At 48.8% G+C, this 230,686-nt stretch carries 210 protein-coding genes, 6 tRNA genes, 2 other RNA genes and 9 pseudogenes (2 of these 227 cut by a window edge); 120 read left to right on the top strand and 107 right to left on the bottom strand.

Features of this window, described 5'->3' with window-relative positions; translation table 11 throughout:
• From HA49_RS09250 to HA49_RS20580, 5 genes are all read left to right on the top strand, one after another.
• On the top strand, nt 1-5,864 hold the 3' portion of the coding sequence (locus tag HA49_RS09250; protein WP_052752463.1) for a two-partner secretion domain-containing protein. The gene continues 2,473 nt to the left of window position 1, outside the view; the window shows 5,864 of its 8,337 coding nt (coding positions 2,474-8,337); its start codon lies beyond the left edge, outside the window; the stop codon is at nt 5,862-5,864.
• Nucleotides 5,861-6,304: a hypothetical protein gene (locus HA49_RS21665; RefSeq protein ID WP_038022336.1), complete on the top strand. Its 444-nt coding sequence runs from the start codon at nt 5,861-5,863 to the stop codon at nt 6,302-6,304. Before HA49_RS09250 ends, HA49_RS21665 begins: the two co-directional genes overlap by 4 nt.
• A 66-nt stretch (nt 6,305-6,370) precedes the next feature.
• Nucleotides 6,371-6,910, top strand: a complete 540-nt coding sequence (locus HA49_RS21800) for a hypothetical protein (RefSeq protein WP_038022333.1) — start codon at nt 6,371-6,373, stop codon at nt 6,908-6,910.
• A gap of 26 nt (nt 6,911-6,936) precedes the next feature.
• Nucleotides 6,937-7,500 carry an Ail/Lom family outer membrane beta-barrel protein gene (locus HA49_RS09235; RefSeq protein WP_038022331.1) on the top strand — a complete coding sequence of 188 codons (564 nt, stop codon included), beginning with the start codon at nt 6,937-6,939 and terminating at the stop codon, nt 7,498-7,500.
• A gap of 368 nt (nt 7,501-7,868) precedes the next feature.
• On the top strand, nt 7,869-8,345 hold the full coding sequence (locus HA49_RS20580; protein ID WP_038022329.1) for a hypothetical protein: 477 nt from the start codon (nt 7,869-7,871) through the stop codon (nt 8,343-8,345).
• Between the two features lie 368 nt (nt 8,346-8,713).
• Here the strand turns inward: HA49_RS20580 and HA49_RS09220 are convergent, their stop codons facing one another.
• The 16 genes and pseudogenes from HA49_RS09220 to smpB form a co-directional block, all read right to left on the bottom strand.
• On the bottom strand, nt 8,714-9,187 hold the full coding sequence (locus HA49_RS09220) for a hypothetical protein (RefSeq protein WP_038022327.1): 474 nt from the start codon (nt 9,185-9,187) through the stop codon (nt 8,714-8,716).
• Nucleotides 9,188-9,189: 2 nt separating this feature from the next.
• The gene (locus HA49_RS09215; protein WP_038022324.1) at nt 9,190-9,912 is read right to left on the bottom strand and encodes a hypothetical protein; all 723 of its coding nucleotides are present in this window, start codon (nt 9,910-9,912) and stop codon (nt 9,190-9,192) included.
• A 326-nt stretch (nt 9,913-10,238) separates the two neighbouring features.
• Entirely contained in the window at nt 10,239-10,703 is a 465-nt protein-coding gene (locus HA49_RS09210) for a DUF943 family protein (RefSeq protein WP_038022321.1), read from the bottom strand.
• Nucleotides 10,687-11,541, bottom strand: coding sequence for a YPO3983 family protein (locus HA49_RS09205; RefSeq protein ID WP_038022319.1), 855 nt, complete (start codon nt 11,539-11,541; stop codon nt 10,687-10,689). The genes HA49_RS09210 and HA49_RS09205 overlap by 17 nt, the downstream gene beginning before the upstream one ends.
• A 323-nt stretch (nt 11,542-11,864) precedes the next feature.
• Nucleotides 11,865-12,335 (bottom strand): DUF943 family protein, encoded by a 471-nt coding sequence (locus HA49_RS09200; protein ID WP_038022317.1) that lies wholly within the window; start codon nt 12,333-12,335, stop codon nt 11,865-11,867.
• Entirely contained in the window at nt 12,332-13,171 is an 840-nt protein-coding gene (locus HA49_RS09195) for a YPO3983 family protein (RefSeq protein ID WP_038022315.1), read from the bottom strand. The genes HA49_RS09200 and HA49_RS09195 overlap by 4 nt, the downstream gene beginning before the upstream one ends.
• 284 nt (nt 13,172-13,455) lie before the next feature.
• Nucleotides 13,456-13,920, bottom strand: a complete 465-nt coding sequence (locus HA49_RS09190; RefSeq protein WP_038022313.1) for a DUF943 family protein — start codon at nt 13,918-13,920, stop codon at nt 13,456-13,458.
• Nucleotides 13,910-14,755 (bottom strand): YPO3983 family protein, encoded by an 846-nt coding sequence (locus HA49_RS09185; protein WP_038022310.1) that lies wholly within the window; start codon nt 14,753-14,755, stop codon nt 13,910-13,912. Before HA49_RS09185 ends, HA49_RS09190 begins: the two co-directional genes overlap by 11 nt.
• A gap of 496 nt (nt 14,756-15,251) precedes the next feature.
• Complete coding sequence (locus HA49_RS09180) at nt 15,252-15,716, bottom strand: DUF943 family protein (protein ID WP_038022308.1); 465 nt, start codon at nt 15,714-15,716, stop codon at nt 15,252-15,254.
• Nucleotides 15,706-16,554: a YPO3983 family protein gene (locus tag HA49_RS09175; RefSeq protein WP_038022305.1), complete on the bottom strand. Its 849-nt coding sequence runs from the start codon at nt 16,552-16,554 to the stop codon at nt 15,706-15,708. Before HA49_RS09175 ends, HA49_RS09180 begins: the two co-directional genes overlap by 11 nt.
• A gap of 500 nt (nt 16,555-17,054) precedes the next feature.
• Nucleotides 17,055-17,489, bottom strand: a complete 435-nt coding sequence (locus tag HA49_RS09170; RefSeq protein ID WP_038022303.1) for a DUF943 family protein — start codon at nt 17,487-17,489, stop codon at nt 17,055-17,057.
• Between the two features lie 18 nt (nt 17,490-17,507).
• Nucleotides 17,508-18,353 carry a YPO3983 family protein gene (locus tag HA49_RS09165; RefSeq protein WP_038022300.1) on the bottom strand — a complete coding sequence of 282 codons (846 nt, stop codon included), beginning with the start codon at nt 18,351-18,353 and terminating at the stop codon, nt 17,508-17,510.
• An 852-nt stretch (nt 18,354-19,205) separates the two neighbouring features.
• Nucleotides 19,206-19,502, bottom strand: coding sequence for a contact-dependent growth inhibition system immunity protein (locus tag HA49_RS09160; protein ID WP_038022297.1), 297 nt, complete (start codon nt 19,500-19,502; stop codon nt 19,206-19,208).
• A gap of 295 nt (nt 19,503-19,797) precedes the next feature.
• Nucleotides 19,798-20,777: pseudogene (locus HA49_RS09155) on the bottom strand (integrase domain-containing protein); the annotation flags it as partial.
• A 182-nt stretch (nt 20,778-20,959) separates the two neighbouring features.
• Nucleotides 20,960-21,323, bottom strand: a transfer-messenger RNA (tmRNA) gene (gene ssrA, locus HA49_RS20870).
• Between the two features lie 49 nt (nt 21,324-21,372).
• The gene (gene smpB / locus HA49_RS09150) at nt 21,373-21,855 is read right to left on the bottom strand and encodes an SsrA-binding protein SmpB (protein WP_038022759.1); all 483 of its coding nucleotides are present in this window, start codon (nt 21,853-21,855) and stop codon (nt 21,373-21,375) included.
• Between the two features lie 154 nt (nt 21,856-22,009).
• Between smpB and HA49_RS09145 the strand changes: the two genes are divergently transcribed.
• Both HA49_RS09145 and HA49_RS09140 read left to right on the top strand, forming a co-directional pair.
• Nucleotides 22,010-22,444: a type II toxin-antitoxin system RatA family toxin gene (locus HA49_RS09145; protein ID WP_038022295.1), complete on the top strand. Its 435-nt coding sequence runs from the start codon at nt 22,010-22,012 to the stop codon at nt 22,442-22,444.
• Nucleotides 22,437-22,733 carry an RnfH family protein gene (locus tag HA49_RS09140; RefSeq protein WP_038022293.1) on the top strand — a complete coding sequence of 99 codons (297 nt, stop codon included), beginning with the start codon at nt 22,437-22,439 and terminating at the stop codon, nt 22,731-22,733. The genes HA49_RS09145 and HA49_RS09140 overlap by 8 nt, the downstream gene beginning before the upstream one ends.
• Nucleotides 22,734-22,823: 90 nt before the next feature.
• Here HA49_RS09140 and bamE read toward each other — a convergent pair whose 3' ends face one another.
• The 3 genes from bamE to nadK all read right to left on the bottom strand — a co-directional run bounded on the left by bamE (nt 22,824) and on the right by nadK (nt 25,975).
• Complete coding sequence (bamE, locus tag HA49_RS09135) at nt 22,824-23,165, bottom strand: outer membrane protein assembly factor BamE (protein ID WP_038022291.1); 342 nt, start codon at nt 23,163-23,165, stop codon at nt 22,824-22,826.
• Between the two features lie 184 nt (nt 23,166-23,349).
• Nucleotides 23,350-25,011, bottom strand: a complete 1,662-nt coding sequence (recN, locus tag HA49_RS09130; protein WP_038022758.1) for a DNA repair protein RecN — start codon at nt 25,009-25,011, stop codon at nt 23,350-23,352.
• Nucleotides 25,012-25,096: 85 nt separating this feature from the next.
• Nucleotides 25,097-25,975, bottom strand: coding sequence for an NAD(+) kinase (gene nadK, locus HA49_RS09125; protein WP_038022288.1), 879 nt, complete (start codon nt 25,973-25,975; stop codon nt 25,097-25,099).
• Between the two features lie 119 nt (nt 25,976-26,094).
• On the opposite strand from nadK, the gene grpE reads away from it, so the two are divergent.
• Nucleotides 26,095-26,679: a nucleotide exchange factor GrpE gene (grpE, locus tag HA49_RS09120; protein ID WP_038022285.1), complete on the top strand. Its 585-nt coding sequence runs from the start codon at nt 26,095-26,097 to the stop codon at nt 26,677-26,679.
• A gap of 113 nt (nt 26,680-26,792) precedes the next feature.
• On the opposite strand, the gene ung is transcribed toward grpE, so the two are convergent.
• Complete coding sequence (ung, locus tag HA49_RS09115) at nt 26,793-27,470, bottom strand: uracil-DNA glycosylase (RefSeq protein WP_156994587.1); 678 nt, start codon at nt 27,468-27,470, stop codon at nt 26,793-26,795.
• Between the two features lie 256 nt (nt 27,471-27,726).
• Here ung and grcA point away from each other — a divergent pair, with 256 nt between their 5' ends.
• Nucleotides 27,727-28,110 carry an autonomous glycyl radical cofactor GrcA gene (grcA, locus tag HA49_RS09110; protein ID WP_038022282.1) on the top strand — a complete coding sequence of 128 codons (384 nt, stop codon included), beginning with the start codon at nt 27,727-27,729 and terminating at the stop codon, nt 28,108-28,110.
• A 233-nt stretch (nt 28,111-28,343) separates the two neighbouring features.
• Here grcA and srmB read toward each other — a convergent pair.
• A pseudogene (gene srmB / locus HA49_RS09105) lies at nt 28,344-29,689 on the bottom strand (ATP-dependent RNA helicase SrmB).
• Between the two features lie 185 nt (nt 29,690-29,874).
• Here srmB and HA49_RS09100 point away from each other — a divergent pair.
• The 12 genes from HA49_RS09100 to acpS all read left to right on the top strand — a co-directional run bounded on the left by HA49_RS09100 (nt 29,875) and on the right by acpS (nt 40,400).
• On the top strand, nt 29,875-30,633 hold the full coding sequence (locus tag HA49_RS09100; RefSeq protein ID WP_038022757.1) for a tRNA1(Val) (adenine(37)-N6)-methyltransferase: 759 nt from the start codon (nt 29,875-29,877) through the stop codon (nt 30,631-30,633).
• 472 nt (nt 30,634-31,105) lie between these two features.
• A complete protein-coding gene (gene rpoE / locus HA49_RS09095; protein WP_038022279.1) occupies nt 31,106-31,681 on the top strand; it encodes an RNA polymerase sigma factor RpoE in 576 nt (191 codons plus the stop codon).
• A gap of 29 nt (nt 31,682-31,710) precedes the next feature.
• Nucleotides 31,711-32,367 carry an anti-sigma-E factor RseA gene (gene rseA / locus HA49_RS09090; protein ID WP_038022277.1) on the top strand — a complete coding sequence of 219 codons (657 nt, stop codon included), beginning with the start codon at nt 31,711-31,713 and terminating at the stop codon, nt 32,365-32,367.
• Entirely contained in the window at nt 32,367-33,317 is a 951-nt protein-coding gene (gene rseB / locus HA49_RS09085) for a sigma-E factor regulatory protein RseB (RefSeq protein ID WP_038022274.1), read from the top strand. Before rseA ends, rseB begins: the two co-directional genes overlap by 1 nt.
• Nucleotides 33,318-33,319: 2 nt before the next feature.
• Nucleotides 33,320-33,790, top strand: a complete 471-nt coding sequence (gene rseC, locus HA49_RS09080; protein WP_038022271.1) for a SoxR-reducing system protein RseC — start codon at nt 33,320-33,322, stop codon at nt 33,788-33,790.
• A gap of 222 nt (nt 33,791-34,012) precedes the next feature.
• Nucleotides 34,013-35,812 (top strand): translation elongation factor 4, encoded by a 1,800-nt coding sequence (lepA, locus tag HA49_RS09075; protein WP_038022269.1) that lies wholly within the window; start codon nt 34,013-34,015, stop codon nt 35,810-35,812.
• A gap of 9 nt (nt 35,813-35,821) precedes the next feature.
• On the top strand, nt 35,822-36,793 hold the full coding sequence (gene lepB / locus HA49_RS09070) for a signal peptidase I (protein ID WP_038022266.1): 972 nt from the start codon (nt 35,822-35,824) through the stop codon (nt 36,791-36,793).
• A gap of 133 nt (nt 36,794-36,926) precedes the next feature.
• The gene (gene rnc, locus HA49_RS09065) at nt 36,927-37,607 is read left to right on the top strand and encodes a ribonuclease III (RefSeq protein WP_038022263.1); all 681 of its coding nucleotides are present in this window, start codon (nt 36,927-36,929) and stop codon (nt 37,605-37,607) included.
• Nucleotides 37,604-38,509: a GTPase Era gene (gene era / locus HA49_RS09060; protein ID WP_038022261.1), complete on the top strand. Its 906-nt coding sequence runs from the start codon at nt 37,604-37,606 to the stop codon at nt 38,507-38,509. Before rnc ends, era begins: the two co-directional genes overlap by 4 nt.
• Before the next feature lie 3 nt (nt 38,510-38,512).
• On the top strand, nt 38,513-39,244 hold the full coding sequence (gene recO / locus HA49_RS09055) for a DNA repair protein RecO (RefSeq protein WP_038022260.1): 732 nt from the start codon (nt 38,513-38,515) through the stop codon (nt 39,242-39,244).
• A gap of 44 nt (nt 39,245-39,288) precedes the next feature.
• Nucleotides 39,289-40,020 carry a pyridoxine 5'-phosphate synthase gene (gene pdxJ, locus HA49_RS09050; RefSeq protein WP_038022257.1) on the top strand — a complete coding sequence of 244 codons (732 nt, stop codon included), beginning with the start codon at nt 39,289-39,291 and terminating at the stop codon, nt 40,018-40,020.
• Nucleotides 40,020-40,400 (top strand): holo-ACP synthase, encoded by a 381-nt coding sequence (acpS, locus tag HA49_RS09045; RefSeq protein ID WP_038022254.1) that lies wholly within the window; start codon nt 40,020-40,022, stop codon nt 40,398-40,400. Before pdxJ ends, acpS begins: the two co-directional genes overlap by 1 nt.
• A gap of 13 nt (nt 40,401-40,413) precedes the next feature.
• On the opposite strand, the gene HA49_RS09040 is transcribed toward acpS, so the two are convergent.
• Nucleotides 40,414-40,668, bottom strand: a complete 255-nt coding sequence (locus HA49_RS09040) for a YfhL family 4Fe-4S dicluster ferredoxin (RefSeq protein ID WP_038022252.1) — start codon at nt 40,666-40,668, stop codon at nt 40,414-40,416.
• A gap of 648 nt (nt 40,669-41,316) precedes the next feature.
• On the opposite strand from HA49_RS09040, the gene HA49_RS09035 reads away from it, so the two are divergent.
• Nucleotides 41,317-41,721: a type IV secretion protein Rhs gene (locus HA49_RS09035; RefSeq protein ID WP_245610174.1), complete on the top strand. Its 405-nt coding sequence runs from the start codon at nt 41,317-41,319 to the stop codon at nt 41,719-41,721.
• Between the two features lie 4 nt (nt 41,722-41,725).
• Nucleotides 41,726-42,061 carry a putative T6SS immunity periplasmic lipoprotein gene (locus tag HA49_RS09030; RefSeq protein ID WP_342667036.1) on the top strand — a complete coding sequence of 112 codons (336 nt, stop codon included), beginning with the start codon at nt 41,726-41,728 and terminating at the stop codon, nt 42,059-42,061.
• Between the two features lie 234 nt (nt 42,062-42,295).
• Here the strand turns inward: HA49_RS09030 and HA49_RS09025 are convergent, their stop codons facing one another.
• On the bottom strand, nt 42,296-43,123 hold the full coding sequence (locus tag HA49_RS09025) for a phytanoyl-CoA dioxygenase family protein (protein ID WP_038022246.1): 828 nt from the start codon (nt 43,121-43,123) through the stop codon (nt 42,296-42,298).
• A 343-nt stretch (nt 43,124-43,466) separates the two neighbouring features.
• Here HA49_RS09025 and yfhb point away from each other — a divergent pair, with 343 nt between their 5' ends.
• Nucleotides 43,467-44,096 (top strand): phosphatidylglycerophosphatase C, encoded by a 630-nt coding sequence (yfhb, locus tag HA49_RS09020; RefSeq protein WP_038022243.1) that lies wholly within the window; start codon nt 43,467-43,469, stop codon nt 44,094-44,096.
• Nucleotides 44,097-44,124: 28 nt separating this feature from the next.
• On the opposite strand, the gene HA49_RS09015 is transcribed toward yfhb, so the two are convergent.
• From HA49_RS09015 to HA49_RS08995, 5 genes are read right to left on the bottom strand one after another with little or no spacing between them, the layout of a single operon-like run.
• Entirely contained in the window at nt 44,125-45,081 is a 957-nt protein-coding gene (locus HA49_RS09015; RefSeq protein WP_038022239.1) for a Csu type fimbrial protein, read from the bottom strand.
• Nucleotides 45,071-47,437 (bottom strand): fimbria/pilus outer membrane usher protein, encoded by a 2,367-nt coding sequence (locus HA49_RS09010; RefSeq protein ID WP_038022236.1) that lies wholly within the window; start codon nt 47,435-47,437, stop codon nt 45,071-45,073. Before HA49_RS09010 ends, HA49_RS09015 begins: the two co-directional genes overlap by 11 nt.
• Nucleotides 47,438-47,439: 2 nt before the next feature.
• A complete protein-coding gene (locus tag HA49_RS09005) occupies nt 47,440-48,201 on the bottom strand; it encodes a fimbrial biogenesis chaperone (protein ID WP_038022233.1) in 762 nt (253 codons plus the stop codon).
• Nucleotides 48,202-48,214: 13 nt separating this feature from the next.
• On the bottom strand, nt 48,215-48,739 hold the full coding sequence (locus tag HA49_RS09000; protein WP_038022756.1) for a Csu type fimbrial protein: 525 nt from the start codon (nt 48,737-48,739) through the stop codon (nt 48,215-48,217).
• A gap of 2 nt (nt 48,740-48,741) precedes the next feature.
• Nucleotides 48,742-49,305, bottom strand: coding sequence for a Csu type fimbrial protein (locus HA49_RS08995; RefSeq protein ID WP_038022229.1), 564 nt, complete (start codon nt 49,303-49,305; stop codon nt 48,742-48,744).
• Between the two features lie 502 nt (nt 49,306-49,807).
• Between HA49_RS08995 and tadA the strand changes: the two genes are divergently transcribed.
• Nucleotides 49,808-50,305: a tRNA adenosine(34) deaminase TadA gene (tadA, locus tag HA49_RS08990; RefSeq protein WP_038022755.1), complete on the top strand. Its 498-nt coding sequence runs from the start codon at nt 49,808-49,810 to the stop codon at nt 50,303-50,305.
• 1 nt (nt 50,306) lies between these two features.
• Here tadA and mltF read toward each other — a convergent pair whose 3' ends face one another.
• On the bottom strand, nt 50,307-51,743 hold the full coding sequence (gene mltF / locus HA49_RS08985; RefSeq protein WP_038022225.1) for a membrane-bound lytic murein transglycosylase MltF: 1,437 nt from the start codon (nt 51,741-51,743) through the stop codon (nt 50,307-50,309).
• 272 nt (nt 51,744-52,015) lie between these two features.
• Here mltF and purL point away from each other — a divergent pair, with 272 nt between their 5' ends.
• The 5 genes from purL to glnB all read left to right on the top strand — a co-directional run bounded on the left by purL (nt 52,016) and on the right by glnB (nt 60,452).
• Nucleotides 52,016-55,906: a phosphoribosylformylglycinamidine synthase gene (gene purL / locus HA49_RS08980; protein ID WP_038022223.1), complete on the top strand. Its 3,891-nt coding sequence runs from the start codon at nt 52,016-52,018 to the stop codon at nt 55,904-55,906.
• A gap of 651 nt (nt 55,907-56,557) precedes the next feature.
• The gene (locus HA49_RS08975) at nt 56,558-57,991 is read left to right on the top strand and encodes a sensor histidine kinase (RefSeq protein ID WP_038022754.1); all 1,434 of its coding nucleotides are present in this window, start codon (nt 56,558-56,560) and stop codon (nt 57,989-57,991) included.
• On the top strand, nt 57,988-58,662 hold the full coding sequence (locus tag HA49_RS08970; RefSeq protein WP_052752461.1) for a hypothetical protein: 675 nt from the start codon (nt 57,988-57,990) through the stop codon (nt 58,660-58,662). The genes HA49_RS08975 and HA49_RS08970 overlap by 4 nt, the downstream gene beginning before the upstream one ends.
• A 3-nt stretch (nt 58,663-58,665) precedes the next feature.
• A complete protein-coding gene (gene glrR, locus HA49_RS08965; protein ID WP_038022219.1) occupies nt 58,666-60,000 on the top strand; it encodes a two-component system response regulator GlrR in 1,335 nt (444 codons plus the stop codon).
• Between the two features lie 113 nt (nt 60,001-60,113).
• Nucleotides 60,114-60,452, top strand: coding sequence for a nitrogen regulatory protein P-II (gene glnB, locus HA49_RS08960; RefSeq protein ID WP_038022216.1), 339 nt, complete (start codon nt 60,114-60,116; stop codon nt 60,450-60,452).
• Nucleotides 60,453-60,505: 53 nt separating this feature from the next.
• Here the strand turns inward: glnB and hmpA are convergent, their stop codons facing one another.
• On the bottom strand, nt 60,506-61,693 hold the full coding sequence (gene hmpA / locus HA49_RS08955; protein ID WP_038022213.1) for an NO-inducible flavohemoprotein: 1,188 nt from the start codon (nt 61,691-61,693) through the stop codon (nt 60,506-60,508).
• A 324-nt stretch (nt 61,694-62,017) separates the two neighbouring features.
• Between hmpA and glyA the strand changes: the two genes are divergently transcribed.
• Nucleotides 62,018-63,271: a serine hydroxymethyltransferase gene (gene glyA / locus HA49_RS08950; protein WP_038022211.1), complete on the top strand. Its 1,254-nt coding sequence runs from the start codon at nt 62,018-62,020 to the stop codon at nt 63,269-63,271.
• Between the two features lie 99 nt (nt 63,272-63,370).
• Here the strand turns inward: glyA and csiE are convergent, their stop codons facing one another.
• Nucleotides 63,371-64,648 carry a stationary phase inducible protein CsiE gene (gene csiE / locus HA49_RS08945; protein ID WP_038022208.1) on the bottom strand — a complete coding sequence of 426 codons (1,278 nt, stop codon included), beginning with the start codon at nt 64,646-64,648 and terminating at the stop codon, nt 63,371-63,373.
• A 204-nt stretch (nt 64,649-64,852) separates the two neighbouring features.
• The gene (suhB, locus tag HA49_RS08940; protein WP_038022205.1) at nt 64,853-65,656 is read right to left on the bottom strand and encodes an inositol-1-monophosphatase; all 804 of its coding nucleotides are present in this window, start codon (nt 65,654-65,656) and stop codon (nt 64,853-64,855) included.
• Between the two features lie 118 nt (nt 65,657-65,774).
• Between suhB and trmJ the strand changes: the two genes are divergently transcribed.
• The 11 genes from trmJ to sseB all read left to right on the top strand — a co-directional run bounded on the left by trmJ (nt 65,775) and on the right by sseB (nt 74,397).
• Entirely contained in the window at nt 65,775-66,515 is a 741-nt protein-coding gene (trmJ, locus tag HA49_RS08935; RefSeq protein ID WP_038022202.1) for a tRNA (cytosine(32)/uridine(32)-2'-O)-methyltransferase TrmJ, read from the top strand.
• A 145-nt stretch (nt 66,516-66,660) separates the two neighbouring features.
• Nucleotides 66,661-67,161 (top strand): Fe-S cluster assembly transcriptional regulator IscR, encoded by a 501-nt coding sequence (gene iscR / locus HA49_RS08930; RefSeq protein WP_038022199.1) that lies wholly within the window; start codon nt 66,661-66,663, stop codon nt 67,159-67,161.
• 84 nt (nt 67,162-67,245) lie between these two features.
• The gene (locus tag HA49_RS08925) at nt 67,246-68,460 is read left to right on the top strand and encodes an IscS subfamily cysteine desulfurase (RefSeq protein ID WP_038022197.1); all 1,215 of its coding nucleotides are present in this window, start codon (nt 67,246-67,248) and stop codon (nt 68,458-68,460) included.
• 21 nt (nt 68,461-68,481) lie between these two features.
• The gene (iscU, locus tag HA49_RS08920; RefSeq protein WP_038022194.1) at nt 68,482-68,868 is read left to right on the top strand and encodes a Fe-S cluster assembly scaffold IscU; all 387 of its coding nucleotides are present in this window, start codon (nt 68,482-68,484) and stop codon (nt 68,866-68,868) included.
• A 13-nt stretch (nt 68,869-68,881) separates the two neighbouring features.
• The gene (gene iscA, locus HA49_RS08915; protein WP_038022191.1) at nt 68,882-69,205 is read left to right on the top strand and encodes an iron-sulfur cluster assembly protein IscA; all 324 of its coding nucleotides are present in this window, start codon (nt 68,882-68,884) and stop codon (nt 69,203-69,205) included.
• A 77-nt stretch (nt 69,206-69,282) separates the two neighbouring features.
• Complete coding sequence (hscB, locus tag HA49_RS08910; RefSeq protein WP_038022752.1) at nt 69,283-69,798, top strand: co-chaperone HscB; 516 nt, start codon at nt 69,283-69,285, stop codon at nt 69,796-69,798.
• 14 nt (nt 69,799-69,812) lie between these two features.
• A complete protein-coding gene (gene hscA, locus HA49_RS08905) occupies nt 69,813-71,663 on the top strand; it encodes a Fe-S protein assembly chaperone HscA (protein WP_038022189.1) in 1,851 nt (616 codons plus the stop codon).
• A 2-nt stretch (nt 71,664-71,665) separates the two neighbouring features.
• Nucleotides 71,666-72,001, top strand: coding sequence for an ISC system 2Fe-2S type ferredoxin (gene fdx / locus HA49_RS08900; RefSeq protein ID WP_038022188.1), 336 nt, complete (start codon nt 71,666-71,668; stop codon nt 71,999-72,001).
• 55 nt (nt 72,002-72,056) lie between these two features.
• Complete coding sequence (iscX, locus tag HA49_RS08895) at nt 72,057-72,257, top strand: Fe-S cluster assembly protein IscX (RefSeq protein WP_038022186.1); 201 nt, start codon at nt 72,057-72,059, stop codon at nt 72,255-72,257.
• 18 nt (nt 72,258-72,275) lie between these two features.
• Nucleotides 72,276-73,562, top strand: a complete 1,287-nt coding sequence (gene pepB, locus HA49_RS08890; RefSeq protein WP_038022184.1) for an aminopeptidase PepB — start codon at nt 72,276-72,278, stop codon at nt 73,560-73,562.
• Between the two features lie 61 nt (nt 73,563-73,623).
• A complete protein-coding gene (sseB, locus tag HA49_RS08885; protein ID WP_038022182.1) occupies nt 73,624-74,397 on the top strand; it encodes an enhanced serine sensitivity protein SseB in 774 nt (257 codons plus the stop codon).
• A gap of 34 nt (nt 74,398-74,431) precedes the next feature.
• On the opposite strand, the gene sseA is transcribed toward sseB, so the two are convergent.
• The gene (sseA, locus tag HA49_RS08880; protein ID WP_038022180.1) at nt 74,432-75,274 is read right to left on the bottom strand and encodes a 3-mercaptopyruvate sulfurtransferase; all 843 of its coding nucleotides are present in this window, start codon (nt 75,272-75,274) and stop codon (nt 74,432-74,434) included.
• 341 nt (nt 75,275-75,615) lie between these two features.
• On the opposite strand from sseA, the gene ndk reads away from it, so the two are divergent.
• The 10 genes from ndk (at nt 75,616) to HA49_RS20865 (ending at nt 85,563) form a co-directional block, all read left to right on the top strand.
• On the top strand, nt 75,616-76,047 hold the full coding sequence (ndk, locus tag HA49_RS08875; RefSeq protein WP_038022177.1) for a nucleoside-diphosphate kinase: 432 nt from the start codon (nt 75,616-75,618) through the stop codon (nt 76,045-76,047).
• 190 nt (nt 76,048-76,237) lie between these two features.
• Nucleotides 76,238-77,404 (top strand): dual-specificity RNA methyltransferase RlmN, encoded by a 1,167-nt coding sequence (gene rlmN / locus HA49_RS08870; RefSeq protein WP_038022175.1) that lies wholly within the window; start codon nt 76,238-76,240, stop codon nt 77,402-77,404.
• Between the two features lie 78 nt (nt 77,405-77,482).
• A complete protein-coding gene (gene pilW / locus HA49_RS08865; RefSeq protein ID WP_038022173.1) occupies nt 77,483-78,220 on the top strand; it encodes a type IV pilus biogenesis/stability protein PilW in 738 nt (245 codons plus the stop codon).
• Nucleotides 78,210-79,229 carry a cytoskeleton protein RodZ gene (rodZ, locus tag HA49_RS08860; RefSeq protein WP_038022170.1) on the top strand — a complete coding sequence of 340 codons (1,020 nt, stop codon included), beginning with the start codon at nt 78,210-78,212 and terminating at the stop codon, nt 79,227-79,229. Before pilW ends, rodZ begins: the two co-directional genes overlap by 11 nt.
• Before the next feature lie 33 nt (nt 79,230-79,262).
• Entirely contained in the window at nt 79,263-80,384 is a 1,122-nt protein-coding gene (gene ispG, locus HA49_RS08855) for a flavodoxin-dependent (E)-4-hydroxy-3-methylbut-2-enyl-diphosphate synthase (RefSeq protein ID WP_038022168.1), read from the top strand.
• Between the two features lie 107 nt (nt 80,385-80,491).
• On the top strand, nt 80,492-81,766 hold the full coding sequence (hisS, locus tag HA49_RS08850) for a histidine--tRNA ligase (protein WP_038022751.1): 1,275 nt from the start codon (nt 80,492-80,494) through the stop codon (nt 81,764-81,766).
• A 39-nt stretch (nt 81,767-81,805) separates the two neighbouring features.
• Nucleotides 81,806-82,423 (top strand): YfgM family protein, encoded by a 618-nt coding sequence (locus tag HA49_RS08845; RefSeq protein WP_038022166.1) that lies wholly within the window; start codon nt 81,806-81,808, stop codon nt 82,421-82,423.
• Between the two features lie 19 nt (nt 82,424-82,442).
• Entirely contained in the window at nt 82,443-83,624 is a 1,182-nt protein-coding gene (gene bamB, locus HA49_RS08840) for an outer membrane protein assembly factor BamB (protein WP_038022164.1), read from the top strand.
• Nucleotides 83,625-83,797: 173 nt separating this feature from the next.
• Nucleotides 83,798-85,285 (top strand): ribosome biogenesis GTPase Der, encoded by a 1,488-nt coding sequence (der, locus tag HA49_RS08835; protein ID WP_038022162.1) that lies wholly within the window; start codon nt 83,798-83,800, stop codon nt 85,283-85,285.
• A 50-nt stretch (nt 85,286-85,335) separates the two neighbouring features.
• A complete protein-coding gene (locus tag HA49_RS20865) occupies nt 85,336-85,563 on the top strand; it encodes a zinc ribbon domain-containing protein (RefSeq protein ID WP_072055923.1) in 228 nt (75 codons plus the stop codon).
• 14 nt (nt 85,564-85,577) lie between these two features.
• Here the strand turns inward: HA49_RS20865 and HA49_RS08830 are convergent, their stop codons facing one another.
• Together HA49_RS08830 and xseA are read right to left on the bottom strand one after the other, a co-directional pair.
• Nucleotides 85,578-86,462 carry an AraC family transcriptional regulator gene (locus tag HA49_RS08830; RefSeq protein ID WP_156994583.1) on the bottom strand — a complete coding sequence of 295 codons (885 nt, stop codon included), beginning with the start codon at nt 86,460-86,462 and terminating at the stop codon, nt 85,578-85,580.
• Between the two features lie 89 nt (nt 86,463-86,551).
• On the bottom strand, nt 86,552-87,946 hold the full coding sequence (gene xseA, locus HA49_RS08825; RefSeq protein WP_038022160.1) for an exodeoxyribonuclease VII large subunit: 1,395 nt from the start codon (nt 87,944-87,946) through the stop codon (nt 86,552-86,554).
• Nucleotides 87,947-88,105: 159 nt separating this feature from the next.
• Between xseA and guaB the strand changes: the two genes are divergently transcribed.
• Together guaB and guaA are read left to right on the top strand one after the other, a co-directional pair.
• Nucleotides 88,106-89,572 carry an IMP dehydrogenase gene (gene guaB / locus HA49_RS08820; RefSeq protein ID WP_038022158.1) on the top strand — a complete coding sequence of 489 codons (1,467 nt, stop codon included), beginning with the start codon at nt 88,106-88,108 and terminating at the stop codon, nt 89,570-89,572.
• Between the two features lie 66 nt (nt 89,573-89,638).
• The gene (gene guaA, locus HA49_RS08815) at nt 89,639-91,219 is read left to right on the top strand and encodes a glutamine-hydrolyzing GMP synthase (RefSeq protein ID WP_038022157.1); all 1,581 of its coding nucleotides are present in this window, start codon (nt 89,639-89,641) and stop codon (nt 91,217-91,219) included.
• Nucleotides 91,220-91,740: 521 nt separating this feature from the next.
• On the opposite strand, the gene HA49_RS08810 is transcribed toward guaA, so the two are convergent.
• Together HA49_RS08810 and HA49_RS08805 are read right to left on the bottom strand one after the other, a co-directional pair.
• Nucleotides 91,741-92,283 carry a carboxymuconolactone decarboxylase family protein gene (locus tag HA49_RS08810; RefSeq protein ID WP_038022153.1) on the bottom strand — a complete coding sequence of 181 codons (543 nt, stop codon included), beginning with the start codon at nt 92,281-92,283 and terminating at the stop codon, nt 91,741-91,743.
• A gap of 16 nt (nt 92,284-92,299) precedes the next feature.
• On the bottom strand, nt 92,300-93,109 hold the full coding sequence (locus HA49_RS08805) for an SDR family NAD(P)-dependent oxidoreductase (protein ID WP_038022148.1): 810 nt from the start codon (nt 93,107-93,109) through the stop codon (nt 92,300-92,302).
• Nucleotides 93,110-93,380: 271 nt separating this feature from the next.
• Here HA49_RS08805 and HA49_RS08800 point away from each other — a divergent pair.
• From HA49_RS08800 to HA49_RS08790, 3 genes and pseudogenes are all read left to right on the top strand, one after another.
• Nucleotides 93,381-94,332, top strand: a pseudogene (locus HA49_RS08800) (GlxA family transcriptional regulator).
• A 408-nt stretch (nt 94,333-94,740) separates the two neighbouring features.
• The gene (locus tag HA49_RS08795) at nt 94,741-95,163 is read left to right on the top strand and encodes a GNAT family N-acetyltransferase (protein WP_046791781.1); all 423 of its coding nucleotides are present in this window, start codon (nt 94,741-94,743) and stop codon (nt 95,161-95,163) included.
• Nucleotides 95,164-95,357: 194 nt separating this feature from the next.
• On the top strand, nt 95,358-95,840 hold the full coding sequence (locus HA49_RS08790; RefSeq protein ID WP_038022143.1) for a glutathione peroxidase: 483 nt from the start codon (nt 95,358-95,360) through the stop codon (nt 95,838-95,840).
• 38 nt (nt 95,841-95,878) lie between these two features.
• Here HA49_RS08790 and HA49_RS08785 read toward each other — a convergent pair whose 3' ends face one another.
• The gene (locus HA49_RS08785; RefSeq protein ID WP_038022142.1) at nt 95,879-96,139 is read right to left on the bottom strand and encodes a hypothetical protein; all 261 of its coding nucleotides are present in this window, start codon (nt 96,137-96,139) and stop codon (nt 95,879-95,881) included.
• A 201-nt stretch (nt 96,140-96,340) separates the two neighbouring features.
• Here HA49_RS08785 and HA49_RS08780 point away from each other — a divergent pair, with 201 nt between their 5' ends.
• From HA49_RS08780 to HA49_RS08760, 4 genes are all read left to right on the top strand, one after another.
• Entirely contained in the window at nt 96,341-96,574 is a 234-nt protein-coding gene (locus HA49_RS08780; protein ID WP_038022139.1) for a type II toxin-antitoxin system Phd/YefM family antitoxin, read from the top strand.
• A 30-nt stretch (nt 96,575-96,604) separates the two neighbouring features.
• Nucleotides 96,605-96,937, top strand: a complete 333-nt coding sequence (locus tag HA49_RS08775) for a type II toxin-antitoxin system RelE/ParE family toxin (RefSeq protein WP_038022138.1) — start codon at nt 96,605-96,607, stop codon at nt 96,935-96,937.
• A 204-nt stretch (nt 96,938-97,141) separates the two neighbouring features.
• Nucleotides 97,142-98,200 (top strand): HoxN/HupN/NixA family nickel/cobalt transporter, encoded by a 1,059-nt coding sequence (locus HA49_RS08770; RefSeq protein WP_038022137.1) that lies wholly within the window; start codon nt 97,142-97,144, stop codon nt 98,198-98,200.
• Nucleotides 98,201-98,551: 351 nt separating this feature from the next.
• A complete protein-coding gene (locus HA49_RS08760; RefSeq protein WP_038022134.1) occupies nt 98,552-99,529 on the top strand; it encodes a YncE family protein in 978 nt (325 codons plus the stop codon).
• A gap of 122 nt (nt 99,530-99,651) precedes the next feature.
• Here HA49_RS08760 and HA49_RS08755 read toward each other — a convergent pair whose 3' ends face one another.
• The 4 genes from HA49_RS08755 to HA49_RS08740 form a co-directional block, all read right to left on the bottom strand.
• A complete protein-coding gene (locus HA49_RS08755; RefSeq protein WP_038022132.1) occupies nt 99,652-100,431 on the bottom strand; it encodes a DUF3750 domain-containing protein in 780 nt (259 codons plus the stop codon).
• A 246-nt stretch (nt 100,432-100,677) separates the two neighbouring features.
• A complete protein-coding gene (locus tag HA49_RS08750) occupies nt 100,678-101,703 on the bottom strand; it encodes a methionine synthase (protein WP_038022130.1) in 1,026 nt (341 codons plus the stop codon).
• A 28-nt stretch (nt 101,704-101,731) separates the two neighbouring features.
• Nucleotides 101,732-102,709, bottom strand: a complete 978-nt coding sequence (locus HA49_RS08745; protein WP_038022129.1) for a DUF1852 domain-containing protein — start codon at nt 102,707-102,709, stop codon at nt 101,732-101,734.
• Between the two features lie 570 nt (nt 102,710-103,279).
• The gene (locus HA49_RS08740) at nt 103,280-104,389 is read right to left on the bottom strand and encodes an oxidoreductase (RefSeq protein WP_038022128.1); all 1,110 of its coding nucleotides are present in this window, start codon (nt 104,387-104,389) and stop codon (nt 103,280-103,282) included.
• Between the two features lie 107 nt (nt 104,390-104,496).
• On the opposite strand from HA49_RS08740, the gene HA49_RS08735 reads away from it, so the two are divergent.
• Entirely contained in the window at nt 104,497-105,075 is a 579-nt protein-coding gene (locus HA49_RS08735; RefSeq protein ID WP_052752460.1) for a TetR/AcrR family transcriptional regulator, read from the top strand.
• 215 nt (nt 105,076-105,290) lie between these two features.
• Here the strand turns inward: HA49_RS08735 and HA49_RS08730 are convergent, their stop codons facing one another.
• Nucleotides 105,291-106,226, bottom strand: a complete 936-nt coding sequence (locus HA49_RS08730; RefSeq protein WP_038022126.1) for an AraC family transcriptional regulator — start codon at nt 106,224-106,226, stop codon at nt 105,291-105,293.
• Between the two features lie 155 nt (nt 106,227-106,381).
• On the opposite strand from HA49_RS08730, the gene HA49_RS08725 reads away from it, so the two are divergent.
• Nucleotides 106,382-107,215: an oxidoreductase gene (locus tag HA49_RS08725; RefSeq protein ID WP_038022124.1), complete on the top strand. Its 834-nt coding sequence runs from the start codon at nt 106,382-106,384 to the stop codon at nt 107,213-107,215.
• A gap of 5 nt (nt 107,216-107,220) precedes the next feature.
• Here the strand turns inward: HA49_RS08725 and HA49_RS08720 are convergent, their stop codons facing one another.
• From HA49_RS08720 to HA49_RS21435, 3 genes are all read right to left on the bottom strand, one after another.
• Nucleotides 107,221-107,745 carry a GNAT family N-acetyltransferase gene (locus tag HA49_RS08720; RefSeq protein WP_046791726.1) on the bottom strand — a complete coding sequence of 175 codons (525 nt, stop codon included), beginning with the start codon at nt 107,743-107,745 and terminating at the stop codon, nt 107,221-107,223.
• A 185-nt stretch (nt 107,746-107,930) separates the two neighbouring features.
• Nucleotides 107,931-108,851, bottom strand: coding sequence for a LysR substrate-binding domain-containing protein (locus HA49_RS08715; protein WP_038022743.1), 921 nt, complete (start codon nt 108,849-108,851; stop codon nt 107,931-107,933).
• A 262-nt stretch (nt 108,852-109,113) separates the two neighbouring features.
• Entirely contained in the window at nt 109,114-109,269 is a 156-nt protein-coding gene (locus HA49_RS21435) for a hypothetical protein (RefSeq protein ID WP_156994579.1), read from the bottom strand.
• A gap of 581 nt (nt 109,270-109,850) precedes the next feature.
• Here HA49_RS21435 and HA49_RS08710 point away from each other — a divergent pair.
• Nucleotides 109,851-110,681: an MBL fold metallo-hydrolase gene (locus HA49_RS08710; protein ID WP_038022122.1), complete on the top strand. Its 831-nt coding sequence runs from the start codon at nt 109,851-109,853 to the stop codon at nt 110,679-110,681.
• 197 nt (nt 110,682-110,878) lie between these two features.
• Nucleotides 110,879-111,805 (top strand): 2-hydroxyacid dehydrogenase, encoded by a 927-nt coding sequence (locus HA49_RS08705; protein WP_038022120.1) that lies wholly within the window; start codon nt 110,879-110,881, stop codon nt 111,803-111,805.
• 103 nt (nt 111,806-111,908) lie between these two features.
• On the opposite strand, the gene HA49_RS08700 is transcribed toward HA49_RS08705, so the two are convergent.
• From HA49_RS08700 to HA49_RS08675, 6 genes are all read right to left on the bottom strand, one after another.
• The gene (locus tag HA49_RS08700; RefSeq protein WP_038022118.1) at nt 111,909-112,802 is read right to left on the bottom strand and encodes an oxidoreductase; all 894 of its coding nucleotides are present in this window, start codon (nt 112,800-112,802) and stop codon (nt 111,909-111,911) included.
• A 36-nt stretch (nt 112,803-112,838) separates the two neighbouring features.
• Complete coding sequence (locus HA49_RS08695; protein ID WP_038022117.1) at nt 112,839-113,603, bottom strand: molybdopterin-dependent oxidoreductase; 765 nt, start codon at nt 113,601-113,603, stop codon at nt 112,839-112,841.
• Nucleotides 113,596-114,222 carry a cytochrome b/b6 domain-containing protein gene (locus tag HA49_RS08690; RefSeq protein ID WP_038022115.1) on the bottom strand — a complete coding sequence of 209 codons (627 nt, stop codon included), beginning with the start codon at nt 114,220-114,222 and terminating at the stop codon, nt 113,596-113,598. The genes HA49_RS08695 and HA49_RS08690 overlap by 8 nt, the downstream gene beginning before the upstream one ends.
• A 77-nt stretch (nt 114,223-114,299) precedes the next feature.
• Entirely contained in the window at nt 114,300-114,920 is a 621-nt protein-coding gene (locus HA49_RS08685; RefSeq protein ID WP_038022114.1) for a hypothetical protein, read from the bottom strand.
• Between the two features lie 332 nt (nt 114,921-115,252).
• The gene (locus HA49_RS08680; protein WP_038022112.1) at nt 115,253-115,660 is read right to left on the bottom strand and encodes a DUF2000 family protein; all 408 of its coding nucleotides are present in this window, start codon (nt 115,658-115,660) and stop codon (nt 115,253-115,255) included.
• A gap of 36 nt (nt 115,661-115,696) precedes the next feature.
• Nucleotides 115,697-116,548: a helix-turn-helix domain-containing protein gene (locus HA49_RS08675; protein ID WP_425427715.1), complete on the bottom strand. Its 852-nt coding sequence runs from the start codon at nt 116,546-116,548 to the stop codon at nt 115,697-115,699.
• Nucleotides 116,549-117,227: 679 nt separating this feature from the next.
• On the opposite strand from HA49_RS08675, the gene HA49_RS08670 reads away from it, so the two are divergent.
• Nucleotides 117,228-117,737, top strand: coding sequence for a helix-turn-helix transcriptional regulator (locus HA49_RS08670; RefSeq protein ID WP_038022111.1), 510 nt, complete (start codon nt 117,228-117,230; stop codon nt 117,735-117,737).
• A gap of 266 nt (nt 117,738-118,003) precedes the next feature.
• Here HA49_RS08670 and HA49_RS20575 read toward each other — a convergent pair whose 3' ends face one another.
• The gene (locus HA49_RS20575) at nt 118,004-118,252 is read right to left on the bottom strand and encodes a hypothetical protein (protein ID WP_052752459.1); all 249 of its coding nucleotides are present in this window, start codon (nt 118,250-118,252) and stop codon (nt 118,004-118,006) included.
• Nucleotides 118,253-118,540: 288 nt separating this feature from the next.
• Nucleotides 118,541-118,918 (bottom strand): hypothetical protein, encoded by a 378-nt coding sequence (locus HA49_RS08660; protein WP_038022110.1) that lies wholly within the window; start codon nt 118,916-118,918, stop codon nt 118,541-118,543.
• Between the two features lie 231 nt (nt 118,919-119,149).
• Here HA49_RS08660 and HA49_RS08655 point away from each other — a divergent pair.
• Nucleotides 119,150-121,586: pseudogene (locus tag HA49_RS08655) on the top strand (glucose/quinate/shikimate family membrane-bound PQQ-dependent dehydrogenase).
• A gap of 36 nt (nt 121,587-121,622) precedes the next feature.
• Here the strand turns inward: HA49_RS08655 and mgtE are convergent.
• From mgtE to purM, 6 genes are all read right to left on the bottom strand, one after another.
• On the bottom strand, nt 121,623-123,053 hold the full coding sequence (gene mgtE, locus HA49_RS08650) for a magnesium transporter (RefSeq protein WP_038022106.1): 1,431 nt from the start codon (nt 123,051-123,053) through the stop codon (nt 121,623-121,625).
• A gap of 172 nt (nt 123,054-123,225) precedes the next feature.
• Complete coding sequence (tehB, locus tag HA49_RS08645) at nt 123,226-123,852, bottom strand: tellurite resistance methyltransferase TehB (RefSeq protein ID WP_038022105.1); 627 nt, start codon at nt 123,850-123,852, stop codon at nt 123,226-123,228.
• 16 nt (nt 123,853-123,868) lie between these two features.
• Complete coding sequence (ppx, locus tag HA49_RS08640) at nt 123,869-125,395, bottom strand: exopolyphosphatase (RefSeq protein WP_038022741.1); 1,527 nt, start codon at nt 125,393-125,395, stop codon at nt 123,869-123,871.
• A 5-nt stretch (nt 125,396-125,400) separates the two neighbouring features.
• On the bottom strand, nt 125,401-127,461 hold the full coding sequence (gene ppk1, locus HA49_RS08635; RefSeq protein WP_038022102.1) for a polyphosphate kinase 1: 2,061 nt from the start codon (nt 127,459-127,461) through the stop codon (nt 125,401-125,403).
• Nucleotides 127,462-127,622: 161 nt separating this feature from the next.
• The gene (purN, locus tag HA49_RS08630) at nt 127,623-128,276 is read right to left on the bottom strand and encodes a phosphoribosylglycinamide formyltransferase (RefSeq protein ID WP_038022100.1); all 654 of its coding nucleotides are present in this window, start codon (nt 128,274-128,276) and stop codon (nt 127,623-127,625) included.
• On the bottom strand, nt 128,276-129,316 hold the full coding sequence (gene purM, locus HA49_RS08625; protein WP_038022098.1) for a phosphoribosylformylglycinamidine cyclo-ligase: 1,041 nt from the start codon (nt 129,314-129,316) through the stop codon (nt 128,276-128,278). The genes purN and purM overlap by 1 nt, the downstream gene beginning before the upstream one ends.
• A gap of 242 nt (nt 129,317-129,558) precedes the next feature.
• Between purM and upp the strand changes: the two genes are divergently transcribed.
• The 3 genes from upp (at nt 129,559) to hda (ending at nt 132,504) form a co-directional block, all read left to right on the top strand.
• Nucleotides 129,559-130,185 carry a uracil phosphoribosyltransferase gene (gene upp, locus HA49_RS08620; protein ID WP_038022096.1) on the top strand — a complete coding sequence of 209 codons (627 nt, stop codon included), beginning with the start codon at nt 129,559-129,561 and terminating at the stop codon, nt 130,183-130,185.
• 246 nt (nt 130,186-130,431) lie between these two features.
• A complete protein-coding gene (gene uraA, locus HA49_RS08615; protein ID WP_038022094.1) occupies nt 130,432-131,700 on the top strand; it encodes a uracil permease in 1,269 nt (422 codons plus the stop codon).
• 102 nt (nt 131,701-131,802) lie between these two features.
• Nucleotides 131,803-132,504, top strand: coding sequence for a DnaA inactivator Hda (gene hda, locus HA49_RS08610; RefSeq protein WP_038022740.1), 702 nt, complete (start codon nt 131,803-131,805; stop codon nt 132,502-132,504).
• A gap of 2 nt (nt 132,505-132,506) precedes the next feature.
• On the opposite strand, the gene arsC is transcribed toward hda, so the two are convergent.
• The 4 genes and pseudogenes from arsC to HA49_RS08590 form a co-directional block, all read right to left on the bottom strand.
• Nucleotides 132,507-132,857 (bottom strand): arsenate reductase (glutaredoxin), encoded by a 351-nt coding sequence (gene arsC / locus HA49_RS08605; protein WP_038022092.1) that lies wholly within the window; start codon nt 132,855-132,857, stop codon nt 132,507-132,509.
• A 3-nt stretch (nt 132,858-132,860) separates the two neighbouring features.
• Nucleotides 132,861-134,339, bottom strand: coding sequence for a beta-barrel assembly-enhancing protease (bepA, locus tag HA49_RS08600; protein WP_038022090.1), 1,479 nt, complete (start codon nt 134,337-134,339; stop codon nt 132,861-132,863).
• A 208-nt stretch (nt 134,340-134,547) separates the two neighbouring features.
• The gene (gene bcp / locus HA49_RS08595; RefSeq protein ID WP_038022739.1) at nt 134,548-135,012 is read right to left on the bottom strand and encodes a thioredoxin-dependent thiol peroxidase; all 465 of its coding nucleotides are present in this window, start codon (nt 135,010-135,012) and stop codon (nt 134,548-134,550) included.
• Nucleotides 135,013-135,182: 170 nt separating this feature from the next.
• A pseudogene (locus HA49_RS08590) lies at nt 135,183-135,760 on the bottom strand (glycine cleavage system transcriptional repressor).
• A gap of 141 nt (nt 135,761-135,901) precedes the next feature.
• On the opposite strand from HA49_RS08590, the gene dapA reads away from it, so the two are divergent.
• The 6 genes from dapA to ypfH all read left to right on the top strand — a co-directional run bounded on the left by dapA (nt 135,902) and on the right by ypfH (nt 142,500).
• On the top strand, nt 135,902-136,780 hold the full coding sequence (dapA, locus tag HA49_RS08585) for a 4-hydroxy-tetrahydrodipicolinate synthase (protein ID WP_038022088.1): 879 nt from the start codon (nt 135,902-135,904) through the stop codon (nt 136,778-136,780).
• Nucleotides 136,781-136,794: 14 nt separating this feature from the next.
• The gene (gene bamC / locus HA49_RS08580; protein WP_038022086.1) at nt 136,795-137,823 is read left to right on the top strand and encodes an outer membrane protein assembly factor BamC; all 1,029 of its coding nucleotides are present in this window, start codon (nt 136,795-136,797) and stop codon (nt 137,821-137,823) included.
• Nucleotides 137,824-137,964: 141 nt separating this feature from the next.
• Nucleotides 137,965-138,678: a phosphoribosylaminoimidazolesuccinocarboxamide synthase gene (gene purC, locus HA49_RS08575; protein WP_038022084.1), complete on the top strand. Its 714-nt coding sequence runs from the start codon at nt 137,965-137,967 to the stop codon at nt 138,676-138,678.
• Nucleotides 138,679-138,855: 177 nt separating this feature from the next.
• The gene (ypfJ, locus tag HA49_RS08570; protein WP_038022082.1) at nt 138,856-139,734 is read left to right on the top strand and encodes a KPN_02809 family neutral zinc metallopeptidase; all 879 of its coding nucleotides are present in this window, start codon (nt 138,856-138,858) and stop codon (nt 139,732-139,734) included.
• The gene (locus HA49_RS08565; RefSeq protein ID WP_038022081.1) at nt 139,731-141,734 is read left to right on the top strand and encodes a tRNA(Met) cytidine acetyltransferase TmcA; all 2,004 of its coding nucleotides are present in this window, start codon (nt 139,731-139,733) and stop codon (nt 141,732-141,734) included. Before ypfJ ends, HA49_RS08565 begins: the two co-directional genes overlap by 4 nt.
• A 70-nt stretch (nt 141,735-141,804) precedes the next feature.
• The gene (gene ypfH / locus HA49_RS08560) at nt 141,805-142,500 is read left to right on the top strand and encodes an esterase (RefSeq protein WP_038022735.1); all 696 of its coding nucleotides are present in this window, start codon (nt 141,805-141,807) and stop codon (nt 142,498-142,500) included.
• A 68-nt stretch (nt 142,501-142,568) separates the two neighbouring features.
• Here the strand turns inward: ypfH and HA49_RS08555 are convergent, their stop codons facing one another.
• From HA49_RS08555 to HA49_RS08545, 3 genes are read right to left on the bottom strand one after another with little or no spacing between them, the layout of a single operon-like run.
• Nucleotides 142,569-142,757 carry a YpfN family protein gene (locus tag HA49_RS08555; protein ID WP_038022079.1) on the bottom strand — a complete coding sequence of 63 codons (189 nt, stop codon included), beginning with the start codon at nt 142,755-142,757 and terminating at the stop codon, nt 142,569-142,571.
• 20 nt (nt 142,758-142,777) lie between these two features.
• Nucleotides 142,778-143,905 carry a succinyl-diaminopimelate desuccinylase gene (gene dapE, locus HA49_RS08550; protein WP_038022078.1) on the bottom strand — a complete coding sequence of 376 codons (1,128 nt, stop codon included), beginning with the start codon at nt 143,903-143,905 and terminating at the stop codon, nt 142,778-142,780.
• Entirely contained in the window at nt 143,905-144,288 is a 384-nt protein-coding gene (locus HA49_RS08545) for an ArsC family reductase (RefSeq protein ID WP_245610172.1), read from the bottom strand. The genes dapE and HA49_RS08545 overlap by 1 nt, the downstream gene beginning before the upstream one ends.
• 566 nt (nt 144,289-144,854) lie before the next feature.
• On the opposite strand from HA49_RS08545, the gene ansP reads away from it, so the two are divergent.
• Both ansP and HA49_RS08535 read left to right on the top strand, forming a co-directional pair.
• Nucleotides 144,855-146,318 (top strand): L-asparagine permease, encoded by a 1,464-nt coding sequence (gene ansP, locus HA49_RS08540; RefSeq protein ID WP_038022077.1) that lies wholly within the window; start codon nt 144,855-144,857, stop codon nt 146,316-146,318.
• Nucleotides 146,319-146,539: 221 nt separating this feature from the next.
• On the top strand, nt 146,540-147,592 hold the full coding sequence (locus HA49_RS08535) for a DUF1176 domain-containing protein (RefSeq protein WP_038022075.1): 1,053 nt from the start codon (nt 146,540-146,542) through the stop codon (nt 147,590-147,592).
• On the opposite strand, the gene ampH is transcribed toward HA49_RS08535, so the two are convergent.
• The 5 genes and pseudogenes from ampH to amiA form a co-directional block, all read right to left on the bottom strand.
• On the bottom strand, nt 147,589-148,728 hold the full coding sequence (gene ampH, locus HA49_RS08530; RefSeq protein WP_038022074.1) for a D-alanyl-D-alanine-carboxypeptidase/endopeptidase AmpH: 1,140 nt from the start codon (nt 148,726-148,728) through the stop codon (nt 147,589-147,591). The genes HA49_RS08535 and ampH overlap by 4 nt on opposite strands.
• A 148-nt stretch (nt 148,729-148,876) precedes the next feature.
• Nucleotides 148,877-150,872: pseudogene (gene tkt, locus HA49_RS08525) on the bottom strand (transketolase).
• A 45-nt stretch (nt 150,873-150,917) separates the two neighbouring features.
• Nucleotides 150,918-151,868 (bottom strand): transaldolase, encoded by a 951-nt coding sequence (gene tal, locus HA49_RS08520; RefSeq protein WP_038022073.1) that lies wholly within the window; start codon nt 151,866-151,868, stop codon nt 150,918-150,920.
• A 200-nt stretch (nt 151,869-152,068) separates the two neighbouring features.
• The gene (gene hemF, locus HA49_RS08515; RefSeq protein ID WP_038022071.1) at nt 152,069-152,977 is read right to left on the bottom strand and encodes an oxygen-dependent coproporphyrinogen oxidase; all 909 of its coding nucleotides are present in this window, start codon (nt 152,975-152,977) and stop codon (nt 152,069-152,071) included.
• A gap of 36 nt (nt 152,978-153,013) precedes the next feature.
• Complete coding sequence (gene amiA / locus HA49_RS08510) at nt 153,014-153,871, bottom strand: N-acetylmuramoyl-L-alanine amidase AmiA (RefSeq protein ID WP_211259064.1); 858 nt, start codon at nt 153,869-153,871, stop codon at nt 153,014-153,016.
• Nucleotides 153,872-154,106: 235 nt separating this feature from the next.
• Between amiA and HA49_RS08505 the strand changes: the two genes are divergently transcribed.
• The 11 genes from HA49_RS08505 (at nt 154,107) to HA49_RS08455 (ending at nt 163,915) form a co-directional block, all read left to right on the top strand.
• Nucleotides 154,107-154,532: a GNAT family acetyltransferase gene (locus tag HA49_RS08505; protein ID WP_038022070.1), complete on the top strand. Its 426-nt coding sequence runs from the start codon at nt 154,107-154,109 to the stop codon at nt 154,530-154,532.
• A gap of 47 nt (nt 154,533-154,579) precedes the next feature.
• Entirely contained in the window at nt 154,580-155,035 is a 456-nt protein-coding gene (locus HA49_RS08500; RefSeq protein WP_038022069.1) for a DUF2919 domain-containing protein, read from the top strand.
• 63 nt (nt 155,036-155,098) lie between these two features.
• Nucleotides 155,099-155,710: an RpoE-regulated lipoprotein gene (locus HA49_RS08495; RefSeq protein ID WP_046791779.1), complete on the top strand. Its 612-nt coding sequence runs from the start codon at nt 155,099-155,101 to the stop codon at nt 155,708-155,710.
• 124 nt (nt 155,711-155,834) lie between these two features.
• Complete coding sequence (locus HA49_RS08490; protein WP_038022067.1) at nt 155,835-156,734, top strand: Dyp-type peroxidase; 900 nt, start codon at nt 155,835-155,837, stop codon at nt 156,732-156,734.
• 247 nt (nt 156,735-156,981) lie between these two features.
• A complete protein-coding gene (gene cysP, locus HA49_RS08485) occupies nt 156,982-157,986 on the top strand; it encodes a thiosulfate ABC transporter substrate-binding protein CysP (RefSeq protein ID WP_281177707.1) in 1,005 nt (334 codons plus the stop codon).
• On the top strand, nt 157,986-158,819 hold the full coding sequence (gene cysT / locus HA49_RS08480; RefSeq protein ID WP_038022062.1) for a sulfate/thiosulfate ABC transporter permease CysT: 834 nt from the start codon (nt 157,986-157,988) through the stop codon (nt 158,817-158,819). Before cysP ends, cysT begins: the two co-directional genes overlap by 1 nt.
• Nucleotides 158,819-159,694 carry a sulfate/thiosulfate ABC transporter permease CysW gene (gene cysW / locus HA49_RS08475; protein ID WP_038022061.1) on the top strand — a complete coding sequence of 292 codons (876 nt, stop codon included), beginning with the start codon at nt 158,819-158,821 and terminating at the stop codon, nt 159,692-159,694. The genes cysT and cysW overlap by 1 nt, the downstream gene beginning before the upstream one ends.
• Nucleotides 159,684-160,772 (top strand): sulfate/thiosulfate ABC transporter ATP-binding protein CysA, encoded by a 1,089-nt coding sequence (gene cysA, locus HA49_RS08470; protein ID WP_038022060.1) that lies wholly within the window; start codon nt 159,684-159,686, stop codon nt 160,770-160,772. The genes cysW and cysA overlap by 11 nt, the downstream gene beginning before the upstream one ends.
• An 85-nt stretch (nt 160,773-160,857) precedes the next feature.
• Entirely contained in the window at nt 160,858-161,742 is an 885-nt protein-coding gene (gene cysM, locus HA49_RS08465) for a cysteine synthase CysM (protein ID WP_038022731.1), read from the top strand.
• A 125-nt stretch (nt 161,743-161,867) separates the two neighbouring features.
• Nucleotides 161,868-162,548, top strand: coding sequence for a response regulator transcription factor (locus HA49_RS08460; RefSeq protein WP_038022057.1), 681 nt, complete (start codon nt 161,868-161,870; stop codon nt 162,546-162,548).
• The gene (locus tag HA49_RS08455; protein ID WP_038022054.1) at nt 162,545-163,915 is read left to right on the top strand and encodes an ATP-binding protein; all 1,371 of its coding nucleotides are present in this window, start codon (nt 162,545-162,547) and stop codon (nt 163,913-163,915) included. The genes HA49_RS08460 and HA49_RS08455 overlap by 4 nt, the downstream gene beginning before the upstream one ends.
• A 31-nt stretch (nt 163,916-163,946) precedes the next feature.
• On the opposite strand, the gene arnF is transcribed toward HA49_RS08455, so the two are convergent.
• The 12 genes from arnF to cysZ form a co-directional block, all read right to left on the bottom strand.
• A complete protein-coding gene (gene arnF, locus HA49_RS08450) occupies nt 163,947-164,327 on the bottom strand; it encodes a 4-amino-4-deoxy-L-arabinose-phosphoundecaprenol flippase subunit ArnF (protein WP_038022051.1) in 381 nt (126 codons plus the stop codon).
• A complete protein-coding gene (arnE, locus tag HA49_RS08445) occupies nt 164,327-164,662 on the bottom strand; it encodes a 4-amino-4-deoxy-L-arabinose-phosphoundecaprenol flippase subunit ArnE (protein WP_038022048.1) in 336 nt (111 codons plus the stop codon). The genes arnF and arnE overlap by 1 nt, the downstream gene beginning before the upstream one ends.
• The gene (arnT, locus tag HA49_RS08440) at nt 164,659-166,308 is read right to left on the bottom strand and encodes a lipid IV(A) 4-amino-4-deoxy-L-arabinosyltransferase (RefSeq protein ID WP_038022045.1); all 1,650 of its coding nucleotides are present in this window, start codon (nt 166,306-166,308) and stop codon (nt 164,659-164,661) included. Before arnT ends, arnE begins: the two co-directional genes overlap by 4 nt.
• Nucleotides 166,309-166,312: 4 nt before the next feature.
• Nucleotides 166,313-167,212: a 4-deoxy-4-formamido-L-arabinose-phosphoundecaprenol deformylase gene (gene arnD, locus HA49_RS08435; protein ID WP_038022043.1), complete on the bottom strand. Its 900-nt coding sequence runs from the start codon at nt 167,210-167,212 to the stop codon at nt 166,313-166,315.
• A complete protein-coding gene (gene arnA / locus HA49_RS08430) occupies nt 167,209-169,191 on the bottom strand; it encodes a bifunctional UDP-4-amino-4-deoxy-L-arabinose formyltransferase/UDP-glucuronic acid oxidase ArnA (protein WP_038022041.1) in 1,983 nt (660 codons plus the stop codon). Before arnA ends, arnD begins: the two co-directional genes overlap by 4 nt.
• Nucleotides 169,188-170,171, bottom strand: a complete 984-nt coding sequence (arnC, locus tag HA49_RS08425) for an undecaprenyl-phosphate 4-deoxy-4-formamido-L-arabinose transferase (RefSeq protein WP_038022038.1) — start codon at nt 170,169-170,171, stop codon at nt 169,188-169,190. Before arnC ends, arnA begins: the two co-directional genes overlap by 4 nt.
• A 1-nt stretch (nt 170,172) precedes the next feature.
• On the bottom strand, nt 170,173-171,312 hold the full coding sequence (gene arnB / locus HA49_RS08420) for a UDP-4-amino-4-deoxy-L-arabinose aminotransferase (RefSeq protein ID WP_038022036.1): 1,140 nt from the start codon (nt 171,310-171,312) through the stop codon (nt 170,173-170,175).
• A gap of 906 nt (nt 171,313-172,218) precedes the next feature.
• Nucleotides 172,219-172,722: a PTS glucose transporter subunit IIA gene (gene crr, locus HA49_RS08410; RefSeq protein WP_038022033.1), complete on the bottom strand. Its 504-nt coding sequence runs from the start codon at nt 172,720-172,722 to the stop codon at nt 172,219-172,221.
• Nucleotides 172,723-172,764: 42 nt separating this feature from the next.
• Nucleotides 172,765-174,492, bottom strand: a complete 1,728-nt coding sequence (gene ptsI, locus HA49_RS08405; RefSeq protein WP_038022030.1) for a phosphoenolpyruvate-protein phosphotransferase PtsI — start codon at nt 174,490-174,492, stop codon at nt 172,765-172,767.
• Nucleotides 174,493-174,651: 159 nt separating this feature from the next.
• Nucleotides 174,652-174,909, bottom strand: coding sequence for a phosphocarrier protein Hpr (ptsH, locus tag HA49_RS08400; protein WP_038022729.1), 258 nt, complete (start codon nt 174,907-174,909; stop codon nt 174,652-174,654).
• 384 nt (nt 174,910-175,293) lie between these two features.
• Nucleotides 175,294-176,265 carry a cysteine synthase A gene (cysK, locus tag HA49_RS08395; RefSeq protein ID WP_038022028.1) on the bottom strand — a complete coding sequence of 324 codons (972 nt, stop codon included), beginning with the start codon at nt 176,263-176,265 and terminating at the stop codon, nt 175,294-175,296.
• A 91-nt stretch (nt 176,266-176,356) separates the two neighbouring features.
• A complete protein-coding gene (gene cysZ, locus HA49_RS08390; RefSeq protein WP_046791724.1) occupies nt 176,357-177,148 on the bottom strand; it encodes a sulfate transporter CysZ in 792 nt (263 codons plus the stop codon).
• Nucleotides 177,149-177,364: 216 nt separating this feature from the next.
• On the opposite strand from cysZ, the gene zipA reads away from it, so the two are divergent.
• From zipA to HA49_RS08375, 3 genes are read left to right on the top strand one after another with little or no spacing between them, the layout of a single operon-like run.
• A complete protein-coding gene (gene zipA / locus HA49_RS08385) occupies nt 177,365-178,432 on the top strand; it encodes a cell division protein ZipA (RefSeq protein ID WP_038022026.1) in 1,068 nt (355 codons plus the stop codon).
• Between the two features lie 59 nt (nt 178,433-178,491).
• On the top strand, nt 178,492-180,510 hold the full coding sequence (ligA, locus tag HA49_RS08380; RefSeq protein WP_038022023.1) for an NAD-dependent DNA ligase LigA: 2,019 nt from the start codon (nt 178,492-178,494) through the stop codon (nt 180,508-180,510).
• Between the two features lie 2 nt (nt 180,511-180,512).
• On the top strand, nt 180,513-180,725 hold the full coding sequence (locus HA49_RS08375; RefSeq protein WP_038022725.1) for a DUF3820 family protein: 213 nt from the start codon (nt 180,513-180,515) through the stop codon (nt 180,723-180,725).
• A gap of 41 nt (nt 180,726-180,766) precedes the next feature.
• Here HA49_RS08375 and HA49_RS08370 read toward each other — a convergent pair whose 3' ends face one another.
• The 4 genes from HA49_RS08370 to HA49_RS08355 form a co-directional block, all read right to left on the bottom strand.
• The gene (locus HA49_RS08370) at nt 180,767-182,320 is read right to left on the bottom strand and encodes an efflux transporter outer membrane subunit (protein ID WP_038022020.1); all 1,554 of its coding nucleotides are present in this window, start codon (nt 182,318-182,320) and stop codon (nt 180,767-180,769) included.
• A 1-nt stretch (nt 182,321) separates the two neighbouring features.
• Nucleotides 182,322-183,890, bottom strand: coding sequence for a DHA2 family efflux MFS transporter permease subunit (locus HA49_RS08365; protein ID WP_038022018.1), 1,569 nt, complete (start codon nt 183,888-183,890; stop codon nt 182,322-182,324).
• Nucleotides 183,887-185,029 carry an HlyD family secretion protein gene (locus HA49_RS08360; protein ID WP_038022016.1) on the bottom strand — a complete coding sequence of 381 codons (1,143 nt, stop codon included), beginning with the start codon at nt 185,027-185,029 and terminating at the stop codon, nt 183,887-183,889. The genes HA49_RS08365 and HA49_RS08360 overlap by 4 nt, the downstream gene beginning before the upstream one ends.
• A 266-nt stretch (nt 185,030-185,295) precedes the next feature.
• Complete coding sequence (locus HA49_RS08355) at nt 185,296-186,279, bottom strand: bile acid:sodium symporter family protein (RefSeq protein WP_038022013.1); 984 nt, start codon at nt 186,277-186,279, stop codon at nt 185,296-185,298.
• Nucleotides 186,280-186,371: 92 nt separating this feature from the next.
• Here HA49_RS08355 and HA49_RS08350 point away from each other — a divergent pair, with 92 nt between their 5' ends.
• Both HA49_RS08350 and HA49_RS08345 read left to right on the top strand, forming a co-directional pair.
• A complete protein-coding gene (locus tag HA49_RS08350) occupies nt 186,372-187,289 on the top strand; it encodes a LysR family transcriptional regulator (RefSeq protein ID WP_038022010.1) in 918 nt (305 codons plus the stop codon).
• Nucleotides 187,290-187,381: 92 nt separating this feature from the next.
• On the top strand, nt 187,382-187,600 hold the full coding sequence (locus HA49_RS08345; RefSeq protein WP_038022007.1) for a DUF1737 domain-containing protein: 219 nt from the start codon (nt 187,382-187,384) through the stop codon (nt 187,598-187,600).
• A gap of 62 nt (nt 187,601-187,662) precedes the next feature.
• Here HA49_RS08345 and HA49_RS08340 read toward each other — a convergent pair whose 3' ends face one another.
• Nucleotides 187,663-188,286 (bottom strand): LysE family translocator, encoded by a 624-nt coding sequence (locus HA49_RS08340; RefSeq protein WP_156994577.1) that lies wholly within the window; start codon nt 188,284-188,286, stop codon nt 187,663-187,665.
• Nucleotides 188,287-188,397: 111 nt separating this feature from the next.
• Here HA49_RS08340 and HA49_RS08335 point away from each other — a divergent pair, with 111 nt between their 5' ends.
• The 3 genes from HA49_RS08335 (at nt 188,398) to HA49_RS08325 (ending at nt 191,131) form a co-directional block, all read left to right on the top strand.
• Entirely contained in the window at nt 188,398-188,865 is a 468-nt protein-coding gene (locus HA49_RS08335; RefSeq protein ID WP_038022004.1) for an Lrp/AsnC family transcriptional regulator, read from the top strand.
• 432 nt (nt 188,866-189,297) lie between these two features.
• Nucleotides 189,298-190,041: a DeoR/GlpR family DNA-binding transcription regulator gene (locus HA49_RS08330; RefSeq protein ID WP_038022722.1), complete on the top strand. Its 744-nt coding sequence runs from the start codon at nt 189,298-189,300 to the stop codon at nt 190,039-190,041.
• A 16-nt stretch (nt 190,042-190,057) separates the two neighbouring features.
• On the top strand, nt 190,058-191,131 hold the full coding sequence (locus tag HA49_RS08325; protein ID WP_038022002.1) for an oxidoreductase: 1,074 nt from the start codon (nt 190,058-190,060) through the stop codon (nt 191,129-191,131).
• Nucleotides 191,132-191,210: 79 nt separating this feature from the next.
• Here HA49_RS08325 and HA49_RS20855 read toward each other — a convergent pair.
• The 5 genes from HA49_RS20855 to HA49_RS08305 all read right to left on the bottom strand — a co-directional run bounded on the left by HA49_RS20855 (nt 191,211) and on the right by HA49_RS08305 (nt 191,753).
• Nucleotides 191,211-191,331, bottom strand: a non-coding RNA gene (locus HA49_RS20855) — RtT sRNA.
• 43 nt (nt 191,332-191,374) lie between these two features.
• Nucleotides 191,375-191,450: transfer RNA gene (locus HA49_RS08320), tRNA-Lys, on the bottom strand.
• A 3-nt stretch (nt 191,451-191,453) separates the two neighbouring features.
• Nucleotides 191,454-191,529, bottom strand: a tRNA-Val gene (locus tag HA49_RS08315).
• Between the two features lie 32 nt (nt 191,530-191,561).
• Nucleotides 191,562-191,637: transfer RNA gene (locus tag HA49_RS08310), tRNA-Val, on the bottom strand.
• Nucleotides 191,638-191,677: 40 nt separating this feature from the next.
• Nucleotides 191,678-191,753: transfer RNA gene (locus tag HA49_RS08305), tRNA-Val, on the bottom strand.
• 271 nt (nt 191,754-192,024) lie between these two features.
• Between HA49_RS08305 and gltX the strand changes: the two genes are divergently transcribed.
• Nucleotides 192,025-193,440, top strand: a complete 1,416-nt coding sequence (gltX, locus tag HA49_RS08300) for a glutamate--tRNA ligase (protein ID WP_038022000.1) — start codon at nt 192,025-192,027, stop codon at nt 193,438-193,440.
• A 48-nt stretch (nt 193,441-193,488) separates the two neighbouring features.
• On the opposite strand, the gene HA49_RS08295 is transcribed toward gltX, so the two are convergent.
• The gene (locus HA49_RS08295) at nt 193,489-193,845 is read right to left on the bottom strand and encodes a YfeC-like transcriptional regulator (protein ID WP_038021996.1); all 357 of its coding nucleotides are present in this window, start codon (nt 193,843-193,845) and stop codon (nt 193,489-193,491) included.
• Nucleotides 193,846-194,120: 275 nt separating this feature from the next.
• Between HA49_RS08295 and HA49_RS08290 the strand changes: the two genes are divergently transcribed.
• The 4 genes from HA49_RS08290 (at nt 194,121) to HA49_RS08275 (ending at nt 197,069) form a co-directional block, all read left to right on the top strand.
• A tRNA-Ala gene (locus HA49_RS08290) sits at nt 194,121-194,196 on the top strand.
• A 46-nt stretch (nt 194,197-194,242) separates the two neighbouring features.
• A tRNA-Ala gene (locus HA49_RS08285) sits at nt 194,243-194,318 on the top strand.
• Between the two features lie 223 nt (nt 194,319-194,541).
• Nucleotides 194,542-195,717 carry an AI-2E family transporter gene (locus HA49_RS08280; protein ID WP_046791723.1) on the top strand — a complete coding sequence of 392 codons (1,176 nt, stop codon included), beginning with the start codon at nt 194,542-194,544 and terminating at the stop codon, nt 195,715-195,717.
• A 308-nt stretch (nt 195,718-196,025) separates the two neighbouring features.
• Entirely contained in the window at nt 196,026-197,069 is a 1,044-nt protein-coding gene (locus tag HA49_RS08275; RefSeq protein ID WP_038021994.1) for a glycosyltransferase family 9 protein, read from the top strand.
• Between the two features lie 72 nt (nt 197,070-197,141).
• Here HA49_RS08275 and HA49_RS08270 read toward each other — a convergent pair.
• Nucleotides 197,142-198,333 (bottom strand): annotated as a pseudogene (locus HA49_RS08270) (NupC/NupG family nucleoside CNT transporter).
• Nucleotides 198,334-198,724: 391 nt separating this feature from the next.
• Here HA49_RS08270 and HA49_RS08265 point away from each other — a divergent pair.
• Entirely contained in the window at nt 198,725-199,963 is a 1,239-nt protein-coding gene (locus HA49_RS08265; protein WP_038021991.1) for an Nramp family divalent metal transporter, read from the top strand.
• Between the two features lie 279 nt (nt 199,964-200,242).
• On the top strand, nt 200,243-201,205 hold the full coding sequence (glk, locus tag HA49_RS08260; protein WP_038021988.1) for a glucokinase: 963 nt from the start codon (nt 200,243-200,245) through the stop codon (nt 201,203-201,205).
• A 58-nt stretch (nt 201,206-201,263) separates the two neighbouring features.
• On the opposite strand, the gene HA49_RS08255 is transcribed toward glk, so the two are convergent.
• The gene (locus tag HA49_RS08255) at nt 201,264-201,995 is read right to left on the bottom strand and encodes a LytR/AlgR family response regulator transcription factor (protein WP_038021985.1); all 732 of its coding nucleotides are present in this window, start codon (nt 201,993-201,995) and stop codon (nt 201,264-201,266) included.
• Nucleotides 201,992-203,716: a sensor histidine kinase gene (locus tag HA49_RS08250; protein WP_046791722.1), complete on the bottom strand. Its 1,725-nt coding sequence runs from the start codon at nt 203,714-203,716 to the stop codon at nt 201,992-201,994. Before HA49_RS08250 ends, HA49_RS08255 begins: the two co-directional genes overlap by 4 nt.
• A 256-nt stretch (nt 203,717-203,972) precedes the next feature.
• Here HA49_RS08250 and alaC point away from each other — a divergent pair, with 256 nt between their 5' ends.
• The 5 genes from alaC to HA49_RS08225 all read left to right on the top strand — a co-directional run bounded on the left by alaC (nt 203,973) and on the right by HA49_RS08225 (nt 207,650).
• Complete coding sequence (gene alaC / locus HA49_RS08245; protein WP_038021982.1) at nt 203,973-205,220, top strand: alanine transaminase; 1,248 nt, start codon at nt 203,973-203,975, stop codon at nt 205,218-205,220.
• Between the two features lie 375 nt (nt 205,221-205,595).
• A complete protein-coding gene (locus tag HA49_RS08240; RefSeq protein ID WP_038021979.1) occupies nt 205,596-206,066 on the top strand; it encodes a universal stress protein in 471 nt (156 codons plus the stop codon).
• Nucleotides 206,063-206,866 carry a hypothetical protein gene (locus HA49_RS08235; RefSeq protein WP_038021976.1) on the top strand — a complete coding sequence of 268 codons (804 nt, stop codon included), beginning with the start codon at nt 206,063-206,065 and terminating at the stop codon, nt 206,864-206,866. The genes HA49_RS08240 and HA49_RS08235 overlap by 4 nt, the downstream gene beginning before the upstream one ends.
• 113 nt (nt 206,867-206,979) lie before the next feature.
• Nucleotides 206,980-207,312 (top strand): hypothetical protein, encoded by a 333-nt coding sequence (locus HA49_RS08230; RefSeq protein WP_052752458.1) that lies wholly within the window; start codon nt 206,980-206,982, stop codon nt 207,310-207,312.
• 77 nt (nt 207,313-207,389) lie between these two features.
• Nucleotides 207,390-207,650 (top strand): hypothetical protein, encoded by a 261-nt coding sequence (locus HA49_RS08225; RefSeq protein ID WP_038021973.1) that lies wholly within the window; start codon nt 207,390-207,392, stop codon nt 207,648-207,650.
• Nucleotides 207,651-207,726: 76 nt separating this feature from the next.
• On the opposite strand, the gene HA49_RS08220 is transcribed toward HA49_RS08225, so the two are convergent.
• Nucleotides 207,727-208,941 carry an L-lactate MFS transporter gene (locus HA49_RS08220; protein WP_038021971.1) on the bottom strand — a complete coding sequence of 405 codons (1,215 nt, stop codon included), beginning with the start codon at nt 208,939-208,941 and terminating at the stop codon, nt 207,727-207,729.
• A 163-nt stretch (nt 208,942-209,104) separates the two neighbouring features.
• On the bottom strand, nt 209,105-210,004 hold the full coding sequence (locus tag HA49_RS08215; protein ID WP_038021968.1) for a DMT family transporter: 900 nt from the start codon (nt 210,002-210,004) through the stop codon (nt 209,105-209,107).
• 182 nt (nt 210,005-210,186) lie between these two features.
• Here HA49_RS08215 and HA49_RS08210 point away from each other — a divergent pair, with 182 nt between their 5' ends.
• On the top strand, nt 210,187-211,053 hold the full coding sequence (locus HA49_RS08210) for a helix-turn-helix domain-containing protein (protein ID WP_038021966.1): 867 nt from the start codon (nt 210,187-210,189) through the stop codon (nt 211,051-211,053).
• A 24-nt stretch (nt 211,054-211,077) separates the two neighbouring features.
• Here the strand turns inward: HA49_RS08210 and HA49_RS08205 are convergent, their stop codons facing one another.
• Nucleotides 211,078-211,329 (bottom strand): DUF2534 family protein, encoded by a 252-nt coding sequence (locus tag HA49_RS08205; protein WP_245610170.1) that lies wholly within the window; start codon nt 211,327-211,329, stop codon nt 211,078-211,080.
• A 1,762-nt stretch (nt 211,330-213,091) separates the two neighbouring features.
• Here HA49_RS08205 and HA49_RS08200 point away from each other — a divergent pair.
• The 6 genes and pseudogenes from HA49_RS08200 to cho all read left to right on the top strand — a co-directional run bounded on the left by HA49_RS08200 (nt 213,092) and on the right by cho (nt 220,072).
• Nucleotides 213,092-214,537: a cytochrome ubiquinol oxidase subunit I gene (locus HA49_RS08200; protein WP_038021959.1), complete on the top strand. Its 1,446-nt coding sequence runs from the start codon at nt 213,092-213,094 to the stop codon at nt 214,535-214,537.
• Between the two features lie 16 nt (nt 214,538-214,553).
• Entirely contained in the window at nt 214,554-215,600 is a 1,047-nt protein-coding gene (locus tag HA49_RS08195; protein WP_038021956.1) for a cytochrome d ubiquinol oxidase subunit II, read from the top strand.
• 6 nt (nt 215,601-215,606) lie between these two features.
• Nucleotides 215,607-216,245 carry an ABC transporter transmembrane domain-containing protein gene (locus tag HA49_RS21790; RefSeq protein WP_245610169.1) on the top strand — a complete coding sequence of 213 codons (639 nt, stop codon included), beginning with the start codon at nt 215,607-215,609 and terminating at the stop codon, nt 216,243-216,245.
• Nucleotides 216,246-216,267: 22 nt separating this feature from the next.
• Nucleotides 216,268-217,368, top strand: coding sequence for an ABC transporter ATP-binding protein/permease (locus HA49_RS21785; protein WP_245610168.1), 1,101 nt, complete (start codon nt 216,268-216,270; stop codon nt 217,366-217,368).
• Nucleotides 217,365-219,008, top strand: a complete 1,644-nt coding sequence (cydC, locus tag HA49_RS08185; RefSeq protein ID WP_038021953.1) for a thiol reductant ABC exporter subunit CydC — start codon at nt 217,365-217,367, stop codon at nt 219,006-219,008. The genes HA49_RS21785 and cydC overlap by 4 nt, the downstream gene beginning before the upstream one ends.
• A 219-nt stretch (nt 219,009-219,227) precedes the next feature.
• Nucleotides 219,228-220,072: pseudogene (gene cho / locus HA49_RS08180) on the top strand (excinuclease Cho).
• 22 nt (nt 220,073-220,094) lie between these two features.
• Here cho and HA49_RS08175 read toward each other — a convergent pair.
• Both HA49_RS08175 and HA49_RS08170 read right to left on the bottom strand, forming a co-directional pair.
• Nucleotides 220,095-220,556 carry an ester cyclase gene (locus HA49_RS08175; RefSeq protein WP_046791721.1) on the bottom strand — a complete coding sequence of 154 codons (462 nt, stop codon included), beginning with the start codon at nt 220,554-220,556 and terminating at the stop codon, nt 220,095-220,097.
• Nucleotides 220,557-220,564: 8 nt separating this feature from the next.
• A complete protein-coding gene (locus HA49_RS08170; RefSeq protein ID WP_038021948.1) occupies nt 220,565-221,995 on the bottom strand; it encodes a gamma-aminobutyraldehyde dehydrogenase in 1,431 nt (476 codons plus the stop codon).
• A 272-nt stretch (nt 221,996-222,267) separates the two neighbouring features.
• Between HA49_RS08170 and HA49_RS08165 the strand changes: the two genes are divergently transcribed.
• Both HA49_RS08165 and HA49_RS08160 read left to right on the top strand, forming a co-directional pair.
• On the top strand, nt 222,268-222,993 hold the full coding sequence (locus HA49_RS08165) for a FadR/GntR family transcriptional regulator (protein ID WP_038021945.1): 726 nt from the start codon (nt 222,268-222,270) through the stop codon (nt 222,991-222,993).
• Nucleotides 222,994-223,002: 9 nt separating this feature from the next.
• A complete protein-coding gene (locus HA49_RS08160; protein WP_046791720.1) occupies nt 223,003-223,713 on the top strand; it encodes a cache domain-containing protein in 711 nt (236 codons plus the stop codon).
• A gap of 47 nt (nt 223,714-223,760) precedes the next feature.
• On the opposite strand, the gene HA49_RS08155 is transcribed toward HA49_RS08160, so the two are convergent.
• The 4 genes and pseudogenes from HA49_RS08155 to HA49_RS08140 all read right to left on the bottom strand — a co-directional run bounded on the left by HA49_RS08155 (nt 223,761) and on the right by HA49_RS08140 (nt 229,420).
• A complete protein-coding gene (locus HA49_RS08155; protein ID WP_038021942.1) occupies nt 223,761-225,197 on the bottom strand; it encodes an NAD(P)/FAD-dependent oxidoreductase in 1,437 nt (478 codons plus the stop codon).
• A 61-nt stretch (nt 225,198-225,258) separates the two neighbouring features.
• Nucleotides 225,259-226,505, bottom strand: a pseudogene (locus tag HA49_RS08150) (APC family permease).
• Between the two features lie 180 nt (nt 226,506-226,685).
• Nucleotides 226,686-228,146: an APC family permease gene (locus HA49_RS08145; protein ID WP_046791778.1), complete on the bottom strand. Its 1,461-nt coding sequence runs from the start codon at nt 228,144-228,146 to the stop codon at nt 226,686-226,688.
• A 374-nt stretch (nt 228,147-228,520) separates the two neighbouring features.
• Nucleotides 228,521-229,420: a LysR family transcriptional regulator gene (locus HA49_RS08140; protein ID WP_038021940.1), complete on the bottom strand. Its 900-nt coding sequence runs from the start codon at nt 229,418-229,420 to the stop codon at nt 228,521-228,523.
• Between the two features lie 95 nt (nt 229,421-229,515).
• Between HA49_RS08140 and HA49_RS08135 the strand changes: the two genes are divergently transcribed.
• Nucleotides 229,516-230,526 (top strand): nitrilase family protein, encoded by a 1,011-nt coding sequence (locus tag HA49_RS08135; RefSeq protein ID WP_038021937.1) that lies wholly within the window; start codon nt 229,516-229,518, stop codon nt 230,524-230,526.
• Nucleotides 230,527-230,640: 114 nt separating this feature from the next.
• Nucleotides 230,641-230,686 carry the beginning of a hypothetical protein gene (locus HA49_RS08130; protein WP_038021934.1) on the top strand. The gene runs 161 nt beyond the window's last position, so 46 of the gene's 207 nt are visible here — the first part of the coding sequence; the start codon lies at nt 230,641-230,643; the stop codon falls past the right edge of the window.

The following is a 230,686-nucleotide window of genomic DNA, read 5'->3' as shown; positions in this document are numbered from 1 at the left end:
AGATCCGTAGTTCGGGCGCTGCACAAATCAATACTCAGGGCCAGTCGCTCGATAATACCCGGGGCATAATTTCAGTGGCCGCAGATGCACAGCTGAACGCCGCCAGCATTAATAACACGGCAGGGCAAATCCAGGTGGCTGGCTCGGCGATGATAAACGCGATCAAAGGTCTGGTGGTAAACATTCAGGGGCTGATCCGCAGTGGTATTCATCTCTCAATCACCACCGGTCAATTGATTAACCGTGACACTCAGGCTGATAACTCCGGCATTGAGGGCTCATCGGTCACCCTTAACAGCGGCATTTTTGATAATGCCGGGGGAATCCTGCGGGCGACAGATTTACTGGAAATCACCGGGATACAGAGTCTCGATAACAGCAACGGTCTTATGTCGTCAGTTTCGGTACTGAACATTGACGGGGCTGACACTCTCTCCTTTATCAATACCTCAGGGACGCTGATTGCCGGAAAAAAACTGAATCTGACCACCGGGTCGTTGACCGGGGATGGCAGTGTGCTCTCACAAGGCACCCTGTCATTAGTCCTGCAACAGGCTTACCTCAATCAGGGAAGGGTAATCGCAAACGGTGACCTGAACCTGAATCTGGGCAACCGAAACCTGACAAACCAGGGAATCATCAAAGCGGGTGGCGTACTGACACTCAATGCCGGCAGTCTCGACAACCAGCAACCGGCTGAAATTAGTGGAGGGGAAAACCACCTGTTGCTGACTAATGATTTAACCAACCGGGGGCTGTTGGATGGTGGCCTGACTCATATTGTCGCTTTAAACCTGACCAATAGCGGCACCGGGCGTTTGTACGGCGACCATGTTGCGTTGCAAACCGCTACGCTGAACAACCTGGCTGAAAATGGCATCGCCGCGACGATTGCGGCGCGCGGGCAGCTGGATATTGGCGCAGCGGAGATCAATAACCTTGAACACGGGCTGATTTACAGTGCAGGACGTGCCCGGGTTGGCGGTACGCTGGATAACGACTGGCGGGCGACGGGACAGGCATCGGTCTTTAATAACCGCAGTTCGACACTGGAATCTGCCGGGGATATGACGCTGAACATCGACCGGATCAATAATATCAATGATCATTTAGTGACGCAGGTCGTAGTAGTAGAAAAATCAGACCACCATGAAGCCGTGCTCAAGGGGGCGGTTAACCGCTTTGACTGGGCGGATATTGATCACAGCTATAAAAACAAATACAAAGTGCAAGATGCGATTATGCCCGATGGCACGCGCAATAATGATTTCTACGAATATATCTACACCCGAACCGTCACCGAGACTCAGGTGGTGGCAAGCGACCCCAGCCAGCTGATTGCCGGAGGCAACCTGACTATCAAAAGTGATCAGGTCAATAATCACGATAGCCGGATTGTGGCCGGGGGCCTGCTGGGTGGCATCATTAACCAACTGAACAATATTGCGACTGTCGGCCAGAGGGTGATCACCGATATTGGTACCCAGGTCCACTGGTATGCTAAAAAGTCGGGTGGCAAATGGGGGGGGACGGAGACCTCTCAGGGAAAAGACCGCAGTAACTACCAGCCAGCCGCGACCAGCCAGACCATTGATCTGCAAACCATGGCCTGGCAGGGTAACTCGCAGGCCAGCGGCAGTGGCTTCACGGTAGCCGGACGCAATACCGCCGGTGACAATACCGCGATTATTGATGCAGGCAATATCACGGCCGATAGCGGGTTAATGCCGGTCACCCCACCTTCCGGGCAGATTGTCGATGTGATACCTCCGGGCGACGATAATACGGTGATCCGCCTGATAAGCCCCGATATTACCCTGCCGGATAACAGCCTGTTCCATCTACAGCCGGCGGTTGATGCCAGCTATCTGATAGAAACCGATCCACGTTTCACCCAACAGAAAAAATGGCTGAGCAGTGACTACATGCAAAACGCCCTGGCCAACGATCCGAACGCTTTGATGAAACGGTTGGGTGACGGTTACTACGAGCAACAACTGATTAAACAACAGATTCTGAACCTGACCGGTAACCGATATCTGACGGGTTACAGTAATGACGAAGAGCAATACCAGGCGCTGATGAACGCCGGGGTCGCCTTCAGCCAGCAATACTCCCTCTCGTTGGGCGTGGCCCTGACTCCACAGCAAATGGCCCTGCTGACCAGCGACATGGTATGGCTGGTGAAAAAAGAGGTCACTCTGGCTGATGGCACGGTACAAAGTGTCCTGGTACCACAGGTGTATGCGCGGGTGCAGCGTGGTGACCTGGATGGCAGTGGCGCGTTACTCAGTGGAAATAATATTGCGCTAAATGTCAGTCAGGACCTGACCAACAGCGGGCATATCAGCGGACGGAAAGTCACGCAGCTTACTGCGGATAACCTCAATAATAGCGGCTTTATGGCTGGCAATCAGCTGATTCTGCGGGCAGCTACTGATATCAATAATACCGGCGGCACCTTACAGGCCGCTGACCGCCTGACCGCCATCGCGGGACGTGATATCAACAGCAGCAGTACGCTGAGTGGTAGCGTGGGCAACATTACCTTCGATCGCCCTGCCGGAATTTATGTGCAAAACGACAGCGGTCAGTTGAGTCTGCAGGCGGGGCACGATATTAATCTGACCGCCAGCCAGATAAGCAATGTCGGTGCCGGTAGCCAGACGCAACTGGTTGCCGGAAATGACCTGAACCTGGCTACCCTGACGACCACTCACAGTGAAAAGGGTGATTGGGGGGGCGGTAATAACCGTACCCTGACTCAGTCGCTGGATAACGGCACGATGATTAACGGCAGTGGCGATGTCTCTCTGAGCGCAGGGCACGACCTCAATGCCCGTGCCGCGACGGTTACTGCACAGGATGACCTGAATGTGATGGCAGGAAACTCCCTTACCCTCACCTACGGTAACGACAGTTATCATCTGACTGAGAACAGTCACCAGAGCAGCAGCGGATTTCTTTCCAAAAAATCGGTCACCACCCATGATGAAATTCGAAGCCAGGGCGCGGTAGGCAGTGCCTTTAGCGGCAATACCGTAGCTATACAGGCCGGACATGATCTGACGGTCACCGGCAGTAGCGTTACCGGTACACAGGACGTCGGACTAACCGCAGGTAACAACCTGACGATTAATACCGCTGACGAAACCCGTAAGGAAGTACATCAGTATAAAGAGAAGAAATCCGGCTTTTCCGCGACGGGAGGGGTGGGATTCAGTGTCGGGAGCAGCAGCCTGAAAATTACGGATGACGGACAAAGCTTAACCAGCCTGGGGAGCACCATTGGCAGCACACAAGGCAATGTGAATCTTACGGCGGGCAACGTCCTGAGCACGCAAGGTTCAGAGGTACTGGCAGCGAAAGATCTAAATCTGACCGGCCAACAGGTCAATATCCTGTCGGCAGCAAACCAGAACTCGCAGACCCATACCGTGGAACAAAAACAGAGCGGCCTGACACTGGCCTTGTCCGGCACGGCAGGAAGCGCAATTAACACCGCGGTAATGGGGGCACGTGAGGTTGGTAAGCAGAGTAACGATCGTCTGGCAGTTTTACAGGGAATGAAATCAGTACTCAGTGGTGTGCAGGCAGTGCAGTCGGTGTCTCTGGCTGAAGCCGGTGGTAGTGATGGCAACCTGGTGGGTATCAACCTTTCGTACGGCAGCCAGTCCTCAAAATCAACGCAGACCAGTACGCAGAACCAGAGTCAGGGCAGTACGCTGACGGCGGGCAATAATCTGACAATCAATGCTACCGGGACCGATATTAACGTGCAGGGCAGTCAGCTGCAGGCCGGAAGAGATGTGAGTATCAACGCAGCGCGGGACGTGAATCTTTTCTCTGCCCTGAACAGTCAGACGCTTGAGGGCAAAAATGAAAGCCACGGCGCGTCAGTGGGTGCAGGCTTTAACTTTGGTCAGGGTAGCAGTGGCGTAACAGTCAATGCCAGCGTGAATAAGGGCAGAGGTTCAGAGACCGGCAACGGTAGCAGCAATGTTGAGACTATCGTCAATGCCGGAAATCAGCTGACCATCGGTAGTGGCAGGGACACGACCCTGACCGGAGCGCAGGTCAGTGGCGAGAAGGTGATTCTGGATGTGGGACGTCATCTGACCCTGACCAGCGAACAGGATACTGACAACTACGATTCGACACAGAAAAATATCAGCGCGGGCGCCAGTGCAGGTGCGGGCGGTGGTAGCGGTTCGGTGAACCTGAGCCGGGACAAAATGCACAGCAGCTACCAGAGTGTGCAGGAGCAGACGGGTATCTTTGCCGGCAGCGGCGGTTTTGATGTGACGGTAGGTGAACACACTCAGCTAAACGGCGCGGTGATCGGGTCGACGGCCATGGCTGACAGGAATAAACTGGACACCGGTACGCTGGGATTCGGCGATATCCGCAACAGCGCGGAATATGAGGTTGAGCACCAGAGTGTGGGGGCCAGCAAGGGTGGTGGCGTGGGTGGCCAGTTTGTGGGCAATATGGCCAACAGCCTGCTGGTGGGTTTTAACGGCAGCGACAGCGACAGTTCCGTCATTTATGCGGCAGTCAGTGAAGGCACCATTAATATCCGCAATAAGGATGATCAGCAGCAAGACGTTAACGGGCTGAGCCGTGATGTTGAGCATGCCAATCAGACGCTTTCGCCAATCTTTGACAAGGAGAAGGAGCAAAACCGGCTTAAGGAAGCGCAGCTGATAGGGGAGATAGGAAGCCAGGTCGGGGATATAGCGCGGACGCAGGGCGAAATTGCCGGGCTGAAGGCGAAGAAAGACCCGGCAGCGCTTGAAGCTGCGAAGGAAACGCTGGCAGGTAAAGGTAATCTGAACCCGACCGCAGAGCAGATAGCGGAGCAGGCTTATAACACGGCGATGGCCCCTTACGGCACGGGCAGCACCCTGCAACAGGGAATCCAGGCGGCCACGGCGGCGGTACAGGGGCTGGCCGGTGGTGATATTGCGAAAGCGATAGCGGGTGGTTCAGCGCCTTACATCGCGAATATTATCGGCAGCAGCGGGCTGGATGATGCTGGTAAGGTGCTGGCACATGCGGCGGTGAATGCTGCACTGGCAGCGGCTCAGGGCAACAATGCACTGGTTGGTGCGGCAGGCGCGGCCACGGCAGAAATGACCGGAATGATAGCCATAAATGCCTATGGAAAACCGGTCAGTGAACTGTCTGAGACCGAGAAACAGACGGTGAGCGCCCTGGCCACGCTGGCGGCGTGTCTTGCGGGCGGACTGACTGGTGACAGCACAGTTGATACGGTAGCCGCTGCACAGGCGGGTAAAACCACCGTTGAGAATAATACGCTTAGCCTCCCATCAGGTATGATGAATTACGGGCAGGCTGTTGTCTCCTGGAGCCAGTATGCGGTAGACCACAATCTGACACAGGAACAAACTCAAGAAGGGTTAAATAGAATTGCTACCGGAGAAGGACCTTCCTGGGGAACAGAGTATAAAGTTAAACCATATGTAAAAGGTGAAGTAGCCGGAGGCGCAGGGGCCGGTTATTACTTTGATACGAGTATAGACCCATATCAGATTTCAGCTAATCGTGGAGAAACATTAGCTGTCGGTGGGCGTATCTCTGGGCAGATGGGGATTCAGTTTGGTCCATATTTCCCTGGGACTATTGATTCCAAAAGAAATAATTCCGTAGGCTTAGGGCTTGGTATCATTTCTAGCGAGGTATCTTATGGAAAAGATGGTGTTGGCTTTAGTTTTGGAGTAGGTCCAGCATGGGGATGGAGTGGTATATCAACCAATATTTCCGGTGAAAAAGTAGATGTTAATGGTTCTTCTGGAACTGAATTCTATCATTATGATTTTAACCAGGAGAAAGCAAAATGAACCCTGACATCATCACGATCATATTATCAATGGCAATATTTCTTATGTCATTCTATCACTATGCTAGAAGTACAAACCTCCCCCTTGCCTCCCCAATAGGTATGAACGAGTATTTTAGTGGCATTTTTTTCCTAAGAAAGAGAACTCTCAGTTTGTTATTTGGACGAATAGCATTGTTTCTTGGATTTCCACTATCTTATATCCTTAAATTCATTAGGGATGGTGAGGGCGCAGTTTACTTCCCATTGATAGTGATAACTTGGGGTATCGCTTTATATTTTTATATATACGCTGACCGCTTCAATAGGGTAGCTGAAGAGCAGAAAGGATTTTTTAGTATACTCCTCAAAGGGAAAACCTATGGAATGGCTAGCACTTCGTTATGGCTGCTCCGTATTTTATACATTGCATCAATAATATATGTGCTCTGGTATAGATAATGTTATTTTTCTGAGAAATTTGTTGTTGAGAATAAGTCGCTTAGTGGTGACCAGGCGCGAGCGACGGTGAAACAGGCCGCTGAATCCCTGAAAAACCAGATCAGGGATAAACCTGGTGAGGGCACGACTTCTTCTATCGCCAACGCCGTCATTAACGGTCTTGCATATACCGGCGATGCGGCATTAGGTAGCGTGGATTACGCAGCCGATGCGGCAATGGCGCTGGCGTTCTGTACAGCAGGGGATAGTTACTGCGTAACAGCCCTGAATGATCTGGCCGGGATTATATTACCTGGTAAGAAGGTTCCTGGGGTTGTTAAAGAAGTTGATCCAAACCTCGAAATAGCAACCGGACAAGCCGTAGGAACCTCTCTGGCAAGGAGCAACAGCGAAACAGTAGACCCGGCTTATCGGAACAATCAGGTAAAACCGGGGGAGTCTTTACAGAATCAGGCATGGCTGCTTCACGTACACCTCAGCGTTGAATCTGCCAGATGCCTTAATAAAATACCGGCCCGGTCACCGAAGCGAAAAAACAGTCGGTGTCTACGGCGGATGGAGGGGCAGGTAGTGAAGCCCTGCGTTCAGGCGCGGGCAATTGATTGACTCATTTTTAAAAGGAATTAAAGCTAATGAAAGCAAAAATTATGATGGCAGCATTAATTTGTGGTGGTCTTTTTGCCAATACCAGCGTGCAGGCTGACACTCACACGGTCTCAGTCGGTTATGCACAGAGTAAAGTCGGGTATTTTAAAAATATCCGCGGGATAAATATCCAGTATCGCTATGAATGGGATTCTCCTGTCAGTGTTATCGGCTCGTTCAGTTACATGAAAGGTGACAATGACTATTCATACCGGGTCGATTTTCACGGCGATCCCAGCGGATATGACGGTCATGAGACTTTGAAATACTACTCATTGCTGACCGGACCGGCGTACCGCATTAATAATTATGTCAGCATTTATGCCCTTATTGGGGCAGCTCAGGCAAAAGTGGAAGATACAACGACCTATCTTACTCAGTATTCAGAAAAGTTCAGCAGCAGTGCAACGTCATTCGCCTATGGTGCTGGTGTTGTTGTTAACCCGACAGAAAACTCCTCTGTTAATATCGGCTATGAAGGCACCAATGTGAAATTTGTGAAAAAACATAAAATAAATGGATTTAACCTGGGCGTTGGCTACCGCTTCTAATCCTGACTGAAGTTGAGAATAACTCACTTGGCCTGCCGGGCGGGATGACGAATTACGGTCCGGCAGCATCTGTAGGCAAGTTTGTGGATGGCGCAGTTATCGCGAAAATCGCCAACGGGACTTACCCGTGGTTTTATCTTAATCAGCCGGGAATGAGAATAAAGACCGGTGTTTGAACTTACAGACCTGTAAGTTTGAAGTGAACCAAGATAGCTGGATGCTAACGTAATAAGCTGCGGTTCATATTAACTGAAATTAATAAGTTTTTTCCAATCTATAATTAACATAACTAAAGGATTATTTATGAAGTTCACTAATGCTTTTAATTTTTTTTATTCATTTTTTTATTGTCTGGCTGCCAACTTGATATGAATCGAGCGGTTGAAGATTATAGCGGAAGTGATGCGGCGAAGATAAGAGTTTTGGATAAAGGTAAGCTCAGTCTGGTTTTTTATGAGTGGGATGGTGATTGCTACAAAGAGGTAGAAACCAGAAAACTGACTTCAACTTTTCACTTGTCGTTGTTAAGCTCTGCTGATTATAGCACTGGTTTCTCGAAAAAAATAAATATGCAAACCCTGAGCAGTTTTGGTAATAAAAAGGTGAAGGAATATGTAATAAGGGCAGGGGGAAGTTACAGGATCGTTAACGCAAACAGTATTCCTGATTACTATGGGAGCAATATTGTTTATAAGGAAAGTATCTCTTTTGTACCGGAAAAAAATCATGAATATGAGGTTTATGCTAAAGATCCGGAATATATAAAAGGTGCCGGAAATATAGTAATCAGTGATTTAACTACACATGAAATTGTTAAAACGTGGAATGGTAAAGTTTGTAGTTGAGAATAATGCGCTTAAACTACAATAGGGGATGATGAACTATGAACAGGCGGTTGACTAGTAGAATCAGTATTCCCATGATAATAATCTGACACCAGAGCAGACTCGGTCTGGAATGGGTCTGCTGGCGAAAGGCGTCAGAGAACCGGGCATAAACGCCACGAAGTAAGAACGTGCCGCTTATGATAAAGCCCTGAAAGAAACTTCCGGCTACAAAACCGCCCAACAGAAATGGGGTACTGGCAGCGCCATCCAGCAAGGGATTTAGGCGGCCACGGCCGCAGTACAGGGGGTGGCGGGTGCAGCCTGCAATTCCCTCTGGAATCAACCGGATTTGTTCTGAAGGTCTGGCAAAGAGACTCCGGGTTACTCTATCGGCTATTGTCAGCCCTGGCTGGGGCAGGGTTAGCGGAGATATCTATGTATTTTCTCAAACCCATTGGGCGGTTTACGCCGCGAGGATCGGAAAACGGCAGTTTAAACGTGGGAGATAAAGATACTTTGACTGTCCAGCTGGTATCACCGATAAAGCGGAAGCTGGCGGAGTGGGGCGAAACCTTTAAATCTTCGAAGTAACCTGAAGAATAAGCGGCTCCGATAGTCAGTTCCTCTATTACACCCTGAGAGAGATCAAGCAGCAGCAGTGTCAGCATTTCCTCATAAATAATGTCGTCCGTCACGAATAAGAGATAGTGGCGATCATCAACTCTTATTGCAGCTTCAAGCACTTTTCCTGGAATAATAATCCCCGTTGAGTTAGCGCCAATCAGGACTTCGGAAAGAGCCTGAGTGGTATCTGTTGCTTCACTGACTTCTGATAGTGATAGTGTAGAGACTTGTTCCATCTTTATTTCCACCAGTTGCCTGTTTCCCATGCCGCTAAAGCACCGCCAACAAATCCGCCTAATAACACGCATACAGGTGCACCGGGTCCACACATCAGACCGGCAACCGCGCCGCCAGCCCAGCCGCCTGCGATACCTGCTCCGTTAATAGCAATTTGCCTGCCTGTTTCAGAGGCTTTATTTTCTGACGTGTATATTTCATATATCGATACACCTACAGACAGAACTATTAAGCCCTTAGCCGCGCGAGATAATTTCAACATTCTCAGATTAACCTGAGGATTGGATTTACCTGCCGACTCTACAATCCTGGCATACACCTGATTTTTTTGCGTTTCTGATAAGCGATTAAAGTCAGCCCTTGACCCGTACATAGACGCAGTTTTCTTTGCGACTAATTCATTAAGTGTCACGCCAGAAGTTTTCATCCTTTCAGCCATGGCTCTGCCAAGCGGCGTGCTCCGGGTGCGTACCATATCCATTATCAGATTTCTGGTTTCCTGAGCCTCCAATGCTGCTTTTTCCCAGCTAATGATGCCACTATTCGCTTTGGCTTTTAAATCTGCTGCCATTTCTTTAATGCGTCTGGAATACTCAAGACGCAACCGGGGATCGACTGAGAGCCTGGCCGCGGCTGCAGAGACATTCCCTTGTAAGGCATTTACTGCACTTTCAAATTTCGCCTTCCCGTCAGAGTCCAGCGTACTAAGCAAAGCAGTATCCATTTTCAGCCCCTGTAAGGTGAGCAATTGTCAAAATATAACAAACAGACTATTGGGAATAAAATAGCCACTTTTAAGAATGTGATGCAAAGAAGTGAGAATAGTCCTATAACAGGTGTTTTGTAAGTAGACCTTTTTTAGTTCCAGACACTTTTTGAGGTTTCCGTTTTTTTGATCTCCTCCCAATATCCCTGCCAGGCTAAATCAGTGCTCCTGGCCTTTTGGATGACTTTTGGAAAAATTCTGCCGGAGCCAGGTTATTTAACGTCGGAGGAAGGTCAGCCAGATAAGGTGGATGATTTTATTACACTCTACTGCAGGGAGCGGCTCTAATCGGTCCCATCTTTTACTATCTTCCCGTTTTTCCTCATACGATATATTTCAGCATCAGTAGTAAAAGAAATTCCCATGTTTTTACTGTCACTAACTGAGAAGACTCTGTTTTTTTCTATACAATTAATAGGTGGTTTCATATCGTCAAAGCAACGTCTGTCATATTTCCCTTCTTCTTTGTAACCATCGCCAAAATCCCAAAAAATGATGGAGAAAAACCCATCTTTTGCGCGTTCTGGAATATTATATTTTTCTTTCAACATATCCTTGTTTTTTAGCCACCAGCTTATTTTACCCTGATCAGTTAAAGGAAAGTTTCTTACCAGAACAGAGCTAAACTCTCTATCCTGATGAACCGCTACAACTTCTACTGAACGTACCGATAACCACAGGAGGACGCCCGGAAGGGCGGAGCCAACCAATAACAGCGCATAAAGCGTTTTTTTACTTTTTACTTTCACTACGCCCTCCGGTAATCTCTACAGTGGCTTCCATATTGGTCATGTAGGGTTTAAAGCCAAACTGAGTATATCGCTGGAGCACAAACCAGATGCGGAAAAAATGAAACTGGCTGAATTTTGTTTTCAGTATATCGTTGCTGTCAAGGCCGAAATGATCCTGAACCTTGTAATGCACCACAGCCCGGAAACGGTCGTTATTAATATATAGAGATTTAATCGTGATATGCGTTGCCCAGGTATCATGAACCGTAATCCCCATGCCGTTAAAATTATCCTGGAAACGGTCAAATTTAGGGAGTTTCCCATCCAGAATAGCTTTTCTAAGCCGGTTTCTCGCTCCCGTTGGAAAGAATTTATTTTCCCAATTGATATAAGTATTAAATGCTTCTTTCAATAACAGACGTGTACTATTTTCCTTTGAGGAATCCCTGATAATATGCTCTTTCAATGCCTGGTCCAGCGAGATATCACGAAAAGGCATACCATCACCGTTCTGCATATGGGTGATCATCTTTTCGATCAGGTGGCTGTATGGCCCGTAGAGGGAAAACTTGCGGGATAACGAGCGGAATTCGTCAAACAGCAGAGCTGTACACTGCTGGCGGCTAATCTTTTCACCCTGGCCGCGCAGATTGCAGCAGAACATGGACTGAGGGCGATCCATTGAGGAACGCAGGGTCAGTGTGTAAGGGTCAACCTGATCTGATATGTAATCCAGTTGATAATCGGATTTTAACTGTCCTTCGGTCAGATCACCGCAGCGCATATCACTGGCGCTGTAGTCATCCATCCATCTCTGGGTTTTGAAGATAGTGCAGGGAAACTGTAATGCGGCCATAAGTATACATTCCTTGTATATTCATCCGGGTAATTTTCACAAAGAATAGTAACCGGTGAAGGGAAGGTGTGTAAACTTTATACAGGCCTGGCCAAGGTTTTTCAGATTTTGGCCCGGTGGGGAGGCACCCTGTCGGGCTTTCAGTACATCAATGACAATGTCATAAGGTAATAGGTCATCCGGGCGACTCATTACGACCGGAAGTTTCTCGATATATCTTTTCAACCCATAGGAAAACTCATTAATAATTTTTCTACTTCCTTACCGCTGATCCATACCGGATGCATGGATAATTGACTGTAGTCCACATACGAATGGAAAACCTATTTAGATGATAATTTTATAATATCACCGCCGGGGTCCAGACGATAATTATCACCATCGTACACGGTGAACATTTCGCCAATATTTCTGCTTTTATCCACGGAGAAAACAGCATGCTTTTCGATGCAATTTACTTTTGTCTTCATATCATCAAAACAAAGTCTGTCATGTTTCCCCTTTTTTTTATATCCTTCCCCAAAAAGCCAGAAAGTGACATAAAAGTAGCCAGATGAATCAGGTTTTGGAATGCTATATTTATCTTTTAATACATCTTTGTTTTTTAACCACCAGTTAATTTTTCCTTTATCAGTCGGCGGGAAATTAGTGACTAAAACATCACTGAAACCATTACTTCTGTGATGAATATCGACAATCTCTACAGGACGGAGAGACAGCCAAAGCCAGTAGACAAGCAACACGCAGGCTGCAAGAAAGAGTGGGACAATAGCTTTGGTATTTTTAACTCTCATTTGCGAGTCCCTGTAACTTCTATGGTGGCTTCCATATTAGTCATAAATGGCCTGATGCCAAACTGATTGTATCGCTGGAGCACGAACCATATACGGAAGAAGTGAAACTGGCTGAATTTTGTATTCAGTATATCGTCACTATCAAGCCCAAAATGGTCCTGAGCTTTGTAGTGTACCATGGCCCGGTAACGGTCATTATTAATATTTAGAGATTTAATGGTGATATGCGTCGCCCATGTGTCATGGACGGTAATCCCCATGCCGTTAAAATTATAGCGGAAACAGTCAAGTTTAGGGAGTTTCCCACTACGAACCATTTCTTTTAATTTACTCTGCTCGTGTGCCGGATAATTATTTTTATCCCAGTCAATATATTTTTCAATAACCTCGCGCAATCTTAAATAAGTACTATTTTTTGTCCTGTCTTTAAGAATCTGTTCTTTTAGAGCCTTGTTCAACGCCGTATCACTGAAGGGAGAACCGTTACCGTACTGCATATGGGTGATCATCTTTTCGATCAGGTGGCTGTACGGCCCGTAGAGGGAAAACTTGCGGGATAACGAGCGGAATTCGTCAAACAGCAGAGCTGTACACTGCTGGCGGCTAATCTTTTCACCCTGGCCGCGCAGATCGCAGCAGAACATGGACTGAGGGCGACCCATTGAGGAACGAAGGGTGAGTGTGTAAGGGTCAACCTGATCTGATATGTAATCCAGTTGATAATCGGATTTTAACTGTCCTTCGGTCAGATCACCGCAGTGCATATCACTGGCGGTGTAGTCATCCATCCATCTCTGGGTTTTGAATATAGTGCAGGGAAACTGTAGTGCGGCCATAAATATACATTCCTTGTATAATCATCCGGGATATTTTTCACAGAGAATAGTAACCGGTGAAGGGAAGGTGTGTAAACTTTAAACAGGCCTGGCGGAGATTTTTAGATTTTAGCCCGGTTGGGCGGTAACATGTTGGGCGTTCAGTACGTCGATGACAATGTCATAAGGTAATAGGTCATTTGAGCGACTCAGTACGATCAGGGTTTCTGAGATATGTAATACGTGAGTTCGTAGCGCATTAGAGTCAAGTTTTTTGGTTATTATTACAGCCCGGGTGAGGGTGACTATTCGTCTTTAAGTTTTATTATATTACCGTTTTTTTCCATACGGTATCTTCCATCGTATACTGTAAATAACATCTCTTTTTTCCTATTATTTTCTACAGAGAAAACGGCATTTTTATCTATGCAATTTTTAACGATATTCATGTCAACAAAGCAGCGGCGGTCATACCTCCCTTGTTCTTTGTATCCCTCGCCAAAATCCCAAAAATTTACATAAAAATTACCAGAGGATGAAGGAGAGGGGATATTATATTTTATTTTCAATGAGTCTTTATTTTTCAGCCACCAGTTTATCTTTCCCTTATCGGTGAATGGGAAGTTTTTTACTAAAATTTCGCTAAAATTATCCTCCTGATGAACAGCAATAATTTTGACTGGGCGTGAGGCCAACCACCAGAAGTAGCCAGTCAAAGCGCAGCTGGTTATACCCAGAGCCAGGGAAATTTTTTTAAGGTTAACTTTCATAGCGGTCCCCGGTAATCTCTACAGTGGATTCCATATTGGTCATAAATGGCTTGAATCCAAACTGAGTATATCGCTGGAGAACAAACCAGATGCGGAAGAAATGAAACTGGCTGAATTTTTTTTTCAATATGTCGTTGCTATCCAGGCCAAAGTGATCCTGAACCTTGTAATGCACGACAGCCCGATAACGGTTATTATAGATGTGCAGTGATTTTATAGTGATATGCGTTGCCCAGGTATCATGAACCGTAATACCCATGCCATTATAATTATCCTGAAACCTGTCAAATTTGGGTAACTTGCTATCAAGTATTATTCTTGTTATTTCCCGTCTCATTTCGGAAGGGTAAAATCTATTATTCCAGTCTGTATTTTTACTAATAATCTTTTTAATTCTTAAAAAAGTACTGTTGTCTGTCTTGTCATTAAGGATATGTTTTTTCAATGCCTGGTCCAGCGAGATATCACGAAAAGGCATACCATCGCCGTACTGCATATGGGTGATCATCTTTTCAATCAGGTGGCTGTATGGCCCGTAGAGCGAAAATTTGCGGGATAACGAGCGGAATTCGTCAAACAGCAGAGCGGCACACTGTTGGCGGGTAATCTTTTCACCCTGGCCGCGCAGATTGCAGCAGAATATGGACTGAGGGCGATCCATTGAGGAACGCAGGGTGAGTGTGTAAGGGTCAACCTGATCTGATATGTAATCCAGTTGATAATCGGATTTTAACTGTTCTTCGGTCAGATCACCGCAGTGCATATCACTGGCGCTGTAGTCATCCATCCATCTCTGGGTTTTGAATATAGTGCAGGGAAACTGTAATGCGGCCATAAGTATACATTCCTTGTATAATCATCCGGGGTAGTTTTCACAAAGAATAGTAACCGGTGAAGGGAAGGTGTGTAAACTTTATACAGGCCTGGCCGTGATTTTTCAGATTTTAGCCCGGTTGGGAAGGAATCTATTGATTTTTAAATGGATTAATTAAATTGTGATTTGGTAAATCGGCCGTCTAACAGCAATCGATGTATTTTGAATGATATTCCCGGCAATGCTTTAATTGGACAAAGGTGGTTGTACTGGTAGTTTATACCTCAAAGAGCCCTATGTTTTTGGAAATATGAATATCTTTCAAATGGTTGTCTGTTTTTGGTTCTAAAATTTAATAAGAATGGTCATACTGGAATGAGTTGAGGCCCGCGGCTAATTATTGCCGACCTTATCCCCGTTGGGATAGCCTTCTGAACAATTTTCTACTTCTACACGGATGGTGCGGGCCGGATAGGGGGGATGATTTTATTGCAGTCCATATGCGAGGGGAGCGTCTCTAATCTGACTCGTCTTTTACTATCTTCCTGCTTTTCTTCATGCGATATATTTTATTATTAGTAGTAAAATAAATTCCCATATTCCTGCCGTGACTGACAGTAAAAACCTTATTTTTTTTTATGCAGTTTCTTGGTGGATTCATATCCTCGAAACAAAGTCTGTCATATTTACCTTCTTCTTTATAACCATCACCAAAATCCCAAAATACAACAGTAAAAAAACCATAAGTGTCGGGCTGGGGGGCTTTATGAATATTTTTGAGCATGTCCTGGTTTTCCTGCCACCAATTTATTCTCCCTTTATCCGTAAAAGGAAAATTCTTCACTAATATATAACTGTGATTACCGTTTTCGTGTACAGCGACGACTTCTACCGTGCGCAGTGACAACCATAGTACGCAAGCTGGTAGCAGACAGGCAAAGAAAGACAGCGCAAATAGAGTTATCTTAAATTTAACTTTCACTACGGGTCCCACTAATCTCTACAGTGGCTTCAATATTCGTCATGTATGGCTTGAATCCAAACTGAGTATATCGCTGGAGTAAAAACCAGATACGGAAGAAATGAAGCTGGCTGAATTCTGTATTCAGTATATCGTTGCTATCCAGGCCAAAGTGATCTTGCACTTTGTAATGCACGACAGCCCGGTAACGGTTATTATTAATATATAGAGATTTAATCGTGATATGCGTTGCCGAGGTATCATGAACAGTAATACCCATACCATTATAATTATCCTGGAATCTGTCAAATTTTGGTAATCTCCCTTCGGAAATCGCTTTTGATAGTTCCCTTTTTTGATTGGTTGGGTAATATTTTTTATCCCAGTAAATATAGGTATCAAACGCCACTTTCAACAATAATCTTGTACTATTTTCCTTCGAATTATCCCTGATAATATGCTCTTTCAATGCCTGGTCCAGCGAGATATCCCGAAAAGGCATACCATCGCCGTTCTGCATATGGGTGATCATCTTTTCGATCAGGTGGCTGTAGGGTCCGTAAAGGGAAAACTTGCGGGATAACGAGCGGAATTCATCAAACAGTATTGCGGCACACTGCTGGCGGGTAATCTTTTCACCCTGGCCGCGCAGATTACAGCAAAACATGGACTGAGGGCGATCCATTGAGGAGTGCAGGGTGAGTGTGTAAGGGTCAACCTGATCTGATATGTAATCCAGTTGATAATCGGATTTTAACTGCGCTTCGGTCAGATCACCGCAGCGCATATCACTGGCGCTGTAGTCATCCATCCATCTCTTGGTTTTGAATATAGTGCAGGGAAACTGTAATGCGGCCATAAGTATACATTCCTTGTATAATCATCCGGGGTAGTTTTCACAGAGAATATTAACCGGTGAAGGGAAGGTGTGTAAACTTTATACAGGCCTGGCCGTCATTTTTCAGATTTTAGCCCGATGGGGAAAGAATCTATTAATTTTTAAATTGATTAATTAAATTGCTATTTTGTAGATCGGCAATCTAACAGCAATCAATGTGTTTTGAATGATGTTCCCGGTAATGCTTTAATTGAATAAAGGTTGTTGTACCGGTATTTGATACCTAAAAAAGTCTAATGTTTTTAGTAGAATATGTATATTAATCAATATGTTGTATAATGCTGGCTCTAAAGTTTAATAAGAGTGGTCATAGTGGAATGAGTTGAGGCCTGCGGCTAATTATTGCCGATCTTATCCCCGTCGGGATATCCAGTTGAGCATTTTCTACTTCCATTCGACTGGTAAAAACCGGATAAGATGGATGCTTCTATTGGTGTCGTTATGCGAGGTAGATGACAGTTCTAATCGTAATCGGTTTTTACCATCTTACCGTTTTTTGTTACTCGATATATTTCTCCATCGACCCAAAAAGACATTCCCGTATTTTTACCATTCTTAACAAACATTAGAGAGATTTTATTAATACAATTTAGAGGTGGGTTCATATCACTAAAACATAGCCTGTCATAACCATCACTTTCTACGTATCCATCGCCAAAATCCCAAAAGTTGACCGTAAAAGACCCCCCTGTATCAGGTTTAGGAATACCATATTTTTCTTTAAGAATATCCTTATTTTTCAGCCACCAGTCTATTTTACCTTTATCGTTAAGTGGGAAATTGTTAACCAAAATTTCACTGTAATTATTTTTTTGATGAACGGCGACAATTTCTACCGGGCGCAGTGAAAGCCAAAGCCAGTAACTTAGTAGCACACAGCCAGAGAGAAAAAACAGACCAAAGAGTTGTTTTTTTTATATTTCATTGCGCCTACCAGTAAGCTCAATAGTGGTTTCCATATTGGTCATAAATGGCTTAAACCCAAACTGATTATATCGCTGGAGTATGAACCAGATACGGAAAAAACGGAACTGGTTGAATCTAAATTTTGAAATGTCGTCAACATCGAGACCAAAGTGATCCTGTACCTTGTAATGCACCACGGCCCGGTAACGGTCATGATTAATATTTAGAGATTTAATCGTGATATGTGTTGCCCAGGTATCATGAACAGTTATTCCCATACCGTTAAAGTTATCAAGGAATCTGTCGAATTTTGGCAGTTTCCCTTTCATTATCGCTGTTTTTAGTTCATCTTTTTTATCTGTTGGGTAGTATTTTTTTTCCCAGTCAATACGGTTTTTAAATACATCTTTCAACAACAGACGGGTACTGTTTCTCGTCTTATCACTAAGAATATGTTTTTTCAATGCCTGGTCCAGAGACATATTATGAAAGGGGGAACCGTTGCCGTTCTGCATATGAGTGATCATCTTTTCTATCAGGTGGCTGTAGGGGCCGTATACCGAGAACAGGCGCGATAAATCGCGGAACTCATTAAACAGTATTGCGGAACACTGCTGGCGGGTAATCTTTTCCCCCTGGCCGCGCAGATTGCAGCAGAACATGGACTGAGGGCGATCCATTGAGGAACGCAGGATGAGTGTATAAGGGTCAACCTGATCTGATATGTAATCCAGTTGATAATGGGATTTTAACTGCGCTTCGGTCAGATCACCGCAGCGCATATCACTGGCGCTGTAGTCATCCATCCATCTCTGGGTTTTGAATATAGTGCAGGGAAACTGTAATGCGGCCATAAGTATACATTCCTTGTATAATCATCCGGGGTGGTTTTCACAAAGAATAGTAACCGGTGAAGGGTGGGTGAGTAAACTTTATACAGGCCTGGTCGTGATTTTTCAGATTCTGGCTCGTTTGGGAGGTTACCTGTTGGGCGTTCTGTACATCAATGACAATGTCGTAAGGTAATAGTTCATCTGAGCGATTCAGTAACTACCAGGGGTTTCTGCGATATATATTACGTGGGTCCATAGCGTATAAGGCTCAATATTTTGGGGTATTATTGCTGCTTATTACGCTAATGTTCTCGGGGGGATTTAGGTTAATTAATATGAAAATTATCAGATTCCCAGCGGACAAAACCCAATGAAAAAACGATACCGACCTGTGAATAATCTGAGTTCACAAAGTATCGACAAGTACAAAAACCGAAGACCTTAAAAAGTATCTGGAACTGAAGCAGCCTGTTGATACTATTACCCTCATAGAAAATGTAATCACTCGCTGTTTTTTGCAGCCCAGACTTCTCTCGCGCAAAGAGGTTGGTCTTGCCATTACCGGGTTTAGGCACTTTAAACACAATAAAGCTTTAAGATATGCCTACCAGAGAGCAGGGAAACTAAAAGGTTCGGATTTAATTAGTTTACTTTAAACTTCCCGGGACAAATTGCTGTCATAAAAAAGCCCGCAGGGCTTGCACCGAGCGGGGTTTCAGGACTTCACCGGATGACTCTGGTAATCGCTGGCGGAATCTGAATGAATACTTCAACTCATTGTTTTAATAAGTTTTTGTTTAATTCAGTTTTCTTCCGTGTACCTAAACGTGTACCAATTATTTTTTCTTATCAGGAAATGTACTCCCGGAAACCTCATTTCTCTGACGAGATCTGACGTACCGTCATCAGGAATTCATGAGCAGTGGTTTCCCAAAGTTCAGGCGAAAAATCAAACCCGTATCGTTTCCTGAACTCCTCTTCGACACCGTCACCATAGGTGGAGATAAAATCATCAACTTCTTCGACGAGATCTTTGAGTATCCAGTCTGGCGCTGACTTTTTGAACAGTCGTACTATGCCTTCAATCGTATCCTCGCCATCATTGATGATGTCGGCGTCCTGGTTGAAATAACCGAAAATCAGTTGGTCAAGAAAGTGGAAGTTTTGCATTTTGTACCTATAGAGCCAGAAATGATTTTAGTAAAAAGTGTTTATACTGTTCACTTTCACTTTTAATCATTTTAAATCATATGGTTAGATGGTGAAGTGTTAAGGTCTGCATGTACACGGGTGTACACATGAAGTGATCACTCAGGTTCAAAGTAAAAAACCGGCCTGAGTCGGTTCGTTTACCTGGCTGAGTCTGAATATGTATTATAACCGTATGAATTTAATTAACATTATTGAATTCAATTTTCAAGTGTGTACCAATGGTGGCTTGTCACAGTGTTTTTAATGTTAGCTAACCAATTCTTTTCAGCGCAGCATTTGCCGTCTGGCTATTCATTTTGGGTCATTTCGACTCGGAAAAACATATGTACGCTGAGCACTGATTAGCTTCATCACTTCCAGAATCTCTAATGCCTGAGGAGATAGAGGTACTATGTGTTCACGCTGGGCTTTCATCCGTTCGGCTGGAATTGTCCAGAGTTTGGCATCGAGATCGATCTCTGCCCAACGAGCACCGGAGGCCTCTGAAGGGCGCACAAGGGTCAGGAGTTGCCATTCTACTAAACAGCGAGTCGGAACAGACAGATTTGACATGACTAAAGAACGCATTAGCTTCGGTAATTCTTCTGGTCGTAGCGTTGGCATGTTTTGTTTTTTAGGCTTCTCAAAGGCCATGCCGACACCTGATGCCGGATTTGCATCAATCAGACCGGTGTTAACTGCATAAATCATTATCTCATTAATGCGCTGTACCAGGCGGCGAACCGTCTCTAGCGCACCACGTGCTTTAATTGGTTCTAATGCTTCAACAATCGTTCTGGCCTTAATCTCCTGAGCAGGTATCGCGCCTATTGCCGGGAAAACGTCCTTATCCAAAGAACGCCAGATATCCTTTGCATAATCCTCTGTGACGCTTCTGCTCTTGAGCTGAAACCAGTTAGCGGCCACTGTTGAAAAAATGCTGTCTAACTCAATCTGGCGTTGTTCTGACGCTTGTTCCTGTTGCTGTTGTGGATCCATGCCTTGCGCTAGCGTGGTTAAGTGCTGGTCGCGTATCTGACGAGCTGCTGCGAGTGTAAGGGAAGGGTATGAACCGAGACTCAAATTTGTGCGGCTGCTGCTTCCCGGTCGTTGATAACGGAAGCGCCAGAGTTTTTTACCGGAGGTTTTGATGAGTAAGAACAGGCCATCACCATCATGTAGGGTGAAGTCTTTTTCGCGTGGTTTCGCTTTGAGGATTTCGTTGTTAGTCAGAGGCCGGGTAACACGCGCCATGTCTGGATTCCTTCCATAATTGGTACACGTTTATGGGCCACAGTATAGCGTGTACCTAAACGTGTACCAATTTTATCTGGATTTAGCCGGATATACCCGGATAACGGCAGACACAAAAAAGCCCGCAAGGCTTATGCTATGCGGGCTTTTCGTACTTCACCGGACATATCCGGATCATGATTTGGTGGAGCTGGCGGGAGTTGAACCCGCGTCCGAAATTACTACACCGTCGGCACTACATGCTTAGTCCAGTCTTTACATTCGCTTGTCAGCTGCGGATGGACACGCCACTAACAAACTAGCCTGATTGAGTTTAATGCTTCAACCCCAGGCAGGGTCTCCACACGATCTCTTTTGGGTTTGACCTCTCTTGATCCCCGTCCTAAGAGCGGAGGCTAGGGAGAGAGGGCTCTTAGCAGGTTATTAAGCTGCTAAAGCGTAGTTTTCGTCGTTTGCGACTATTTTTTTGCGGCTTTTTACGAGGCCAACCGCCCCTCGGCATGCTCCTTGGGCTTCGCAAATCCCGTCGAATCCAGAATCAGCCCCAGGTACTGTGAAGCAGTATATCAGGAAAAGCCGTTGCTGCACCAGTGGTTTAGCGATTTCCTTTCTTCATAATCCGTGCTTTGTCTATTTTCCATTCACGTTCACGGATGTCATCACGCTTGTCGTGTTCTTTCTTACCTTTGGCGACGCCAATCTTCAGCTTACACCAGGCATTTTTCCAGTAAAGCGACAGCGCAACAATGGTATAACCTTCACGGTTTACCCGGCCGAAGATCGAATCCAGCTCCCGCTGTTTAAGCAATAACTTACGGTTACGGGTCGGATCGCAGACCACATGGGTCGAAGCGCCAATCAACGGCTGAAAGGTGGCACCAAACAGAAAGGCTTCACCGTCACGCAGCAGAATGTAACTTTCACTGATATTGGCTTTACCAGCACGAAGAGATTTTACTTCCCATCCTTGTAACGACAGGCCGGCCTCAAATTCCTCTTCAATAAAGTATTCATGGCGGGCGCGTTTATTCAGGGCAATGGTTGCAGAACCGGGTTTGTGAGCTTTTTTCTTAGTCATAATATTGCTTATTTTACACCACTTATGCGCAGAAACCATCCCCGAATTCGGGGTAATAAGAAGCACATTCTAGCACGCCGGTAGCATGAAGACATTTTTGTTTAACAGTTGAAACTGGTATGATCATCAGGTTTTTTACTAAGCAGGAAGTGTTATGGCCCAGATTAGTCGTTCAGCGCTGGTCCCGTACAGTGCTGAAAAGATGTACCGGCTGGTGAATGATGTTGATGCATACCCACAATTTTTACCGGGCTGCACCGGCAGCCGGATTCTCGACAGTTCAGAAGATCAAATGACCGCCTCGGTCGATGTTTCTAAAGCCGGGATAAGTAAAACGTTCACCACCCGCAACACACTGACCGATAATGAACGTATTCATATGCAACTGGTCGACGGTCCTTTTCGAAAACTGACCGGTGGATGGCATTTTGTGCCATTGGGCGATGATGCCTGTAAAGTCGAGTTAAGTCTTGATTTTGAGTTTACCAATATGCTGGTTGAAATGGCATTCGGGCGGATCTTTAAGGAACTGGCCAACAGCATGGTTCAGGCGTTTACCGTCAGGGCAAAAGAGGTTTATCGTGGCTGATATCCAGGTAGAAGTTGTTTACGCCCTGCCTGAAAAGCAATATCTGCGAACGGTCAGAATCCCTGAAGGGAGTACCGTAGAACAGGCGATCACCGCTTCCGGACTGACCACTCTACGCCGGGATATCAATCTCTCCGAAAACAAAGTCGGCATATTTAGCCGTGCGGTTAAGCTGCATGATGAGGTGAGTGATGGTGACAGGGTCGAGATTTATCGCCCGTTACTGGCCGACCCTAAAGAACTACGCCGTCAACGGGCCGAACGCTCGGCAAATGCCAACAAAAAATAACCCTCAAGGCCAGATTTAAAAAAATAGCGCAGTATTCACTGCGCTGTCCTTTCTGCACTGCCGGACTATCTTACCGGGAATGCTAACCGATTATTTTTTCGTCAGAGCCGGTTTGTTATCAATATTAGTCAGTATTCCGCTGCTGTTAAAGGTCAGTGTCAGGGTCTGCTGAGTAATGCCTTCATGGCCTGGTTCACGACGGAATACGTAGTACCAGACATTGCTGCCAAAGGGATCGCGCATCATCGGAGTTCCGAGAGTATACGCTACCTGTTGCTGAGTCATGCCGGTATGAAGTTTGCTGATATCACTCGCGACCAGATAGTTACCCTGGTTAATATCCGGACGATAGACGACCTTTTCGATAGTTGAGCAACCAGCGGTTGCCATCAACATTACTACTGCAGCAGCAGCCAGTATTTTACTGCGCATGTATACATTCCTTTTTCGGACCCATATGCCTGTGCAAGGCGGTTTTTGCCATCAACGATGAATTCTGCCTGTAACAGGTTTGCTTCGTCCGGCGAGATAAGATATCGATAATAATAGACCTTTCGCCGGATGGAAACCTTTGCAGAGTATGCATATGACTTCCGAACGATAAAAAAGTGCCAAATCATGCAGCTAAAAGTTCTCTGGCATTCGCCAGAGTATTACGGGTGACCTCACTTCCTCCCAGTAACCGTGCCAGTTCATGCAGTCTTGCCTGTTTATCCAGCAGACGCATCTGGGTTTCGGTCATGGTTCCGTCAGTAATTTTACTGATGAAGAAATGGCTGTGACCACACCCCGCCACCTGTGGCAGATGCGTGACACACATCACCTGGGTCGATTCTCCCAGTTGCCGTAGCATTTTTCCGACGATGGCGGCCGTCGGACCACTGATGCCGACATCCACTTCGTCGAAAATCATTGCCGGAGTCTCCATTTTCTTCGCCGTGATCACCTGAATGGCCAGTGCAATACGCGACAATTCTCCGCCGGAAGCGACTTTACCCAGCGGCTGTAAAGGTTGTCCCGGGTTAGTGCTGACACGAAATTCAATAGTATCTGCACCTTCTGGTGTCAGTCGATCAGCATTGAATGTGACATCAATAATAAAACGGCCATGCTGCATCGATAACTGATGGATTGAATCAGTAATTCTGGCAGCGAGTTCCGCCGCAAACTGACAACGCTGCTGATGCAGTTGCTGTGCCGTTTCCAGGGCAGCCTGATGATGTTGACTGACCTGCAGACTCAACTGTTCAAGTTCTTCGTCGTGTGATTCCAACTGCTGGTACTCAGACAGTAATTGCTGATGCAGTTCCGGCAGGTTCTCCGGTGATACATGGTGTTTACGGGCCAGAGAAATCTGCCGCGAAATGCGCTGTTCCAGTTCCTGTAAACGGTTCGGATCAAGATCAATGCGTTCGCAATAGTGGCGCAGTTCATCTCCGGCTTCACTTATCAGAATGGCTGCATCTTCCAGCATACTCAGGACGGGGGTCAGGGCTTCATCCATAGGCAGTAATTCACTAACACTCTGGCGTGCTGTATGCAGTAAAGATTGCAGGCTAAGATCCTCGCCTTCAGAGACTATTCGTGATGCCTGCTGACTCAGGGTTAATCGCTGGCCACTGCTGGCCAGGTGTTTGTATTCAGTGTCTGCGCCCTCAAACTCACCGGCAACCGGTGCGAAGCTGTTGAGCTCTTTCAACTGATATTGAAGTAATTCTCTGCGAGATTCCCGTTCCTGGGTCTGTTTTTGCAGGCTGGCCAGCGCGCGACAGGCAGAATGCCATTGCTGATAATGGTGGCGCATGGTTTCAGACAGCGGGGTCGGATCGGCATAAGCGTCCAGTAAAAAGCGCTGGTGCTCAGGTTTAAGCAACAACTGATGTGCATGCTGACCATGAATCTGAATGAGTAGTTGGCCAAGTTCCCGTAGCTGTGAAAGGGGGACGGCGGTGCCGTTGATAAATCCACGCGAGCGTCCATCGGCGTTAATCACCCGGCGTAGCAGGCACTCGTCGTTATCATCCAGATGATTATCGGCAAGCCACTGGCGGGCAGAGGGGGAAGATTGCAGACGGAAACGCGCGCAGATATCCGCCCGCGAAGCTCCGGGTCGCACCATTTCTGCCTCTGCTCTGGCTCCAAGGCACAGGCTAAGCGCATCAATCGCAATCGACTTTCCGGCACCGGTTTCCCCGGTGATGGTAGTCATACCTTGTTGGAAGTCAACATCCAGTTCACGGACAATTGCAAAATTACTGATGGTCAGTTGTGCCAGCATAATATCACCTGTATAGAAAAACATGACTGTTTTTTTATACAGTATAATCTGCTTTTTTACACAGTAAAGAGTGTCTGGCACATTTTTAAAATAATTTTTTAGACCAACCAAGTTTGGTGCTTAACGTATTAAAATAATTGTAATTTTTTGGATGTATCAGGTCCAGATGCTGTGGGCTGCGTTTGATCAGTACTTCCTCACCTTCCTGTATGGGCAGTGCTATCTGGCTGTCGCAACTTATTTCGAGATCACTGCGCAGTGATGAGAACCGCAGGTGGATTTCGCTGCTGCTGTTGATAACCAGTGGTCTGGCTGACAGCGTATGGGGAAACATGGGAACCACGCTGATAGCTTCCAGGCCAGGTGTCAGAATCGGGCCACCGGCTGAGAGGGAGTAGGCCGTTGAGCCGGTAGGGGTGGCAATAATTAACCCGTCAGAGCGCTGGGAGAAAGCGAAGTTATTGTCGATATACACTTCAAATTCAATCATATGGGCCACTTTTCCCGGATGTAGCACTATTTCGTTAATAGCAGTGGCAATCCGTGGCGACCCTTGAGGTAACGAGACCCTGGCTTCCAGCAGAAACCGCTGCTCAGTGAAATAATGTCCATCCAGCACTTCGGATAGCTGCTGACGGGCATTCTCAGGGTCCAGGTCGGTCAGAAATCCAAGGTTGCCACGGTTAACCCCAATGACTTTGATATCGTAACGGGAGAGTACTCTGGCGGCTCCCAGCATATTACCGTCACCCCCGATCACTACTGCCAGATCAGCCTGCTGGCCGATTTCAGCTAATGTTCCGGTATTAACCTGCTGCAAATTGAGTTCATTGGCAATTTGTTCTTCAACCACCACCTGATAGCCTTCACTGGTCAGCCAGCGACACAACATTTCATGAGTGGCGAGGGCATTCGGGTGGCGTGGGTGCCCGACAATTCCGATGCATTTAAAAAATTTGTTCATTTGCAGGCAACTCCTCCAGCCAAAACACAAGTGAATATCACACAGTCCCTTGAATCCGTAATTTTGATCCCCATAATAAGCCCAACGGCGAAATGAATATGGAAAACGCGGAGATTTTCATGAGCAGTAAAGAACAGAATAACCCTAACGAGCAATTTTCAGAAGAGCAGGCGGCAGAACAACAGACTGAGGCTGAAAATGCAGACACTTCCGGAACCGTTGATCCACGCGATGAGCGTATTGCAGAACTGGAAGCGGAGCTGGCGAAACTGAGTAATGGTGTGCGTGATGCACAGTTACGTGCACAGGCTGAAATTGAAAATATTCGCCGTCGTACCGAACTGGATGTCGAAAAAGCACATAAATTTGCGCTGGAAAAATTTTCTAACGAATTACTGCCGGTGATTGACAGCCTGGAACGTGCATTGCAGGTTGCTGACAAGAGTAACAGTGAGCTGGCCTCGATGATTGAAGGGATCGAACTGACTCTGAAATCATTGTTAGATGCAGTGCGTAAATTTGGTGTGGAAGTAGTGGGTGAAACCCACGTACCTTTCAATCCGGATGTTCATCAGGCGATGTCAATGGTGGAATCTGATGAAGTGGCGCCGAACCACGTACTGATGGTGATGCAAAATGGTTACACCCTGAACGGCCGTCTGCTACGTCCGGCGATGGTAGCGGTGTCTAAAGCTAAAGCATAATTTTTCCCCGCAGATGACTGCGGGGGAGTCGCCTGGTCTGTCCATGATTTTTTATGGCGGGTCCACAGGTGCTAAACCGTCTGGCCGGGTCTGCCGGTCAGACGGTTTATTGTTTATGGCAATACCGGCATCCAGTCAATGGGATCCCGGCCGGACTGCTGTAATAAGGCATTGGCCGAGGAAAATGGCTTACTACCGAAAAATCCACGATGCGCTGATAACGGGGATGGATGTGGTGCCTGCAAAACATGGTGGCGCTGCCTGTCGATAATGGCCCCTTTTTTCTGCGCATGAGCCCCCCACAACAGAAACACGACTCCCTGTCTGTGCTGATTGATCAGCGAAATGACGGTATCCGTGAATTGTTCCCAGCCCAATCTGGCATGTGAATGCGCTTTTCCTGCTTCTACGGTCAATACCGTGTTTAGCAGCAATACTCCCTGAGTCGCCCAACTGGCGAGGTAGCCATGATCCGGGCGGACAAAGCCCTCAATATCCTGTTCCAGCTCTTTATACATGTTCAGTAATGACGGAGGTGTTGCTACGCCTGGTAATACCGAAAATGCCAGACCATGCGCTTGTCCTGGCCCGTGATAGGGGTCCTGGCCGAGGATGACAACTTTAACCTGGTGAAGTTCGGTTAACCTGAAGGCATTGAAAACATCCTTTTGTGGAGGGTATACGGTGACCCCTTCTCTGCGGCGTTGTTCAACGCTTTGCAGGGTCTGAATAAAATAGTCCTGCTGCTTTTCGGGAGCCAGTACGTCATGCCATGTTAATGTTGTCATTATTCCCTCCTGAATATTATGCCGGTCAGCTTAATGATTTTATCTTGCGGGTAAAGCCTTAAAAATAATTTGAAAAAATACAAATTATATTTATCCATAAAAAGCATAAATATCATATGGTTAAGGATTTAGCATCACTGTCGATGGCTGTTTATTGATAAAGGTCAAGGAACTCTGCCTGCTCATTAGTTATACAATGACGATGAAGTTGGTCCAGACAAATTCTTTGATAAGACAGTTTCAGCCCCGGAGGCAACCTATGATTAATGGAATTCAAATCACCAAATCCAGCAATAATGCATTGCTTAATTCTTTCTGGTTACTGGATGAAGAAAATGCAGAAGCACGCTGCCTGTGTGCAAAAGGGGATTACCAGCCGGATCAGCTTGTCCCGCTTCATGAACTCGGTGAAATCGAATATCGTGAGATTCCGCTGGAAATGAAACCTCAGGTTCGGGTGGAAGGTGGTCAGCATCTTAACGTGAATGTATTACGCCGTGAAACGTTGGAAGATGCTGTAAAACATCCGGAAAAATATCCGCAACTGACTATCAGGGTTTCAGGTTATGCGGTACGTTTCAACTCCCTGACTCCTGAACAGCAGCGTGATGTTATCACCCGTACATTTACCGAAAGTCTGTAACCGATTCCCGGACTGAAAAAGGGCGCCTGAGCGCCTTTTTTATTGCTATTTATTATTGATAATAAAGAGATTAATCTGCGCAGAGCTGTTTTTGCCGGTCTGGCAATATTCAGCAATAACGCCACTGGAATGAATCTGCAGGACGGGAGGTTGAAAACAAAAAATCGCCCGAAGTGGGCGATTTGAGAGTACGACAAATGAACCCGAGGGCTCATTGTTAAGGCTGATAATTTTTACTCAGCAGAATCTTTCGCAGTTCCGGGGGCCGTTTCACCCGGTGATGTTACTGGCTTGCGACGTTTTCCGATATTCTTGCTGTCACGATGACGCACCTTCACGCGCGGTTTTTGTGCCTCTTCATTTTTCTTCTGTTTACGTTTTTCCAGCTGTTTTTTCGATGGCTTTTTTGGACCGGTGGCGGAAGGCGCACGGGTTTTTGGCCTTAATTCGTCGATAGTTCTGCTCTTCAGGGGTTCATTTAAATAGCGCCCAATTTTGATCAGCAACTCGTTATCATGGGCTTCAACCAGCGAGAGTGCTGTCCCTTTTTTACCGGCACGTCCGGTCCGGCCAATCCGGTGCAGATAGATGTCTGCAGTACGCGGCAGATCAAAGTTGATGACCAGAGTCACATCGTCGATATCAATACCACGTGCCGCCACATCGGTTGCCACCAGTACGTTCACACGGCCTTCGGTCAGACGTTTAATGGCTTCATTACGTTTTGCCTGAACCATCTCACCTTCAAGATAGCTGCAACGGATATCTGCCTGTCTCAGCCATTCCGCCACTTCATGCAGCCTCTCGCGCTTGCGGACAAAAACGATCGTCCGGCTGGCGTCAGGTTGTTTAAGAAGATGAATCAACAACCGGGTTTTGTGTTGCAGGTCATCGGCACGGTAATACCATTGCTGTATTTTTTACGTTCGCGACGGCTGGGTTCCGCCTCGATAGTGACCGGGTCATTCAGCAGACGATCGGCGAAATCTTCAATATGCTCGCCTTCCAGAGTGGCTGAAAATAAGAGTGTCTGCTTGCGCCAGCGGGTTTCTCCGGCAATGGTTTCAATATCCTGAGCAAACCCCATGTCCACCATCCGGTCAGCTTCATCGAGGATCAGGGTTTCAACGGCGCGGCAGTCAAAGTTTTCTTCTTTAATATATTGCAGCAAACGACCGGTGGTCGCGACCACAACATCCTGATTGGTACTGAATACTTCGGCATGGTTCATATAAGCCACACCGCCAGTAATGGTCGAAATATCCAGGTGAGTATATTTCGCCAGTTCACGTGCCTGATCCGCCACTTGCATCGCCAGTTCACGAGTCGGAGTCAGAATTAAAATACGTGGAGGACCGGATTTTTTACGTGGAAAATCGAGCAGATGTTGCAAAGCCGGCAGTAAGTAGGCCGCTGTTTTTCCGGTACCCGTGGGCGCCGAACCCAGGACATCACGGCCGTCCAGTGCAGGCGGAATAGCCTCTGCCTGAATTGCAGTAGGGCGCTCGTAGTTTTTATCCTGCAGAGCATTCAGCAGGCTTTCATCTAGTTCAAGTTCGGAAAATGTGGTTACAGTCATGGTCTACCTCTGTTTGGGGCGCTGATTATAGACACTTCAGACGCATTCTTCATCTGTTGTCTGCGTCTGATGACCGCGGAAGAGCATTTCCGGCGGTAAAATTTCTGAAGACGGCAATTTCTCACGGTAATATTTCTGTCGTGCGGTTACACTTGCCGAACAGGGTAACTGACCCTGTGTTGTTAATGCAGGACAGGAAGATTGCCGTGTCACAGAGTGTTAAGAAAAATGGTTTTACCTTTCGACAGTTTTTTGTCGCCCATGACCAGTGTGGCATGAAAGTCAGCACTGACGGTATTATTTTAGGTGCCACAACACCCGTCCCTGTCGATGGAAAGTTACTGGACATTGGCAGTGGCAGCGGGCTGATTTCCTTAATGATGGCGCAACGTATCCATGAGGCAGGCAGAGTTGTGCAGATTGATGCGGTTGAAATTGATTTGGCGGCGGTGCGTCAGTCAAAACAAAATATTGCGCAGTCACCCTGGCCGGATACGATACAGATTCATCATGCTGATATCCTGACGTGGGAGGCTCCGCTCTCCCGGCGATATAGTGTGATAGTCAGCAATCCTCCCTTTTTCTCCCCCGGGGTGAGCTGTAGTAGTCACTCCCGTCAAACCGCGCGTTACACTACCACGCTGAGTCACCAGGCATTGCTCAGGAGTGCACAACAACATCTCTCTGCTGAGGGTTGGTTTTGCGTGATTTTACCGCTGGCGACCGGAGAGGAATTTATCGCCCTTGCTCAACTTGATGGATGGATATTACGTCATTGCCGACGAATCAGTGAGTTTGCTGACCGGCAACCCCACCGGTTGTTTATCGCGTTTTCATTAAATCCCGGAGATTGCACTAATGACAGTCTGGTGATCCGTGATTCTTCAGGGGGGTATTCCGATGACTATCGGCAACTGACAGGAGGGTTCTATTTACCGCGCTAAATGTAGGGTTAACCGGCTTTTATGAGGAGTGAGGTTTGCTATAGCAATGTAGTTCCTGAGCCCGGGGTTCTGGTAAAGATTGTCACTATCTTCTTAATTTTTCGTAAAAAAAACTACACATCGGTTTACCCGAACCACAGAAGCATATGACAATCATTGTGTTGCCGCGTTTTTTTGTTAAAAGCCTAAACCGAACCCTGAATTAGAGATGAAATGCTTTGTTCGATGAGGTAACCTGCCTGTTAAATCACCTTTTACCCGTATCTGACAGGAAAAGAGTGACGTAGTTCATCGATAGCACGAGGCCCGGGAGGTTATTACAAACAGCCAATGGCGCTGTTACCCGGAGAATACAGGGAAACGCTGAACTTTCTTTAAAGTATCTACTCTAAGCCACTGCTTGCTCAGATCATGTGAGATGTTGCTGGTGGTCAATTGGATGTAGAACATATTTGTGGGGATATTACCTCGGATGAGCGAGCAGTTAACAGATCAGGTTCTTGTTGAGCGCGTCCAGAAAGGAGATCAAAAGTCATTTAACTTACTGGTGATTCGATACCAGCATAAAGTGGCGAGCCTTGTGTCGCGCTATGTACCGTCAGGGGATGTGCCGGACGTGGTGCAGGAGTCTTTTATTAAGGCCTATCGCGCCCTCGAGTCATTTCGTGGCGAAAGTGCTTTTTATACGTGGTTATACCGTATCGCTGTGAACACAGCGAAAAATTACCTGGTTGCTCAGGGACGCCGGCCGCCCTCCAGTGATGTGGATGCGGTCGATGCAGAAAATTTCGAAAGTGCGGGTGCATTGAAAGAAATTTCGAACCCTGAGAACTTAATGTTGTCAGAAGAACTGAAACAAATTGTCTTTAAAACTATAGAAACATTACCTGAGGACTTACGGATGGCAATCACACTCAGGGAACTCGATGGTTTGAGTTACGAAGAGATTGCCGAGATTATGGACTGTCCGGTCGGAACAGTGCGTTCCCGGATATTCCGGGCCCGTGAGGCTATCGATAACAAAGTTCAACCGCTGATCCAACGTTAGGGATGGCGGCTACTTGAAAGGTAAAAGGCATGCAGAAAGAACAACTTTCCGCTTTAATGGATGGTGAAATCTTAGATCAGTCATTGCTTTCTTCGCTGGCGAAAGACACGGAGTTACAGCAGAGCTGGACAAGCTACCACCTGATACGTGATACCTTACGTGGCGATGTAGGTACCGTGGTTCATTTCGATATTTCAGCCCGTGTGGCCGAAGCTATCGCGCAGGAACCTGCCCGTAATGTGACCCCGTTTATCCCGGAAGCGCAGCCAGAACCTTCACGCTGGAGCAGGATGCCGTTTTTCGGCAAAAATCGCCCATGGGCGGCCCAACTGGTGCAGGTGGGTGTCGCAGCATGCGTTTCGCTGGCGGTAATTGTGGGTGTACAGCATTATGGTAATTCTCCGGCCGGCTCTGGCAACGTGGCGGATACTTCAGATACCCCGGCGTTTAATACGTTGCCAATGATGGGGAAAGCCTCACCAGTCAGTCTTGGGGTTCCTTCTGACATATTTGATGCCGGTAATGCCAGCCAACAGGTTCAGGAACAACGTCGCCGTGTGAACGCGATGCTCCAGGACTATGAATTGCAGCGTCGTCTGAATAACGATCAGTTTGAATCAGGAGTTCCTGAACAGGCTCAGATCAATGTGCCGGGTAATCAGTCTCTGGGTATTCAGCAGCAGTAATGAAAAAACCTTTTATTCTGATGACTACTCTGGCTTGTAGTCTGTTGTTTTCATCGGTGACCTCAGCGCAGGATTCTGCGTCTGAGGCCATGCTGGAAAAGATGGAAAAAGCCAGTGCCACCCTCAATTATGAATTCGCCTACATCAATGTCTCCCGTCAGGGAATAGAATCCTTACGTTATCGCCATGCGATTGTTTCCGGCCAAACCTATGCACAGTTGTTGCAAATGGACGGCCCGCGGCGTGAGATTATTCAGCGTGGTAAAGAAATCAGCTATTTTGAAGCTGGGTTAGAACCCTTTACTCTACCAGGTGAGCACATTATCGATGGGTTGCCTTCGGTGTTGTATGCCGATTTCGACCGGCTGAAAAACTATTATGATTTCATTCCGGTAGGGCGTTCCCGTGTCGCGGATCAGATGTGTGATGTTGTCCGGGTCGTATCACACGACGGTTCCCGCTATAGCTATGTTATCTGGCTGGATGTTGATACCTCGCTGCCGCTACGCGTAGATTTGTTGGCTCAGGACGGTGAACCTATCGAACAATATCAGGTAATCAGTTTTGCGGTGGATGAAGGCGTCAGCCGGATGATGGAATCTCTGAAAGATGCCAGTCTGCCACCGGTTCTATCTCTTCCCGCGGGGGATAAAGTCAACTTCAACTGGAAACCGGGCTGGGTGCCGGCCGGAATGCAGATGATTTCACAAACCCGCCGTCAAATTCCTACGATGGGGAAAGCTTTTGAAACCAGGCTATACTCTGACGGGTTATTTAGTTTTACCATTAATGTCACGGATGCAGATAAAGATAGTCTGAATCAGTCATTGCGCACTGGACGACGTACGATTCAGGTCGAAATACGTAATAATAAGGAAATTAGTGTTGTGGGCGAATTGCCTGCAGCTACTGCAAAACGTATTGCGGACAATGTCGACGTAGGTAACTGATTATGATGAGAGAATGGGCAACCGTAACTTCCTGGGAAAACGGGATTGCGACACTGCATACCGAAGCAAAAACTTCCTGTAACAGCTGCAATGCACGTAAAGGTTGTGGTAGTCACTTGTTGAATAAACTGGGGCCGGAAGATGCAGAAGTGATGCAGATTGCCAGTAAACAGCCGTTACAGCCAGGTCAGCGTATTGAATTAGGTATTCGTGAAAGCAGCCTGCTGGGTTCTGCGGTGCTGGTCTACATGACACCGTTACTTGGTCTGTTTATTGTTGCCGGCCTGTTCCAGTCACTGTTTCATTCTAATCTTGCTTCTGCCAGCGGCGCATTGCTGGGCGGTGTTGGAGGCTTTATTCTCTCGAAAGGCATCTCGGCATTGATTGGCGATAAAGAAGCCTTTCAGCCAGTGATCTTAAGTGTGGCGTTGCCTCCGGATTCTCTGCGCTTCGAAACGGCAGAGGGTGAGTAGTCAGAGTGACATGCCGGAGGATAATCCCCGGCCTTTCCCGCACTAAAATTTACCTTTCTCTTTAGCAATTACACCAGGTTACTGGCTTTCGTACGGGCCCTTAACAGTGTAATATGCCACCTCATTAATGAGGCTGACTCAACACGAGTAACGAGTGATGTTACTTATCATCTCTGTGCCCTGGTATTCAACAGACGTTTTTACGCGAAGATATTCATATAAATGAAGCATATAAGAAACTTTTCCATTATAGCGCACATCGATCACGGCAAATCTACGCTTTCTGATCGCCTGATTCAGACCTGCGGCGGGTTGACCGACCGTGAAATGGCTGCTCAGGTTCTGGATTCAATGGAACTGGAACGTGAACGCGGTATTACCATCAAAGCACAGAGTGTTACCCTCGACTACCATGCTCAGGACGGTCAAACCTACCAGCTTAATTTTATCGATACCCCGGGCCATGTTGACTTCTCCTATGAAGTTTCCCGCTCCCTGGCGGCCTGTGAAGGTGCCTTGCTGGTGGTGGATGCAGGGCAGGGGGTAGAAGCTCAGACCCTGGCAAACTGCTATACCGCCATGGAAATGGACCTCGAGGTTGTGCCGGTACTGAACAAGATCGACCTGCCGGCGGCCGATCCAGACCGTGTCTCTCAGGAAATTGAAGACATTGTGGGAATTGATGCGACCGATGCCGTCCGCTGTTCAGCCAAAACCGGGGTGGGTGTACCGGAAGTTCTGGAACGCCTGGTTCGTGATATCCCGCCACCGGAAGGTGACCCGGAAGCTCCGTTACAGGCACTGATCATCGATTCCTGGTTCGATAACTATCTTGGGGTTGTGTCGCTGGTGCGGGTGAAGAATGGTACTCTGCGCAAAGGCGACAAAATCAAAGTGATGAGTACCGGGCAGGTGTATAACGCTGACCGTTTGGGTATTTTTACACCGAAACAGGTCGATCGTACTGAACTGGGATGCGGTGAAGTGGGCTGGCTGGTCTGCGCGATTAAAGATATTTTAGGCGCGCCAGTCGGTGATACGCTGACCAGTTCCCGGACTCCTGCTGAAAAAGCGTTACCTGGTTTTAAAAAAGTGAAACCGCAGGTTTACGCCGGACTGTTCCCGGTAAGCTCTGATGATTACGAGTCTTTCCGTGATGCGTTAGGTAAACTGAGTCTGAACGATGCTTCACTGTTTTATGAGCCGGAAAGTTCTACGGCACTTGGCTTTGGTTTCCGTTGTGGATTCCTGGGTCTGCTGCACATGGAAATTATTCAGGAGCGTCTGGAGCGTGAGTACGATATTGATCTGATCACCACAGCCCCTACAGTAGTGTATGAAGTTCAGACCACTGACGGCAATGTGGTTTATGTCGACAGCCCGTCGAAATTGCCACCGCTGAACAATATTGAAGAATTACGCGAACCGATTGCAGAGTGTCATATGCTGGTTCCACAGGAATACCTGGGGAATGTGATTACACTCTGTATTGAGAAACGCGGCGTGCAAACCAACATGGTTTATCATGGAAACCAGATTGCTTTAACCTACGATATTCCGATGGCCGAAGTTGTGCTTGATTTCTTCGATCGCCTGAAGTCCACTTCGCGTGGTTATGCATCTCTGGATTATAATTTTAAACGATTCCAGGCCTCTGATATGGTACGTGTTGATGTTCTGATTAACTCAGAGCGTGTCGACGCATTGGCATTGATTACCCATCGCGATAACTCACAATACCGCGGACGTGAACTGGTTGAGAAAATGAAAGAGCTCATCCCGCGTCAGCAGTTTGACATTGCTATTCAGGCTGCTATCGGTAATCACATCATTGCCCGTTCAACAGTGAAACAATTACGTAAGAACGTTCTCGCCAAATGTTATGGCGGTGACGTGAGCCGTAAGAAAAAGCTGTTGCAAAAACAGAAAGATGGTAAAAAACGGATGAAACAGGTAGGTAACGTAGAATTACCTCAGGAAGCGTTTTTAGCCATTCTGCATGTGGGCAAGGACAACAAATAAGGACCTGGCATGGCAAATATGTTTGCACTGATTCTGGCTTTAGCCACTCTGATTACCGGAATCATCTGGTGCATTGAAAAATTCGTCTGGGCTCCTGTCCGTCGTAAAAAGCAGCAACAGGCCCGTGAAATGGCTGGTACTGCACTGGATGAGAAAACACTGAATGCCGTGGACCGTCATCCTGGCTGGATTGAAACGGCAATATCGGTGTTCCCGGTCTTGTTTGTCGTTTTCATCGTACGATCATTTGTGTTTGAGCCGTTTCAGATACCGTCCGCATCTATGATGCCGACCCTGCTGATTGGCGATTTTATTCTGGTAGAGAAATTTGCCTATGGTCTGAAAGATCCTATTACACAGACTACACTGATCCCGACCGGTCATCCGAAACGTGGCGATATCGCGGTTTTCAAATACCCGAAAGATCCCAGTGTTGACTATATTAAGCGTGTGATTGGCTTACCTGGTGATAAAATCGTCTTTGATCCTTACAGCAAAACGATCACCGTAACTCCCGGGTGTGGTTCAGGACAATGTGGCAATGCGGTACCTGTCACCTATAGTGATATGGAACCGAGTCAATTTATTCAGACCTTTAGCGGTTTTGATGGTAATGAAGTCGGGAATGGATTCTACCAGGTCCCCCTTGATCAAAGCATGAAAGGTGGTTTACGCCTGGGTATTCGTAAAGAAACTATCGGCAATGTCACACATAACATCTTACTGGTAAACGAAGCACAGAGTCAGGTGAGTTCTTATTACCAGCAGCCGGGACAACAGCCAGCGACCTGGGTCGTTCCTGCCGGTGAGTATTTTATGATGGGTGATAACCGGGATAACAGTGCTGACAGCCGCTACTGGGGCTTTGTGCCTGAAAAGAACCTGGTGGGTAAAGCCGTGGCTATCTGGATGAGCTTCGAAAAACAGGAAGGCAAATGGCCTACCGGAGTTCGTCTGAGCCGTATCGGCGGCATTCATTAATACCAATGTGGGCCCGCTGTGCGGGCCTTGTTACTGACCCTGGCCGGCAGGCCACTGCACACGAAACAGAGAGAGCTGTATCAGCCCTGTTTCATGTGCAGAGCAACAGATGTCATCTAAGAGCTGGAAACGCATGAACCCCATCCTGATTAATAAGCTCCAGAGGAAACTGGGCTATACTTTCACTCAAGCAGATTTATTGCAGCAGGCTTTAACCCACCGCAGTGCCAGCAGCAAACATAATGAACGACTGGAGTTCCTGGGGGATTCTATTCTGAGTTATGTGATTGCCAATGCCTTATACCACCGCTTTCCACGCGTGGACGAAGGGGATATGAGTCGGATGCGCGCGACGCTGGTTCGTGGTAATACTCTGGCAGAAATGGCGCGGGAATTTGAACTGGGCGAATGTCTGCGGCTTGGGCCGGGAGAATTAAAAAGCGGCGGTTTTCGTCGTGAATCAATTCTGGCCGATACGGTAGAAGCGCTGATCGGGGGGATTTTTCTCGACAGTGATATACAGCAAATTGAAAAGCTGATCCTTCGCTGGTATCAGAGTCGCCTGGAATCGATCAGTCCTGGTGACAAACAAAAAGATCCTAAAACCCGGCTGCAGGAGTTTCTGCAGGGCCGGCATTTACCGTTACCATCTTATCTGGTGGTTCAGGTGCGTGGCGAAGCCCACGACCAGGAATTTACCATCCATTGCCAGGTGAGCGGAATGGAAGAAGCTGTGGTTGGGGTTGGTTCCAGCCGCCGCAAAGCAGAACAGGCAGCCGCAGAGCAGGCGCTGATTAAGTTAGGAATTGAATGAGCGAACAAGCACCCCATTGCGGTTTTATCGCAATCGTCGGCCGACCTAATGTCGGCAAATCTACATTACTGAACCAGTTACTGGGGCAGAAAATTTCGATCACCTCGCGTAAGCCACAAACCACGCGGCACCGGATTATGGGGATCGATACCCGGGATAATTATCAGGCAATCTATGTGGATACGCCGGGCCTGCATATGGAAGAAAAGCGGGCCATCAATCGCCTGATGAACAAAGCTGCCAGTAGTTCTATCGGGGATGTGGAACTGGTCATTTTCGTGGTGGAAGGTACCCGCTGGACTGACGACGATGAAATGGTACTGGGGAAACTGAAGGCCGGCAAAGCGCCGGTGGTTCTGGCAATTAACAAGATTGATAACCTGCAGGATAAATCGATTCTGCTGCCTCATATCCAGATGTTGAGCCAGAAAATGAACTTCCTGGATGTGGTGCCGGTGTCGGCGGAACACGGCAACAATGTCGATACTATTGCTTCCATAGTGCATAAGCATCTGCCGGAAGCTGATCATCACTTCCCTGAAGATTATGTGACCGATCGCTCGCAACGCTTTATGGCTTCAGAAATCATCCGTGAAAAACTGATGCGTTTCCTCGGGGCAGAACTGCCGTATTCAGTGACTGTTGAAATTGAACAGTTTGTGAATAATGAGCGTGGCGGTTATGACATCCATGGTCTGATTCTGGTGGAGCGTGAAGGTCAGAAGAAGATGGTGATTGGCAACAAAGGTGCCAAAATCAAAACTATCGGTATTGAAGCCCGTAAAGATATGGAACAGATGTTTGAAGTTAAGGTACATCTGGAGCTGTGGGTAAAAGTGAAATCCGGCTGGGCGGACGACGAACGTGCGTTACGCAGCCTGGGTTATACCGACGACCTCTGATTTATGGAAGGCTGGCAACGCGCCTTTGTGCTGCATAGTCGCCCGTACAGCGAAACCAGTTTGTTACTGGATCTGTTCAGTGAAAACGAAGGACGGGTACGGGTGTTGGCCAAAGGTGCGCGGGCCAAACGTTCGCAGTTAAAAGGGGCATTGCAGCCATTTACCCCGCTGCTGGTCCGTTGGTCTGGTAAAGGAGATATCAGAACACTACGCAGTGCCGAAGCTGTTTCTCTGGCACTGCCGCTTAACGGGACCTATCTGTATTGCGGTTTGTATGTTAATGAACTGCTGTCCCGTGTCCTGGGACAGGAAATTCCTTTCTCCGAACTCTTCTTTGATTATCTTCACTGTATCCAGGGGCTGGCCGCAGCAACAGGGTCTGCCGAACCTGTGTTACGCCGCTTTGAACTGGCGGTGCTTGGCCATCTGGGTTATGGCGTCGATTTTTTGCACTGTGCCGGCAGCGGTGAACCTGTCAGTGAAACTATGACTTACAGTTATCGTGAGGAAAAGGGTTTTATTGCCAGTCTGGTGGTTAACCAGCGCAGCTTTACCGGGCGTCAGTTGCTGGCACTGTATTCCCGGGAATTTCCTGACAGTGATACGCTGCGGGCTGCAAAACGTTTTACACGTATGGCCCTGAAGCCTTATCTTGGTGGAAAGCCGCTAAAAAGCCAGGAGCTATTCCGGCAATTTACTTTACCTGTTGCCGTGCCACCACAAAACAAATCGTAAACGGGTTGCCCGGCAGGGTGTGTTTATTAAGACTGAGGATTGTCATGACGGAACTATTATTAGGGGTCAATATTGACCATATCGCGACCCTGCGCAATGCCCGTGGTACCCGCTATCCGGATCCTGTACAGGCCGCATTTATTGCTGAGCAGGCAGGTGCTGACGGGATTACGGTGCATCTACGTGAAGATCGGCGTCATATTACCGATCGTGATATCCGTTTGCTGCGCGATACTATTCAGACCCGGATGAATCTGGAGATGGCGGTCACCGAAGAAATGATCACTATTGCCTGTGAAGTTCGTCCTCATTTCTGTTGTCTGGTACCGGAAAATCGTCAGGAAGTGACAACGGAAGGTGGGCTGGATGTGGCGGGTCAACAGCAGAAGCTTAATGATGCTGTGAAACGTCTGACAGAGGCCGGGATTTTGGTTTCTCTGTTTATCGACGCAGATCACCGACAGATCGATGCAGCCGTTACCGCGGGTGCGCCTTATATCGAGATTCATACCGGTGCTTATGCCGAAGCCGCTGAAGGTCCGGAGCAGGACGCGGAACTGGCACGTATCCGTGAAGCGGCGGAATACGCGGCTTCACTAGGGCTGAAAGTGAATGCAGGCCATGGTCTGACTTACCACAACGTGTTACCGGTTGCAGCTATCCCGCAAATGCATGAACTGAATATCGGCCATTCAATCATTGGTCAGGCGGTGATCAGCGGACTGGCAGAAGCGGTACGCGAAATGAAAGTGTTGTTGAGAGAATCGCGTCGGTAATGGCTATTCTGGGCTTGGGTACAGACATTGTCGAGATTGAGCGTATCGAACAAGTGATTAGCCGCTCCGGTGACAGGCTGGCACGCCGTGTGCTGACAGAGTTCGAATGGCAACAATATCAGCAACACCATCAGCCAGTCCGTTTTCTGGCGAAGCGCTTTGCGGTGAAAGAGGCGGTCGCAAAAGCCTTTGGTACCGGCATCAGGGGGGGACTGGCTTTTAATCAGTTTGAAGTCTATAACGATGCGCTGGGTAAGCCCTGCCTGCGTTTTTTTGGCCAGGCCAACAGCCTTGCAGAAGATTTAGGGGTACGAAATGTTCATGTCACCCTGGCTGATGAACGCCGCTATGCCTGTGCGACGGTGATTCTGGAAAACTGACACACTGGTATGCTCAGGCGGAATGCCACAGTGTGACAAATTTTTCCCATAAAGCTTCAGTCGTTTCTGTCTGCTGCGGATCAGTAATGATCGTATTATTGATCGGGCAGACACTCTGACAGGTTGGTGCATCGTAATGGCCGATACACTCTGTACAACGCTCTGCATCAATCTGATAAATTGTATCGCCCATCGAAATTGCCTGGTTAGGACATTCCGGCTCACACATATCGCAATTGATACAACGCTTAGTAATTAGTAAAGCCACTTCAGTCAGTTACCTTTTTTGTCTTGTATAATCAATTGGTTATATGCAATTTTTATTCCTTACGATGATTAACTATCTGTGGATTTTTACAGTATAAAAAACACTGGTACACTCGCTTGCGTAACACAAAACCGCAACACAGACCGAAAATCGCCATCTTAAAAAGCCTCATGTGCGAGCCTGTCTCAAGATGGGGCATAGGATAAGGAATTTCAATGCCGCGCACTGTAACACATAACCCCACAAAGCCCAATATTGATGGGTTTTTGAACAATTTCGTAGGGTGGTGCGCAGGTGATCCACAAATGAGTCCCAGCTTTATAATGAAAATAATACTTAAGCTGCTGACGTCTTAGAAAATTAAAACCTGATGATATCCCACGGCTAGACACGTTATTTTGGTGCAGTTTTGTGATCACTGTAACGGGCAGATTTCTGAAAATCGACTGACCAGACTGGAATCCGTTGGACGTAAAGTGACCCGTTGTTATAAGGTCTTTCCTGAAGTAACGGATAATGAGGGAAGGAGTCCCGATGCTTAAAAAAGGTGGTTTGTGATTATTAACTCCGGGCGAAATTCGTCTGGCCACTGAGTTGTATGGCCGTAGTATTCGGTACAATCGGGTCTGGGTTCATCACGGCAGTTACTTGCCATTTGGTATGCAAGAAAATAATACGGCGATGACACCTTCTGGTGAAATATGGTTTGAAACTAATGTTTACCGCGATGATTACTCAAAGACCTTGCCGGATGCGCAACATTTATTTATGCATGAAATGAAGCATATCTGGCAATATCAGCGAGGTATGAATGTCAAAATACGTGGTTTGTTTTCCTGGGCGGTAAATTACAAATATAATTTTAATAAAAAAATGTTATCAGGCTATCCAATGGAGCAACAGGCAAGTATCGTCGCAGATTATTGGTTGCTCACCAGGTTCGGTTTTAACGGTTATGAACGTATCATCAATTATGCAGCTTTTGATAAAAATGAACCTAAAGGGTCTTTAATTGCAAAATACAAGAAAGTCCTGGGAGGTTTTCCGCTATGATTAAATATTTTTATATGTCTTTTTTATTTTTCTGTTGTCAGGTTGTACCGGTGACAGGTTGGTTTTTCGTAATAAAGGCAATGCCGTTGTAAGTAAAGATAGTATATGCATTACATCGAAACCTGGCGATGTTTTGGAGTATTACATGCTAAGTTATTCTGTGAATAATTATCATCCTCCATTAAATATGGAGGAAGGTATTGCTAAAAAATATCCCGAAACATGTATAAAGACCGAATTAAAAAATAATGCTGCTTATGGTCTGATTTACACAATGAACGGAAAAAACTATCGATTTGAATTCAATATTGATGCTAACGGAAAAGTAACTAAAGTATAACAGATAACATTTTGCTGGAACTCCCACCCTGCTGTGTGGCGGGTGGGAGAGGTACAGGTTAAGCTTGCGCGTCGTAGACGGTCGCTTCGGTCACACCGGTTTTACCGGTTTCGCAAACCGCTTTCACTACCCGGCAGGGGTATTGGGAGGAGATCACGGTTTGTCCCCCGGGGTTCTCTCTGGCTGAAAAGAGTTGCCTCTTCGGTAGAATAAAGAGGCAGCTAAAGTTCAGGTTCAGGCTACCGATTTTGTTGGCCAGACCTGTGGGAAAATCGGTGAGATTAGTGGCTCGCCGTCTTTCAGGGTCAGCTCAGGGAACGGAGGGGAGGTCACTCCGCCACGATCGACAAATACGGCATCATCACCTACCCAACGGGCTGAGAAAACCCTGCGGGAACGGGCTGAATGATTACCTGCTGCACCGTGTACCGTCCGGTAATGGAAGGCTATCGCGTCACCCGGTTCTACCGCCCAACTGACAATGTCGTATTCATCAGCATGTGCCTCAATGTCCGGCATCTCTTTAAAATTCTTATGCTCGTAAAGTTTGGTGCCGTTAAACCGGGTCGGACTGAATTCATCACCCCATAAGTGCGACCCACGGATGCAACGCAGAGAGATGGATTGCTCTACCGGATCCAGCGGTATCCACAGGCTGACATTCTGCCGGCCTTCAACACAATAATAGGGCTGGTCATGATGCCAGGGAGTGATGGTGCTGCCGCCAGGCTGTTTCACCAGGGTATGTTCATGGAAAAAACGAGCTGTTTCGGATTGCATCAGTCGGGCGGCGATTTCTGCTGCCGGAGAATTAAACACAAAGTCTTCAAAGGTTTTGATACGGGACCAGTTACAGTAATCCTGGAAAAAAGGTGCCGATCCGTCTTTTGGGATCACCGTGCGGGCAAAACCGTATTCGCTGGGGTTTGCCATCAGCTCACTGATGCCCTCTGCCAGGGTTTCGACCCAGGGTTTAAAGACTCCCTTCAGTAATACCACCCCATCTTTCTGAAACGTTTCTACTGTCTTATCATCAATCACAACCGGTGGTTCTTTAGTCATTTCCGGAAATCCTGTCGCAGTTTATCGGGTCTTAACAGGGTGCAATTCCTATTCCGTTACTGAGAGGCCCCGGACAGCATTTTTATTGCCTGAAACAATATTTATTTTTATCTGTATGTTTTAATAGTTTTTTTAGGGTGCTTCCAGAGAGCAGGGCGGGCAAGCGGGAAAGAAGATTGCTGTGACCATTTACGGGCGTCTTCATTTCGTTGCACCACAAATGCGCGCCAGCACGCAGTGCTATCAGGAAGACACCGTTATAATAGCGACTCAGCGTAATATGGGCTTAATATGAGGATGCTATACAGAGCTTGCTGACAGGCCGGAATAACAGGAATGTAGGATGAAACCAACACAACGCATCGTATTCTTTGATCTTGACGGTACACTACACAAGCAGGATCTGTTTGGTTGTTATCTTCGTTACTGTCTTGCACGCCAGCCAGTCAATCTGTTGCCGGTAATATTGTTTGCTCCGGTGATTATCGGCGCCCTGTTGGTGAACAAATCGGCACGCTGGCCAGTGAGCCTGTTGCTGTGGGCGGTAACGGTGGGGCATAGCGAAAAATTTTTACAGCAACAGGAAAAAGCGTTTTGTCAGTGGGCTCAGCTACAGATCACCCCTTTCCCTGCGGTTCTTCGACGTCTTTATGGCTATTTACAGGAAGACAACACCCGTGTGTGGTTAGTGACCGGTTCTCCACAGTCGCTGGTTGAAGGTATTTATGGATCAGCTTCTTTCCTCTCTCAGGTGAGCCTGATTGGCTCTCAGATGCAACGGCGCTTCGGTGGCAGAGTACTTAGCCTGCGCTGTTTTGGTCGACAAAAAGTGATCGAACTTGAACAACGCATCGGCTGTTTACCAAAGCTATATAGCGGTTACAGTGACAGCAACTTCGATACACCGTTGATGAACTGCTGTCAGTATCGCTGGCGTATTACGGCCAGCGGCAGCATACAGCAACTTGACTAATGCGGATTCCGTCACTGTCTGATAAAGATTAATAGGTGACGGTCACGGTGACGGTATCAGTATAGCTACCTGCCGGTTTATTAGTCTGGGCGGTATCAACGGTGGCTGTATAGTTGACCGTTTGTGAGTCGCCGGTGCCGGTTTCGCTCAAATCATTATCGGTCGTCCATGCGGTTCCGTCCGGCTGATAGAACTGATACAGCAAGTAATGGGTCGTTCCGTCACTGGTGGATGCCATTTGCCGGAAATCACCGCTCAGCGGATTGCTACTGGTCAGGTTGATTTTATAGGCGGCATTTTTGGTGCAACGCACCGTTAATGCACTGGCGATCGAAGCAAAATCTGCCGGCAAGGCTGCACTACCAAAATCGACATCCGGCGCATCCACAATTGCGCAGTCATTGGTTACCTCAGCCGAGAAAAGCACTGTCGATGTTGCCGTACCGGTGGTATAGACACACAATCCCAGCAGCCCGATAAAACAGATATTGTAATTCCAGTTAATGACAATACTGTCAGTATAGGTCCCGGCCGGGACATTCAGTCCGGCTGCAGTATGGATATACAGCGGTAAGGTGCCATCACTGGAATTAAATAATCCCAGTAATCCCAGCAGCGATGTTGATGTCCATGTGATGGTCTGGCCTATTGAGTAGGTCGAAGAACAGTCTGAAGCAGCACAGATAGTATAGGGAATGCTGGCCCCGGAGCTGCTGCTGACCATTTGTGGAGTGGTGCCGCTTTCACCAGCAGAGGAGGTGAGGGTAGCAGTAATGGTATTAGTACTGAGCAGAGTTAATAATCCGCCTGAGCAGGTGAAGCCCGAACCGGTTTCAACCGTTTCAGCGCTACTGGCTAAAGTGAATGAACTGACAGAGCCAAAATCGCCGGTGGATGAAATGGTACTACAGTCTGCCATTGCATAATGCGAAATGCCCGACAGTAACAACAGGAGCAGTCTCAGGAATAAAGTGTTAATTTTCATGCAATGCCTCCGTGGCTGGGGCTGACGGACAAATGATTGGGCCGATAGTGGCGGGAACAGTGGTCACTGCAGGCAGGTCAAAGGTGAAATGGCAGGTTCCGTTGGCGGTCATAATTTCCAGTCGGTTATGTCGTCCAAGATGAGAAAGCCAGGCCTGTCCGTCATAACCGATTACTCCTGTCTGCCCACTGTTTATTTCATCTACCGGGGTACCCACCGGTAAAGGGTGGTGGTGTTGATCGGTCACGGTAAGCACGGCGGAACGGACTTTCTCCACGGAGAAATGCACAACCGCCCCGCTGCCTTCCCGTACTGCGACTTTTTGTTCTGATACCGGGACATCGGTATCTGTCGGAAAATCCATGGTGTTAATCGAGACTTTGCCCGGGTACCAGGCCGAAACCCAGGGGATAAGCAGATGGCCATGGCTGTCGGTATCGCCGACATGGCGGTTTTCATAGCTGATACTGGCTTTAGGGTATCCGTCAGTATCGGCTACAATAAAAGCATCATTAATCCGGCGAGAGAAGAACAGGTCGTTATCCATGACCACGACAGATCCGCTGGCCTCAAACCACTGATTAGACTGCCCACGGGCACCGTAAAATCCGCCACTGAGGCTTGAATAACGGTTTAACCATGTCAGATTAAGTTGGTTATAGCTGTCTCCGTTGATGGAATGCGCCACCGTCCATCCGAGACCACCATCGACAGGAGCGGTTCGGGTATACTCCAGCCTGTTGGTAATCTGCCCTTTTGCCGCGAGACTTGAGGAGCTGTTCACCACTGACTGGTCGCCCCATGGAATAGTAATTTGTGCCACCCCGGTGACTGAGTGACTCCCGAGGTCTCTGTTCAGACTCAGGCTAAGGCTGGAATTTCCCCCCAGACTATGGCTCCATGAGAAATTAGCCAGTCGTGTGCGTGTACCGTCATTAGCCTGCACCGAAAAGTAACCCAGTCCAAAAGTGCCGAACACTTTACCTGAAGGAATGATGCTAACGGTGGCCTGATCAGCCCGTCGGCTTAACGTGGTACGGGTATCTGAAGTAGACAGATCCTGATAATCACCACTGACACTAATATGCTGAAGACTCAGGCTCCAGTACTTACTGTAATAGGACCAGCCGGAAGTGTACTGATAACCTCTGTCATGCCGGTTATCCTGGCTGCTACTGGCCGACAGACTGACCGTACCCAGCCGGCCTGGGGTGAAATCGGCACCCAGCCCTGCAAGCATCAGTCCGTTACTGACTTCGCTGTGAAAAGTTCCGGTCAACTGGTTACTCAGTCCATAGCGGTAAATTCCGCTAACCGCCGCGTTACCGTAGTCCGCGTTGTCGATCCCATAGTTACGCCGCAGACTGCCTGCCGAGAAATCAAAGTCACTCAGCCCTTTGGCCAGCAGTTTATTGGACACATAAAACGGGATAGAGGTGGATACCTGGCGGCCCAGTGCATCGGTGGTGACCACCGTTGCTTCTCCGGCACCATTGATGTACGGCACATTGGTCAGGCTGTAGGGGCCGGAATTTACGGACTGGCTGCTGGCTTTATAGCCGTTGACAAACAAATCGACGGTGCCGGGTACTGCAGCGACTCCGCTCCAGTTCAGTAGCGGGTAGGTTACCAGGTCAGGCCTGACAGTGAAGTTACGGCTAATACGTATTCCCCCCATACGAACAGAGTGACTCCATGTCACTGAATCACTGACAAAATCACCAGCCTGAATACTGATGAGCTTTGAGGGATCACTGTATTTCCAGACGGTATCATACCTGACATAGCCTGAAGGCGTACCGCGCTCACCTGCGAACTGGTTTCGCCAGACGCCGGTCTGTGAAACGGTTCCTGCGTTACCAAACCAGCGTCCTTCCAGCAAGGTACTTGTTGATGTTCCACCGTAGGGTGATCTCAGACTGTAGGAGTCATAATTAAACAGCAGGCCACTGCTACTGACGGGGTGGAGACTGTTTTTTGAAAAGCCACTGTCAAACTGCTGTTCCGGCAACCACTGGTCTGGCACCTGCAAATTTAGCACCTGCCTGGCACTGTCGTACCGGGTTTGTACCTGCGGCAACACTGATACATCGGTTAAACCGGAGGTTTGTTCCAGACGCAGATGCGCTTTTAATAACGGAAGGGCATCTATCCAGTAATGGCCATGCTTTACCTGTACCGGTACCAGACCCGGTGATGGCGTCCCATTCACCGACAGCGTCAGATACAACGTATAACTATCGTTTTCATCACTACTGAGAGTTGGCGGAGGCAGTTGACTGTAGTCGTCGGCCAGTGCCAGCGCCGGTAACGAACAGGCAATACTTAACCACAGCGGGCGAAAAACGTTAGGCATCGTTATCTGTCGGCTGCAATGCCGACCGGAGCTACATTATCCGCCAGTCGGCTGAATAACGAATTTCCCGGGGTTTGATGCGCTGGTAGTGGAAACTCAACAGTTTGTCCCGCCAGCACGTAGCCTAAAAATCCTTTGGAGATATAAGCTACAGGATGCCGTGCATCATTCCCCCAAAAAATATCACTCAGACGTGCATGCATGTCACCATGGTTGGTTACGGCTAAAACCGCTTGCCCTTTATCTCTGACAATTTTCCAGCTCAGGTTGCGTTGGATAGCACTGACTGGCCCGTCCTGACTGACAGGGGCGATACCCTGCCCGTAAAGAAAGAGTGGCAATACATAGCGCATCCGCATAATCAGGCCGGAATTGTTGCCATTATCCTGAGAAGCCGCACTGCCAGGTATCTCATCAATAACAATCCGGTATGCATCTTCACGTTGCGGTGCAGTAGGCTGAATACGTATTAAGCGAATAAGTTGTCTCTGGCCTGGCTGGACCGTAACAAAGGGCGGGCTGGCCAGCACTGCCTTTTGATCAGAATAGACCGTGGCGGAATTGTGCTGCTGCCATTTAAAAATCCGCAACTGTAAAGTCACCGCACTGTTACCCCGGTTCTGCAGCCATAATTCTGAGCCTTTGTCCGTACTGCTGATGGTCTGAAAAATTGGCCAGACTAATACCGAACTGGCCGCCCGGGCGTTGATTCCCCGGGCAGACAACAGGATTAACAGTGCAGATAAATAATATTTAATTTTCATATAAGCAAACTTCTTAATAGGTCAGGGTTACAGTCACAGTGTCGGTGTAAGTGCCAGAGGCAGGTAAACCCGTGACCGGGAATAACCGGCCATAAATCGTGTAGGTCTGGGGGGTATCAGGGAAAGAGGCGACACTGTAAGCCAGAGCATCGGTGCCCCAGACAGTGGAGTGTGCTGCGTCCTGGTACAACTGATATCCCAGTGTTGCTTCGGTGGCACTGTTTTTCAGATAACGTTCAGTGGATGAGCCGCCATGAAGGCCGTAATCCAGGGCAATGGATACTGACATTCCAGGGGTACAGGTAACAATCACCGAACCTGCGCCCGGGGTACTGGCAACATCCACATTACCGGCAATCGACGACATCGATCCAAAATCAATGCTGCCGAAATTAGTGACTGTGTCATTAGTGTCAGTACCCAGAGCACATCCGCTGGTGATCACCGAAGATACGGTAAAGCTACTGGTTGTCGTATCTGCGGCGGCCACAACAGGTAGTACCGAAAACAGCACCACTAAAACAATGGTGCGTTTTATACTCACCAGGAGAGCGTGGCAGTCACTGTGTCGCTGTAAGTTCCTGAAGCAGGAGTTGTGGTAGTTTGACCATCAGGCACAATACGACCGTAGATCGGGATACTTTGTGCGGTGCCATCTGCAGTCAGAGAAACCTGGCCGCCAGGTTCAATTTCGCTGGTATGGTTGGCATCAGAATAGAGATGATAAGCAATGTCGGTGGTAGTGGTACCGCTGGTGTTGACCATGTTCCGGACATCACTTGCTTCGTTCAGCCCCCCATCCAGAGTCATGGTGGGAGTCAGGCCCTCAGTACAGGTGATGGTAACGGCGTTGGTGCCGTCAGAACCAAGAACGGTTCCATTAATCGCGGCGGTCAAATCAGAATAAGTCCCGAAATTCAGCGTTCCCCAGCTGTTGGTTCCGGAAGAAGAACTGCCATTTGTTACTGCGCAGCCCTCTTTTATAGTGACCTGGACGCCCACTTGTCCGGATAAAGTGCCTTCTGCCGCACTGGCTACGGAGGGGACCACGCTGGTTGTCAATGCGTAACCTAAAGCACATAACAGCATCTTGTTGATTTTCATGAAATAACCTTTTGCAGTGTGTATTTAGTCTGATGAGTGAAAAATCTGACTGATTTGAAACAGAGTGCTTCGCACGTGGCGTGACCGAATGCATGGGACTCTGCCCTGGCATCAGAATTATTATTGATTAATTTGATTTAACATTTAGGTGGCCAGACTACCATACAGTTAAGATTAATCTCAAAGGGTTATTTGCCTTTCATGTAAGCGATTATTTAAGATGCCTTCTGATTTATTTATCATGTAAAACATGTGCTTATGCATATTTCATTTTAAATCATAGTGTCAGAATAAGGTGTTACACGAGAAAATCAATATTAAATATCCGGATTTTGGTAATCAATAGTATCAAATTTCATTTCTATAATAAGTTTTATTTATTATTAATTTCCGGGGCTGACACGCTCAATGATTCACTGATAAGGGGCCGGAACGCGCGGATCTCGCATTCATCTGTGATCCCGGTATAATGCGCCGCGATGAGAACCTGCGGGGACAAAATGTGACCGAAAAAAATGACGAGTACTGGATGCGCCATGCGTTAATGCTGGCTAAACGGGCTCAGGATAATAATGAAGTTCCGGTTGGAGCCGTTCTGGTCTGGCAGGGAAACATTATTGCCGAGGGGTGGAACCACCCGGTGGCATCTCATGATCCGACCGCGCATGCTGAAATTATGGCGCTGCGGCAGGGCGGAAAAGCGCTGGGAAATTACCGGTTACTGGATACAACCTTATATGTCACCCTGGAACCTTGTGTTATGTGTGCGGGAGCGATGGTGCATAGCCGAATTTCCCGACTGGTGTTTGGCGCGGCTGATGCCAAAACCGGTGCAGCAGGTTCGCTGCTGGATGTGCCAGGGCATCCGGGCATGAACCATAAAATGTCCGTGACTGGGGGAGTGCTGGCTGATGAGTGTGCCGCTCAGTTAAGTGATTTTTTTCGTTTACGCAGGGCACAAAAAAAAGCGCTGCGACTGGCGCAGCGGGAAAATCAGTAACTCAGTTCATGGCAATTTGCGGTTCGCTGGTGGTCGCCGGAATGGCATCCGGTTGACGTTTTTTCTGTATTTCCTGCAAATAGCCAACCAGGCTAATGTTATATTTCCTGATATTTTCGACGTAATTATAGGCCTCACCGCCACGAGCGTATCCATAGGTTGTCTGACTATAGTAGCGCTTCTGTTCCAGCAACGGCAGGCGGGTTTTCACATCGGTCCAACTGTCCGGATTGCCTCCCTGTTTCATCGTCAGTTTTCTGGCATCCATCATGTGTGCGTAGCCAATATTATAGGCCGTCAGGGCAAACCAGATGCGTTCATCCGGAGGAATAGTTTCCGGCATTTTTTCCATCAGTTTCTGTAAATACTGGCTGCCTCCGCGGATGCTCTCCGCTGCGTCGAGCCGGTCACTGACTTCCAGACTATCCGCCGTGTTTCGTGTCAGCATCATCATTCCTCTGACACCCGTCGGTGAGGTTGCTTGTGGATCCCAGTGAGATTCCTGATAGGCAATTGCGGCCAGTAATCGCCAGTCAATCTGGCTGGCATATTTCTTGAACAACGGTTGCAGGGAAGGCAGAGTACTGTCAATCGCACGTAAAAATGTCCGGGTATCGACGTAATCAAAGCTGCCGGTGTGACCTAAATATTTCTCGTCCAGCCGGGCCAGTGTGCCTTCTTCATTAATACTGTTATAAAAGTCGAGCAGCGCAGCATTCAGGCTGTCATCCGGGGATTTAGCCATATACCAGTTTACCGGGACTTCATTGGTGACATCAAAAGCCACGGCTAACCGAGGATGAATGCGTTGCATCATACCGATAGTGACAGAATCACCAATGGTATAATCCAGCTTCCCATCTGCAACCTGCTCCAGCATCTCTTGAGGACTGAGTTTTTTCTCAATTTCCCAGCTCAGTTGTGGAAATTTCCCCTGTTTTGCGGCTTCAAGTGTCGGAACGAATGATGACTCTGACGGGACCGCTAATGTGCCATGCAAATCACCGAGGTTTTTTGGCCGCGGCTTATCTACACGATAAACCAGTTGTTGTGTCGTGGAATAGTAGGCCGGACCACTACGATATTGCGCCTGACGCGCGCTGTCCCATGTCAGGCCCGCTGTCAGCAGGTCTGCCCGGTGATGATTCAGATCATCAAACAGGCTTTCAATATTCGGGCGAACGGTTACCTCCAGCTTCACGCCCAGATAATCTGCAAAGCGTTTTGCCAGTTCGTAATCCATCCCCGTGGGATTGTTATTGATCTTTTGCCAGGTCAGTGACGAATTTATGGTGCTGACACGCAAAACTCCGCGCGATTTAATCTGCGCCAGAGTGTCTTGTGAACCTGAATGCCAGGGTATCGCAGGCCATAAAGCCATTGCCAGTAATAGAGTGACAAGACCGATCAAAAGATAATTAAACTTTAAGTATTTCAAGTAGTTATCTCGTTAATCAGCGCCGGGTTCAGCCTTTTGGCAGGACAAAATAAACAGGAATAGTACCCCAACGCGAAGTGCATTCTGAGCAACAAAAAGGCAAAGAGCAACTTTTATAGCAAGAAATGTGTGTTTTTTAATCGGCAATTTAACCCGATAAAATCTGCGCAAACGGTTTCGTAACGGGGGCTTCTTCTTTATAATATGCCCCGTTTTCCCCCTGTTGCGCCCAATGAAGCGTCGCCCGGCGTTTCGAAGACGAGAGATCTTTAATGATGGAAATTTTGCGTGGTTCGCCCGCTCTGTCGGCATTTCGTATTAACAAACTGTTGACCAGCTTTCACGACGCTCATCTGCCGGTGAGTGAGATTTATGCCGAATATGTGCATTTTGCTGATGTTAGCTCAGCGCTGACTCAGGACGAACAAAATCGTCTCCAACGTCTTCTTAAATACGGTCCCTCGCTGGCAGAGCATGAACCTGTCGGACGTTTATTACTGGTGACCCCACGCCCGGGTACCATTTCTCCATGGTCTTCCAAAGCCACTGATATTGCTCACAACTGTGAGTTATCGAAAGTATTGCGGTTGGAAAGAGGTTTGGCGTTCTACATTCAGGCCGATACGCTGTCTGAAGCACAATGGAGCCAACTGGCAGCACTGTTGCATGACCGGATGATGGAATCCGTATTCACCTCTCTGTCACAGGCGGAACAATTATTTGCCCATCATCAGCCGCAGCCAGTAAAAGCGGTGGACGTACTGGGTCGTGGCCGTGTCGCTCTGCAGGAAGCAAATCTTGCCCTGGGACTGGCTCTGGCTGAAGATGAAATCGACTATCTGCTGGCAGCCTTTACTTCCCTGGGGCGTAATCCAAACGACATTGAACTCTATATGTTTGCTCAGGCGAACTCAGAGCACTGTCGTCACAAGATTTTTAACGCTGACTGGGTGATTGACGGTGTTAAACAGCCAAAGTCACTGTTTAAGATGATTAAGAATACCTTCGAGAAAAATCCGGAGCATGTATTGTCGGCTTATAAGGATAATGCGGCGGTCATGGAAGGTTCGAAGGTCGGGCGTTTTTATGCTGATGACCAACATGGCATCTATGATTTCCACCAGGAAGATGCCCATATCCTGATGAAAGTGGAAACCCATAACCATCCGACAGCGATTTCGCCGTGGCCGGGAGCCGCGACCGGCTCCGGCGGAGAAATTCGTGATGAAGGTGCTACCGGACGTGGGGCTAAACCAAAAGCGGGTCTGACGGGTTTCTCGGTATCCAACCTGAAAATCCCTGGCTTTGAACAGCCTTGGGAGCAGGATTTTGGCAAGCCGGAGCGCATTGTTACAGCACTGGATATCATGACCGAAGGCCCGTTAGGGGGTGCTGCATTTAACAATGAATTTGGTCGTCCGGCACTGAACGGCTATTTCCGTACTTATGAAGCACAGGTTAACAGCCACAACGGCGAGGAACTGCGTGGATACCATAAGCCGATTATGCTGGCCGGCGGGATTGGTAATATCCGTGCCGATCATGTGCAGAAAGGCGAAATTAGCATTGGCGCTAAACTGATTGTGCTGGGTGGCCCGGCAATGAATATCGGTCTGGGGGGCGGAGCGGCCTCTTCCATGGCTTCCGGCCAGTCTGATGCCGACCTGGATTTTGCTTCTGTACAGCGTGACAACCCTGAAATGGAACGTCGTTGTCAGGAAGTGATCGATCGTTGCTGGCAACTGGGTGAGCAGAACCCGATTCTGTTTATTCACGATGTTGGCGCCGGGGGGCTATCGAATGCGATGCCGGAGCTGGTGAGTGACGGTGGCCGTGGTGGTCGTTTCAATCTGCGTGACATCCTGAGTGATGAACCTGGTATGAGCCCGCTGGAAGTCTGGTGTAACGAATCTCAGGAACGTTATGTGCTGGCTGTGGCGCCAGAGAAACTGGCGTTGTTTGAACAACTCTGTCAACGTGAGCGCGCTCCGTATGCTGTGATCGGTGAAGCCACCGAAGAACTGCACCTGACCCTGAGTGATGAGCATTTTGATAACCAGCCGATTGATATGCCACTGGATGTATTGCTAGGTAAAACGCCGAAAATGACCCGTGACGTGACCACTCTGAAAGCAGAAGGCACAGAACTGGCCCGGGAAAAAATTTCGGTGGCCGATGCAGTTAAACGTGTCATGCACCTGCCCGGGGTGGCTGAGAAAACCTTCCTGATCACCATTGGTGACCGCTCAGTGACCGGGATGGTTGCCCGTGACCAGATGGTGGGGCCGTGGCAGGTGCCGGTCGCTAACTGTGCCGTCACCACAGCCAGCCTGGACAGCTATCATGGTGAGGCGTTTGCCCTGGGTGAGCGTGCGCCGGTAGCACTGCTGGACTTCGCTGCTTCAGCACGACTGGCGGTGGGCGAATCACTGACTAACCTGGCAGCCACCGATATCGGCGGGTTGACCCGGGTGAAATTGTCGGCTAACTGGATGTCTGCAGCCGGACACCCGGGCGAAGATGCCGGATTGTATGCTGCAGTGAAAGCGGTCGGAGAAGAGCTCTGCCCCGCGCTGGGTCTGACCATTCCGGTCGGTAAAGATTCTATGTCGATGAAAACCCGCTGGCAGCATAATGATGAGCCACGGGAAATGACCTCGCCACTGTCGCTGGTGATCACCGCTTTTGCCCGGGTTGAAGATGTCCGCCGTACCGTGACACCACAGCTGCAGCCACAGACCGATAACCTGCTGTTGCTGGTTGACCTGGGGGCTGGTGCGAATACTTTGGGAGCGACTGCACTGGCTCAGGTCTACAGCCAGCTGGGTGATAAACCAGCGGATGTACGCGATGCACAGCAGCTGGCTGGATTCTTTAATGCCATTCAGCAGTTGGTTTCTGAACAGAAATTACTGGCTTACCATGACCGTTCAGATGGTGGCTTACTGGTCACTCTGGCAGAAATGGCCTTTACCGGACATTGTGGTGTCGATGTTGATATCACTACATTGGGCCAGGATGTTCTGGCCGCGCTGTTTACCGAAGAACTGGGTGCCGTCATCCAGATCCCTGCCGCGGAGCAGTCGGCAGTTAGCGCTGTCTTCGCCGAACATGGCCTGAGCGAATGCCTGCATGTTCTGGGTTCAGCACAACCGGGAGACGGTTTCATCGTGCGTTCTGCTGGTCAGGTGGTGTATCAGGAAAAACGTTCAACCCTGCGTAACTGGTGGGCAGAAACTACCTGGCAGATGCAGCGCCTGCGTGATAACCCTGAATGTGCTGACCAGGAACATCAGGCGAAACAGGATAATAACGATCCGGGACTGAACGTTTCATTGAGTTTTGATCCGTCGGAAGATATTGCCGCGCCGATGATTGCCACCGGAGCCCGTCCTAAACTGGCGGTGCTACGTGAGCAGGGTGTCAACTCTCATGTTGAAATGGCTGCAGCGTTCCATCGCGCAGGTTTTGATGCGGTCGATGTGCATATGAGCGATCTGCTGGCCGGGCGTCAGCAATTGGATGATTTCCAGGTGCTTGCTGCCTGTGGCGGATTCTCCTACGGCGATGTGCTGGGTGCCGGAGAGGGCTGGGCAAAATCGATTCTGTTTAATCCACGGGTTCGTGAAACCTTTGAACAGTTCTTCCACCGGGATCAGACACTGGCGCTCGGGGTATGTAACGGTTGTCAGATGATGTCCAATCTGCGCGAACTCATCCCTGGCAGTGAACTGTGGCCACGCTTTGTACGTAACCAGTCAGAACGTTTTGAAGGACGTTTTAGTCTGGTGGAAGTGGCAGAGAGCCCGTCGTTGTTGTTATCCGGTATGGCCGGTTCGAGGATGCCTGTTGCAGTATCTCACGGGGAAGGATTTGCAGAGTTGCGTGATCAGCAACAGCTGAATGCTCTGGAAACACAGCAACTGGTTGCGCTGCGTTTCGTGGATAATTACGGCAATGTCACCGAAAATTATCCGGCGAACCCGAATGGCTCTCCGAAAGGCATTACTGCAGTCACCAACACTTCAGGGCGTGTCACTATAATGATGCCTCACCCGGAGCGAGTATTCCGTACTGTCAGCAACTCCTGGCATCCGGCTGAATGGGGCGAAGATAGTCCATGGATGCGTATTTTCCGTAATGCGCGTCATCAGTTGGGCTGATAAGCCCGGTCAAGCCCGTCTGATAAAAGGCACTCTCCGGAGTGCTTTTTTATCGGTATTATTGTCCAAAAACAGGCAAGGCTATAAAGGAAAAGTGTTATTCCGGCGACACTTTGGATGATCGATCTGTCTCCGATTTGTGACACTTAACTTATTGAAAATTAATAAGTCCTGGTTCTCAGGCGAAAACTGTCTCCCGGTGGAGACAGTTTAGAAGAGGGTTACTGAGTTATTGGGGGCTTTTCTGGGTTAACTGATTGATATAATAAGACTTGTTTTTTATGGCACAGCTATTGCATCATACATCCCGCAGCTCATTCTGCTCTTTATGATGCCCTGCGAAAGCGGTCAAGAGCTCATAAACTTTGAATGATGCCCCAAGGTGCCTGCCGTCCGACTGTTGATAATCGTCAGTTATACTGCGTTATCATGCCACGGGCGTAACGTTGAGTAAGGCACCGCCTTTTTCCATAACGCCGGGTTTCCCGGCGTTATACTTTTCTGCTCCCACCAGGCTTGTCGTCAGGACAACCGGGCCTTCTGATGCGTTCGAGGCACAGAAATATCCCTTTATCTGTTTTCAACGGAGTGTCTTCCTTCCGGAGCCTAATCCGGCTAGCATCAGAGTTTTATTCACTGATGGCGATGACCTTGAAAAGCTGGCGTTTTGTTCCCCGTTCACTGAGACAACTGGTACTGCTGGCCTTTGTGCTGGTACTGTTGCCATTACTTATCCTGGCATGGCAGGCTTGGGAGAGTTTTTCCAGCCTGAGTGAACAGGCCGCAGAAACCAACCGTAATACCTTTACCGATGTCCGCCTGAGTGAACTTATGGCACGCAGTGCGCTGGAAATTGAGCGTAATTACCGCCAGTTTTGCGTACTCAATGATCCAACGCTGGAGTCTTTATATCAGCAACAGTATCTGCGCTATCAGCAAATGGCCAGCACTCATTTTCAGCGGTTACCGCAGCTAAAATCCCTGCAGAAAATTCAGCATTTGTTACCTGAACTTAGTCAGTTGCGCTGTGAACAGGGCAATCCGCTGGAAACCGCCTCTGATAGCCTGATTGCTTTTTCTATAGCGAACAGCCAGTTGGTGGACGAGACCCGACAGAGGGTATTTACCCGAGGTTTAGAGCTACAGCATGAAATTGCCGACCGTGGGGCTTTCTTTGGCTGGCAGGCTCTGTTGCTGTTTCTGATCAGTCTGGTGTTTATGTTGCTGTTCACACGGATGATCATCGGGCCGGTTAAAAACCTCAAACAAATGATCCATCGCCTTGGAGAAGGCGGTGAGATAGATGCAACCACCGATTTTCGCGGGCCGGATGAAATTCGATCTCTGGGACAACGGATAGTGTGGCTGAGTGAACGCTTGTCATGGCTGGAGGCACAACGCCACGAATTTTTACGCCATCTCTCACATGAGCTTAAAACGCCTCTGGCGAGTCTGCGTGAAGGTAGTGCTTTGCTGGAGGATGAAGTGAGTGGTCCACTGAATAGTGAACAAAAAGAGATAGTTGCCATACTTGACCAGAGTAGCCTGCATTTACAGACACTGATTGAGCAATTACTGGATTATAATCGACATAGTGCAGACAGCGGAGGCGGAATGACAACCGTTGATCTGCAATATGTTATAGATGGGGTGGTCAGTGCACATGCGCTTCCCGCCAGTGCCAGGAACATTGAGACAGAAATCGTTCTGGAAGAACAATATTGTCTGGCGGATCGTCAGTTGTTGGCCAGGACTTTGGATAATCTTTATTCCAATGCGATTAATTATGGAAAACCTGGCGGGTGGGTGGTTTTCACTTCCAGCCGGCAGGGTGACAAAGTCTGGATTGATGTGTCTAACAGTGGCACAGCTATACCGGAGCATGAGCAGAAAATGATATTTGAGCCTTTCTATCAGGGGGCTCGTCAACGGCGGGGGCCGGTAAAGGGTAGCGGGCTGGGGTTAAGTATTGCGAAAGATTGTATCCAACGTATGCAGGGTGAACTGACACTGGTGAATAAAAACTCTGCTGAAGTATGTTTCAGGATTGAATTACCGCTGACTAATGGGACTGATCGGTTATGAGCTACTGTCTTCATCTGCGTCTGTTGTCGGTATCCCTGATTATTTTACTGACGGCCTGTAGTCAACAGGAGAAGAGAACTGTTTCCGGTGGCGTACCTCCGTCGACACTGGCAGCCGGAGAGCCGGTGGCTGGCTGTCTTTCAGTGACAGAGGACATGACTGACGTTCAGCAAAGTGACCCGCGATACTGGTTAACGTTGATGGATTGCGTACAACAACAATCCTCTGCGGACAACTACCGTCAGGCGCAACAGGTCATGGCTGACAGTTGGGTAAACTCTTTTCGTCACGATATTCTACTGTCCGGGGCGGATATCACTGATCAGCAACGCCAGCAGATGCTGGAACAAATGGCCACCTGGCAGTCTCAGGTCACTGCCGAAGTCAGGCCGCTGTTACAGCTATGGCGCGACAATCTGAGCAATCAACTCAATGCTTCACTAACTGAGCAGAAATATCAGCAACTTCGTCAGAACAGTGACAATGAAATTGCGGCGCTCCGTTTGCAACAGCAACAACTTCAACAAGCGTTATCAGATAAACGGCAGCAGTTGCAAAGGCTGGCCGACATTGAACGTCAGCTGTCGAACCGTAAACCAGCAGATCTCCAGGAGAGCTCGCATATTTACTCATCTGCCGTCGCGGGTGGACAGGAAAAGGAAGCTAATTAACCGATGACAAAACAAGCCTCAAGATTATTACTGGTGGATGATGACCCGGGAATACTCAAATTACTCGGCATGCGGTTACGTAGCGAGGGATTCCTGGTGGCTGCTTGCGAAAATGGTACCGATGCGTTACGACATTTAATTCGTGAACCGGTTGATCTGGTGATTAGTGATCTGCGGATGGATCATATGGACGGACTGACTCTGTTTGGCGAAATCCAGAAACAGTTTCCGGGGATGCCAGTGATCATTCTGACCGCTCACGGGTCGATTCCCGAAGCTGTGTCGGCGACCCAACAGGGAGTGTGCAGCTTTCTGACCAAACCGGTCAACCGTGATGCCTTATACCAGGCAATTGACCAGGCGCTGGCCCAGCGCGGAACGGTAACCGAACATCAGTTAAGTGACACTATCGTGACCCGCAGCCCGGTGATGATGCGCTTGCTGGAACAGGCACAAATGGTTGCCCGTTCGGATGTCAGCATATTAATACAGGGCCAGAGTGGCACCGGAAAGGAAGTTCTGGCCAAAGCCATTCATCATGCCAGTCCGCGGCAAAATAGCCCGTTTATCGCGATCAACTGCGGCGCTTTACCTGAACAATTACTCGAATCAGAGTTATTTGGTCATGCGAAAGGTGCGTTTACCGGAGCGGTAAACGCCAGGGAAGGTTTGTTTCAGGCAGCCCAGGGCGGGACGCTTTTTCTGGATGAAATTGGTGATATGCCCGCGGCGTTGCAGGTGAAGCTGTTGCGGGTACTGCAGGAGCGAACAGTACGACCGTTAGGCAGTAATCAGGATGTGGCGATAGATGTTCGGATTATTTCGGCGACTCACCGTGATTTACCGAACGCCATGGAAAAAAAGGAATTCCGGGAAGATCTCTATTATCGCCTGAATGTCGTGACACTGCGCTTACCGTCACTGAATGACAGGGCAGAAGATATTCCGTTGCTGGCAAATGCATTGCTGCGTCAGGCTGCTGACCGGCATAAACCGCATATTCGCAGTTTTTCGGCTGAGGCCATGAAACGGCTGATTACTGCCAGCTGGCCCGGAAATGTTCGTCAGCTGGTCAATGTGATTGAACAGTGTGTAGCGCTGAGCACTGCTCCGGTGATAACCGATCGTCTGGTTGAGCAGGCACTGGCCGGAGAAAACACCGCATTGCTGACTTTTGCTGAAGCCAGAAATCAGTTTGAATTAAATTATTTACGTAAACTGCTGCAGATGACCCGGGGGAATGTCACCCACGCAGCACGGCTTGCAGGGCGTAACCGTACTGAATTTTATAAACTTCTCTCTCGTCATGAACTGGACGCGAGCGATTTTAAAGGGTAATTTGCTGCCAGTTATTTTTATTGTCATTCCGGTGGTGCCGTCAATAAAGCGGTGGTTTCACTGATTCGGTAAAACCAGGCTCCGGGGTCACTGGCGAAATAAAAGGTTCTGATATGAAAAAAATTGATGCAATTATTAAGCCCTTCAAACTGGATGATGTCCGTGAATCGCTGGCTGAAGTGGGTATTACCGGAATGACCGTCACGGAAGTGAAAGGTTTTGGTCGCCAGAAAGGGCATACTGAGCTGTATCGTGGCGCAGAATACATGGTCGATTTTCTGCCTAAAGTGAAAATCGAACTGGTCGTTTCTGATGATATCGTTGATACCTGCGTAGAAACCATTATGCGCACGGCTCAGACCGGGAAAATTGGAGACGGTAAAATTTTCGTGTTCGATGTTGCCCGTGTTATCCGTATTCGTACCGGGGAAGAGGACGAAGAAGCTATCTGATGGCTTTACCGGGCCTTATATTGTTTAGCCAGGCCCGGTAACCCCCCTCTTTTCTACAGGGATTTGTGTGGCCCGAACATCTCATAATGGATATGGTCAGGCGCAATGCCGGCCGCTGTTAGCTGTTCAAAAACAGACTGCATAAATGCCAGAGGCCCGCAAAGATAAAAATGATGTTGCGGGCTGAGCTGTTCTGCTCCGGCCATACTCACCGCCATTCGTCCGCTGAACTGAGATGCAGGATTATCCCCGATTTGTGGCGCACTGTACCAGATTAACTGGCTGAATTTCTCAAGTTGATTGCCAAGCTCTGTCACTTCATCAGCAAAGGCATGCGTGGCGCTGCTGTGTGTGGCATGCCACCAGTTAACCTCTGCTGGGTAATGTTGTTCTGCCAGTTGGTGAAGCATCGCCAGTAAGGGGGTCTGACCGACACCGGCGGAGATCAATGTTAATGGTGCAGGTGTCAGTGACTCATCCAGGGAAAAATCGCCGCCGGGTACAGCGACTTCCAACAGGTCACCACATTTTGCCTGCTGATGCAGCCAGCCTGAAATTGTTCCACCTTCCTGATGACGTACCGCAATCCGGTAATCGCGGCCATTGGCATTTCGTGTCAGTGAATATTGTCTGATTTGTCGGTAAGGCGAGCCTTCCGGTTGCAGATATATTGACAGGTACTGGCCCGGAAGATAACCGGCTACCGGTAAGGCGTCTTCCGGCGTCAGTACGAAACTTTTAATCACATCACTTTGTTTCGTGATTTCACTGATAATAAACCGCCTGGTATTACGCCACCCGCCCGGTTGGTGTTCGTGCGCCTGATAGATCTGTTCTTCACGATTGATAAAGATGCCGGCCAGAACGCCATATACCTCTGCCCAGGCATTAATCACTTCCTCGCCCGGGTTAAGTAATTCACGAATAGTCCCCAATAAATGTTCCCCGACAATTGCATACTGTTCCGGGGTTATGGAAAGACTGACATGTTTTTGGGCAATTTTTTCTACGGCTGGCAACAAAGCTGCGGGATTGTCCAGGTGGCTGCCATAGGCACATAGTGCAGCAAACAGGGCTTCCGGCTGACGGCCATTGACCTGATTGGTCAGATTAAACACATTTTTCAGTTCAGGATTATGGCTCAACATTCTCTGGTAAAAGTGCTTTGTCACCGCAGGGCCGGCAGCAGCAATAGCAGGAAGGGTAGATCTGACCAGTTCCAGTGTTTTGGTATCAGGCATTTTCAATTCCTTTCGGTGGATTATTAAACATGCATTTTAAATACATGTTATAGCCGGCAACGCTGAATGTAAACAGGCTTAGTCATATCAGGGTCTTTCTGTGTTACAGGGAGTGCGATAACACTCGCGGACTGCGGCGAAAATCCGGTGAAAAAAGGAGCGTAGTTGAGACAGTTGACCCGCAGTAATACTGATTGCCAATCGTTTGCGCAAAAAGAATGTATTCCGGCTACCGTCCACCGTTAAAAGAGTTTACACTGTGGGCCGTTGCCCGCTGATGGGTGTTAAATGCCGTTTTTAAGTTAGCTGAGTCAGGAGATGCGGATGTTAAAGCGAGATATGAACATAGCCGATTATGATGCCCCACTGTGGGAAGCGATGGAGCAGGAAAAAGTGCGTCAGGAAGAGCACATTGAACTGATTGCTTCAGAAAACTACACCAGCCCACGCGTGATGGAAGCTCAGGGTTCACAGCTTACCAATAAATATGCAGAAGGCTACCCCGGGAAGCGTTACTACGGCGGATGTGAATATGTTGATATCGTAGAGCAACTGGCAATTGACCGTGCAAAAGAGCTGTTTGGTGCAGATTTTGCCAACGTTCAGCCACATTCCGGTTCTCAGGCTAACTTCGCAGTTTACACCGCATTACTGCAACCCGGCGACACCATCCTTGGGATGAACCTGGCACACGGTGGCCACCTGACTCATGGCTCACCGGTCAACCTGTCCGGTAAACTTTACAACGTCGTTCCTTACGGCATCGATGAAAGCGGCAAAATCGATTACAACGAACTGGCAGAGCTGGCTAAACAGCACCAGCCAAAAATGATTGTTGGTGGTTTTTCTGCGTACTCTGGTGTGTGTGACTGGGAAAAAATGCGTGAGATTGCTGACAGTGTTGGCGCATGGTTATTCGTTGATATGGCACACGTTGCTGGTTTAGTGGCTGCGGGTGTTTATCCGACACCGGTACCGCATGCTCATGTCGTCACTTCAACCACCCATAAGACTCTGGCAGGACCCCGTGGCGGCCTGATTCTGGCGAAAGGTGGCGATGAAGAACTGTATAAAAAACTGAATTCGGCGGTTTTCCCTGGCGGTCAGGGGGGGCCTCTGATGCATGTTATCGCTGGTAAAGCGATTGCGCTGAAAGAAGCGATGGAGCCAGAATTTAAAGCTTATCAGCAGCAGGTGGCGATAAACGCCAAAGCGATGGTTGAAGTTCTGCTGGCTCGTGGTTTTAACATCGTTTCCGGGGGAACACATAACCATCTGTTCCTGCTGGACCTGGTGGATAAAAACCTGACCGGTAAAGAAGCGGATGCAGCGCTGGGTCGTGCCAATATCACTGTTAACAAAAACAGTGTGCCAAATGACCCGAAAAGTCCGTTCGTGACTTCAGGTATCCGAATCGGTACCCCTGCAGTCACCCGTCGTGGCTTCAAAGAAGCCGATGTTCGTGAACTGGCTGGCTGGATTGCTGATGTTCTGGACAACATTAACGACGAAGCCACCATCGAGCGCGTCAAAGGTAAAGTGCTGGAAATCTGTGCACGGCTGCCGGTTTACGCCTGAGATAACTGATTCTGAGAGCAGCTGATTGCCGGAAGTGAACCGGCTCGCTGTTAAACGGCCCTTGTGACTGTGTTAAGCAGATCGGCAACGGGCCGTTTTTTATGCACTGAGTATTTTCCGGATACACTCCTGCTGGTGTTCCGTCATAGGGAGTTCGGTGTGAATCAGTGGGGGAGAAAAAAGCGGCAGTTGAACGATATAAGGAGAGATCACCAGTGCCACTCCCCGGGGGGCACCGTATTGACGAAAACTACTCAGAGACTGCCGATGCACTGTCACTGGCAACAGTACTGATTCGCGCAAAATCCTTTCCACTTCCTGTTCCAGTTCCGGATTGTCATTGGTCAGAACGATAATCTGCCTTTCCTCATAACCGGTAGTTTCCATCGCCCCTGAGACCAGCAGTAAGGCTATCAGCATGGTTTCCTGTCTGGAGAAGGTCAGCTGGTATTGTTGCTCAAATACTGAAAGCGCCTGTGAGGTCAGCCGGAACATGCCAGGATACATTTCAATCAGTTCATTACTGACGCTGTTGTCGATACCAATCGAAAAATAGTGGCGCTCAATAGCCAGACTTAAGTGGCAATACAGCCGTTGTTGCAACGTAAGATTACCTGACATATCAATCGACGAGAGTCTGCCAAACCGACTGATCAGTTGCCCGGTAGCCGCCATTAGCTGAGTTTGCAGATGGCCGTGCTGTAGATTCCCTGAAGGTGTATCCAGCAGTGTCAACAATAAGGTCAGGAACAGGACCTCATCTTCAGGGATCTCGCTGGAGGGCATTCCCTGATTCTGGCAATAAGCGGCAATATTTTTTGCCATTGGCAGCCACTCTTTGGCACTCAGCCATTCCCGCTGCTGGCGATTAAAGCGCACCCGTTCAGTAGAGGAAAATGAGTAATTCAGGACCAGTTGCAGCAGCACCACACTACTGGCATTCAGGTGGCCGCATATCCCGGGCGGCAGGGAAGCCGGAATAAGTTGTGTCAGCGTACTCTCGTCGAAACGGACTGGGCCGGGTTTCTGGTTTTGCATGCGCTGTTCGACTTTCAGTGCAATATTCTCTGCCAGTGACGGGGCCTGACGTAACAGCCGGCGGAAATGGGAGAACAGACAGATACGTTTTTGCAGTTCACTGCCCGTAAGCCGGTAACTTTCTCCGGGTAATGTGACCAGTTGCAGCTGATAATTATTGCGCAGAATTTCAGTTAACAGCGTTATGTCTTGTGCTGTCTCCGGCGGCAAAGCTGGCATATCAGGAATCTGTAGCTGAAATGCATCCAGTGACTGCTCTGCTATCACCAGTAGCAGCGTCATGTAGCTTTGCCGCTGGCTTCGGGATAACGCCGGCGGCGGACGACGGTCTTCGCTCATAGTTCTCTCCCGGCGCAGTAGGTATTACATGAGGTTAACTAATGATAAGAACAGGGAAAAGAAACTGCAGGGGGTTTTAGTCAGAGGTTGAAGCGACGTCACATTTTATTCGCACGAGGGCGGGGAATTGAGAGATAAGCCGGGGGATAGGGGAGACTGTCATCACCGGCAGACTGCGGGGACCACAGTCTGCCGGTGGACGGATTAACGCTTCAGAGCTTCACTTAACTCGTCACGCATTGATGCCAGGATAGCGCGGACTACACGCGGGTTACCGGCAACAATATTCCCTGAACTGATATAACCGTGTCCACCGGTAAAATCGGTCACCAGACCACCGGCTTCACGGACCAGCAGTTCACCTGCCGCAAAGTCCCACGGTTTAAGTCCAATTTCAAAGTAACCGTCGGTACGACCGGCAGCAACATAGGCCAGATCCAGCGCCGCAGAACCGGTACGTCTGAAATCAGCACACTGAGTAAACAGTTTGGCGACCACATTAATAAACGGGGCAGCATGTTGTTTGGCTTTGAACGGGAATCCGGTCGCCAGAATCGTACCATCCAGGTCACGAGCAGAGCTTCCACGTAAACGGTAACCGTTTAACTGAGCACCTTGTCCACGGGCGGCACTGAACAATTCGTTACGCATTGGATCATAGACCACCGCAACTTCGGTGCGGCCTTTAATACGTACGGCGATTGAAACAGAGAAATGAGGGAAACGTTTTATAAAGTTGGTGGTGCCATCCAGTGGATCAATAACCCATTGTACATCCTTATCTTCACCTTCCAGTTCACCACTTTCTTCTGTGATGATGGTGTGCTGAGGGTAAGATTTACGAATCACCTCAATAATCAGGCGTTCCGCCTCGCGATCGACATTGGTGACGAAGTCGTTACTGCCTTTCTGACTGGCTTCAACGGCATCGGGTGTTTCGTAGTGTTTGGCGATTAAATTACCGGCCTTGCGCGCAGCGCGCACGGCGATGTTCAGCATCGGATGCATCAGTTATTCCCACTGGATGTTAAAGAACGAAAAAACGCGGAGAAGTATAGCAGCCTGTTCAGATAATGTCTCTTTTTATGTTAGTATCCTTCCATCATTTTAAGAGCGGCCTCCAATTATGTTGCAGAATATTCGTATCGTCCTGGTAGAAACATCGCACACCGGGAATATGGGCTCAGTTGCCCGTGCCATGAAGACTATGGGCCTCTCCAGTCTTTATCTGGTTAATCCTCTGATTAAGCCTGATTCTCAGGCCATATCTCTCGCGGCCGGTGCCAGCGACTTAATTGGTAATGCCAGCATTGTAGACTCACTGGATGAAGCGATTTCCGGTTGTAGTCTGGTGGTAGGGACCAGTGCCCGCTCACGTTCTTTACCATGGCCAATGCTCGATGCCAGAGAATGTGGCATAAAAAGTGTTGAAGAAGGCCAGCAGGCTCCGGTGGCACTGGTATTTGGTCGTGAACGTGTCGGTCTGACCAACGAAGAACTGCAAAAATGTCACTACCATGTTGCTATCCCGGCTAACCCTGAATACAGCTCGTTAAACCTGGCGATGGCCGTACAGCTGATTGCCTATGAAGTGCGGATGGCCTGGTTACAGGTTGAAGCCGCTAAAACGCCGGCACCCGTTTACGCAGAATCTCCGTATCCGCTGGTGGATGACCTGGAACGTTTCTATGTCCATCTGGAAAACATGATGCTGACCAGTGGGTTTGTGCGTAAGGATCAACCGGGGCAGGTGATGAGCAAATTGCGTCGTCTGTTCACCCGTGCCCGTCCGGAGCGCGATGAGTTGAATATATTACGGGGTATGCTGGCTTCCTTCGAAAAACACGAGCCGAAAAACCGCGGTTAATCGCGCCCGGTGGCAGCACGTGCGGTTAAATACCTGAGTAATTTACCCGGTTAAATAGTTGACCAAATTACTCAGGAATGTCAGACTTAGGTTATCAACTTTATTAACACTCCGGTAACCGGATACTGATCGAGGTCGTATAACGATGAGACTGACATCCAAAGGACGTTATGCTGTCACTGCCATGCTGGATGTGGCGCTTCATTCCAATGAAGGCCCGGTACCTCTGGCCGATATTTCTGAGCGTCAGGGTATTTCGCTCTCTTATCTTGAGCAGTTATTTTCCCGCCTGCGCAAAAACGGGCTGGTTTCCAGCGTCCGCGGTCCTGGTGGTGGATATTTGCTGGGTAAAGATGCCGGCCAGATTGCCGTTGGCACAGTGATTACCGCAGTGGATGAATCTGTCGATGCGACCCGTTGTCAGGGTAAAGAAGGCTGTCAGGGCGGTGAACGCTGCCTTACTCACGTATTGTGGCGTGATTTAAGTGACAGAATCAGTGAGTTTCTGAATAATATCACCCTCGCTGAATTGGTGAATAATCAGGAAATTCTTGAGGTAGCGGATCGTCAGAATAATGATAACCGACGTTTCCTTGATCCACGCCTGCAATCAGCCATTGACGTCAAGCTGCGTGCTTACAACTAGAGACTATGGCGTTTTTTGCCTGCGTAATATCTTCGCCATAATATAAATTATTAGCATTGAAGTGATGTACGGAGTTTAAGAGCAATGAAATTACCAATTTATCTGGATTACTCTGCAACCACGCCGGCAGATCCGCGTGTTGCCGAGAAGATGATGCAGTATCTGACTCTGGACGGGGTGTTTGGTAACCCCGCTTCCCGTTCACACCGTTTCGGCTGGCAGTCAGAGGAAGCGGTAGATATTGCACGTAATCAGATTGCAGACCTGGTCGGGGCGGATCCCCGCGAGATAGTGTTTACCTCGGGTGCGACCGAAGCTGATAACCTGGCGATTAAAGGTGCAGCTCAGTTCTATCAGAAAAAGGGTAAGCACATCATTACCTGTAAAACCGAACATAAAGCGGTGCTGGATACCTGCCGTCAGCTGGAAAGAGAAGGGTTTGACGTCACTTATCTGACACCTCAGACTAACGGTATTATTGATCTGGCTGTCCTGAGAGATGCGATTCGTGAAGATACGATCCTTATCTCTATCATGCATGTCAATAATGAGATTGGTGTGGTTCAGGATATTGCGACTATCGGTGAGATTTGCCGTGAACGCGGAATTATTTTCCACGTTGATGCCACTCAGAGCGTAGGTAAACTGCCTATCGATCTGAGTAAGTTAAAAGTCGATTTAATGTCTTTTTCGGCGCACAAGTTGTATGGCCCGAAAGGTATTGGTGCACTGTATGTCCGCCGTAAACCCCGTGTACGTCTGGAAGCTCAGATGCACGGTGGTGGTCATGAGCGTGGTATGCGTTCAGGCACACTGGCCGTTCATCAAATCGTTGGTATGGGTGAAGCATACCGTATCGCGAAAGAAGAGATGGACACTGAGATGGCTCGTCTGCGCCGTTTGCGTGACCGTCTGTGGGATGGCGTGAAAGATATGGAAGAGGTTTACCTCAACGGTGATCTTGAAAATGGCGCACCCAATATCGTCAATATCAGCTTTAACTACGTTGAAGGTGAGTCGCTGATTATGGCCCTGAAAGATCTGGCCGTATCTTCTGGTTCAGCCTGTACGTCTGCGAGTCTGGAGCCATCTTATGTACTGCGTGCTCTGGGTATGAACGATGAACTGGCCCACAGCTCAATTCGTTTCTCTTTAGGACGTTTTACTACTGAAGAAGAGATCGACTACGCCATCAATCTGGTGCGCAATTCTATCGGCCGGCTGCGCGACCTTTCTCCGTTGTGGGAAATGTTTAAAGCAGGTATCGATTTGAACAGCATCGAATGGGCGCATCACTAACAGTCTTCAGGAGAATATAAAATGGCTTACAGCGAAAAAGTAATTGATCACTACGAAAATCCCCGCAACGTGGGTTCTTTTGACAATGCTGACCCGACTATCGGTAGCGGCATGGTCGGTGCACCTGCCTGTGGTGACGTGATGAAACTGCAGATCAAAGTCAGCGATAACGGGATCATTGAAGATGCACGTTTTAAAACTTACGGTTGTGGCTCAGCGATCGCTTCCAGTTCACTGATTACCGAGTGGGTAAAAGGTAAATCTCTGGATGAAGCACAAAGCATTTCGAACATGCAAATTGCCGAAGAACTGGAATTACCCCCGGTAAAAATCCACTGTTCTATTCTGGCTGAAGATGCGATTAAAGCAGCAATTGCTGACTATAAGAGCAAAAAGACTGATAAGTAAGCGAGGGTGAGAGATGTCGATTTCCCTGAGCGATTCCGCTGCTGCGCGTGTCAGTAGTTTTCTGGCAAACCGTGGCTCAGGTTATGGGTTACGGTTGGGCGTAAGAACATCAGGCTGTTCTGGTATGGCCTATGTGCTTGAGTTTGTGGATGAACCACAGCCTGAAGATACTGTGTTTGAGCAGAAGGGCGTCAGAGTCGTGGTCGATGGCAAAAGCCTCGTTTATCTGGATGGTACAGAGCTGGATTTTGTGAAAGAAGGCCTGAATGAAGGCTTTAAATTCAACAATCCGAACGTGAAAGATGAGTGCGGTTGCGGCGAGAGTTTCAACGTATAATTTCTGTGTCATACACTGAACATCTGCCCCAGCCTGCTGGGGTCGTTTTTTTTATTTTTCTCAGATTCGGGCCGGTTATGAATTATTTTACCCTGTTTGATTTGCCAGAATCCTTTGATATTGATACTGCGGTGCTGGCAGATAGGTTCCAGACATTGCAGCGTCAGTATCATCCTGACAAGTTTGCGACCTCTCCGGAAGCAGAGCGGCTGAAAGCGTTGCAACACGCGGCCACTATCAATCAGGGCTATCAGGCCCTGCGCCAGCCACTCTCCCGGGCAGAATATCTGTTGTCTCTGCATGGGTTCGATATTAATAACGAACAGCATACCGTACGTGATACGGCTTTTCTGATGGAGCAATTGGAGTTGCGGGAAGAGCTGGAAAATATTGAGCAGCAGAAAAATAGTGATGCACTGGCATCGTACTTCAGTCGCCTGAATGATATGGAACAGCAGCGCAGTCAGCAAATGCGGCAGTTATTTGTTCAGCAGCAGTGGCCGGAAGCGGCAGACACCGTGCGTAAGCTAAGATTTCTCTTCAGATTGCGTGTCGAAGCAGAAAAGCTGGAAGAGAAACTGCTGGATTTTTAAACGGGAAGCTCGTTATGGCGTTATTACAAATCAGTGAACCAGGATTAAGTGCAGCCCCTCACCAGCGTAAGCTGGCTGCAGGTATTGACCTTGGTACGACCCATTCTTTAGTCGCGACAGTCCGGAGCGGACAGGCAGAGACTTTGCCGGATGAGCAGGGGCGTCAATTATTGCCTTCTGTGGTGAGTTACCAGCCGGGGCAGCTGATCATCGGCTGGGATGCCCGTGCGCAAGCTGCCTCTGATCCACAACATACCTTCAGTTCAGTAAAACGTCTGATTGGTCGCTCGCTGGCCGATATCCAACAGCGTTATCCGCACCTCCCTTACCAGTTCAGGGCCAGTGAAAATGGTCTGCCGATGATGGAAACTCCTTCAGGATTGGTCAATCCAATTCAGGTGTCGGCAGATATTTTGTCGGAGCTGGCGGTCCGGGCCCGGGAATCGTTAGGTGGAGAACTTGAGGGTGTGGTCATCACAGTCCCAGCCTATTTCGATGATGCTCAGCGTCAGGGAACCAAAGATGCAGCACGGCTTGCAGGTCTTAATGTACTGCGTCTGCTAAATGAACCGACAGCGGCGGCTGTTGCCTACGGACTTGACTCCGGGCAGGAAGGGGTCATCGCGGTTTATGATTTAGGTGGCGGGACCTTTGATATCTCGATACTGCGTCTTAGCCGCGGAGTGTTCGAAGTTCTGGCCACCGGCGGAGATTCCGCCCTGGGGGGTGATGATTTCGATCAGCTACTGGCCGAATGGATCTGTCGCGAAGCAGGTATTACTGATCTGAGTGATCGCAAATTACAGCGACAGATCCTGGATATTGCCACCGCCACAAAAATTGCCCTCAGTGATCACGAGAGCACTTCTGTTGTTGTGGGCGAATGGCAGGGAACGCTCAGCCGTGAACAGTTTACGGCGCTAATCGCCCCACTGGTCAAACGGACATTAATCGCCTGTCGCCGTACCTTAAAAGATGCCGGTGTCAGTGTTGATGAAGTCAAAGAAGTTGTCATGGTCGGAGGCTCAACAAGAACACCGGCTGTGCGTAACAGCGTGGGCGAGTTCTTTGCCCGTCAGCCGCTGACCTCGATAGACCCCGATAAAGTGGTCGCCTTAGGAGCGGCCATTCAGGCTGATATTCTGGTGGGTAATAAGCCAGACAGTGAGATGTTGCTACTGGATGTCATTCCATTGTCACTGGGACTCGAGACCATGGGGGGACTGACAGAGAAAGTGATTCCCCGCAATACCACGATCCCGGTGGCTCGGGCTCAGGAATTTACCACCTTTAAAGATGCCCAGACAGCCATGAGTATTCATGTGGTTCAGGGCGAGCGTGAACTGGTCAGTGACTGCCGCTCACTGGCTCGTTTCGCACTGCGGGGTCTGCCACCGCTACCTGCGGGCGGCGCACATATCCGTGTGACTTTCCAGGTCGATGCGGATGGTTTGTTAAGCGTTACGGCAATGGAAAAATCAACCGGCGTTGAAGCTTCTATCCAGGTAAAACCGTCTTACGGTCTGACTGAGAATGAGATAGCGACGATGATCACGGATTCAATGACATATGCTCGTGATGATGTGGCGGCCCGGAAACTGGCAGAACAAAAAGTGGATGGCCTGCGGGTGCTGGAAAGCCTCGACGGTGCACTTAAAGAAGACAGCGCATTACTTTCTGCGGATGAACTGCAGCAAATTCGCGATGCACAGGACAGCCTGAGGGTTGCTGTGGAAGGTAATGACGAGGCACTGATAGCTGCCGGAATTAAATTATTGGATCAAGTGACTCAGGAGTTTGCCGCACGCCGGATGGATAACTCAATTCGTCGGGCACTGACCGGACACTCTGTGGATGAGGTTTAAGTATGCCTAAAATTGTAATTTTACCCCATAAAGATCTGCTGCCTGAAGGCGGGGTCTACGATGCAACCCCTGGTGAAACTATTCTGGATGTTGCATTACGCAACGGGATTGAAGTGGAACATGCCTGTGAAAAGTCATGTGCATGCACGACCTGTCATTGCGTAGTTCGTGAAGGATTCGATTCGCTGGCAGAAAGCACCGACGATGAAGATGATATGCTGGATAAAGCCTGGGGGCTTGAACCGGACAGTCGCCTGAGTTGCCAGGCACGCGTTGCCGATGAAGATTTAGTCGTGGAATTCCCTCGCTATACCCTGAACCACGCACGCGAACATTAATATTTATTCCTGTGGGCCGGAAATATCCGGCCCTTTTTTTGTCTGAGGAAGCAAAATGTCAATTAAATGGACCGACAGCCGTACCATCGGCGAAGCACTTTACGATCTCTATCCGGATACTGATCCTAAAACAGTCCGCTTTACCGACTTACACCAGTGGGTTTGTGAACTGGAAGATTTTGATGATAATCCGGAAGCTTCTAATGAAAAAATCCTCGAAGCAATTCTGTTAGTCTGGATGGATGAGTACGAATAACGATTAAGGAGTGATTTCATGACCACACAACATATGCAGATCAGACTCAGCCAGCAGGCCGCTGATGCCCGCTGGGGAGAAAAAGCCATTATTTCCAGTGCTGATCAAGGGATGACTATTCACCTTTCTTCAGGAAATGAGTTGCAGGTTATCCAGCGTGCTGCACACAGAATTGATGGTCAGGGGATCCGTTCGGTTGAGCTTGCCGGAGAACACTGGGATCTTGAGCGTTGCTGGGCATTCTGGCAGGGTTTCCGTTCACCTAAAGCCCACCGTGAAGTCCAGTGGCCGGCGTTAAGCGATAATGATAAACAGGAATTCCAAAACCGTCTGAAGATAGTTGACTGGGTTCGCGATGTTATCAATTTACCGGCAGAAGAGCTGGGGCCGGAAGAACTGGCAGGCGCCGCCATTGATCTGCTGACCGGGGTGGGGGGGGATGCAGTGAAGTACCGCATCACCAAAGGCGAAGACCTGCGCGAACAAGGTTACAATGGACTGCATATCGTCGGCCGCGGTTCAACCCGTCCACCGGTATTGCTGACCCTGGATTTCAATCCGTCAGGTGATGACGCCGAACCGGTAGATATCTGCCTGGTCGGTAAAGGGATCACTTTCGATACCGGAGGTTACAGCCTGAAAGGCAGTAGCTTTATGGATTCGATGAAATCTGATATGGGGGGGGCGGCTACGCTGACCGGGGCACTGGCACTGGCTATTAGCCGTGGTCTGAAGAAACGCGTAAAGCTAATCCTTTGCTGTGCAGACAATATGGTCAGCGGCGGTGCGTTACGGCTGGGTGATATTATCCGTTACCGTAACGGTAAATCAGTTGAAGTCATGAATACCGATGCGGAAGGTCGACTGGTTCTGGCTGACGGACTGATTGACGCCAGCGCTCAAAAACCGCGTTTACTGATTGACGCTGCGACGCTGACCGGTGCGGCCAAAACGGCACTGGGTAATGATTATCATGCCCTGTTCAGCTTCGATGACCAATTGGCCGCTAAACTGATGAGTAGCGCAGAAGCCGAAGGAGAACAGTTCTGGCGTTTACCGCTGGCTGAATTCCACCGTCAGCACCTGCCATCCAACTTTGCTGATCTGAACAATATTGCGAGCCCGGCACATTCTGCCGGAGCAAGTAGTGCGGCGGCTTTCCTCTCCTGGTTTGTCGAAGATTATCAGCAAGGCTGGCTGCATATTGACTGTTCTGCCACTTACCGTAAGAGTGCCGTTGACCAGTGGTCAGCAGGGGCAACGGGCCTGGGTGTACGCACTCTGGCTAACCTGCTACTGAAATAATTTCGCGGTCAGTTATTTTTGGGCAGACCCGGGTCTGCCCTTATTTTCGGGCAGGTCACCAATGCAGACATCACTTGAAGATCTACTGAGTAAAGCGGCTACTGAGCCCGCACATCGTCCTGAGTTTTTTCAGCGACTGCTGGAATCAGAAGTCTGGACTGCCGGCAGCCAGTCTGCCGGTGAAACAGAAAACAGTGCCAGTTATGACCTGGAACACTGGGAAAAAGATGACGGGCAGTCGGTTATCCCGTTCTTTACTTCGGAAGCGGCGTTTATCGAAGCGGCAGGTGAAAACAAGCCGCGGCTGAAACTGAGCGCCAGGGCATTGTTTGAAATGACCCGCGGTGAAACACTGTTTCTGAATCCGAAACTCAGCAGTGGTAAAGAGTTTACTGCGGCAGAAATTCGCGCTCTGCTCAGTGGAGAGGGGAATGTACTCAGTGAGTTCAGCGTTCCGGACCATGGGCAGACCTTGTTGCTGTCGGCAGTAGAACAGCCTCCGGCCCAGTTGGTTTCATCGTTAAAACAGTTGTTCGGAAAATACAAACCGGTACGCAGAGCATTTCTTGCCTGGTGTCGTGAAAGTGCTGAGCAGGAAGGTAATCTGCTGATTGGTATTGAAGCCAGCGCTGATCTGCAGGAAATCATTCAGGCGGCCGGGCATGTTGCGATAGATACTCTGCCGAAGGATGCACTGATTGATTTTTGTGAAGTGAATGAGCAGGCGTCAGGTGTCAGTCATTTCTTCAGCGCCCATATTGAACCCTTTTACCAGCGTCCGCACGGCAGTTTTCTGCGCGGGCTGGATTTGAAAGGCGTACAGCGTATTCTTTAATGTCTCCGGGGGAATCTCCCCCGGAATATTTGTGTTACAGCACTCCCGGCAAATCGTCGCGACTTCCCCATTCTCCCCAGGAACCGTCATATAGCGTGGCATCGTTATTTCCCAACTGAGCCAGTGCTGCTAAAACGACTACGGCGGTAACTCCGGAACCACAACTGGCTATCACCGGTTGGCTGATGTCCACCCCAGCTGCACGGAATACCTCACGTAACTTCTCATCATCGAGTAACCGCCCGTCAGCCACCAGGTCAGTCCAGGGAACATTCCGGCTGCCAGGAATATGACCACGCCTCAGACCCGGACGGGGTTCATCCACCTCTGCATTAAAGCGGGCCGCTGAGCGGGCATCAATAATCTGAGCTCCTCCTTCATGGCTGGTCAGCAGGACATCATTTAACCGTTTAACCTGCCCCGGCTGAGGATGGGCTTCGAAATTCCCGTCCTCCAGTGACGGATTTCCCGTTTCTGTGGGTAATCCGGCCGCTTTCCAGGCCTGCAATCCGCCAGCCAGAATAGATACCTGTGCTACACCGAAATGGCGCAGCATCCACCAGGCACGCGGTGCAGAAAACAGGTTCCCCTCGTCGTAAACTACCAGATGCTTATCACTGTCGACCCCCAGTTCACGCATAGCGACCGCAAAGGCCTCGGGACGTGGCAGCATATGTGGGAAAGGACTGCTGTGGTCTGATAACGCCTCAATATCAAAGAAGGGTGCGCCAGGAAGATGCCCGGCCAGATACTCACTGGTGATATTTCGGGTCAGTTCCTGGCCGGGAGGCAGCATTCTGGCATCGAGAATTTGCAGTTGTTCATCGTGCTGATGGGCGGACAGCCAGTCGGTAGTGACAAAAAGTGCCGGATTCATAGCCTCTCCTGTGCAATTGCGTTTTTTTGAGTGTCGGTGATTTTACTGTACAGCTCAAGATCTCTTGGTGAAAAAGAGGGTAGGTGATGTGTCGTACGTCAGGTCAGACTGTGCCTGACGACCGGTGGGGCAAAAAATGGTTATGAATTGCTCACCGTTTTACGATTCTGCGGCTTGTCTCAGGATTTTTTCAAAAAAAATGCGATTTACCGTAGGCAATGGCGGCGCAGACCCCTATAATTTGCGCCGTTTCTTCGCTGGAATGGTTATTTCGTACACTGTCTTTCAGTCGGCATTAACCATTCGGGCGATTTATTGTGGAAGTTCAGACTGAGGTCAAAATGACAATCGAACGTACGTTTTCTATTATCAAACCAAACGCTGTTGCTAAAAACGTGATTGGTGCTATCTATAACCGTTTTGAAAGCGCTGGCTTCAAAATTGTTGCTGCAAAAATGCTGCACCTGACCAAAGAGCAGGCTGAAGGTTTCTATGCAGAACACAAAGGCCGTCCTTTCTTTGATGGTCTGGTAGAATTCATGACTTCAGGTCCGGTTGTTGTTTCTGTTCTGGAAGGCGAAAATGCCGTTCAGCGTCACCGTGATCTGATGGGCGCAACTAACCCGGATAACGCTCTGGCGGGTACTTTACGCGCCGACTACGCTGACAGCTTCACCGAAAACGCAACTCACGGTTCTGATTCTCAGGAATCAGCGGCCCGTGAAATTGCTTACTTCTTCGCTGAAGGTGAAGTTTGCCCGCGTACCCGTTAATCTGTCGCTGCGGGCCGTCACTGTAAATAAACAGTGACAAAATAGTCAGTAAACGGGGCGACCCTGAATGGCATCCCGCGACAGATAATGTACAATAAGCACCCCTGCAGATCGTTCTGCGGGGGTGTTCCTTTTTCACAGTCTACCTATAACCGTGCCATAACGTGTAACAACGAGGCCAGAGATTATTATGTCCGAACCTGCAGCAACTCCTGTATCCGTCACGCCTGTCGCCGCGTCACCTAAAGCCAAAATCAATCTGCTGGATTTAAACCGTCAGCAAATGCGTGAATTTTTCCTTCAGCTCGGGGAAAAACCGTTTCGTGCCGATCAGGTCATGAAGTGGATTTATCACTATTGCAGTGATGACTTCGAGCAAATGACTGACATTAACAAAGTCCTGCGGCAGAAGCTGAACCAGGTGGCCGAAATTCGTGCGCCTGAAGTCGCGGAAGAGATGCGCTCTTCTGATGGCACCATCAAGTGGGCCATCCGTGTCGGTGACCAGTTAGTTGAAACAGTGTATATCCCTGAAAATGATCGTGCGACTCTGTGTGTTTCATCCCAGGTGGGGTGTGCACTGGAGTGTAAATTCTGTTCTACCGCACAGCAGGGCTTTAACCGTAACCTGCGGGTGTCTGAAATTATTGGCCAGGTCTGGCGTGCCGCCAAAATCATCGGTGCTGCCAAAGTGACTGGTCAGCGTCCTATCACCAATGTGGTAATGATGGGAATGGGTGAACCATTGCTGAACCTGAACAATGTGGTTCCGGCGATGGAGATTATGCTGGATGACTTTGGATTTGGCCTGTCAAAACGCCGTGTAACGCTTTCTACCTCTGGTGTGGTTCCGGCGCTGGATAAACTGGGCGATATGATAGATGTCGCACTGGCTATTTCTCTGCATGCCCCAAATGACGCATTACGTGATGATATTGTACCGATCAACAAAAAGTACAATATCGAAACTTTTCTGCAGTCAGTTAAGCGCTACATGGAAAAGTCGAATGCTAATCAGGGCCGTGTCACCGTTGAATACGTGATGTTGGATCATGTGAATGACAGTACAGATCATGCGCATCAACTGGCGGAAGTACTGAAAAATACGCCGTGTAAAATCAACCTGATTCCCTGGAACCCCTTCCCGGGAGCACCTTATGGCCGCAGTTCTAACAGCCGGGTAGATCGTTTTTCTAAAGTACTGATGGATTATGGTTTTACCACCATCGTACGCAAAACCCGTGGTGATGATATTGATGCAGCCTGTGGACAGTTAGCCGGAGATGTTATCGATCGGACTAAGCGTACCCTGCGCAAAAAAGCTGCCGGTGAAGAAATCTCTGTGAAGGCTGTCTAAGCTTAAACCATCAGCACATTCCCTCAGTCTTCAGACTGTGTGAGTCTTCCTGCTCAATGGACGAGCAGGAGACAGGGAATGTCACAACAATCATGGATGATATACGCGCTGGTAGTATTACTTACCGTGAGTGGTTGCCGAAGTTTTCCGCCACCACGCGCTTCAGAAGCACGTTTGCAACTGGGGCTACACTATCTGCTGGCGAAAGATTATGCCGCTGCCGAACGTCATTTGCAGCGCGCCCGGAAGAATGCCCCCGCCGATTACCGGCCGGTTTTAGCATTGGCCAGACTTTATCAGACCCGGGGGCATGATGAGATGGCCGGAGTCTGTTACACTCAGGCAGAGAAAATGGCGCCGGAAAATGGCTATGTGCTTAATAATTACGGTGCGTTTCTTTGTGCTTTAGGGCAGTATGATAAGGCCCGCCCTCGATTTGCGCGGGCGATGCGGGCGACAGAATCCGGCAGCAGGACTCAGGCTCTGCTATCCTCAGGGTTCTGTTTGCTGGATGCAGGAAAAACTGCGCCGGCGGCTGAAAGGCTGATTACTGCTATCATGGATGACAGTTCCGCTGCAGCAACAGTGCTGGCAGAAGCAGGACAGCGGTTGGAGCAACAGAAGTACGCGGATACAAGATTTTTGGCCGATATTTATCACCAGCAACGTTCTGCTACTGCAGAAAGTTTATGGTTAGAGATTCTTTACGCCGCGCGACAACAGGCTACCGCTGATGTGAAACGTTACGGTAACCAGTTAGCGCGGAATTATCCACTTTCGATACAGTACCAGCGTTATTTAGCTAATGAATACTGAAGCCACCCAAGAAAAATCTGCAGTCCAGTCCACAGGTGAACGCCTGCGTATTGCTCGTGAAGCAAAAGGACTGACGCAGCAGAATGTTGCAGAACGTCTTTGCCTGAAAGTGTCCACGGTACGCGATATCGAGGAGGATAAGTCACCGACTGATTTGGCGGCGACCTTCCTGCGCGGATATATCCGCTCTTATGCACGGCTGGTTAACGTACCGGAAGATGATATTTTACCTATGCTGTCCAAGCAGGCCCCGGTTCGCTCAGCCAAAATCACCCCGATGCATAACATCTCACTGGGGAGCAGTAGCCGGCGTAAAAAGCGTGACGGAATGCTGACAACCTTTACTGTACTGGTCATCCTGGTGGTTATCGGCCTGACCGTGGCTTGGTGGTGGCAGAACCACAAAGCTTCCCAGGCGGATATGGCTGCGATGACCAGCTCAGCTGCCGATAACTCCGCCGGGGGTAATGAGCAGTCTATTCCGTTATCTACAGGAGATGCTGACAGTTCGCCGACAGAAAGCCAGTCGGCCCCGGTCAGTACCGATACTACTCCGGCTGTGAACAGTGTTACTCCGTCAGACTCTGCCGATGCTGCGACCACGCAGCCAGCAGCACAGCCTGCGGCCGTTTCTCCGTCTCAGACTCCATTGCCTGCGACTGGCAGTACTGCGGACCAGACTGCAGCCGCAACCGGTACCCCGGCGACAGCGACTACGGATAGCCAACCAGTGCCGGGAACAGCGGCTCCCGCACCCGCCAGTCCGGATGCCGTTGTCATGAATTTTAACGCGGATTGCTGGCTGGAAGTTACTGATGCAACAGGTAAAAAACTGTTCAGTGGCTTACAACACAAAGGGGGGACGCTTAATTTGAGTGGTAAAACCCCATACCGGTTAAAAATTGGTGCGCCGGCGGCTGTTTCTGTTCAGTTCCGTGGCCAGCCAGTAGATTTAAGTCGTTTTATTCGTACAAACCAGGTCGCCCGCCTGACGATTGGTGCACAGTAACGTGCCTTCTCAGGGGACTTGTGGAGAAAAAATATGCATAACCAGGCTCCAATAAACCGTCGTAAATCTACCCGGATTTATGTTGGTAAGGTGCCAGTCGGCGACGGAGCGCCTATTGCCGTCCAGTCGATGACGAATACCCGAACTACAGATGTTGATGCAACCGTTGCACAGATTAAATCGCTGGAGCGGGTAGGGGCAGATATTGTTCGCGTTTCTGTACCTACCATGGATGCGGCCGAAGCTTTCCGGTTGATTAAACAGCGTGTCAGTGTGCCCCTGGTGGCTGACATACATTTTGACTACCGGATTGCCCTGAAAGTCGCAGAATACGGGGTAGACTGTTTACGAATTAACCCCGGTAATATTGGTAATAATGAGCGTATCCGCCAGGTCGTAGATTGTGCCCGCGACCACAATATTCCTATTCGTATCGGAGTGAATGCGGGTTCCCTGGAAAAAGATCTCCAGGAAAAATACGGTGAACCTACTCCACAGGCACTGCTGGAATCAGCGATGCGTCATGTGGATCACCTGGACCGCCTGAATTTCGACCAGTTTAAGGTCAGTGTTAAAGCTTCTGATGTGTTCCTCGCCGTTGAATCTTACCGTCTGTTGGCCAAACAGATTGATCAACCACTTCACCTGGGGATCACCGAAGCCGGGGGAGCCCGTGCCGGTTCGGTAAAATCTGCTATCGGATTGGGACTGCTGTTGTCAGAAGGGATTGGCGATACGCTGCGTATTTCACTGGCAGCCGACCCGGTGGAAGAAATAAAAGTTGGCTTTGATATTCTTAAATCACTGCGTATTCGTGCGCGTGGTATCAACTTTATTGCCTGTCCGACCTGCTCGCGCCAGGAGTTTGATGTCATTGGTACAGTGAATGCACTGGAACAGCGTCTTGAAGATATCATTACCCCAATGGATGTTTCGATTATCGGTTGCGTGGTTAACGGCCCGGGTGAAGCTACGGTTTCTACCCTGGGAGTGACCGGCGGTAGTAAAAAAAGCGGCTTCTACGAAGATGGTGTCCGTCAGCGAGAGAGGCTGGATAATACCGATATGATTGAACAGCTTGAAGCACGGATTCGCGCGAAAGCCTCGATGCTGGATGAAAACCACCGCATCGATGTCCGTCAGGTTGAGAAATAAGGGAGATGCATTCCGTGAAGGAGTGCGTTGTTAACGATTGTTCCTGTGCGGTATCAGCCTCATAAGGTATGATGCCGGACAGGTTTTTTGTTTTAAGAGATTTTGACGTGGCGAAGAATATCCAGGCTATCCGCGGAATGAACGATTATCTGCCAGCAGATACCGCACTTTGGCAACGTATTGAACAGGTCCTGAAACAGGTTCTGGCAGGCTATGGCTTCAGCGAAATACGACTGCCTATAGTCGAACAAACTCCTCTTTTTAAGCGCGCCATCGGTGAAGTGACCGATGTGGTTGAAAAAGAGATGTATACCTTCGATGACCGTAATGGTGACAGCCTGACGCTGCGTCCGGAAGGGACGGCCGGTTGTGTCCGTGCCGGTATTGAACATGGTCTGTTGTACAATCAGGAACAGCGGTTATGGTATATCGGACCGATGTTCCGTTATGAGCGTCCACAGAAAGGGCGTTACCGTCAGTTTCACCAGATTGGTGCTGAGGTATTTGGTCTTAACGGACCGGACATTGATGCTGAATTGATCATGATGACCGCCCGTTGGTGGAAAGCTCTGGGGATTGCTGAACATGTTCGCCTGGAACTGAACTCTATCGGTTCATTAGAAGCGCGCGCAAATTATCGTGACGCCCTGGTGGCATTCCTCGAACAGCATAAAGATGCACTCGATGATGATTGTAAGCGCCGGATGTATACCAACCCATTACGGGTACTGGACAGTAAAAACCAGGATATCCAGCAACTGCTGAATGATGCACCTCAACTGGGGGATTATCTGGATCCTGAATCACGCGAACATTTTGCCGGTCTGTGCAGTCTGCTGGACGATGTGGGGATCAGCTATACCGTGAATCAGCGTCTGGTGCGTGGACTGGATTATTATAACCGTACAGTGTTTGAATGGGTCACCAACAGCCTGGGGTCTCAGGGCACGGTTTGTGCCGGAGGACGGTATGACGGCCTGGTAGAACAACTGGGTGGCCGGGCCACTCCCGCAGTCGGTTTCGCGATGGGTCTTGAGCGGCTGGTACTTTTAGTTCAGGCAGTTAACCCGGAATTTGAACCGACCCGTAAAGTCGATGTCTATGTTATCGCTTCCGGCGCGGGTGTACAGTCAGCCGCCATGCAGCTGGCTGAAAGTCTGCGTGATGCCATCCCGGAAATAAGACTGATGACTAATTTTGGTGGCGGCAACTTCAAAAAACAGTTTGCCCGTGCAGATAAGTGGGGTGCCAGACTGGCCCTGGTGCTGGGTGAAGATGAAGTTAAAAATAACCAGGTGGTTATCAAGGATCTGCGTTCCGGAGACCAGCAAACGGTAGCCCGGAATGACATATCCGGCGTTTTACTGTCTGCGTTGCAGTAACTGACGGATATTTTTAAGCTTTTACAGGAGTAGGATTGCGTGGAAGTTTACAGCAATGAACATGAGCAGACTGATGCTCTCAAACACTTTTTTGCCAACAATGGTAAAGCTCTGGCCGCAGGAATAGTGATTGGTATCGCTGCTCTGGGGGGTTGGCGCTATTGGGTCAGCCACCAGGAAAATACTGCTCTGGTAAATTCTGCCCGCTACCAGCAACTGACAGAGGCAATGAAGGCTGATAAACCTGAAACACTGGAGGCTGTTTCAGCTTTCGTGAGTCAGACTCATGGCTCTTACGGTGCATTAGCGGCGATGGACCTGGCGAAGGTTTATGTTGATGCAGGCCAGACTGATAAAGCCGCCCAACAGCTTCAACAGGGAATCAAAGATACAGAGGATGCTAACCTCCGGGCGGTGATGGGTCTTCGCCTGGCACGTTTGCAGTTACAGCAGAAGCAGGCTGATGACGCCCTGAAAACCCTGGACAGTGTGAAAGGCGACAGTTGGACAGCGATGGCGGCGGATATTCGCGGTGATGCATTGCTGAGTAAAGGCGATACCCAGGGTGCCCGGGCAGCCTGGAGTAAAGGTATTGATTCTGATGCTTCACCTGCGCTGAAACAGATGATGCAGATGAAATTGAATAATTTAAGCTAAGACTGTAAAGAGAGAGCGCATGGAATTACGTAAATACCTGCTGCCGGGACTGTTTTCAGTCACTTTGCTCAGCGGTTGTTCGCTATTCAGTGGCGAAGAAGATGCAGTTAAAATGTCTCCACTGCCTACAGTGGTAAACCAGTTTAACCCGACGCAGGTCTGGGATAAGTCGGTCGGTGATGGTGTGGGTGATTTCTACTCTAACCTGCATCCGGCATGGCAGGACAATGTTGTCTATGCGGCAGATCGTTTCGGTATTGTAGAAGCGCTGGATGCGAATACCGGTAAGCAAAAATGGAAAGTCGACCTTTCCACCAAAACCGGGTTCTTCTCTTCAAATCTGTCAGCAATGCTGTCTGGTGGTATCACCGTACAGGGTGACTTACTGTATATCGGCAGTGAGCACGGTGAAGTGTTTGCGCTGAATACTAAAGACGGTTCAGTCGCATGGCGTACTCAGGTGTCTGGTGAAGCGGTATCACATCCGGTAGTCAGCGATGGTCTGGTATTAATTCATACCAGCAATGGTATTCTGCAGGCTCTGGACCAGACCACCGGTGCCAGCAAGTGGGTGGTTAACCTTGATATCCCGGCTCTGTCCTTGCGCGGTGAATCAGCTCCGGCAGTCGCCTACGGTGGCGCCATTGTCGGGGGGGATAACGGCCGTGTCAGCGCGGTAATCATGAACCAGGGCCAGATGATTTGGCAGCAACGTATCTCCCAGCCAAGCGGTGCCACAGAGATCGATCGTCTGAGTGACGTTGATACGACTCCGGTAATTGTTAACGGTGTGGTTTATGTACTGGCTTATAATGGTGATTTGTCAGCCCTGGATCTGCGTTCAGGACAGATTCAGTGGAAACGTGACATCGGCGGTGTTAAAAACCTGCTGGTGGATAATGGCCGGATCTACCTGGTCGACCAGGATGACCGGGTTGATGCGCTTAATACTGATGGTGGCGTTGAAATCTGGCGTCAGAGTGGTCTGCTGCACCGCAATCTGACCTCACCGGTACTGTTTGACGGGTACCTGGTGGTTGGCGATGGTGAAGGTTACCTGCACTGGATGAACACTCAGGATGGCCGCTTTGTTGCTCAGCAGAAAGTAGATAAATCCGGCTTCCAGACTCAGCCTATCGTTGCCGGGGATAAACTGATTATCCAGGCGAAGAAAGGTGAGGTTTACGCCTTTAAACGCTGAGTAACCGGTAAAAGTACGGGTTAAAATAACCTGCTAATGACGGCTCCTGTGATACAGGGGCCGTTTCGTTTTTCTTCGGCCTGTAGATTTTCCGGGGAATAGCCTGAACTCTGCACAACTAATCGTTATAATCATCCGATTGGTCGAAATATTTTTTGTAATGAGGCTTTATTATGGTACCTGTGGTCGCGCTTGTTGGACGCCCCAATGTAGGAAAATCCACTCTTTTTAACCGTTTAACGCGCACCCGTGATGCGCTTGTGGCGGATTTCCCTGGTCTGACTCGTGATCGTAAGTACGGACGCGCCGAGGTTGAAGGTCAGGAATATATTGTCATTGATACCGGGGGTATCGACGGCATGGAGGACGGTGTTGAAACCCGGATGGCAGCTCAGTCGCTGATGGCCATCGAAGAAGCGGATATTGTGCTATTTCTGGTGGATGCGCGTGCCGGGGTCATGCCTGCGGATGAACAGATAGCACAGCACCTGCGAACCCGTCAGAAGCCTACCTTTCTGGTCGCCAACAAAACCGACGGTATGGACCCCACCAATGCGGTGCTGGATTTTTACTCACTGGGTATGGGTGAGATCCATCCCATTGCAGCAACACATGGCCGTGGTGTCCATAATCTGCTGGAAGCAGTGCTTGAACCGTGGATGGAAACGGAAGAGCCCGAAGAATTAACCGAAGAGCAGGAAAATGCAGCTTACTGGGCGGCACTTGAAGCTGAAGAAAATGACAGCATCCCTGAAGACGAAGAAGACGATTTTGACCCGACGACTCTGCCCATCAAACTGGCGATCGTCGGACGGCCAAACGTCGGTAAGTCCACCCTGACTAACCGTTTCCTGGGGGAAGACCGGGTCGTGGTTTACGATATGCCGGGTACCACCCGTGACAGCATCTATATCCCGATGGAACGTGATGAGCGGGAGTATGTGCTGATTGACACTGCCGGAGTTCGTAAACGCGGTAAAGTGACCGATACCGTCGAAAAATTCTCGGTAATCAAAACACTGCAGGCGATTGAAGATGCCAACGTGGTGTTGCTGGTGATTGATGCCCATGAAGGTATCTCTGATCAGGATCTGTCGCTGCTGGGCTTTATCCTCAACAGTGGTCGTTCGCTGGTTATTGTGGTGAATAAATGGGATGGCTTGTCCCAGGAAATTAAAGAAGAAGTTAAAGAAGCTCTCGACTACCGTCTTGGCTTTATTGATTTTGCCCGTGTGCACTTTATTTCTGCACTGCATGGCAGTGGTGTAGGTAATCTGTTTGAATCGATTACCGAGGCGTATGACAGCGCAACCCGCCGGGTAAACACCTCCATGCTGACCCGCATAATGAATATGGCGGCAGAAGATCATCAGCCGCCTCTGGTCCGTGGTCGCCGTGTGAAACTGAAATATGCTCACGCCGGCGGATATAACCCACCGATTGTGGTTATTCATGGTAACCAGGTTAAAGACCTGCCGGATTCGTATAAACGTTATCTGATGAACTATTTCCGTCGTTCACTGAATGTGATGGGAACGCCTATCCGAATTCAGTTTAAGGAAGGGGATAACCCGTATGCAGGCAAACGTAACCTGCTGACACCTACTCAGCAGCGTAAGCGTAAACGTCTGATGTCGCATCTGAAGAAAAATAAGCGATAATCCGCAAAAGAGGGCTATGAGGCCCTCTTTTTTCATAAGGGAGACAGCTGATGAATTTTATTTGCAGCCATTGCCAGTCCGCGCTCACTGGTGAGCCGGATGACTTATATTGCCCGCAATGCCATGTCCGTTACCGGAATACTGCTTACTGTCCGGAATGCCAGGCAACACTTCAGGTACTCAAGGCTTGTGGTGCGGTAGATTTTTTCTGCCAGCAGCACGGAATGATCTCGTCTTCGCGTGTCATATGGCGTCCGGAAGCCATCGGGAGTGAATAGCTCCGGCGATAAAGTCAGTCTTTAAGCGGCAAAAAGATATCGGTCAGCAACTGATGTTCAGCGACTTCATGGATAAAGTTGTGGTAGTGAAACCACAGCGGAAAATCACGCAGGGTTTCACCACTGCCTGGCAGCCAGTCACGGTACAGAGACTGTGCCAGTGCGGTTAGTCGCTCATGAGAACCCTGATGTCGCACAGTAGCACAGCGCCCTCCCGGAATAACACTGTTCACGACACCAAAATCATTATCTTCAGGTATTGACGCAGAAACTTCACCGGCAATCATAAAACGGAACTGTTGTGGGTCACAGTTGTGTGGGTCGTCCGGTGCAATACCAAAGGTCCGGCAGCGGCGCACTGGTGAATAGCCGCTGGTTTTTCGCCAGGCCACAAACCGGCCAGCGGTCTGATGAATGGTTTCCGGGGACCCCTGATGCAGCAGCATAGCGACAGGGATATCAGGCACAGTAACAATAGCAATTTGCATCGTGGGTTCTCTTCTGATTTGTGGAGCGGCGGGCATCTGGCTATGCCATGACTGCCACTCTGGCTGGCGGCGAAACTCGCCCGGGGAGACACCAAATACCTGTTTAAAGGCACGGCTGAATGACTCTGCATGAGTAAAACCCGTCTCCAGGGCGATATCGGTAATTTTTTGTTCAGGATTAAATGCCAGCCGGTATGAAGCATGCCGCAACCGCATTAGCTGAATATAACGGCCTGGCGGAATACCAATACAGGCCGTAAATTGCCGGTGAAAGTGGAATACGGAAAAATGAGCCACTTTACTGAGGTTATCAAGCAACAGAGGTTCACACAGATGACTGTCGATGTAGTCCAGCACCAGTGTGATTCGTTTTTGATAGTTAGCGGTATAACGTTGTTTGTCGGTCAGCATAGCATTCTCCTGTAGAGAAAGTATGCCGCCCTGTCATGAGGCTGTCCTGACCGATCTTGCTGGATTGCAGCCTCTTCGGTAAAGGAGCGTTACTGAGCGGCTGGGTCCGGTGAAGCTTTAGGGCGCTTTTTAGTGGCGCTGACAGGCTGAGTTGCCGTGACTTCACTCTCGACCCAGCCATCATTCAGTCGGGTACGCAAAGTGTCACCGCGTTGTAACTGACGGGTGTTTTTAATGACGTCACCGTTGGCTTTGGTGGTGACACTGAATCCACGGGCCAGCGTGGCCAGCGGACTGGCAGTTTCCAGTTGTACAGCCAATGAGCCAAAGCGCTGCCGGTTATCATTCAGTTGCTGGCTGATAGCCTGTTGCAGGCGGTAACGTAGCTGACCTAACTCCTGATTTGCCTGGTAAATCTGCGATTGTGGCTGACGTCGTTGTAGACGCCGGGAGAGTTGCTCAAAACGAAGGCTATGTTTTTGTAACTGCTGTTGCAATGCTGTCTGAAGCCGGCGCTGCTGTTCTGACAACAGGTTATGTTGTCTGGTTAAACGCAACTCTGGATGCTGCTGATTCAGGCGGTGCTGAAGTTGTGCAAAGCTACGCTGACGGCGGGCAAGATAAAAATCCATCGCCATTTCCATCTGCTGTTGCGCAGAGATCAATTGCCGCAGTAATTCGGTCTGGTTACGGCTAATCAGTTCTGCTGCGGCAGAAGGCGTCGGCGCCCGGAGGTCAGCAACGAAATCAGCAATAGTGACATCCGTTTCATGTCCGACAGCACTGACCACCGGCAACCGGCTGTTAAAAATGGCCCTTGCGACCCGTTCATCATTGAAACACCATAAATCTTCCAGTGACCCGCCGCCACGGCCCACAATCAGTACATCGCACTCCTGGCGCTGATTAGCCAGTTCAATCGCACGAACAATAGCAGGGACCGCATCACTACCCTGCACCGCAGTCGGATAAATAACGACCGGCAGAGAAGGGTCACGACGACGTAGCACCTGTAAAATATCATGCAGCGCAGCGCCACTGGCGGAGGTAATCACCCCGACCTGGCGAGCCGGAGAGGGCAGCGGTTGCTTATGCTCTGCGGCAAACAGTCCTTCAGCATCCAGGCGATTTTTGAGTTCGGTAAACTGCTGTTGCAACAGACCTTCGCCGGCAGGCTGCATGCTTTCAACAATCAGCTGATAATCGCCGCGCGGATCGTAGAGGGTGACTGAAGCCCGGACCAGCACCTGTTGACCGTTCTGTGGCCGAAAACTGACCCGCTGATTACTGCTGCGAAACATAGCACTGCGAACCTGAGCATTGTCATCTTTCAGGGTAAAGTACCAGTGCCCTGACGAAGGCCGGGTAAAATTGGAAATTTCTGCAGTCAGCCAGATACGGCCCATTTCATGTTCCAGCAACTTTCTGACAGTGGCATTCAGACGGCTGACAGAGAAAATTGTGGCGTTTTCGTCATGCAACATGTGATGAAGATCAAATAGTAAATCAGCGGGTTAATTAACCGATACTACAGTGACCAGTGTAAGTATCAAGAGTTTTTTATAAAAAAAGCTGGAGGCAACCGCTTAGCCCCTGTATAATTCCGCTGCAATATTTTATCACTCCCAGGTCGAGATATTGCTATGCTAAGAATCATTAAAGAAGCCCTCACGTTTGACGATGTTTTACTCGTTCCTGCTCACTCTACCGTACTGCCGAATACTGCAGAGCTCGGTACGCAACTCACCAAAAATATCCGTCTGAATATCCCAATGGTTTCCGCTGCAATGGATACCGTGACCGAAGCTCGTCTGGCTATTGCGCTGGCACAGGAAGGCGGTATGGGCTTTATTCATAAAAACATGACGATTGAGCGCCAGGCTGAAGAAGTCCGCAAGGTGAAGAAATATGAAAGTGGTGTGGTCGTCGATCCACAGACCGTTCTGCCAACAACTTCACTGCAGGAAGTTAAACGTCTGACTGAAGCCAATGGTTTTGCCGGCTATCCGGTAGTAAACAGTGACAACGAGCTGGTGGGGATTATTACCGGCCGTGACGTGCGTTTTGTTACCGACATGAACCAACCTGTATCTGCGGTAATGACCCCGAAAGAACGCCTGGTTACGGTTAAAGAAAGTGATTCACGCGAAGTCGTGCTGCAAAAAATGCACGAAAAACGTATCGAAAAAGCGCTGGTCGTCGATGACGCTTTCCACCTGCTGGGGATGATCACCGTAAAAGATTTCCAGAAAGCAGAACGTAAACCTAACGCCTGTAAAGATGCACATGGTCGTCTGCGGGTTGGTGCTGCTGTCGGAGCGGGTGCCGGCAATGAAGAGCGTGTAGATGCTCTGGTGGCTGCGGGCGTTGATGTGCTGCTGATTGACTCTTCTCACGGTCATTCTGAAGGTGTATTGCAACGTATCCGTGATACCCGTGCTAAATATCCAAACCTGGAAATTATTGGTGGTAACGTGGCTACCGCGGCCGGCGCTAAAGCCCTGGCTGAGGCGGGTGTCAGCGCTGTGAAAGTCGGGATTGGCCCTGGTTCTATCTGTACCACCCGTATTGTGACCGGTGTAGGTGTACCGCAGATTAGTGCAGTCTCTGACGCCGTTGAAGCGCTGGAAGGCACCGGAATTCCGGTGATTGCAGACGGCGGCATCCGTTTCTCTGGCGATATCGCGAAAGCTATTGCTGCCGGTGCTTCCTGTGTCATGGTAGGATCAATGCTTGCGGGTACCGAGGAGTCTCCGGGCGAGATTGAACTGTATCAGGGGCGTTCATTCAAATCTTACCGTGGTATGGGCTCGCTGGGGGCGATGTCTAAAGGATCTTCAGATCGTTACTTCCAGTCTGATAACGCAGCAGATAAACTGGTGCCGGAAGGTATTGAAGGGCGTGTGGCTTATAAAGGCCGTATGAAAGAGATCATTCATCAGCAGATGGGGGGCCTGCGTTCATGTATGGGTCTGACCGGTTGCCAGACGATTAATGATCTGCGCACTAAAGCTGAATTTGTTCGCATTAGTGGTGCCGGTATTTCTGAAAGCCATGTGCATGATGTGACTATCACTAAAGAAGCTCCAAACTACCGCACCGGATCTTAATCTCTTCCTGTATCATGCGCCCGGCTCACCGTCGGGCGCTTTAATTTTTTTGCCTGGAAAACTGTAATGACGACGGAAAATATTCATAAACACCGAATCCTGATCCTTGATTTTGGTTCTCAATATACTCAGCTGGTTGCACGCCGTGTTCGTGAACTGGGTGTGTACTGTGAGCTGTGGGCATGGGATGTCACCGAAGAACAAATCCGCCAGTTTAATCCTAACGGCATCATCCTTTCCGGCGGACCGGAAAGTACTACCGAACTTAACAGTCCACGGGCTCCGGAATACGTGTTTACTGCCGGAGTTCCGGTGCTGGGTGTCTGTTACGGAATGCAGACCATGGCAATGCAACTGGGTGGAAAAGTTCAGGGATCTTCTGAGCGAGAATTCGGTTTCGCGCAGGTAGAAATTAAAGCGGAAAGTGCGCTGGTTAAAGATATTCAGGACAGCCTGAATGCTGCCGGCGTACCTGTGCTGGATGTCTGGATGAGCCATGGCGATAAAGTGACTGCAATTCCTGATGATTTTGTCACTGTGGCCAGCACCGAAACCTGCCCGTTTGCCATTATGGCTAACGAAGAGAAGCGTTTTTACGGGGTACAGTTCCATCCGGAAGTAACCCACACCCGTCAGGGCATGCAGTTACTGCAACGTTTTGTGCTGGATATTTGTCAGTGTGAAGCGCTGTGGACACCGGCAAAAATCATTGATGATGCGGTAGCGCGTCTGAGCGAGCAGGTCGGTGAAGACCATGTGATCCTCGGTCTGTCAGGTGGTGTCGATTCCTCGGTCACTGCGTTATTACTGCACCGTGCTATCGGTTCACGTCTGACCTGTGTGTTTGTGGATAATGGCCTGTTACGTCTGAACGAAGCCGACCAGGTGATGGAAATGTTCGGTGACCAGTTTGGTCTGAACATCGTTCACGTGAATGCGGAAAACCGCTTTCTGGATGCGCTGGCAGGTATTGATGAACCTGAAGCTAAGCGTAAAACTATCGGCCGCGTATTTGTTGAAGTGTTCGACGAAGAAGCACTGAAACTGGACAATGTTAAATGGCTGGCCCAGGGTACCATCTATCCTGACGTTATCGAGTCTGCAGCTTCTGCCACCGGCAAAGCGCACGTGATAAAATCACACCACAATGTGGGTGGCCTGCCAAAAGAGATGAAAATGGGACTGGTCGAACCGCTGAAGGAGCTGTTCAAAGACGAAGTTCGCAAGATTGGTCTGGAACTCGGCCTGCCTTACGACATGCTGTATCGCCATCCGTTCCCGGGGCCAGGTCTGGGTGTTCGTGTACTGGGTGAAGTGAAGAAAGAGTACTGCGATCTGCTGCGCCGTGCCGACGCCATTTTTATCGAAGAGCTGCACAAAGCTGACCTGTACAACAAAGTCAGCCAGGCCTTTACCGTGTTCCTGCCGGTTCGTTCAGTTGGTGTAATGGGCGATGGCCGTAAATACGACTGGGTGGTCTCACTGCGTGCTGTTGAAACTATCGACTTTATGACCGCGCACTGGGCACACCTGCCGTATGACTTCCTCGGCCGTGTATCCAACCGCATTATCAATGAAGTGGATGGTATTTCTCGTGTCGTTTATGACATCAGCGGAAAACCACCAGCGACCATTGAGTGGGAATGATTTAATGTCCGGAATTGTCCGGTACTAACCAGCAAGAAATGCCCTGTAGCCCGCGTAACTGCGGGCTTTTTTGTTTTTTTGTAAGTGTTTTGTGGTTTCAGTTAGCAAATTTTTATGGGTATTATTCATTATTGGTATCATGGATAACATCCGATACCTGGTTGAGTATTATAGATGGCTATGGGATTGAATTTTTAGATCCAATTTTTGGTAAAGATTAAAACCTCGTTTTTTACAGGTATTGCTGAATGATATAAATAAGAAAATAGTAGGGGGATCCTGACAAGTCATCCGGAGATTCTTAGTTTTGTTGTAGAACAGATAAGAGCAGTGCCGGCCCGGGATGAAGCCGATGCAGTCTGTGATGCTAATAATAATTATCTGACGCTCATTTTGGGTTTCATTTTTCCCTGCATAAGTGGCGATGAAAAATGTCCGTTTCTGAAGTGAAGGAAACGGACATTTTTTATTAAAAGGCAGTAAGTTGGGATTGAAATTATAAAGATGGCCCGATACAGACGTTAAACAGCCCGAACTGCAGGAAAGTCTATCTCTGTGTCATTAATGCGATTAATCATATTAGTGAATAATATGGCAGTAACGGCACCCACCGTTTCAACAATCTGCTGATCGCTGAATCCCGCCTCTTTAAATGCAGCAACATGTTGGGCTGATACAGTGCCCCGGGTTGAAACCAGCAACTGCACGAATTTTACAAGTGCATCAATACGTAAATCATCGACCAGAAATCCCTGACGTAATTCCAGCGTTTGGGCTTCGCTGTAACCTGCCTTTAATGCAAGAGGAGTGTGCGCAGCGAGGCAGTAATCACAACCGCTCTCTTCACTGACTGCAAGGTTTATTGCTTCACGCTCTCGCGCAGTCAGGCTGCTTTTGCTCAGAATAGCGTTGAGCTGTAAAGTCTGCGCGAGGAGTTCTGGAGCGTTACTACCTATGGTTAGGTAAGCGTTTGGTACCTTTCCCATCACCTGTTTGATGGTTTTGAACAGTTCGGCAGTTTGACCACTGGCTTCGCTGGCGGGTTTTGACTCTAAGCGGCCCATCTGTTTCTCCTGCGTTTTAATGTTTGTGGGAAGGTGAGTAATAACGAGCCGCAGGCTCGTTATGTGAAAAGTCTTCTATAATGGCCTGGCGCGCACGCTCCCATTCCTGCAATCGACTTTCATCATGCAGGGAAGGAATGGTAATGAACTCTCCCTGAACAAAACCCGAAAGTGCGGCTTCTACCATATCTTCAGCCTGCATTATGATACCCGGGTCAACCCGGCTCAGAGGAAGACCACCGGTTTCCCAGAAGGGAGTTGCTGTGGCGCTGGGCAATACGGCCTGAACCTGAATGCCTTTATCGGCAAGTTCACTGTGAAGTGAACGAGTAAATGCCAGTACGTATGCCTTGCTGCCACCATATACGCCATTCAGTATTTCCGGAGCTATACTCACAATGGAAGCGATATTTATGATTGCTCCCCGGCCACGATCAATGAAGCCTGGAACCACAGCGTAAGTCAGACGGGTAAGGGCGACTACATTGAGATTGATCATTGCTGTCATTTTTTCAACATCACTTTCATGCAGCTTTGTGTGCGTGCCTATACCCGCGTTATTGACCAGAAGAGTAATGCTTGCATCATTACGGAGCCTGCTTTCAAGTGCCGCAAGCTGACCTGAATCATTCAGGTCAGATGCAACCACCTCCACATTACGCTCGTTGTCAGCCGCAATATGACTGGCTATCTGATTCAGGCGGTTGTGATTGCGGGCAACAATTATCAGGTCATACCCCATTTTTGCCAGTTTTGATGCATACAGAGCACCCATTCCTGTAGAAGCACCAGTTATAACGGCAGTTCCTTTCGCTGATACACTCATCGTATTTACCTCATATGATGTGTTGGATGTTTGGATGTAATGAGGCTACTTTAAAGAACCAAAAAGAAAGTGACGCATAAAGGTACGATTTCAGACATTTTGTGTCGCCGGGATAGGCAAAGCGGAACTCATAAGGCTTAATACTGAAATGCATGATTGGAGCGGATTAAATGGGGTATATTGAACAAAGGGCAAAGTGGAGAAAAGTAACTTCACCTGATTAAAAACGTTTTCAGAAGCGAATTCAGTTAATAACACAGGAGAATGTTTGATGCATCGGGTAGGGCTTCTCATTTCAGATCAGTTTCAGTCCCTCGCGTTGTCGACCTTAACCATATTTGAATTTGCGAATATCGTTTTAAACGAGCCGTTCTATCACTGCACGGTATATTCTGAATCTGGTGGTGAGATAGCATCGTCCTATGGGATAAGCGTTATCAGTAAGGCGATTTCTGAAGATACGACAGTCGAGACATGGCTGATTGGCGGCGTGCTGGTGCCGACAAAGTTGCCTGCATCATCTGGCATAATACATTTTTTTACAAAATCATGCTCAGCGTGCGCGGAGAGTCGCGGGCATTTGTACGGGGGCTTTTGTGCTTGCTCAGGCAGGCTTGTTGAAAGAGAAACGTGCAACAACACACTGGGCCTATACCCACAGTTTAAAAGTTCTTCATCCAACAGTGAGAACCGAAGACGATCTGATTTATATTGTTGATGATCATTTGTGGACTTCAGCAGGGATGACAGCTGGTTTTGACATGGTACTGGCTATGGTTGAAAAAGATCACGGAACTGAAGTTGCACGAAGTATTGCACACCGGATGGTTATGAATCAACGGCGCTCAGGAGGGCAGTGCCAGCACTCTGAATTGCTTATGCTGTCGCCTAAAAGCGACCGCTTACAAACAGCAATAGAATACGTGAGAAAAAACCTCAGTAAAACGTTATCAGTAGAGCATCTTGCGGATGCAGTGCATTTAAGTACACGTCAGCTTAACCGTCTGTTTTTGAGCGAAACGGGGAGGTCACCGGCGCGTGCAATTGAGCGACTGCGGCTGGAAGCTGCCCGATTAATGATTGAACAGACCCGTCTGCCACTGGACGTCATTGCGAGAGAGTCGGGTTTCAGAGATCGCCGGCACATGCGTAATGTGTTTGTAAAAGGTTATGGAATTCCCCCACAATCACTACGTACAGGTAAAAGCCTGGTTGCCTATTGAATTATTTCCCGGGAACAAATTTTCTTTGAGATAAGCTATCTTTGATTGCGTGTCGCAATGTGTTTAACACCGGCCTCTGGCATATAACTGCTCGTCAGACGTTACCATTCTATATAATCGATGTCTGTGCTTTGGTTGCCTGAGGATGGCTAAGTAAGATGCAAACTATAACCCGGGTAACATACAATTAGGCACCCGGGGCCAGAATCTGGCATTAAACCAGACCCTAATGAATCACGCGTCTATTACGGTCTCAGATTTCAGAAATACTGTATTTGGGTCAGTCACCGCCAGTCATATAATTTTTTCTGCCGGTTTAATACTAAGTGATTCCCGATAAAATAAATCACTAATAGTCTTTTATTCCTTTAATCCAGGGGCTGGTTTAATAACATGCGGAGTGCCATTGTGGACCGGTTAACTATTGAAGTTTCTGACACTATTACACCTGAGTTCTCCTTAGCGATTGAATCAGGGCTTAATTGTTATAATGAGGAGGCGGTGGGATATAACGACAATAAATCTCTCGCCGTTATGGTCAGAGATGAACATGGGGTGGTATTGGGCGGAATGATGGGGCGTAGCTACCTCGGAATGTTATTTATAGACCTGGTGTATCTGCCACCGGAAGTGAGAGGTAAGGGGTTGGGGAGTCAGATTCTTAAACGTGTCGAAGATGAAGGCAGGAACCGGGGATGTAAAACTGCTGTGTTGTATACCATCACTTTTCAGGCACCGGTGTTCTATGAAAAAAACGGCTGGCAGAGATTTGGTGAAATAGCCTGCCTCCCTGAGGGAACCAGCAGGGTCTTTCTGAAAAAAGACCTGTGAATTCCAGGAAGGTACCATTATGTTTAACAAATTTAAGTAAATATCCTTTTTATCAGTGGCTTAATTAATTGTGTTTTTGGAAAACCGGATTACGGGTTGTTGTGTCAAACCAATAAGTCTCCGATGATTCTCCTCTGTCTCAACAAGCTACATGCTAATCTGAATAACGAACTGTTCGTATTTAAGGATTCGTTATGACAACTTTTTACCAGTTTTCGGCCAGCCGGCTTGATGGTCAGTTGGTTTCAATGGCTGATTTTACGGGTAAACTAGTTCTGGTGGTGAATACAGCCAGTCATTGTGGTTTTACGCCGCAGTATGCAGGGCTTGAAGCGCTCTACCGGAAATATGCCAACCAGGGCCTGGTGGTATTGGGCTTTCCCTGCAATCAGTTTGGTAAACAGGAACCCGGCGGTGCTGAGGAAATCTCACAGACCTGTTATATCAATTACGGTGTAAGCTTTCCAATGTTTGAAAAAGTGGACGTTAATGGTTCTGCTGCACATCCGGTATTTCGCTATCTGAAACACGAGTTACCCGGCGTATTGGGTGGCAGGATCCTATGGAATTTCACAAAATTCCTGATTGGGCGTGACGGAAAACCGCTAAAAAGATTTGCACCGGTCTCCACACCGGAAAAAATAGAAGGCACTATCCTTACCGCACTTCAGGCTTAAGATGACAGGCGACTGCTGAGCTTTACAGATTTTCACCGCTATTTTTTCTCCGGGTAGTATTCCGGCCAGGCACGGGCACGGGCGGCTTCAGACTCAGGAGAGCCAGCAGGAGCAAGAAAATCATCACATACCGCGATGGCACGTTGTACGTCTTCAGTTTCGGCATCTTGCCGGGAAAGTAACTCTTCCCGCCATTCTTTTACCACTTCGAATCCACCATGGCTTATGTCCCATACCATCATATCCAGTAGTTCACGTAGCTCACTAGCCGGCTGGTCACGGAGGGTTTCTTCTTCCATCTGTACATAACCTTTTCAGCACTATCTTCTGACAGGCAGATTTTGGATTGAGATGAGCAGAGTATAGTGAAGCCTGAAAACTGAACAAAGATGTTACTGGCATTTTACTGAGAGCAGTAGCAACATCGCTAATTGAATGAAGACTACAAATGGTCTATATTAAGTCTCGTATAGGAAAAGTAACCCTTCGGCGGACATATCATGAAAGTAGAGACTATTAGCTACGTCAAAAAAAACGCGGCTACGCTTGATCTGTCAGAGCCCATTCTGGTCACCCAAAATGGTGTACCTGCTTATGTTATTGAATCTTATGAGCAACAGCAGGAGAGAGAAAAGGCCATCGCCTTGTTGAAACTCCTGACTCTCTCAGAGAAGGATAAATCTGAACAACGGGTGTTCTCAAAAGATCAGTTGCTGGACGGACTCACAGATTAATTGCCATGGACTCAATTCGAAGGGGCTTAGATGGAACAGCAGGTGACCTTTGAGTACACTCTTACTGCAAAATACTGCATCGAAACCATTGTAGCGTTCCTGAGACAGGCTAATGTGGCGCCGCGACCTGTGATCACCGATATTCTGACCCGCTTTGAATCTGCCGTCGGGCAGTTTCCTGCCGGCAGTCAGATTTGTCCTGAACTGTTGAAAATTGGTTGTGCGAAGTACCGCGAATTTAATCATCCGGAAGGTTACAGAGTTTTATATTCTGTCGAAGGAAACGTGGTAACGGCACATGCAGTTTTATCGCAACGTCAGGACATCCGGCAACTGCTGTTTAAGCGACTGATTATGGCCTGACCGCCTCATGGGTTGGTTTATCATTCCTCGTCATAAAATCTTTCTGTTTTTCCCTGCAGAATCTCTTTCCTGTGAATTCAAGTCTCTGGCATATTGATAATGTGACACAGAGCATAAACCTGAGTCTCACCTGCTTGCTCATGGATACTTCGCGTCCTACTATTTTTGTGAACAGTATGATGTCTGTTATTGCAGGGAGTCAGGATGCGGAATACATTCGCACGCATTTTTAACGACCATGGTGGTCAGTTATCACTGAAGATCATTGGGCTTTATCTAATCCTTATTGCGGCCAATATAGGAGCATGGGCTTGGGCGTTTATTGCCTTTCGTGATCACCCGGTCCTGTTGGGGACGGCTCTGCTGGCCTATAGCTTCGGCCTTCGTCACGCGGTCGATGCCGATCATATTGCGGCTATCGATAACGTGACACGTAAGCTGATGCAGGAAAAAAAACGGCCGGTTTCAGTAGGTTTTTTCTTCTCTCTGGGTCATTCAACCATTGTCATTCTGGCAACGATTATTATTGCGGCGACTGCAACCGCATTTAAAAGTCAGATAGAAGCCTTTCATACTGTCGGTGGTGTTATCGGTACACTGGTATCGGCACTGTTCCTGCTGATGATAGCCGCCATGAATATCGTCATACTGGCGGGGATCTGGCGGACATTCCGTAGAGTAAAAGCCGGTGGCCGGTACGTTGACGAAGACCTTGATATTTTCCTGGCTAACCGTGGACTATTGGCCAGAATATTCCGTCCTATGTTCGCTTTTATTCATCGCAGCTGGCATATGTATCCGCTTGGCTTACTGTTTGGGCTGGGTTTTGATACCGCGACAGAGGTGGGATTGTTGGGTATCTCTGCAGCCCAGGCGTCGCAGGGGATGTCGGTATGGTCAATTCTGGTGTTTCCGGCACTATTTACGGCAGGTATGTCACTGATTGATACCACTGACAGTATTCTGATGTTGGGTGCTTACGGGTGGGCATTTGTGAAACCTATCCGAAAACTCTATTACAACATGACAATCACTCTGGTTTCAGTGGTTGTTGCAGTCGTAATAGGGGGTATTGAGGCTCTTGGGTTGATTCAGGATAAACTCAATCTTTCCGGCCTTTTCTGGGACGGTATTGGGTCGCTTAACGATAACTTCGGCACTATCGGTTATCTGATTATCGGTATTTTTATCGCTGCCTGGATTATTTCTGCAGCTATCTACCGGGCCAAAGGTTATGACCGTCTGGAGGTTAACGCGGACTGATATTCATATCAGACGCGGCCAACGGGAGCCGGGCTGTGTTGCTGATGTTGGCATTATTACTGTCTTTCGTTTTCCTGGCCACGAGGTGTTGATTTACCTGAATGACTGTTTTGAGTTATTGCTGGATTGCAATGCGATTCATTTGTCATATTCATTTAATCCGCGTTTATCTTCGTTTTCTCCTGAATTTATCTGAGCTGTGGGTATCTGCTCAGGAGTTGGAATCGTCCTAAAAACCCTCTTCAGTTGCACAAGATGGCTGATTAAATGCCATCCTGAACAGATATCCCCGATTGGCTCACTGCATGCCACTTATCAGAAAACCGATATCATCATGGAGGTAGCAGAGATATGAAGATAGAAAACACCGCCGGTTTCGGGCTGATTGCGGTAGATAAATCCGCAGGCCGTATTTTATTTCTTGATCCTGAAACATTGAAAATTCGTAAGGTTATCGATGATCTTCCAAGAAAACCTCATGAGTTGTTAGTGTTACCCCAGAAAGGTAAAGCCTATGTGCCAGTATTCGGTGATGGGGTTCATGGTGATAATCCTCACCCGGAACATCATATTGCGGTAGTAGACCTGGCGAGTGAACAGGTTATCACTCTGATTGATATTTCTCCTTATCAAGGCCCACATACTGCCCGTCTGGGTTATAACGGGCTGATTTATTGTTGCTGTGAGGAAAGTGCTGTCATTGTTATTATCGATCCGCAAACCGATACCGTCACCGGCACCATTAATTCAGAATCATATAACGTACACCGGCTGGCAGTTATACCCGGAAAAAATAGATTAATCACCGAAAGTGAAGAAGAAGGGACGTTATCGCAGATAGTCTTTGATGAAAACGGAGGCCGGATAATAAAAAAAATGAGTGTCCCTGGTAGCCTGAATGGTATTGATGTGTCTCCCATAAGGCCGTGGGTCATAGCGACCAATGGCAGCGCTCCTGAAATTTTCGTCATTGACCGGGAACAGTTGGAACTACAGGATACTATTCCGCTAAAACGGCATAACAAGCCAGCTCAGATAGTCCGTTTCAGAAGTGATGGTGAGATTGTCGCCGTGATTGGCGATTTTGATCCGGTGGTCAGCTTCTTTGATGCAGATATGCATTATCTGTTTAGCGCCGAACTGCAGGAAAAACCGCTGGATGGAACATTTACTCCGGACGGCCGCTACTTCCTGGTGGCGAATGAAGACAGTGGAACGGTTTCTGTGATCAGTCTTGAAGATGGGAAGGCAACAGAGCATGTTGCGGTCCCGGAAGGTTGTGAGGTTCTGGCTTACTATCCCCTGAAGCCATTTGCCAGTCAGCAATAAGTCGAAAGGCTTCACTTATTGCTGACAAGTATAGTGAGCCGGTTAAATACCAGCTGAAATATCCGAAGCTAAAGCAGTGTCCGAAACGATGTATGGGCCGGCTATCATCGTTTCGGAACAGTTTAGCCAGGTTGCCTGGTTATGTTTTGGGAACCTCCGGAGTTAACCGAGCCAATAAATGGCAGCCGAAGTTTAAAGGGTGAGAATTGTATTCCCATATCAATACCCAGCAGGTTAATTTCAACACCTTCCACCGGGCCGGCAGTAAACCCAATTAAACCCAGCAAAGAAAGCTGGACACCCTGTCCTGAGGGGGGCAGGCCAATGGGCCTTGCGAGGGCACGGTAATCTTTCCCGATAGCATTGGCTGGCATATTCAGATGCAGAGCGGGGACATTACGACCTATATGTGCCATAAAGGTATTGCTGTTTGGCCCGGGCCAGGCACGGTAAGTTTCTTTCCACGGATAGGAAGCAATAGCAGCCTCTATCTGAGGGATTAGGGCAGCCGCTTCCGGACCCCGATAATCGACCAGAAGATTGGGTTTAGCGCCAAACCAATAGTCGTCGGGGCCGTGGCTGTTTTTGCGGATCCTGTCGCCGCTTCCCCAGCCGGTCACTTCATATCGGGTATATTGTGTATCGCCGGCACGTTTAAAGATAATCCACGGATGAACTGCCGCTTTGCCGCGCCAGCCATAGGTTGCAGCATCATAGACCTGAACAATCGCGGTATTGACCATTTTGTGGGGGTTCGGGGCAAGCCCCGATGAATCACGTCGGGCTGTCCACCAGCCCTGGCCGGCAGAGACTCCCGGATGGGTATCACGCATCATACTTGCCACCAGTGAGAGCAGTACCACACAAAGAAATACCAGACCTAATATTTTCAGCAATTGAATAACTCCCGGCAGGAGGGCGGTAAAAACTAACTATAGTGCAGAATGACTAAAATTTTGTCGGGACAGCGAAAGGGGAGAGTAATAATCCAGCTGAAATGTAAGGAGTTGTAATCATCCCCGTTTAATGGCAACAGGGTAAAAAAACGCGGACCGAAGCCCGCGTTCAGATGACGTTTACCAGAAGGAAGTCGCCGGTCAGTCGGTATGTCCTGGCTGACCAGAGTAGAGTTCCGTCAAACTTTACTATTAAGCCAGTTCTTTACGGATGATTTCAGCACCAGCGCTTAAAGCATGCAGTTTACCGGTAGCGACTTCACGTGAAAGTGGAGCCATACCACAGTTAGTGGAAGGATAGAGTTTATCAGCATCAACAAACTGCAGCGCTTTACGCAAGGTATTAGCCACTTCTTCCGGAGTTTCTATAGTGTTGGTCGCGACATCAATGGCACCCACCATTACTTTTTTACCGCGAATCAGCTCAATCAGATCCATTGGAACGTGTGAATTCTGGCATTCCAGTGACACGATATCGATGTTCGATTTCTGCAGTTTAGGGAAGGCTTCTTCATACTGACGCCATTCGTTACCCAGTGTTTTCTTCCAGTCGGTGTTCGCTTTTATACCATAGCCATAGCAGATATGGACCGCAGTCTCACACTTCAGGCCCTCGATAGCGCGCTCCAGAGCTGCAACACCCCAGTCGTTAACTTCGTCAAAGAATACGTTAAATGCCGGCTCATCAAACTGGATAATATCTACACCCGCAGCTTCCAGTTCTTTCGCTTCCTGGTTCAGGATTTTAGCGAATTCCCAGGCCAGTTTTTCACGACTTTTGTAATGATTGTCATACAGCGTATCAATCATAGTCATCGGGCCTGGCAGAGCCCATTTAATTGGCTGTTTTGTCAGCGAGCGCAGATATTTAGCGTCATCCACAAATACAGGTTTAATACGCTCAACGGCGCTCACGACTGTCGGTACGCTGGCATCATAGCGATTACGGATTTTAACGATTTCGCGTTTCTCGAAATCAACACCACTCAGATGTTCGATAAAGGTGGTAACGAAATGCTGACGGGTCTGCTCGCCGTCACTGACAATATCGATGCCTGCACGCAGCTGATCATCCAGGGACAGACGCAGGGCATCTTTTTTTCCGTTAACTAACTCTTCGTCCTGCAGTTTCCATGGAGACCAAAGTTTCTCAGGCTGTGCCAGCCAGGAAGGTTTTGGCAGACTTCCGGCAGTTGATGTAGGTAACAAAATTTTCATAGCAGGTGACCTTGTATTTTTTTATGACTCAAAGACCGTAAGTTTCAGACCATTGTTCAAGAACTGTCTTGTATGGTTTGATAAAATATTCTTCAGTATATTTACCCTGTTCAATCGCTAACCGGCTGCGTTCTTCGCGATCATAAACAATTTTTGTTAATGAGTAGTCCTGATAGTTCAGGCTCGGCTGGTACTGTAAACCAGCAACGGAGTTAGCGTTGTAGATTTCAGGGCGATAAATTTTCTGGAATGTTTCCATGGTACTGATGGTAGCAATCAGTTCGAGGTCGGTGTAATCACTCAGTAAATCGCCAAAGAAATAAAAGGCTAACGGTGCAACACTGTGTTTCGGCATAAAATAACGGACCTGCAAGCCCATTTTGCTGAAGTAGTTATCTGTCAGCGAACGCTCATCCTGACGATATTCAATACCCAGCACCGGATGTTCATTACCTGTACGGTGGTAAATGTTTTTGCTGGAAACACTCAGGCAGATTACCGGTGATTTTTTAAAGTTACTTTTATAAGCTTCTGAGTTTACGAAGCTTTTGAAAATATTGCCGTGCAGCTCGCCAAATTTTTCCGGGATGGTGAAATCAGGTTGATCCTTATTGTGATCCAGCAGCCATACACTGAAATCGTAATCCCGTACATATGAAGAGAAGTTATTGCCGGTAATGCCATCGGTACGCTGGCCGGTTTTTTTATCGATAATATTAGTTTTCAGAATCTCGATAGCCGGAAAACTTTCACTCTCTGCGTCAATTTTCATTTCAACCGAAATGATATCAATTTCGATCGCATAACGGTCGGCGGTAGGGTTGTCCCAGGTCGCCAGTGAGTTGAAACGATTATTCATCATCACTATGGTATTGCGTAGGTTCTGCTGACGGTTTTCACCGCGGGCCAGGTTCGCAAAATTGGTGGTGATACGCGTATTTTCAGAAGGGTTATAGTTCTCGTCGAAGCTGCTGCTCTTAATCGAGTAGGTAAAATCTTTATTCATTATGAGCCTGAATCCTGGTCCTGAGATGAAAACTGAGTTTAGTAGCTGATTATCCAGAAATTTCGGTGATCGAAATACACAGTTTTCATATTATCGAAAGTGAATAATCATACGTATTTTATGCCTGACTCGCGGAGTGAGTGAAAGTGATTTAATTTCACACGCAGATGAATTTTTTTCATGTTGCAATTGGCAGGAGAGTGGTGGTCAGATAACAGTTAGCCCAATGAAACTAACGGTTATTTTCAGCTGTTGCTGAGAACTGGCCCACAAAAGCAGTGTCTCCGGTTACTGGTTAAACCTGAGAAGCAATTATTGAACCCATCAAAATGAAGTGTTTTCAATGCTACGCGAGGTTTGCTTAACCGTCCAGAAAATCTCCAACGAATAATCAACGTTAATCATTCTCAAACGTGGCTGGCTGCAGAGATGTGACTGCCGGTTTTCTGAATGGCACTAAGGAGGAGCAAGCCAGAAGCTGTCAGACTGACAGCCCGTGAGTTGCGAACTCCTCCTGCCGGAAAAATTTTCAGGGTTCTAACCCGGCGGGGAGTCCTGTAAATTTAAAAATTAGTACAACCGGCGGAGTGATGCATTGTCAAAACCCTCCAACTGATCATACTGTTTCAGCCGTATTTTCTGTAGCCACAATGGATCCTGTAATAAAGGACGCCCAACCATGACTAAGTCAAACTCGTCGTTTTCCAGCCTTTCCAGTAGCTCATCCAGGGAGGCAGGTGCAAACCGTTTACCCTGTAAAGACGAAAATACGTCACCACTCAGACCCACTGCACCGACCGCGATACTGGGAACACCCGTCAGTTTTTTTACCCAACCGGCCATGTTCAGGTTTCGGTCCACTTCCGGAAATGCGGCATCCCAGTAATGACGTTGTGAGCAGTCAAATATATCCACTCCGGCATTAACTAACGCTTCAAGCCAGGATTGCAATACTGCCGGAGTTTCGGCTATCCGTGAGTCAAAGGCTTGCGCTTTCCATTGTGAGAAACGAAATAATATGGGGAAATCAGGGCCTGTCCGCTTACGGATTGCCCTGATAACTTCAATCGCAAATCTTGAGCGCTCCAGCAGCGATTTTCCTCCCCACTGATCTTTTCGTAAATTGAGGTGTTCGAAGAAAAACTGATTAATCAGATAACTGTGCCCGCCGTGTAATTCAATGCCATCAAAACCCAATTTTGCAGCATCCTGAGCCGCACTGGCGAAAGCATCAATGGTATCGGCAATGTCTTTATCACTCATCGGCAGGCTGACTTGCTCGCCACTAACAGACAACCCTGAAGGTCCCTGGTAAGCGGAGGCGCTTTGCCAGTCCCGATGGAATATCGATTGTTTAGTTCCTACATGCCAAAGCTGTGGCATGATTTTCCCGCCAGCACTATGCACATCATCAACAATTTTTTTCCACCCTGCTAAGGCATCTCCGTAAAAGACCGGGACATCGGGTTCATTGACAGATAATGGACGATTAATGCCGGTTGCCTCCGTGATAATAAGCCCGACACCTGCGGCAGCACGTCGGGTATAATAGGCGGCCATTTCCGGGGTTGGAATACCTTGCGGAGCAAAGGATCGGGTCATGGGAGCCATGACGACACGATTGGGTAACAGCAGTTTTTTGAGTGAGTAAGGTTTAAATAACAGACTTTCAGTATTCATAATTTTCTCCGGAAGAGATAAAAGCAATTTTGTTGCTTTTATATTCCCTTTTGCGGGTAAAAGCAATTTTTTTGCTTTTGTGTTCCGGGCCCATAGTAAAGGTATCAATGATGACCAATGAAAAAGTGAACAGAAGCTCTGTCACTCGCCCCGGAGGGCGTGCTGCACGTATTCAGGCGGCTGTTTACGCGGCGGTAGAGTATTTACAGCAACACAAAGGCAGTACCGGATTGAGTGTGCATAACATCGCTGAGCAGGCAGGTGTTAATCCGACAACCATATACCGCCGCTGGGGCTCCCTGAATCAGTTGCTATCTGATGTCTCTTTGCAAAAGTTGTTACCGGATTCAGAACCCGAAGATACCGGAAGCCTGCACCAGGATTTTAGTCGATGGCTGGAAGAATATGTTGATGAGTTGGCAACTGAGACCGGGCGAAAACTATTAAGTGACATTGTTGCTGCACCAGATGATGAATACCGTGTTCGTTGTCAGAACCGGCATTTCTCGCAAATCGATGCAATTCGCCACCGTGCAATACAGCGCGGAGAAACACCTCCGCAAACTATGCAGGTTATGGATGAGCTGATAGCCCCGTTGGTTTACCGGATTATGTTTTCTGATACCTTGCCTGATTTCTCTCTGGCTTCAGCTTTACTGGACAAATTACTGAAAAGTGAACGGTGAATAAATCTGAAGGCTGAAGGTCTCCATTGGCTGATGTTGCACGGGGAATTTGTTTTTTGCTGAAGGTGATTAACTTAATCAAATGACTGTCAGTTAAGGCGATGAACTGTTTGATAGTACTCTGAACGTGAAATGATCAGTGAGTGTAAGCGGAGGTTTTCGCGCCAGACACCGAACAGGGCGGTGGTACGACACAAAATCACCACCCGAAAAGTTTAATGGGAAGAAATATATTCTGAAGCGGTCAGCGGCGCCGGCATCGAAAAGGTCTTTTTCATCCGCTCAACCTCTTTCACCGGGCTGAGCCCAAACATACGTTTAAATTCCCTGCTGAATTGTGACACGCTTTCGTAGCCTACACTGGCACTGGCTGCCGATGCCGTAAGGTGGTTTCTTAGCATCAGCAGTCTCGCCTGATGAAGTCTGGTAGATTTCAGATATTGTATCGGCGAAGTATTGGTCACGGTTTTGAAATGTGAGTGGAAGGCGGGAATGCTCATCCCTGCTTCCTGGGCCAGGCGATTAACGTCCAGGCTGGAGTCATATTCTGTGTGCATCTTCCGTAATGCCCTGGCAACTTTACCAAACTGTCCCTGCATGGTCAGGGTGCTGCGCATAATGGCACCCTGCGGGCCGGTCAGTACCCGATAGTAAATTTCCCGGACCATGGCGGGTCCCAACATAACGGCATCGGCAGGTGATGACATAATCTGTAGGAAACGTAATACCGAGGAGCGTAACGCTGGCTCCATAGGGGTAGACATCATACTGCGGGGCGAGGGCGGTGTGAGTAGTGGGTTTTTCTCATCCAGTTCGAGGATGACTTTGGCTGCCAGGTTAAAGTCCAGCCTGAGATATATAGCCAGTAACGGTTCATTTGCTGTGGCATTAGTTTCCATAGTAAAAGGTACCGGCACTGAAACCATCAGATAGTGACGGGCATCATACACATAACTGTCATTACCCAGGAATCCTCGTTTCTCGCCCTGAACAACAATCACTATACCCGGTTCATACAACACGGGGACCTGTGTCATAAGGTGACTGACTCTTAAAAAACGAATGTCCGGCAATACAGTGAGATTGTAGCCTTCATCCGGAGTGAGCCGGCCTAATAATGACACCATCTGTCTGACGGTCTGTTCTTCCATTCGCTTATCCTCAGTAAACCTGTCCTAGTGTGGCACCAGGGAGGAGTTACGTCCATCGGTCTGATAGGAACAGGCAAACATTAGAGAGAAACAGAGATATCGACATTCTCTTATCAGGCGTAGCCTGTAGTGACTAATCACATAGAGGGTAATTTATGAGTACGTCAAAATTATTTTTTATTACCGGTGTCAGTAGTGGCTTTGGCCGGGCACTCACAGAAGAAGCTATTAGCGCCGGACATCGGGTGATTGGAACTTTGCGGGATGAAGCACTAAAAACAGAGCTCGAGCAACAGTATCCGGGCCAATTTTATGGCCGGGTACTGGATGTTACTAACTTTTCTGCGCTTCCGGCAATTGCTGAAGAAGTTGAACAACAGATTGGTGCTGTCGATGTGCTGGTGAATAATGCCGGTTATGGTCATGAAGGGATTATGGAAGAGTCTCCGATGGAAGATATTTTCCGCCAGTTTAACGTCAACGTGTTTGGTGCTGTAGCGGTGATTAAAGCTTTCCTGCCTTATTTCAGGCAGCGCCGTGCCGGGCATATCCTGAATATCACCTCGATGGGCGGATTTATTACTATGCCCGGTATCAGTTATTACTGTGGTAGTAAATTTGCTTTGCAGGGTATTTCTGAAACATTATCGGCAGAGCTGAAGCCATTTAACATTGCCGTGACTGCAGTGCAACCGGGTTCGTTCCGGACTGACTGGGCCGGACGTTCGATGGTTCGTTCACCCCGTTCAATCAGTGATTATGACCAGAGTTTTGGACCAATCCGTGAGACCCGGGAAAAGCGTAGTGGTCATCAGCCAGGGGACCCGCGTAAGGCTGCTCGTGCTATGTTAACGCTGGTCAGTCTGCCGGAGCCTCCGGAGTTCTTACTATTGGGCAGCGACGCCGTCAAACTGGTCAGAGACAAAATCAGCCGGATGCAGTCAAGCATGGACGATATGGAATCACTTAGCCAGTCCACTGATGGTTAGTTAGCTTACCCTGGCGGCGGCTCGCTAAGGCTGGCCGCCGGGGCACTTAACCCCATGAGTAAGACATCGACAAACTGGCCTTTACGCAGCGCAGAGGCTTTTCGCAATCCTTCAGTTTCAAAACCAAACTTTTTATACAGTGCAACTGCTGGCTCATTGTCAGGAAATACTTCCAGTTCAATTTTTCGTGCGGCCAGCCAGTCAAATGAATAGCTGAGACAAAACTCCATCAGTGCGGAACCAATACCCCTGCGGGAAAGAGCGGGATCTATAAAAAGACCCAACGTTGTTTTATGTCTAAGCCGTGGATGTTGTGGATTTTCTATGGTCAAAATGCCTGCAACCTGACCCTCCACTACCGCAGTAAAATGCCAGCAACCATCTATACCGTTACCTGCCAGATGTTTTTGCCAGTGCTCAAGCGAAGGATAGGGCATACCGAGGGTATTTTCCTGAATATGCGGTAGCGAAGATATTCTCTGGAAAGCTTCAGCGTCACTGTTTTCTGCACTGCGTATCACAATTGTCATGTTGTCCTGTATCATCTGATCTGAGCTGGCTAATAGTAATAGCTCGTTTTGGGGAACAATGCATGTTTTAACCTGTGGCTGTGTTCGCAGAAAACGTCTGATCAAACAGAAGCACTTCGATATTGAGGGGACTTATACCCTGAAAGAGAAGTGCAACCGCAAACTGAGATGTACCACGACTGATCTTATTGCTTCGGAGATTCGGCCATCACATCGTCACGCAGCCAGTCATGAAATAATTTAGCGGCTGGACGCAAAGTAGTCTCATGGCAGGTCACCAGGTAATAAGACCACGTCAGTGGCCAACGGTGCTGAGGATATAAGTGGATTAACTGTCCGGTTTCAGTCAACTGATTCACCAGAGCACGGCGCACAATAGCGACTCCACGACCACTTAAGGCCGACAGAATAACGGCTGCAGTAGAGTTGATATGCAGCCCGCTTTCATCTGTGCGAGAAGTTCCTACCGTTTTAAGGACTCCTTCCCATGACGGAAATGAGGCGCCGGGGTGAGGACTGTCATCAAAGATCAGTTTTTGTGTTCCCAGCCAGTCCTTGCCGGGCTGTTGGCCTGTCGGTAATAGTCGTGGGCTACACACCAGTATCGCTTCTTCATCCATTAACCAGGTTTTATCCAGACCTGGCCACTCTCCTTTTCCGCAACGAATACCGATATCAGCCTCACCATGAGTCAGATCCATCAGTCTCTCAGTCACATTCAGGCGCAAATCGATATTTTCGTGGGTTTCGGAAAAGCGATTAAGTTTATCCATCAACCAGTTCATTACCAACACCTGAGAAGCCGTTACCACCACAACCGGGCGGGCGCGCTGGCCGCGTAATTTATTCAGTCCGCTTTCCAGGTTATCCAGCCCCAGAGCTATGTCTTTTAAGGCTTCTTCCACGTCAGCCATCAGTGTGAGCCGTTCTTTTCCGGATTTGCTACGATGCAACAATGGATGACCGACCCAGTCTTCAAGGGCACGCACCAACTGGCCCACCGCCGCAGGCGTTACCCCCAGTTCTCGTGCAGCGCCAGTGAAACTTCCGTGTCGTGCGGTGGCTTCAAAGGCATGCAGCCACTTCAGCCGGTTAAGCGATCGCATGATGACTCCTTTGCTGAATTTCAGCCACAGTATAAACAATCGGGAAAGATTTTCTTTGTCGCTCAGCGAAATCTTATCCTTAAGAATCCAGATAGTAGCTAATGTTCTGTCAAAGGCTGCTGTCTTATTTGAATAATCCAGGCAGAAAGAAGTAAGGTGCCGGTGATTCTTCATGAAGAATGGTTAGCCGCTTATGGTTCGGGGGAAGGTGAATCTCCCGGCGCACTTTTGTAGCACATCACTTCTCTGCAAAGCCGGTGGTTTAATGCCATGCAGCCCGGATAATCAGAACCAGTGATATAACAGCCATGACAGCCCCAATCCGGCGATAAGATTTATCATTTTTTTTAACGGAAAGATGCCAGAATGCCAGACTCACACATAACAAAGGGATGGCAATTTTTAATGCGACAGGCATGGATAATCCTTACAGGATGCTGTTTCGTTTTTTTTCAGGGCATCTGCAGAGCGCGGTAATCATGTTAAGGACTGTTGCCTGAAAAGAACGATTAAATTTATTGCTAATTATACAAATAAATAGCCAGTCGAACATCCCGTTAACAGTCTCATTATACGAAGTGGGGCGTTCTGGTTATCTGCTGGTTGCTGAATCTGCCGGAACGCTTCCCCTCTTTATTGTTTTTCCCTTCACTTTTCCTCTCCAGGATGCGGGACATTGGTGTGTTATTTCCGCTCCGGGGACTGATAATACTACCCGCGGTAACGGTGGAACCGCCGGCGAAATTATCGGCACAACATCGGCATGGTGAAGACTAACGTCAGAGCTCAGATTACCTCTCTGAGGTTGACTTTTTATCAATGATGAATGCCAAAATATCGTTATATTCTGCTCTTTTTCTTTAATACCATTACCTGATGTTAATGTGGAGTGGGTGGTGAATCACCGGTGACGGAGATGCCAGCCTGAATTGCCTGTTCCGTTTACTGCTATCCAGGTGATTGCACAAAACCCAACATCGTTATCGGAGGTCATTAATTATGGAATCAGCAGGAAAGCAGATAGGTGAATTCAGGATAATCGCTCTCAGTGATGGATTCCTCTCCATCAGTCCGGAGCTGCTCTCTGGTATCACGCCGGAACGGGTGGCTGATTTACAGTTCAGGGCGGGAATTGCCGACCCTTCATCCGTGCACATTAACAGTTATCTGGTGCGAGGTCGTGGGCGTACGGTACTAATAGATGCCGGAGCTGGTGGTTTTAAACAATGGGGAGGGAAGATGAAAGCCAGTCTGGCGGCTGTCGGTGTGTCACCTTCTGACATTGACTGTATCCTTCTGACTCATGCGCATCCTGACCACATCGGCGGTCTGACTGATGAAGCAGGACAAGTGTTGTTTCCACAGGCAGAGTTGGTAGTTCATCAGCAGGAGATTGACTTCTGGCTGGATGATTCCTGCCTGAGTCGTGCAGCCGAACGTGCACGTGGTAATTTCCTGTTTGCCCGTAATATTTTTGAGTTATACCGACCAAATATACGTACGTTTAACAACGGTGAAGTATTACCCGGTATTACAGCATTACATCTGCCAGGGCATACGGCGGGCCATTGTGGCTATTCACTGAATTCTGGTGATCAGGGATTGCTGATTTGGGGCGATATTGTTCACTTTCCTGAAATTCAGATTATCCACCCCGAAGTCAGTATTGCATTTGATCAAAATCCACTGTTGGCTGCTGACACCCGGTTACGGTTACTGGAACAGGTGAGTGCGGATCAGTTGCTGGTAGCAGGTATGCATTTCGCCGATGCGGGATTTGGGGTGATCCTAAAACAGGGTAAAAATTATCAGCTAAGCTACGATAGTTGAGTAATATCAGCGATCACGCAACTTCTGGCAGCTAAAATCGTTCATCATCACTGAGGCATGAGTGAGAGCTGTTTTCCCATAAATCAGGTGCTTTTGTCAGGCAATTGTCCTAAGGTGTAGCGCTGAATTTAGCTGACAGCACCGGTTGTACTGAACATATGTAGTGCCTCTTTGGGCTGTTTAGGGAATTTTCTGCGATGAAGATAATTTGCCAGTTTGGTGATGATACTGAATTAGCCCGCCTTTGGGTGGATTACCTGCAACAGGCGTTGCCCGGCGCAACGGTCAGTGTCTGGAAACGAGGGTTGCCGGCGGCAGATTTTGCAATTGTCTGGCAGCCTTCAGCGGAACTTTTTGAACAACAACCCGAACTGAAAGCGGTATTTAATGCCGGCGCCGGGGTTGATGCTTTTCGTCATATTAAACTCTCCGGCAATATTCCTGTTTACCGTCTGGAAGATGCCGGTATGGCTGACCAGATGAGTGATTATGTCTGCCAGGCGGTATTACATCATTTCCGTGAGATGGACAGCTATGCCTGTCAGGCAGCAACTCAGGTCTGGAAAAGTCGGGCACCACGCAGTAAAGATGATTTTCCGGTGGGAATCCTGGGGTTTGGCATTATGGGCAAGGCAGTTGCGCATAGCCTGTGCAATCTGGGATTTCGGGTCAATGCGTGGGCCAGAATCGGGCAGACACAACAAGGTGTTACCTGTTATGCCGGAGATGGACAGCTTGAGGATTTTCTGGCAGCCAGTCGAATGGTGGTTTGTTTATTGCCGTTAACCCCGGCCACCCGGGGGATTTTGTGTGCCAAAAATTTTGGTCACATGCCGCATGGTTCTTACATTATCAATGTTGGCAGAGGAGGGCATCTGCAGGAAGATGATCTGCTTGCCGCACTGGATACCGGAAAGATTGTGGGGGCAACGCTGGATGTTTTTCAGCAGGAGCCATTGCCGGCTGACCATCCGTTCTGGCAGCATCCGAAAGTCGTGGTGACTCCACACATCGCCGCAGCGACTCTGATTGAGCATTCAGTCGGGCAAATTGCAGATAAAATTACGGCGTTACAGGCAGGACTGCCGGTATCAGGACAGTTAGATCCGGTTCGGGGCTATTAAGCGATTTCCGCAAGTATTAACCAGCCACTGCTGAGACAGTCCCGCATTGCACAATGACATTGATGAGGGACTGTGCGGTTGTCGCTTTAATTATTGCCTCAACTCAGCCCGGTCCCTCACTCGCCGCCGCCAGCAGGGGTACTACCACATCGCTGACCGGGGTAGGGATTCTGTGTTGTTTGCCACGACGCTGAATAACCCCGTTACGGCAGTCCCATTCCAGGGGATGACCGGCCTGGCGATCGGCAAGAATCGATGTCCCGAGATCGGTCGGTGCCAGACGAAATCTATTGATAATATCCTGTGACACAGAGTCAGGGAGAGTGGCACCTTCTGCCCGGGCAACCTTCAGCCCTTCTTCTATATAGCGTTCAGCCAGAGCAATAATATCGTCGCGTCTGAACATTCCGGCCCGGCGCAGACTTAATACCATCAACCCGGCAACGGCATTTTGCAGCAGTTTTCGCCATGCTACAGTGACAAAATCAGCGGAAAGATCGACGGTACAACGGGTATCCTGCAATAAAGCTTGTACCTGACGGGCCTGAGGCGTGTCCGGAAGAGTCAGCCGTGCATTATCCCGTAACCAGACCAGCGTATCGGATTCCCGTTGGGCCGGAAACCAGACGACGGAAGGCAATACTGTCGCCTGCCCGGTAAGGGGGGAGAATTGCTCTTTTTGTTCAACTCCATTTTGCAGTACACAGACAACAGTCTCTGGTCCGCACATTTTTTTAAGCCAGGGAGCGATAGCTTCTGTTTGCGTCTGCTTGACGGCGACAAAGATAATATCAAACGGACCTTCGGCTTCCGATGGATCCGTCTTTACCGGACCAGGCACAATGATACTTCCATCATCATGGCTTAATTCAAGCTGAGGGTGGGCGGTTCGACCAAATATCTGCAACTGGTGACCTTTTTCAAACAATGCAGCAGCAATCGTGGTACCTATTGCACCAGGCCCGATGAGGGCGGTTTTTTGTTGCCGGGAAACCATTTTTAAGCTCCTGAATTTATGGAACGGGTGAAAGAATCAGACACCGCTAAACCAGTTATAGCCTTGATCTTCCCAGTATCCTCCGGGAAAATTATCGGTAACGAAGATAGCCGCAATATGTTTGGCATTTTTAAAACCAAGCTTAGTGGGCATCCTGAGTCGAAGCGGGTAGCCAAAATCCGGAGGCAGTGCATGACCATCAAAATCGAGAGCCAGAATCGTTTGTGGATGCAGGGCTGTGGCCATGTCGATACTGGTGTAATAGCGGTCGTCACATTTAAATCCGACATATTTGCAGGTCAAATCAGCACCAACATGTTCTAAAAACGTTTTCAACGGAATACCAGCCCATTGTCCGATACAACTCCATCCTTCGATACAGATTAACCGGGTTATCTGACTGCTTTGCGGGAGACGTCGCAGTTGTTCCAGAGTCCAGGGTGAGGTATGCCGGACTTTCCCTGAGACTTCCAGCCTGTAGTTAGGAATATCAATCTCCGGAACATTGTATTCTGGGTAATAAGCATTGAAACGAAAAGGTTTGGTCAACTGATCAGGACGATAGGTTTGAGCCATCTTTTGACCACTGAATAACCAGCTCTGTACTCTGTCATTCCAGCGCGACATTGCCCACAAGACTTTATCAACGTCATCGCCGTCCTGCATGTTACAGCTAGTCAACATAGAAACAGCCCCAAGCGTCAGTCCGGATTTAATCATCAGACGACGTTCAAGATTGACCAACAAACGCCGTTGATCTGGTTCAGCGATTAATTTTGCGGGTTTTTTCTTATCAGTCATGAGGCTGCCCCGGAGCATTTTCTGGAGATTCCTGCCCGCCGGTAATCATTGCAGGCAGGGTTTTGGGCACCAGTATCACCATCAGTACATGGATGCATACAAATACCACAATCATACTCATGGCAAAAAAGTGGACATAGCGGGCGGCCGCAAATCCACCCATCAAAGCTACCAGCGAACTGAACTGCACAGGTTTCCAGATGGAGAGCCCGGAGAGTACTAATAAGATGCCCGCCAGTAATACCAGCAGATACAACAGTTTTTGTACCGAATTATAGCCGCGGGAGTGATGAGGCAGGCGAAAGCGCAGCGCCAGAGAAATATCCCGCCCGACAGCGACAGCAGTTAACGGAAAAAAACGCTGTCTGAAGTGGCCACTCAGCAACCCCCAACTCAGATAAATTAATCCGTTGGCGGCCAGTAACCACATGACAGCCAGATGCCAGGCAATATTTCCACCCAGCCAGCCGCCCAGTGTAGCCTGTTGTGGAAAACTAAAGCCGAATAAAGGATCAGCGTTATAGATACCCCAGCCACTCATTACCATACCTATCATCACCGGGACATTCAGCCAGTGGCATAACCGGACCGGCCAGGGGTGGACAGTGGATTTACGCATCAAAACTCCCTTGCCGAAAATGCTCCGGACCACCGTTGCTATGGAGGGTAGATGGATGACAGTCCGAAGCGATTAGATTACATCGGCGGCGTGACGCCATCTTTACCTGCAGAGATACGGTTGGCAACCAGGGCTCCTGAGGCGTCTTTTGCCGGGAATAGAATAATATGTGCACCAGGTTTCAGCAGACTACGATCACCCGGAGCCAGCAGCACGACAGGCACATCATCCGGGACAACCACGGTTTTCTGGCCATTATGGTATTTCACCGTCAGCGTCCGGCCATTAGCGTTGACCAGTTTGCCAACGGTACCGTTAGTCATCGTATTGACTTTTCCGTCCGGAGATTCAAACGAGTTAAAACCCTCACCACTACCACGCAGACTTGGCGCGAATACATGCACTTCCAGTGCCTTCAGAGTGCCGTTAGCCTGGGGAACTGCTGCAGTACCGATAAAGCTGTCAGGTTTAATATCGGACATTTTACCGGTGGTCACTTCGGTGACTTTCGTGTCCGGAGTCAGTTTGACATCCAGTTTTTCCCCCTGACGGGTTGTCAGGTTAAGAGCAGTGGCCGTCACGGAATTAATGGTTCCACGCGTAGGCTTAATGATATGCCCGGCATCGGCTGCCAATGCACCACTGCTTAATAACAATGTAGACAGCAGCAGGCCAGCAAGACGTGAAGATTTCATCATAATACTCTCCGTATTTCTGAACGAATGAACTGCGGTCAGGGACGTTATATTCCTTTCCCTGAATAATTAACTATATCTGTTAATAGTAGTCAGATTGAACGATAAAGAGGGGAAAATCGAGAGTTTACCTGGCAGAATATTGTCATTAAAGATTTCATAAATTGCATAAAATACTTATATAACTTCAGGTTATCCGAATGGTTGTTGGCTGAAAGAACAGGAACAGCCAGCACTGAATAAAGCCGGCCTTTAGCCACAGAATCACCACCAGGAATGGCGGGACTGTGGCCGGAAGTAAGCAACCTTATTAGCGTGGCTGATAAGCTCAGCGGTTATTTGTGCAGAGAGAGTCCTTTAATCACTTTATCGATCACTTTTTTGGGCCCTCGCATGGCCAGACCTACCAGGTCTATATTTTCCACGGGCTCTGCCTGGAATATCTTTCTGTTAGCATCGTCATTGCCGGTTGAAAACATCGGATAAATATAGGGCATCATGAGCAGACCCCTTTCAAATCCCCGGGCCTGGACTTTTCTCAACCCTTCTGTATCTGCTGAGAAGATCAGTATCGGTTGACCAGCAAGTTTACCGTACTGACGCCCGCTGGCATCCCTGTAAGGTTGCCCCATAATCTCCGGAAACTCTGTGGCAATGCCAGTCGCAAGAAATGCCGTCACGTTGAGCTTTTGCCAGACAGCTAAATCTTCACGAATTACAAAAACAATTTTGGTATCGAACATGGGTCTCTGCACTCCAAAAATTTCTGAAGCGTCATCTTATGAAATTGTCCGACACCCGGTCTGGAAGATTTGTGCACTTTTCCGATATTGTGCGGGGCTGATACGATAAGCACGCTGAAACCAGCGGCCCATATGGCTTTGATCCGCAAAACCGACCGCTGAAGCAACAACGGCGGGCTCGACCCCGTTAGCCAGCATACTGCGGGCGGTTCTCAAACGCAGCCGTACCCGCCAGGCATGCGGAGACTGGCCAAACACTTTTTTAAACTGTCGGCTTAAGCGAAACCGGTCAATGCCAGTTTGCTCAGACAATTCTTCCAGACTGATGTCCAGCGGCATGTTGTCCTGCAGAAAATCCCTGACTTCGTAGATTTTCTTCAAAGAATCATCGGCATGCCCGACAGACGATATCGGGCTTAAGTGACGGGAAAGTAAAAAGAGTAGCTCATCGAGTGTTTGATCGCGTGCGAGCCGCCCTTCCTGTTGATGAATTGCGAAAAAAGCCTGGCGGATAGCAGGAATCAACAATGGGTCATCCGTTAAGGTGTGGCTGAACGCCATTCCCAGATCGGAGATGTCCCCTGGTCCTCTGCGTTGCATATTCGCGCTGACCCAGGCTTGAGGTAAGTAGAGCATCAGATAAGTAAACCCATCTCTTTCGATGGCATGTCCGTCATGAACCGCTCCTGGCTCAATTAAAATCGCCCGGCCCGGGTGACTGGTATGCAGTGTCCGGCGACAGTGAAAACGCTGCAGGCCTTGTTGGGTCACTCCGACTAACACTTCATCGTGGTCATGAGCGTCGTAGGCATGGCCGCAAAAGTGGGCATGAATACTTTCTATGCCTGTCTGGTGATCCCGGCGAATATTCACCCAGTCATTTGTCACGTTATTTTCATTCATTTGTATAACAGCGCTCTGCGGAAGAATCTTGTTACCATGCTGTCTACAGGTGGTGTTATGAACAGAAGGAAACTGTCGTTTAAACCTACGGCGAAAGCCTGTCAGGTGCAACTGTTAAGGTGCACAACATACCGGCCACTGAACTTACCAGCATATCATTTTAGTTTAGCGAAACACCTCGCTGTGTGCTGTCGAAACCATGCAAGTGGTAACGATGATCCACGAGCTATTATACAACTCTTCACTACAACATTTGTTGATTACCGCCACGAATTAGATCCTGAAAGCTCCCGGCACCACAACCGTGCCGTAGGAGAGTGCATCACGAATAGTTAATGCCAGGTTGTCAGTTGACAACGCGATATGCGTTCATTACTATGGAGGAAGATTTATGGCCAGGGCGAAGCATCCACACAAACAGATTGAACAAGCACTTCAGTATGCTGAAAGTCATGGATGGAAAATAGTGGTGGGAGGCAGTCATGCCTGGGGAAAAATGTATTGCCCTGAAAATAATGCGCGATGTCGTTGCGGGGAATTCTGTATTACCTGTGTGTGGTCAACTCCGAAGAACTCGTATAATCATGCCAGAGCTCTCTGCCGGATTGTAGACAGATGTGCATTTACCAGCAGAGACTGCTACACAGAACATTAAGGAGTCAAAATGGAATTTATCTTCACACTGAAATACCAGCTGTCTGAAAAAGATGCTAACCAGCAGAATATTGTTGGGAGGTTGCTTGCTGCGGGATGTGATGACGCTGTTATCGGGATTGGTCTGCCCGGCCGCCTGGCCCTTGAATTTACAACAGAAGCTGATAGCGCAATGCTGGCAATCCGGCAGGCAATTTCTGTGGTAAATAATGTGATACCTTCAGCCCTGTTAATTGAAGCTGCACCCGATCTGGTGGGATTAACGGATGTTGCTGAGTTAGTTGGAGTTTCAAGACAAAATATGCGGAAGCTGATGCTCGCATATCCCGGAAATTTTCCTTCTCCGGTCCATGAAGGTAAAACTTCATTATGGCACCTGACAGATATTCTCAGCTGGCTGAAACAGCGGGGGAGTTATCAGATTCCTCAGTGGCTTACTGAGGTTGCTGTAGTAACCATGCACGTCAACATCAGCAAAGAAGCCAGCCGGTTAGCCGAAAAAGGCCAAACAGTGGCTTAAGCAGGCTGAGACAAAACGTTCATTTTACTGCAGTAGTCCGTTGATGGTCAGCTCTGGTAGTGGCAGAAGAGTCCTCTACAGAGCCAGAATTCGCGATATTCACCAACGATGGTGATGCAGAAAATCCCGGGGGAAGATACCTACATTGCACAGATATACAAGCATGCTTTACCGTCCCGCAGACCTTCTTTATTACTGCCATTTTTCGGCATAAATTGTAGCTGGTATTTGGCGCTTAATGTCGTATTCGTGCCAGTCAATGACCGCTAATAGTACTGATAAATAACGTCATTAGCATGCAGAGCAAATTTGCGATCCAGTAACGCTAAGTCCAGCGTTGATTCCGGATGCAATACCTGAATGGCGTTTTCCATAGTCAAATGAATCTGCTCGCGCAGAGCAAGAGCCCTGAGCGTTGCCGCCATTTCCCAGCCATTTTTTACCAGAATAGCATCTCCCGGCTGATCACGGATTCGGGTCAGAGTGCGGCTCATCGCCGGGAGGCTGAGATTCATCCATCTGACTGCTCCGGTGACTGAACCTTCTTACAACAATGCATCAAGCGCGATAATCAGATTCAGGTCCGGATACTTCATCCTTCCGGTTTATCAGCGAATTTTTCTGAGTGATAGTACGGTAAGTCAACGTTGTACCACTCCCCCGGCAAGGTAATTCCGACAGCCAGCATTAAATAAAAATTCATAATAAAATAATGTTATTGATTATCATTATCGTTTAATGCTTGAATACACCCTACCGGAACTATTCCGTAGTGAGAAAATTACTGGCAGACAGAGGGTTGGCTAAAAGTAATGGCTGGCATTTGCGGCAGATTGCAATAGTAACAGACACTGATGGCTGTCATTTTTAGCCTGTTGCTGTTGATTTTCCGACAGCCTGTTCCATTGTCTGACGACGGTATCTCCGGCATTACTGTCGTAATGATATTTTCTTAATGAGTAATCGGAATTCGATCCTTCAACGGTTCTTTTCAGTACCCGGGTGAAGTCTGTTTCTGATGATTGCTCTGGTCCGCTAACTACAGCACATAACAGCGACTGATAATAATCCAGTGTCTGAGGGGGCACTTTCCCGGGCCACCACCAGGCAACGATTGCGATAACGAGAAACAATAACAGGTAAAATTTTCGGCTGCGTAAAACGGAAACTGGAAGTGACATATTCAGTTTTTTTGGTATCCGGCGGCTAACAATGTTGTCAAATAGTACCACAGGAGTGTCACATTTCTTTAAACCGGTCGTAGATTTAGCGACTGACGGGGATGAAAAGTAAGCATTTAGATCACTTTAGTAGCTTAGAGGTATTGATAAGTGACTCTATTGTTTACTAAATGTTTCTTTTTGTTTTTCGTGTGTATAATCCCGGCTCATTTCAACACAGGGTTTCTGCTTATGGTCTCTTCATTAAAACAAAAGCCTCTATGGCTAAGAGTATGTAGTTTCTTAGTAGGCATAATTCTTATCCTCACCGCACTGGCATTTATCTATGGCGGTGTAAAACTGGTGACGCTAGGAGGGAGCTGGTACTTCCTGATCTCCGGTGTACTGATGCTGATCAGTGGCTACCTGTTCCTGCGCAGTCGTTCTGCCGATGCAGTACTTTATATCGTGACCATGATTGGTACGATAATTTGGGCATTGGCCGATGCCGGGCTCAATTTCTGGCCGTTAATTTCACGGCTGATGTATCCGGGTGGGCTGGCGATTCTGGCCTTCCTGCTACTGCCATCTCTGCGACGTTACGAAGAGCGTCGCTCAGAATGGAAAGGGGCATATGTGTTAGCCATACTGTCGATTATTGCTTTCGCGGTCTCCTTTGGCTATATGTTCGTTCCTCATGATCCGGTAGCGTTCTCTGGTCAGGAGAAACCCCTGGTACCAGTGGCGAAAGATCAGATGCAGAAAAACTGGGAAAATTACGGTAATACCCCGGGTGGGAGCCGTTTTGTCGCACTGGACCAGATAAATCGCAACAATGTGTCTGAACTGAAGCCAGCCTGGACATTCCACACTGGCGACATTCCGGTTAGCCCAACAGGAAATGGCGCAGAAGATCAGGAAACACCGCTACAGGTAGGCGATAAAGTGTTCCTGTGTACTCCGCATAATAACGTTATTGCGGTAGATGCCGATACCGGTAAGCAAATCTGGAAAGCAGATATCAATGCAAAATCTTCTGTGTGGATGCGTTGCCGTGGTCTGGCTTACTTTGATGCAACCAAACCTTTACCTCAGCCAACCGTGCCGGGCAGTACGCCTCCGGCACCGGTTGCTGCAGTCAATGCCGGCGGTTGTGAACGCCGTATTCTGATGAACACCATCGATGACCGTCTGATTGCTCTTAATGCGGACAACGGTGAGTTTTGTCAGGACTTTGGTGACAAAGGAACAGTTAACCTGTTAAGCGGAATGGGCAGCGCACCAGATCCACAATACGTATTAACCTCTGCACCAACGCTGGCGGGTACTACTGTTGTGGTTGGCGGACGCGTGTCTGATAACGTCAGTGTGGATATGCCAGGAGGTGTCATCCGTGGCTTTGATGTGATCACTGGTCAGTTACGCTGGTCATTCGATACCGGAAATAAGGATCCCAATGCGGTCCTGAAACCGGGCGAACATTATGTCAGAAGTACACCGAATTCCTGGGCGCCTATGTCTTATGACCCGTCTATGAATACTGTATTCATGCCGATGGGCAGCTCTTCAGTTGATATCTCGGGGGGCTAACCGGACTGCACTGGACCATAAATATGGTGCTTCTATCCTTGCTGTCGATGCGACAACAGGGAAAGAAAAGTGGGTTTATCAGACAGTTCATAACGATCTGTGGGATTTCGATATCCCGATGCAACCAAGCCTGATTAACTTCAAAACCAGCGATGGCACTGAGAAACCCGCAGTCGTTGTAGGAACCAAAGCCGGGCAGATCTATGTCCTGGATCGTCTGACTGGTCAGCCATTGACTAAAGTGGAAAATGTCGCAGTGAAAGGCGGCGGAATCCCGGGTGAGCAGTACAGCTACACCCAGCCACGTTCTGTCGGGATGCCACAGATCGGTGCGCAGACTCTGAAAGAGTCTGACATGTGGGGTGCGACACCGTTTGACCAACTGGCATGCCGTATCAGTTTTAAATCAATGCGCTATAACGGGTTATACACCGCTCCGGGCACTGATATTTCGCTGAGCTTCCCGGGATCGCTGGGGGGGATGAACTGGGGCAGCCTGTCTACCGACCCGGTTAACCATTATATCTTTGTGAATGACATGCGCCTGGGTCTGTGGCAGCAGCTGATACCGGCGGATCCAAACGCTAAGACTGGCGTAAATACGGGGGGAGAAGCTGTAAACACCGGTATGGGTGCGGTACCGATGAAAGGTGCACCTTACTCTGTGAACAAGAACCGTTTCATGTCACCACTGGGTATTCCATGTCAGGCACCGCCATTTGGTACGCTGAGTGCGATTGATATGACCACTCAGAAAATCGTCTGGCAGGTACCGGTAGGTACTGTTCAGGATACTGGTCCGTTCGGGATTAAAATGGGCATGAAAATGCCTATCGGTATGCCAACACTGGGCGGTACGCTGGCAACGCAAGGCGGTCTGGTATTTATTGCCGGGACTCAGGATTACTACCTGCGTGCATTTGACAGCTCAACCGGGAAAGAAGTCTGGAAAGCTCGTTTACCTGTCGGAAGTCAGGGGGGACCAATGAGCTATGTTTCGCCAAAAACCGGCAAACAATACATTCTTATTTCTGCCGGCGGTGCCCGTCAGTCACCTGATCGTGGTGATTATGTGATTGCTTACGCACTGGATAAATAAACGGTGCAACTTCTGCCCCCGTAAGGGGGCAGAAATTTAATGCAGCAGGAACAGTGTCGCGAGCCCCAGAAAGATAAAAAATCCTCCGGTATCTGTCATTGCAGTAATTAATACACTGGACCCAATAGCGGGATCTCGTTTGAGTTTGGTCATTATCAACGGAATCAATACACCCATGCAGGCGGCAAGCAGCAGATTAAGGATCATCGCCAGCATCATTACGCCTCCCATTGCCAGATTGTGATACATCAGCCAGGTAATTCCTCCCATAATTCCCCCCCAGAAAATCCCGTTAATCAATGCTACCCCCAGTTCTCTGAGAAACAGGAATGAAAAATTACCAGGCTCTACCTGATGCAGGGCGAGTGCTCTGACTATCATGGTGATAGTTTGATTACCGGTGTTACCGCCGATACCCGCAACAATGGGCATTAGTGTTGCCAGAGCTACCAGATGGGCGATAGTGTTCTCAAATAAACCAATCACACGTGAAGCAATAAATGCAGTACACAAATTGAGTGCCAGCCAGGCCCAGCGGTTTTTCACCGCTTTACTCACCGGCGCAAATACATCCTCCTCCTGACTTATCCCTCCCATTTTACGGATATTATTTTCGTTCTCCTGATTCACAAGATCGATAATATCTTCGATGGCAATCCTGCCAATCAGCCGTTGTTGCTGATCGGTGACTGCAGCGGATATCAGGTTATATCTTTCAAAGGCACTGGCTGCGTCTTCGGCTTTATCCTGCAAACTGAAAGTGACCGGGGTGTCATTCATCACTTCACTGACCAGACAATTTGGTGCATTGACTAAGATATCTGTCAGCATTAGTTCGCCCAGCAGGGTGTTATTGCTGTCGGTGATAAAAAGTTTATCTGTACCCGCAGGGATTTTTCCTTTACGGCGTAAAAAACGCTGGACCACACCCAGTCGGATATCCTGGCGAGCGGTAAGAAAATTAAAGTCCATCACCCTGGCAACACCGTCAACATCATTTTTGATGATGTTCAGCAGATCTGAACGCTGTCGGGGGGACAGCGAGGTTAGCAGTCGTCCTGTCAGGTTGCGTGGCAGAAAGCGGGCGAGCCAGGCCTGGTCATCAATATCCAGTGGTTCGATAGCTTTAAGAATCGCTTTGTCTGACATATTCTCGGTCAGACTTTCCCAGACCGTTTCGGAAGCTTCCACCAGGACCTGACCCTGGCTTGCTATCGGGACTAACTGCCACAGTGCCTGTCTTGCATCTTCCGGCAACGACTCAAGAATGTCAGCAATATCTGCCGCATGAAGGGTATCAATATCAGAAGTGAGTTGCTGACAAGATGCTTTAAACCGGGGGTTTTCGAAAACAGCGGCGGTGTCGGACTGCGCTAACAGGCCAGTTACCAGTGCCGGAGAGTTAAGCAATGTGCTGATGATCTGTTGGCGTTTTTGCTGCAATGTACGGTTTTCTGATACTGGCATACAACATCCTCTGTTGGGAATTCACAGTGGTTAACCTGAGACAGTCACAGAGTAACAATAACCGAAAACAGACGGGCAGGGGCAGAGAATTTATCAGTAAGGCGTTTACGTTACCGGACATAGTTATGATTAAATAACCAGCCCCCGCATGGGGGCAACGTCCGGTCACAGGTCATTGTTTTACCGGAGTCTTTCGGGCTAACAGTGTGGCAAACCGCATCCGGATACGTTGTCCGTTAGCATCGGTTTTATGTAGTTCACCGTGATGTTCATTATATTTAATGATGTGCCAGTGACGGTAATAATGGCTCAGTTCCCCGGACTGAAAGGTGAATGGGAAATCCAGCGGGCAAGGGGTATCTGTGGTATTCATGGCACAAACTATCAGATTAACCCCGTCTTTTACCGTAGCGGCCTGCATATCGGCTATCAACTGCGGGATAGTGTCAGGTTGCAGGAACATCATAACCACTGTCGAAAGTATCAACTGATAGCTACCATTGAACCGGTGCTGATTGAGATCCACCGATGAACAACGGATCCCTGTCAGTTGTTCCTGGTCAATAATGTGCTGCAAATGCGCCAGGCTGCCCGGGTTGTTATCCCATCCGGTGACATCAAAACCGTGACTGTTGAGATACAGGCTGTTACGCCCGCGGCCACAGCCGATGTCGAGTGCTTTACCCGGTGTTAATTCTGCAATGGCCGCACGAAGTTCGGAGTGGGGCAGAGAAAGCTGATATTTCTCCGCATAATAGTTATCGGGGGGTAACCCTGTCTGTGCCAGCGGCTCATCCATGGTTTTTTTGCTCCTGTTACTGTTCTTCTTTCAGATTCAGTTGCCAGCCAGTGACATCCCGCCAGTACTGTTGCTCACGTTCCAGGTCCAGTTGTACCAGAGTATTCTGGCTAAAAAAACCGGTAGGGAAGGTGAGTGTCCAGTGTCCGTCATCGGTATCCAGTTTCAAAAATTCAGGATTTGTGGTCGCCTGGCGCTGATTGCTGAGTAATGTAGCCAGCCGAAGAATAAAAATGAGTGGCAGATACTGTTTCTTTTTAAATGACATAAACCTCGGGAATTCCTCGGTTTTTATACCTTTGCGATGATAGCGTACCATGGTTGACAGTAACAGCTGCTGTGACTGACTGAAGCCTGGCATATTGGAGTTCTGCAATATATATGCGGAATGGCGCTGCATGCCACTGTGATTAATCGAGAGCCCAACCTCATGTAACATTGCTGCCCATTGTAGTAATGCAGTTAACTGCGGCTCAGCCAGTTTGGGGTTTTGTTTCTGCCACTGATCATGAAGATTCTGTGACGTTTTCAGCACACGATTGGCCTGTTCGCTGTCAATCGCGTAATGGTTTGCCAGGCTTTGTGCGGTACGTGTACGAATATCCTGATGACGGAAACGTCCCTCCATCTCATACAGAACCCCTTCACGTAAGGCCCCGTCGGAATACAACAGCTCGCGGATCCCCAGAGAGTCAAAGATACCACGCAGTATGGCGAGACCCGGGATGAATACTGTTTTACGGTCGTCGGATAATCCGGGTAAGCTCAGTGCATCGAAGGATTTAAACTTAATCACCTCATCATACAAACGATCCAGGCCTTCCGGGGTGATAGTTTTTTCCTTTTCACCTAACGCTTCCAGAACCTCACAGGCTGCCTTGATAGTTCCGGAGGCTCCCAACGCATATTTCCAGCCCTGTAAACGAAACTGCCAGGCCAGAGTTTCCAGTTTCTGCACCGAGGCCAGCCGTGCACGTCGGAAATTCTCCGCGGAGATGACCCCGCCTGGGAAGTAGATATTGGAAAAACTGACACAACCCATACGACGACTTTCCACCAACTGTGGTTCAAAGTCTTCACCTATCACCAGTTCTGTGGAACCTCCTCCGATATCAATGACCAGTTTGCGGCCCTTTTCAGGCTGGGTATGTTCAACCCCCATAAAAATCAGACGGGCTTCTTCATTACCCGGAATGATCTCAATCGGGTAAGGAATAATTTCTGCGGCGCGCTGCAGAAACTCTTCGGCGTTATCCACCACCCTGAGCGTATGAGTCCCAACGATAGAAACGTTCTCCGGAGCAAAGCCTTGCAGGCGCTCCGCAAATAACGCCAGACAGGACAGGCCACGCTGTATACCTTCTTCTGTCAGCTGATTTTTCGAATCGATAGCATCCGCCAGATGGACCCGTTGCTTTAACCGGCTGAGTACCTGTAATGCCCCGTCTACCACACGGGCAATCACCATATGAAAACTGTTAGAACCGAGGTCTATTGCCGCGAATTCCTGAGGTTTATCTGATTTTTGGGCTGTTGTTGGCATAGGCATTATTCGGGTTGTTCCAGGTTTTTGATGTAGTCATAGATAGCCAGTTGTCCGCGAACCTTACGGCGGTTACCCCGGGGCACATAGCGATTACTCAGTTCTTTATCAATGATTCTTGCTTTAACGGTATCACTGAACAAAATACCTATCATCTCAAGAATACGTTGCTTAATCTGTGGGTCGAGAATGATCACCGCCACTTCAATACGATAATCAATATTTCGGGTCATCCAGTCTGCTGACGACAGGTAGACTTTCTTATCACCGTTATTCTCAAAAATATAGACCCTGTCATGCTCCAGATAACGATCAAGAATACTGATCACCCGGATATTGGTGCTGATGCCTGGTAAATCCGGGATGAGTGAGCACATCCCTCTGACCAGCAGATTGACTTTCACGCCGGCACCGGAAGCTGCGTACAAGCGATCAATGAGTCCCTTATCAACCAGGTTGTTAATTTTTAATGTAATTCCGGCAGGTAGACCCTGCTGCGCATTGGCAATTTCCTGATCAACTAACTGATAAAGCATCCGCCGGGAATTTTGCGGAGAGACCATCAGGTAGTCAAATGATACCGGACGATAAGGGTTTTCAATAAAATTAAATACCCGGCGGACTTCATTGGTAATTCTGGCATCCGAAGTAAGCAGCGAGTAGTCCGTATACAGACGTGCGGTTTTCTCATTGAAATTACCGGTACCGATATGTGCATAGCGAACCACCTCTTCACCTTCACGGCGGGAGATTAAAAATAGTTTAGCGTGTATTTTCAGGCCGGGGGCTGAGAATATGACATGCACCCCGGCTTCTGTCAGCTGTTTGGCCCAGTGAATATTCGCGGCTTCATCAAATCTCGCCTGTAACTCCACGACCACCGTGACTTTTTTACCGTTGTGGGCGGCATGAATCATGGCATCCATGATGCGTGAATTTTTAGCCACCCGGTAAATATTAATTTTGATCGATAAAACCGCCGGATCAAAGGAGGCCTGGCGCAAAAACTCCAACACATGTTCAAAGGTATGATACGGATAATAAAGCAGGATATCCCGCGCCCGAACGGCATCAAATCCGTTACGATAGCCGTCAAACCCGCGATGGCGGATGGGGGGAAGAGGTTTGTTTTCCAGATTTCGTTGGCCAACGTTAGGAAACTGAATAAAGTCTTTGAAGTTGTGATAACGCCCGCCAGCCAGTATTGAGTCATAGTTTGAAACCGAGAGCTTTTCACAGAGCATTTCGACCATAGCGGTCGGCATATCGCGCTGGTAGACAAATCGTACCGGCTCAGCTGTCAGCCGCTGTTTCAGGCTGGATGACATCAGCTCCAGCAAACTCGATTCCATTTCTGTGACCAGATCGTATTCGGCATCGCGGGTCATTTTCATCGAATAAGCGTTTAGTTCATCGTAATCAAAGAAACCTTTGAAGATATCATCCAGACAATATCTGAGGATATTATCCAGTAATATCATTGGTTTTCTTCGACGCGGTGGTTCGGCTGGCAGATTAATGAAACGTGGGACTTTATCCGATGGAATCTCCAGCAGCGCATAACGGATGTCTTCACCACGGATGACCTCAACGGCCAGGTAGGTATAATCATCTTTGAGAAACTGAGCCAGATCAGTATCGCTATTAATCAGGATTGGCGTCACATGCGGGCGCAGATGCTGTCGAAAATAGTCGCGCAACCAGCTCTGCTGATTGACCGAAAGCTGACGTTCATTGATTAGGAAGATCTGGTTACGAGCCATCTCTAACAACAGCTCATTGTAGAGCAGGTCAAATTCCTGGTCTGCCCGCATTACCCGTTGTTGAATTTTTTTCAGTAAATGACGGGGTACGGTAACAGAGCCTTGTTCTTCACCAATCAGGATACGACGTTTCAGTTCTGCGAAGCGGACTTTATAAAATTCGTCGAGGTTACTCGAATAAATTCCAAGGAAACGCATTCTTTCGATCAACGGATTCAGTTTGTCAGCGGCTTCCTGTAATACTCGTTCATTAAATGATAACCAGCTTAATTCTTTTTCTATATATAGTTTTTCCTGACCCATCCTGACTCCATTTCGCTGTGACAGAACTAAAGCTTCAGTCTCTCATTCCATTATGGCGAGAATATGGCAGAAATGTCCATTGCCCGACGAGGGGTAAGAAAAAAAGGTGACTTAACTGGGAATAAAGAAGGCAGACGCTGTGCCGACACAGCGTCTGTGAATTAATGGGTAGTCTCCAACTGATAACCTGTGGCAGGGAGCAGCTTGCCATCCAGCCATGCCTGATCATTATTCAGTTCGAGACGGTTTTGTACAAACCAGTGAATGACCTGCGGATAAATCAGATGTTCCTGCAAGCGGACCCGATCCTGTAACTGTTCTTCAGTTTCCTGCGGCAGTACCGCAATACGGGATTGCAGAATGACAGGGCCTCCGTCCAGCTCTTCAGTTACAAAATGAACCGAAGGGCCATGTTCGGCATCACCATTCTCCAGCACCTTGCGATGGGTATCCAGGCCAGGCCAGGCAGGTAGCAGGGAAGGGTGGATATTGATCATTCGTCCGCGATAGTGGCGAACAAATTCTGCACCGAGAATACGCATATATCCTGCGAGGACAACCAGATCCGGCGAATACTCATCAGCGATGCTCATCAGCTGTTGATCAAATTGCTGACGGTCTGCGAAGTCAGACTGAGCCAGCGAATGGGCCGGAATACCGGCTTGCCTGGCAAGTTCAAGGCCACCGGCGTTTGCTTTATTACTGATTACCGCAACAATTTCAGCGGCAGTACTCAGCTGGCCAGACCTGCAGGCATCAATTATCGCCTGCAGGTTGGTGCCGGTGCCGGAAATCAGGATCACCAGCCTTTTCATCACTTAATAATGACCTGCTCACCCTCAGCCGGGGCGGATTCAATGACACCGATTTTCCACGCCTTCTCACCAGCAGCCTGCAGTAGTTGCAGTGCTTTATCGGCGTTGTCAGGGCTCAGGGCGATAACCATACCTACACCACAGTTAAAGGTACGGTACATTTCATGTCGGCTGACATTCCCTGCCTGTTGCAGCCAGCTGAATACTGCCGGCCATTGCCAGCTGGATTCATCAATCACTGCACGGGTATTTTCCGGTAAAACACGGGGAATATTTTCCCAGAAACCACCACCGGTCAGGTGCGCAATCGCATGAACGTCTACCTGCTCAATCAGGTTCAGGATATTTTTGACGTAGATACGGGTTGGAGTCAGCAGGTGGTCGGCTAATGTTTTACCTTCCAGCTGTTTGACTTCAGGATCAGTCTGGCTGACTTCGAGAATTTTACGAATCAGGGAGTATCCGTTGGAATGAGGTCCGCTTGAGCCCAGAGCGAGCAGAACATCACCATCACTGACTTTACTGCCATCAATAATTTCTGATTTCTCAACCACTCCGACGCAGAAACCAGCAACATCGTAATCTTCACCGTGATACATGCCTGGCATTTCAGCGGTCTCGCCACCCACCAGAGCACAACCCGACTGCGAACAGCCTTCGGCAATTCCGCTGATGACTGCGGCTGCGGTATCAACATCCAGTTTACCGGTAGCGTAGTAATCAAGGAAAAACAGTGGCTCTGCACCCTGTACGACCAGATCATTGACGCACATTGCCACCAGATCAATACCAATATGGTCATGACGTTTCAGGTCCATGGCTAAACGCAGCTTGGTACCTACGCCATCGGTGCCAGAAACCAGAATCGGTTCACGGTATTTTTGTGGTAAGGCGCACAGTGCACCAAAGCCACCGAGTCCGCCCATCACTTCCGGACGGCGGGTTTTTTTAACTACACCTTTAATGCGATCAACCAGATCATTTCCGGCATCAATATCAACACCGGCATCTTTATAACTGAGAGTGGTTTTGTCGGTCACTGCAGAATCCCCACGCGAATTGCGGTTGGTGGTTTAAATAGAGCAGCGCTATTCTATCAGTGCAGGCAAACGTTTGCGAGTCTGATGTGCAGCAGTAATTATCTGCCTGCAGGTTAGTGACTATTCCCCGTAGCGGCACTAAAAAATTGTAGCTGTTTGATGTATAGCTGTATTAGCTCCGATAAAAAAGCGCTATAATCCGGCGATTTTTTTTTAGCTCAACACATTCCGGGAGAAGAATAATGAAGATCGTGGAAGTCAGACACCCGCTGGTCAGACATAAACTGGGCCTGATGCGTGAGCATGATGTCAGCACTAAACGTTTTCGCGAGCTTGCTTCTGAAGTTGGCAGTTTGCTGACCTATGAAGCGACTGCTGATTTGGAAACAGAGACTGTGACTATTGAAGGGTGGAACGGCCCTGTCGAAATTGATCAAATTAAAGGTAAGAAAATCACTGTAGTGCCGATTTTACGTGCAGGGCTGGGAATGATGAACGGTGTCCTGGAACATGTCCCTAGCGCAAGAATCAGCGTAGTCGGCGTATACCGGGATGAGAAAACCCTGGAGCCGGTGCCGTATTTCCAAAAACTGGCCTCCAATATGGACGAACGTATGGCACTGGTGGTAGACCCAATGCTGGCAACCGGAGGATCGATGATTGCCACGATTGATCTGCTAAAAAAATCCGGCTGTTTTGCGATTAAAGTGCTGGTTCTGGTCGCGGCTCCGGAAGGTATTGCTGCGCTGGAAAAAGCGCATCCTGATGTTGAGCTGTACACGGCATCGATTGACCAGGGGCTGAATGAACACGGCTATATTATCCCGGGACTGGGTGATGCCGGTGATAAAATCTTTGGTACTAAATAATTAATAAATCTGAGAGGGGCAATACAGAGATGCACATCCGGCGTTTCAACAGCAATGTGATTTGCTGTAACGGTGACTCGTGTTTACTGCTATTTCTGCCATTGCCCGCTGACCACAACACTGCATTGAAAATAACGGTGATCGCACCGTTTTTTTTCGCCGGAGGATACCCCCGGCAGTGTCTGTTTCAGGACCGACATTTTGTCGGTTTTTTTATGTCCGTATCATATTAAGGGGATATACAGCATGACCCGGCGTACTATTGCAGTGGATGAAAGACCTCCGTTACTTCAGACCATCCCGCTCAGCCTTCAGCACCTGTTCGCAATGTTTGGTGCTACGGTGCTGGTGCCTATTTTATTTCATGTGAATCCGGCGACAATTCTGTTATTTAACGGTATTGGTACCTTACTGTATCTGTTTATCTGTAAAGGAAAGATACCTGCCTATCTGGGCTCCAGTTTTGCATTTATTTCTCCGGTGCTGTTGCTGTTGCCACAAGGGTATGAGGTTGCTTTAGGTGGCTTTATTTTGTGCGGAGTATTGTTCTGCCTCGTCGGTCTGATTGTCAAAAAGGCTGGAACCGGCTGGCTGAATATCATGTTTCCTCCGGCAGCAATGGGGGCCATCGTAGCTATTATCGGTCTGGAGCTGGCCAGTGTCGCAGCAGGCATGGCTGGACTATTGCCGGCTAACGGCACTGCGGTAGACAGTAAAACAGTGATTGTTTCACTGGTCACCCTGGCTGTGACCGTGTTTGGTTCGGTGTTATTCCGTGGTTTTCTGGCCATTATCCCCATCCTGATTGGCGTAGTCGTGGGTTATGTGGTTGCTTCATTTATGGGAATGGTGAACTGGACCGGCGTTGAACAGGCACACTGGTTTGCATTACCCACTTTCTATAAACCCCGTTTTGAATGGGCGGCAATGCTCACTGTGCTTCCGGCTGCCTTAGTAGTGATTGCAGAGCATGTTGGGCACCTGGTCGTTACTGCAAATATTGTTAAGCGCGATTTGATCAAGGATCCAGGTCTGCATCGTTCGATGTTTGCTAACGGTCTGTCCACGGTAATTTCCGGATTTTTTGGTTCTACACCCAACACGACTTACGGTGAAAACATCGGAGTAATGGCCATAACCCGTGTCTACAGTACCTGGGTCATTGGTGGCGCGGCTGTCATTGCTATTTGTTTGTCGTGTATAGGAAAACTGGCAGCGATTATTCAGGCGATTCCGGTTCCTGTCATGGGGGGAGTCTCTCTGTTGCTGTACGGGGTGATTGGCGCTTCCGGAATTCGTGTGCTGATTGACTCCAAAGTGGATTACAGCAAGGCGAAAAACCTGATGTTGACCGCGATTATTTTAATTATTGGCGTGAGCGGGGCGAAAATTCAGCTTGGAGCCGTCGAGCTCAAAGGAATGGCGCTGGCAACTGTGGTAGGTGTGGTTTTGAGTATCATCTTCCATCTAATCAGTCTGGTCCGTCCTGATGAGGAAGATGAGACAGCTAAGTAGCGGCGGAGTGTTAAAGCAGGCAACCCTGTGTTGCCTGATTCATATCGACCGGCAAGTTGTGATAAACTCGGACGGTTTCTTGCGAGTTATGCTGAGGTATACCTGAACACGCCGGCTCAATTATCATTGCCACTTTATCTGCCAGACGATGAAACCTTTGCCAGTTTCTGGCCGGGTACCAATTCGTCTTTACTGGCTGCGCTCAGGGGAGCGCTTGAGCAGCAACATGGTGGTTATATCTATTTTTGGTCCCGCGAAGGTGGGGGCAGAAGTCATCTGTTGCACGCTGCGTGTACGGAAATATCCTCCCGTGATGAAGCCGTAGGGTATGTGCCTCTGGATAAACGGACCTGGTTTGTGCCCGAAGTGCTGGAAGGCATGGAACAGCTGGCACTGGTGTGCATTGATAATATCGAGTGCATTGCCGGTGATGAAGCCTGGGAGATGGCTATTTTCGACCTGTATAACCGCATACTGGAAACCGGAAAAACCCGGTTGTTGATTACCGGCGATCGCCCACCACGACAGCTGAATCTGAAACTCGCCGATCTCGCCTCAAGGCTAGACTGGGGCCAGATCTACCGCCTGCAGCCCTTATCCGATGAGGAGAAATTGCAGGCACTGCAACTACGTTCAGGGTTGCGGGGGTTTCAATTACCTGAAGATGTTGGACGTTTTCTGTTAAAGCGTCTGGACAGAGAAATGCGAACTTTGTTTGAAACGCTGGACAGGCTGGATCATGCTTCGATCACTGCCCAGCGTAAACTGACCATTCCGTTTGTAAAAGAAACCCTCGGACTTTAGCTCTAAAGGATAGTCAGAACATTCTCCGGCGGCCGACCTAGCTTTGCCTGATCGCCATTGATTACAATCGGTCGTTCAATAAGTTTTGGATGTTCTGCCATTGCCGACAGCAGGGCTTCATCAGTTAGTGAGGGTGACGTCAATCCGAGTTGTTTATAAATCTCTTCCCCTTTACGTATTAACTGACGTGGTTCAGAAAATCCCAGTTTTTTTAGCAGATTCTTTAACGTGGCAACATCTGGTGGATTATCAAGATAAAGGATAATTTCCGGCTGAAGACCTTGTTGTTGAAGTAGTTGTAGTGTTTCTCGGCTCTTTGAGCAGCGGGGATTATGATAAATTTGCAGAGTCATAAGTTACGATCCTTTCTGATACTGTCGGAAGCGTTGTTGCAGCTGCCGGAGTTGGTCAATGCGCGCATCATAACGTGCCTGTTTTAGGCTGCCAACCGGCGACTGTGCGCTGGCGCTGCTCAGTGCCCGTATCGCCTGATCCAACTGACCATTGAGGGCCAGCCCCTGCGCCTGATCAAACAGCACTTCATCACTGAGTCCCTGAGCCGCGTTGGCCTGGCTGAGTAAATCCCAGCCATTGGGATCATCCGGATAGGACCAGGTATAGCGGTTAAGCAGCTTACTGGCGTTGGCAGCCTGACCAGCCTGTAAATAAGCGTTAGCCAGATTTAACTGAATGACCGGATTATTCTGCGGACTACTGGCTGAGGTAAGCATACTGACCGCTGCAGCTGGTTGTTTCAGGCCAATATCAATATCAGTCATGATATCGAGAAACCATGGATTTGCGGGCTGGCTCTGTAACAGTGGCTGAATAATATTTTTAGCATCCTGGAATTTTTTCGCTTCCAGGAACTGTACAGCTTTGCCATATTTTGCTGCCAGTTGTTGACGAACATTCCCCCGGGCGTACTGGGCCAGCACATCGTCCAGCAGGCCGCTGCTGTTGGTTAACTGAGAGGTTCCATACATCCCCATGATGCGGACTTTGGCAAAAAAGAAATCCTGTGAGGAGTGAACTACCACCCTCGGCATTTGGTTTGCCCGGTCACGGGCATCAGCCAGTCGGCTGTCCGGCAGCGGGTGGGTTAACAGTATCTCCGGAGGTTTAGAGGCGTAACGGGTCTGGTCGGCGAGCTTCTCTAAGAAAGCCGGCATGGCTTGCGGATCAAAACCTGAACGTTGTAATACCTGAATTCCTATGCGGTCTGCTTCCTTTTCATTTTCCTGTGTGAAACTGATCATGCCCTGCTGAGTTCCGGCCAAAGTACCGCTTAATGCTGCCATTCCGGCTTCAGGATTAGCTATTGCCAGCAATATCGAACCTAATGCCCCGACCCAGGTGAGCGGTGCACTACGTTTTTGTGCTTCCATTGCTCTGGCTAAATGCCGTTGAGTAACGTGCGAGATTTCGTGCGCCATTACCGAAGCCAGTTGGCTTTCATTATCGGTGTAACGGAATATCGCCGAATGCAGGACAACATTGCCGCCAAAAAAAGCAAAGGCATTTAACTCATCATTTTGTATCAGATAAAAATGAAAGGGGGTTTTGACTGACCAGGCATGGGCGACCAGCCGCTGGCCAATGTTATTTATATATCCGGTCAGTAGAGGATCATTGATCAGAGGCGCGCTGCCACGCAGTTCGCGAACGTAAAAATCCCCAATCTGCAACTCCTGATTGATAGAAAGGGTTGCTCCGGCCGTCGTCCCGATATCCGGCAGAGTATCGGTGACATCGGCGAAAGAGGCGGGAACTGAACCACAGACGGATGTTAAAAACATCAGGGCTGTCAGCGTTTTGTTGAAGGAGTATCTCATCACCTGTCCCTGTTTGTCGGCCATGAAATTTTTGACTCTGAGACTGGCCGTAGGTTCGCGGAAAGTTAACCGATGTGTACCATTATCGGGCAGATTCTTTTGTGCGTCTTGCAGCGATTTGCTATGCAGTATAGCAGAGTGTTTACGAGGTACAGAGAGAGAGAAAGATGCCGCCGGAGGATGCTCCGACGGCAGAGAATAATGAAAATCAGGCTTGCAGGTAACTGAGGACAACATCGTGGTGGTTTGAGGTTTTAAAATCATCAAACACTTTTTCGATTTTACCGTCAGTTCCGACCAGAAAAGTTGTGCGGTGAATACCGTCATAGGTTTTACCCATGAAGTTCTTTTCTCCCCAGATGCCAAACTGCTCGCAGACCTGGTGGTCTTCATCAGATAACAGTGTAAAGTTCAGCAGCTCCTTTTCGGCAAAACGGGAGAGCTTCTCTGGTTTATCAGTACTGATACCCAATACCTGTACTCCGGCTTTGTTCAGGGCTGACATATTGTCCCGTAAACCACAGGCCTGCACAGTACATCCCGGGGTCATTGCTTTAGGATAAAAATAAATGAGTACCCGTTCTCCCTGGAAGTCGCTCAGGTTAACTTGTTCTCCATCCTGATCTGGCAAGCTAAACAATGGGGCACTATCGCCGGCTTTCAGTGGATTCATCACAACTCTCCGATTCTTATCTTTTGGCTGAATCAGCCCGTTAACATTAATTTTATCAGACTGCATTACCTTCGGTAATAAACTGCCGCAGAGCAAGTGCGGAAAATGCTTAATACTTCAGATAAACACGCTGACGCAGTCAGAAGAGTTCAATGGTAACCGGCGGTCACTCATTGTGCAGGGAATGTCTCTGATGCGTCACTGTCCAGCATGCTGTACAGCCGTATACTGCCTTGTGCTTTCAGTTCTGTACAGAGCTGATGAAATGCCTGTTCAAATAAGTTGCGTTGTCTTGGCAGAGCGCTGTGTGCAGTCATCTGGATATACAGGGTCGGTGGCGTTTTTTCCTGTGCGGGTTTTATCCGTGAGACCAGTTCCGCAATATTCATCTGGTTCTGATCGAGCAGGTCGGTAAAGCGTTCGATAATACCCGGAGTATCGGGCACCTCGACTTCAATCCAGGTAGTCTCCGGCCGGGGGGGTGGGTATCCACCCGGGTACGCTTCATAATAATTAATAGTTCGAGTTCTGCTCCTTTCAGCGGCAGGGTCGACTCAATTAAGCCAATTGCATTCCAACTGCCGGAAAGCAGCATGATAAAGGTAAACTCATCTCCGAGCAGGGCGAGGCGGCTGTCGTCAATATTGCACCCGCAACGGCTGACATGGCGGGTAATGGTATTCACGATCCCCGGTCGGTCAGCACCGAGTGCGGTAATAACCAGATGGTGTTGCTGTGATTGCGGCAAAGTCGTCTTTCCTGTTTTTTACTAATAACCTTAAGGTAAACATAAAAAAACTGCTGACAAGCACAGGAAGCGACTGGCTTGCTTGCTTTTCACATGAACTAAACCTTACCATGAAGTAATTGTCAGTTGAGGGGATCACTAATGTTTACCGGAAGTATTGTTGCGCTGGTTACACCAATGGATGATAACGGTGACCTTTGCCGTGACAGCCTAAAAAAACTAATTAATTATCATATTGATAGTGGAACTTCTGCCATTGTTTCTGTCGGGACCACCGGCGAATCGGCAACGCTTAGCCATGCTGAGCATGTTGAGGTGGTGAAAGCGACCGTCGAGCTGGCAGAAGGGCGTATTCCTGTCATTGCCGGTACCGGTACCAATGCAACAGCGGAAGGCATTGAATTGACCCGCCACTTTGAAGATAGCGGGGTGGTTGGCTGTCTGACGGTCGTTCCTTACTACAATCGTCCTACTCAGGAAGGGATGTTTCAGCACTTCAAAGCCATTGCAGAAAGCAGCGCATTGCCGCAAATTCTGTATAATGTTCCGTCGCGTACTGGTTGTGATATGTTGCCTGAAACGGTAGCCCGTTTAGCCGAAATAAAAAATATTATCGGAATAAAAGAAGCGACAGGGAACTTATCCCGCGTTAGCCAGATCCAAGAGCTGGTTGATGACAAGTTTATTTTACTGAGCGGCGATGACGCCAGTGCGTTAGACTTTATGCAACTGGGTGGTTCGGGCGTTATTTCAGTGACGGCGAACATTGCTGCACGTGAAATGGCCGATTTATGTCAGCTGGCCGAACAAGGTCATTATGCTGAAGCCCGGCATCTGAATCAGCGTCTGATGGTATTACATCATACGTTATTTTGTGAACCCAATCCGATCCCCGTTAAGTGGGCAGCGAAACAGCTGGGGTTGATCGCAAACGACACATTACGCCTGCCGATGACCCCGTTGACTGCGAATGCAGTGCCAGTGGTGGAGAAAGCTTTACGTGATGCAGGTTTGCGATAATTTAGGGAGTTTGAATGGCTTACTCAGTTAAGAGTTCTGCAGTCGCAAAAGTAGCCGGCTTGTCAGTGGTATTATTACTGGCTGCCTGTTCTAACGATCAGCATTACAAGCGGCAAATCAACGGGAATGAAGACTATCTGAAAGCTTCCGGTTTACATGATCTGAATGTCCCCTCCGGTATGATTTTACCGTTGGAAAATGCACAGTATCAGGTCCCACCGGCCCCGGCTCAGGGGGCGACTGGCAAAATGCTGGATATTCGGCCACCTGCACAGCCACTGGCCTTGCTGACCGGAACCCGTACTCAGTTTAGTGGAAACAGTGCATCGCTGATCCTCGAGAATCAGCAAGCCGATTTGTGGACACAGGTGATTAATGTCCTGGAAGCGGATAAATATAAGATTGCCGATCGCAATGATGCAGCACAGCAACTGACAACTGACTGGATCGACTGGAACCGCCCGGATGAAGATCATCAGTACCGGGGGCGTTATCAGGTCTCGATTCAGAAACAAAGCTATCAGACCGTGTTAACTGTGCGCTCACTGGAACTGCAACAGAAAGGGGTTGCAGTGACTTCTACCGGTGAAGTTCAGCGTTATACCGCACAATTGCTTAATGCGATTACCATCGGGCTAAATGCCCAGGAAACTGCCCGTGAAAATGCCGGAAACAATAAAGTCGGTACTATCGATGTGCAGAGCGGAGCTGATGATACCGGATTACCAGATCTGATTATTCGTGCACCTTATACTGCCACATGGCAACGTCTGCCTGCCGCATTGCTGCGTATCGGAATGACGGTGTCGGATAAAGACCGTTCAGACGGTAGTCTGAAGGTGTCTTATAAGCAACCTGGCAGTGCAGCATGGGATGCGTTAGGAGCGAAAGACCCGGAACTGGCGAAGGGGGATTACAAATTACAGTTGGGTGATTTGGGTAACCGGAGCAGTCTGCAGTTTATCGATCCGAAAGGTCATGTGTTGACCCAGTCGCAGAATGATGCGCTGGTGCCTGTTCTTCAGGCGGCGTTTAACAAATAAATGGAAAAGGCCGGAGATTCTCCGGCCTTTTTGTTTTTAATTTGGCATAATAGTCGCTGGCAGGTAAACGATTGCGCAGAGAGATGGTTTAGCTAAAATCAGTAACCGTGCGTAAGTTCTTTCATGTTTGGAGTTAACAAGATGCAAAAGCAAGCTGAGTTGTATCGCGGCAAGGCTAAAACAGTATTCAGTACCGATAATCCTGATTTGCTGATACTTGAATTCCGCAATGATACATCAGCAGGAGACGGTGCCAGAATCGAGCAGTTTGACCGTAAGGGAATGGTTAATAATAAATTTAACTATTTTATTATGCAAAAATTGCAGCAGGCCGGCATTCCGACTCAGATGGAAGCATTGCTTTCAGATACCGAAGCGTTGGTAAAAAAACTGGATATGGTTCCGGTAGAGTGTGTGGTACGTAACCGCGCGGCGGGATCTCTGGTGAAAAGATTGGGTGTGGAAGAGGGGATTGCTCTGAACCCGCCACTGTTCGATCTGTTCCTGAAAGACGATGCGCATCATGACCCGATGATTAATGAATCTTACTGCGAAACCTTTGGCTGGGTCAGCCAGCAGCATCTGGCACGGATGCGCGAGTTGACTCTTAAAGCGAATGAAGTCTTAAGCCAGATGTTTGACGATGCAGGACTGATTCTGGTGGACTTTAAGCTGGAATTTGGACTATTCAACGGTGAGGTTGTACTGGGTGATGAATTCTCCCCGGACGGTGCCCGCCTTTGGGATAAAACCACCATGGCAAAAATGGATAAAGACCGTTTCCGCCAAAGCCTGGGCGGTGTGGTTGAGGCCTATGAAGAAGTTGCTCACCGTTTAGGTGTCCCACTGGATTAAGATAGATTTCGGTCCTTCTTAAGAGCGCCGGTCAGGCAGAGTTTCTTCCTGACCGGCGTTGCTGTTTCTGTTACCTGGTTTTGTTGTTCTCACTGAGTTTCAGATAGCGATGCTGGTCATCTGCCAGATACGCAACTAAAATCATCAGAATGTAAAAAAAAATAACAGAGGTAACAGATGCGTTGGCAAGGGCGTCGTGAAAGCGACAATGTGGAAGATCGTCGCGATCAGTCTTCAGGTAGTGGTGGTATGGGCGGTGGCGGTATCCGGATTCCACGAGGTAAAGGCGGGATAGTCATCCTGATAGTCGTGGTTGTCGCGGGTTATTATGGCTATGACCTGACTCCGTTACTGGGGGGAGGGGGCAGCAGTGTCACCACTACGCAGTCTCAAAGTCAGGGGCATGTGCAAAGCTCCTCTGATGCACAGGCGGCGAAGTTCACTTCGGTGATTCTGGCTTCCACGGAAGATACCTGGAGTGAAATTTTTCAGAAAATGGGCAAGCAGTATGTGAACCCAAAACTGGTCATGTATCGTGGGCAGACCACCACCGGATGTGGCACCGGTCAGTCCGTGATGGGCCCCTTTTATTGCCCGGCCGACCAGACAGTGTATATCGATCTGTCGTTTTATGATGAACTGAAAAATAAACTGGGTGCTGGTGGTGATTTTGCTGATGGTTATGTCATCGCCCATGAAGTTGGACACCATGTACAGAAACTGCTGGGGATTGAAGAAAAAGTCAGAGAGCAACAGCAACGCAGTACTCAGACGGAAGCAAACCATCTTTCAGTGAAGCTCGAACTTCAGGCAGATTGTTTTGCCGGTGTCTGGGGACACTACATGCAACAGCAAAATGTGCTGGAAACCGGTGATCTGCAGGAGGCTCTTAATGCCGCAGAAGCCATCGGTGACGATAAACTGCAACAACAAAGTCAGGGGCGTATAGTGCCGGATAGTTTTACCCATGGTACTTCTCAGCAACGTTACAGTTGGTTTAAGCGTGGTTTTGACAGTGGCAATCCTGCGCAATGTAACACTTTCTCCGCCGGATGACCGACTGGCAATCTGGCAGTGAACAGATGCGCCGGGCCGGAGTCCGACGCATTTGTGTTATCTGTGGCAGTGATGACTGGGTGATAAGCGCGGCCACGGATATCCGGCAATCCGTGGCCGGAAACTGGCTGACTGTCAGTCCGGCCCCCCAGGCGCCGGAACCTCATGTGTTACCTTCAGCGGTCAGAGGTCTGCTTGGACGCGAGTTTATGCATGCCATTTTCGATGCCCGACGAGGGTTTCATGCAGAAGCCCTGGCCTGCCTTGCCGGAACACTGCTGCCAGGCAGTTGGCTGTTGTTGTTATTGCCGCCCCGCGAACAATGGACACGACGACTCTGTCAGGACAGCCTGCGCTGGGCAGACACGCCTGAGGCTATTGCGACACCTTATTTTATGCAGCATCTGCAGACGGTACTGGCCAGCGATAGTCATATCAGCTACTGGTACCAGTATCAGTCACCGGATATACCGCCACTGACAGTGCCAGCCCGTTGGCAGTCTGCTGCCGGTGTGCAACAGCGCGCGGTGCTGGAACAACTTCAGTCATTACCTCCTGGAGTGGCAGTCGTGACGGCGCCACGTGGCAGGGGAAAATCAGCTCTGGCGGGTATGCTGGCAAAAAGTCGTCCCGGGGCGTTGATTACCGCACCGGCGAAAACCTCGGTTGATGTTCTGCGACAATTTGCGGGTGAAGCATTCCGTTTTGTCGCTCCTGATGCATTACTGGCCGACCCTCCTCGTGACGGAGACTGGTTGATTGTGGATGAGGCCGCAGCTATTCCTGCACCTCTGTTAGGGCAAATGATTAGCCACTTCCGGCATGTTTTATTAGCCACGACGGTCCAGGGTTATGAAGGCACGGGCCGTGGGTTCCTGCTAAAATTCTGCGCCTCGTTACCTGCGGTAAAATTTTTTAGCTTGTCCGATCCATTACGCTGGGCCGCAGGGGATCCATTGGAACGTTTTATCAATCATCTGTTTTTGTTTGATGAAGTCGTTGCGCCCCTGTCTGAGAAGATCCCGGAGATATGCCGGTTGCCACAGGATTGTTGGCAATCGGCCCCGCAAAAAGCCCGTGCGGTCTACCAGTTGTTAAGCAGTGCCCACTACCGGACTACGCCACTGGATCTGCGCCGGATGATGGATGCCCCTGGTATGCATTTCTGGCTGGCACAAACAGCTACCGAAATTCACGGTGCCTTGTGGTTGCTGGAAGAGGGTGGACTTAGCCGTGTGTTGAGTGAAGCCATATGGGCAGGTTTTCGTCGTCCGAAAGGAAATCTGGTGGCTCAGTCGCTGGCGGCTCATAGTGGTTTTCCTGAAGCTGCGATGATGCGTTCATTGCGTATCAGTCGGGTGGCAGTGCATCCTCAGGTCAGGCGACAGGGTATCGGCAGAGATCTGGTCAGTGCAGCTATCAATGGAGCAGGCCCTGACTGTGAATATTTGTCGGTCAGTTTTGGACTGACCGGAGAGCTTTGGCAATTCTGGCGCAGTTGTGGGTTTCGTCTGGTCAGAGTCGGCAGCCAGCGGGAAGCCAGCAGTGGATGTTATACTGCAATGGCAGTATTGCCATTAAGTGACAGAGCATCACGTTTTACCGCGGAAGCTGAGCAATGGCTGCGGAGGAACCTGGCCTTTGCCGCACCTTACTGGCTGGAGAAATTACCGTCAGAGATAATTCGGCCTGCGCAGCAGGATATTCAGGGGTTGAGTGATGCAGACTGGCAGGAACTGGCCGGATTTGCCTGGGGAAGCCGGCCTTTTGAAACTTCATATCCGGTGCTGATGCGTTTGTGTGCTGTTACTCCATGCCCTCCATCCTTGTTGGCAGCGTGTAATGAGGATAAAGCACTGAATCAAAGTATCGTGGCATCCGGTGGTCGAAAAGCCTGGTTACGGCAGTTAAGGCAACAGATTTCTCAGCAATTGGTCACTCTGGATCCTCAACAGTCAGTACAGTGGCAGCAGAAACTGGACCAGTTACGGAAAATTTGACCCTTATGGTCAAAATCTTCCGCGTGTGGCTCGCTGGCTGGCAGGCTATAGTAATCAGCAGGAGGATATTATGGATCTTGAACAGGTAGTTGTGCAGTCACCCGCAGGCCCGGGGACTCAGTTGTTTTTATTATTTCATCGCAGTGGGGATAATCCGACATCTATGGCCCGAATTGGCCAGTGGTTTGCACAGGCGTTCCCACAATCGCATGTGATCTCCATTGGTGGTCCTCATCAACTTATGGCGGGGGGCAGTGAATGGTTTAGCGAGCAGGACTGCTCGGTCACATTACGGCAAAATAATATCGATAAAGTGATGCCGCAATTCACCGGACTGGTCAAAGAGTGGCAAGTTCAGACCGGAGTGACCGCTGCGGCGACAGCGTTAGTCGGATTCTCTCAGGGAGGAATTATGATTCTCGAGGCACTGAAAGTAATCCCTGAACTGGCCGGCAGGGCAGTGATATTATCCGGAAGTTATAATACGCCACCGGTGACCGCATCGCTGGCGACGACTGTCCATCTGATTCATGGTGATGAAGACGAAGTTATTCCGTATAAAAGAGCCGAACAGGCGGCAGAGTGGCTCATTGGCGCGGGGGGCGATGTGACACTGGATTGCGTGGAAGATTTACCCCATGCCATTGATGAGAAAAGTCTGCAACTGGCGATTAATCATCTGAAGTACACCGTACCTAAGCGTTATTTTGATGAGGCGTTGAGCGGCAGTACTCCGGGACAAGATGATGTTATTCCGATGATCTGAAACCTGTGTTCTTACACAATATGCCGCTGACCCGAAGTTCCGGGACCAGCGGCATTACCCGTAGCGGATTATTTCTTAGCGGGCCAGTCATCATCATCATCCCACTTATCGTTAAAATCACGATGCGGGGGCAGTTCGGGTTTGTTATCCAGATATTTTTTGGGATCGACACGTTTTAAATCTTTATAAACGTTAACCAAAATACCGATCATAAACAGGATAACAATGACCCACCAATAGTGTTTCAACCATTCCATGACTGTAGCTCCTTCAGTGATCAGGCAACAAGTTGATCCATGATCCGTTGATACATCCTGCTCAGTAGTTGCAGATCGGATGCTTTTACACATTCATTAATTTTGTGGATCGTGGCATTTACCGGCCCCAGTTCCACCACTTGTGCTCCCATCCGGGCAATAAACCGGCCATCAGAGGTACCTCCGGTGGTCAGAAGCTGAGGCTTAATTTCATTATAGTGCTGAACGGCTTTTACTACCGCATTGACCAGTTTTCCCTGAGATGTCAGGAAGGGCTGGCCGGATAAATTCCATTCCAGACTGTATCTGAGTTGATGACGGTTCAGCAGAGCCTCAACCTGTTCACGGATCATGGCATCGGTCAGTTCGGTGCTAAACCGGAAATTGAACTGGACAAACAGATCGCCCGGGATAACGTTATTGCTGCCGGTGCCGGCCTGGATATTGGCAATCTGCATACTGGTGGGCGGGAAAAATTCATTACCATTGTCCCAGACGGTTGCGACCAGTTCATTCAGAGCAGGCATGGCGCGGTGAACCGGATTGTCGGCAAGATGCGGATAAGCAACATGTCCCTGTACCCCATGAACGGTCAGATTCGCAGTAATGGACCCACGACGGCCGTTTTTGACCACATCTCCCACCACTTCAGTACTGGAAGGTTCGCCCACCAGACAGTAATCCAGTCGTTCCTGACGTGCCATCAGTGTGTCGACCATTCTTACCGTCCCGTTGATTCCGCTAGCTTCTTCATCGGAAGTAATCATAAATGCCAGCCGGCCACGATGATAAGGGTGCATAGTGACAAAACGTTCAGCCGCAACCACCATGGCTGCCAGTGAGCCTTTCATATCCGCTGCACCCCGACCAAACAGCATGCCGTCACGAATCGTCGGCTCAAAGGGTGGATTAATCCAGTGCCTTGCTTCACCTGGTGGCACCACATCAGTATGGCCGGCAAATGCCAGTGTTTCACCTTCCCCACGGGTGGCCCAGAAATTACGGGTATCACCAAAATTCATCAGTTCAATTTTAAAACCAATGGCCTGTAATCGGTCGATTAACAGTGTCTGACAACCCGCGTCTTCCGGGCTGACCGAAGGGCAACGTATCAGTTGTTGTGTAAGCTCTATCACCGGGCAAAACATCAGAGATTCTCCTGAATAAACGTCTGGTAGGCGGCCGGATCAAAACCGGTCAGCATGGCATTGTTGGCTGCACACAGCAGCGGACGTTTAATCACCGCAGGGTTTTCCAGCATAACCTGTAAAGCGCTTTGATTATCAGTGACGGCTGCCCGCGTCTCCTCCGGCAGTTTACGCCATGTGGTGCCGCGGGTATTCAGCAGGGTTTGATAACCCAGAGTGTCGATAAAAGTGTGTAATAGCGTGCTGTCCAGTCCGTCGACCCGGTAATCGTGAAAATAGTATTCCACGCCCTGATCTTCCAGGAAGCGTCGGGCTTTACGAATAGTATCGCAGTTTTTAATGCCGTACATCGTCAGGCGGGAGGGGGTATCACTGTTCATCATTCAATACGACTACCTGTCAAAGAGAGTGTCACCAGCGTGGTCAGGCCCGCTGATAGGTGGCGGTGCTTTTGTTGTATGCCAGTGATAATGCCGTAAACACCTGCTTTGATCCACTCTGGTGAAGGTTTTCACCACCCGGATCCGCCTGTCAAAGCCCTGGCAGGGTCGGAGAAACATGTTATCTGAGTTACAAAACGGGCAGAATCCTTTATTACAGGCAAAATTTTTACTGAAAAAATGGCTAATCCAAGGCAAAATCCGCTGTCGTTTGAATGTTGTCGCGACCTGTGATTTCCGGAAACGCTGCTTGCTACTGCTGCGATGAGGGACAGGTACGTCACATCTCATAACAATAACTTATGACGTTTTATTTTGATATCCATCATAAGAAAGTCTTCGCTTTGATTTACAGGGCTTTACGGCAACTGTCTTAAGCGGGTAGGATTCAGCGCCCGGTTTTTCTTATGGCAAAATCGTGTGGCTGTGCAAGGTTGAAGAGATAACCTCCGCATAAGTACGCAAACGATTACTATGTATTGCGGGTGGTCAGGACAAACAGGAAAAATATGAAACATACAAAAAAAACAGCTGAAGAGCTACGTGCGGCACGACGCAAATGGCTTAATTCACATGACAGTGGCTACCGTAAAGAGATGGGTAACCGTCAGGTTCAGATGATTGCCATAGGTGGTGCCATTGGAACCGGATTATTTCTGGGAGCAGGTTCCCGCCTACAAGATGCAGGCCCGGCACTTGCGTTAGTCTATCTGGTGTGCGGTATTTTCTCATTCTTTATTCTGCGTGCCCTCGGTGAACTGGTTATGCACCGGCCCTCCAGTGGGAGTTTTGTCTCCTATGCACGTGAATTCATGGGTGAGAAAGCTTCATTCGTTGCAGGGTGGATGTACTTTGTTAACTGGGCGATGACCGGTATCGTCGATATCACGGCAGTTGCATTGTATATGCATTACTGGGGAGCTTTTGGTGATATCCCGCAGTGGGTCATTGCTCTGGCAGCCCTGGCGCTGGTGGGTACGATGAACATGATCGGTGTGAAATGGTTCGCCGAAATGGAGTTCTGGTTCGCCCTGGTGAAAGTGCTGGCTATTGTCATTTTCCTGATTGTTGGTGTCGTGTTTTTGGGGAGCGGTAAACCTCTGGACGGTGTACAGCCCGGATTCCATCTGATCAGTGATAATGGAGGTATTTTTCCTCACGGCCTGTTAGCGGCACTGGTGTTGATTCAGGGAGTTGTGTTTGCTTTCGTTTCCATCGAATTCGTAGGTACAGCGGCGGGTGAGTGTAAAAATCCGAAGATTATGGTGCCGAAAGCCATAAACAGCGTTATCTGGCGTATCGGTCTGTTTTATGTCGGATCAGTCTTACTGCTGGTATTACTGTTGCCGTGGAATGCTTATCAGGCGGGTCAGAGCCCATTTGTAACCTTCTTCTCGAAACTGGGCGTGCCTTACATCGGTAGTATCATGAATATTGTGGTACTGACCGCGGCATTGTCCAGCCTGAACTCAGGTCTGTATACCACCGGTCGTATTTTACGTTCGATGTCGATGGGCGGTTCCGCGCCAAAATTTATGTCTAAGATGAGCCGTCAGCAGGTACCTTTCGCTGGTATCCTTGTGACTATCGGCGTGTATGTGATTGGGGTAGTACTTAACTACTATGTGCCGGGTCAGGTCTTCGAAATCGTTCTGAATTTTGCGTCCCTGGGGATCGTATCTTCGTGGGCATTCATCGTACTTTGCCAGCTGAAACTGCGCCAGGCTATCAAAGAAGGTAAAGCCGATGATATCAGCTTTAAATTACCGGGTGCACCTTTTACCTCCTGGCTGACATTACTGTTCCTGTTTAGCGTTATTGTGCTTATGGCGTTTGATTATCCTACCGGGACCTACACAGTGGCGTGTATTCCGTTAATTATCATTTTGCTGATTATTGGCTGGTACTGTGTTCGTAAACGGGTGCAAATGATTACTGCTCAGCAACATGACGATATTCATCATGATGCGTAATAACTGCAGCTAGTGTTTTTCAGGATACCCTGCACTGTCAGGGTATTTTTTTATCCGCAGCATTTTGCGGCCAGGACATGGTGTGACGATCTATTCGCTCACCGTGCGGGAAGAGTCCGAAGATTCCGATTGAGCCGCGTTAAATCATTCCGGATGATACCTGTTTTAGCAGGTATTCTGGCCGTTGTCAGTGCCTTGCAGGTTTCTCCCGGTACATTTGTATGCAACGACCCAAAGCAATACTGTTATTGCTGTTAATATCTGTGACTGGTCGCCTGTCGGCACAACCGGTGCAAAAGGTATTTTCCGACTGGGAGTTAAGCTGTAATAATTTTGCCTCCTGCGAGGCAAGGAGTATTGATCACGGAAGTGGCCTGGTGGTCAGTTTTTACCGGCGGGCAGGTGAGTCGACTATCGACTGGTTGCGTATTGATTATCATCCTCCGAACGCGTCAGCCAAAGCGAGTCAGTCAACACTGGTACAAAGACTGATGATTGATGATCACCCGTGGCCGCAGCCCGACCTGCAGAGTGATCCCCGTTCAGTCGTCACCGATGATCCCCGAATGGCACAAAGTTTACTCGACCTTCTGAGCCATTCGATTAAACTCAGTGTCGGGGACGATGTTCATGCGACCCTGTCTTTAACAACTCTGCCAGAGTTTCTAAGAAAAGTATCGGAAATCCGGGCTAACCTGAGTAATTCGACTCAGGGGCAGGAAGACTCATCACAAACTCTGGTGGTTGAATCAGGATTGACACCGCCGACACCACTGTCCCGTGATGAAATAAACTATTTCGTCAATTACGGTATTTCACAAATCAGTTTGCAGACCTGTTCGCTGGAACCCGTGTTCCGGCAGATTAAAGTGGCGCCTGTGAGTGATACGCGGGCGTTGCTGTTGATTAGTTGTGAAAGCGCCGCCTATAACACTTTTTATCAGGCATGGCTGATTAACCGTAATTCCCCGCCAGAGGCGCGACAACTGACTTTCCGTTTGCCTTTTTCTCAGGAGGTCCAGACGGGGGATAATTTTGAATTAACTAACGCCGGGTATGACCCGACTACCAGGGTATTGACTACGGTGTTATGGGGGCGTTACCTGGCAGATTGCGGGACACTGAGTCGTTGGCAATTTGATGGTCAACAGTTTGTGCTTAAACAGTTTGCCAGCGAGAGCGTCTGCGACCGCTGGCATTCCGCAGACCGCTGGCCAGTCATCTGGTCAGCGGTGCCTGAGCAGGCTCCTGACTCTGCGGGAAACCATTTTTAACGGTGATTTCGTACCAGTTCGGCAATAAGTTCGTTTACGCCGTTGCTCATTGGTGAAAAATGACTTAATGATGAACGGGCAACCACAATAAATACACCAACATTATTCTGCGGAGACATGGCGATATAGGTCATAAAGCCCCCTCCGCCACCGGTTTTCTCAATAAGAGCAGGGGAGTCGTCCGTCGCAGCCATGTGTAGCCAGCCCATTCCAATAGCATCCGCATGGCCAGCCACATCCATACCATTCACCCGTAATAGCGATGAACGCGGATAAATCATTCTTTGCAGTTCACCTGCCAGCGGGCTACGTGGATGACCGACCGAGTTCAGGAATTGCTGCATCCAGCGTCCCATGTCATCAGGTGTGGAATAAACACCACCACTACCGATAGCTGCCAGGGTGTTATTACAAGGACTGGCGCTTTGTTCCGGCACCATCAGCCGTTGGCATTGATCCGGAGATGGCGTAAAGGTGGTATCTTTCATCCCCAAAGGTCGGGTAACCAGTTGTAGCAGCAGCTGTGGATAGGGTTTGGCTGCTGCCCTCGACAGAGCATCTGCCAGCAAATCAAATCCCAGGTTAGAATAGGAGACTTCAGTTCCCGGCGCATATTTTAGCCTTGCATGCGCCAGCCAGGCCCAGCGCTGACTGCGGACTGGCCAGATAAATACCGGGCGATGTGCTTTACCTCCCGGCATTTCGCGTGGCAACCCGGCGCTGTGGGTCGCAAGGTTAATTAACCGGATACTGTTACCGTGCCAGGCAGGAACCACTGCACCCCGCGGAGCATAGCGGCTCAACGGATCATTGAGTCTGACAGTCCCGGATTTAGATAATTTCACCAACACTTCAGTGGTCATCAGCTTACTCAGTGAGGCAATCCTGACCACTGAATCCTTCTGTGGCCGGATATTATTCCCGGGACGGGTTTCCCCCAGACCAGTAAACACCCGCTGGTTGCCATCAATCACTACCATTGCCATGCCGCTGGCGCCACTGCCATAGAAAATATGGTTGGCATAACGGTCGACAATCTGTGATGTCAGTTCAGGAGAAGGAGTGACCCCGGCAACGCCAGACATTGAATACAGTGAAACAACCAGAGCTAACAGCAAAGAAGAGCGCTTTTTCAATCGAGAGTGTCCCTGGGAAAATGAAAAGGAATATTTTAAAGAGTTTCCGGCCAACGAAAAGGGGACAATGACGCTTTTTATGTTTCCTGATATGAGAATCGTTACGCTTTTGAACTTATCCCCCGGCGGTATGCCGGGGGATAAGGTGTTACAGAATCGCTTTCGCTTTCGCCACCACGTTATCTACGGTGAAGCCGAACTCTTTAAACAGCAGGTCCGCCGGAGCAGATTCACCGAAGGTGGTCATACCCACAATCGCACCGTTCAGACCGGTGTATTTGTACCAGTAGTCGGCAATTCCTGCTTCCACTGCCACTCGGGCGCTGACGGCCGCAGGCAGTACAGATTCACGGTACGCTGCATCCTGTTTGTCGAAGGTATCGGTGGATGGCATAGAAACCACCCGCACTTTACGCCCTTCAGCAGTCAGTTTGTCTGCCGCCTCCACCGCCAGAGAAACCTCTGAACCGGTCGCAATCAGGATCAGTTCCGGCTGGCCTTCACTGTCTTTCAGGATATAACCGCCACGGGCCACGTTCGCCAGCTGCTCTGCGCTGCGCGGCTGCTGGGTCAGGTTCTGGCGGGAGAAAATCAGGGCGCTCGGTCCTTCCTGACGTTCAATGGCATATTTCCAGGCCACGGCAGATTCCACCTGGTCACACGGACGCCAGGTGCTCATATTAGGCGTGGTGCGCAGGCTGGCCAGTTGCTCTACCGGCTGATGAGTCGGGGCCGTCTTCACCCAGACCGTATGGAGTCATTGGGTATACGACCAGTACCTGACGGATTTTCATCAGGGCGGCCATGCGCGCCGCGTTACGGGCATATTCCACGAACATCAGGAAGGTGGCGGTGTATGGCAGGAAACCACCGTGCAGAGCCAGACCGTTAGCAATCGCGGTCATACCGAATTCACGGACACCGTAATGGATGTAGTTACCGGCCGGGTCTTCGTTAATCGGTTTGGAGCCGGACCACATGGTCAGGTTGCTTGGCGCCAGGTCAGCAGAGCCGCCCAGGTATTCCGGCAGCAGTTTGCCGAAAGATTCAATCGCATTCTGTGAGGCTTTACGGCTGGCGATATTCGCCGGATTCGCCTGCAGTTGCTCAATATATTTCTGAGATTCTGCCTGCCAGTTGGCCGGCAGCTGGCTGGTGGTACGACGCTCATACTCTTTGGCCAGCTCAGGGAAGGCTTCGCGGTAAGCGGCAAATTTCTGGTTCCACGCCTGCTCTTTTTCCTGACCGGCCGCTTTGGCATCCCAGGCCGCGTAAATATCGGCAGGGATTTCAAACGGAGGATAGTTCCAGCCCAGCTGTTTACGGGTCAGTGCAATTTCTTCGTTACCCAGCGCGGCTCCGTGTGCATCGTGAGTTCCGGCTTTGTTCGGTGAACCGAAACCAATCACGGTTTTACACATCAGCAGTGACGGCTTGTCTGTGACGCTACGGGCTTCTTCAATCGCTTTACGCACCGCTTCGCTGTCGTGACCGTCGATACCACGGATCACATGCCAGCCGTAAGCTTCAAAACGCAGTCCGGTGTCATCGGTAAACCAGCCTTCGGTGTGACCATCGATAGAGATACCGTTGTCATCATAGAACGCCATCAGCTTACCGAGTTTCAGGGTGCCGGCCAGTGAGCAGACCTCGTGAGAGATCCCTTCCATCATACAGCCGTCGCCCATAAACACGTAGGTGTGGTGATCGACGATGTCATGGCCCGGACGGTTAAACTGTGCCGCCAGGGTGCGTTCAGCAATCGCGAAACCGACGGCATTGGCAATCCCCTGTCCCAGAGGGCCGGTGGTGGTTTCAACGCCCGGCGTGTAGCCGTATTCCGGGTGGCCCGGAGTGCGTGAGTGCAGCTGACGGAAGTTCGCCAGTTCCTGAATCGGCAGATCATAACCGGTGAGGTGCAGCAGGCTGTAAATCAGCATTGAGCCGTGGCCGTTGGACAGCACGAAGCGGTCACGGTCACTCCATGACGGGTTCTGCGGGTTATGGTTCAGGTAATCGCGCCATAACACTTCGGCGATGTCCGCCATACCCATAGGGGCACCCGGGTGACCGGAATTGGCTTTCTGAACGGCATCCATACTGAGAGCGCGAATCGCATTGGCGAGTTCTTTATGTGAGGGCATATTTCTTTCCACCTGATTAAAGGATAATTATATGAAATTAAGCAATTAGAGCCGGGCTGCCAGCATATCCTCCAGCTTTTGCTGGTCTGTGGCGAACTGTCGAATACCTTCCGCCAGTTTATCTACTGCCATGGCATCCTGGTTGTGTTGCCAGCGAAATTCATCTTCGGACAATGGTGCTGGTTGATGAAATGCTTCCACCGACGCCTGAAGTTTTTGTTCCACCGGGGAGTCGCTGTTTTTTAGCGCATGGAGTAATTCCGGAGAAATCGTTAAGCGATCACAGCCAGCAAGCGCCAGAACCTGCCCGGTATTACGGAAGCTGGCCCCCATAATTATGGTTGTATAACGATGCTTCTTATAATAGTCGTAAATATTACGCACCGATTTTACTCCGGGATCCTCATCCGCCTGATAAGAGGTTTCAGGATTGCGGCTGTGATACCAGTCATAGATACGGCCGACAAATGGCGAAATCAGATATACTCCCGCTTCAGCGCAAGCCCGGGCCTGGGCAAAGGAAAAGAGCAGGGTAAGATTGCAGTTTATGCCCAGTTGCTCAAGTTCCTCAGCAGCCTTAATGCCTTCCCAGGTGGAGGCTAACTTAATCAGAATTCTCGACCGGTCAATATTTTGTTCTTCATACATTCTGACCAGTTTTTCTGCTTTGGCCACACACATCCCCCGGTTAAATGATAATCGCGCATCGACCTCTGTCGAAATTCTTCCCGGAATGCTTTTTAGAATTTCAACTCCCAGATTGACAGCCACCCGGTCGCTGGCATTTATGATTCGGGTCTCTTTATTGCCCCCCTGCAGATTAGCGTAGCGGATAGCATCATCAATTAATGGCTGACAGGCAGGTAATGCAGCGGCTTTTAGGACCAGAGAAGGGTTGGTAGTTGCATCTTGTGGCTGGTAATCGCGAATTGACTGTATATCTCCACTGTCAGCGACTACGGTTGTGAATTTTTTTAACGCATCGAGCTGGTTCATGAAACGGATTCTCATCCTTTATGAGCAAATTATTCCATCGTACACGGAATAACTGATAACAGGAATTTAACACTCTGCCGGATTTTGTGCGCGAAGAAAATATGTTTTCTCCGATAATAGTGAAAGGTAAGCGGATGAAAAGTGCGGAAATAGCTGCGGGAACGCTGTAAATGCTTGTTCTCCCGCAGCAGAAGCCGTGATCAAACCCAGTCTTTAACGGGCAGAAAATGCTGATATAACTCAGCTTCAGGACTACCGGGTTGTGGCTGATAGTTATATTCCCAGCGAACCTGAGGAGGCATGGACATCAGAATGGATTCCGTTCTGCCGCCGGTTTGTAAACCGAACAGGGTGCCACGGTCCCACACCAGATTAAATTCAACGTATCTGCCACGGCGATATAGCTGGAATTCGCGTTCACGTTCTCCCCAGGGCAGAGATTTCCGACGTTCCACTATCGGCAGATAGGCCTGTGTAAAACCTTCGCCCACGGCGCGGGTGAAAGCAAAACAGTGCTCAAAGTCAGGGCTGTTCAGATCATCAAAAAACAGACCGCCAATGCCTCGTTGTTCGTCACGGTGACGCAGGTAAAAATAGTCATCACACCATTTTTTATAACGCGGAAAAACATCGTCCCCAAAAGGCTGACAGAGGTCTTTTGCGGTCTGGTGCCAGTGAACGGCGTCTTCTGTAAAGCCGTAGTAAGGGGTCAGATCAAAACCACCTCCAAACCACCAGATGGGGTCGGCTCCTGGTTTTTCAGCAATAAAAAAACGGACATTTGCATGGCTGGTCGGAACATAGGGATTATGAGGATGAATCACCAGAGAAACGCCCATAGCTTCAAAGCTACGTCCGGCCAGTTCGGGGCGATGTGCGGTGGCCGAGGCTGGCATACCCTGACCATATACATGAGAAAAGTTAACGCCTGCCTGCTCAAAGACCGCCCCATTGCGCAGAACACGAGAACGCCCGCCACCCCCGGCTTCACGTTGCCAACTGTCTTCCGAAAATTCTGTAGTTCCATCGGCGGCAGCCAGCTGTTGACAAATTTTATCCTGCAGTGACAGCAGGAACTCCTTGACCTGATTTTTGTCGGGAACGTTCATATCACATCATATATTGTGGGATTTTGCTGATTATACCTAACTTACCCGCCGGTTGTGGATAGCGGATTCATTATAATAATTCACAATTCCTTCGGTAATCGCCGTAGCAATCTTGTGGCGGAAGGCGGTGGAGCCGAGTAATTTCTCTTCTGCCGGATTGGTAATAAATGAGGTTTCCACCAAAACTGAAGGGATAGAAGGTGATTTCAGTACCGCAAAAGCCGCCTGTTCAGTGTGCTGGCTATGCAGATGATGAACCGGGCGAATTTTATCCAATACATGTTTACCCAGGGTCAGACTGTTTTTGATGGTATTGGTCTGAACTAAGTCAAACAGGATCTGCTGCAGATAGTGGTCTTTTTCCCGTACTTTTAATCCGGCCACATCATCGGCCGCGTTCTCGCGCTCTGAGAGGTAACGGGCCATAGCACTGGTAGCTCCGCGGTTTGACAGAGCGAAGACTGATGCACCATGAGCTTCAGGACTTGTGTAACCGTCCGCATGAATAGACATAAACAGATTCGCCCCGTGTTGACTGGCGATTTCAACCCTTTGGTAAAGCGGGATAAAATGATCGCTGTCACGCGTCAGGCGCGCTTCTATATGCGGATGGTTACTCAGTAACTGACGTATAGTGCCGGCAATTTCCAGCACCACATGTTTTTCCATGGAGCCTTCTTCTCCCACTGCGCCGGAGTCAATTCCCCCATGGCCTGGGTCGATCATGACAATAAACTTACCATTTGTGGCAGTTTTTTTTGTTGCAGGATGACTGCCTGGAGTGGATTTAATTGATGACTCCCGTGCTAATACGGCTCGTGGAGACAACACGGCCAGCGCCAGGCCGGAAAAGATTAACTGGCGGCGATTGACCAGTTGTTTCAGTAGGGACATTTTTTTCATCTGCAGTTCCATCTCCGTCCGGATTAAAATAATAAATCGTCACCCCTTTGTTATATCGTAACATTCAGATTATTGCGACCAGCCAAATATTTCAGCCTTTTACCGAGTATTGCAGTTCTGTTCTTTACAAAAGGTAGTTTTTTCTGCTTTTGTGAGTCTTACAGGGTTGCAGATAAAGTGTAAAACGCCATAATCAGCCAATATCAGTGACTACAGGGGCATCGCGATGGAAATTCGTGGATTTCGCCAGGAAGATTTTGATGAGGTCATTACCTTATGGGAGCGTTGTGATTTATTACGTCCCTGGAATGATCCTGAAATGGATATTGAAAGAAAAATGCAGCATGACCCGGATCTGTTTCTGGTGGCTGTGGCCGGAGGGCAGGTGGTGGCTACTCTGATGGGCGGATATGACGGACACCGTGGTTCAGCCTACTATCTGGGGGTTGATCCCGATTTTCGGGGCCGTGGTTATGCCAATGCTCTGATGAACCGGCTGGAAAAAAAACTCATTGCCAGGGGATGTCCTAAAGTTCATCTGATGGTTCGGGAAGAGAATGACGCGGTGATGGGTTTTTATGAAAAGCTGGATTACGAAATCGTTGATTCCGTTCTTTTCGGGAAGCGGCTGATTGAAGATCGGGAATATTAAGATTAATGCGTGGGATCTTCACACTATACCAGGATAACTAATTAACATTGATTCACTATTCTCCCGAAAATTATGACAGTAAAGGGCAGCTTAAACTGCCTTTTTTGTTCTGGCTGATTCTGATACTACAGGCACGTACCTGGATAGTCTTAGTGATTGCTGGTGCGTCAAGGCAGCAGGGCGAGACATTGCTGAGTTTATTTTATCCGGACAGACAAGGTTTTTATCCTGGTCTGGCACTGGGACTGATCGCTGTGGCAGCATTTTTACTTAGTGGTTACCGCCAGCGGATGATGCGTCTGTGGTCGGCCTGGCGCTGGGTGCTGGTCGCCGGTTCATTGATAACGTTCGGCTGGCAACTGACACAACTCAATTATGTTCTGTTAGAACAGTCGCCGTTGCCGGTCATTTTACTGATCTTTGATCTGTTATCCGCTTACTGGCTGCTCGCGAACCATAGATTACGGGACTGTTTTATCCCCGACTCTTCTGCCGTCGAATAAACTTTTTACGGTTTTATCACTCCAAGCTGACATTGAACAAATGTAAAAGGGACAGAAATGTCGATGAAATTATTGAAAACCACACTGCTTACCGGTGTGCTAATCGTGAGCGGTTGTGCCGGTACTTCGCAAACCAATCATAGTACCGATAGTGTTAAATGGTGGAACCCACTGACGTATTCCTGGTCATCTGCATTGCCCTGGCACTGGTTCGGGTCTTCACTGGAGGTGACTGAACAGGGAGTTGACGGGTTAAACAGCATGACACCGATGACTGAGTCCGGCATTCGTAGCGGATTAGGCAGTCATTATCAGTTGCGGGAGGGTATGCGTACCGAAAAAGGCGAGATTGTCACTTTCTGGCAGGCTTTGAAAGACGGTCAGGTAATGCTGAACATTCAGGGCCAGAGTACGGTCTCGCGTATCGAGGTATCTGACCCCGGAGTCGCTACCTCTGACGGGGTGAAAATTGGCAGCAAGTTCTCCCGGGTTTACAGCAAAGCCTTTGGTCATTGCCAGCCAACGGCTAATGGTGATGTTGTCAGTTGCCGTGCGCCTGGTAGCCAGCATATCCTTCTGGAATATCAGGGAGAATGGCATGGTCCACAGGGGATAATGCCGGCCGACGATACACTGCAAAACTGGACCCTGTCACGGATTATCTGGCAACAATAGTCGCTGATGATTCGCTAATACTCAGATGAAATAATCTTCTGATCTACAATAAGTTTTTGAATCACATTTCCGGTATAATTAATTAAAAATTAACTGTTTTTACTTAATTCCGGAGATGTGAGTAGTGGCAGACTATCAGAGTGGTATATTGCCTGAACATTGTCGTGCAGGACTTTGGCTGGAGGGATTTTTTAGAGCTGATACGGCGCAAGCCGGACCTCAGATACGTTTATTCCTCGACCGCCAGGCAGAATTGCAGCAAAAATATCCTGATGCCCGCCTGGGTAGTGTGATTGCTTTTGGCGATGAGATATGGCGTAAGATGAACTCCTCATCAGCGTCGGCCCCGGAGCTGAAGCCGTTTCGGGCGCTGGGTAAAGGTATGGCTCCGGCAACCCAGAGTGACGTGCTGATTCATATTCAGTCACAACGTCAGGATGTCAATTTTGCGCTAGGTCAGATTGCAATGGAGCTGTTGGGTCCATTACTGGATATTCGCGAGGAAACCCAGGGCTTTCGCTGGGTAGAAGATCGCGACCTGAGTGGTTTCATTGATGGTACCGAAAATCCTCAGGGTGAAAAACGTCATCAGGTAGCGATTATTGCTGACGGTGAAGATGCCGGGGGCAGTTATGTACTGACTCAGCGCTGGATACATAATCTTACCCCCTGGAACAAACTGCCGGTGGAAAAACAGGAAGCGATGATTGGTCGTACAAAACAGACCAATGAAGAGTTGCCGGCTGAATCCCGGCCAGTGACTTCTCATCTGAGTCGCGTCGATCTGAAAGAGGATGGGGCAGGGCTGAAGATTTTACGCCAGAGCCTGCCCTACGGATCGGTTAGCGGGACGCATGGACTCTACTTTATTGCTTACTGTGCACGTCTGCATAATATTGAGCAGCAATTGCTAAGTATGTTTGGTGAAACGGACGGGAAATACGATGCATTACTGCGTTTCTCTAAACCAGTCAGTGGCAGCTACTTCTATGCCCCTTCGCTCAGTCAGTTAACCCGCCTTTGATTTCAATTCGCAGCCATGGTCGCCGGTATCTCTTAATGTTATAAAAGGCTATGGCTGTTAGTTTTTGCCCGAAGCCCTGAAGTTTGAGCCGCAGTTGGTCCGCAATTCCATCCCCTTATGCATTTTTAAACTTTTAAAGCAATAAACGGTATATAAAACCGCTACAGCTTTACCCTGAGAAATAAATACACTAATTATGCGGCTAACGGGTGCCGCTCAAGTACTCAGAGGTTGGCCAATGAATATTATGGGAAAAAAATGGATCGGTGCTGCATTACTGACGTTGATGACGGCTGGTGCAGCCAATGCTACAACTTTACTTAACAGTTCTTATGACGTTTCCCGTGAATTATTCACTGCATTGAATCCGTTATTTGAGAAGCAATGGGATCAGGCTCATCCCGCAGATAAACTGACAATACGTCAGTCTCATGGTGGCTCATCAAAGCAGGCTTTGGCTATTTTGCAGGGATTACGGGCCGATGTGGTGACTTATAATCAGGTCTCTGATGTACAGATTCTGCATGATCGTGGCAATCTGATCCCCGCAAACTGGCAAACCCGTTTGCCAAATAACAGTTCACCGTTTTATTCCACCATGGCGTTCCTCGTCCGTAAAGGAAACCCTAAACATATTCATGACTGGGCTGATTTAACCCGCAGCGGAGTTCAACTGGTTTTCCCTAATCCCAAAACCTCCGGAAATGGTCGTTATACCTGGCTGGCAGCCTGGGGCGCCGCCTCCAAAGCTGATGGTAATGATCAGGCAAAAACTGAAGCCTTTATGACGCAATTTGTGAAAAACGTTGCAGTATTTGATACCGGCGGCCGGGGAGCGACTACGACCTTTGCTGAACGTGGGCTGGGGGATGTCCTGATAAGCTTTGAATCAGAGGTGAATAATATTCGCCTGCAATACCCTAAATCTGAGTTTGAGGTGGTGGTTCCGAAAACCAACATCCTGGCAGAATTCCCGGTGGCCTGGGTAGATAAAAACGTCAAAGAAAACGGGACAGAGGACGCAGCAAAACAATACCTGCAATTTCTCTACACTCCACAAGCCCGCAAGGTCATTCTTGGCTTCTATTATCGTGTTAACGATCCGAAGCTAATGGCTGAAAATAAAGCACGTTTCCCGGATGTTTCGCTGTTCCGTGTTGAAGATGTTTTTGGCAGTTGGGATAACGCTATGAAGACTCAATTCGCCAATGGCGGAGAATTTGATAAATTGCAGTCAGCAGGACATGAGTAATGAAATCTGTGCGTCATAAACGGGTGTTGCCCGGATTTGGATTAAGTCTGGGTACCAGTCTCTTTTTTACCTGCCTGGTACTATTACTGCCGATGAGTGCGCTGGTCATTCAGCTTTCAAAAATGACCTGGGCTGATTATTGGCACGTAGTGACTGAACCGGAACTGGTAGCCGCGTATAAGGTCACTATTTTATCAGCCGCACTGGCATCGGCTTTTAACGCAGTGTTTGGCATGCTAATGGCCTGGATACTGACACGCTATCAGTTTCCGGGGAAAACGCTGCTTAACGGATTAATGGATCTGCCGTTTGCTCTGCCGACTGCTGTGGCAGGTCTGACGCTGGCGGGAATTTTCTCGACGACCGGTTGGTATGGCGAATGGCTGGCACAGTTTGGAATTAAAGTCTCCTACACCTGGCTGGGTATTGCAGTTGCTATGGCATTTACCAGTATTCCTTTTGTGATTCGTACCGTGCAACCGGTACTGGAGGAACTGGGACCGGAATATGAAGAAGCCGCGGAGACACTGGGCGCCAGCCCCTGGCAGGCTTTTTACCGTGTGATACTCCCTGAAGTCGCTCCGGCCTTGCTTGCCGGTACCGCGCTATCGTTTACCCGTAGTCTGGGCGAATTTGGCGCAGTCATCTTTATTGCCGGGAACATTGCCTGGAAAACCGAGGTGATTTCGCTGATGATTTTCATCCGTCAGCAGGAGTTTGATTTTCCGGCATCCACCGCGATTGCTTCGGTGATTATGGCGGCATCATTGTTACTCTTATTTGGGATTAATGTACTGCAGAGCCGTTACGGTCGTCGTCTGGGAGGCCACTAATGACTGAATTAACTTCCGGCAGTTATGCGGCTAAATCACAGTTTCGCTGGGGCCGTTTTTTGCTGATTAGCCTGGGGGTACTGCTTTCGGTTCTGATGCTGGTTGTGCCTTTAATCTCCATCTTCTGGCAGGCATTGGGTAAAGGGGTAGTCGCATCATTACATAGTCTGACCGATCCGGACATGTTACACGCCATCTGGATGACGGTAATGATTGCTCTGATCACTGTGCCGGTAAATCTGGTGTTCGGGATCTTACTGGCATGGCTGGTCAGCCGGTTTAATTTTCCAGGCCGTCAGTTATTACTGACGTTATTTGATATCCCGTTTGCTATTTCTCCGGTTGTTGTCGGTTTACTGTACCTGTTGTGCTGGGGAGTTAATGGCCCGCTGGGGCACTGGCTGGATGCTCATAATATTCAGATTATGTTCGCCTGGCCGGGTATGGTTCTGGTCACCATTTTTATCAGCTGTCCGTTTGTTATTCGCGAGCTGGTCCCGGTGATGTTGAGCCAGGGGAGCCAGGAGGATGAGGCCGCAATCCTGTTAGGTGCCAGTGGCTGGCAGATGTTCCGTCGGGTCACCTTGCCAAATATTCGTTGGGCATTGCTGTATGGACTGGTACTGACCAATGCCAGAGCGTTAGGTGAATTTGGAGCGGTATCGGTAGTCTCCGGCTCTATTCGCGGTGAAACCTATACCTTGCCATTGCAGGTTGAACTCATGCACCAGGATTACAATGAAGTCGGGGCATTTACGGCCGCAGCATTACTGGCCCTGATGGCCATTGTGACATTATTTTTGAAAAGCGCACTGCAATGGCGACTGGAACGTCAGCAACAGCGTCAGCAACAGGACGGCAACTATGAGCATTAATATTCATCAGATTAATAAGTCTTTCGGCAAAACCCCGGTACTGAACGATATTGACCTGGATATTTCTTCAGGCGAAATGGTGGCCTTGCTGGGGCCCTCAGGTTCCGGTAAAACCACCTTATTACGCATTATTGCCGGACTGGAACATCAAAACAGCGGTCGTATTTCCTTCCGTGACCGCGATGTCAGCCATTTGCATGCCCGCGATCGCCATGTTGGCTTTGTGTTCCAGCATTATGCCCTGTTCCGGCATATGACGGTGTTTGACAATATTGCTTTTGGCCTGACCGTCTTGCCTCGCCGGGAACGTCCTTCCCAGGCGGATATCCGTAAGAAGGTGCTGAATTTGCTGGAGATGGTTCAGTTGTCTCATCTGGCTGGGCGCTATCCGGCACAGTTATCTGGCGGCCAAAAACAGCGGGTTGCGCTGGCAAGGGCGCTAGCGGTTGACCCACACATCCTGTTGCTGGACGAACCCTTCGGGGCTCTGGATGCTCAGGTGCGTAAAGAATTACGCCGCTGGTTACGTCAGTTGCATGAAGAGTTACAGTTCACCAGTGTGTTTGTCACCCATGATCAGGAAGAGGCGATGGAAGTCGCTGACCGCATCGTTGTGATGAGTCAGGGGAATGTAGAACAAACCGGTACTCCGGAGCAAGTCTGGAAGCAACCCGCATCACGATTTGTGCTGGAGTTTCTTGGAGAGATTAATCGTCTGCAGGGTCAGCTTGTTGGCAATAAGCTGCAGGTCGCTGGCCACCAATGGCCGCTGGACTTTACCCCAGCTGTTCAGGGAGAAGTGGATTTGTTTCTGCGTCCGTGGGAAACCGATATCAGCCGCGGCCAAAGTGAAGCGACACCTTTGCCTGTTAAAGTCGTGGAGGTCAGCCCACGCGGTCATTTCTGGCAATTAGTCGTACAACCTGAAGGATGGGCAAGCGGAGACCTGACCCTGGTCTATGAGCATGAAGGTAATCCCCCGGCCCGGGGTGATAAACTGTATATCGGAGTGAATAAAGCCAGGGTCTATCAGGGCGAACAGTTAGTTCAGCCTGTTGCCTTTGCCAAAACTGCCTGATATTTTCATTCCATCGTCTGTAAAACAGCCTGGCGCTATCACAGTGAACAGGCTGTTTTCGTTTCTGAATGCAGGGATCTCCCCCGTGATTACTCTGGAAAATACTATAGGTAATACCCCGCTGGTACGGTTGCAGCGGTTGGTGGTTGATAATGGCAGTGAAGTCTGGGTGAAACTGGAAGGGAATAATCCTGCCGGGTCAGTCAAAGATCGTGCGGCATTTTCAATGATCCACCAGGCTGAACTGCGGGGAGAAATAGCCCCCGGAGATACACTGATCGAAGCTACCAGTGGCAACACAGGCATTGCTCTGGCGATGATTGCCGCCATGAAAGGATATCATCTGAAACTGCTGATGCCTGACAACATGAGCATGGAACGTCAGGCCTCAATGAAAGCCTATGGTGCCACTCTGGTCCTGGTGAGCCAGCAGCAGGGAGGCATGGAAGGTGCCAGAGATATTGCCGCTGAAATGGCAGCCCACGGGGAGGGTAAAATACTCGATCAATTTAACAATCCCGATAACCCGCTGAGTCATTATCTGACTACCGGACCGGAAATCTGGCAGCAGTCACAGGGCAGGCTGACTCATTTTGTCTCCAGCATGGGGACGACCGGCACTATCAGTGGCGTTGGACGTTATCTGAAAGAACAAAATCCTGCGGTGCAGGTGGTGGGGCTGCAACCCGAAGATGGTGCGCAAATTCCCGGGATCCGCCGCTGGTCAGAGGCTTACCGACCGGGGATTTTTCAGGCTCAATGGGTCGATAGAACGATTGATATGTCTGAAGAATTAGCGACTGAAACCATGCGCCTTATGGCCCGCAGGGAAGGTATTTTTTGTGGTGTAAGTTCCGGCGGGGCTGTAGCCGGAGCACTGCAGATTGCTATTGATGAGCCGGGGTCACGGGTGGTGGCCATCATCTGTGATCGTGGTGATCGTTACCTTTCCACCGGGGTTTATCAATAATCCCCCCCTGGATTAACAGAAACTGCAGCCACTGGATAATAATCATGTAAGGATAGTGAAAATCCTGCAGCAACGATCAGATTCTGCGGTCAGAATAGAGTCAATTTACAGAAAGAGAGCATTTCATGAAAATTTTGCTGGTCGATGACGATCATGAACTGGGAACCATGCTTAGCCAGTACCTCGAAGGGGAAGGATTCGCGACTGAGTTGGTCACTACCGGTAAAGAAGCGATCAGTAGTGCCGCATCTGGTCAGTACAACGCAATGATTCTGGATATTATGCTGCCAGATATGAGTGGCATTGATGTGCTGCGGCAGATCCGGCAACGTAGCCGTTTGCCTGTGATTATGCTCACTGCCAAAGGCGATAATATTGACAGGGTGATTGGCCTGGAGATGGGGGCGGATGATTATGTGCCAAAACCGTGCTATCCCCGTGAGCTGGTCGCCAGATTACGTTCAGTGATGCGCCGTATTGATGAGCAGCCAGCACCTGCAGAGAAAAAAGATGTTCTGATGCGGGGTGAGCTGACGCTTAATCCTGCGACCCGGGTGACAGCATGGAAAGGCGAAGCTTTTGATCTGACGGCTTCAGAATTCAATTTACTGGAACTGCTGATGTCGGCCAGTGATCGGGTGGTCTCAAAGGATGAGTTGTCTGAGAAAGCTTTAGGCAGACAACGCGAAGCTTATGACCGGAGTGTCGATGTACATGTCAGTAATATCCGTCAGAAACTGAGCAAACTGACTAACGATCAGCTAAATATCGAGACTGTCCGTAGTATCGGTTATCGTATCCGATGAACTACGATTATCCCGGACGCCTGTTCTGGAAAATGCTACTCGGCTTTATGCTGGTGTTCCTGGTGATTAGCCAGTTTATGTGGCTCGGGTTTAGTTTATTGGGCTCTGAGCCGCCGGAACAAAGACTCACGCGTCAGCTATTGGCCACACAGCTGGATTTGGCCGCTAATCGGGTTGAACAGCAAGGGCCAACTGGATTTCAGCAACTGGCTATCGGCTGGCCTGAATTGCTCCGGTCAGCCACTCTTTTCCGTGAGACCTCCCGACCAACAACATCTCCGGTCGCGCTGAATAATACGGATAATCAACCTGAAAATGACAAACCTGATTCCGGAAGGCCTGGCCCAATACTGACCAGGGTGGTACAGGCTCCTGATTCCAGACACTATCTGATTTCGATTGATATGCATCTGCTCCATTCAGGCAGAGAATGGAAAACATTACCCCTTATTCAACGCTTTTTGCATGTGCCGATGCCGGTGCTTATTTTTATTATCCCTATGGGCTTGCTGTTTAGTCTGCTGCTTGCCTGGAATCTGATTCGCCCTATGCGTCAGCTCAGGGATGGTTTCGGGCAGATTTCCAGTGGTGACCTTAGTGTGCGGTTGTATCAAAAAATGCAGCGTCGGCATGACGAGTTTTCGGTGGTAGCCAGGGAATTTGATGCGATGGTGGAACGGCTGGATGTACTGGTCAAAGCCAGAGAAGAGCTTCTGCATGATATCTCGCATGAATTAAGAACGCCGCTGGCCCGTCTTCAGCTGGCGACAGCACTGGCTCGTCAGGCTCCGGCAAATGTTAATGATTCACTGGAACGGATAGATAACGAAGCCCAGAAGCTGGATAAAATGATTGGCGAATTACTGACATTATCGCGAGCTGAGCATGGGCATTCGGAACAGGACCAGTATTTTGATTTAACCAGTTTACTGGATGTCGTGGTGGCTGATGCCCGATTCGAAGCACAGGTTCCGCAGGTGAGAATTAATGTCAGCTATGATTTAAATGCTGATTTTATGGTGCAGGGTAATGCAGAGATGGTTCGTCGCTGTATCGAGAATGTGTTGCGTAATGCACTGCGTTTCTCATCTGCAGGTCAGACAATCGATATCACGATGAATTCGGGCCATGAGTGGCTGACATTAATGATTAAGGATCAGGGGCCTGGAGTCGAACAGGATAAACTTTCCAGTATTTTTGATCCTTTTGTACGGGTCAAAACGGCCAAATCAGGAAAGGGATATGGATTAGGGCTGGCGATTGTACGTAAGGTTATACAGGCTCACCATGGTGAGGTCAGAGCGCGTAATCGTCCTGAAGGTGGACTGGAGATTGCATTGCGGTTACCTCACTGGCATCCGAACTGAGCAGACACCGGCAGGAGTCCTGCCGGTCTTGTCATCGTTTAGCTGAAGGCATACACACCAGTATTACCCCGCAAATGACAGATAAGATACCCGCCAGTGTGGTTAAGGAAAATCGTTCTCCCCGAAAGCCCAGTGTTACTGCGGCGGCCCAGACAATAATGTAACTGAGACTGAGTAATGCATAGGCCTTGCTTAGGGGCAGACGTTTCAGGGCCAGAAACCAGCATCCCATCGACAGAGCGTAGCCTGCAAGACCGGCCAGTAGCCACCCGGCGTCAGCCGGATGCCCAGCTAACTCACAGATGATGTCCGCGATACCGGCACTGGCAGGGGAACGGCTCATCGCGTATTTCATGGCGACCTGAGCAAAACTGACCAGTAGCACACTAAAGATAGCTGGAATATAACCCATCAGACAGCTCCGCTGATTAACACAATGCCGAGAATAATCAGACCTGTACCGCACCAGTGGCGCAGGCCGACAGGTTCAGCCCACAGCCAGTGCGCTGACAGAGTTATCCAGATAAAATTCATGCTCAGCATCGGATAAGCAATCCCGACCGGCAGAGAACGTAACACCTGCAACCACAACAGCATAGCCAGCCCCAGACACACGATGGCTAATCCCAGCCAGCGAATCAGATGGCCGCGATGGGAAGAGCCTGACACGGGGGCGGCAGCCTGTTTCTGACACAGCTGCCCAAGGCAACTGATCAGGCTGGAAAGTATCAGCAACAACCAGGTCATTTCACCGGGCCGTATTCAACATACAACAGACGTCCCTGCTGATAACTAAAGTCTGGCACCGGGAGCTGTAATTGCTGCAACGCCTGGTTTTTATTTAACTTCAGTACCAGAGATACACCTTTACTGCGATGGGTGGCCAACCAGTCAGGAAAAGCACTGCGGCTGATCAGCCGGCCCTGACCGTTCGGGTAAGCCAGGCCATAGGCCATTTCTCCGGACTGATTGTACAGATTAATATCTGATCGTCTGAGCTGCCAGGCAATCCCTGAAGCCAAACCCACACCATCAGCCAGAATGTAACCACTGTTTTCCATACGGTCGCTGACCTTACTCAGAAAATCCTGGGGTTGTTTCGAGTCGCGGATCCGTTCAGGGATGGCATAACCAATCGCGAGAACCAGCACTAACGGGCAAATTACCGCAGCATGCCAGTATTTTTCGGTTTTCATCAGCGTTACCGCACCGATGATGGCCCAGAAAAGGAACGCCAGCATTCCCAGTGTGAAACCCATGACCTCGCCCGATGCAAACAATGGTTGCGATGGCAGCAAGCGACAAACCAGCAAGGCTACCATTCCCAGCACACCAAACATCAGATTAATCCAGCCGTTAGCCTTAGCGCTGCCCCTGATTTGTTGATATCCACCACAGGCCACATTCGCCAGTAAAATGGCCAGCGGCCCAAAGCAGGGCAGGATATAGGTGGGTAATTTACCTTTGGCGATGCTGAAAAATACTAACGGCATAATCACCCACCCTGCCAGGTAAATGGCTCCGGGGTTGTTGTGGCGTTGCTGCCAGCCATTTTTTAGTGCTGCCGGAAGATAACCGAGCCACGGCAATGTTCCGATCATCAGGATCGGGAGGTAGTACCAGAAGGGGGCTTTATGCTGGGCATTCGGTTCAGCAAAACGCTGAATATGCTCGATCCAGAAGAAATAGTGCCAGAAATCAGGCTCCCGGGCATTGATTGCCAGCGCCCAGGGCAGGGTAATAATAGTGGCACTTATCACGGCCAGCGGGCCGTAAATCAGTACTTCCTTCCAGCGGCGGGTCACAATCATCCACGGGATGATACTGATCACCGGAATTGCCAGTGCGAGGAAACCTTTGGTCATCACTCCCATACCGCAGGTTAATCCTAGTAGCAGATATCCGGCGGCTCTTTTCCCTGAACTCTTTGCTTCGCTGGCCAGCCAGAAAGCAGCCATGGCGGCACTCATCCACAAGGTAATCATTGGGTCAAGCACTGCATAGGTACCAATGCTATAAACCAGCATACAGCTTAAGTAGATGACTGCAGCAAACAGCGTTACTTTACGGTCGCGCCAGATATTCGATGCCAGCCAGCTGACCAGCATGGCACTGACAGAGATGGAGAACACTGAGCCAAAACGAACAGCGAAATTGTTATGGCCAAAAAGCCACTGGCTAATATTATTTATCCAGTATCCGGCAATAGGTTTTTCAAAATAACGCAGACCGAAGAAATGCGGCACCACCCAGTTATGAGTGGCCAGCATTTCGCGGCTGATTTCTGCATAGCGTAATTCGTCTGGTTGCCATAGAGCGCGCATATCTAACGGCAGCAGATAGCAGAGAGCAAACAGGAACAGCAGGATATAACCAGTTTTTGTAACTTTCATTGATTCAACGCCGTGTAACAAGGGTTTGACATCCCAGCCAGCCTTCCCTGCCAGGTAATGTACCCCGGGAAATTTTTCCTGCCGGCAGGAAATGATCGGACTCAGGCAGTAGCTCACTGAGCGGAACAAATTCAATGCCTTCTTTACGTGCCATTGCCAGCAGCCGCACAAAATCATTCAGACCAATAATCCCTTCAACTTCTGCATGAATAGTATAAACAGGGGTGCCCTGGTCTTTATGCATAGCATCCAGAATAAAACGGTTAAACTGAGAAGCTTCCACTTGTCGACCGACAACTTCATCCCACGTTGGTAAGGTTACTGGAATCTGGACCGTACCAGATGAGGTCGTGGTCAGTTCAGGAAGAAACGGCGATGTTCCCCGGCAGTCGCTGTTATAGCGGAAATTAAATGGCTGCTTTGCTCTGACGACCCGTTGGTCGGCTCGCCAGCCGGCGACGGCTGAGCAGGTAACTTCGGTACCGATAATGGCTTCCAGCGCCTCTTTACCGCGTTGGATATGTGCAGATAACCGGGGTTGATCCCAGACCCCGGCCCACATCTGCCAGGCATGGTGGTCCCAGGCGTGTAAGCCCGTTTCATGTAGCCTGGCAGTACGGCGAATAATTTCGGCATTGCCCGTACCAATAATACGGCCTGGCCAGGCAGTCCCGGCCAGTAAAATATCCCAGCCATACAACGAGGGAGCCCCCGAACGCAGCATCTTCCATAAAAATGCCGGTTTAATCAGGCGCCACAGGTGGCGCCCCATATTATCCGGTCCGACACTGAAGAACACTGACGCCCGGATACCGGCATTTTCCATGGCATCCAGAAGTGCTGGCATCCCCTGACGGGTGCCCCGCCAGGTATCAACATCAATGCGCAGGCCAACTTTTTTCATGGAGTTTTATCCGACGGAATGACAGTACGCAGAAAGAAATCCAGTGTTTGCTCTACCGTGGTTTCCATTTCGGTCTGTGGTGTCCATCCCAGCAGGCGATGGGCATTACGGATATCGGGTTTACGGTGTTCGACATCCTGGTAGCCTTTACCGTAATAGCTGCTGCTTTCCACTTCGCGATAACCGGCAAATGGCGGGAAATGGTGACGCAGCGGATGACGTTCAAAGCAGCAATACAGCATTTCTGCCAGCTCTCTGATACTGGCCTCATTCTCAGGGTTACCGATATTAATAATCTGGCTATCACACTGACCGTTTTTATTTTCGATAATCCGGAACAGTGCTTCGATACCATCGCTGATATCGGTGAAGCAACGTTTCTGTGCTCCGCCATCGATCAGTTTGATCGGAGAGCCTTCCACCAGATTCAGGATCAACTGAGTAATCGCGCGGGAACTGCCAATGCGTGCAGAGTTAAGGTTGTCCAGTCGTGGTCCCATCCAGTTAAATGGACGGAACAGGGTGAACCTCAGATGTTCTTTTTCACCATAAGCCCAGATCACCCGATCCAATAGCTGTTTGGAGACAGAATAGATCCAACGCTGTTTGTTGATCGGACCGACCACCAGATTTGAGTTATCTTCATCAAAAGTTTTATCAGTACACATACCATAAACTTCTGAAGTTGAAGGGAAAATAATACGTTTTTTATGTTTAACACAGCCACGGATAATTTTCAGGTTTTCTTCAAAATCGAGTTCAAAGACCCGCAACGGGTTACGGGTATATTCGACCGGAGTAGCAATGGCCACCAATGGTAATACGACATCACATTTTTTGATGTGATAATCGATCCATTCCGAATGAATGGTGATATCACCTTCAACAAAGTGGAATCGGTCATTTGCCAGAAAACGGGATACCGCATCAGACCCGATATCCATGCCGTAGACTTCGTAATTATCGTCCTGCAGCAGGCGCTCAGTCAGATGATTACCGATAAACCCATTTACCCCAAGAATCAGTACCCGGGTACGCTTTTTATCGCGAGTCACCGGCTGGCTGCTCAATACCGCTCCTTCCACCAGACCAAGGGTTTTTGCCAACTCGCTACCCTGCATGTACACACTATTCTCTGTCTGGCCAGTCACCACTTCCAGAGCACCCTCTGCAGTGGCAATGACTAACGGTGCAGTAGCGAGCACTTTCCCCGGAACCGCAGAGGGCATGTCCTGACGGACACGTGATTTCCAGACAATAAATCGGATGGTTCCGGAAAAACTGAAAGCGCCTGGCCAGGGTTCACTCACTGCCCGAACCAGATTATGCAGTTCCGTCGCACTGCGGTTCCAGTCCAGACGGCCATCTTCTGGTGTTCTGCGCCCAACATAGGTGGCTTTACTTTCATCCTGAGGAGTTAACTGCAACTGGCCTTTTTTGATTAAGGGCAACTGTGCGGTTAACAATTCCTGTGCGGTAAGGGTCAGTTTTTTGTGCAGGCGTAAGGCATCATCGGTGGGATCGATGGTGACTTTGTACTGGGCTGCGATATCGCCAGCATCGGCACGGTGTACCATTTTATGCAGAGTGACACCGGTTTCGGTTTCACCATTGACCAGTACCCAGTTTAACGGTGCTCGTCCACGATAACGGGGCAGCAATGAACCATGAAGATTGAATGCCCCCTGCGTGGGGATAGACAGGATTTCATCACAGATCAAATCACGATAGTAAAATGAGAAAATAATGTCGGGGGAACTCTGTTTAATCCGCTCTATCCACAGAGGGTGGTTGACGTTTTCCGGCGAAAAAACTTCAATATTATGTTCTGCCGCCAGATGGGCGACCGATCCAAAGAAATGGTTCTCACCAGGATTATCCAGGTGGGTATAAATTGCTGTTATCTGATATCCGGCGTCAATCAACGCTTCAATGCCGACGCATCCCATGTCGTGATAAGCAAAGACAATAGCTTTCATTTTGTTTCTTCCTCAGTGGTTGAAGCCGTGGTGTGATTGACAACACGCTGTACGAAATAACGTGGACGGGCTCTGACATCACTGTATATCCGTCCGATATACTCGCCCAGTAAACCCATTCCAATAAACTGGGCTCCGATAAAAATAAACAGAATAGCGAACAGGCTGAAGACACCTTCTGCACCCCAGTAAGCACCGTAAATCAGGCGTAGTACCAGTAACAGGAATGCAAACAGAAAGCCTGCACAAGCAATCAGTGCTCCAATGACACTGAGCATTCTCAGAGGTGTGGTGGTCAGGCAGGTGACAAGGTCATACATCAGGTTAATCAGCCGCATAAAGCTATATTTTGATGTGCCGTGTTCGCGTTCTGCATGCAGCACCGGAATTTCGGTGGTATGTCTTGCAAAGGTATTGGCCAGAATAGGAATAAAGGTGCTTCTCTCCTGGCAGTGCAGCATGGCTTCAATAATCGAACGGCGATAGCCCCGCAGCATACAACCGTAATCGCCCATTGCTTTGCCAGTGGTACTCTGAATCAACCGGTTAATCATTTTTGAAGCAATCTTGCGAAACGGGCTGTCCTGCCGGTTCTGCCGGACAGTCCCAACCACGTCATAACCTTGTTCGGCAGTGGTGACCAGACGGGTAATCTCTTCCGGTGGATTTTGCAAATCAGCATCCAGAGTGACTATTAAATCGCCAGTGACATAGCTGAAACCGGCCATGATTGCTGAATGCTGACCATAATTACGGTTAAGCAATACTGCCACGACTGAACTGCCAGGTTGTTCCGCGGCGTCAATGATCATTTGCGCAGAGTCATCGCTGCTGCCATCATCAACTAACAAAATTTCATAGGGCCTGTTGAGCAATTCACAAGCGGCAGTGGTTCTGGAAATCAGAAGCGGAAGACTGTCCTGTTCGTTATAAACAGGAATAACGATGGAGACTTTATTTACCAGATAAGAATTTTGCATTTCAGCTCTCTGCAATCTCATGAATAGCGGCAATGACTCTGCTGCAATCAGCGTCAGTCATGTCCGGAAACAGAGGAATGGAACAAATACGGTCACTGTTCCACTCCGTTGCGGGGAGTTGTAATAAAGGAAACCGTTCACGGTAATATTTCTGGGTATGCACTGCCCGGAAATGCATTCCGGTACCGATATTTCTCTCTTTCATTTGCTGCATAAACTGATCGCGATTCAGACCACAACGTTGTTCGTCAACTCGCAGCACAAACAAGTGCCATGCATGCTGATGCGGCCAGCCAGGAATTTCCAGTGGCAGGAAAGGGGTATCGGCCAGTTCACGAAGGTAACGCTGAGCAATAGCTTCCCGCCGTGCATTTATTTGTGGCAAACGGCTAAGCTGATTCAGGGCTATCGCTGCCTGAATATCGGTCAGGTTGTATTTAAACCCCGGGGTGATGACTTCTGCCTGGGGCTTACGACCCAATGTTTCGCGGTCAAAGGCATCGATACCCAGTCCATGGAACTTCAGAGTGCGGATTCGGTTAGCCAGTTCTTCATCATTGGTGACGATCATTCCTCCTTCAGCACAGGTGACATTCTTTATGGCATGGAATGAAAAAATGGCGGTCTGATGGCGTCCGACATGCTGACCTTTGTAGTAACATCCCGCCGCGTGAGCAGCATCTTCAATGACCGGAATATTATGTTGCTCCGCGATGCTACAGATGGCGTCAAGGTCAACAGGCGCTCCGGCGAAATGCACCGGAATAATGGCTTTAGTTCTTGGGGTGATTGCTGCCTCAATGGTTTCCGGGGTTACCATCAGTGTATTTGGGTCGATATCGACCATAACGGGGTTGGCACCCAGTAAAGCAATCATATTGGCAGTGGAAACCCAGGTAAGGGAAGGAGTGATCACTTCATCTCCCGGGCCAATACCCAACGCCATTAATGCCACATGCATCCCGCCGGTTGCTGAGCTAACGGCAATAGCTTGACTTGCACCGGTTAACTGACGAAATTCGGCCTCCAGTGCCTGATTTTTAGGACCGGTAGTAATCCATCCTGATTGCAGTACATCCCGGATAGCTGATACATCATCTTCATTCAGTGACGGCCGGGAGAAAGGGAGAAAGTCTGTCATAAATTGTCCTGGCATTAACTTTAGTGCTCACAATAAAAAACGGGCATATTGAAATAAATAAATACCATTTATGGATCGGGATTCTATCTGCATACAGATATATCGTCCGTCAACAGGATGGTATTAATTTAATTCAGAGTGAGGAATTTACATTTGTTATGATGTCCCGCGCGCAGAAAAGTTCATGCCATCGGGTGAATTTATTTTATTATTTAATATGAAGTGAAAAGTTAATCTTTTCTTAATAAAATCTTAATAGAGGAAGTTAAATGAACAATAAATGGAATGGATGTTTTTTTGGATTTCTTAAACCAATCCTAATTTTTCATCAGGAACAGGTTGACACTTTATTATAGTTTGTATTTGCCTGCCTGCCTGCCTGCCTGCCTGCCTGCCTGCCTGCCTGCCTGCCTGCCTGCCTGCCTGCCTGCCTGCCTGCCTGCCTGCCTGCCTGCCTGCCTGCCTCTGATGGCAATTGTCAGTTTCTTGCAGATGCTCGCTGGGTAGATAATCCCCCTATGGAAATAGGCTATCGGTAATGAAAATTAATTAACCTGAATTTCAATGTCAGGCAGTCGAAAAGATATCCCCCAATGAATTCTATAGCCTGCTAATGTTATTCAGGGGTTGCACTGGACGAAAAGTATTTTGCGGATAAATATACAAGCCACAAATAATTTTAAAATTGTGATTAAATGAAAGAGTTTATGAAGATATGTCGCGGTGAAGATATGCCTTAGTACATTGTTAAGATAATATTAAGAGAGCTATTGTGATACCGGGAAATATCATACCGGTTTAATAATAAAGTCATTTTTTTTACATATTAATCATCAGAAAAATAAAAAAACCAGCCAGAAATAATTCTGGCTGTGAGATGACTGTGTTGTACTGAGCGGATGTCGGTTACTTTTTGATGCGAATCACCGGTGTTTCACCCGCGACTACTTGCCCGGTCAGTTTAACCAGTTCCTTGATTTCATCCATGTTTGAAATAACAACAGGGGTGAGTGTTGATTTCGCTTTCTCCTCCAGCAAAGGGAGATCGAACTCAATCACAATATCGCCTTTCTTCACTTTTTGCCCTTCAGAAGCAATACGCCTGAAACCTTCGCCTTTCAGTTCGACAGTATCAATCCCAAAGTGGACGAACAACTCAACACCGTTATCAGACTCGATGGAAAAAGCATGGTTAGTTTCGAAAATTTTACCGATAGTACCGTCCACCGGGGCAACCATGGTGCTGCCGTTCGGTCGGATAGCAACGCCATCGCCGACAATTTTCTCTGCAAAAACCACATCAGGTACATCTTCAATATTTACAATTTCGCCAGACAGAGGGGCAACGATATCAATCGTACCGGAGGTACTTTCTGCTTTGTCGCCAAATAATTTAGAAAACAATCCCATGATCTTCTCCTGAGCAGTAATTTCGGTCTTACGAATAGCAGACTAGCAGAGGGTTTTCTCTTTGATGAATTTGTTTACCAGATTCATCAGATCTTCTGCTGTAGGCTGTTCCAGTGCCTGTTCTGCTAACGCTTTAGCGTCCCCAAAATTAGTATTGCGAATAATTTTTTTGATACGTGGAATTGAAATGGCACTCATACTGAATTCGTCCAGCCCCATTCCCAGTAATAATAGTGTAGCACGTTCATCACCTGCTAACTCACCACACATCCCTGTCCATTTTCCTTCGGCATGCGAGGCATCAATCACTTGCTTGATAAGACCCAGTACCGATGGACTCATAGGATTATAGAGATGTGAAATTCTATCATTACCACGATCGACGGCCAGAGTATACTGGGTAAGATCGTTGGTGCCGATACTGAAAAAATCGACTTCTTTAGCAAGATGGCGGGAGATCACTGCAGATGCAGGCGTTTCCACCATAATTCCGAGCTCAATACTTTCGTCAAAACTTTTACCTTCGTCACGTAATTGCGACTTAAGCAACTCGATTTCGCTTTTCAAAAAGCGGACTTCTTCGACAGCAATAATCATCGGGAACATAATTCGCAGCTTACCAAAACTGGATGCCCGCAAAATTGCTCTCAACTGTGCATGAAGTATTTCTTTGCGATCCATCGCGATACGGATGGCTCGCCAGCCCAGGAACGGGTTATCTTCTTTCGGCAGGTTCATGTAAGGCAAGTCTTTATCGCCACCGATATCCATAGTACGAACAATTACCGCCTGCGATCCCATTGCTTCAGCGACCGCTTTATAAGCAACAAACTGCTCCTCTTCTGACGGCAGGGAATCTCTGTCCATAAACAAAAATTCAGTACGGTATAACCCAACACCCTCCGCGCCATTACGTTCGGCACCCGCCACATCACGTACTGTTCCTATATTGGCACACACTTCAACCTGGTGCCCATCCAGCGTGATGGCCGGAAGGTCTTTCAGCTTGGCCATTTCAGTTTTTTCGCTGAGGTACTGTTCCTGAATCTCTTTCAGTCCGCTGACTACATCGGCCGGCGGATTGATATAAATCTGGTTGTTCACTCCGTCCAGCACCAGGAAATCGCCGTTACTGACCTGAGTCGTAATATTGCCGGTACCTACGATGGCGGGGAGTTCGAGAGAACGGGCCATAATGGAAGTATGTGAGGTTCTGCCACCGAGGTCCGTGATAAACCCCAGTACTTTTTGCAGATTCAACTGAGCGGTTTCTGAAGGGGTCAGGTCTCTGGCGACCAGAATGGATTCTTCGGTAATCGCACTTAAGTCGACGATATGCAGTCCAAGAATGTTCTGAAGCAAACGTTTACCAATATCACGAACATCAGCGGCGCGTTCTTTAAGATATTCATCATCCAGCTCTTCGAGCGCAACGGCTTGACCTTCAATGACAGTATGAACAGCGGCGTCGGCAGATTTATGATCCTTTTTGATAAGATCAATAATTTCCTGCTCGAGTTCTTCATCTTCCAGCAGCATGATATGCCCTTCGAAGATAGCTTCTTTTTCGGCACCAAAAGTTTCACCGGCCTTAGTTTTTATGGCTTCAAGTTGAACGGCGGCTTTACTGCGCCCGTCGAGAAAACGGGTAACTTCTGACTCTACCTGATCATCAGCAATTTTTTTCTGGTTGATGACGATCTCATCTTCTTTCAGCAGTAGTGCTTTGCCAAAAGCGATACCTGGGGATGCGAGAATGCCTGAAATCATAACCTTACCTTTGAGTACGATGGCCAAAAAGAATGACGATGCGCCATTTGCCGTGATGTAGAACAATCTACGGAAAGAATAGCGCGGACAAATTGTCCGCGATCAAGACCTTTACAGACTTTCAGTTTTATCTGCACTTGCTTCCGGCAGAAAAAAGCCTTATTCCAGTTCAGCCATCAGTTTGACTAAATGTTCAACCGCTTGCTGTTCATCTTCTCCTTCGGCTGCGAGAGTGATAACTGTGCCCTGGGTCAGACCCAGCGTTTGCAACTTGAACAGGCTTTTAGCACTGGCTGATTTACCGTTTGACGTGACAGTAATTTCAGACTGAAACGCTTTCGCTTCTTTAACAAACTGCGCTGCAGGACGGGTATGCAAACCGTTAGGAGCTGTGATAGTGACTTCTTGCTGGAACATTTTTATTTCCCCAACGTTATCAGAGTTTATTGATGGCATCAGAGTCGGCGATGAACTCCGCAGAACTCTTGTCATCTGCAATTACATGGCATCCACCGCAGATGGCTGACCAGATTTAACCTCAGAACTTTCCGCAGACTAACGGAGGCTCTGCCAGTCATTATGCCGATGTTTTCAATTATGCCCTATCAGTAATTGTGCTGGTTTTGATCCGCTTCATAACAATGACTAATTATTTTGGGCTTCTAAATAAATAGTAGCGCGATAGCATACCCGCGAATATTAAATCCATCACATGTATAACAAAAGTGAGATCCAGAGCACAAAAAAAGCACCACCAGGGTGCTTTAGCATTTATCGTCATTTGACGCCTAATCCGGCAGATTACTGATTTAATTCTTTCTCAGTAAACAGGTCAGCGAACAATGCCGTACTCAGGTAGCGTTCGCCGGAAGATGGCAGAATCACGACGATATTTTTATCGGCAAATTCGGGTTCCTGTTGTAACTGCAGCGCCGCAGCAACCGCTGCACCGGAAGATATTCCGGCCAGAATACCTTCAGATTCCATCAGCTGGCGCGCCGTTGCAATCGCATCTTCGTTGCTGATAGTCACTACACGATCGACCAGCGAAAGATCCAGGTTCCCCGGGATAAAACCGGCACCAATTCCCTGAATTTTATGCGGGCCGGGTTTAATCTCTTCACCAGCCAGCGCCTGGGTAATGACCGGAGAATCGGTGGGTTCAACGGCAACACTGATCAGAGACTTTTTACCTTTAGTGTTCTTCAGATAACGGCTGACGCCAGTCAGAGTGCCGCCGGTACCCACACCCGCAATGAACACATCCACTTCACCATCAGTATCTTCCCAGATTTCAGGGCCTGTGGTTTGTTCATGAATTTGCGGGTTTGCCGGGTTGCTGAACTGCTGCAGTAATACATATTTTTGGGGGTCAGAGGCGACAATTTCTTCCGCTTTAGCAATTGCCCCTTTCATTCCCTGAGCGCCGCCGGTCAGAACCAGATTAGCACCTAAAGCTTTCAGCAGCTTACGGCGCTCGACGGACATGGTTTCCGGCATGGTTAGTGTCAGTTTATATCCACGGGCTGCAGCGACATAAGCCAGGGCAATCCCGGTATTACCGCTGGTGGGCTCTACCAGTTCTACACCCGGTTTCAGGATACCGCGTTTCTCCGCATCCCAAATCATATTGGCGCCGATACGACATTTAACGCTAAAGCTTGGATTACGCGATTCAACCTTCGCCAGAATACGCCCGTTACCAATGCGGTTTAATCTGACCAGTGGAGTATGGCCAATGGTTAATGAATTATCTTCGTAAATCTTACTCATAGCTTGTCCTTAACTCTTTGAAATATGGAGAACCCAATGAGAATACGCTTTCTGTCCTGACAGTGAAGTAAAGAAATAGTATATCGTTATGTCAGGGGGCAATAACGCCGCTCGCCTCATGGCCGTGACCGCTGGCTGTCCGCGGCCGATAATGGTCAACCCACATGGCGGTGGCACCACACACTGCAACCGGCATTATCACCAGATTAATCAGTGGGACTAAGGTAAAAATGCTGACCAGCGCACCAAACTGTAAATGTGCTGTTCTGTGAGCCGCCAGTGCCCGGCGCATCTGCAGGAACGGTATACGGTGGTTATCGAACGGATAATCACAATACTGAATTGCCATCATCCAGGCACCAAACAAAAACCATAGCAATGGAGCAAGGGTTTGGCCAATCACCGGAATAAAATGCACCAGTAACAGGATAATGGCCCGGGGTAAGTAATATTTCAGCTTTTGCCATTCGCGCAACATAATACGTGGCAGGTCTTTAATCAGCCCTTTCCAGCCACCGTCGGGCAGAGAGTGTCCGGTGAGGCGGCCCTCCAGTTGCTCCGCCAGCAGACCGCAAAAGGGGGCTGCTATCCAGTTAGCCAGAGTTGAAAAGAAGTAACCGAAGATCAATAACAGTGACAATATGGCCAATGGCCACAGCAGATAATCCAGCCATTGTAGCCAGTGGGGAATGTGTCCCAGTAGTCGTGGGATCCACTGTTCAAGACGCAGGAACAGCCAGGTAAACGCAGCTCCCATTAATAGGATATTAACCAGCAACGGTACGATGACATAACGACGAATACCCGGCAATGTCGCTAATTGCCACCCCTGACGGAAATAGTGAATCCCATTAAGCTCCGTTGCGGAATTCCTGTTCTGCATAATCGTTCTCTTATTAAGGCTGTGAGTGGGACATCATAGCGTGGTTTGAGAGACGGTTAAGTAAAGTTTTGTGTGAAAAAGCAGCAGTCACGCGACGGATATCAGAATATTTGTCAGAAAATACTAAGCAGACTTGCACTTGTTGGGCCTGGCAAATACATTTAAGGGTATAAGGTGCCTTTAGCAGGGCAAAGTATTGGAACAACAGAGAATACAATGATGCAGGATTTGCGTCTGATATTAATCGTTGTTGGTGCGGTTGCCATCGTTGCACTTCTCCTTCATGGTCTTTGGACCAACCGCAAGGAGCGGTCTTCGGTCTTCCGTGACCGTCCGCACAAGCGTTTAAAGCAACGTGACAACGATGACCTGAGTAACGAAGAAGACGATATTGCGGATTTCCGTGCCAGCCGTGAATATCATGAGGAAGATGAAGCACCTGCTTATATTCAGCAGAGGCGGAAGTCTGACGATGTGAATTCTCCGGCACCGGTGACTAAAACTTCATTGCGTCACCGGCAGGAGCCTGTTGCTGATCCCTTAATGGACTCAGTCCATGGTCACTCTTCTGCGTCAGAGCGTCAGTCTCAGGATGTCCATCATGAGGAGCGACGGGAGTCAGTACCAGAACCCGGCGATCATCATGCCTGGTCTGAGCCGCAGGAAACGCAGGTAAAGCGGCCACAGCCCGGGGTGACAGAAGTTCCGGAACATTATCGTGCTCCGGTACCCACTGAGGAATCGTTGCATCCGGAACAGTCTGTACAGCCTGATACACATATTAAGCCACAGCCCCCGGCGGCATCCTCCGCTGAGGATGAGTCTGAACCGGAAGTTGCAGCCGCACCGGAAAAACAACCGGCGGCTAAAGAAGCGGTTCTGGTGCTGCATGTTGCCGCTCATACCGGAGGGGAACTGAACGGAGAATCTCTGTTGCAGGCTATTTTACAGGCAGGTTTTCAGTTTGGTGAAATGAATATTTTCCATCGTCATCTGAATCCCTCTGGCAGCGGCCCGGTACTTTTCAGCCTGGCCAATATGCTGAAGCCCGGATCTTTTGATCCGGAGCAGATGGGTGATTTCACCACTCCGGGCGTCTCTATCTTTATGATGGTTCCATCCTATGGTGATGCACATCAGAACTTTAAACTGATGTTGCAATCCGCACAGCGGATTGCCGATGACGTCGGTGCCGTAGTACTGGATGATGAACGTCGGATGATGACGCCACAAAAACTCGAAGTCTACAAATCACGGATCCGGGAAGTGATCGACCAGAATTAATCCCGTTTCCCGGTTATCTCAACCCCGCTTGTCGGGGGTTTTTTATCTTATGGGGTAGTATGAACGATATCCTGCAGCAGCTTAATGATCTGCGTACCCGGTTGCGCCACCACGAATATCTTTACCATGTGCTGGATGCGCCTGAAATCCCTGACGCTGAATACGATAAACTGATGCAGGCGCTGAAGGCGCTGGAAGAACAACATCCGGATCTCATCACCCGGGATTCCCCGACCCAACGGGTTGGGGCTACACCATTGTCGGCTTTTGAACAGGTGCGGCATGAAGTGCCCATGTTATCCCTCGACAACGTTTTTGATGACGAGGGATTTCTGGCATTTAATAAACGGGTTATCGACCGGTTAAAGAATGATGCCTCGGTAGAGTATTGCTGCGAGCTAAAACTGGATGGGCTGGCGGTGAGTTTACTGTATGAACAGGGTGAACTGGTGCAGGCAGCTACCCGCGGTGACGGAACTACCGGCGAAAATATCACTGAGAACGTCCGTACCATCCGGGCGATTCCGTTGCGTCTGAGTGGAGAAGATATTCCGGCACGTCTCGAAGTCCGTGGTGAAGTGTTTATGCGGCAGCGAGGATTCGAAAAACTGAACAACGATGCACGTAAAACTGGCGGAAAAGTCTTTGCCAATCCGCGTAATGCAGCAGCCGGTTCACTACGTCAACTCGATCCGAAAATCACCGGAAAACGCCCGCTGACTTTCTATTGTTACGGGATTGGGGTGGCGGAAGGCGGGGTTCTGGCTGAAGGGCACTATCAGCGTCTTCAACAGCTCAAAGGCTGGGGATTACCGGTTAATGACCGGGTAACCGTCTGCCAGACGCCGGAGCAGGTATTGGCGTTTTATCATCAGATTAATGAACAACGTGCTGAACTGGGTTTTGATATTGATGGCGTGGTTATTAAGGTGAACTCACTGGCTCTTCAGGAACAGCTCGGTTTTGTTGCCAGGGCTCCACGCTGGGCAACGGCATTTAAATTTCCGGCCCAGGAGCAGCTGACCACAGTGCGGGATGTGGAATTTCAGGTCGGGCGTACCGGTGCGATTACTCCCGTGGCTCGCCTTGAGCCGGTGCAGGTCGCCGGGGTAATGGTGAGTAATGCCACGTTGCATAACGCCGATGAAATTGCCCGGCTGGGGATCCGTATCGGAGACACCGTAGTTATTCGTCGTGCCGGAGATGTTATCCCGCAGATTGTCAATGTGGTGACAGAAGATCGTCCATCTGACAGCCGGGAAATTATTTTTCCTGAACATTGCCCGGTATGTGGATCCGATGTTGAACGTGTCGAAGGTGAAGCCGTTACCCGTTGTACTGGCGGGCTTATCTGCGGTGCGCAACGTAAAGAAGCACTGAAACACTTTGTATCCCGCAGAGCTCTGGATGTGGATGGAATGGGCGATAAAATCATCGATCAACTGGTTGAGAAGGAGTATGTACATACTCCGGCCGATCTGTTTCGTCTGAGTGCGGGTAAACTAACCGGCCTGGACCGGATGGGGCCAAAATCGGCGCAGAATATTGTCGATGCGCTACAAAAATCCAAAACGACCACATTACCACGCTTCCTGTATGCGCTGGGAATTCGTGAGGTAGGTGAGGCTACTGCATTAAGTCTGGCTTCCCATTTTGAAACGTTACCAGCACTGATGGATGCGCCACTGGAATCTCTGACTCAGGTGGCCGATGTTGGACCGGTGGTCGCCAGCCATGTTCGCCACTTTATGGATGAGGAAAGTAACCGTGAAGTCATCCGCCAGTTGGTTGAAGATATTGGTATTCAGTGGCCGGATATGCCATCGCAAAGTGCACCAGTGACTGATAACCCGTTTGCCGGTAAAACGGTTGTTCTGACCGGTTCACTCAACCAGATGACCCGGGATGAGGCTAAAGACCGTCTGACAGCGTTAGGCGCAAAAGTGAGTGGGAGTGTTTCGAAAAAAACCGATCTGCTGATTGCCGGTGAGGCTGCCGGTTCTAAGCTGGAGAAGGCGAATGCTCTGGGGATTCAGGTCATTGATGAACTGCAGATGATTGATTTACTGGGAGGCTGATGCTGGACAAGCACAATCTGGTAGAACTGGCGAACACCAGGATGCCGTTTGGTAAATATCAGGGCAGGGTTCTGATAGATTTACCAGAAGAGTATCTTCTGTGGTTTGCCCGTAAGGAGGCATTTCCTGAGGGCCATCTTGGCTCTCTGTTGCAACTGGCTCTGGCAATTAAGATTGAAGGTTTGCAGGGACTGGTTGATCCGCTACGAAAATAATCCTGCCCCCTGATTTCAGGGGGCGTATTAAATATAACTGATTACTGACTGTCAGTTTTGACTCCTGTTTTCGGTGTATCTCCAAAAACATGATAGTCAGGGAGTTTCACTTGCTGGTATTCCTGCCATCCTCCACCCAGCGATTTATATAAAGCGACCAGGTCGGTGGCTGCCGTCGCCTGAACCTGAACCACCTGCTGCCTGGTTTGTGATAACTGCCGTTGGGCATCCAGAACATCGATGTAGGTGGTAATGCCTTTCCGGTAACCTTCAGAAGAGAGTGACCAGGCCTTTTGCAGCGCGTTTTCTGAAGCCTGTAAAGAAATGAGTTGCTGCTGATCGGCCCGGTAGCTCACCAGGGCATTTTCTACTTCCTGTAATGCTGTCAGCACTGTCTGGCGGTAACTGAGCGCTGCATTAGCTTGCTGAGCTCTGGCCAGTCGAACATTCGAGACCAGTTGACCGCCCTGGAAAATAGGCAATGAGATACCCGGACCAATACTGTAGAAATGACTGCTCCAGTCATCCAGATAGCTGGCATCGGTATTACGTACCCCAAGTTGCCCCGTAAGAGAGATACTCGGGAACAACTGAGCGACAGATACACCGATATTCGCTGTCTGAGCATGAAGTGTCGCCTCAGCCTGACGAATATCAGGGCGGCGGCGGGCCAGTTCCGAAGGCACTCCCACTGACACTACATTCGGCAGGGCAGGTAGCGGACGCACCGTTTGGAGTTCATTATCCAGTGCTCCCGGCGTTTTTCCGAGCAGAACCGCCAGCCCATTCATTGCCTGAGCAATCTGAGACTGATAGCCAGGAAGTTGTGCCTGTAATGCCGTGACGCTGGCGGTCGCATTCTCCAGATTGGCCGCGGGCGCTAACCCGTTTTCTAACTGGCTGGCAGTAAGTTGTGCGGTTTGCTGTGCAATGGATATCTGTTGTTCTGTCACCTGCGTTATGGCCTGTGCGGCACGTAATTGCAAATAGGTACGGGCGACTTCAGCTTCCAGTGAGACCATCGCATCGTTACGTTGTTCGATAGCGGCCTGTTGTTCCGCTACGGCCATTTCCCTCTGACGGCGGACTTTGCCCCACAGATCCAGTTCCCAACTGGCATCGAACCCGCCCTGGTAAAAATTCACACGACCGGTGGCCTTATTGACCAGACTGGTTTCATCGTCAGTTAGGTTGTCATAGACATGGTGGGATTTGAGTATGCCTTTCAGTCCCGGCTGTTGAAGAGCATAGCTGGCCTGGGCGTTGAGCGACGGCATCAGTGCTCCTGTGGCCTGAGCGACCTGCTCACGTGCACCGGCGATACGTAATACGGCCTGTTGCAGCGTCAGATTGCCAGCAATAGCCCGGCTGATCAGGCTATCCAGTTGTGGATCTTTGAAATTACTCCACCAGTTCACTGCAGGATCTACCGCCAACGGGCGGGATTGTTGATTAGAGGCCATATCATGCCACTGAGACGGCAGTTTATTGGCCGGGGGGGTGAAGTCAGGCCCGACACTACAGCCGGCCAGTAACAGGCTGATAAACAGTACACCGAACCGGTAACTGACAGGTTGCATAGTAAATTCCTTCATTTTAATGGCCTCCGGCACTGCCTTCGCTCTTGACCGGGGAGAGCAACAGACAGAATGGAATCATTACCAGCCCGATAAGGCAAAGCCCGGAGAAAACATCAACATAGGCCAGAAAACGCGCCTGGCTTATCATTTGTTTATACAGCTGCCCCATTGCCACTGAACCGGCATCCCCGGCAATAGTGGTAAAGTTTTTAACAGCGTCAGTCATCTGGGAAACTGCCTGATTAAATTGCTGATCAAGGGTACTCATATGGTCCGATAAGTAAGCGGACCGGGTTTGCTCGCGCTCCGTGATGGCTGCAGTGGATAGCGAGATACCTATCGAACCCGCTACGTTTCTGAACATCGTAAACAGTGCCGAAGCATCACCATTCAGACGTTGAGGTATGGTGATAAAGGCAATAGTCGTCAGCGGCACAAACAGGAACCCAAGGCCTATCGACTGAAAACTACGCATAAATACCAGTGCTCCAAAATCAAGGTCCGGAGTCAGGTGAAGGGCCGAGAAATAAAACGAAGCAGTCAGACACATAAAACCAAACATAATGATAAAACGGGTCTGCACTACCGGCATCAGCCGGAGAACCAGAGGAATTGTCAGAATGATACAGATGGCTCCGGGGGTAAGTACCAGCCCAGCCAGTGTGGCGGTGTAGCCGAGATCCTGCTGGGCAAGTTGCGGAATTACCACTGAACTGCCGTAAAGAATAAAGGCCATGCCCGCCATCAACAGACCAGACACCCAGAAGTTCCGGTCACGCATCACCAGAATATCTACAACGGGTTTTTTGGCGTACATCAACCAGTAAATCGCGCCGACAATACCAATTGCTGCGAGTGTTGCGAACAAAATGATGAAGTTTGAATTAAACCAGTCTTCATCTTCTCCGCGGTCAAGGAATACCTGCAGGCAACCAAGCCCTAAAGTGATCAGACTGATCCCAATATAATCGACTTTCATTCGGCCAGCCGATTTTTTCTCCCACGGCGGATCTTCCAGCAACTGGTAAATCGCCAGTGCCGTCATAATGCCAACAGGTATGTTAATAAAAAAGATCCAACGCCAGCTATAGTTATCTGTGATCCAACCACCCAGTGTCGGGCCAATCACCGGAGCGACAATAATCGCGATGGAAGATAAACCAAACGCTTTACCACGGTCCTTTTTACTAAAATAATCCAGTAGTACAGATTGTTGAACTGGCTGGAGACCCCCGCCAAAAAATCCCTGTAGAATACGGAACAAAATTAACTGCCACAGTTCTGTAGCAATACCGCACAGGAATGAGCACAAAGTAAACATGACAATACACAGCAGGAAGTAATTTTTCCTGCCAAAGTAGCGGCTCAGGAAGGCAGAGATAGGCAATACAATCCCGTTTGCCACCAGATACGACGTCAGAACCCAGGTAGACTCATCATAACTTGAAGAGAGTGACCCTGCGACATGAGGCAGGGCGACGTTGACGATAGTGGTATCCAGCACTTCCATAAAAACCGCCAGCGTCACCGTCAGGGCGACCAGCCAGGGGTTACTGGACGGCCTCCAGCTCTCTGAGGCACTCATTTCACTGTGACCTCTGGTTCAACGGATAATCCCAGCGGCAACGGATGGTTCGGGTCCAGTCCCTTATCAATCACTATTTTAACAGGCACACGCTGGACAATTTTTACAAAGTTACCGGTGGCATTTTCTGCAGGGAAGGCTGAGAAATGCGAGCCTGAACCCATCTGAATACTGTCTACATGACCTTCAAGTTTCAGGTCAGGATAGGCGTCAACGCTGATGCTGACGTGATCTCCCGGTTTCATATACTCGAGTTGTGATTCTTTAAAGTTGGCGGTGACCCAGATGTCCGGTGATACCAGTGAGAACAGAGAAGTTCCGGCCTGCACCAGGCTGCCCAACTCGATATTACGCTTGGTAATATATCCACTATAGGGGGCAGTCACTTTGGTATAGGAAAGATTCAGATTCGCAGTTTCCAGTTGAGCCTCAGCCTGACTCACTTGCTGTTGACGGGCTTCAACATTAGTTTCTTGCTGACGAATCTGTAAAGCAACCTGAGATGCAATTTCTACCTGCGCGGTAGCATTCTGATATTCAGCCTGAGCTGAGCGCCATTGAGCGGTAGCACTGTCGATATTGCTCTGAGTTGTCGCTTTTGGATCAACTCCATGTTGACGGCGATAAGCGGCTTGCGCATTTTGTAACTGAGCACGGGCCTGGGCCTGGCGGGCTAATGCCTGATCACGCTGGGCAGGGTACTGAACTTTTGACAGCGCCAGCTGAGCTTCTGCCTGATGAAGTTGAGCGGTTGCCAGCCCAAGCTGCGCCTGCGCCTGATCTCGTTGAGCAGTGGCATCTTTCGGATCAATTTCTGCCAGCAAATCACCTTTATTGACTCTCTGGTTATCATTGACCAGTAACCGGACGATATATCCGGAAGTTTTAGGTGAAATAATGGCAGCATTACCGTCAGTAAAGGCATCATCCGTAGCCTCCAGCCCGCGGTTCATCAGCCAGTAAACAATGGCTGCAATCACGACAATGATGACAATAATGACCAGAATGACGAGGGGTTTTTTGCCTGGTCGCTTACGCTCTTCTTCTGCTTCAGCACCTTTAGCCTGAGATTGTTCGGCGCGCGCAGAAGATTCTTCCGATGACTGTGGTGAGTCACCCTCATGTGTCTGTTGATTCATATCTGTTCCTGCCATTAAAGGTGAAGGTACAACCCGTTGAGTGCTCAGTTTATTTTATTAGGGTATGGATTATCCGGGCTGATGTTTTGCCATAACAATCATTTAATCATTGTCATAAGCTTCAGAAAAATCAATAGGAAGAAATGCCGTGTAGGTGACAACCTGTTACGCACCGCGAAGAGAAATACGGGGAAATAACATCGGTCTGAGTTGCTGAGACAGCACTGGTGCTGTCTCAGCAGGGGGGTTACTGACTTTCAGAAGCTTTAGTGGTGACGGATGATTGCTGCTGAGTTTTTTTTCTGATAACGCTGAGCAATATAGGAGCACGTCATCAACTGAACCTGATGAAATACCATCAAAGGCAGCACAATGATACCGACAGCACTGGCCGGGAATAAAATATTGGCCATAGGCACACCGTTGGCCAGACTCTTTTTTGAGCCACAAAAAAGGATTGTGATTTCATCAGGGCGGCTAAAACCACAAGCGCGGGCAACAATGACGTTGATCAACAGTACTATCGATAACAGCAACAAGCTACCGGCAATAATCCACAGCAATGTGCTGACTCCGACCTGGTGCCAGATACCATTGACTACAGCCTCACTGAAGGCGGAATAGACGACCAGCAGGATCGATGTCTGGTCGGTTTTACCAATCAGACTACGGTGTTTTTCGACCCATTCGGCAATCCAGCGTCGTGAGAAATGACCGATCAGGAATGGCACCAGCAGTTGCAGCATGATTTTCCCAATCTGCTCCAGACCATTACCGGGCATGTTGCTATGAACATTCATCACCAGATTAACCAGTAGCGGAGAGATAAATACTCCGAGCAGGCTGGATGCAGAGGCACTGCACACTGCGGCCGCGACATTTCCTCCCGCCATTGAAGTGAAGGCAATGGACGACTGCACGGTTGCCGGCAGAATGCACAGATAAATAAAACCGGTATAGATTTCCGGAGATACATCGACCGGATGCCACCATACCAGCAGCAAACCGAGAATCGGGAACATGACAAATGTACTGAATAAGATCCACAGATGAAGCCGCCAGTGGCTGCTGCCGGCGATGATTTTATCACGGGACAGTTTGGCGCCATGCATAAAGAACAGCAGGGCAATGGCGGCAGTGGTCAGCCATTCAAAAAAAGGAACAAAAATCCCTTTTGCTGGCAGAAAGGTGGCAAGCAGTACAGTGATAATCAGTTTGATCATCATCGGATCAAGACGAAAGATGCCCATCGGTAGTTTCCGGTCTGAAATAAAAAAAGATTGTGCTGGATCGTGGCTTAGAAATAAAATTGATTTATTAAATCTATATATGAATTTAATGCATGAATTATACTTTACGTCAGTTAAGAGTTTTTGCCGCCGTAGCCAGTCAGGGTAGTTTTAGCCTGGCAGGGCAGGTTATCGGCTTGAGTCAGTCTGCCGTCAGTCACAGTATTAAAGAACTGGAAGCTGAGATAGGAGTGAAACTTCTGGACAGAACCACGCGGGAGGTCGTGTTGACTCATGCGGGACAGCGGCTTGCTTCACGTCTGACGGTGCAACTTGAGGAACTTAACAGCACGCTACTGGAGTTACGACGTTATGGCGGAAATCGTAGCGGTACCGTGAGGCTGGCTGCCAGCCAGACTATTTCAGCGCGGCTGATGCCATTATGTCTGGCTGAGGCCCAGATCTGTTATCCGGAAATTCGTCTGATGTTGCAGGACAGTGTTCAGCAATCAGTGTTACACAGCGTGCTCAATGCGACGGTAGATTTTGGTATTGTCATTGAGCCACAGGTCGGGGAGTTTGAGTCACAGCCAGTATTGTATGACCCCTTTCTGCTGCTCTGCCGTCAGGATGATCCCCTGAATCGGGTAGAAAAGGTGGAATGGCAGCATCTTCAAGGCCGGCGTATGGTTTTACAGGATTATGCTTCGGGTAGCCGAGCGTTGGTGGATCGTATTTTTCAGCAACAACAGGTGACTCCGGAAGTCATTCAGCAGGTGGGTCACCCCGTTACCCTCTATCCTATGGTGGAGGCAGGTATTGGTATCAGCATTTTACCTGGTCTGGCGTTACCCCTACCTTCCGGCAGTATATTACAGGTGCGGCGTATTTATCCTGAAGAGCACCGCACACTAATGCTAATTCGCCGGAAGAACCGTTCTCTGAGTCCGGCAGCAGAAGCTATCTGGCAACTGGTCAGCGATCAGGCAAAACTTTTAAGCCAGCAAAGCAGGCTGTTACCGGACAGGTAATCCCTGGCGAGAAATGAGTGGGGAGCAGCAGCCAGTGACGTGATTATTTGTAATACTGATGACAGGGATTAAACTTTTGTCTGAGATAAGCGATGAACCAGAAAATGAATGATGATTTGCCCGTTTACCGGTTACTGACGGGGCCTGATGGTGCAAGTTTCTGCCGCAGAGTCAGTGAGGTACTGAATGAAGGTTATCAGCGGTATAGTTCACCCTCAGTCACTTATGATCCGGAGAAGAAAACAGTCAGTGCATCACAGGCAGTGATCCGTATTACAGATAGCAGAGCATTCCTTAACCTGCCGGAGTGATTTTCTCTGTGATGCAGGAAATTCCTTTTACCTTAATGTCCGGCAAATACAGTTATTAACTGTCAACTTAGAGAATGTAATTGTTCAGCCAGTAATATCAGTGATACGACTATCATTGTTCCGCCTGAAATTTTACTGACTATGCGCGCTGCCTGTGGACGTGTCGATAACAACCCTCTGGCGGTGTAACCCACTCCCAAATAGATTGATGAACAACTCACAAGATGTAGCCCTCCCAGTAACATCAGTTGCAGACTGACCGGCCACTGACCGTCAGCCCTGATAAACTGCGGCAGTAGCGCGAGAAATAACAGAAACACTTTGGGGTTCAGGCCGCTGATACACAATCCCCTGGTAGCCCATTGCCATCGTGTCTGCCTGACGGATGATGTTATGTTGGCGATATCTGCCGGCTGACGTAACACGTTATAGCCCAGCCAAAACAGGTAAGCAGACCCCGCGAGGGTCAATGTATTGAGCACGGCAGGGTGGCTGGCGACCGTGCCTCCCACACCAGCGATAACAATGACTAACGCCATAAAATGCCCGGTCATCAGCCCGCAGACAGCTGCTGTAATTTTACGACCGTCAATGCCAGAGGCAATAACATATGCCCAGTCTGCCCCTGGGGTCAGACTCAGGAGTAACGAAATCATCCAAAATCCCAAAACCATTTCTGAATTCACCGCATTATCTCCGTTTATGCTTTACACTCAGTAGAAGAATACGCTTGTCAGACGGGGATTAATTTTTATAATTACCCCTAAATCATCTAATTTCAGGAAGGAAAAACCTCATTGGATACCACAGACAGAAAGATTCTTGCTGAGCTTCAGTTGGACGGTCGTCTTTCTTTGACCGAACTGGCTGACAGAGTGAATTTGAGTCTTTCGCCATGCCATCGCCGGGTCAGAGCGCTAGAACAGGACGGGGTCATTACAGGCTATCGGGCAGACCTTGATCCAGGTAAGATGGGTTTTAACTTTGTCGCTATCGTGTTCGTCACATTAAAGGAAGGAGACAAAAAAGCGGTCGAGACCTTTGAACGGGAGGTAGCAGATATTCCGCAGATTATCCTGGCGCAGCGTCTGTTTGGTGACCCGGATTATATGATGCAGGTCGTGACTACTGATCTTGCCGCTTTTCGGCAATTATATGATGGCAGGTTGTCGGCAATGCCTGGTGTTCTGCACCTTCGCTCCACATTAGTGATGAAAACAGTGGTCCAGGATCGACCTTATCCGTTAGGGGTTATTACACGGTAAAGCTGCAATGCCCGGTGACCTCCCAGATAGTCTGTCACGTACTTTGTCACTCTCTGTCAGGTTGCGATTAGCATCATCATTTCACTGTCTACCATTGGTACAGTGCAACCTGGGTGGTTTTCAGATCCCCTGGCGCTTACCAGTTGCCCTTTATCAGGGATAGATTTTTAAACCGCTGAGTGAAGGGCGATAACACGCTCCGGGTCGCACTCACGGTATCCGCGTGTTGGCCCGAACATTCTGCGATCACCATGACTTCACTCCGCTATGCAAGTAACCCCCTCATACCACGGTTTCCAGCCAGGTTTAACCTTAGTATTGCGTCGTGGCAGATATCACCCCGTGCGATGAACTTGTAAGGTCAGGTAGTGGAAAAATATTTTTGCTGTATTATGATGTTTATTGCAACATTTTGCGGGTTTTGGTTTATCTATGCATAAAACAGCCAGACAGAAGTTACTTATGGAACGGCTTCTTAGAGAAGGGCAGGTGGGGATTCGCCAGTTAGTGGAACAACTTCAGGTTTCTGCAGATACTGTGCGACGTGACCTGGCAGAACTTGAAAAGAAAGGTCTCGTTCAGAAAAATCATGGCGGGGCCGTGGCTCTGGATCTTTCCGCGATGAGCCGGCATGAACGAAGTGTGCTGATGCCGAAGGTCAAGGCAAATCTGGGAAGCTATGTTGCAGATAAAATCCCTGCAGGGTCGACACTTTTCCTCGATGCAGGCAGCACAATACTCGCCGTTGCATCAATGCTGAAAGGACCTGCGACGGTAATTACCTCATCACTGGATATCGCGTATCACCTTAGTGACAAACCTGACATTGAGCTGATTGTTTTGGGTGGGCAATGGGACAAACAACAACGTTTATTTTCTGGCAGTACCACACTGACACTGTTGGAAAAATACCGTGCAGACATTGCCATTTTAGGCGCATGTGCGTTGCATGCTGAGTTCGGACTGAGTGCCAGTCAGGAGAGGGATGCTGAGGTCAAACGCGCAATGTTAGCAGCCAGTAGTGAGCACTGGGTGGTGGCCGATCACATGAAGCTCAACCGATGCGAGCCTTATCTGGTCGCTCAACTCACGGAGATTCAACAGCTGTTTTTGAATTCTCCTTGGCATGAGTTTGAAGGGTCAGTTTCGACTCAGGTCAGTATCTCAGACAATTAATGGTATGGAGAAAGCAATGACGACCAAAAGAGACATCAACGTTGCACTGATTGGCTATGGATTCGTTGGTAAAACATTTCATGCACCTTTGATTGCCTCCGTGCCGGGGTTAAGCCTTCTCGTGGTTTCATCCGGTAGCGAGGATAAAGTCAAAAAAGACTTACCCAATGTTAAGGTTGTTGCTAAAGCAGAAGCGGCCATCAAAGATCCTGAGGTTGATCTGGTCGTTATCGCATCGCCGAATGATACTCACGTGCCTCTGGCAGAGATGGCGCTAAACGCAGGTAAACATGTGGTGGTTGATAAGCCTTTTACGCTAAACCTGGACGAAGCCAGGGCTCTGGCCCTTCTGGCCAGAGAAAAAAAATTACTGCTCTCAGTCTTTCAGAACAGACGCTGGGATAGTGATTTCCTCGGTATCCGAAAGGTGATTGATTCCGGAATGATTGGTCAGGTGAAGCATTTCGAATCTCATATGGACCGGTTCCGTCCGGAAGTCCGTGACCGTTGGAGAGAGCAGGATTTACCCGGCAGTGGATTATGGTTTGATATCGGCCCGCATATTGTTGATCAGGCTTTACAGATTTTCGGCCTACCGGATTTCGTCTCCGGAGATTTAGCCATTCTGCGTCCGGGCGCCAGCATTAATGACTGGGCTCATGTCACCCTGAGCTATCCCGGGCATAAGGTCATTCTTCATGCCTCAATGCTCGCTGCCGGAGGTGTGTCTCGTTTTACGGTGCACGGTGATAAAGGTAGTCTGATTAAACAAAATGCGGATCAGCAGGAGAAACAGTTAATAGCTGGTGTGCTACCGGGTTCAGAGATCTGGGGAGAAGATGGTGATGATTTAGTTGTTTTTGACGCTCACCAGCAAGCTACCCACATCTCAACTCCACGCGGAGATCAGAGCCAGTACTACCTACAGATTCGTGATGCGCTGAACCACGGAAACGCTAATCCCGTATCTCCGGTGCAGGCTATTGCTGTGATGGCGGTGCTGGAAGCGGCGGTACGATCATCAGACACGGGCAGGGTACAGAAGGTAGAGCTCACCGAAGATGAAGTGGCAGAGTTTCATAAAAACTAACCATACCTGCTGACGGGCCGAGCTCTGAAACGAAAAAAGCACCCTGCTGTTTATAACAACAGGGTGCTCTTTTCTGAATTGGTGGGTCGTGCAGGATGACTCGCTTCGCTCGCCCTGCGGGCCGTTGTTAAACAACGTTGTCTCACTGCGTTCGACCCGAACCTGCGGCAGGTTCTCATCCCGCAAGTTTTATTCTGTGCTCTGTAACGAAAAAAGCACCCTGAAGGGTGCTCTTTTCTGAATTGGTGGGTCGTGCAGGATTCGAACCTGCGACCAATTGATTAAAAGTCAACTGCTCTACCAACTGAGCTAACGACCCGATTGGTGGGTGATGACGGGTTCGAACCGCCGACCCCCTCCTTGTAAGGGAGGTGCTCTACCAACTGAGCTAATCACCCGAAAACTTTGTTATCAGGACTTAATAAGAATTTGGTGGGTGATGACGGGTTCGAACCGCCGACCCCCTCCTTGTAAGGGAGGTGCTCTACCAACTGAGCTAATCACCCAAATTCTTTTCCTGTTCCAGCGGGTCACCTACCTGAGTAGTGGTGGGTGATGACGGGTTCGAACCGCCGACCCCCTCCTTGTAAGGGAGGTGCTCTACCAACTGAGCTAATCACCCCCGCTGTGTGGAGTCGCATTATAGGGATAGTTGAATATGAGTCAACGATTTTTCTGAGGAAAATGTTTGTTCGTCTTAAATTTAGCCATCATGCGGGGTTTTCAGGCAGAATGTTTATTTTTTTACCGGAATGAAAAGATTAAACACCCCGATACTGCGAGCAATGATTGAGGATTCACTGCCAGGTGTTAAAATGGAGCCACTGAATTCCTCATTTTTTTCTGGTTTTTGGCGTTTGTGATCGAAAACCCGCGTCCTAAGGCAATGTTTAATGAAGATTAAGACTCGTTTTGCGCCAAGCCCTACCGGCTATCTGCATGTCGGTGGTGCACGTACTGCCCTTTATTCCTGGTTATATGCCCGCCACAATAAAGGTGAATTTGTTCTGCGTATTGAAGATACAGACCTGGAACGTTCTACCCCGGAAGCAATAGAAGCAATTATGGACGGTATGAACTGGCTGAGTCTCGACTGGGATGAGGGTCCTTACTACCAGACCAAACGCTTTGATCGCTATAACCAGGTGATCGATGAGATGCTGGTCGCAGGCACTGCGTATAAATGCTATTGCTCAAAAGAGCGGCTGGACGCGTTGCGTGAGCAACAGATGGAAAACGGTGAAAAACCACGTTATGACGGTCATTGCCGTGACAGCCATGAACATCACAGTGATGATGAACCTTGTGTGGTTCGCTTTCGTAACCCACAGGAAGGGACGGTTATCTTTGATGACCAGATTCGTGGGCCGATCGAATTTAGCAACCAGGAACTGGATGATTTAATCATTCGTCGTACCGATGGTTCACCGACCTATAATTTCTGTGTCGTCATTGATGACTGGGATATGCAGATTACCCATGTTATCCGTGGTGAAGACCATATCAACAATACCCCGCGTCAGATAAATATATTGAAAGCGATTGGTGCTCAGGTGCCAGTGTATGCACACGTCTCAATGATTCTTGGCGACGACGGTAAGAAGTTGTCCAAGCGTCATGGCGCGGTAGGGGTGATGCAATACCGTGATGATGGCTATCTGCCGGAAGCCTTACTCAATTACCTGGTGCGTATGGGATGGGCTCATGGCGACCAGGAAATATTTTCCATTGCAGAAATGACTGAGTTATTCCGTCTGGAATCAGTGAGCAAATCGGCCAGTGCGTTTAATACCGAAAAACTTCAGTGGCTTAACCATCACTATATCAACAACCTGCCGGCTGAATATGTGGCGACTCAACTGCAGTGGCATATTGAGCAGCAGAATATCGACACCAGTACCGGCCCTGAACTGGCTGAACTAGTGAAGTTGCTGGGGGAACGTTGTAAAACCCTCAAAGAAATGGCGGAAAGCTGCCGTTATTTCTATGAAGACTTTGATGAGTTTGACGCAGATGCGGCGAAAAAACATCTGCGACCGGTTGCCCGTCAGCCACTGGAGCTGGTGGCTCTGAAACTGGCAGCCGTAACCGACTGGACAGCAGAAACTGTGCATCAGGCGATTCAGGATACTGCCACCCAATTAGAGGTCGGTATGGGGAAGGTGGGTATGCCATTACGTGTTGCCGTTACAGGGGCAGGGCAGTCACCGGCACTGGATGTCACGGTGACTGCAATTGGTCGTAAACGTAGTATCGAACGAATCGGCAAGGCACTGAACTATATCAGCGAACGCGAAGCACAGTCATAACAAGCCGCCTGCGGCTTGACACCGGGAGCCTGCGGGCTCCGGTGTTTTCTATTCCCGCGCATCAATTTCCAGCCTTTTCAGCACCCCTTTAATTCCTTCACGTAACAACAAAGCACTGAACTGATCTTTTTCATGGGTATTCATCTGACTGATGCTGCTTAGTAATAAGCTGGCAAGAGTGTCATTGGCCGCAAAATACTGACCACGCGGTTCGGCAACATGGCGGATAGCATGCAGAAACGCAGTGACATTTTCGTCGATATGAATAAGCCGGGCTTTACCACCCTGTACGCCAGGTTTCGGTAGTGTTGACCAGCCTTCACGTTTAATCCATTTATTAATTGTCTGACGGCTGTAACCTGTTTCCAGCGCCAGTTCTTCCGGAGTCATCCATTCCTTTTTCACGGTATTTCCCTTTCGTGGTTAATGTAACAATAGCATTTTACAATGAAAGGTAACGTGAACCTTAAAAAAAGAAAAGATTTTCACTCTACCGCTATGTGCCGTTTCACCTTTTTTGTGGTGAATGCCGGTAATTTACTGTGTGAAAGTGGCTGACTACGGACGATGGTGGTGTCTTTTTCAGCAATCAGACACAGATTCGTAATTTGCCGTTGACACCTACCGACCGGTTTCATATTATGCCGTCCGTCAGGTTGACCCTGACAACTTTTCGGCCCGGGGGTATAGCTCAGCTGGGAGAGCGCTTGCATGGCATGCAAGAGGTCAGCGGTTCGATCCCGCTTATCTCCACCAAACTCTTTTGTTTTTAGAGTCCAGACACCGAAAAGATTCCAGATGTGGGGGTATAGCTCAGCTGGGAGAGCGCTTGCATGGCATGCAAGAGGTCAGCGGTTCGATCCCGCTTATCTCCACCATTTCTGCACTATTCGTTATAAATTCCTTTCGTTTCAACACCCTGTTATCGATATTTTCTGTTTGTTCACGAATAGTTGATTGCGACTGTTATTAAGCTATCACTACTGCGTTTACTTCAGTTTTCCTCCCACTCACAGCTCATAAAATTTTACCGATCAATTATTGTAATATTAAGGTTATTTACTACATTTAACAGCAGGTTAATTGTGCCGGGAGCACTCCATGAAAGTGAAGGGAATTAACGAAGGTTTCTTTGTACTACTGCTGATTCTGAGTACACTGGCCTTCTGTATGGTACTTAAGGCTTACTACTCATCTATATTTTGGGGCGTGATCCTCGCACTGTTGTTTTATCCGCTCAAAACCCGGATCCGTAAGGCCCTGGGAGATAAGAACGGACTCGCTGCTTTTCTGACTCTGCTGATAATCTGCCTGATAGTGTTTATTCCTTGTGTGATTGTCATGACTTCACTGGCTTATGAAGGTAATGAGCTGTACAACAATATTCAGCAAAATAATCAGGCGTTGACTACGTCAATTACCAACGCTTTAAATCATTTGCCCGGTTTTGTTCAGGATTTCCTTAACCGGTATGATCTGAATAACGTGGATAAATTACAGCAAAAGATTTCCGGACTGGCGATGCAGGGTAGCAGAACCATTGCCGGCAGTGCGTTGGTGATAGGCCAGGGGACCTTCAGTTTCACCGTTGGCTTTGCGATCATGCTATATCTGCTGTTTTTCTTCCTGAAAGACGGTTCTTATCTGATCAATCTGATGCTGGATTCATTACCGCTCACTGATTATGTAAAACATCATCTGTTCAAAAAACTGGCCGCGGTATCTAAAGCGACAGTCAAAGGCACCGTAGTGGTGGCTCTGGTTCAGGGGGCTCTGGGCGGGCTGGCCTTCTGGTTCCTGGGGGTACAGGGCAGCGTGCTGTGGGGTGCATTAATGGCCTTTCTGTCATTGGTTCCCGCCATTGGTTCGGCAATTATCTGGGTACCTGTGGCTATTTATTTTCTGGCCGCAGGTCCGTTGTGGAAAGGTATTTTCCTCGTCGTGTTCTTTGTGGTGGTTATCGGGCTGGTGGATAACATATTGCGTCCGTTACTGGTCGGTAAAGAGACCAGAATGCCGGATTATCTGGTGCTGATTGCGACTCTCGGTGGGATGGAATGGTTTGGGATTAATGGGTTTGTTATCGGTCCATTGATTGCGGCTCTGTTTATTGCCTGCTGGAATCTGTTATCTGGTCGCGATAATGAAGAAAACTCTGATCAGCTTGATGCCGGATTTATCGCTGAAGGGGAGGAGGAAAAACAACTTCAGGAAGAGAATAATAAACAACTTCAGGAAGAGAATAATAAACAAGAACAGCCGGGAACGGCTGGCTAACCACTCAAAACGCCTGACACCTGACGAAAGCCCATGTTTACATGGGTTTTTTTTCGTTTTATTTAATCCCAGCTTTTATCACCGGAGTTGAAACATCCTGCAGCAATTGATGTCATAACATCGTATAAAGCACGTATCGAAAAAAAAATGGATGAATTTGAAGCAAGGGAATGTCAGGGAATCAAAATTGTTATCCAAAAAGTTATCAGCCCAGTGACGGCGGATAACCAGGGATTACAGTTCTGGCAGGCTGAATTCTGACCCGGTTAACCGGAGAGGGATGAACATGATGGTATTTAGGCAATAGTATGAAAATATTAATTATTCGCAGAGATAATATCGGGGATTTGATCCTGACAACCCCGTTGATTGCTTCCCTTGCCCGACATTTTGGTGGAACAGTTGATGTACTGGTGAATACTTATAATCAGGCGGTACTGAAGAATAATCCTCATATCGGCACCGTACATCTGTACAGTAAACTGCACCATCGCCACAGCGGGCAGTCCGCACTCGGTGTGATATTTAACCGGATAAAAACGTCGTTGCAGTTGCGTCGTGCAGGTTACGATGTGGTCATTATTGCCAAAGAACACTGGGATAAGCGGCCGTTACAGTGGGCAAGGCTCTCTGGTGCTAAAAGAATTATCGCTGTTGGAAATCAGGCACCTTCAGCCATTACTGATTTAATTCCCACCCAAAGCGCCCGGCAGCACATTGTTGAACTGCTCTCGCAGCTGGCACAGCCTCTGGGAGTCTCGTTGCCGCCTGCCGGGCTGGAACTCTATCCCGGAGAAGAAGAGGTCTCTGTATTGCGCCATCGGATCAACCTCACCGAAGGATTACCGGTATACGGGGTTCAGATCAGTGCGCGTAAACCCGGTCAACGTTGGCAGACAGAAAAATTTATCCGGTTTATGCATGAAATTGCCGCACAACATCCGTGTCAGTTCCTGCTGTTCTGGTCACCGGGAGCGGCAGATAATAAAAGCCATCCGGGAGATGATGAGAAAGCCAGCGAGATTCTGGAGCATTGCACCGATATTAAGGTGACCGCGGTACATACCACTGGATTACGTGAACTGATAGCCGGAATGTCATTATGCCAGCAAATTCTGACCAGTGACGGTGGAGCATTGCATGTGGCCGCCGGAGTAAATGTGCCTACGGTCGCCATGTTTGGTAATAGCGATGCCTGGTTTTGGGGGCCGTGGGGAGTCCCGTCGGAAACGTTGGAAGCACCGGGTCAGGAAGTTGCACAACTGACCGTCGGGCAGGTGAAGGAACGTTTTATGGCATTACGGCAGAGAGTGCTGGCGGCTGAAAACAACGATATTGTTCCTGCAGCCTGACTGCTAACGGCACGGCTGGCTAAGGCAGCCAAAAAAAACGGGGCAACCCATGCCCCGTATTTGTTTTGGAAGTTACCAGGCCAGTACCAGGCCGGCAATTGCAGCGGAAAGCAGGCTGACCAGGGTTGAGCCATAAAGTAATTTCAGTCCGAAGCGTGAAACCACATTTCCCTGCTCTTCGTTTAAGCCTTTAATCGCTCCGGCAACAATCCCGATAGAGGAGAAGTTGGCGAAAGAAACCAGGAAAACCGACAGGATACCTTCAGAACGCGGAGTGAGTTGACCTGCCATTTTTTTGCAAATCCATCATTGCCACGAATTCGTTAGAGACCAGTTTGGTCGCCATCACACTGCCGACTTTTAATGCTTCATCAGCCGGGACACCAATAACCCAGGCAAAGGGATAGAACAGATAGCCCAGCACGCCCTGGAAGCTGATGCCAAAAATAGTGCTAAACAGCGCATTAATCGCAGAAATCAGAGCGATAAAACCTATCAGCATGGCGGCCACGATGATAGCGACACGAAAACCAGCAATAATATATTCGCCCAGCATTTCGAAGAAACTCTGTCCTTCATGGGTGTTTTTCAGTTGTAAATCTTCTTCCTGATCCACTTTGTACGGGTTAATCAGTGATAACACGATAAAGGTACTGAACATATTCAGGATCAGTGCTGCAACTACATATTTCGGTTGCAGCATCGTCATATATGCGCCGACGATGGACATCGAAACGGTAGACATCGCAGTGGCTGCCATAGTGTACATACGGTTCTTCGACATCTTGCCCAGAATATCTTTATAGGCAATAAAGTTCTCTGACTGACCAAGGATCAGAGAGCTGACGGCGTTAAACGATTCCAGCTTACCCATCCCGTTAATTTTAGACAGTAGGGTACCAATCGCCCGGATCACCAGCGGCAGAATCCGGAAATGCTGCAAAATACCGATCAAAGCAGAAATAAAGACAATAGGACACAAAACATTGAGGAAGAAGAAGGCCAGGCCTTTGTCATTCATGCCTCCGAACACAAAATTTGTGCCTTCGGCTGCATATTTCAACAGGGTATCAAAAAACGCGGCAAACCCTTTTACAAAACCCAAGCCAGCTTCCGAATTGAGGAAAAACCACGCCAGCAGCACTTCAATCACCAGTAACTGCACCACGTAACGTAAGCGAATCTTTTTCCTGTCCTTACTCACCAGCAGGCAAAGTACGGCAACCACCACCAATGCCAGAATAAAATGGAAAATTTGTGACATACAGACTCCAGATTTGAGGAGAGTTATATTTTGTTATGTATTCTATGAAACGTTACATATAAAAACGAGAGCAAAAACCCATTATAAGTAAGAGATATCGTTAATTTTCTGAAAATTGTTGCTCTGTACTCACTTTTCGCCGGCGGTAGTTATTTTTTGGTATGGGGAATGTTGTGGACATTTTTCTGACTGATGTCCGTACAGTTAACCCCCAGCTCAGCTTCAAAAAGCGATTGCTCAAATTTTGTTAATCAGGTAACGTTGCTGACTGATTTATAGCAATGGCTATACTTTTTAGCATAGTCTATTGAATCGATAAACATTACCGATTTAACTGCTCTGTCCGGGGCAGGTAAAGTGGCGCTATCACAGAGAATTACGGGGATGCCAGATGTCAGAAGGTCAGACCGCCGACAGTAACAAGAAGCAGAGGAAGGTTAAGCTCGCGTTGATGGGCCCTGCATTTATTGCGGCAATCGGCTATATCGATCCCGGTAATTTCGCCACAAATATTCAGGCCGGGGCCAGTTACGGCTATCAGTTACTTTGGGTGGTCGTCTGGGCCAATATTATGGCTATGCTGATCCAGTTGTTATCAGCAAAGCTGGGAATTGCGACCGGGAAAAATCTGGCGGAACATATTCGTGATCGTTTTCCACGCCCTGCTGTCTGGTTCTACTGGGTGCAGGCTGAACTGATTGCGATGGCGACGGATTTAGCTGAGTTTATCGGCGCAGCGCTGGGTTTCAAATTGTTGTTCGGCGTTACCCTGTTGCAGGGGGCTATTATCACCGGAGTCGCAACTTTCCTGATTCTGATGTTGCAGAGTCGTGGCCAGAAGCCCCTGGAGTGGGTGATAGGCGCGATGTTGTTGTTTGTTGCCGGGGCTTATGTAGCAGAAATGTTTTTTTCTCAGCCAAATCCTGGTGGATTAATCCGTGGTATGGCACTACCTGTATTGCCGGATTCTAACGCACTATATCTGGCTGCCGGGGTACTTGGCGCGACTATTATGCCCCACGTCATTTACCTGCACTCGGCGCTGACCCAACAGGATGATGGTGCGAGTAAAAAACAGCGTTATGCCTCAACCAAACTTGATGTCGCCATTGCTATGACGATTGCCGGATTCGTTAACCTGGCAATGATGGCTACAGCTGCTGCCGTGTTCCATTTCAATGGTCATACCGGAATTACCGAACTCGATGAAGCTTATCTGACACTGAAACCTCTGCTGGGAAGTGCTGCTGCATTAGTTTTCGGTCTGAGCCTCGTGACTGCCGGCTTGTCTTCTACTGTCGTAGGGACTTTGGCAGGGCAGGTCGTTATGCAGGGATTTATTCATTTTACTATTCCGTTGTGGGTTCGCAGGGTAGTCACTATGCTGCCATCGTTTATTGTTATTTTTGCCGGAATGGACCCTACCCGGGTACTGGTTCTGAGCCAGGTATTCCTGAGCTTCGGTATTGCGCTGGCATTGATCCCCCTGCTGGTATTCACCGGTAACCGGCAATTGATGGGCGCACTCACCAATAAAAGAAAAACGCATATCACCGGTATTGTGATTGTAGTACTGGTCATTGTACTGAACGTGGTTGTGCTGAGCGGTGAAATACCGGACCTGTTCTGACAGGCCTTCATCGACCGGGCGACTATGGTTACCGCCCGGCAGACGAAACCATGATATAGTGTTTTTTTGCCGGTTTTATACCGTTGCGTAGTAGCAGCCATGCGCGGTTCTGCCAGTGATTATTCAGCATCTTACCTATGTGCATTGATTATCAGGCAAGGTATGGTAGATAACTGTGAAAATGATGAATGAATTTCACCTGGTTACCGGTGACCAGCAGATTTGAAGAAGGCGAACCCGTCTTCACCATTAATTACCCCCAAGCGGAGTAGCATAAGAATGACAAACTATGCCTTGGTCGGCGATGTAGGCGGAACTAACGCCCGTCTTGCGTTGTGTGATGTGACTGACGGCAGCATCTCGCAGGCCAAAACCTTTTCAACCGATGATTATCAGAGCCTGGAAGATGTTATCCGTGAGTATCTGGCAGACCAACAAGCTATCACCTGTGCATGTATCGCCATCGCTTGTCCGGTGAAAGATGACTGGATTGAAATGACTAATCATAGCTGGGCGTTTTCTATCAGCGAGATGAAACAAAATCTCGGTCTGGAACATCTGGAAGTGATTAACGATTTCACTGCGGTCTCTATGGCTATCCCGATGCTCAGTAGTGATGATGTCATCCAGTTCGGTGGTAGTGAACCGGTGAAAGATAAACCTATTGCAATCTATGGTGCCGGGACAGGATTGGGAGTGAGCCATCTGGTACATGTCAACAAACGCTGGGTCAGTTTGCCAGGTGAGGGTGGGCATGTTGACTTCACCTGCGGGACCGAAGAAGAAGACATGATCATGAGTGTTCTTCGTGCCGAACGTGGCAGAGTTTCAGCTGAACGGGTGCTCTCAGGCAAAGGTCTGGTAAATATCTACCGGGCGATTGTCATTTCAGACAACCGTGTGCCTGAACGACTGCTGCCACAGGACGTGACCGAACGCGCACTTTCCGGTAGCTGCACAGACTGCCGGCGTGCGCTGTCACTGTTTTGTGTCATCATGGGGCGTTTCGGTGGAAACCTGGCACTGACCCTTGGGACTTTCGGTGGCGTATATATTGCCGGGGGAATTGTGCCACGGTTCCTGGAGTTCTTTAAAGCTTCCGGTTTCCGTGCTGCTTTTGAAGACAAAGGACGTTTCCGTTCTTACGTACAGGACATTCCGGTCTATCTGATTACACATGACCAGCCAGGACTGCTGGGAGCAGGCGCCCATATGCGCCAGACTCTGGGGATGGTGCTGTAATTTCTGTGTCATTCCTGAGCCGTGTTGTGTTTGCCACACCGGCCAGGAATGCATTCTGCTACAAATGCATCAGCAGACGAAATTCTTTGACCTTACTGCGGCTGACTGGGACCTGAAACTCCAGTTCCCGTAATTTAAGAATATAAGTATTGTTAAACCACGGCTCTATTTCGCTGATTTGATTAAGGTTTACGCAATATGAGCGGTGACAGCGAAAAAACTGACTCTCTGGCAGCCTCTGACAAAACTCACTAATACTCATCGACATAATAAACTGATCGCGCCGGGTGTAGACGATGGTGAGTTTTTCGTGCGCTTCTGCGTAACAAATATCGTTAATATCCGTCACGATGATCCGGTCATCTTTTACCAGGTTGATAGTCTGCTGTGTTGTCGAATGATTTTGCGCAGAGATAGTATTTTGCTGGTGGTGCCAACCAGCTTCCAGCTTATTCAGCATGCTGATGATACGGGATTCCTGATATGGTTTCAGAATGTAATCAAAAGCATCCAGCTCAAAAGCTTCCACGGCATGCTCTTTCCAGGCCGTAATAAACACAATCAGAGGTTTAACCGCAAACTGACTGATATTTTTTGCCAGTAGCATGCCGTCAAGTGATGGAATGTTAATATCCAGAAAAATAACATCTGTCTGATGTTGTTGAAGATACTTAAGAACATCCAGACCGTCAGTAAAACAGGCTTCAATGCTGATATGACTGTACTCTTGTATCATCCAGCTGAGTTCCTGCTGGGCCAGGTACTCATCTTCGACAATGATAGCCTTCACGTTACATTCTCCGTACTGAATTGTCTTTTACTGTTGTCAGCTACCGTGGAAGGGGAGGTTTTGCTGACAGTAAAACTGATTTCGGTACCAGGGGAGAGGCGGCGAATTTTTAGTCCCTCCCCGTATAGCAATCTGACGCGATGATGAACGTTCAGCAGACCAATCTTATTACCTGGCATTTCGTTATTCGCTACTCTGCGGATGACTTCCTCACTGATACCCTCCCCGGTATCCTTTACTGAGATGATGACGTTATCTTCACCATCTCCCTGACGGATAGTAATAGTCACCACGCCTTTTCCCTGGGTACGCTGAATACCATGGACAATGGCATTTTCAACCAGAGGCTGGATAAGCAGGCTCGGAATTTTACAGGAAATTTCTTCATCGATGTCATAGATTACCGATAGTTTGTCGCCAAACCGGGCTTGCTCGATAGCGATATAATCCATTACCTGGTACAGCTCTTTCCTGATATCAATCACTTCATCATCACTGAGTTCCAGGTTGTAGCGCAGATAGCGCGACAAATTTATGACTAACTGACGGGCAGTGTCCGGGTTCATGCGGATCGACGAGGAGATAGCATTCAGTGCATTAAACAGAAAATGCGGATTGATTTTACTCTGCAGGGCGCGCAATTCAGCTTTATTTGCCATCTCACGTAACTGTTCAGCCCGTGAGACTTCCAGCTGTGTTGAGATGATTTGTGATAAGCCAACGGCCATCTCTTTCAGTGAGCCGGTAATCCGGTGTGCCCGACGATAATAAATCTTCAGGGTGCCAGCGACCTCACCTTTTTCCCGCAATGGTATCACTAAAATAGAGTGGATATCCCGTGTCCGGTTGGCTTCATCATTGTTACGGATAATGATTTTCCCGCTGGTAATCGCAAGCGTCGTGGTGGTGCTCAGACCAATATTACCGGTCTGATACTGCTCTTCACCATAACCGACGTAAGCAAGAATTTCCTGTCGGTTGGTCAGTGCCACTGCATCGGCATTGATATCGTGGCAAATAATTTCGCAGACCTGGCGTAATGACTGGCTGTTGATGTTCCTGAATAATGGCAGAGTTTTATTGGCAATATCCAGGGCCAGTTTCGCCTGACGTGCCGCCTGTGCTTCGCGCTCCCCCTCAACGCTTTGTACCAGCAATACTATCAGCCCGATGCTGGTCGCACCCAGAATCATCGGTAGCGCAATTTCACTGACAATCTCTATGCCGAGAGTGGTGGGACGTGTCAGCAGTACAATCAGTATCATTGTCAGGCTTTCACATAACATGCCACAGAGGATTCCGACGCTCCAGCGCCGTGATTTTTCGATATGCCGGTAAATGAGCCCTGAGACCACGCCTGCCAGCACACTGGTTATCAGGCAGGGCAGTGCGGTCACACCGTGAACATCGATTAAAAACCGGTGTAATCCGGCAATGACCCCGGTGGTAATGCCTACCCAGGGACCAAACAATATTCCCCCGGACATGACCGCAATGATTCGCACGTTGAGCAACGACCCATCTACATTGATCCCAGTCCAGGTACTAAACAGCGCAAACAGGGAAAAGATGGCTGTTACGGCCATTTTTTCTGGCACGGTATAATCATCTTTTTGTAACAACTGGCGGAAGGGGGCTGCGCGGGTCAGAAAAAACAAGCAGATCAACATTAATGCTGCACGGTCAAAAACCGCCAGTAACTTATCCAGATGAAGAAACATCGTGGCGGGCCTTAGGTGAATAAACAACAAAACAGGCAGTTATGATAGAAAAATTCCCTGTCATGCACCAGCGCTTCACCGGGATAATCTGCGTAAAACAAAATCAGGATCAATTCCGGGTTATCGGTTAAAAAATATCTGTGTCGCCTGAGGAGCATTTACTGGACAAATACTGAACCCGGCAGGTATGTTGATTTTACTCCATTCGGAGTGCGTCGCTCGGACGGTCCGGGCGCTAACGTTTAACGGAGTTTTTATGTCAGATAATCAGCCAGCCCGTCGTTTTACTCGTATAGATCGCCTGCCTCCTTATGTTTTCAATATCACCGCAGAATTAAAAATGGCCGCCCGTCGTCGGGGCGAAGATATTATTGATTTCAGTATGGGGAATCCGGATGGCCCTACACCACCACATATTGTCGAAAAACTCTGTCAGGTCGCACAGCGTGAAGATACCCACGGTTATTCCACCTCCAAGGGTATTCCCCGGTTACGCAGAGCAATTTCCCGCTGGTATGCAGATCGTTATCAGGTAGATATCGATCCTGAGTCTGAAGCCATTGTGACTATTGGTTCGAAAGAGGGGCTGGCACACCTGATGCTGGCAACACTGGATCACGGTGATACCGTACTGGTACCTAACCCAAGTTACCCGATTCATATCTATGGCGCGGTTATTGCCGGCGCACAGGTGCGTTCGGTACCGCTGGTATCCGGCATTGATTTCTTTGCAGAACTTGAGCGGGCTATCCGTGAAAGTTATCCAAAACCGAAAATGATGGTTCTGGGATTCCCGTCAAATCCGACAGCACAGTGTGTTGAGCTGGACTTCTTTGAGCGGGTTGTCGCTCTGGCTAAACAATATAATGTGCTGGTGATACATGATCTGGCCTATGCAGATATCGTTTACGATGGCTGGAAAGCACCTTCAATTATGCAGGTTCCCGGTGCCCGTGATGTTGCTGTCGAGTTCTTTACGCTGTCGAAAAGTTACAATATGGCTGGTTGGCGTATTGGATTTATGGTGGGTAATAAGGAGCTGGTTTCGGCGCTGGCAAGGATTAAAAGCTATCATGACTATGGTACCTTTACCCCGTTACAGGTCGCGGCGATAGCGGCACTTGAAGGGGATCAGCAATGTGTCCGTGATATAGCCGAACAATATAAGCGTCGTCGCGATGTTCTGGTGAAAGGGTTGCATGATGCTGGCTGGAGGGTGGAAAACCCGAAAGCATCGATGTATGTTTGGGCGAAAATTCCGGAGCATTATGCCCATCTCGGATCGCTGGAGTTTGCTAAACTGCTGCTTGAAGAAGCAAAAGTGTGCGTTTCCCCCGGAATCGGCTTTGGTGATTATGGTGATACTCATGTCCGGTTCGCTCTGATTGAGAACAGTGATCGTATCCGCCAGGCGGTGCGTGGCATCAAAAACATGTTCCGTGCCGCAGGGTTGGCACCCCAAAATAGTAGTGAATCCGTCTCTCCGGAGAGTTCAGCGTCCTGATAGTTTTGCTCAGGGGAGAAATTCCCTGAGCTTCCCCGGTTTTTGCGCCAAATGAATCTTCCCTGACAGCCACAGGACACTTGTCTGGTCGTTACAGCTGGTAACTTCGTTACATCAATCGTTGTGGTTTTGAAAATTAATTAAAATCTGTTTTTCCCCGTGCAATCCTGGCTTTAAAATTAATTGTTTTTTTCTTTGTCATGGCATTTGTTTGGCAGGAGCGAGAAAATCAGTCAGGTAATACTCTGACAATTAAAGCAAATCAGGATACATTAACGGGGAGCATCTCATGGGCGGTGTCAGGTGCCTGTTGTTCCGGGCAGTCTTTACAGGTCTGATACAGGTATTTACTACTCTCCGGAATGGAGCTGGATAATGAAAACATTATTAATGGCAATTGATCGCCAGGCCTCAATGGCGGAAAAAATTATCAGAACCACCCTGGATCAGGCTAAAGCCCATCAGGCATCAGTGGTTATTGTGTGTTGTGTGATGTCTGATGATATTTCCGGCAGCCAGCCGATAGAAATTGATACGGCAGAGAGCGGGTCACTGTTGCTGAATGCCAGAGACAGCCAGAATTCGGCAGAACAGATGCTGCGCTATGCGCTTAATCCGTTTGCTCAGGCCGGAATTCCTGCCCGCGGATTGATCTGCAGTGGCGAACCGGCTGTCACCATAGTCGAACAGGCTGATCGTATACAAGCCTCAATGATAATTATGGGACGTCGCCATCTTTCTTCCTTCAACCGAATTTTGAAAGGCTCAGTGAGTGCTGCTGTCATTGAACGAGCCCATTGCCCTGTTCTGGTTGATGTTACCCAAGAGACTTCGTCTGCGGTATGACCGAAACACTACTCCCTTCTGTCATCAGCCTGATTGTTTTAGGGTTACTACTGACTGTTATTGTCAGAAAGAATCGTCTTTCACTGGTGGCTGCCATTTTACTGACAATTGTTCCTGTAGCCGCAGGTAATCTGTGGTGGTTTTACGCCTATAAACCACAGCATGATGCAGAACTTTTGGCTCAGCACTCACTGGCTGAATTGTCAGCAATACCTGGTTACCGGATTCTGAAACAGCAGGAACCGAAACTTTGGGCGGTATTGCAGCAATCTTTTCTGCGTTCAATCAAGCAGGGAATGAGTGTTCCCCTCGCCATCGGGCAGTTACGCGGCATGCTGGCTGATGTGGTGAATCAGCGAATTGGTCGTGCCAGTGATCAGGCGGTTATTAACTATGTCACGGTTAACGTGGACGAAATGATTGCACTGGAGAAAATCTCACCGGAATACTGCTTTCGCTTTCTGTATCCGCAGGTTGAAGGTGGCGTCAATCTGATGCAGGTACTGCCGCAGTCGCTGAATGATCGTGATTCCGCGGCGATGGAACAGCTGTTCCTGACCAGTGAAGGCCCTGATAAACCAATCAATAAAACCCTGGCCAGTAATACGTTGAAACAGGTGGTCGGTATCCTCTACTCACGCTGGGGCGACAAGCTGAAACAGCTCAATGAGCCGGGTGACACATCTTCTGATCATCAGTCACTGTGCGCGATGACGATTGATTTGTACCAGACCATCCTGAAACTGCCGGCGCCTCAGTCGGCCAACCTGTTACGGATGATGGTAGTCAGTGCGGATTAATCCCTGAACAGTGTCTGCCGGAGGGGGGACGACAGAAATCTCTGATTTCTCCGTCCTGATGACCGCTTACGGTCTAATCCGATGTGCAACCGCCGGTGGAGGGATACATTACTATGAATGTAACTTTTACTTTTCGGTTAACAATGCTGAACATGGCGAAAAATCTTAGAGTTCTGTGTATGGCGGGTGTGCTTAGTACTCTGCTGAGTGGCTGCGCACATCAGTATCCCGGGGGGTACACCCAGGTAGACAGTGATAAAGCTTCCCATAGTCTGCAGTTTCGTTACAAACCTTCACAGGTCAATCTGACCGCGCTCAACACCACAGTGGCAGATTATTGTCACCAGCATGGTTTTGATAAAGTTGAACCACTTCCGGAAGAAAACAGTGCCTGGTCAGGAGAAAAAACTCGTTGGTTCCAGTGCAATTATTCGGTAGATAATTAATAGCAGCGAAGTCAGGAATACTCGTCACCGGGAAGAAGGGGCTATACTATGATTTCCCCACACAGGAGTTTTGCACATTGATCGGTGAACGACTGTTGAATCCGGTAAACCGCTATCGCAGGTGGTTCAATATTCTCTGGACGATTCCTACGTTATTTATCTGGGCGATGGTGGGGGCACGAATGGGGATGCAATACGATCCTGATGCCCCCGGTGGCATCTATATCTTTGCCGGACTGATGGTATGGTTTTTTGTGCATCTTCTGCCGGTCATGGTTTTGGCGATAGTGCTGGTGATTTACCGCTGGAGAGTCAGGACTGCGTTAAGAGTGAAGTGATTTTTCGGGAAATAGTGTCAGATAAAGACAAAATTATGCCCCTGCAGGCGGGGCATCACAAATAACGGGCAGGTTGTCAGTTTTGTACCAGAGTGGCAGGTTGTTCTGAATTTTGGCCCGGCTGTCGAACGGTCAGCGACAGGATCAATGAAACTGCCAGTAGTACCATGATCACTACAAATGTCACCATAAATCCGCCGAAAATTGACGCGACCAGCGAACCAAGAATACTGCCTACGCCAAAACCGAGATAAATAACACCGTAGTTTTTTGTCAGATTATTCAGACCAAAGAAATCGCTGACCAGTGACGGGAATACGGTAATCGAACCACCAAAGCTGAAAGCGATACAGGCAACAGCGAAGAAAAATGAATCCTGTTGTAGTCGGGTAAACAGCAGCAGACTCATCCCTGCCAGTGAGACTACCTGCGCCAGTGAAATCACGCGGATACGTGGCAGCTTGTCGGATAATACCCCCAGCACCAGACGACCCGCCAGATTGGCCATGGCTATCACCGTCACTGCGTTGGCTGCGGCCAACGCGGGTAAATGCACCAGATTCTGGCCGATGTCTTTGGCGATCCCGATGACATATAAGCCGCTCATACAGGCTGTCAGGAACATCAACGCCAGCATCCAGTATTGTGGCTGACGCATAGACTCTGCGAGGGTAAAGTCACCGGCAGAGTCACTACCTTGCTGAACCTCTGTACGCGGGGCATCTTTCATCAGCAAAGCGCCGAGCGTCACAATTACCAGAGTGATCACTCCCCACAGCATAAAGGTATGCTCCAGGCTCTGATGAGCCAACAGATAACTAAAAATAAATTTAAAGCCCAGGCTACCCAAACCGTAAGCGCCGATAGAGCAGGCAGAAATGACTCCTTTACGCTCAGGAAACCACTTTACGCAGTTGGATAATATCAGCAGGTAGCCAGTACCATCAGCCAGACCGACCAACACACCGGCACTCAGATATAGCATGCCGATGGACGAAGATTCTGCGGTCAGAAACAAGCCGATAGTCAGTAGAATACCGGCACTGAGGGTCACGTTACGTACCCCGAATCGTTCCTGTAGCTTTCCTGCCATAGACGATGCCAGAGCGAGGGTAAGGCTGAGAATTCCGAAAGACAGGGCGATTTTGCTGATCGGAGCTGAGAGTTTCTGAGACAAGGGCTGATTAAACAAACTCCAGGTATAAACAGATCCTAATGCAAACTGGGTAATCACAGTCCCGCACAGTGTCAGCCAGCGAGTGGCTGATGGCGGTTGTTGGGTGGTGTTCATATTCGCGCTCCGCGAGAGATTCATTTTCTACGGACAGGATAATTAATTACCGGGAGTTTGTGTGGGATTATGGTATGAGCTGCCGTTTACGCGGCATGAAATGCATGAAAGAAGGTATGAATGACGTTTACAGAGTGTCAGTGCCATTCATACCCGTTTGTGTTTAGGCTGCTCGTGCGCGCCGGCCTGCTGGTAAGCGGGCGAACATCATCAGGTTCGCCAGTGAAATGCTTATCAACCCGAGCACGGCATGCGGTTGCCATATAAAGCCTTCAAACTCCGCAGATAATGCCAGTGCGACTAACGGAAATAATAAGGTACTCCATGCGGCCTTTGCCGCACCGATTCTGCCCAGCAGGGTAAAATAGGCGCCAAAACCACACACCGATCCTATCACTGCCAGATAACCAACGGCCGCCAGCCAGTGAGTGTTCAGCGACGGCGCCAGAGACTGACCGGTTAACAGGCTGATCAAGGCCATGACCAGGGCTCCGTACAGCATGGCAAAACCGGTGGTAGTCATGACATCTTGTTTCTGGCGCTGGTGGCGCACGCTCAGCATATTTCCCAGCGAGAAACCCAGGGTCCCCAGGGCGGATAAACCAATACCTGCCAGCAGTTGAACCGAATAATGGTTGGCCCTCAACTGCGGCCAGAACATCACAATCATCCCCCCCAGGCCGAGGATCAACGCTGGAATAAATTGTACCGGTGGTTTCTGACGAAAGAAGATCCAACTGTTGATGGTGTTATAAATCACCGCCATTGAAAAAATCACAGATTCGAGACCACTGTTAATCCACTGAGCTGCCGTATAAAAGCAGATAAAATTTCCGCCAAAGATACAACATCCCTGCAGCAGACAGAAAAAATGGATCTGACGGGACAATTTTTTCAGGCGGTGGGTCAGTTTTAACAGAGCCAGCAGTAGGATTGCCGCCAGCATAAAACGCCAGAAGACTGAGGTCATCACCGGCACACCGGCAGAATGTTGCTGGACAAAAATAGCTATCCATGTCGTTCCCCAAATCAGTACTACGGTAAAATACAGTACGATGTTCATCTGGTCTTTCCCCTCCCCACGCTAAACTGCCATTATGGCGAGGTACTGAGGGAACCGTTGATACAGGTTTGCGGCCAGTTTGCATAATCCTGCGGTTTTCTTTGTCTTAACAGAGTCAACACTGGCAGCGGGTAAGACAGCCGATTACACTGAGAAAGTGGCAGAGGAGGACCGGAGAAACGATGTCTTATCAGACTTTTGATATTTTACGAAGGCACAAGACAAAATTACGTGAAGCAGTTACGCTCGACAGTGGCATACAGTTAGCGTCGTGGTTCAACTGTCAGGACATGGTGACAAATCTGAGTGATCACCATACTCTCAGTTTGTATATTGCCGATGGCTACGATACCTGGCATAAAACTCCGTATGGCTGGCGTAATGGCGGTGGACCCGATCGTTTCTGCCTGATGCCCGCTCACAGTGAGTCATGCTGGGATGTCCGCGCAAGACTTTCGTTTGTTCATCTTTATTGCACCGAACAGCATTTGATGAAACTGGCGGGTAAAATTTGGGATCGCAGCCCGCAGATGATTTCGCTGGATGAACAGGTTTTCGCTGAAGATCCACGAATTACTCAGCTGTATCGCCACTTTTTGCTCAGTTGTGACTGGCAACAACCGGCGAATCATCTGATGCTGAGTACTGCCACCACATTATTAATGACGAGTTTAGTGCAACAATACAGTACCGTTAACTGGAAATTGCCAAAAGTACGGGGTGGGCTGGCACCAAGGGTACTGAAAAGGGTGGATGAATTTATTACCTCACAGTTAAGTTCACCTTTAACTCTGGCAGAACTGGCCGCAGAGGCGTCATTAAGTGATTATCATTTTGCGCGGATGTTTCGTCAGAGTACCGGTCAGTCGCCACATCAATATGTGATGATCAAACGGATGAACACGGCAGAGCAGTTACTTCTGAATACTCCGTTGTCACTGACGGCTATTGCGGAGGAATGCGGTTTTTCCTCTCTGAGCCATTTCAGTAACCGGTTTCGTGCTCACTTTGGTCAGAGCCCGTCAGTCTATCGTCAGGCACGGCCATAGAGCCGTGTCTGTTGCAGATAAGTCTTAGTTTTTATCATCACTTTCGCCCAGGAAAAAGTACCAGAGCGGAATGGAAAGCAGGCCAGTGAACACCGCAGTGTAGATGACAATCATAAAACACTGTGTCAGATACAGATCGGCAGGCCACTGACTGAAGGGAATATGATATTCATCGATAACACCACCGATAATCGCCCGTGTCATAATGACACCAACGATTAAAGCCACTACCACCACGCCACTAATAAAGTGACGGGTTTTTTTATTATTAAACATTATCATCGCACCTCGCCCTGGAAATTACCTGCCGAAATATACATTGTTACTCACCGTTATTAATGAATATTCCGGACTAAGAATTATTTAGCCGATAGAGTGTAACCCGGTCAGGAATAAAATCCGACTCCTGTCAAACGGTATATAGTCTGTTAATATTTAAATGATATATCCAAGGTGATTTTAATTCTTTATATCCATATGCAGGCACCAGGACATCTGGCGGAAAATCCACCTGTCGAGGAGATTGGAGAGGGCGTGTTCTGGTGAGTATGGGAATTTGATTTTGATTAATAACTTGAAAAATAATGATTTTTTCACCTCAAGGTAAAAAAAAGGCCAGTGTTTGCATCACTGGCTGTCAAAAATTAGTGGGCTATCATCATTTTTAAGTTATTGAACAGTAATTAAACACAGTTGTTGTATGTTGTTAAATATGATTTTTGTATTAATTAATCTGCTTCCACCGATGGGCGGAAATTTCCTACCTACCCGCACTTTACGCTTCTGCAAAGCTCAGGGGTAATGAAGCTTCTTTCTGTGCTCAGCCACTTTGATGAACGTCGGGGATTGGTGTGCCTGAGTTCTGACACAACGACAGACGGGGAGGGGAGAATGAGGGCGTTCATGAATTCCGTTCACCGTCTCCTGGCCTGACATTCTGCAATCGGTGGTTGCCTGCTTCCGTTTTGCTACAGCAGCAAAGGAGATTAAACAAGCGACCAGGTTTAGGGCATTTTGCAGTCCTGGCGGGTGTATCGATGCTGACATCCAAAACGCCGGGTCCCGGGCAGCTGAAAAAGCTTCAGAGGTCACCAGAAATACTGAAGCCAGGGAAATGAAAATTTGCTGAATTTAATAAAATTATATTATGCATACAAATGGTAATTGTTCTTATTCTCATCTTTATCATGTTAATGAAAGGTTATTTAAGTTATAAAATATCGATCCAGATGTATTTTATGTTTATCTACTGATAACTTAATTGAAGTTTTATTTTGATCATAATCTGTTTTTATATTACCTGTAGGTTATTGAAAATATTATCTGATCCAGAATTGTATTCTTAACTGAATATATAAATAGTTAACGATATGTGCTAGTGCACTGAGAGTGGTTTTGTAACTATCTGATTTAAATGGTTTAAATAAAAATTAATTCATCGGTTTGTGACCGTGAGGCGATGTTTAAATAGCAGTAGATTAAAAATTAATTTTCGTTTGGTTACAATTGCATTATTGAGTGGGGAATATTTTGTGCGGTGTGAATGAATATAATACACCGTGCAACAAAAAAGCGGTTTACCTACATTTTTCTTGACAAGATCCGGGTGCAGAGGAATATACTGGGACTCATTCGGACTACACAGAAACCAGTATTGTGCTCTTTTATGACAATATTTGCGTCTCGAAAATCTGGGTATATCTCTATATAAACAAATTCAGATTCTGCAGTAATTTGCTTGTCGTCAATACTGCATAGCGCTTATCAAATAAGCTTTGCCGACAAAAGCTCCGTAGTGAGTGATGTGACAGGTTCATCTCTGCGAGGAAATGGACGTGGTGGCGATTTTTTGTTCTTCTTTCCGGTGGAAAGCAGAGATATGTGCTATAGAAACAGTATGACGTTTAGAGGAAAGGATGGTGCGACACCTGATTCTACTCTTCCTGTCTCATCTCTTATCAATCTACCTGCCTGGTAAGAGACAAGGCACCTGGGTGTCGTGGGCTAATACGGTCACTTAATACAAAAGAAGATAGCAATGTTAAGCAATGATCTCACATCGCTGATTACGCGGATTGACTTCGCGCTAATCTCATCAATTCATATCATCTATCCGCCACTGACCATCGGTCTGGCCTTGTTGCTTTTCATCGCGGAAGCAATGTGGGTCAGGAACAATGATGAGAAGTGGTATCGCATTTGTCGTTTCTTTGAAAAGCTGTTTATCGTGAACTTTGGTGCCGGTGTGGCTACCGGGGTCACTATGGAAATGGCGTTTGGTATCCTTTACGGCCGCTTCTCACAGGCTGCCGGACCTTTTTTTGGTCAGGTGTTAGGATACGAAACCATTACTGCCTTTATGTATGAAGCCGGATTCATCGGCTTGATGATTTTTGGCTGGGGTAAAATCAGTCGCAAAATGCACCTGTTTGCGACCTTTAACGTTGCTCTCTCCTCAACTCTTTCGGCCATGTGGATTCTGGTCGCGAACTCCTGGATGCAGACACCGACCGGTGTTCAGTTGAAAAACGGCATTTTTGTCGTGACTGACTGGGTTGCTGCACTGTTCAATGCTAACGTTCGCTCTGCCTTCCCGCACATGTTACTGGCGAGCTTTGAGCTGTCATTAACTTTTGTGGTGGCTGTCTGTGCATGGTTCGTCCTCAAACGTCGCAATGTAGATATTTTCCTTCGTCCTTTGAAATATTCACTGGTTGCGCTGGCCGTAGTTGCTGCAGCCCAGGTCTACATGGGTGATGTTTTGGGTGAGAACACCCTGGAGAACAAGCCTGCGGCGTTGGCAGCAATGGAAGGTCAGTATGATGCTTATGATGCTCAGGGCAATGTTAACAATGCCTGGAACATTATCGGCTGGCCGAACAAAGAAGGTACGGGTCTGGCGTGGTCCATTTCTATTCCACATGGTCTGAGCCTGATTGAAACCAAAACGTGGAACGGTCCGGTTCGTGGTCTTAACAGCTTCCCTAAAGACGAACAGCCGCCCGTGGTCCTGCCGTTCTATGCTTTCCGTGCGATGGCCGGAGCAGGTGGTGCACTTCTGCTGGTGAGCCTGTGGGGTGTCTGGTTAATCGCTCGTCGTCGTATGACTCCGGAAACTGCATCGTCTAATAAGTGGTTCCTGATGATTGCCGTGGCTATGGTTGTACTGCCGTATATTGCAGTGATTGCCGGCTGGTGGACGCGTGAAATTGGTCGTCAACCATGGATCGTTTACGGACTAATGCGTACTGAAGATGGTATGAGTGCAATGACGACAGGCCTGGCAATTTTCTGGTTTGTTGGTTTTGCAATTTTCGAATCAGCGGTTGTCACCGGGACAATCTGGTTCCTCGCGAAAGTCGTTCGCATGGGGCCTGATTTATCCAGCAAAATCCCTGGTGAAGGTCATGAGCATCTTGGTCAACTGGATCTTCCGGAAGGCGAAGAGCACGCTGACCATCCTGAATACATAAGACCGGTCTGATACGGAGAGAACACACATGGATATGCTAAATCATACCCAGCATTTTTTGATTATTGCCTGGTGGCTGGCTTTTGGTATCAGCGTACTGTTATACATTGCGTTGGATGGTGCAGACCTTGGTGCAGGGATTTTCTCGCTGTTCGTCAGAGATCATCACGAACGCGGTGCTATCATGGCGGCAATGGCTGGTACCTGGGATGCTAACGAAACCTGGCTGATTGTTGCGGGTGGTATTATGTTTGGTACCTTCCCGTTTGTTTACGGTTCTGCGTTTAGTTACCTGATGGTGCCTATGGCACTGGTATTGTGGGGCATTATGTCCCGTGCCGTAGCCCTGGAGTTTCGTCATCTGGCTTCACCCTTCTGGCAGAAATTTTCTGACGGCGTGTTTGGGATTTCCAGCCTGACGGTGACCTTCTTCGGTGGCATGAGCGTGGGTGCTGTACTGCAGGGCTTTGCTCTGGATAATCCGGCACAGGGTGTTCCGCACTATGCGGGTGGGGCGTTTAACTTTATTACGCCTTTCTCAATTTGGACCGGTGTTGCTTCCTGTATTGCCATGGTTCTTGCTGGTGTGCTGTTTGTCCGCGCGCGTTTTGAAAAGAGTGAACCTTTGCGTCAGATTGCAGCCCGCTGGACGGCGGTAACTTTCTGGTTAGCGATTATTGCGGTTGTGGTCACCTGGGTCTGGAGCGCATTCGACTTTGACTGGGCCCGTGCTAAATGGTTTGGTCCGCACTTCTGGATTTGGGGACTGTTTGGCCTGATAGCGCTGTTCTGTATTGAACAGGTACGTCGTGATACGCTGAAAGACAAAGATTTTGCTGCTATCCTGTGGTTTAATGCCGCTGCGCTGATCCTTGGTTTCGGTATGCTTCTCACCATGTTCCCATGGATTGTTCCTAACACATGGACCATTTGGGCCGGTGCGACCCCGCAGGTTTCCCTGATTACATTCACTCTGACCATGGGTGGATTTGTTCCGGTCATGCTGATGTATAACTGGTACCAGATCTGGGTATTCCGCGGTCGTATCTCTAAACTGGTCGGTCACGGACACTAATCTTATATGTCGTCTCGCCCACCCCTCAGTGGAGCGGCCGCTCGCCTGGCAGAACGCTGGCTTTCAAGCCAGCGTCGCCAGGCTGGTGCGCTCTTTTCCCTGTCAGTCGTTATGGCTACCCTGAATGCGGTAATGATGATTGCCCAGTGCTGGTTACTGGCATGGCTGATTGACAGTGTGGTTATTGGTGGCAAAGAGCTGTCGGGGTTATTCCCGGCACTCTGGTTACTGCCGCTGGTGATGTTACTGCGTGCTGGTCTGGAACTGTTACGCCAGGGTTTTGCGTTTGAAAGCGCCGCACGTATCCGTCAGACTCTCCGCTCCACCTTACTTGAACGTATTTCAGCTCTTGGACCTTCCTGGAGCCAGCAACAACGTACCGGCAGTATCGCCAGTACGCTGGGTGAAGGTGTTGATGCTATCGAAACTTACTTCTCTGCTTTCCTGCCACAGAAAATTATTATCGGTGTCGTTCCGTTAGCGATCCTGGTCGCATTGTTTCCGTCGGACTGGGTGTCCGGGCTGATTATGTTGATCACCGCGCCACTGATACCGATCTTCATGATTATTGTCGGCAAAGGTGCAGAAAAAATCAGTCTCAAACAGTGGCGTAAGCTTAGCCTGATGAGCGCCCACGTTTTTTGATGTGATTGCCGGACTGACCACGTTGCGTCAGACAAATGCTGCCCGTCGGCAGGCTGAAATTATTGCGGCAATCTCAGAAAATTATCGTCAGACCACGATGAAGGTATTGCGTGTTGCATTCTTGTCCTCGCTGGTACTGGAATTTCTAGCCACGATCAGCACAGCCATGGTGGCCGTTTATGTCGGTTTCCGACTCTATTACGGCGATCTGGCCTTTTTACCAGGTTTATTTGCTCTGTTACTTGCCCCCGAATTTTTCAGACCTCTGCGCGATCTGGGGGCCCATTATCATGCACGTATGGATGCCATCGGTGCCACAGAAGGCCTGTTGCATATTCTTAACACCGAACTGCCGGAACAGACTGCGGCTCAGGCATTGTCCGTTGTTGAACCACAGGAAATTCGGGTGGAAAATCTGGGTTATCAGCATCCGGAAGGCGGCGGTATCGAAGATATTTCATTCACATTACGTCGTGGCGAAACACTGGCAGTCGTCGGGTCGAGTGGGGCAGGTAAAACCACGCTGGCCAGACTATTACTGCGGTTTATCAGTCCGAACCGCGGAAAGATTTTGATCGACGGTGTGGATCTTTCTCAACTGGATCTGCCGGAGTGGCAGAAACAGATTGGCTGGTTACCGCAACGGCCGACACTGTTTGCGGGCTCGATTGCCGATAATATCTGCCTCGCCCATCCACAGGCCAGTGACACTGAGCTAAAGAAAGCGGCACAGCTTGCACAGGCTGACGGATTCATCAACGGATTCGCTGAGGGTTATGCCACTCAACTTGGAGATGGTGGCCAGGGATTGTCCGGCGGCCAGGTGCAACGTGTGGCTATGGCAAGAGCCCTGCTCACTGCACCCCCGGTAATGATCCTCGATGAACCGACGTCCTCTCTTGACAGCCATACTGCACATCAGATGATGTCGGCCCTGGTGAAAGCATTCCCGGACTCTGCGCGGCTGGTGATTACACACGATACCTCTGTGGCTGTGATGGCCGATAGGGTGGTGGTGCTGGCTCAGGGTAGGGTGATTGAATCCGGAACTCCGGCTGAGTTGCTGCAAAGCGGCGGAGTGTTGGCTGAACTTGAACGTTTGCAGAAAGGAGCAACAGAATGAACGAATTACGTCATCTGTTAGCACTGGCCCGTCCGTGGCGGGCACGGATGGCTATTGGCATACTCCTGTCAGTGGTTGTTATTCTGTCGAACGTATCGCTGCTGGCGCTTTCCGGCTGGTTTATCGCTTCGATGGCGCTGGCCGGTGTGGGTAAAATGACTCTGGAGTTTTTTACCCCTGCTGCCGCTATCCGCGGCCTGGCAGTACTGAGAACCTTAGCCCGCTATCTGGAACGGGTGGTTACCCATGATGCAACTCTGCGTTTACTGGCAGTGCTGCGTGTCTGGTTTTATAAACACCTGGAACCGCTGGCGCCTGCCAGACTGCAGGAGTTTCGTGACGGTGATCTGCTGACCCGACTCAGAGCAGATATCGACAGCCTGGATAATTTCTATCTGCGCATTCTGGCTCCGGCGATTGCCGCGCTGATCTCTTCAGTCGCCATTTTATGCGTACTGTTCTGGTTTTCTCCGGCAGTCGCAGGGATTGATGCACTGATGCTGCTGGTTGCTGGTGTGGTGATTCCGGTCGTTGTCGCTTCGCTGACCCGGGCCTCGGGCAACGCAGTGACAGGGTTGAGAGCATCTTTGCAGGTTGCCTCCACAGACTTAATCCGCGGTCTTGGTGAGTTACAGATAGCCGGGGCAGTTAATCGCCAGACTGAACACCTGAGCCGACTGTCTCAGCAACTGATTGCCGCGCAGCGTCGTCAGGCGTGGATTGCTGCCGCGGGTAATGCACTTTCCGCACTGGCAGGCCAGATTGGCATGTTTTGTACGCTGATCCTGTTAATCAGTGCCGCTCATAACGGTGCGCTGGCAGGTAACGATTTTGTCATGCTGATCTTTGCGGTGCTTGCCAGTACCGAGGCCGTTGTTGCATTACCGGCTGCCTTTGCAGCCCTCGGCGTGACCCGCGAGGCCGCGCGCCGTATCTTTGCCATGGCAGAACTCACTCCTGCCATTCGTTTGCCGGCCTCCAGTGATAAACCGGAACGCTTTGATCTGACCTTCTCGGCAGTCACTATGCGTTATGCAGCTGATAAACCCGCTGTACTCGACTCTATGAGCTTTAAGGTGCCGGAAGGACACTGTCTGGCGCTGCTTGGCCCGAGTGGTGCCGGAAAAACCACCATCCTTAACCTGATTCAGGGGTTCTGGGAATGTGAGCAGGGCACGATTTCGATTGGCGGGTATCCCGTCAGGGAGTTATCAGATCAGGTATTGCGGCAGACCATCTCAGTGGTCGGCCAGAAAACCTATCTGTTTAATGCTTCAGTACGCGATAATCTAAGGATGGTGGCCCCTGACTCCGATGACGATACCCTGTGGCAGGCTCTGGCTAAGGCTTCTCTGGCCGATGAAATCAGGGCTTTCCCTCACGGCCTGGATACGCTGGTCGGTGAATTAGGTGCTCGTTTGTCGGGCGGGCAGGCTCGTAGGATTGCCATTGCCCGTGCGTTCCTGTCTGATGCTCCGGTTATCCTGTTGGATGAACCGACTGAAGGGCTTGATGCCACAAATACCGGGCTGGTACTGCATTCTCTGCAACAGTTGGTTAAAGGCAAAACAACCTTACTGGTCACTCACCAGATTCAGCCACTGGTGCTGGCAGACAGCCGGCTGGTACTGGAAGGCTGATATACCGTCAGACCTGTACAGAGAGTGGAATTTCTGTGCAGGTCTGCGTAATAATGCCGGAACATTTTGCTCCTCAGTCTGCTCCCTGTTTGTTATCCGAAAAATCCCGTTTTCTTCCTTCAGTGGCTGTAGCTTATGATGTGTCTTCGGACTCCGCCTGATGCAATCTACGGGATAACTGACTAAAATAGCAGCACTGTATCAGAGGTTATTTATTTTATGAGAAACAGGCGGACTGACTGGCAACCTGAAGCGATTCCTTTTGTTTATCCCCATAATCTTCGCGAAGAGGCCGCAAATGTCCCGGCGACCCCCGGGGTCTATTTTTTTATGGCGAAAGTGACAGCATGCCACTGTATATCGGTAAAAGCGTGAATCTGCGCGCACGGCTACTGTCGCATTTCCGCAATACTGATGAAGCAAAACTGTTGCGTCAGACCCGTTACATTCGTTATCAGCAGACTGCCGGAGAAATAGGCGCATTGCTGCTCGAGGCTCAACTGATTAAACAGTTAAAGCCACTGTTTAACAAAAGATTACGCAAGACCCGTCTGCTGCACACCCTGAAACTGACCGATCAGGGGGTGAGTGTTATTGCTCTCACCCCACAGGAAATGGACGGCGCGGAAGATATCTACGGCCTGTTTAAAAACCGTTATAGCGCACTGGGGGCCCTGAAGGAGATAGCCGATCAGAATTCACTCTGCTACGGCTTACTGGGAATTGAAAAAAATCCCCCGGGGCGGGCCTGTTTTCGTCACGCCTTGCGTAAATGCTCGGGCGCCTGCTGCGGAGTAATTTCTGCTGAGCAGCATCAAACGCAGTTAATGCAGGCAGTCGCTTCACTGAAAATCGTCTGCTGGCCATGGCCGGGGCGGATTGCCTTGCGTGAAGGTGAAAAGTATCAGGTGATCGATCACTGGGTATGGCTGGGAGAAGCCGACAACCTGACCCGGGCACGCGAACTGTACGGGGTCAGGGACGGTTATGATATTGATGGCTACAAGATCCTCTGCAAACCACTACTTTCAGGGAAATATGAAATTATCCCGCTGAACGGTTGATGTCTTCGCAGTACGGAATGGGTTATTTCAGCTCGCGGGATAGTGTAGCAGAGTCATAATAATCTCCCTGATAAGTGATCTTACCTTGTTTCAGTTTGATAAAAGAAACACCGGAGAACTGAATCGCCTTGCCAGTTGGCGGACTGCCAGCCCAGTTGCCGGTATTGTGCCCTGAAAATACCCATTCAAAGGACACAGTAGTTTTATTCCAGACGGGTTCTCCTACCATTTTCCATTGCAGATCAGGGACCCCCTGAATAAACGGAGCAATGACCTGCTGCTCTGCAGCGATTTTTCCGGTTACCGGCGTACCCACAGAGGCATCGTAATACACTCCCTCTGGTGAAAAATAGTCAGTCGCCTGCTGCGCATTATGATGATTCCAGGCGGCCATATAGGATTTCACTATTTGTACCGGGCTTTCTGCGGCAGATGCGGCAGATGTACAGACAGCCATAATCATGAAGCAAAGATTTTTGTTCATCAGTTAAGTCACCCTAATGAAATATCACTCATGACATGTTTAATCCGCGTATATTCTTCCAGTGAATAGCCAGATAAATCCTTCCCATAGCCTGATTTCTTAAACCCGCCATGTGGCATTTCTGCAGCTAATGGGATGTGGTTGTTAATCCATACTGTCCCGAAGTCCAGATCATTACTTATCAGCTGTGCTCTGCGGTGGTCACTGGTCCAGACACTCGCTGCAAGTCCGAATTCAACATCGTTTGCCATCTCTAGCCCTTGTTGGTCTGAACTAAAGCTCTGCAAAGTCATTACCGGGCCAAATACTTCCCGTTGGATGGCTTCATCCTGTTGCTGCAGGCCGGAGATCAGGGTGGGTTCGAAATAGAAACCGGGTCCTTTTCCTGCCCTGCCGCCGGTTTCAATTTTTGCGTGAGCAGGCAAACGGTCAATGAATCCCTGGACCTGCTCCAGTTGGTTTTTACTGTTCAACGCACCATACAAAGCCGTTGTGTCATCGGGTAATCCGTAATGAAGGTGTCTGATTTCATTAAGTAATGCGTCGAGAAATTGTGGATAGATGCTTTCCTGAACAATCAGCCGTGTTGCTGCGGTGCAATCCTGCCCGGCATTAAAAAAGCCGGCTGTACACACTACCTTTGCTGCTTTTGCGATATCGGCATCTTCAAACACTAATACAGGAGCTTTCCCGCCTAATTCCAGATGTGCGCGGGTCAGGTTGGCAGCAGCCGAGGCAGCGACCTGTAAACCAGCTCTTACCGAACCGGTGATGGAAACCATCGCTGCCTGTGGAGATGAGACAACCATAGAGCCGGTAGTTGCTTTTCCAAGCAGCACATTAATACTGCCGGCAGGGAAAAAAGGTGCAGCAATTTCTGCCAGTAGTAGTGTGCTAAGGGGAGTGGTATCACTTGGCTTCAGGACCACTGTGTTGCCTGCTGCCAGAGCCGGAGCAATTTTCCAGATTGCCATCATAAACGGATAGTTCCATGGTGTTACCTGGCCAACAACACCCAAAGGCTCCCGACGAATTACAGAACTGAAGCCTTCAAGATACTCACCGGCTGATTTACCTTCCTGGCAACGGGCTGCACCAGCAAAAAAGCGCACTGCATCGCAGGAAGCTGAAATTTCTTCCTGACGAATAAAGTGTTTCAGTTGGCCAGTTTCCTGGCTTTGTACGTCGATGATCTGCCCGGCATGTTGTTCTATAGCATCAGCCAGTGATAGCAACGCTCTCTGGCGTTGTGAGGGGGTGCTTTTTTTCCATTGCTTAAAAGCACGATGTGCCGCCTGATAAGCTGCATCAACTTCTTCCTGTCCGGCCTCGGGAGATAATGCGTAAGCCTCTCCTGTCACCGGGCTTATCAGCGGGAAAAAATCACCTTTGCTTTCAGCGGTGAAGCTATTGTTTATATAGTGAGACAGTTTACGCATGACAAATATCCTTTAACATAAGTTTTATTATGTTTTATCATTGGTACATGAAGATTTATAGCGTTGATGTCATATGATTTTTATATGGCAACTGGCGAGCAAAGCAGGCGAAGGGTGATAAAATTGTCGTGATATTTTCCGTAAATAGCAGGGGGGATAATCCTGTGTCGGCTCGCGGAACAAGCGGGCCCGGTGACATATCATTGACGGTGGTTTTATGTTATCAATACTCACCATTCTTTTAAGCAATAACACAAGAAATCACGAGGTCTATGATTACTCATGCTGTGATTTTTTCACCTATCGGCCAGTCCAGCCGTTCAGACCAGATCATTCAGCGACTGGCCAATGCGATTATTTCGGGCTTGCTCGCGGCCAATGAACAATTGCCTAATGAAGCCGATTTGGCCCGGATGATGGGTGTATCACATATCACCATCAGGGAAGCTCTGAATACCCTGAGAGCGAAAGGATTGATCTATACCGCTCGCGGGCGAAATGGTGGAAGTTTTGTCGCAGAGTCAATTGCCAAAGAGGCTTTTCCCAGCGACAGTTTTCGGTCAATCAGTACCGAATATTTATCAGATCTTGGCGAATGGCATTGCGCTATTTTCTGCCATGCCAGTCGACTGGCGACCGAAAGGATGACCGCCAAAGATTTGGCCGCTCTGACCGGGTTTGTCGAGGCACTGGAACAGTCTGCCAGTCCTGAAATACGTTGCCAGTCAGACATGCGATGTTTGCTCACCATTGCGGCAAACTCACAATCAGCCCGGATTGCGAACCAGGAACTCATGGTCCAGGCAGAATGGGCGGCATTGGTGACCATGCTGTATCAGTCTGATGAGTTTCACCTGCAAATTGTGGGATTTTATCGCCATTTGCTGGCAGCTTTTGAACAGCGGGATAGCGAACAGGCGGTACGTATTGCCGGAAATATAGTGAATCATTTTACTTCCAGACTTATCGAAGTTAAGTTCAGTATTCATACAACATAGTGGAAAAAAATGCTAAGTGATGATGAATGTAAACAACAGCTTGCAGACAAAACAGACGCTTTACTCCATGCGGTAACCCATTCTGCACAGCAGCTTTCAAAGATGCTGTCGCAGCAACTGGCAGCGCATACGACTGATGAAAGCCTGCCGCAAAAAATTCGTGAAAGCCAGTTAAGGAAACTCCTGTTTCCTTCCATTGAATCTGTACTTACCGGCAGCCGGCACTGTTTTGGTGCCGGATTTGCCAGCCACCACTATTCCACAGACCATCAGCAGCCTTACTGGTTTCTGGAATGGTGGTTTAAAAATCCCAAAAATCAACAAGCTTCCTGCCTGGAACTTGATCAGGCTACCCAACAACGTCTGGATTTCAGTACTTTTGACTGGTTTAAGCATCGGCCAGAAGAGCAGAACGTTAATCTGCACGGACCTTACGTAGATTACATTTGCACTTCAGCCTATACCCTGACGGCATCTTCACCTGTGATGATTGACGGTGTGTTGGCAGGAGTTGCGGTGGTGGACATCCTGGTCAGCGTAGTTGAGGAGGAATTATTATCACTCATCCGTCAGTGCAGAGAGAGGGTGGTGATTATTAACCTGGAAGGGCGGGTGATGGTTTCCAGCCATCCTGGTTTTCGTACCGGGGCGCTGGTGGCCAGGGTGCCGGAAAAAGAAGTTATCAGTAAACCTTTTTTCCGGTTATTTGTGCCGGAGTGACGGTTATGCCAGCTTTGCAATTTGCCCGCAAAGCTGGCGAAAGCCTGTCAGAACGAGATCATTTTACCTGGTGCTAACTTTGATGAAATCCCCAGTAGCGTTTTTGCCAGCGGGATAGCTACCGGAGCCAACTGACGTCCGAGCAATAGCGAGGTATGCTTTATTGATGTAAGCATCTTAAAATCATCGTTGCGTCCGGTAATATCATCAGTAATGGCTTTTCCTATTCTGACGGTCTGTGCAATGCCATGACCACTCCAACCGTGTACAGAATAAATCTGCCCGTGAGCACCATTTTGACGGCAGTCAGTCGCTCCATTCAGGGTTAAGTCGGTAGTACCACTCCATGCAAAATCTAACTGAATATCATCGCGCTGCGAAAACACAGTACGCAGACGTGAAGTGAGGTAGTCTACAGTCCGTGTATCATCCCAACGCATACCTGTTCCCTGCCCACCAAACAGTAAGCGCTGATTACGTACCGGGCGATAATAATCAATCTGTAACTGTGTATCATAGACAGGTTTGCCGGTGGGTAACAGCGACTGATGCCCGCCTTCCACGGGTGAAGTTACGCCCACGTAAGTATAAAAGGGCAGGGTAGTTGAGCTGTTTTCATTAAGCAGATTATGAGTTTCGTCATGCACGGCAATAACGACTCCCCGGGTTGCTGTGATCACACCGGAAGCAGTATGTACTTTCGTTCCAGTCGGACTTTCTTCAATTTTTATGACCTCGCTATGCTCGTGGACACAGCCGCCGTTAAGTAAGAAGCCGTAAATTAAGCCCCGGTTGAGTGCCAGTGAGTGGATCTGCCCGCCACAATTATCGAGCACGCCTCCGTAGTAAATATCCGAGTTAATATGATCCTGCAGCTGATAGTTACCCAGAATGGTGACCTGTTCATCACCCAGAAACTTACGGGCATCGGCAGCCTGTACCAGTGCATTCATATGCCCGGGATGGACAGCAGCTGTCAGGTGTCCATACTGTCGGTCCAGTTGTAGATCGTACCGACCGGCTATTTCATCAATCAGGCCCATAGCCTCAGCCGAGGTAAAACGCCATAAACGGCGGGCTTCGTCCGTTGAAAGATTTTCAAGCATCGACTCCGCTTCCCAGCGAGCCAGTCCCGGAGTTAATTGCCCGCCATTACGACCAGAAGCTCCACTACCGATAGTGTTCTTTTCCAGCAAAATGGTATCAATCCCTGATTCTGCAAGGTGCAATGCTGTTGAAGCACCGAGCAGACCACCGCCAATGACTACGAGTTCACACTGCTTATCTGTCTCCATTGCAGGGAAAGACATCCAGGGAGCTAGCGTAGACTCGTAGTAATTCGCGGGTATACCAGGGTCAAATTTAATTGTGTCGTTGTCTGGACGAACCCAGTTCCAGTCTCCGTCCGTAATAATTTCACTGATCAAACTCGTTCGTGCATCGTTAACCAGTGCTGGTTTAATTAAGTTTTTGGTGATGTCCATTTTTTAATTCCGGTTAGTTAATAAAATCACAGGTAACCTCACTGTGAATGTAGGACTTGCATTATTCAGGAGCCATAACTGATGATTTACAGACAGAACTATAAATAACCCACACCAGACCAACGACGGCCCAGACTGAACCGAGTACAAAAGCATCGTGATCCAGATTTATCCACATAAATGCCACGCTGATTAATCCACAGCCAGGAGACAGCAGATGGTTAAACAGAGATCGTGCTGATTTTATTTTCTTTTCACGCCAGGCGAATTTGGCAATAACGCAGATATTAACAGCACTGAAAGCTACCAATGCTCCAAAGCTAATCAGAGATACAGCGGTGTCCAGACCAAAAAATACCGAACTGAGAGATATAAAACCGGTGAGTAGTACACAATATAAAGGCGTTTTGCTTCGGGGATGTATAAATCCCAGTACAGGGCTGGTTATACGGTTTTCTTTACCCATTATATATAGCAGCCGGGCGGAGCTGGCATGAGAGGCAAGTGCAGATGCAAAGGTATTACAAAGTATCGCGACAAGGAAGATTGACTGAAATAACCGGCCACCGACATAAAGTACAATTTCAGGCAGTGCTTCAGTTGGGTTTTTAAATGCTGAGTTATCCGGGTAATATAACTGAATAAACCAGGCAGCAACAAAGAAAATAACACCGCCACTTAATGCTGTATAAAATATGGCTTTTGGGATGATTTTTTCTGGCTGTCGGGTTTCTCCTGACAGTGTCGTGACCGCATCAAATCCCAGATAAGAAAAGCAAAGAATAGCAGCACCACTGATCAGTGGCATAATAGAGTTATGCCCGTTATATAATGGACTAAACGTGAGCACCCTCTGAATACCATGAGCCGAACTCAGATCATGTACCACCAGATAGATAAATACTACCATCAACAATACCGGCAGCCCTACGAATAAAAAATTAGCATTTGCTAAAAGCTTTATATTGCAGCAATTAAAAAAGTAACCAGCATAGTAAATATTAAAATAGAAACCCATACAGGTACTCCTGGCAGTAATGACTGAAGATATATGCCTGCCAGTAAAGAATTGATCATCGGGAGTAGCATATAATCTAACAGCGAAGACCATCCGACCATAAAGCCGGCTATATTCCCAAAGATGCTTTTTGTATAGGTATAAGCGGAACCTGAAGAAGGGTATTCTTTCACCAGGCTTCCATAGCTTTGTGCAGTAAATAAAACTGCCACTAATGCAATCAGATAGGTTAAAGGGACCCTGCCTTCAGTAATACCAGAAACTATACCAAAAGTATCAAATACAGTCATTGGTGTCATATAGGCAATGCCGATAATAACGACCTGCCATAATGATAAATTTCTTTTCAGTTGTGTGCTTTTATTCATAATCCTGCCTTTTAAAAATAAATGATACCGACAGTTAACCAATAGCCATGATGATGTTTCAGTTAATATTTAATAAACCGGGGGACACCCCCCCCGGATTTATTATTCAGCAGGGAGATGTTGCTGATAATGAGATCCCTGTTCTGTTTTTTCGTAAGGGCGGGCAATAAACAGATAAAGTGCACCTGACAGCAAGACGATTGCCAGACCAATAAGTACAATCCATTTATCCAGGAAACTGTCACCACTGCCGGGCTGACAAAGTAACCAGATACCAAACAGGCCGTAGGCCAGGGCCAGAATATTCACCAGTAACCCGAAGCTGCCTAAAGTCCAGCTGCCAGAGGGTTTCCACCCTTTCAGACGCTTACGTAAAGCCGCAAGGACGACCATCTGAAATGAGATGTAGATACCGACAACGGCGAAAGCGGTGATCCTTGCCAGGTTATCCGGCTGGTAGTAGACCCAGACACAGATGAGTAGCGGTAACAGGCAACTGACAATCATGGCGTTATCCGGCACATTATTGCGTGATATTTTTGCCATCCAATGGCTGGCCGGTAACATATTGTCACGGGAAAATGAGAACAGCAGTCTGCTGAGTGCAGCCTGTAAAGAGAGAATACAGGACAGCATGGCAATAACAGCCACCACAATAAAAATCTTCTCGCCCTGTGGTCCAAGAGCATTATTCAGAATTTCAGGAATAGGATTGTCAATCTTCCCGGATACAATTGCTGACAGATTTGGGTAAGAAAGCAGGTAACCCAGCACTGAAATAATGGCGGAAATGGCCCCAAAGAAAATACTAAGCATCATTGCTACCGGTATTTTCCGCCCCGGATTTTTTACCTCTTCGGCGACATTGCCACATGCTTCGAATCCAAAAAACATAAACAGTCCGAGCAGCGATGCCGACATAAATGCATGAGAGTAACTTCCGGAGCTTCCGGTACTGCCCATAGCGTCAAACAATACAGACAATGGCTGAGTGCGATGAAAAATTAACAGATAAATTCCCAGAGCGATAACACTGATGATCTCGCACCAAAAACCAATTCTGGCAACCCTGGCGAGATTTTTGGTTCCTGACAGATTGACTATCATCATCAACAATAGCAGCACGACAGAAGTGAACAGCAAATGTGGTGCTGACTGTGAATAGTCAAACAGAGTAGCGACGAAGGTAGCACTGTATTCTGCAATGGATGTAATAGTAACGACCAGTGCCCATAAATAGATCCAGGCGGCTATCCAGGCATATTTTTTGCCCCATAAAATTCGCGACCAGGGATAAAGCCCGCCAGTGATGGGGTACTGTGACGCGACTTCACCGAAAATCATAGCGACAAGCATCTGACCTGCGGCAGCAATCAGTATCCACCAAATGGCTGGTGGGCCTGCCAGAGTCATTGAGAGTGCAAACAGCGAATACACTGCAGTGAGCGGGGAAAGATAGGTGAAGCCTAGCGAGAAATTAGACATCAGGCTGATAGACCTGGTAAACCTCTGTTCATCCGATGGGGATGATAAACCTGTTTGTTCTGTGGGTGGGTTGCTCATTAACGCCTCCGGCATCAGGTGTTTATTAAGGATTTCTAATTTATAAAACATAATATTTTTTATGTATATATGATTGCCGGAATATTAATTTTATATTATTGATAATTAAATGAAATTTTGTCATACCTCTTTCTTATGACCGTTTTTAGTCATCAATCTTCTTAAGATATGCGCAATTTATGGGGGATTTTTAACCGTTTATGAAGTGGGGTGTATTATTTTTTTTAACCAATTTGTCCGGTTTTGAACCTCTGGAAATGACCAGGGCAGGATTAAGAAATTCATCCGGCCTGAGAAAAGACATCACAAGACCAGGTAATCTACGCTGAGAATTCTTCGTCAACCGGTCGCCGCTATTTACGGATAAAATAACTTCAGAAAGACTCACCGGTCTCTGTAGCGGATTTTTGTGCATTAAATACGATATCCAGGAAGTTATCCCGTAACGGATCTTTTATCCGGGGATCCCACGCGATACCAGTCTGCCAGTGGCTATTTTCCCCGACGACAGGATGCAAACTTACCCCCTGAGGCAGTATATTCGCTACGCTGGCGGGCAATAGCGCAATGCCTTCTCCCGCAGAGACACGAGCCAGCAGAGTCTGAATATCATCCGCTTCTGAGACTGAATGTGGCACTAACTGATTGGCTTTCAGGAAGGTAGTGATCTGAGCAAACAACCCTTCGCCGCGGGTTTTAGTCAGCTGTAACAAGCGACTGTGACTAAGCCATTCACCGGTGGACCGGATAACTGACTCTCCGTCTTCACTGGCGACAGCCAGTACCAGATTTTCCTGCGTCAGCACCCGACTGCAGAGTGGTTCAGGCGCTGGTAACCGCACAAATCCCGCCTGTAACTCGCCTTCAGCTAACCGCTGATATTGCACGACTGAAGAGATATCGTTTATCGATACCTGGACCTGAGGAAAACGCAGCCGGAATCCGGCCACCATTTTTGGGGCCAGACGAAATGATGACACTCCGAATCCGAGATTGAGTTCACCTTCATACCCATGCTGCATTTCTGCGATATGGCTGACAAAACTATCATAGTGGTCCACCACACCTGCGGCCTGTTCCAGAAGCTGATGGCCGGAAACCGTCAGCCTTGCTCCCTGGCGGCCCCGCTGAAACAGAGTCATTCCACAATGGAATTCCAGGCTCTGGATCTGCTTTGTCAGAGCTGGCTGAGTGATACACAATTTTTCTGCCGCCGCACGGTAATTACTCAATCGGGCGAGTGTTACAAAGGCTCGCAGTAATTTAATATCCATTCCGTCAGGTTATCGAAGCTGGAAAAAACGTGATTATACATGCTGGCGGGAGGTCTGGTGAAATAGCATGCATAACTTGCCGACAGGAGTATGCCATGAACCAGCAAATCCGCGCAGCCAGTGTGCAGTTCTGCCACCGTGCCAGCGATAAACAGTACAATCTGGCAGTAATGGAAGAGATGTGTCATCAGGCTCACAGGGAAGGGGTTAACATTCTGGTTTTCCCGGAAATGTGTATTACCGGTTACTGGCACGTACCAGACCTGGATCGTCAGGCTCTGGAGCATCTGGCAGAACCTGCGGCGGACAGCCCGTCACTGGCCCGGATAGCCAGACTGGCAGAACAGTATCAGATGATGATTGGTGCCGGCTTTATTGAACAGGCTCCGGACGGTCAGCTATACAATGCTTATGCGGTATGCATGCCAGACGGAACCCGTCCGGTACACCGTAAACTGCATGCTTTTGAACATCCGGAAATTTCTCAGGGTGACCATTTTACGGTGTTTCAAACTCCGTGGGGAGTTAAGGCCGGAGTGCTGATTTGTTGGGATAATAACCTGACCGAAAATGCCCGGATAACTGCACTGTTGGGGGCCGATATACTGATTGCTCCGCACCAGACAGGCGGAACAAACTCCCGTAGTCCATATGGGATGAAACCGCTGCCTGTCACTCTGTGGGAAAACCGACATAATGATCCACAAGCTCTGGAACAGGCTCTTAGTGGTGACAGTGGACGTGGCTGGCTAATGCGCTGGCTGCCCTCCAGGGCGCATGATAATGGCATGTTTATTCTGTTCAGCAACGGTGTAGGGCTGGATAATGGTGAAATCCGTACCGGTAACGCGATGATCATCGACCCTTATGGCCGGATTGTGAATGAGACCGGCAGCTATCAGGATACCCTGGTATGCGCCGATCTGGACCTGAGCCTGCTACCTATGTCCACCGGACGGCGCTGGATCCATGGCAGACGGCCTGCACTGTATGGAGTTCTTTCTGAGATTCAGGGTTATGAGCGTGACGCCCGTACTGCCCGTTTTTCCGAAGAACTTCCGGTTTTCAGCCATCCGAATGAGGTTGTTCGCAATCCGCAAAAATAATCGAAGAGTATTTTTAAATTAAATAATATTAATATGTTACAGTAATTATCCTGCCAGTAGCCCCGGATACACCAGGGCTACTGGCGGGATTTTATTTTCAGGAAGATACCGCTGATGATTCAACCTAAAACATTCAAAATTTGCAAAGTCATATTGTTGC

The sequence above is a fragment of the Tatumella morbirosei genome, from assembly GCF_000757425.2.
GTDB lineage: Bacteria > Pseudomonadota > Gammaproteobacteria > Enterobacterales > Enterobacteriaceae > Tatumella > Tatumella morbirosei.
Note: the sequence above shows the minus strand (reverse complement) of the source record. Positions and strands in the feature narration are given on the sequence as shown.

Coding starts and splice junctions, on each gene's coding strand:
- HA49_RS21790 (WP_245610169.1), top strand. CDS start 215,607: ATGTCGTCTCGCCCACCCCTCAGTGGAGCGGCCGCTCGCCTGGCAGAA.
- HA49_RS09190 (WP_038022313.1), bottom strand. CDS start 13,920: ATGAAAGTTAACCTTAAAAAAATTTCCCTGGCTCTGGGTATAACCAGC.
- arnC (WP_038022038.1), bottom strand. CDS start 170,171: ATGCAAAATTCTTATCTGGTAAATAAAGTCTCCATCGTTATTCCTGTT.
- HA49_RS08790 (WP_038022143.1), top strand. CDS start 95,358: ATGACAACTTTTTACCAGTTTTCGGCCAGCCGGCTTGATGGTCAGTTG.
- iscR (WP_038022199.1), top strand. CDS start 66,661: ATGAGACTGACATCCAAAGGACGTTATGCTGTCACTGCCATGCTGGAT.
- acpS (WP_038022254.1), top strand. CDS start 40,020: ATGGCTATTCTGGGCTTGGGTACAGACATTGTCGAGATTGAGCGTATC.
- ppx (WP_038022741.1), bottom strand. CDS start 125,395: ATGCCAACAACAGCCCAAAAATCAGATAAACCTCAGGAATTCGCGGCA.
- HA49_RS08970 (WP_052752461.1), top strand. CDS start 57,988: ATGAGCTACTGTCTTCATCTGCGTCTGTTGTCGGTATCCCTGATTATT.
- gltX (WP_038022000.1), top strand. CDS start 192,025: ATGAAGATTAAGACTCGTTTTGCGCCAAGCCCTACCGGCTATCTGCAT.
- rseA (WP_038022277.1), top strand. CDS start 31,711: ATGCAGAAAGAACAACTTTCCGCTTTAATGGATGGTGAAATCTTAGAT.
- HA49_RS08660 (WP_038022110.1), bottom strand. CDS start 118,918: ATGTCACTTCCAGTTTCCGTTTTACGCAGCCGAAAATTTTACCTGTTA.
- cysZ (WP_046791724.1), bottom strand. CDS start 177,148: ATGCAGAACAGGAATTCCGCAACGGAGCTTAATGGGATTCACTATTTC.
- arnF (WP_038022051.1), bottom strand. CDS start 164,327: ATGGGTTATATTCCAGCTATCTTTAGTGTGCTACTGGTCAGTTTTGCT.
- arnB (WP_038022036.1), bottom strand. CDS start 171,312: ATGACAGACTTTCTCCCTTTCTCCCGGCCGTCACTGAATGAAGATGAT.
- rseC (WP_038022271.1), top strand. CDS start 33,320: ATGATGAGAGAATGGGCAACCGTAACTTCCTGGGAAAACGGGATTGCG.
- HA49_RS09235 (WP_038022331.1), top strand. CDS start 6,937: ATGAAAGCAAAAATTATGATGGCAGCATTAATTTGTGGTGGTCTTTTT.
- rlmN (WP_038022175.1), top strand. CDS start 76,238: ATGTCCGAACCTGCAGCAACTCCTGTATCCGTCACGCCTGTCGCCGCG.
- HA49_RS09025 (WP_038022246.1), bottom strand. CDS start 43,123: ATGACTAAAGAACCACCGGTTGTGATTGATGATAAGACAGTAGAAACG.
- HA49_RS08175 (WP_046791721.1), bottom strand. CDS start 220,556: ATGAACAAAAATCTTTGCTTCATGATTATGGCTGTCTGTACATCTGCC.
- glrR (WP_038022219.1), top strand. CDS start 58,666: ATGACAAAACAAGCCTCAAGATTATTACTGGTGGATGATGACCCGGGA.
- alaC (WP_038021982.1), top strand. CDS start 203,973: ATGTCAGATAATCAGCCAGCCCGTCGTTTTACTCGTATAGATCGCCTG.
- dapE (WP_038022078.1), bottom strand. CDS start 143,905: ATGTTTTGCCCGGTGATAGAGCTTACACAACAACTGATACGTTGCCCT.
- HA49_RS20575 (WP_052752459.1), bottom strand. CDS start 118,252: ATGAATCTCAGCCTCCCGGCGATGAGCCGCACTCTGACCCGAATCCGT.
- crr (WP_038022033.1), bottom strand. CDS start 172,722: ATGGGATTGTTTTCTAAATTATTTGGCGACAAAGCAGAAAGTACCTCC.
- HA49_RS08275 (WP_038021994.1), top strand. CDS start 196,026: ATGAAAATATTAATTATTCGCAGAGATAATATCGGGGATTTGATCCTG.
- pdxJ (WP_038022257.1), top strand. CDS start 39,289: ATGACGGAACTATTATTAGGGGTCAATATTGACCATATCGCGACCCTG.
- hmpA (WP_038022213.1), bottom strand. CDS start 61,693: ATGCCTGATACCAAAACACTGGAACTGGTCAGATCTACCCTTCCTGCT.
- era (WP_038022261.1), top strand. CDS start 37,604: ATGAGCGAACAAGCACCCCATTGCGGTTTTATCGCAATCGTCGGCCGA.
- tal (WP_038022073.1), bottom strand. CDS start 151,868: ATGAACCAGCTCGATGCGTTAAAAAAATTCACAACCGTAGTCGCTGAC.
- purN (WP_038022100.1), bottom strand. CDS start 128,276: ATGAAAAGGCTGGTGATCCTGATTTCCGGCACCGGCACCAACCTGCAG.
- HA49_RS08155 (WP_038021942.1), bottom strand. CDS start 225,197: ATGGACATCACCAAAAACTTAATTAAACCAGCACTGGTTAACGATGCA.
- dapA (WP_038022088.1), top strand. CDS start 135,902: ATGTTTACCGGAAGTATTGTTGCGCTGGTTACACCAATGGATGATAAC.
- HA49_RS08780 (WP_038022139.1), top strand. CDS start 96,341: ATGAAAGTAGAGACTATTAGCTACGTCAAAAAAAACGCGGCTACGCTT.
- HA49_RS08325 (WP_038022002.1), top strand. CDS start 190,058: ATGACGACCAAAAGAGACATCAACGTTGCACTGATTGGCTATGGATTC.
- HA49_RS08730 (WP_038022126.1), bottom strand. CDS start 106,226: ATGGAAGAACAGACCGTCAGACAGATGGTGTCATTATTAGGCCGGCTC.
- HA49_RS08680 (WP_038022112.1), bottom strand. CDS start 115,660: ATGTTCGATACCAAAATTGTTTTTGTAATTCGTGAAGATTTAGCTGTC.
- iscA (WP_038022191.1), top strand. CDS start 68,882: ATGTCGATTTCCCTGAGCGATTCCGCTGCTGCGCGTGTCAGTAGTTTT.
- ypfJ (WP_038022082.1), top strand. CDS start 138,856: ATGCGTTGGCAAGGGCGTCGTGAAAGCGACAATGTGGAAGATCGTCGC.
- ptsI (WP_038022030.1), bottom strand. CDS start 174,492: ATGATTTCAGGCATTCTCGCATCCCCAGGTATCGCTTTTGGCAAAGCA.
- HA49_RS08240 (WP_038021979.1), top strand. CDS start 205,596: ATGAAAACATTATTAATGGCAATTGATCGCCAGGCCTCAATGGCGGAA.
- HA49_RS09215 (WP_038022324.1), bottom strand. CDS start 9,912: ATGGATACTGCTTTGCTTAGTACGCTGGACTCTGACGGGAAGGCGAAA.
- cysW (WP_038022061.1), top strand. CDS start 158,819: ATGACTGAATTAACTTCCGGCAGTTATGCGGCTAAATCACAGTTTCGC.
- glyA (WP_038022211.1), top strand. CDS start 62,018: ATGTTAAAGCGAGATATGAACATAGCCGATTATGATGCCCCACTGTGG.
- bamB (WP_038022164.1), top strand. CDS start 82,443: ATGGAATTACGTAAATACCTGCTGCCGGGACTGTTTTCAGTCACTTTG.
- HA49_RS08805 (WP_038022148.1), bottom strand. CDS start 93,109: ATGAGTGTATCAGCGAAAGGAACTGCCGTTATAACTGGTGCTTCTACA.
- lepB (WP_038022266.1), top strand. CDS start 35,822: ATGGCAAATATGTTTGCACTGATTCTGGCTTTAGCCACTCTGATTACC.
- sseB (WP_038022182.1), top strand. CDS start 73,624: ATGCAGACATCACTTGAAGATCTACTGAGTAAAGCGGCTACTGAGCCC.
- HA49_RS08715 (WP_038022743.1), bottom strand. CDS start 108,851: ATGCGATCGCTTAACCGGCTGAAGTGGCTGCATGCCTTTGAAGCCACC.
- lepA (WP_038022269.1), top strand. CDS start 34,013: ATGAAGCATATAAGAAACTTTTCCATTATAGCGCACATCGATCACGGC.
- ansP (WP_038022077.1), top strand. CDS start 144,855: ATGAAACATACAAAAAAAACAGCTGAAGAGCTACGTGCGGCACGACGC.
- HA49_RS08810 (WP_038022153.1), bottom strand. CDS start 92,283: ATGGGCCGCTTAGAGTCAAAACCCGCCAGCGAAGCCAGTGGTCAAACT.
- fdx (WP_038022188.1), top strand. CDS start 71,666: ATGCCTAAAATTGTAATTTTACCCCATAAAGATCTGCTGCCTGAAGGC.
- HA49_RS08685 (WP_038022114.1), bottom strand. CDS start 114,920: ATGATGAAATCTTCACGTCTTGCTGGCCTGCTGCTGTCTACATTGTTA.
- HA49_RS08360 (WP_038022016.1), bottom strand. CDS start 185,029: ATGAATCAACAGACACATGAGGGTGACTCACCACAGTCATCGGAAGAA.
- HA49_RS08735 (WP_052752460.1), top strand. CDS start 104,497: ATGATGACCAATGAAAAAGTGAACAGAAGCTCTGTCACTCGCCCCGGA.
- HA49_RS08140 (WP_038021940.1), bottom strand. CDS start 229,420: ATGGATATTAAATTACTGCGAGCCTTTGTAACACTCGCCCGATTGAGT.
- HA49_RS08555 (WP_038022079.1), bottom strand. CDS start 142,757: ATGGAATGGTTGAAACACTATTGGTGGGTCATTGTTATCCTGTTTATG.
- ispG (WP_038022168.1), top strand. CDS start 79,263: ATGCATAACCAGGCTCCAATAAACCGTCGTAAATCTACCCGGATTTAT.
- rnc (WP_038022263.1), top strand. CDS start 36,927: ATGAACCCCATCCTGATTAATAAGCTCCAGAGGAAACTGGGCTATACT.
- cysA (WP_038022060.1), top strand. CDS start 159,684: ATGAGCATTAATATTCATCAGATTAATAAGTCTTTCGGCAAAACCCCG.
- mgtE (WP_038022106.1), bottom strand. CDS start 123,053: ATGCCAGTATCAGAAAACCGTACATTGCAGCAAAAACGCCAACAGATC.
- HA49_RS08740 (WP_038022128.1), bottom strand. CDS start 104,389: ATGAATACTGAAAGTCTGTTATTTAAACCTTACTCACTCAAAAAACTG.
- bamC (WP_038022086.1), top strand. CDS start 136,795: ATGGCTTACTCAGTTAAGAGTTCTGCAGTCGCAAAAGTAGCCGGCTTG.
- HA49_RS08365 (WP_038022018.1), bottom strand. CDS start 183,890: ATGAGTGCCTCAGAGAGCTGGAGGCCGTCCAGTAACCCCTGGCTGGTC.
- arnE (WP_038022048.1), bottom strand. CDS start 164,662: ATGACCTGGTTGTTGCTGATACTTTCCAGCCTGATCAGTTGCCTTGGG.
- recN (WP_038022758.1), bottom strand. CDS start 25,011: ATGCTGGCACAACTGACCATCAGTAATTTTGCAATTGTCCGTGAACTG.
- HA49_RS08705 (WP_038022120.1), top strand. CDS start 110,879: ATGAAGATAATTTGCCAGTTTGGTGATGATACTGAATTAGCCCGCCTT.
- bcp (WP_038022739.1), bottom strand. CDS start 135,012: ATGAATCCACTGAAAGCCGGCGATAGTGCCCCATTGTTTAGCTTGCCA.
- HA49_RS08750 (WP_038022130.1), bottom strand. CDS start 101,703: ATGAAAATTTTGTTACCTACATCAACTGCCGGAAGTCTGCCAAAACCT.
- HA49_RS08545 (WP_245610172.1), bottom strand. CDS start 144,288: ATGATGAACAGTGATACCCCCTCCCGCCTGACGATGTACGGCATTAAA.
- rodZ (WP_038022170.1), top strand. CDS start 78,210: ATGAATACTGAAGCCACCCAAGAAAAATCTGCAGTCCAGTCCACAGGT.
- HA49_RS09220 (WP_038022327.1), bottom strand. CDS start 9,187: ATGGAACAAGTCTCTACACTATCACTATCAGAAGTCAGTGAAGCAACA.
- HA49_RS08535 (WP_038022075.1), top strand. CDS start 146,540: ATGCAACGACCCAAAGCAATACTGTTATTGCTGTTAATATCTGTGACT.
- HA49_RS08505 (WP_038022070.1), top strand. CDS start 154,107: ATGGAAATTCGTGGATTTCGCCAGGAAGATTTTGATGAGGTCATTACC.
- arnD (WP_038022043.1), bottom strand. CDS start 167,212: ATGAAAAAAGTTGGCCTGCGCATTGATGTTGATACCTGGCGGGGCACC.
- HA49_RS09185 (WP_038022310.1), bottom strand. CDS start 14,755: ATGGCCGCATTACAGTTTCCCTGCACTATATTCAAAACCCAGAGATGG.
- ypfH (WP_038022735.1), top strand. CDS start 141,805: ATGGATCTTGAACAGGTAGTTGTGCAGTCACCCGCAGGCCCGGGGACT.
- HA49_RS09015 (WP_038022239.1), bottom strand. CDS start 45,081: ATGAAAATTAACACTTTATTCCTGAGACTGCTCCTGTTGTTACTGTCG.
- HA49_RS08725 (WP_038022124.1), top strand. CDS start 106,382: ATGAGTACGTCAAAATTATTTTTTATTACCGGTGTCAGTAGTGGCTTT.
- ligA (WP_038022023.1), top strand. CDS start 178,492: ATGAACGATATCCTGCAGCAGCTTAATGATCTGCGTACCCGGTTGCGC.
- HA49_RS08265 (WP_038021991.1), top strand. CDS start 198,725: ATGTCAGAAGGTCAGACCGCCGACAGTAACAAGAAGCAGAGGAAGGTT.
- hscA (WP_038022189.1), top strand. CDS start 69,813: ATGGCGTTATTACAAATCAGTGAACCAGGATTAAGTGCAGCCCCTCAC.
- xseA (WP_038022160.1), bottom strand. CDS start 87,946: ATGTTGCATGACGAAAACGCCACAATTTTCTCTGTCAGCCGTCTGAAT.
- guaA (WP_038022157.1), top strand. CDS start 89,639: ATGACGACGGAAAATATTCATAAACACCGAATCCTGATCCTTGATTTT.
- cysP (WP_281177707.1), top strand. CDS start 156,982: ATGGGAAAAAAATGGATCGGTGCTGCATTACTGACGTTGATGACGGCT.
- HA49_RS08460 (WP_038022057.1), top strand. CDS start 161,868: ATGAAAATTTTGCTGGTCGATGACGATCATGAACTGGGAACCATGCTT.
- HA49_RS08670 (WP_038022111.1), top strand. CDS start 117,228: ATGGAATTTATCTTCACACTGAAATACCAGCTGTCTGAAAAAGATGCT.
- HA49_RS08230 (WP_052752458.1), top strand. CDS start 206,980: ATGAATGTAACTTTTACTTTTCGGTTAACAATGCTGAACATGGCGAAA.
- hemF (WP_038022071.1), bottom strand. CDS start 152,977: ATGAACGTTCCCGACAAAAATCAGGTCAAGGAGTTCCTGCTGTCACTG.
- purC (WP_038022084.1), top strand. CDS start 137,965: ATGCAAAAGCAAGCTGAGTTGTATCGCGGCAAGGCTAAAACAGTATTC.
- zipA (WP_038022026.1), top strand. CDS start 177,365: ATGATGCAGGATTTGCGTCTGATATTAATCGTTGTTGGTGCGGTTGCC.
- HA49_RS08330 (WP_038022722.1), top strand. CDS start 189,298: ATGCATAAAACAGCCAGACAGAAGTTACTTATGGAACGGCTTCTTAGA.
- HA49_RS08720 (WP_046791726.1), bottom strand. CDS start 107,745: ATGACAATTGTGATACGCAGTGCAGAAAACAGTGACGCTGAAGCTTTC.
- trmJ (WP_038022202.1), top strand. CDS start 65,775: ATGTTGCAGAATATTCGTATCGTCCTGGTAGAAACATCGCACACCGGG.
- bepA (WP_038022090.1), bottom strand. CDS start 134,339: ATGAGATACTCCTTCAACAAAACGCTGACAGCCCTGATGTTTTTAACA.
- amiA (WP_211259064.1), bottom strand. CDS start 153,871: ATGTCCCTACTGAAACAACTGGTCAATCGCCGCCAGTTAATCTTTTCC.
- HA49_RS08770 (WP_038022137.1), top strand. CDS start 97,142: ATGCGGAATACATTCGCACGCATTTTTAACGACCATGGTGGTCAGTTA.
- iscX (WP_038022186.1), top strand. CDS start 72,057: ATGTCAATTAAATGGACCGACAGCCGTACCATCGGCGAAGCACTTTAC.
- HA49_RS21665 (WP_038022336.1), top strand. CDS start 5,861: ATGAACCCTGACATCATCACGATCATATTATCAATGGCAATATTTCTT.
- cydC (WP_038021953.1), top strand. CDS start 217,365: ATGAACGAATTACGTCATCTGTTAGCACTGGCCCGTCCGTGGCGGGCA.
- HA49_RS08495 (WP_046791779.1), top strand. CDS start 155,099: ATGAAATTATTGAAAACCACACTGCTTACCGGTGTGCTAATCGTGAGC.
- glnB (WP_038022216.1), top strand. CDS start 60,114: ATGAAAAAAATTGATGCAATTATTAAGCCCTTCAAACTGGATGATGTC.
- HA49_RS20865 (WP_072055923.1), top strand. CDS start 85,336: ATGAATTTTATTTGCAGCCATTGCCAGTCCGCGCTCACTGGTGAGCCG.
- sseA (WP_038022180.1), bottom strand. CDS start 75,274: ATGAATCCGGCACTTTTTGTCACTACCGACTGGCTGTCCGCCCATCAG.
- cysT (WP_038022062.1), top strand. CDS start 157,986: ATGAAATCTGTGCGTCATAAACGGGTGTTGCCCGGATTTGGATTAAGT.
- upp (WP_038022096.1), top strand. CDS start 129,559: ATGAAGATCGTGGAAGTCAGACACCCGCTGGTCAGACATAAACTGGGC.
- arsC (WP_038022092.1), bottom strand. CDS start 132,857: ATGACTCTGCAAATTTATCATAATCCCCGCTGCTCAAAGAGCCGAGAA.
- HA49_RS08350 (WP_038022010.1), top strand. CDS start 186,372: ATGAATTATACTTTACGTCAGTTAAGAGTTTTTGCCGCCGTAGCCAGT.
- HA49_RS08745 (WP_038022129.1), bottom strand. CDS start 102,709: ATGAATAAAGATTTTACCTACTCGATTAAGAGCAGCAGCTTCGACGAG.
- HA49_RS08925 (WP_038022197.1), top strand. CDS start 67,246: ATGAAATTACCAATTTATCTGGATTACTCTGCAACCACGCCGGCAGAT.
- HA49_RS08700 (WP_038022118.1), bottom strand. CDS start 112,802: ATGGTTTCCCGGCAACAAAAAACCGCCCTCATCGGGCCTGGTGCAATA.
- HA49_RS08200 (WP_038021959.1), top strand. CDS start 213,092: ATGTTAAGCAATGATCTCACATCGCTGATTACGCGGATTGACTTCGCG.
- HA49_RS09165 (WP_038022300.1), bottom strand. CDS start 18,353: ATGGCCGCATTACAGTTTCCCTGCACTATATTCAAAACCCAGAGATGG.
- HA49_RS08220 (WP_038021971.1), bottom strand. CDS start 208,941: ATGAACACCACCCAACAACCGCCATCAGCCACTCGCTGGCTGACACTG.
- HA49_RS08455 (WP_038022054.1), top strand. CDS start 162,545: ATGAACTACGATTATCCCGGACGCCTGTTCTGGAAAATGCTACTCGGC.
- pilW (WP_038022173.1), top strand. CDS start 77,483: ATGTCACAACAATCATGGATGATATACGCGCTGGTAGTATTACTTACC.
- HA49_RS08170 (WP_038021948.1), bottom strand. CDS start 221,995: ATGCGTAAACTGTCTCACTATATAAACAATAGCTTCACCGCTGAAAGC.
- guaB (WP_038022158.1), top strand. CDS start 88,106: ATGCTAAGAATCATTAAAGAAGCCCTCACGTTTGACGATGTTTTACTC.
- HA49_RS08370 (WP_038022020.1), bottom strand. CDS start 182,320: ATGAAGGAATTTACTATGCAACCTGTCAGTTACCGGTTCGGTGTACTG.
- HA49_RS09145 (WP_038022295.1), top strand. CDS start 22,010: ATGGCCCAGATTAGTCGTTCAGCGCTGGTCCCGTACAGTGCTGAAAAG.
- iscU (WP_038022194.1), top strand. CDS start 68,482: ATGGCTTACAGCGAAAAAGTAATTGATCACTACGAAAATCCCCGCAAC.
- der (WP_038022162.1), top strand. CDS start 83,798: ATGGTACCTGTGGTCGCGCTTGTTGGACGCCCCAATGTAGGAAAATCC.
- bamE (WP_038022291.1), bottom strand. CDS start 23,165: ATGCGCAGTAAAATACTGGCTGCTGCTGCAGTAGTAATGTTGATGGCA.
- HA49_RS08195 (WP_038021956.1), top strand. CDS start 214,554: ATGGATATGCTAAATCATACCCAGCATTTTTTGATTATTGCCTGGTGG.
- nadK (WP_038022288.1), bottom strand. CDS start 25,975: ATGAACAAATTTTTTAAATGCATCGGAATTGTCGGGCACCCACGCCAC.
- ndk (WP_038022177.1), top strand. CDS start 75,616: ATGACAATCGAACGTACGTTTTCTATTATCAAACCAAACGCTGTTGCT.
- hscB (WP_038022752.1), top strand. CDS start 69,283: ATGAATTATTTTACCCTGTTTGATTTGCCAGAATCCTTTGATATTGAT.
- yfhb (WP_038022243.1), top strand. CDS start 43,467: ATGAAACCAACACAACGCATCGTATTCTTTGATCTTGACGGTACACTA.
- HA49_RS08280 (WP_046791723.1), top strand. CDS start 194,542: ATGAAAGTGAAGGGAATTAACGAAGGTTTCTTTGTACTACTGCTGATT.
- HA49_RS08565 (WP_038022081.1), top strand. CDS start 139,731: ATGACCGACTGGCAATCTGGCAGTGAACAGATGCGCCGGGCCGGAGTC.
- HA49_RS08695 (WP_038022117.1), bottom strand. CDS start 113,603: ATGACTGATAAGAAAAAACCCGCAAAATTAATCGCTGAACCAGATCAA.
- HA49_RS09205 (WP_038022319.1), bottom strand. CDS start 11,541: ATGGCCGCATTACAGTTTCCCTGCACTATCTTCAAAACCCAGAGATGG.
- HA49_RS08235 (WP_038021976.1), top strand. CDS start 206,063: ATGACCGAAACACTACTCCCTTCTGTCATCAGCCTGATTGTTTTAGGG.
- smpB (WP_038022759.1), bottom strand. CDS start 21,855: ATGACTAAGAAAAAAGCTCACAAACCCGGTTCTGCAACCATTGCCCTG.
- ppk1 (WP_038022102.1), bottom strand. CDS start 127,461: ATGGGTCAGGAAAAACTATATATAGAAAAAGAATTAAGCTGGTTATCA.
- HA49_RS09175 (WP_038022305.1), bottom strand. CDS start 16,554: ATGGCCGCATTACAGTTTCCCTGCACTATATTCAAAACCAAGAGATGG.
- HA49_RS08145 (WP_046791778.1), bottom strand. CDS start 228,146: ATGAGCAACCCACCCACAGAACAAACAGGTTTATCATCCCCATCGGAT.
- glk (WP_038021988.1), top strand. CDS start 200,243: ATGACAAACTATGCCTTGGTCGGCGATGTAGGCGGAACTAACGCCCGT.
- arnT (WP_038022045.1), bottom strand. CDS start 166,308: ATGAAAGTTACAAAAACTGGTTATATCCTGCTGTTCCTGTTTGCTCTC.
- pepB (WP_038022184.1), top strand. CDS start 72,276: ATGACCACACAACATATGCAGATCAGACTCAGCCAGCAGGCCGCTGAT.
- HA49_RS08135 (WP_038021937.1), top strand. CDS start 229,516: ATGAACCAGCAAATCCGCGCAGCCAGTGTGCAGTTCTGCCACCGTGCC.
- tehB (WP_038022105.1), bottom strand. CDS start 123,852: ATGGATGAGCCGCTGGCACAGACAGGGTTACCCCCCGATAACTATTAT.
- suhB (WP_038022205.1), bottom strand. CDS start 65,656: ATGCATCCGATGCTGAACATCGCCGTGCGCGCTGCGCGCAAGGCCGGT.
- HA49_RS08690 (WP_038022115.1), bottom strand. CDS start 114,222: ATGCGTAAATCCACTGTCCACCCCTGGCCGGTCCGGTTATGCCACTGG.
- HA49_RS08210 (WP_038021966.1), top strand. CDS start 210,187: ATGTCTTATCAGACTTTTGATATTTTACGAAGGCACAAGACAAAATTA.
- grcA (WP_038022282.1), top strand. CDS start 27,727: ATGATTAATGGAATTCAAATCACCAAATCCAGCAATAATGCATTGCTT.
- arnA (WP_038022041.1), bottom strand. CDS start 169,191: ATGAAAGCTATTGTCTTTGCTTATCACGACATGGGATGCGTCGGCATT.
- HA49_RS08165 (WP_038021945.1), top strand. CDS start 222,268: ATGATTACTCATGCTGTGATTTTTTCACCTATCGGCCAGTCCAGCCGT.
- HA49_RS08775 (WP_038022138.1), top strand. CDS start 96,605: ATGGAACAGCAGGTGACCTTTGAGTACACTCTTACTGCAAAATACTGC.
- HA49_RS08995 (WP_038022229.1), bottom strand. CDS start 49,305: ATGAAAATCAACAAGATGCTGTTATGTGCTTTAGGTTACGCATTGACA.
- HA49_RS09005 (WP_038022233.1), bottom strand. CDS start 48,201: ATGAAAATTAAATATTATTTATCTGCACTGTTAATCCTGTTGTCTGCC.
- recO (WP_038022260.1), top strand. CDS start 38,513: ATGGAAGGCTGGCAACGCGCCTTTGTGCTGCATAGTCGCCCGTACAGC.
- HA49_RS08710 (WP_038022122.1), top strand. CDS start 109,851: ATGGAATCAGCAGGAAAGCAGATAGGTGAATTCAGGATAATCGCTCTC.
- HA49_RS08345 (WP_038022007.1), top strand. CDS start 187,382: ATGAACCAGAAAATGAATGATGATTTGCCCGTTTACCGGTTACTGACG.
- HA49_RS20580 (WP_038022329.1), top strand. CDS start 7,869: ATGAATCGAGCGGTTGAAGATTATAGCGGAAGTGATGCGGCGAAGATA.
- HA49_RS08355 (WP_038022013.1), bottom strand. CDS start 186,279: ATGGGCATCTTTCGTCTTGATCCGATGATGATCAAACTGATTATCACT.
- HA49_RS08830 (WP_156994583.1), bottom strand. CDS start 86,462: ATGCTGACCGACAAACAACGTTATACCGCTAACTATCAAAAACGAATC.
- grpE (WP_038022285.1), top strand. CDS start 26,095: ATGAGCAGTAAAGAACAGAATAACCCTAACGAGCAATTTTCAGAAGAG.
- csiE (WP_038022208.1), bottom strand. CDS start 64,648: ATGAGCGAAGACCGTCGTCCGCCGCCGGCGTTATCCCGAAGCCAGCGG.
- HA49_RS08215 (WP_038021968.1), bottom strand. CDS start 210,004: ATGAACATCGTACTGTATTTTACCGTAGTACTGATTTGGGGAACGACA.
- HA49_RS09100 (WP_038022757.1), top strand. CDS start 29,875: ATGCAGGACAGGAAGATTGCCGTGTCACAGAGTGTTAAGAAAAATGGT.
- HA49_RS21435 (WP_156994579.1), bottom strand. CDS start 109,269: ATGCCTGTCGCATTAAAAATTGCCATCCCTTTGTTATGTGTGAGTCTG.
- HA49_RS09010 (WP_038022236.1), bottom strand. CDS start 47,437: ATGCCTAACGTTTTTCGCCCGCTGTGGTTAAGTATTGCCTGTTCGTTA.
- rpoE (WP_038022279.1), top strand. CDS start 31,106: ATGAGCGAGCAGTTAACAGATCAGGTTCTTGTTGAGCGCGTCCAGAAA.
- HA49_RS09160 (WP_038022297.1), bottom strand. CDS start 19,502: ATGCAAAACTTCCACTTTCTTGACCAACTGATTTTCGGTTATTTCAAC.
- HA49_RS09195 (WP_038022315.1), bottom strand. CDS start 13,171: ATGGCCGCACTACAGTTTCCCTGCACTATATTCAAAACCCAGAGATGG.
- HA49_RS08250 (WP_046791722.1), bottom strand. CDS start 203,716: ATGTTTCTTCATCTGGATAAGTTACTGGCGGTTTTTGACCGTGCAGCA.
- HA49_RS08205 (WP_245610170.1), bottom strand. CDS start 211,329: ATGTTTAATAATAAAAAAACCCGTCACTTTATTAGTGGCGTGGTGGTA.
- uraA (WP_038022094.1), top strand. CDS start 130,432: ATGACCCGGCGTACTATTGCAGTGGATGAAAGACCTCCGTTACTTCAG.
- HA49_RS08760 (WP_038022134.1), top strand. CDS start 98,552: ATGAAGATAGAAAACACCGCCGGTTTCGGGCTGATTGCGGTAGATAAA.
- ptsH (WP_038022729.1), bottom strand. CDS start 174,909: ATGTTCCAGCAAGAAGTCACTATCACAGCTCCTAACGGTTTGCATACC.
- HA49_RS08785 (WP_038022142.1), bottom strand. CDS start 96,139: ATGGAAGAAGAAACCCTCCGTGACCAGCCGGCTAGTGAGCTACGTGAA.
- HA49_RS08160 (WP_046791720.1), top strand. CDS start 223,003: ATGCTAAGTGATGATGAATGTAAACAACAGCTTGCAGACAAAACAGAC.
- HA49_RS09200 (WP_038022317.1), bottom strand. CDS start 12,335: ATGAGAGTTAAAAATACCAAAGCTATTGTCCCACTCTTTCTTGCAGCC.
- purL (WP_038022223.1), top strand. CDS start 52,016: ATGATGGAAATTTTGCGTGGTTCGCCCGCTCTGTCGGCATTTCGTATT.
- cysK (WP_038022028.1), bottom strand. CDS start 176,265: ATGAGTAAGATTTACGAAGATAATTCATTAACCATTGGCCATACTCCA.
- rseB (WP_038022274.1), top strand. CDS start 32,367: ATGAAAAAACCTTTTATTCTGATGACTACTCTGGCTTGTAGTCTGTTG.